Below are 174,798 nucleotides of genomic sequence, written 5' to 3' on the forward strand. Positions count from 1 at the left end.
ATTACTGAAGAAATCATTTTTAGAGGTTTTCTACTAAATGCAGGTATGTGGTATGGCAATATAGGAAAATGGATTGCCATTATTATCTCTTCACTTCTATTTGCCGCTATGCATACTCAATATGAGTCAGTTACTACATTTATCCTTATTTTTGTTGTGGGTGTTGTGTTTTGCCAAATCAGAATAGGGACTCGTTCATTAATCGCGCCGATAGTGATGCATGGAATACACAATACAATTAGTATCGTTTTTTTAATGTTATAGAGTTTTTATTTAATAAATTTATATTTTTTATAACAAAACACTTATTCACTTTATAAGAAATGATATGTAATAGATGAAAATATTTTTATTATTATTTTAGAGAATGATCTGATTTTATACGCAATAATACCAAATATTATTCATCACTATCTAAATAAGTTATATTAACTTCCATAAAAATAAAATGAAAAAATAAATATAGAATGTGATTATAACTACATGCTTTTTCAGCGTATTAAAGTATGATAAGAGATATTAATATGACAAGGATATTACCATCTTCTTAAATTAAGAGAACTCTATATGAATTTGTTTTTCCAAAATAGCCTAGCTTTTCCTAGCATTATTTTTAGTGCATTACTAATTATTATCTCTTTTTATTGGCTTTGTGCTGCTTTTGGATTATTAGATATTGATTTATTTAATATTGATAGTGAATTAGATGTTGATGCAACAGGTTTCGCAGGTTGGTTAACAAAATTAGGGTTAGCGGGTATCCCTGTTACGATTATTTTAACCTTCTTTACCCTTATAGGCTGGTTTATCAGTTACTTTACTAACTATTGGATTATCAGCGCTATTGAAACAGATTTTATTTATTATTTAGTTGGCTTTGTTGCATTAATCATTATCTCTTTTATTTCTCTTAATCTTACGGCGGTATGTTTAAAACCCATTCGTAAAAAGCTCATATCACGTAATAAGCCTAAATCAGTACACCAATTGATAGGCAAATTAGCCATAGTACGATCAGCGAATGTCACGGAAAACAAAGGTGAAGCCCTTTTAGAAGATGGGGGTGCAGGTTTAATTTTACAAATTAGAGCACCAGAACACGAAAATATTAAACGAGGAGACAACGTTATTATTATTAGTTATGACGCGTCTACTCACAGTTATCAAGTCGTAACGGAAGATGAATTTCATCGCTGATATCCACATTCGATGAAATGTAATTAACTTAACAAACAAATACGATTAAAAAATGACGGCATCGTCTGAACCTATGGAGAAAAAAGTATGGATTTGGCTTTCGTTATGCCTTTCTTAACTATTGTTGGCTTCGCAATTCTAATTATTTTAGGGTTATTTGGATTATTTAAAGCTTTCTATATTAAGGTGCCTCAAGGTACAGCCTTAATAGTCAATGACATGACCTCACAACCTAAAGTCCATTTTACAGGTGCGCTGGTTTATCCTGTTATCTACAAAAAAGAGTTTATGCGTATTTCTCTTTTAACGTTAGAGGTTGATCGTCGTGGTAAAGATGGTTTGATTTGCCAAGATAACTTACGTGCTGATATTACCGTTGCATTTTATTTACGTGTAAATGAAACCACTGAAGACGTATTAAAAGTTGCAAAAGCCATTGGTGTTGATAGAGCGTCTGATCATCAAGCAGTCAGCACTCTATTTAGTGCTAAATTCTCAGAAGCATTAAAAACAGTAGGTAAACAGTTTGAACTGTCGAAACTTTTTGAAGATAGACAGAATTTCCGTGATCGTATTGTTGATGTTATTGGTAAAGATCTTAATGGTTATGCATTAGAAGACGTTGCTATCGACTATTTAGAACAAACACCAAAATCCGCACTTGATCCTAACAATATTTTTGACTCTGAAGGTATCCGAAAAATCACGGAAATTACCGCTATTCATAATATTGAAACTAACCAAAAAGAGCGTGACCAAGAACTTGCTATTCAAAAGAAAAACGTGGAAACCCGAGAAGCAAGTTTGGCCTTAGAACGCCAACAAGCCGATGCAGAAGCACGCCAAAAACGTGAAATCGATAATATTCGTGCTCGTGAAACATCAGAAACCCTACGTGTACAGGAAGAAGAGCGCTTAAAAGCAGAACAAGCTCGTATTCAGACTCAGCAAGAGATTGAAATTCGGGAAGAAAACCGTATGCGTGAAGTGGAAGTTGCACAACAAAATCGTACTCGTGCAGTCACCATTGAACAAGAACGAGTTAATCGTGCTCGTGAATTAGAAATTGTTGCTCGCGAGCGCGAAGTTGAGTTGCAACGTATTGAGAAAGAAAAAGCGTTAGAAGAAGAACGCAAAAATATCTCAAATGTTATCCGTGAACGTGTCGCCGTAGAAAAAACGGTTGCTCAAGAAGAAGAACGTATTAAAGAAGTACGCGAAGTTTCAGAAGCTGAACGTATGCGTCAAGTCACCATCATAAATGCACAAGCAGAAGCAGAAGAGTCTTTAGTCCGCCAAGTGAAAAGAGCCGAAGCTGATGAATCTAGTGCCAAACATAAAGCTGAAGAAATCAGCACGATGGCGAAAGCTGAATTAGAAGCCTCTGTAAAACAATCAGAAGCGAAAAAACGTTTAGCCGAAGGTATTGAGGCTGAGCATGCAGCATTAGGTCTTGCCGAAGCTCGAGTGCGCCAAGCAACCGCAGAAGCCGAAGAGAAGGAAGGCCTTGTATTAGCTAACATCACTGCTGAAAAACTATTAGCAGAAGCACGTGGCATGAAAGAAAAAGGCTTAACTGAAGCGCAAGTGATGGAAGCGAAAGCACAAGCCCAGCAACAACAAGGCCTTGCAGAAGCAAAAATCTTAGAAGAGAAATTAGCAGCTCAAGCGCGTGGTGAAGAACAACAAGCCAATGCAAAAGAGAAATTAGGCCTTGCTGATGCGAAAATTCTTGAAGAGAAACTCGCAGCACAGGCGCGTGGTGAAGGCCAATTAGGATCAGCACAAGCTGAAGTTATTCGCCAACGCTTAAAAGCTGAAGCTGATGGTTTAACAGATAAATTCAAATCTATGGATCACCTCAGTGATACGGCGCGTTCACATGAAGAATTCCGTATGAGTCTTGAAAAACAATTTGAACAAGCGATGGCATCTATTGAAGCCAACAAAGAAATTGCACGCGAACAAGCCGATGTATTGGCAGCAGCACTGAGCAAAACCAATATTGAAATTGTGGGCGGTGATGGCAACTTCTTTAATACCTTCTCTAAAGCATTAAGCTTAGGTAAAGCGGTAGATGGTTTTATGGATAAAAGTAGTTTTGCCAAAGAGAACGTTGAAAAACTGATTAACCGCACTCAACAAGATAAAAAACTCGATATTGCTTCTTTATTAAAAAATCCGGAAGTCCAAGATTTAATTAATGGATTTATGGCAACAAAAGGTGCCAATCCATTGGTTAAAGATGTGACAACTAAATCAGGCTCCTCTAAAGAAGAATAATGTTATTTAGAGGGCGAAAGGCATAGAGACATCTCTATGTCTTTTATCTTGTTTTTATCGTTTAAGCCAAGGAAATCCGTTATACCATGTCTGAAATTCTGGATACGAATCGTGAGCAGGAAATACTCGATAGTGCTGTTGCACAAGGTGGCGCGTATGAAATCTTACGCAAACGCCTAACAGAGCAAGGTCAACAACTTCATCAAAAAGCCACTGAATTAAATCAACATCGCTTAGATGAATTTGGTCAAAGCCAAATGGATATTATTGGCCGTATCCGTATTCGTACTGAAAATAACTGCCAAGCCAGAGACATTGTTCGTGTAGGTGAATGGCTACTGTTTGGTTATAACGTTTTCCTTGGATTAAAACGTGAAATTCATCTTGAAGATGTCTTTTCACTTTATCGTTTAACTGAAAGTGAGGGAGAGTTTGACGTTGAGGCCGTGCCTTATGAAGAAACTTTTTTAAACGATAATCGTTTTATTCAGGATTTTACTGAGCTTTATACTTATTACAAAAATACACAACTACTACAACTTGTTGAGCGTGATGGAAAACTGCTTGCCAGTTTTCAAATTGGTGCACGAATTACTGATGTGCGTGTTTTCCGCTGGGCTATCTCAAGTGATAAAAAGCGTATCGATTATATTGATAATCGTGGTGAAAGAGATATTGCCCTCCCTCCTGCTTACGATTTCGAATGGACGAAAACTCAACGTGAAGATACGGTCAATGGTCGTTTTCCCCATATCAATATTCTTGATACCGTTTTTGTCGAAACAACCGGTGGCGATCTAACAGTTAAATGTGAAAATAACACCGAGGATGGTTTAGGGATTTATCGTGAAGCCGTATTAGATAAAAACCAATCTCTCGATGATGCACAAATTGAATATGCTCAAACAGGTAGTTTGATTCTGTTAAAAATCTTACCGTATCGCGAAGAAAACTGGCGTTATTTGGTCTACAACATTTTGACGCAAACCGTACAACGCATTGATGCAATTGGACAAGCTTGTGTTCAATTACCTGAAGATCACGGTATTATTTTCCCTGGTGGCTATTACCTGCAAAATGGCGAATACAAAACCTTTGATCAACCAATGGAAGGGATGTATTTCCGCCGTCTACGCCGTTCGCCTAATGGCGAAGATGTGTTATATGTTTTCTACTCTCCTTCACAAGGCCGCCTTGCGCTTTTCAATTACAATATGATTGAGCGTAAACTTGCTGTGCCTTTAGTCGGTCATGGCTATGCGATGCTAGAAGACGGAAAAATGGTGCTGTTTGAAGGTGAAGGCGAAGAAGCAACTCGCGTTCATCCAATGCAAGTTTGGCAAACCCCCTTCTATTCTGAAGAATTTGCTGATAAACAACCTCACCGTAATGGTTTTTATGGCCGTATTGGTAATGCTGATTTAGTACGAGGTATTTCCGAAATATTGCATGTCGCAAAAGAAATTGAAGGTAATCAAATCTCTATTGCTCGTTATGAGCAACTCAGCTTACAACCTAAAAACTTATTAGATCTCTATTATTGGTTTAATGATGAACACTGTTTAGGGATTGGTAAATTATTAAAAGATATCGCTCAAACCAGTGAATTAGTACTTGATGAATATGAAAAAGTGGAAAGTATTCGTCAGCAATCTGCGAAATCAATGCTTGAAGCGATTAATCGCCAAAAATCACTACTGGCCTTAACACTCCCTGATAGTTGGACAGATATTCAACAATTTGTTGATAGCTTAAATTTATTAAATGCCCACCGTGGGCATCTGATTTCCTTGCGTGAATTCCGTTATATGGATTTAACCAAACTTAGTACCATGGAAACAGAAATTACCGAAACGCAACAACGTGTTTCACAAGCGACCGCACTTTTCCTTGCCAGTGATAAAGCATTACAACCGTTTAAAGCACAACTTGTTACCTTTGAAAACCTTATTGAAAAAGCCCAAAACAGCGCACAACTAGATGTACCAATGAATGACATGGAAAAAATGTCTACTGATTTGGATATGCTTTCTAACTTAATGGCATCTTTAACATTCCAAGACGTTACCCAACAAACGCACATTATTGATGCAATTTCACAAATCTATGCACAACTCAACCAATCTCGCGCTCGACTACAACAAAAACGCAAATCACAAAGTAGCGTCGAAAGCGTGGCACAATTTGGTGCTCAATTTCGCTTATTTAGCCAAGGGATCACCAATGCTTTATCCCTTGCAACCACACCTGAACGTTGTGACGATCAGCTTTCACGTCTTTTAGTTCAATTAGAAGAGTTAGAAAGTCAATTTAGCCATCATGATGAATTTCTTGATGATATTCTGGCTAAACGTGAAGAGTTAGTCGAAACCTTTGAGTCACACAAACAAGTGTTGCTTGATGATCGCCAACGTCGCTCACAAAGCCTATTAACCGCAGCCAATCGCTTACTGGAAAATCTACAACGCCGAACCTCTCGATTACAGTCACAAGATGAGTTAAATGCCTTTTTCGCCTCAGATCCTTTATCACTAAAAACACGAGAGATCATTGAAAAACTAAGAGAAATCAATGATAACGTCAAAGCTGATGATATTGATGCACGCTTAAAATCCTCTCGTGATCAAGCTATTCGTATTCTGCGGGATAAAACCGATATTTTTGAAGACGGTGGCAATGTTATTAAATTAGGGCCTCGCCATCGCTTTAGCGTTAATACACAAGAACTTGATCTCACTATCTTACCGAAAGAAGATAAGCTCTGGTTATACCTGACAGGAACGGATTACCAAGAACCGATTGAAAATACAGAACTTGCTCAATTACAGCCTTATTGGAATGCCTCACTTGAGTCTGAATCGGATACTGTTTATCGAGCAGAGTACCTCGCTTATTCCATTATTTATGCGGCAGCAAAACGTCAAGATGGTCTTGATTACGAAACGCTAAAAGAAGCACTCACTCTTCCTGAAAAGCTTGAAAAACTCGTGCGTGATTTCGCTACCCCACGTTATAAAGAAGGCTATGAAAAAGGTATCCACGATCACGATGCTATCGCCATATTGAAAAAGCTGATCCCTATTGGCGAAAGTGCTGATCTTCTACGCTATAACCCAACGGCACGTGCAATAGCTGCGCTCTTTTGGGAAACTAAACAAAATGAACAATATCCAGCGCTGTGGCCTGAACGTGCAAGAACTGCACTGAATATTCAGCAATTATTCCATACAGACGATGCGTTAACCGATCTGCAAGCAGAGATCGAAGCAGATATACGCCTCTTCCTTCATGATAATCCAATTGAGTGTGAACACTATGTACCGATGCAAGCCTCTGAATATTTAAGCTTTGCGTTGGCGAGAAGCCCCATTGAATTGGTTTATAGCAAATATGCTAAAGAGTTAGTGATTGCATTACAAAGTCGATTAGAAGAAGCCCATATGTGGATAGACTTTAATCGCTCACAACAGAATTTAGGTACGCGATACGCACAGCGTTGGGCGCTGATCCAAAATTGGCTACAAGGGCTGTGCTCTTTGCCTGATTATGCCGAACTTACACCTTATATTCCGGGTGCTATCGCTATCATTATTTTAGATAAAGTCGCATCAGCGCGTTATAGTGAAGCTGATTTATACTTTACAGTAACTGACCTATTAGGCTCTCACTCAACCATTGAAAACCAAGCGTTATCACTCAGTTTGGATGACTATTTCAGCCGAATGCGCGGCCAAAGAAAGAACTTTATTCCTGCATTCAGACAATACCTCACACTGCGTCAAAAAATAGTCAGTGATGAACGTGAACGCTTAAAACTACATGAATTTAAAGCCAAACCATTAAGCTCTTTTGTCCGTAATAAGCTAATTAACGATGTCTATTTACCTATTATTGGCGATAATATGGCAAAACAAATTGGTGCGTTAGGCGAAGGTAAGCGCACCGACTTAATGGGGTTATTATTAATGATCTCCCCTCCGGGTTACGGCAAAACCACATTAATGGAATATGCTGCCGCACGTTTAGGCCTTATTTTTATGAAAATCAATGGCCCCGCATTAGGACATAACGTGCTATCTCTCGATCCCGAACAAGCGCCTAATGCAACAGCAAGGCAAGAGCTTGAAAAACTCAACTTAGCATTAGAAATGGGTAATAACGTTATGCTGTATGTGGATGATATTCAGCATACTCACCCTGAATTCTTACAAAAGTTTATTTCTCTCTGTGATGGAACAAGACGCATTGAAGGGGTATGGAAAGGAAAAACCAAAACCTATGATATGCGGGGTAAAAAATTCTGTGTCGTCATGGCGGGTAACCCTTACACCGAATCAGGTGAAGTCTTTCGTATTCCGGATATGTTGGCTAACCGAGCTGATATTTATAACTTAGGTGAAGTATTAGGTGGTATGGACGATGCTTTTGCTCTGAGTTATATCGAAAATAGCTTAACTTCAAATGCGGTATTGGCACCGCTTGCACTGCGTGATCTTAACGATCTCTATATTTTAGTCGATAAAGCGATGGGGAAATCCATCTCTACCAATACATTAAGCTACCCTTATTCTGATGCTGAAATTAATGAAATAGTCATGGTGCTTAAGCACTTAATTACGCTACGTGATGTCATTTTAAAAGTAAATCAGCAATATATCGCCAGTGCGGCACAATCGGATAAATATCGCACAGAGCCCGCATTTCGTTTGCAAGGCAGTTACCGCAATATGAATAAGTTAAGTGAAAAAGTGTCTGCGGTAATGAATGATGAAGAAATTGAACGTTTACTTGATGATCACTATCTGGGTGAAGCGCAATTACTGACAACAGGTGCTGAAGAAAATTTATTAAAACTCGCTGAATTACGTAGAAAACTAACTGAAAAAGACGCTATTCGTTGGCAACAAATCAAGAAAGACTTTATGCGTAATAAAGCATTAGGTGGTGATAATGCCGATATTGGCGACCGTGTTGTATCACAGTTAGCCAACTTAGTAGAGAGTGTGCAAGGTCTACGCTAAAGATAGAAAACAACCATTTTAGCCTACTTATTTTAGTGGGCTAAATATTTACATAAATAATGTTTTATAAATCGAGAGACCTATTTCACGTTCACGATATTAAGATTAACTATATTTACTATTAATAAAGCATGATATCGAAGGAAGAATTGCTGTAATATATATTATGAATTCTATTAATAATTAAATTTATAAAAATTTTATTTTATATAATTAATAACACTATGATTAACAATAAATAACAACATTATTTAACAAACGATTATACCCCGTACATAAAATCTATATTAACTCACACTCTGAAAAGAATGAAATAAATAAGATATTAATAAGAATCACTCTTAATCTATTTATGAGATCTCTCTCTAAAGATAGAAAATTAACTTAGGATTAATAACATAGAAATGATAGCATCAAAAATGCTATAAATTAATCATATTATTTATATGACTTTAATTTAAAAAAATTAAAAATTTTTAAATATATTACCTTCAATTTATTAACAAAAAAGATAATAAGTATCTTCGCTAATAATTATTTAAATATACTATTTTAATTTTAAAGTTATAAAAATATTATTCTATTTCTGTCTGGTTTAAGTTGTTTTTATACTAGATTGATGGCGACACAACAAAAATACTTTCAATAAAAGTGGGCGTACTATGAAAAGCATGTTTACGACTCGGGAGCTCCCTGACGTAGATCGGTTTTCCGTATTCAGGGATACAATAAAAGACCGCTTTTTATCGTCTTATGAATGCAATGAAGTCGAATTGCCTCCTCATTCTCGATTTTATGCCAATATTGTTGAGCAGAAGGTGACAAATATTCGCTTTATTCAACTAGAGTCTAATGGGCACTGGGCAAGCAGCCGTCCTTTAACCCATAAACTGAGCTTAGAAGAACATTTTCAAATTGAGATACAGCGTTCAGGAACCAGCCATCTGACGCAAGATGGAAGAACCGCATTTCTGCGACAAGGCGACTTTTGTATTTTTGATATGGCAAGACCCGTATCCTGGTCTTTTGATAACGACTATTCGTTATTTAAAATCCTGATCCCAAGGGAGAAACTGGCATCTCGTTTAGGGAATACCCAAAATCTTACTGCAAGAGCGATACGTGGTAATAGCATTACCGGCTCTCTCGTTTATAGTTTTGTGATGCGTTATATTCCATTTTTGGATTCAATGCCACCACAACATGCGCAACAACTTGCTGATATTTTATTGAATTTAATTACCTCAGCCTTTAGCGAATTCAGTATTGCGACACCAGCGCAAAGCTTAGGAAGATCAACACTGTTTTATTTTGCTCAGCACTATCTTGAGCAACATCTTTCCGATCCCGATTTAAGTGTTAATGAATGTGCTAATGCGTGTGGGATCTCAGTACGCTATTTACAGATGCTATTTAAAGAACAAAATACATCTGTACTTCGTTGGATCTACCAAAAACGTCTTGAGAATTATAAAGCAGCATTGGTTAATCCACTTTTAGCAGAGAAAAATATTACACAACTCGCTTATGAATGTGGGTTTAGTGATATTTCTAATTTAAGCCGAAAATTTAAATCTGAATTTTTTATGACACCTTCAGAGTATCGAAAAATACACTCGTTGAGATAAGTTTTAAAACAGGGTTATGGAGCATATAAAAATCATTTCAAGCATTATGATCCATATATGAATCAATATGTACTCAGAATGCTCATTCCCCCTCTAGTTAAAATTTTGGAGGTTACGCTAAAGGGGGATTGGTGTTGTTACATCAGCCGTAACGAAACTCTATGCCTAATGTGCCACATGGGTATTCCCATTTCTTTAAGATCGTCTCGCCACATAACACACGGCAAGTACCACACTCTAAACATCCTGCATAATCAAAAAGATATTGCCCTTTTTCATCTTTTTTATATAAACCTGCTGGGCAAGCTTTCATTAAGATTTCAAATTGCGCAGGATCGATATCATCCTTTAAGACAATATGTGGATTTTCTTCATCCACGTTAAATTTATTGACGCCTAATTTAACGTCTACGTTTACTTGACTCATAAAGAACGTACTCCTTTAAAGCCATCTTTAATTAAGTTCATCACACCGACTTTCTTCACTTGAGACAGTATTTTCTTACGTACTGGTTTTTCTGGGCCATTAATCACGAATAAATCATGCATTACATTAGCGGCCATTTGTGGATAATCAGTAAAAAATCGGGTGTTATCAAGGAAAGCAGGTAGATCTTTATATAGCTTCATATCTTTCATAACAAAGCTGTCATTTAATAAAGATTGATAACAACTCAGCTCTTTTTGACTATAGTTGTTTTGTTCTTTTGCCATTAATACTGCTTTTGCGGCAGCTTCACCTGAAGCAATCGCCAGATCCATTCCTCTTACGGTATAGCCAACATTTAGGCAAAATCCAGCGGCATCACCCGCCACTAATACACCATCTTTCACTAATTCAGACACCATATTCATGCCGCCTTCCGGCACCATATGCGCTGAATATTCTAATAATTTTCCGTCTTTGATAAGCGGAGCAACAACAGGATGTTGTTTAAAATCTTCTAATAATTGAGGAACCGTTTTTTCGAACTTATCGACGTTATGTAGCCCTAAAACCAGCCCTAAAGAAACCGTATTTTTATTGGTATATAAAAACCCCCCCCCTAAGTATCCCCCTGATGGTGCGCCCGCAAAAAGCCAAGCTAACCCTTCATCATTAGTGCAACCAAATCGGTCTTCCATTTGTTGAGGAGTAAATTCAAGTAACTCTTTCACACCGACGGCAACAGTATGAGGATTTACTTTCTGTGTCATACCTAATTGCTTCGCTAACAGTGAATTCACACCATCGGCTAAAATCACGACATGCGCTTCAATTTCGTCATCACCGGCTTTAACGCCGCACACTTTGCCATCTTTTACTAATACTTCATCGACACGAACGCCAGTGATCACTTGTGCGCCAGCATCTTCCGCTTTTTCCATTAACCATTGATCAAATGAAGAACGCAATACGGTATAAGAACGCGCCGCGTCCTCTTCTTGCTGAGTATGTTGATAATCTAACGTAACGCCATCTGTCGGCGTTAACATGGAGATTTTTTCACGCGTCACAAGGCGCTCAACTGGAGCTTCTTCGGCAAAGTTGGGGATGATTTTTTCAAGGCTGTGTGCGTATAAACGCCCGCCCGTCATATTTTTACTGCCAGCGAAATTACCTCGCTCAACCACTAATACATCACATCCTGCTTGCGCTAAAACATAGGCAGCAGTACCACCAGCAAGTCCACCACCCACAATAATGGCGTCAAAAATATCGTCTGACATACTTTTCTGTCCTTTTATTATGTGTGGTCGCTTAGCACACTTTCACTAAGCGACCGACGGGGATTAGCCGCCAAGTTTTGCTGTTAATGCAGGTAACACTTTGTAGAGGTCGCCGACAATCCCGTAGTCCACCATATTGAAGATAGGCGCATTTTTATCTTTGTTGATACCAACAATAATTTTTGCTCTATCTACACCGACCATATGTTGAATTTGTCCTGAAATACCGACAGCAACATAAACATCAGCACCTAAGGTCACGCCTGAAACACCAATGTAGCGATCGTGTTCCATCCAGCCTTCACCTTCAGCAATTGGACGTGAACAACCCACTTCACCTTGAAGGGCTTTCGCTAATGCTGACGCTAACGCAATATCATCTGCCTTACCGAAGCCACGTCCAACACCAACAACACAATGCGCTTTACCTAAATCAACACTACTACCTTGTTTTGGCTTACGTGCTAACACTTTTAATGTATGCGCAGGGGCGACAAAGGTACCTTGTACCACTGATGCATTGGGCGCATCTGTAATGACTTCCACATCTAATGCACCACCAACGGTAGCAATAGCATAAGGTGAGCGAATTTCTGCTTTAGCATGTGCTAAACCACCATAAACTTGGTGTGTGGCAATCACGGTATTGTTTTCAACGGTCAGGCTTAATGCATCACTGACAACACCCGCTTTTAACGTAACACCAAGGCGAGCTGCAATGGCTTTTGCTCGTTTTGATGATGCTAATAAAACCAATGCATTAGCACCCGCTTCTTTAATAATTTCAGCAAAAGAAGTTGCATAATCTTCAGCAATCACACCGTCTTGTGGCGCAAAGCAATAGACACAATCAGCACCAAGGCTGACACATTCACGAGTGCTTTCATCATCACCGATAAATAACACATTCACTTTTTCACCAAGACTACGAGCAAACGCTATCAGCTTCGCTAAATCATCCGCTTTCTCGGCATAAACAAAGGTAGTAGGTAGTAAACTAGCCATTTTTAATCTCCTTATTGATTAACCGCTTGGCGTAAATGCTCAGCAAATATGGCAATATTTTCATCTGAATCACCTTCTAAAATAATGCCAAGGCGATCAGTCTGTTCTGGTGCGCACACTTGTGTTTGCACTACGGTGAGTGCTGAAAGATCAACACCAATATCTCCTAACCCAAGTTTCTCAACAGGTTTTTTATTAGCTGCTAAAATGGCTTTCATTGACGGTAATTTTGGAGTGTTAATGCTTGATGTCACGCAGACAACGGCAGGTAATGTCAACTCTAGCTCTTCGGTGATATTTTCTAAATCACGTTCAACAATGATTTTTTCACCTTCAATGGTGATTTTGTTAACGGCATTAACACAAGGTAAGCCTAAGTATTCACCTACCGCTAAACCTGTTTGTTGAGCGTATAAGTCACCAGAACCTTCACCGAAAACTAATAAATCAAAACCCACTTTTTGTGCCGCTTGCGCAATAATATTGGCGGTATCTGTTGAATAAAGCGCATTACACGCATCATCAGCAACAAGTGTTAATGCATCAGGGCCACGCGATAAAATATCTTTTTTAATTTTCGCGTTTTCTACCATTGCACTAGTGCCTACACTCAGCGCAGTTACGGTGCTATCACCAAGAGCCGAGGCAATTTCTACTGCAGTTTCAATCGCGTTTAAATCATATAAACTAATTTTTAAACCCGCATTATCAGTTGCGAGTGTACGATCAGGCCGCGTTGTGATGTCTTGTTCGTCATGAACAACCTTACAGCAGGCAATAAGTTTCATAATTCACATTCTCCGTTTTGCTCAATGGAGCAAATTAATAAAATCCCAATGTCATTACGCTAAAATATGTTTAGCGATCACCATGCGTTGCACTTCGCTTGTGCCTTCAAAAATTTCGGTGAGTTTTGCTTCACGCATTAGGCGTTCAACAGGATAAGATTTGGTGTAACCCATACCGCCGTGGAGTTGAACGGCTTTTTGAGTCACATAAGTTGCTGTTTCAGAAGCGTATAATTTGGCTTGCGCTGATTCGCGGGTATAAGGAAGCCCAGCAATTTTTGCCGCAGCTGCGCGATACACCAACATACGAGCACAATCTACGCGGGTAGCCATATCCACTAACATCCATTGCACACCTTGGTTGGCCGCAATAGGTTTTCCAAATTGAATACGCTCTTTGGTGTAATCAATCGTGGCATCTAATGCACTTTGTGCGATACCTAATGCAATAGCTGAACAGCTTAAACGGCCACCATCTAAGGTTTCCATTGCAATGCTAAAACCTTTACCTTCAGCGCCTAAACGTGCGCTAACAGGTACAACACAGTCACTAAAACTGACTGAACAGGTTTCAGAGCCATTCATACCCATTTTTTCTTCAGGTAAACCAATGCTGATCCCTGGATTATCACGCTCAACTAAGAATGCAGTGATCCCTTTAACACCCGCACTTTTATCGGTCATGGCAAATACAATAAAGAATGCACCTTGAGGTGCTGCTGTGATCCACAATTTAGAGCCATTGATCACATAATTATCACCTTGGCGAACAGCCGTTGTTTGTTGAGCAGCAGCATCACAACCTGCGCTTGGTTCTGATAAACAGAAGCAACCAATTTGCTCACCTGAAACTACTCCCGGTAAAATACGTGCTTTGGTTTCTTCATCAGCATATTTTTGAATAACAGGGCCAGTTAATGAACACTGTGAACCCATGATCATGGCGTGTGCAGCACTGACTTTTGCCATTTCTTCTGTTGCTAATACATAGCTAATTGCATCTGCTTCTGTTCCACCATAATTTTCATCAATATTGAAACCAAAGAGTCCTAACTCAGCCATAGGTGCAACGCTTTCACTTGGAAACCGGTGTTCTTTATCGATTTCGCCAGCAATAGGCTTAATATCGTTTTCAACAAACTCTCTGACCATATCGCGGATCAGGACTTGCTCTTCTGTTAGCTGAAAATCCATGTTTATCTTCCTCTGTGAATATATAGGGTTATCTCTATGGCGTGCGATTTCACGTTTGTCGTCTTATCGCACGCATTAATGGGTTAACGTTATTCCTACATCGTCGCTATGGATGCAGGTAAGAAGGTGTACAGCAGCAACATAAACATCATGGCTAACAGTGGGATAGCGAGAGTTAACGTTCCTACAGGGCCATAGCCCTCTTTATGGCTGACACCACAGACGCTAAAGACAGTAATAATCAATCCGTTAAATGGTGGAGTTGTACTCATTGATGCCATTGTGGCCACACGGTGTAAGGAGCCTTGATCAACCACAGTTGCAGGGAACATTGCTGCAATCATTGGCATAGCAATACTTAACGCACCGGAGCCTGAACCACTGATAAACACCAAGGCACCGACTGAAATTGCAGTAACAACAAGTGGATTAAGACCTGATTGAGCAATCGCTTGGAATGATTCTTTAAACGCAGGCAAGGTCATCACTAATGCCCCAAACCCAACAATAACCGCCGTGTTAAAGAGGGAGGTCACCCCTTCCATCGTTCCTGCTGCTAAATTAGGTACAAGCTTTTTCCAATCGAGATAGCGTAAGTACACAATCAAGGCAGCGATAATGGCGCAGAATAAGGCAATAGCAGGGTCCCATTTCAGAATATTCAGCACGACAAGCAAAATAAGCATAGGGAGTAATGCAACAAGCACATTAGGTAATTGACGATCTTTTTTACCTTCTTCGGCTTTGGCTGTTTTTTCATCTTCAACCCAGCCTTCACCTTTCGCTTTTACACGCTTAAATAACCAAGTGAGATAAATAATCACTAAGGTGACTTGGAACAACGCTGTCAACATACCCGGTACTAAACCTGCCGTCGCTGACGTACCTAAGAACTTCATTGGGATAAGGTTTTGGATTTGAGGTGATCCAGGCATTATCATTACAAACGTACCTGCACCGGCAAAATAGACAGCAGGAATAAGTCTGCGAGGAAGATTTGCTTTGCGAAATAAACTCACCATCATCGAATAAACGGTAAACAGTGCAACAAACACTGAAACACCGCCGTAGGCTAAAATGGCACAAGCCGCAACTAATGAAGGAATAACGGCTCTTTCACCAAATTTACCAATAATAAAAGAGGCAACACTATCAGCAGCGCCACTGATAGCGGTTAATTTGCCAAAAATCGCACCGAGTACGAAAATGAAGAAGAAGCTACCAAAATAGCCACCTAACCCACCGGTATACACTTGTAATAGTGCATCGACAGGATTAAGCATATCTGGTGATACAAGCCATGCAGTCACAGCAAGAAATAGGCTGGTGGTAAAGACAGAAATGAAGATATGTATGCCTTTCATACACATAATCATTAATATCGCTAGCCCAATGATTAAACAAATAATACCCATGATTGCCCCACTTATATGTGTTAGGGTTCAATTGACCTGTGCTATTCACACAGGTCTTTTGTGACTATTGATTAATGTTGTTAAGCAGAAAGCACATCAGCAAAAGTTTGCAATGCCGTTCTAGCTTGTTCATACGTTTTAGTTTGCTGATCGATTTCGATAATGATGGAAGGAATGCCTTCTCTATCGAGGAATTTCTTCACTATCGGGGCATCGAATTCTTCAGGATCACAGAATTTTGTTAGCAAATAGACAACACCATCTGCACCTGTGTTTTTCACCATATCGGCAATTAAACGACCACGTTTTTTCTCTGGATCATATAAAAGTGAACACCCTTCAAGCTGAGCGATTTGCTCTGCCATTGCTTCATAAGGTGCGTTATTTTCTGGAATATCTTGACGGAACTGACGAGACTCATGTGCCACTTCATCTGCCACAATCGCCATCTTGTTATCAGCCAAAATTTGTAAAATAGAAGGGCTATCCGCAATAATGCCTGTCACAACAACTTTATGCCCTTTCCAAGGTTCTGGAGATAAGGTTTTGCATTGCGCAACAATGGCTTCAACGGCTTTTGTATGTTCAACAACATCCATAAAATAACCACTTTTGATCACGGTATTACGGCGTTGTGGTGTGATTAAATTTGGATGAAGCGCAGCCATCTCTGAAAACTCGCGTAACGCGGCACGACGCTGATTAAACAGATGAATTGCATTTTTTAGTGCATCATCTGTCACAGGCTGACCTGAAATCTCCCCTAATTGCAGTGCAATTTTTTTGTATTGTTCGGTTAAGAAAGCAATCCCTGCTGGGGTTTTACGATTTTGTGGATGCACCAGTTGGATAAAAGGCACTTGTGGTACACCCGCTTTCCAGTTTTGCCCTAAGCATTTTAAGGTGTCACACAAAGAAGGAATGATGGCTGCTGACAGTTTATTCAGCGCACCATCCAACCCCATCTCAAGAGAAGAAAGCACTAGCGCACAATAGAAAGGAGGAAAGTATTTCTTCGCTTCTGAGATCTCACGGCCTTCCGCACCCCAAATGCCAAAAGGCACCATGCCCGCCGCATAGACAATTTCATTCGGCGTATATTCAGGGAAACAACCAATCACCTTTTTGCCACTACGAATAAAACCTTCTAATTGCGCAACGGGGTTATCCACCACCACTTGCAGCTCATCAAATCTATCCGTTAATGTTTTCATTAGATGTCTCCCTTTTTCATATCTGCTTTATTCGCAGCCATAATTTCTGTTAATGCTTCAACACGGGTGACATACTGCGCTTCTGAGAAAACACGAGGATCTGCTTGGTCGCCATCAAAAGTCACCGTTGGGATCTTAAGTTCATGGCGAATACGGCGCTCAATTTCGGGCATAATGCCACTCCAGAGCTTACAACTACGGTTAACGTGAATAATTGCACCATCAACTTTATTTTGACGGCTAACACTAATACGCATATCTGCCGCACGCTCGACAGAGACGCAGTTAGGAACGTAAGAGTAAGCACGCATCATCTCGTCACTGTTTTGATAAATCACACCAAATGCAGTGGCGTAAACAGTAGCGGTAACGTTGATACCTTGTTCTTTTAACGGGGTAGATGTGGCTCGCAAATAAGGCCAGCAAGCAATACCTTCAAAGAGAACACGGTATTTTTCTTCACCGCGGTAAGTCGATTTTTTCTCTTTGATGTTTTGTTCCATCTCTTCACACAGTTGCTCAAAAGCCAGTGCAGCTTCTAATTTGCCACGCGCACAAACAGCAACCGCCATGTGGTTAAACAGATCAAAACCATTCATTGGTGATGGTTCGTATTGGCAATATTCAGCTGCTTTTAACCATGCACGCCCTGTGCGTTGTGAGATTTCACAAACTTCTTTAAATTTCTCTTCAGAGAAGACTTTGCCAGTGACTTTTTCAAGTTGTCTAATCGCATCATCAAATTGCGCTTGAACATACTTCACAGTCACATCATCAGTGTCATAATCATTTTTATAAGGAATATCGATAAGGATCATCGGGATATTCAATTCGTATGCGATATTTTCATACCACTTGATCATGCAGTTACAGATATTGTTGCAGCACAGCAAGAAATCAGGCTGAGGCATATCCATCTCTTCACACTGCTTGATATCCATGTAAGAAAGGCTGATCCGAGCATAAGCACAGATATCATTGGAATATCCCATGCTTTCTGCATGCTCACACATTTTTAAACCTGCACCTTTTGCCGCAATTGCTGCGGCTTGGTTTTCAGGATAAACCACACATAAACCTAATGTTTCCGCAATTTCTTGTGGGAAGTTAGAGGCACACCAGCCTATTTTTTCACCGCTATTTTTAGCATCCCACGCACGCTGATAAGCATCAGCAGCGATTTTTTGCAGTCGTTTTTTCGCAGGAATATAATCCGGCGCATTCATATCTACATTGCTCATTTTGATGTTCCTATTGTTAACGCATCGTCTTCCAGTTGATGGCGGTACGCTTCAAAGGCATAAATGGCAGCACCTATCGCCCCGTTGTATTGTGATAAAGGTGAGGTGGCGATAGAGGCGTTCAACTCTTCGCTTACGTAACGAACAACTTCAAAATTACTGGCAACACCGCCTGTCATCACAACAGGGGCTTCAACACCCACTCGTTTTGCAAGACCAGCAATACGGCTAGCCACAGAGCGGTGAATGCCATTAATAACGTCGGGTATTGTTTCGTTATTCGCGAGATGAGAAATCACTTCTGATTCAGAGAACACAGTACAGGTTGAGCTAATCGTGACTTTTTTAGTGGACTTAGCGCCCTCTTGAGCGAGGTCAGAAATCTTAGTTTCTAATACTCTCGACATTACATCTAAAAAGCGTCCTGTACCGGCAGCGCACTTGTCATTCATCACAAAGTTTAATAAACGGCCTGCACCATCCATATGAAGTGCTTTAACGTCTTGACCGCCGATATCAATCACTGTTTTGACGCCCGGAAACAGAAAGTGCGCACCTTTGGCATGACAGCTCAGTTCACTCACTTCTTTATTGGCTTCTTTCAGAGAATTACGCCCATAACCTGTTGCACAGATCCAACTGATCTGACTGAGGGAGCCACCAAATTGACTTAATACTTCAGCGATCGCTTTTTCAGGCCCTGAGGTTCCTGCCCCCACTGATGCCAGTGATTTAGCGACAATTGCGTCACCATTTTTCATGATGATGCATTTTGATGCAGACGATCCGATATCAACGCCCATTGTGAAAATATCTTGTTGCATGCCTTTGCTCTCCTGAAAATTAAAGAAATAAGTGGATTATTCTTTCCACGTCATCACGTCTTTATTGGCTTCAAGGCTGGCAATTTCTTCTGCGCTATACCCTAATTCAGCTAATACAGACGGTGTGTCTTCACCTAACAAAGGACCACGACGATATTCAGGTAAACCACTCTCTAAGAAATCAATAGGTGGACGAACTAAGGCTTTTTCACTGCCATTTTTGTACTTCATGTTGTAGAAGGTGTTAATTGCCCAAGCCTGTTTGTCTTCCAGCACTTCTTCCCATGTTTGCGCAATACTGAATGGGATATCGTTTTTGGTGAAAATATCGGCCCACTCTGGCGCTGTTTTTTGCTCAATTTGTTGCCAAATCAGGTCATATAATTCAGGGGAGCGATTATTTTTCGCCACTTCTTGTAGGCGTGTATAACGAGCGTCTTCCGCTAAATCTGGACGACCAATACAAGAAATAAAGGTTGGATAGTAGGCGTCATAAACTGGCATACAGACTTGAATAAAACGGTCATCTTTTGTTTTATAAGCCAGAATAAATGGGCTGGTAGTATTGCGACGATCGATTGGATACGGCTGACCATAATCTGGGTATTGTGCCGCTTGGATCATGATTGCTTGGGTATAAATTGAGGTATGCAGTAAGTTAGTTGAAACATACTCACCTTGACCAATATTTTTAGCGCGAATATAAGCAGCTAACACACCTGAAACCAATCCTAATGCACACTGATGATCGCCAAGACCCGGGATCACGTTCATCGGTACAGTGCCTTTTTGGTACAGCGAACCTAAAATACCACCACGAGCAAAGAATGCAGTGTAGTCAAATCCTGGTAGATCTTTATCTGGGCCTTCATCACCATAACCTGTCACGCTGGCGTAAACTAATTTTGGAAAACGTTGTTTTAACGTTTCATAATCCAATCCCGCACGCTCTCTTGCACCAGGACGCCAGTTAGTTAAGAAGATGTCGGCTTTTTCTAGCAGTTCAAACAGAATTTTTTTACCTGCTTCTGTTTTTGTATTTAATACGATGCCACGTTTATTGGCATTTTCTAAATCAAAACTGGTGTTTTCATGTTGATCTAATGGACGGCCTTCAGTCGGTGCGGTGTAACGTAAATTATCACCACTTGGGGATTCAATTTTGATCACGTTCGCACCCATATCAGCTAAAATACGTCCCGCTGCGGGTACGGCAATAAAGGTCGCCAACTCAACTACAGTGACGCCTTCCAGTGCTTTACGACTTGTCATTTTTTCTCCTAATTATTTTTAGACTTCATACTGCTGTTGTCAGAATGTGGATAAATCCGTTGTCACTTAACCCGCTACTTTGGTTTTTTCATCCTTGATTGAAACGCCATAACCCAATTGCAATTTCAGGGCTTGCACATCAATTTTTCCGCAAGGGGTATGAGGAAACTGTGTAAAGAAATGGAGTTCTTTGGGGATTTTGTAGCGAGCTAGCCGCTCTTGTAGAAATGCCTGTAATTCGCTTTCCGTAATGGTATGGCCTTGTTGCACACAAACAGAGGCGATCACTTCTTCACCTAAATCAACCGAAGGAATACCAAAAGCTTTTGTTGCGTCAACACCGGGATATTCCGCAATGGCCTCTTCTATTTCACAAAGACTGATATTTTCACCACCACGGACTACAATCTCTTTCATGCGATAGGCGTAGTGGTAATTTCCTTGTTCATCGACATAACCGATATCGCCTGTGTGTAACCAACCTTCTTCATCGATAGCTTCTTGGGTTTTATCAGGGGCATTGTCATAACCCATCATCACATGAAAACCACGGGTACAAATTTCACCCAAAATACCCACTGGCATAGGTTTACCCGTTTTTGGATTAATAATTTTCATTTCAACTAAAGGTAATGGCTTACCGATAGAACTGCGTTTTATTGGTAAAGCATCGTTTGGTAATGTTTGAGTGCAACAAGGAGAAGCTTCGGTTTGACCATAAGAGATGGTGATCCCTTTCATGCCGAGGATAGTTTCAATATCATCGATTAACGCAGGAGGAAAACTTGCCCCGGCTATAATGCCTTTATCAAGGCTAGATAAATCGTAGTGAGAAAATTGCTCATGTTTCATTAAACGGCTAAAAATCGTTGGCACACCATGCATAACGGTACAACGATAGTTTTGAACCACTTTCAAAACATCTTCTGCACAATAGTTATCAAGCAGAACTAATTGACATCCTGTTGTTAACGCAAAAAAGAGACAAGAAGAGAGCCCAAAGCAGTGAAATAGAGGAACAGCAAGGCAAATGACATCGTTATGTGTTACGCCTAATCGCTGTGCTGACAGCATGGCATTATTAATTACATTATATTGACTTAACATGACACCTTTAGGCATAGCGGTGCTACCTGATGTCATTTGAATTGTCAGTAAATCTTTTACACTGACTTGTGAAACAGCGTGTTGATATTCTTTATCTGATATTTTTTTACTAATTGCTTTTAATTGAGACAACGAAACACTTTTTTCTGCCGTTTTATTTCCCATGCTAATAAATAACTGAGGTAATACATCCTTATTTTCCGTTACTTTTTTAGCAAGACAATTAATCACCTCAATAAAGTTATTACTTTTAAACCCATCAGAAAAACACAATGCTTTAATACCGGTTAATCTACATAAATCTAATAACTCTCTTTTTTTAAAATGAAAGTTAATACAAACAACAGGAACACCAATTTGAGCAGCGGCAAGAAAACAAATTATCCACTCTTTACTATTAGCAGACCAAATACCTAAACGATCACCTTTTTTTAAACCAATAGCTAAAAAACCACGCGCAACATTTTCTACTTCTTGTTGTAATTGTTGCCAAGAAAGTGTTTTTTTACTTTGGTTTTCAATCAAGGCTGTTTGTGAAGCATATTGCTTTACAATATTGTTTAGACATTCTTTAACTGTCATTTCTAATAAGGCCATAAATACCTACTCAACCGCTTTTTTGCTGGTGTTTGCGTCTGTAATGACCTTATTCTGGGTAGGGGATATTATTCATTCTTGGTAAATAACGAACTGTTTTTCGTCATTTGAATAGTCTGAGAGAGATCTGTGATTGGGATCTAGATTTGGTGAGTTAAATACAATTTGTAATTGAAGAGTAATTAATAACAATGAGATAAATTTGAAACTAAGGCGTTATAAAGGTGTTATTTTTAATAAAGAAAAAGGAGAGTCATTTTATTTAAATAAAATAATAAAATCACTCTCTTTTTAAGATAAACATACTCATCTCATTTTAAGATATAAACAAATCTTATCAATAAATATTAATGTGATAATTCAAATAAAAATAATATAAAAATAAATACAATAATGATTAAACTTTATAACATCTAAATAAAAAATAATTTAAATCACTTAACTTATTTTATTAATCATCGATTCAAGAGACTATTTTCCTCGACGCATTGGCATGGTTGAGGTTTGATTGAGTGTTAGTCCTTTAGTTTCTGGTGCAAACAACACAGAAACTATCATGCCGAATAAGGAGATCGCAGCGCCCACTAGCATCGTCGTATTAATTCCATAAGTAGCGATAAAGGCAGGAAGCGCACAAGTTGAAATAACCGTACCAATACGGCTTATTGACATAATAATGCCCACGGCTGACGCTCGAATATCAGTCGGAAATAATTCATTAGGATAGAGCCATTGTAAAATGCCGGGGCCACCAGAAAAGAAAGCATAAGTCGCAAATGCTAAGATAACAAATAAGATAGGTAAATCAGGGAAAACCCCTAACACCAATAATGCCAATGTCATCATGGCGAAACTACCAATCAATAATGGGCGTCGTCCAGTTTGGTTTAACCAGAACATCGCGGGAATACACCCAAACATAAAAAACAAGCTGATCACCACATTACCGAGTGCAGCACTTCTTCCCGCATCCCACCCTAATAAACCGACAATTTGTGGCCCAAAGGTATAAATGGCAAACATCGGGATCACTTGGCAAGTCCAAATCACCGCAACAAACAGAACAAAAGAGAAATGACGTTTATTAAACAGTTCGATAAAACGGGTTTTTTTGGCATTTTCAGCTTCAAAAACAACAGGTTCACCAAAAAGTTTGATCATCATTTCATTACACTCTTGAATACGCCCTTTTCGTATTAACCAAAGCGGGGATTCAGGTAAATCGAAACGACCAATTAAAATAATAACGCAAGGGATAAAAGCACTGCCCAGCATCCAACGCCAGCCATCTTCAATATCATATAGAAGATAACCGACTAAGTTGGCGCAAGTCGCCCCGATATACCACATTGCAGCAATAAAACCGACGGCAAAAGCACGTTGTTTTTTATTGGAAAACTCAGTGATCATCGACGTCGCAATGGGGTAATCGGCACCAATCACAATGCCAATAAGGAATCGCATCACCAAGAGACCCACTGGCGTTGACACAAACATCGTTGCAATAGAAATAATGGCGATAGCCACAATATCGACAAGAAACATTTTACGGCGACCCACTTTGTCACAAATATAACCAAAAAGTGATGTGCCAATAAAAAGTCCGGCTAATGTTGCCGCACCAAGCAGACCTATCCATTGTGAATCAAGCTGTAATAACGGTGTGAGTTGCTCTAATGCCACACCGATAATCACTAATACATAACCGTCAAGAAAAGGGCCACCACTCCCCCATAACATCACCCGACGATGTACAGAGGTAAAACGAATATCATCAAAGTTTCTGGGTTGCATGACTGAGTCCTGGCATTTTTTCTAAATAAAGCAAAAAAGAAAAGCTCCCAGGCCGGAGGCAGCACTGGGAGAAAAGTAGCGATACATCATCCGTAACGATATTCCACGCCAAAAGTTCCACGTGGGTATTCCCATTTTTCAAGCGCACTATCTAAACCAAGAATTCGACACGTTCCACACTCTAAGCACCCTGCATAATCAAAACTGATGGTGCCATCTTCTTGTTTTTTATAAAGACCAGCAGGACAGGCTTTGACTAAGGTTTCCAACACCTGCATATCAGGTTGCTCTTTAACGACGATATGTGGATTTTCTTCATCGACATTAAATTTATTGATGCCTAGTTTGACATCGACATTTACGGGAGAACTCATATTGCTTTTACTCCTTTGATCCCATCTTTGATCAGATTCATCCAACCGACTTTTTTGGTATGACGCATCATGGTTTTACGCATTGGTACAGGTGCGTCACCCGTAACAGTAAAGAGATCTTTCGCGATACCAACGACCATTTCAGGATAAGCAGTAAACATACGAGGATTATCAAGTAGATCAGGCATACGCTGATACGCTTTCATATCGCGTAACGGGCCATCTTCTAAATGTTTGAGATATTCATTAAGTGATTGTTTACTAAAATCATTTTTCTCCATAGCAGAAAGCACCGTTTTTGCAGCCGCTTCACCAGATGCCATCGCTAAATCCATGCCACGGATAGTAAAACCAAGGTTCATACACATCCCTGCTGCATCACCTGCAATTAATACACCATCGCGTACTAATTCGTTTTGCATTCTTAAGCCCGCTTCTGGGACGACATGTGCACCGTACTCCACCATTTTCCCGCCCTCAATTAGTGGCGCAACAACGGGATGCTGTTTAAAATCTTCCAGCATTTGTGGTACTGATTTCTTCGCATCTTTAACATGGTGAAGCCCACAAACAAGACCTAAAGAGAGCGTAGTCTTATTGGTATATAAAAAACCACCGCCCATTAATCCATCGGTAGGTGATCCCGCAAATAACCAAGCTGTGCCTTCGTTATCTTTTAGGTTAAAGCGATCTTTAATCACACTTTCAGGCAATTCGATGATCTCTTTTACGCCCACAGCGACATTTTCAGCCGCAACACGTTTTGTCATCCCTAACTGTTCAGCCAAGATAGAATTCACACCATCAGCGAGGATCACCGCTTTGGCTTCTAACACATCACCATCGGCTTCCACACCGATAATCTTGCCATCACGCTCGACGAGCTTATCAACACGAATGCCTGTGATGCATTGCGCACCCGCATTTTCGGCTTGTTCCATTAGCCATTGATCAAACTCACCACGTAATACAGACCAAGAGGCGGTTTTTGGGTTATTTCCTTCAGCGTTTTGATAATCCATTGTCATTGCGCCGGTTTCAGTCATAAACGACAATTTTTCGTGAGTAATAACGCGTTCAACTGGTGCTTCTTGCGCAAACTCAGGAATGATGCGTTCAAGAGTATGTGCATACATACGACCACCGGTTACATTTTTCCCGCCAGCGTAGTTACCTCTTTCTATTAGCAATACTTGTGCGCCTTCCCTCGCCAAAACAAGTGCAGCCACAGATCCTGCTAATCCTGCACCAACAATAATGGCATCGAAAATATCTTCGGAATCGGACATAACATCTCCAGAATTTGCGATAAACGCAGAGAAGTCACCTTCTCTGCTTAAATAAATCAGTTAGATAATTGACGAGTTAATGCAGGTAAAATCTTCATTAAATCACCGACAATGCCGTAGTCAGCAAATTGGAAGATAGGTGCATTTTTGTCTTTATTAATAGCAACAATAATTTGTGCGCCATTAGCGCCAACCATATGTTGAATTTGCCCTGAAATACCGGCAGCCAAATAGAGCTCAGGTTTCAGCATCAGGTTAGAAATACCGACATAGCGCTCGTGCTCCATCCATTTTTCGTTTTCGGCAACAGGACGAGAACACGCGATTTCAGCACCAATGGCTTTGGCTAATTCTTCTGCAATAACGATATTTTCTTTGCTACCAATACCGCGACCTACACTGACAACAAAGCGCGCTTTATCTAAATCAACCGCATTAATTTCGCGAGGCTGAACTGCATTGCGAATAATGGTTTGAGCTGGGGCAATCCATGCCACTTTTTGTGCATTACCCGTAGCACCTGTTTCTGGTGCAACATCAAAAGCACCTACACTTACAGTCACTACGCAATAAGCGGTTTTCAGGGTTTCATCACCAAAAGCAAGACCACCGTAAACCATGTGTTTTGCTACTAATGCATCACCGTCTGCTTTTAAAGATTGTGCGTCATTAGAAACAACCGCGTCTAAACGATGACCTAAGCGCGCTGCGAGTAATTTGCCACGACGTGTATTAGGTAATAGCACTAAACCTGCATCACCTTTTTGTTTGATGGTTTCAACCATGCTTTGTGCATAGTCTTCAATAATGCGATCGTCTGGTTTGCCTTCTAATTGGAAAACCGCTGTTGCTCCTAATTTAAAGGCAGCCACACTTTGTTCGTCATTCAATGTGAATACATTAATAGATTGACCTAATGAAAAAGCGCCGCCCATTAATTCTGGTAAACGGGAAAGTGCATCGCTAAATACCCAAACAGTTGAAAACTGACTCATAACTCCCCCTATTACTTAAGAATTTTACGTAAATGTTCTGCCAACTCAGCAATCTGATCGTCACCATCACCTTCAATGATGATGCGTTGACGGACTTTTTGTTTTGGTGCCGCGATTTTTTGCTCTGAGCGCGAAGTAATAGCATCCAGACCCAAATCAGCAACACTCCATTGTTGAACTGGTTTTTTGGCTGCGCCAAGAATGGCTTTCATCGAAGGGATCTGAGGTGTGTTAATGTCAGTAGACACCGCAATTACAGCGGGTAATGGAATGGTCAGTGTTTCGATTTCATTTTCTAATTCACGCTCAACCGTAATTGAATCATTAGAGAGAGAAACAATGTTATTAATACCATTGATTGCAGGAATATTTAAGAATTCACCCACCAGCAAGCTAACTTGTTGTGAGCTGAGATCCGCAGAACCATCACCACAAAGAATTAAGTCATAACCTTTTTTAGTGGCTGCCGCCGCCAGTGCAATTGCCGTTTGGTGGGGTAAAGAGGCTTCAAATTGGTCATCAACCACAACAACTAAATCGTCAGCACCGCGAGAAAGAACATCTTTACGTGCTTTCGCATTTGTCAGTGCTTTACCACCAACACTCATTGCCGTGATTTGAATGCCATCAAGTTGCGTCTTAAGCTGATTAGCGGCTTCAATCGCATTTAAATCATATTGGCTGATTTTGGTGTTAGCACGAGAAAAATCCAGCGAACTGTCTGCGCTATTTACCGTAATATCCTGCTCATCGGGAACACTCTTGTAACATGTAATAATATTCATTACATCTCCTGAAATTAATAAATAATGTCATTTACTCTGGCAATGTAATATAGAATTAACATAATTAAGTGATTAAAAAATTAAACCTAGGTCACCAATATTGAACATTATTAAATAAAGAAGAGATAGCGTTCAATATTGCTAAATACATCACCAATATTGAAATTAATTTTAATTGAAGTGTTCAACTTTCAATATTGGTACTTCGATCAACAATATTGAACATAATAAATATAATGGTATTTAACATTCAATATTGCCACTCAGATCAACAATATTGAAAGACAGAATATAACAAGCCGATTACATACAAGGCAATATCAATACTTATCAATAAGTTATAATGAAAATAAAACGTTATAAAACGTAACATAAAACCGACAAAAAGAATAGTGTGAAGTGAATAACAGAATAGATTTCTTATAATATCCATCATTCTTCATCATTAATGGATTTGTAGATTAGCCAATGACTTTATTTTTCTATTATGATGAATCACCAATAGACAAAATATTCACAAATAAACTTAATTGTTTTATTAGTTATTAGGAATTAACACTACTTAAACTTCTGCGCTAAATATATTTGGAAAATTTACCTATGAGCAAAGATAATAAAAAGGCAGGAATAGAACCGAAGGTTTTTTTTCCGCCATTGATCATTGTTGGTATTTTATGTTGGTTAACGGTACGCGATCTTGATGCTTCAAATGAAGTGATTAATGCCGTATTCAGCTATGTTACCAATGTCTGGGGTTGGGCCTTTGAATGGTACATGGTTATCATGTTCGGAGGTTGGTTTTGGTTAGTCTTCGGTCGTTATGCCAATAAACGTCTTGGAGAAGATAAACCTGAATTTAGTACCGCAAGCTGGATCTTTATGATGTTTGCGTCTTGTACATCAGCCGCCGTCCTTTTCTGGGGTTCGATTGAAATATACTACTACATTTCAAGCCCACCTTTTGGAATGGAAGGTTATTCAACTCAAGCTAAAGAAATTGGCCTTGCTTACAGCTTGTTCCACTGGGGTCCTCTACCTTGGGCAACTTATAGTTTCCTTTCTGTTGCGTTCGCTTATTTCTTCTTTGTTCGCAAAATGGAAGTTATTCGCCCAAGTAGCACCTTAACGCCATTAATCGGTGAAAAACACGTTAATGGGATTGTTGGAACGATTATTGATAACTTCTATCTTGTTGCTTTAATTCTAGCAATGGGAACTAGTCTTGGTTTAGCAACACCGTTAGTCACTGAATGTATTCAATACTTATTCGGTATTCCTCATACCCTGCAATTAGACGCCATTATTATCTCTTGCTGGATCTTATTAAACGCAATTTGTGTGGCATTTGGTCTGCAAAAAGGGGTGAAGATCGCCAGCGATATTCGTACTTACCTAAGTTTCTTAATGTTGGGTTGGGTATTTATCGTTGGTGGTGCGAGCTTTATTGTCAACTACTTTACCGATTCGGTCGGTACATTGATGATGTATATGCCTCGTATGCTGTTTTATACCGACCCAATCGGTAAAGGGGGATTCCCTCAAGGCTGGACAGTCTTCTATTGGGCATGGTGGGTTATTTATGCCATCCAAATGAGTATCTTCTTAGCCCGTATATCTAAAGGCCGTACTGTTCGTGAACTGTGTTTAGGAATGGTTTCAGGCTTAACCGCAGGGACTTGGTTAATTTGGACAATTCTGGGTGGTAACACCTTACAACTGATTGACCAAAATATTCTCAACATTCCACAACTGATTGAACAATATGGTGTTCCACGCGCCATTATCGAAACATGGGCGGCATTACCGCTTAGTACAGCGACAATGTGGGGCTTCTTTATCCTCTGTTTTATCGCCACTGTCACCTTAATCAATGCCTGCTCTTACACGCTTGCCATGTCAACCTGCCGTTCAATGAAAGAAGGCTCTGAGCCACCTTTATTAGTGCGCATTGGCTGGTCTGTATTAGTTGGTGTTATCGGCATCATCCTGTTAGCTCTTGGAGGTTTAAAACCTATTCAAACTGCCATTATCGCCGGAGGATGCCCACTATTTTTCGTCAATATTATGGTCACCTTGTCTTTTATTAAAGATGCCAAAGTACATTGGAAAGACTGATCCGCTATACGCAAAGAATGACATATTAAGAGGTTATTAACATGGATTTTAGATTGAATGATGAGCAGGAACTGTTTGTTGATGGTGTCCGCGAATTAATGGCCAGTGAAAACTGGGAAGCTTATTTCGCACAGTGTGATCGCGAAAGCAAATACCCAGAACGTTTTGTCAAAGCCCTAGCGGATATGGAAATTGACAATCTGCTTATTCCTGAAGAGCACGGTGGATTAAATGCAGGTTTTGTTACTGTTGCTGCAATTTGGATGGAATTAGGTCGTTTAGGTGCACCAACTTACGTGCTTTATCAATTACCTGGTGGCTTTAACACCGTCTTGCGTGAAGGGACTCAAGAGCAAATTGATAAAATCATGGCGTTCCGTGGTACAGGTAAACAGATGTGGAACTCTGCTATCACCGAACCCGGTGCAGGCTCTGACGTCGGTAGCTTACAGACCACTTATACCCGTAAAAATGGCAAAGTTTACCTTAACGGTAGCAAATGCTTCATCACCAGTAGTGCTTATACCCCTTATGTTGTTGTGATGAGCCGTGACTCTGCATCTCCAGATAAACCTATCTTTACTGAATGGTTTGTGGATATGAGTAAACCGGGCATTAAAGTCAACAAGTTAGAAAAATTGGGTTTACGCATGGATAGTTGCTGTGAAATCACTTTCGACAACGTTGAACTTGAAGAAAAAGACATGTTTGGTCGTGAAGGTAACGGCTTTAACCGTGTAAAAGAAGAGTTCGATCACGAACGTTTCTTAGTGGCTCTCACTAACTACGGTACAGCAATGTGCGCTTTTGAAGATGCCGCTCGTTATGCCAACCAACGTGTGCAATTTGGCGAAGCTATCGGCCGTTTCCAACTTATTCAAGAAAAATTCGCTCATATGGCGATCAAACTCAATTCAATGCGCAACATGTTATATGAAACTGCATGGAAGAGTGACAACAACTTAATCACTTCTGGTGATGCAGCTATGTGTAAATACTTCTGTGCGAATGCGGCATTTGAAGTGGTCGATAGTGCAATGCAAGTGCTTGGTGGTGTTGGTATTGCTGGCGAGCACCGTATTTCTCGTTTCTGGCGTGACCTTCGTGTTGACCGTGTCTCTGGTGGCTCTGACGAAATGCAGATCCTGACATTAGGACGCTCAGTGCTTAAACAGTACCGCTAATTAATCACGAAAACTCTCTCATCATTAGGTGAGAGAGTATTCACTCAACCACTTATGAGGTGACGCTATGACAGAACATTTACCAATGCCACAATTCGGCCCACTTTCAGGGGTTCGTGTTGTGTTTTCAGGAATTGAAATTGCAGGGCCATTTGCAGGACAAATGTTTGCAGAATGGGGTGCTGAAGTGATTTGGATTGAAAACGTTGCATGGGCTGACACCATTCGCGTTCAACCTCACTATCCTCAGCTTTCTCGCCGTAACCTTCATGCACTATCGCTAAATATCTTTAAAGACGAAGGTCGTGATGCGTTCTTAAAATTAATGGAAACAACCGATATCTTTATCGAAGCCAGTAAAGGCCCAGCCTTTGCGCGCCGTGGCATTACTGATGAAGTATTGTGGGAGCATAATCCTAAATTGGTTATTGCGCATTTATCGGGTTTTGGCCAATACGGTGATCCGCAATATACCAACCTCCCCGCTTATAACACCATCGCTCAGGCCTTTAGTGGTTACCTTATTCAAAATGGTGACAAAGATCAGCCAATGCCAGCCTTCCCTTATACCGCAGATTATTTCTCAGGAATGACAGCAACCACCTCCGCGTTAGCGGCACTGTATAAAGTTCAACAAACGGGTAAAGGCGAAAGTATTGATATTGCAATGTATGAAGTGATGTTGCGTATGGGGCAATACTTCATGATGGACTATTTCAATGGCGGTGAGATTTGTCCTCGTATGACCAAAGGGAAAGATCCGTACTACGCAGGCTGTGGGCTTTACCGTTGCCAAGATGGTTATATCGTGATGGAAGTTGTCGGTATTACTCAAATTGAAGAAATTTTCAAAGATATCGGCCTTGCTCATCTGCTTGGTACACCTGAAGTGCCAGAAGGTACTCAGCTTATTCACCGTATTAATTGCCCTCATGGTCAATTATTTGAAGACAAATTAGATGAATGGTTAGCAAAACAACCGATCACTGATGTCCTTAAACGACTTTCAGAGCTCAATATTGCCAGTGCCAAAGTGCTGACTATTCCTGAGCTTGAAGACAATCCGCAATATATCGCGCGCGAATCGATCACCGAATGGCAAACCATGAATGGTGATACCTGCAAAGGGCCAAATGTGATGCCGAAATTTAAAAATAATCCTGGAAAAATATGGCGTGGAATGCCATCTCACGGCATGGACACTGATGCGATTTTGAAAAATATCGGTTATAGCGACGAACAAATCAGGGGGCTAGTCGATAAGGGACTGGCTAAAATCGAAAAGTAATACCGCTGAATTCAGATAGTGCAAAGATAGAAAGCACATCTGAACTCACGGCAAAAGAATAGGATAACAGTTTAATGGATGTGATTGGCAAACAAAACTTACGTCAAATGTGGGATGATTTGGCTGAGGTTTATGGCACAAAAACAGCGCTAATTTTTGAAGCTGCACAAGGACAAGTGAGACAATTTAGCTACAGTGAATTAAATGAAGAGATAAACAGAACCGCAAATCTTTTCCATGCTGGTGGCATAAAAAAAGGCGACCACGTTGCCTTACATCTTGATAACTGCCCTGAGTTTTTCTTTTGCTGGTTTGGGTTAGCAAAAATAGGCGCTGTCATGGTGCCGATTAATGCACGTTTTATGCATGAAGAAAGTGCATGGATAATCAATCACTGCCAAGCCCATTACGTAGTAACACGTGATAATTTCTATCCTATTTACCAACCTATGTTACAGGATGAACAAAATCCTTTAACTCAGTTGTTTTTAATAACAGAAAACAGTCTTCCTACTGAGAAAGGGATTATTGATTTTCTAAAAGAGAAAGCCAAGCATCCTGTTACACTTAATCATCACACCCCATTAAGTGTAGATGATACCGCTGAGATCCTTTTTACCTCAGGTACAACCTCTCAACCCAAAGGTGTTGTTATCACACATTATAACTTACGCTTTGCGGGTTATTACTCATCATGGCAAAACGCATTACGTGAAGACGATGTTTATCTCACTGTTATGCCCGCCTTTCATATTGATTGCCAATGCACCGCATCTCTCGCAGCATTTTCTGTAGGTGCGACATTTGTCCTACTCGAAAAATACAGTGCTAGAGCCTTTTGGAAACAAATTCTTAAGTATCAAGCGACGGTGACGGAATGCATTCCCATGATGATGAGAACGTTAATGGCACAACCGATTTCATCCGAAGAAAAGCAACACAAATTACGCGAAGTAATGTTCTACCTCAATCTTGCAGACGAAGAAAAAGACGCCTTTATTGAGCGCTTTAACGTGCGATTACTCACCTCTTATGGCATGACAGAAACTATAGTTGGTTTAATTGGTGACAGACCCGGTGATAAACGCCGCTGGCCATCAATTGGCAGACCGGGTTTTTGTTATCAAGCACAAATCAGAGACAAACAAAACCACGAAGTCCCTGATGGCGTTGTGGGTGAAATCTGCGTAAAAGGCGAACCCGGTAAAACCATTTTCAAAGAGTATTACAACCGACCTGATGCCACAGCAAAAGCGCTAGAGCCAGAAGGTTGGTTACATACGGGAGATTATGGTTATCGGGATGATGAAGGCTTTTTCTATTTCGTTGATCGCAGTTGCAATATGATCAAACGTGGTGGTGAAAATGTTTCTTGCGTTGAGATTGAAAATATCATTTCTTCACATCCTAAAATTCAAGATGTCGCCGTAATTGGGGTGCCTGACAACATTCGTGATGAAGCAATCAAAGCCTTTGTAGTACTGGTTGAAAATGAAACCTTGAGTGAAGAAGAATTCTTCCATTTCTGTGAGCAAAATATGGCGAAGTTTAAAGTCCCTTCTGCCGTTGAATTTAGGGAAGGCTTACCACGTAATTGCTCCGGAAAAGTGATTAAAAAGCATTTGAAATAAGGCATAGGTAGGTTCAACCACAACTTAATAACCTCAATCATAAATGCTTATTTTTGATGATGAAAAGGAATACAACATGAGCCAATCATTACACTTAACAACACGTGGTTCAGTACTTGAAATTGTATTAGATAGACCAAAAGCCAATGCTATTGATGCGAAAACCAGTCATGAAATGGGAGAAGTTTTCCTTCGTTTTCGTGATGATCCTAGCTTACGTGTCGCGATTATTACTGGTGCAGGCGAACGCTTTTTCTCGGCAGGATGGGATTTAAAAGCAGCGGCTGAAGGTGAAGCTCCTGACGCTGATTTCGGTGCGGGCGGTTTTGCTGGTTTAACCGAGCTTTTCAATCTAGATAAACCTGTCATTGCGGCGGTTAACGGCTATGCGTTTGGTGGTGGATTTGAATTAGCACTCGCTGCCGACATGATGGTGTGCTCAGACAACGCTTCTTTTGCATTACCTGAAGCACAGCTGGGGATCGTGCCTGACAGCGGTGGTGTACTGCGTTTACCTAAGCGTTTACCACCTGCGATTGTCAATGAAATGCTGATGACAGGCCGTCGCATGAATGCAGACGAAGCATTACGTTGGGGCATTACAAACCGTGTTGTGAGCTCTGCACAATTAATGGATAGTGCTCGTGAACTCGCAGACCAAATCGCTAATAGCGCCCCACTGGCCGTTGCAGCATTAAAAGAGATCTATCGTGCTACCAGTGAGCTTTCTATTGAAGAAGGCTACAAATTAATGCGCAGTGGTGTATTAAAACATTACCCAAGTGTTCTCCATTCAGAAGATGCCACAGAAGGGCCACTTGCCTTTGCTGAAAAACGTGCCCCTGAATGGAAAGGACGGTAATTATCTAGTATTTCGATAATACAACAAAGAGGAAAACGGATGAGTATCTATGCGTTTGAAGGTCTTGTTCCTGTGGTACACCCAACCGCCTATATTCACCCATCGGCAGTATTAATTGGTGATGTAATTATAGGCGCAGGAGTTTATATCGGCCCTTTAGCCTCATTAAGAGGTGATTATGGACGCTTAATTATCGAAGCAGGTGCGAACCTTCAAGACGGTTGTATCATGCACGGTTATACCGATATGGATACCATTGTTAGAGAAAATGGACATATTGGACACGGCGCCATTCTTCATAGTTGTATTATCGGGCGTGATAGCTTAGTCGGCATGAACAGTGTGATTATGGACGGCGCAGTGATTGGTGAAGAAAGCATTGTAGCCGCAATGAGTTTTGTAAAAGCGGGTTTTCAAGGGCAACCTCGCCAAATGTTAATTGGCAGTCCTGCCAAACATTTCCGTGATATTACTGAACAAGATATGGAATGGAAACGGATGAACACTCGAGAATATCAAGACTTAGCGGTACGCTGTCGTCAAAGCTTAGTCGAAACTACGCCTTTAACAGCACCTGAGCCTAATCGCCCACGTTTACGAGGCACAACAGAAGTGAAACCGAAAGGTCAGTAGCAAACAGCGACAGGCGTTATACGCGCCTGTCGTCATTGTTTTTTAGCCTACCACTTAATAAGTCACGTTAGCGTCGTTGTGATTTTGATAACATCCATTGCCATTTTTGTTCATGGTTTAATCCATGAGGGATCATCGCTGCTAATTTCTCAGGAGAACTTTGACTACTTTTACCCTGAACATGGCCCTTTAAGCGTGAATAAAGTTGAGGATCGATATGACTCACTTTGATCATTCGTTGGCACTGACATCCTCGACCTTCTAGCTGGTTAGGAACACTTTTCGTTTCACATTCGATTTCTTTTACATCAGAAAGAATATAAGAAACGATATTAATCGCATTGCATTGAGGAATATCGAATTTTGTTGCAATTTCTTTCGCACTTACCCAACGCTCTTGCGCTTGAACCCAATCAGCTATTGATAGATAAAGTGGCTTATTCATGTATTCTTCGCACATATTTACTCCAGTATCACAAATAAATTTTTATTTATCGCTAAATAAAGATAATAACTGTATATGTTAATTATCATTGCACCGCGGAGTATCGGTTTTCCCTGTTAATCTGATAAGTTAACAACCCCATCAATATAATATTTAGTTTATCTTTAACAACCAAACTCTTTAATTAACACACTTGTCACAATTTGTTGCTTTATTATTAAAGCCAAAGCAATAACAATTAAACCGAGTAAAAACAAAAAATTAATTAAATATTAAAATATAAAATAGCTTTTAGAGAAAAATAACAATTCATTGATAAATAAACTATTTTTTCACAAAAAAATAAAAAATAGATAAATTGTATTAATAATCCATTTATAGACTAAGATTATAGTAATAGATCTAAATTTAGATTGCCAGAAAGGTGGCTTATTATTAGATGTAAATCAATATTCGTTTATTTTAAGCCATCCAAATCTAGTTATTAATACATTAGTAAAAGTGAAGTTTAATATCTTAAATATACCAAAATGGATAAATTAAGTGCTATAGCGCTATAGCACTTAGTCTCATATTATTAATTTGATTATAAAAAACGACGTTCAAATGCTGTTTGCCAATCATCTGCAAATCTATTTACTGCATCATCGACAACCGGTGAGCGAATAATAGAGTAAGCAAGTTCAATCGGTAATGTCACTGAAGAAGCCCCTGCTAATAAACAATCAACAACCTGACGGGGTGTTTTAAAGCTCGCAGCTAAGATTTTTGTGGGTAAATTATGCATGGTAATCAGCGTTTGTAACTCTTTTACCACTCTTACCCCATCAGATCCTTGTCTATCCATTCGGTGAACATAAGGCGCAATATAATCTGCCCCAGCTAAGGCTGCCATTAATCCTTGTGAGACACTGTAAATCGCGGTACCTAATACCAGCATATTTTTTTGTTTTAATTGTTTAATGGCGACAAGTCCCGCTTCAGTAACTGGAATTTTAATCACAGTATTATCTGCAATATTGCCAATACGTAATGCTTCTTCAATCATGGTATCGACATCACTGGCAATGACCTGAGCAAATACTCGGCCTTTGCCTCCCATGGCTGCTTTTAATTCAGGTAACAGTGTTTCAATATCTTGTGCCGATTTAGCAATAATAGACGGATTGGTAGTGACACCTGCAATAGGAAGAACTTGAGAGAGTTTTCTGACTTCTTCGATATCCGCTGTATCTAAATAGATTTCCATAATCGCGCCTCAATGATGTGGTTTTTAAGCTAAATAATTATAGGTATAACGTAGAAAGTAGCATTGTGAGCGAAGGATTTCTAGTCGATCCAATGAAAATAGCGCCCACACAAAGGCGCTATTGATTAAATTTCAATAATAGATATCTATTATTTTTATTTAATATCCAAGATCGGATTATATTTAAGATGGAATAATATATATCCAACATTCTTATTGATATTAAAAAATAATTTCAATTAACTTGGTTATTTTTTAAACTCAGCATCAATAACTTGATAAAAAGCATTACCTGTATCCGCAATATCCCAAACACCTAAAATAACCTGATAACCTGAACGCTCTGGTATATTACAATTTATCTCTACGGTTTCTGTTGGTATTTTTCCATTATCATCTTGTTGGCAGAATGGTGTTAAATCAAAATCAGCACGAGTCAGTGGTTTATTAACATCCCACTCTGGTTTAGTAATAAAGAATCGCCATGATTCTGTACTGTGCTTTGCAGTTAATGTCCATTTAAAGGTATTTTCTCCACTTTTCATTGCTACTTTATGCCAACGATCAGCGCTTTGTGCATTTAACGCAGAAAAAGCCTCTTTGCCGCCACTGGCGATTTGACCATCTGCTGGACCACCTTCAGGGAAACCTTTAAGTCCTTCAATAGATTGAGGCTCATACTGTATTGGACCACAGTTTTTATTTAAATTGCCCCCTTTTGATGAACAAAGGAAAGCTCTACTGGGGGGAACATCAATATATCCATGCTTTAATGTTACATCGGCTGACGCGGTTGAAACAAAACCCGCTGATGATAATAATAACGTTGCAGTAAATACCATAAGTTTATTTTTCTTCATAATAAAACCTCATAATTATTAATAAGTATTTTTAAATATCATGATTGCGTTAATCACATTAGATATTAGTAAAAAAAAGATAATTAAATATGTATTTATTTATATTTGTGAGCGATGTCGCTATTTAATTTAATATTAAAACGGGAATAAAACGCCATATTAATATTAATTAGATGATGATTAATTATAAAAACAGTAAGCAAATAAAATTATTAAAGTGGTTTTAAATAAATTACTACGTCGATAAATAAATATTATTTTGACATAATTAAAATAATCACCTTATATTACTCCCTTAGTAATATAGTTACATTAATATTGCTCTTCATTGCTGATCCAGTGTTTTTAATCTCGATGCATGATAGTAATAATGCGTAATTTGTTCATACGTTTGATTAATCGTATCAAGCTAATTTTGCGAATAGCCGCCCCCCGATTATCATGCTCCCCACGGCTGAGATTCGTGTGTGTAATTATTAATTTAACATATTTCTATAATTCCTCAGTTTGCTTTCTTTTATGATCCAGCTCGTAAGTACCGAGCTGGATTTTTGTTGCCAATATTTCTGCCACCGCTTTTTTATCGGTATTATATTTTTCCAATACCAACATTAAACGCGCCACATAATCAGGATAATCATCCCAGCCTGCTCAATTGGTAATGTCACAAAATAAACTCTGCTAATACAAACCAATACTATATTTATTAAAAACACTATTTATTTACAGGTTTAAGTTGTTCTAAAGAACGTGATGATTTCACATTATAAGTTTCATTGTGACCCAGCATTGCACTTCGGCAAAAACCACAAACGATATTTTTATAATTGATATCATTTTTTTCTAATTCTTTTAAAACACTTCCTAATGTTACATTTGCTAATAAGCTCTTTATATCTTTCCTATTTCTGACAATTAGAAAATCAGATCTCACAGTATTACTATCCATTATTGCAAAATCTCTATTTGAAGATAATGCCGTAGCGACGGATTCAATCGTATCATCTTCATATTTTGATAATGCGTAGTCCTTTACTTTTCCTTTTGAATGGCTACCTGATAACTCCCATAATCCTCGACTATTTAAAATCTCAACCGCATTTTGTTTTTTCGGAATAGTGTCTTCACTCGTAATAGAAACAAATGTTTTATTTTTTCCTGTCGCTAAGTTAGATATTTTAGGATCAGCTAAATACGTTTTATGTGGGTTTAAGAAATTTAATGTAGTCCCTTCTGGTGGAGAAATTTCATTATGCCAAGGGAAATACCCACCATGTGATGTAATAACTAATTGTTCCGATTGCTGGTCTGGCGTCGATATTATTTTAAAATATTTACCTAATTCACTAATCCCATATTTGAAACCTTTTTTATATCCGGTTAATTCTTTATATTCTGTTGGTAACTTATTAACAAAATGATGAGTATTTAAATCATTCGCAGATGTTTCTGATAAATTAGCCATTTCACTTGCACTTGTAGATGCTGAAGTATCTTCTTTTAATGGCATTCGCCCATCAGGATCATGTAACGTCACGGGGTTATTACGCACCATACGATATAAATTTAGCCCATCAATCGTACCTGCGGGATCGGCACTTAACCAACGACCAATCCACGGCTGATAATAACGGTAACCGTAGTAATACATTCCTGTTGAATCTTTTTCTTTACCCGAATAACGAATAGTTTTGTAATCGGCTTCTACCGCATTTTCACTCGACCAAATCGCAGTCCCGCCATAAGGGTAATACTCTTCATAACTGACTAATTGTCCTTGGCCATCGGTTTCTAATCCGCTATTACCCATACCGTCATCATAGTTATAACGCAGTGAATTATTTTCAATCCCTTTAGGCGAACCTATTTCCCAACACAATGCTCTCACACCTGCTCTTGTGCCTGCGTTTACTTGCGCGACGATATATTTTTCCGTCACCGGATCTTCATTTACTTCCCATATTTCAATATTCGGTAAATAATGCGTCGTAACTTTTTCTAAATGGCCATAAGCTGCTTTACGCCCCCGTATTTTCGTAACACGTTGCCCTGTATTATTGTATTGGTAAGTTTCACCTTCATATAAAAAACCACTCTCTATTACCTGATTTGTGGCTTTCAGATGATTACGTTCATCCCAAATAATGGCATCACCATTGAGAAGCTTGATTAAATTACCACTCTCATCAAAATAGCTATCCACCATTTTAGGATCTTCACATTGTGATTTTAATAAGGCTCGATTGGTTTTATTTGAAACAACGATATCTTGAGTAAAACTTTGTTGTGCAATTGAAGAGTTATGTCGGATCTGCGTTAAATTACCACCGCGATCATAAGCGTATAACCGCGTATAATTGGTATAGCTTTGTGTATCTTTGACTAATGTGGTAATGGTCTGAGATTGCATCGCCGCGGGTGTTTGCTGATTTACTGATTCTCGTCCTGTCGCACTCACTAATTGATAGAGTGAGTCATATACATAACGATTTTCAGGCACCACTTTCTGATTACGCCAGTAGCGAGTCGCTTCAGCATCATTTTTCAAACAAATAATATTACCGACAGGATCGTATTCATAACGCAGATCTTGCATGATCTTCGCCCCTAATGCATGACCTTGAAGGCGTGCTGTTTTAATATGTAATAAACGCTGGGTTTCAGGCTCATATTCATAAGTCGTCACCAAACCATTACCCTGCTCTTCACGTAATTTTTGTCCTGCGGCTGAATAAGTTAATGAACGTAAAATAATTTGTTCTGATTGTCCTTTTAGCGTAAGCCAAGACTGCTTAACAAAACCCGCAATATCATAAATCATGCGGCGTTGATGCCCTTTACAATCCGTTTCAGTTAATATTGTTCCCGTGGCATCATAGGTATATTGTGTGGTGTATTTTTCTGAATTTTCTATTTTAGAAACGTCATTATTTGAACTCAAATCAATATATCTTCCAAAATATAATTGTTGCGTTTCAGATAACACACCACCTAATAATGAAAAACTATCGGCAGTTTTCTTTCCTGCGATATCAAAGTGTTCAATGCATTTTCCTACCTGATTTTTAGCAATAAATTCATCCCAAGCTTGAGCCCACTTAAATTTCTGTACCACTCTAGCGCTACTTTCGCCTAGCTTTCCTTCTTTAATGTTATCTAAATTTCGCTCAAAACGTGGATCGGTATATTCATAGGTTATGACGGTTCCTTTGGCATTAATCTGTTGCGAAATCGCACCCTCAATATCATTGAGATTAAAGCTATTCCCATTATCAACACCTTGTGAAAGTGATAACGCTCCCCCTAAACTAACTGTTTGCTGAATATTGGATTGAATAGTTGAGTCGGATTGCCGGGCTTCATACAATCTTGCATCAATACTGTGTTCTAAATAACCGCGAGCATGATAATGGTGACGAGTAATACGTTCATCGGTTTTATTTATTGTGTCAGGATGACGACAATAACTAATTTCACGAATGGTTGATCCGCGATTATCATGAACCACTACGGTTGGGGTTCTTGTGTTTAATTGTTGATTTTTCATATTTTTATGATCCCTTAATTGATTTTCTTTTTATGATCTAATTCATGGCTATTACGCTGATCCTTTAAGGCTAATATGTCAGCAACCGCTTTTTTATCGGTGTTGCATTTCTCCAATATCAACATTAAACGTGCCACATAATCAGGATAATCCCCCCACACTTGCACATTAAAAAATGGTGCAGAGCACGGTTGTAACAAATGCGCAGGAACAAATTTATCTGGCGCTTTAACGATGATTGGGGGAGTTTTGCTGCAACTGGATAACAGCATCAGGCACAGGCTCATTAGCGCAAGGCGTTTGAACCAAAATCTGCCGTAACTCTTGGCGTATAACATGATTTTCTTCCTCTAAAGCTTGTTGCTCCTTTTGTTGATGTATAAGTGTTTCAGAGACTTTTTCCGTTTGTTCGTGCCATTGCACTAATTGTGATTGCAATGTGCGTTGTTGATATTCAAGCTGACTATTTTGTTCAGAAAGTCGATTTATTTGGTTATATTGATAACGAATAACCAGTAATGTGATAATAATAATTATTGCCACACCACCTCTAACGCCCAAGCGTAAAAAAGTACTTATATTCATGGATTTGCCTCTCTACAAAGCTCGTAATGGGGACCATCACGAAATGAAACCCAATCTCCTCCCCAATTAATTCGAACATTCAATTGATAAGCAGCTTTTTTCATCGCTTTTGATACCGACTCGAATACTGACCAATCTTGCCAAGGGATCGCACCATTCACTAAGGGCACAATATCAACGGCATGCCCTGTTAAATGACGGCTATTAAGTGTTTTACTTTTACCATCCTTCATTAGCTCTTTTTGTCGAGCTAATGAACGTACCCCCTCAATAACGACAAAGTCATATTCACTAAATGTCAGTGCCAAATTAACCACTCGGACTAAATCCTGATCCACACCTTCTAGATTTTTTTGGCTACGTTGACTCAATGTATATATGCTCATTTAGGCTCCTTAAGGTTATTCACACCAAAAACACGGTTCCACAACCAAATTAAAGTTGTACTACCCATTGAGCCAAAAAGTCCTGCAATCATGTAAGACATATAACGACTTGCCCCACTTTCAAAACTTAATAACCCTCCTAATAATCCTGTAAAAACAGAGATCACGACTTGGCTGGTGATACCACACCAAGACCACTTAATTTTTTTCTGCCTAATTTCCATTAAATACCTCACGACACCTCCCCAGGCTGAAAATCCACCGATAATCATCCAAGCCAGCGCATCGCTTTCTGATGGGATCGCCACTAGCATAATAAAATTCCTAAATTAAGCGGATTAAACGACATCGCCAATTAACCCGCGTTGATAGGCAATAAATAACTTACATTAGAGTGTCATTTTCATCTTCCTGGACCACAAACCAAGGTGTTACTATCGTATTACGCTGATAGTTTTTTGCCGTATTCACTCGATATAAGCGACTTAATGCATCGTAATAATGGGTATCTGCAAAACGATTCGGTTGTGCAGAACTATCGGTGATATAACGCCAATCATTGAGGAAATAAGGCTGATAAACACGCTTTACATTTCCTTGATTGTCATATTCTGTTTCACCTGAGATAGCCCAACGTGTTGTGGTACTTTTTTGCTGTACCTGTTGTGCACTATCAACTGCTAATATCCCTTTTTCATCGCGCAAGAAAGCGTCTCCAGCTTCAACTCTCACGGAAGTTTGCAATAAACGACCAAAACCATCGCTAAAAGCAATTTGTTGGCGAATTTGCTGTTGTGGATCGCTGTCATAACGGTCTGTCATAATTTGCAGTGCATGCGGTGGTAATTTTGAAGATGTGGACATCCAACTGTCAGTGATATAAACAAAACCTGTTGCAATAGGCAGTGTTGATGTCAACGCTAACGCATCATTAATCGTTGTCGGCATCATAAATGGCTTATCGCTATAACCGCTTTGCTTGCCATTTTCGCTACCTGAAAAACGTGTTGTCGTTACTCGCCCAAAACCATCAAACATGACTTGATGAATATTTTCATTTGCATCCGTCATTGAATTAGGTGACAAAAAGCGCCAATCATAAGTAAGATGGAAATCTTGTATATTGAGTGGAGACTCTTTTCCCATTAACACACAAAATTGCTTATCCCATAATAGGTTATACTCACAAGATAAGTTAGATTGCTTATAAATAAGCGGCTTATAAAATTGCGCTAATGAGCCATATTGGGTAATGCCTAATAGTGGTTTCACCCACAACGTATTGCCTTTTTCTGTTTCATCCGCAAACAAATACGCTTTTTGCTGATAACCCGCATTTGTCATCACGTCATTCAGTGCGAAATCGGGATAAGGTTGTGAAATGACGTTGGCAGTTTCTTCATCTAATTCTGCACTTTCGCTATAGGCTAAACGAGCTGGAAAATCAGGCTCTAGCAATGTGCCACCTCCATTGACATCCATATAAGCAAGCTGTTGTTGCCCAACAAATACTGATTTTTGTGTCAGTAAATTATTGGTGGCTAATAGTGCTTCGACACTTAACCCCTCTTTAGGCTGCTTTTCTGCTCCATATGTCCAAATATCTTGGCGACTTGTTGCTATAACACTTAGCTGATAAACCTGTCTTTCAGGGTGATTAATATGATGACAAGTTTGACGCAATAAACCTAAACGCAGTGTATTTTGTTGCTCATCATAACTGGATGCCCATAACGTCTCTGGCAAGCTTTCATAATGCTGATAAGGATTTTCCGTGCCTTTAACTCGTCTTGGATAATCAATAGAAACAGTTTTAGAGGCAAAACCATAACTATCTTGTTCTAAAGCGATTTGTTGATGACAAACAGGATCAGTCGCAATACGCTCATAGTGATATTCACGACTTTCTACTACAGAAGGCATCACTACAGGTGAGCGCCCTTGCATTTCAATTAGACGTACTTGAGGTCGCTGTTCTGTGACAGCATAAGGCACACTGGAAACAACAGAATTATCTAGTCCATAGACCTCTTTTCGAAGCAATTGACCTTGCAATCCACGCTCAAGCCAATAGCCTTGTTCTTGACGCACTGTGTTATCACAGATCTTTTCAGCGCTTCCTTCACCTTGTGTAAAACGTGGTGAGAAATGGGGAAATGCACCATTATCGCCTTGCCAAAACTCATTATAAAGCTGAGCATCAACAATAGATTTACCCGTTAAGAACCATTGGCGGGTTAACACACTTGGTGTTTTATCCGTCGTATTTTCTTCACTTTTAAATGATTCAGCGTTCGTAGCTTCAACACAACCAAAACCACGAAACTCTTTTTCTTTACCGTCCCAGACACCATAACGATAATTAAAAGTTTGTGTTAACTGGCTTTGTGTAATTTCATCAACCGTGTCAATTTTCCAAAGCGTATGCAAAGGGAATGGTAAATGACTTACTACATTATCTTTATTTTGTTGTTGCCGAGTTAATTTTTCGTCCAAACCATATTGGGCAGAACTACGGTAGTGTAATTTTTGGAGTAGCCCCATATTGTTATTAATAGAGGTTAATAACCACGGTTTGTTATTTTGTAAAGAAAGAACCCAATGTTGCGGTGTTGGATAAGATTTTGTTAGTAAAATACTGGCAATACCTAAACCTTGAACGTCCGCTACTTGCAATTGGCATTGATTATCAAAACGCACACCTTTAGGTAATGGGATATCATCACCACGTACAAATTGGTTACCACTTTGGTTAAAATAAACTTCTAAATGAGTAGATTGGGCATAAATGATATCAGTTGTACCACTACCATCTAAATCGGCTAAATAGAGCTGGTTAGGATTAAATTTAAGGCGATCTGCCGAAAATCCCGAAATAGTGATTGGTTTGCTAAATTTACCCTCACCGAGATGAATCCAACAAGTTACTCCTTGATAATCCACTTTAATTAGATGTTGTTGTCCAGAGCCCAAAACATCACTAAAGGCGACTAAAGCACGACGATTAATATTCTTAATCGGCAAGATCACCCCTTCAGCCTGCATTATCTCTTTACTTTCTTTCCAACCTTGCGCTGAGCCAGCATAAAGACGAATACTGCGAGGACCAATCAAGGCGAGATCAGCAAAACCACTGCCTGTTAATGAGGTAATTTCAGCTCTAGGATGAAAATATTCCACAGGTATGGCACCAAGTGGCACAAAATTAAGCCAACTCTCTGCTTTAGTGTCATCCTGAATGTAATAACCGTTTACATTACCTTGTGTGACTAACCATTCTAATTTGCCGTCACCCGTAATATCAGTCAGCGTTGCTGAGCCACGTAACGATGGAATAACAGGGAGTTTTTTAGGGTTATCCCATGTTATGGCATTAGGATTTTGCTTATCTTCTTTTCTCATTGGTGCGCGATACCACCAAGCACCACTGTCTTGATACAACACACCCGCAAGCCCTTCCCCTAATAAATCAACATATTGATAAGGCTGTTGTGGTGTAAAAGATCTGAGTTCATCCAGTGATTGCCATAATGCTTGTTTCGTTGTACCGACTTTTTGCCAATCAAATTTTACAGGGGGCAATGTTATTAACGACTGTGTATCTTTATTATCGTTAAAAGCCGATTGTTGTGCTGAAACTAACACCGTACCCGATGCTGACTCATCATAAGTAAGCGTTAATCGAGCGACTAATTCTGGTGTTTCCGCCAATGCTGTTTGTTTTTCTAAACTTTCAATACGGTGATACATCAGCACTTGACGACATAAACGACGAGTACGGACTTCAAAACCGTAATGGAAAAGCGAAAAACAGTCTTTACGCAGTGTCCAGTCTGAATTGCTCTGCCATTGCGGATAAGAGGCTAATGCACTGTTACGCTCACCGTAATCAAACACTAAAGTAAATAAAGCATTTTTCGGTAATGTATTATCGCTTTTAGTACAGGAGAAAGCGCGTTCACCCACAGGATTACCGTAATACACTTTCTCTAAATAACGTTGTGTATTGGCATTGCTATGTGATTGAATTTCTTGTTTATCACAACCTTTTTCATCTTCAGCACAATAGTGATATTCAATTTGTTCACCCATTGCTGAAACCGAAGCATTGAGGTTCCATTGCGCAATATGCTCGCTGTTTTGGCTATCCACGATCTGTGCTGTGGTTTCATAACCAAATAAGTGAACCTCACCATTTGCACTCAACATCACCCAAAATTGTTTTGGTGTATTAGCAGAAGTATTAGCCTCATTTAATGACCAACATTCAAAACGACTAAAGCTTTTTTCAATACGAGAACGGTAGGTTGTGACTTGGTATTGATGTGCAAGTTTTACGCCTAATAATGTATTACGTTGAGTATTTTCAATGTCGCCCTTTTTATTCAAAACAGGCACAATCACTTCACCTTCTGGCCCAATAAACTCATCTTGTGAAGAATAAGATGGCACGCCTTTTGAAGTACGACGACGAATAGACATCACGCCCACAGACCAACCGAAACCAAATACCCCATTGCCTGCTTGATTTTGATACGTCAAACCTAAAGAAGGAGCATAACCACGACCTTGGCTAATGGGTAATGGTAAGCTAAAAGTCGCCGCACCATCAGGACCTACGGCACCCATATTGCCGGTTAATCCTGTAACTGCACCACCACCTTTTGGTAAATTCGGCGCATCAAAGGTTAAATTCTCTGAATTTTGCATGTAGAACTCCTTACAGGCTCAGTTAAGAGCCTGTAATTAATATTTAGATAATTAACGAATGGTGTAATTAATATGGAGAATGATGTCGTTTAATGTCAGTAACATCTCTTTTTGCTTACTTGTTGCATCAGGGAAGCTTAAAGTCAGTGTACTGTTATCATTCACGGGTAAACCTTCAAAAGGCAGATAACGATCATCATTGAAGTTCAGTTGGAATTGACCACTGTCATTCATGCCATGAGAAATCGCAATTGCATTACAACCTCTTGGTTTCACCGCACTACCGCCATAATTCAGCACTGCTCTTATATTCTGATAAGTGCCTGTTAATGCTGGTAATGTCACACTAATTTGTTTAACTCGACGTAACTTACCTAAATCAGCAGGATAATCTTTGTCGATAGCTAAATCAGAGAGCTTAATTGAAGCTTGTAATTGACCATTTTTCAGCGTGATACCATTTTCTGTGGTACCCAGTATTGTCGCTTTCCCGTTGATAACATCAGACACTTTATCAAAGCTAAATTGATTGCTACTTAAGCCTTGATATACATCGTCCAGCGAAACAATTTTGGTAATTTCTAATGTGCGCTTATCTTTTTCAAGGTAGCTGTTTTCCATCTGAGTCAGGTTATGCATTAAGCTTTCACCCGCCATCAAACCAGAATAGTTACCTTGCCATGCACCAGGGCGAATAAAGGTTTGAGTTTCACCTAAATCGTACTGATAAGCTAATTCCGCCATACGACAACGAGATACGGTTAAGTCGTAGAAAGGCTTATAAATCGCCATTAATTTACCGCGTAACCAGTTATACAGGGCTGTATTGGTAAATTTATTTTGTAAGAAAGTTAAGTGCTCTTGCGTTTGTTGCTGTTGTAACTTCATACTCTCCAACTGCAAATTCGCGGCTTCTTTACGTACTTTCAGGGCTTCAAGTTGTGCATCAATTTGTTCCAACTCCGATTTTGCATTATCACGAGCCAGTTCCCATTCTTCACGGCGACGACGATAAGACTCAGATTGGCTTAATCTATCTGATGCAATATTGGTTGCAGAACCTGCCAGTTGTAATCCAATCGCGGTGGCATTAAATACTCCCCCTAAGCGTGAGCCACCCACAGCCATACCGTAAATATTTGGCACCATATCCGCAACAGCACCTGCCATATTCAGCACTTGGCTAGACGTATTCAGTACAGAAGACGCTAAACGAAGATCCATTGCCTGCTGCTCTAATGTACTAATATTGTCTTCATACAAATCACTATAATGGGTAAACCGTTTTTGAGCGCCAGCTTGTAATGCCTTTAATGCTTTTTCATTATGAGTAAATTCTTCAATATTCTTCGTTTGATATTTCATATTTTGCAGAATAATTTCACTACCTTGCGTAGTGAATAATTCTGATAATGCTTGTGCATCTTGACGCTCTGTAATGCTAGCAAGCGAGCTACCAAACTGTATTAACTGACTAACCACAGATTTTGCACTATTTAAAATCACAGGAAAGCGTTGTGTTGGCATCATTGCATTTGGCAATGCACTGCCACCTTGAGATTGATTGACTGCCGCATTTTGTAATGCTTTAGGATCAGCCGGAGTTGCATAAATCGCTAATGATAAAGGTTGCCCATCAATAGATAAATTGTGACGTAAATTAAACAAACGTGTTTTTAACGTATCACGATATTGCGCTAATTTTTCATTAAGTTGTGGTAAAAAAAGTGACGTTAATGAATTTGCAGTACGCGGAGATATAATTTCTTCACTTTCGCCATTAATTACCCGTGTTGGTTGTTTGGTTTTTGATGCTGCCTCTGTTAATTTAGGAGAAGACCATACGTTATCACCTAATAACTCAGTTTCATCACCTAGCAATTTCAGCGCTTGCATATACCACATTTTGGCTTCATTTAATGCGTCGCGCTCTAATACACGGTAAGCACTGTCACCACGATCCATGAGAATATCGAGGCACTTCATAAAGGTCGCTAACTTGTAATGCATAGGGTCAGTTTGCGCCACAGCATCAGGGTCGGTTGAATCAAGTTGATCTTTATCCCAAGCGGTATCAGTTAAAAGCGGTTGTGAATTCCAAGTCCGATCAACATGAATACCATTCTCAATATAACCATTCGGGCTAAAGACATAACGTAGCCAACGACTCGCTTCATCGTAGTTATGTCCGTCAAGCATCACACTGACGACCATCATTGGGGTGTAATAAAATAACTCCCAGAAATAGAGCGCATTGGCACCATTGAAGTCCATCGTTTCATCCGTATTACCCTCTAATGCAGGTTCAGGTAAACGTTGAGTATCTAGGGTTAGAATGCTATCAATTCCTTTATTGGCACGTTTAACTAATTGGCGAGCAAATAAGGTATTTAAACGTACAAGCATAGACTTACTTGCAATACTCATTGACATATACTGAGCCATTGCTGAGTTTGTTTCTACTTTAATAACATTTCCTGAGCTCGCAACGATAACCTGCTTAACGTCAAATGAAAACGCCTTTTCTGATAATACATTCGATTGTTTATCTTTAACTTTAACATTTACTGTTACTGACGTTTTTCCATTTTTTGTAAACTCACTACTAGGAATATCTAAACTAAGTGCACCGTCTACATTATTGAAACTGTTAATGCCATCATGAAATTCGCTCTGATGACTCCATTCATTAATACTGTATTTTTTATTATTTTCAGCCGAGCTTATTTCAATGCTAATGTCGCTGATTTTTTCCACTGTATTATTATAAATTGGATCTGAATTCTTAATAGGTAAACGGCCATAGGTAGATAGACCATAAATACCATAAATATCATCACCTAATTTAATATCAATTATAAGAGAACATTTTTCTTGTTTTGCTAAATTATAAATTTCATCATTCATATCTAGAAATAGATATTCAGACTGACTACGATCATTAATTAAATTAAATATTTCATCCGAATTTACATTACCCGTAGAGTTATATATTTCAATTATAGGAAAGTCACTATTAATGCATGATTGAGTAAAATCAGAATCTACCTCACATTCATTATTTTCATCAACAATGTAGGCATAAACACTCTTTAATTTAAAATCAAAAATCAAATATAAAATCTTACCAGTATATTCATTAAATACTACTTCAAAATAAGGATCCGTTTTTTTACCGATTTTAACTCTAGTATAAAAAATATCTTCAGATTTATCATGAGATGCCCCCATGATAGATAATATTTTTCTTAGGTGTAATTTTACACAATCATCTGCTTCAATTGTTTTTTTAATTTCACATTTAATAGATGCAGAAAAGGAGCATGTTATACGACTATTATTTAATAAAACTTTAGCATTATTAATTAAACTACCCTGTAATGATGCCAGATCAGAATCTTTAACCATAATATCAGAGATAGGATCACGTGAAATAGTGTAATTTGTTTTATCTCTTTTGATAAAATGATTATTTATAATCCTAATATAACTTTCTCTTGATCCATCAATTATATCAAACTCATTTTTTGCATTAGCATAAATATTTTTAATTTCATCTGCTGTTCCTTTAGCAAAATTTAATTCATTATCAATATAATAAATTTCGAAATTATCTTTTTCAACTGAATATGTTTCTGACATTTTATAAAACACAATCATCACTTTATCAAACTCATCACTATAGCTAAGATAAAAATTCAGTTTATCAAGTTTGTCTAAGTCATCTTGCATTTCATAATTAATAGGTGAACTCCAAGAACCATCATAACGAATATGAGAAAGTTTTAAGTTATATCTAATTTCTTTTTCAATTTTTTCCGCAGTGTTATTTTTTGCGGTTTCGACGCGTTCAATCCAAGCAATATATAAACGGCTATTAAAAATGACTGGGCGAATTAAATCATTATACGGATTTAAGCCATTTTCAATTTTAGTCCATTCTGTCCACGCATTAGCCGCCATTTTACCATCTTTAATTTTGCTATGGTCAGCACTGCGCCAATAATAGCTCATTTGATCTGCAGGATTTCGACCAATAAAATAGGTCAATCCATCATCTAATGTCACACTATCATGATAACCACTTAATACTTCTAAATTCGCAATTTGTTCAAATGAGGTTAAATAGGTTTTAAAGGCATCTTCTACCGTATCGCGATTAACACTATTTTGGCTAATAGACTGTAATAGGGTATCCATCATTTTGGTTTGCCCAATACGTATAGTCGGGTCAACATAGTTTTCAGGATAATAGACTAATTTCGAAACACCAGCCCATGTGCTATAACGTTTATTAAACTCATTCCATTGCGCAAAGAAAGTCCGCCCCTTCACATTCTTATCAACATCCTTTTCATCACCAGATAAACAGTTATTGATATAAAATTGAATATTAGCAATCGCTTGTGCAATCGCAGTTGTCATAATTTCAGCAGATACTTGATTATCAATTAATAAATGGTGATAAACATCGTCTCGGCTGATTAATGATGGATTAGTGCTTTGATTGGCATAATATTGGGTTAATACTGTCGCTTTTTTCTCATCCATTAATTGAACAAGTTGTGCTGTTTTTTCACTGCTTAAACCTGACTGTATAACTTGGCTAAGTTTATTCCAATTATCATAAGTACCTTCTAAATCATTATTTTCCGTGTATTTTAAATCAACTAATAATTTGAAATCATTTGGGGAAATACCGAGTGTTTTAGATAATTCAAGATATTGAATAAGAACAGTAATATTTTGAAAATCTTTTAATGCTTTGGTTGGTGTTAATTCTAAGGCTTGAGTAATCGTTTCTTCATCAATATTTAAAATTGATGCCATTCTTTCAGTTGTTAATGATTGATTTTTAAGTTCAATTAAAAATTCATTCGCTCTATCGCCACATTGCGAAATAAAATGATGGAATTGAGTGATATGTTTTATTCTTTCAATTTTTAATTCACGACTTTCTTTAGGATAAAAACACTCTGTACGATAACTAATAATTTCTAATGTAGATTTATTTAACCCTATTTTATTTGAAACCAAGGTGATTTTTTTAAGTCGGTTAAAGAATCGTGCAATATCTACTTTATCTTGTTGAGTTAAATTATCTTTAATAATTATTGGTAATATATCTTTTAGATATCTATTACCCGGTTCTGGATCAACCCAATGTAATATCCAGTTCGCTTTTTCAATAGAGTCAATACCCATTTCAGCAGCAATAAATGATGCAACAACTGAGAATTGTTCTTCATAATCTGTTGATACATTTTTTAATATCACTTTTAAATTATTAATTAACACTTCAAGTTCAGAGCTAAATTCAGACTCGTATTTTGATGAACAAATTAAAAACAGTTCACTTATCGTCCATTTTTCTTTTTTAGCAAATTTAACCACATCATTAATAGCATGAGATAAATTCCCCATATCATCTGATGTGGTATGAGTAAAAATTTCTTTATTAAATGGAGAAGGAAGAATATCAATAAGTAATACTAATTCATTAATAGATAAACCATTTGCTTTAGACAATAAAAAGGTACGATATAACAATGAAAGATTGGTTAATGAACAAGTAAAGTCGCTAACACTGCCTGATGCTAACTGCCATAACATAACTAGTTCAATATCATTAATATTAAAAGCTCGTTTTAAAGTATTTAAACGAGTAATATCAGCAGCATTCGTTGCATTAGCGAAATCAAGAGCATGATTATCGTCAACAAAAAGAGTGTTATTAAGTGGTGGATTATTAAATAGTTGATCAAATACTGATTGTGTATTATTTAACGATGTTTTTGAAATTAATCCACTATTAAGCACAATTGCTTGTTCCACGGTAATATGATAATTATTCATCATCATTTGCATATGAAAAATAGAACTTAACATTTCTTTATCTATATTAAATTCACTATTTTTTGATTTAATTGCCGTGATCACAGATAAGACAGGCATTCCTATCGCTTTATATAGCCTAATAATTTTATTTATATTTAATAGTTCTTTATTTGTTAACGCTTCTTTTTTATTAAATACTTTTAAAATAAATTTGGCATCTTTAATATCAATATCATAATACTCAGCAATAAAACGAGAGCTTTTTAATAATTCTTTATTAATATTGCCGAAGTTTTTCTTGAATAAAGCATCAGTCTCTTTATCAACATTCTCTGTTAAAATATTATAAAGTTCAGGAGAGATATCCGCTTGAATAGACGCTAACAGTGCTGAATCTAAGGTTTTAATCACATCAGGGGATGATATTAAACCTTCAAGATTTCTATCTTGAAGCATAATAGCTTGGCGGATAGTTTCATAAGGTTGATGATAAGGAGTGCCACCAGTTAAACGGTTAGTCGCTAATTCACGAAATAAATCTTTACCACTACCTAATTTATTTTGTAGTGCAGTGGTTAGGATTTGATTAGATAAAGAAAGTGTAGAAACTTCTTTATCCATATTTTCTTGAGAAAGCACTAATTGCGCTAAATCAGGGCGACGTTTATCAAGATGATAAACAGAGCTTTCAGTATGTAAGGCTTTTGCTTCACGATAAAGCTCAGTTAAATAACCTGCTGGTGAAAACATAGAAGCCACAGATTTGCCATCGACAAAAGTATCCCCTCTTTCTGGGATCCAATCACTTAATGCACGGCTTTGTGCTGATTGTGATTGAATACCTAACGTGACCGCATTTTGTACTTGAGGATTATTACGCGCTAAATAATGAGATTCATTCAATTTATTACGTTTTGCAGCTTCTTTTGCCTCTGTATATAATGTTTTTGCTTCATCCCAAGTTAATTTTTCATCACTTAATGCCCGTATTTCATGCAATGATAATGGTGCTAATTCTTTTAATGTAATAGTTTCTAAGGTAGAAGATTTCATTTTCGTTAAAAGTGTATTAATGTTTTTCATTAAATATTTCCCAATATAAGTTAATTAAAAATAGAGATAATTAAATTGCCGTTTCATCTCGAAAATTAAAATATCAAAAAAACAAAAAATGAAAGTTGAATTTTTTATAATTTGATATTGAGTTTTTTTATGCTTTATAGGTTGATGGCGATTTTCAATAAAAAATAACATTAAAAAAATAGACATAAGTAATAAATAAAATATAGTAATAACAAAAAATCAATCATTTGATTTTGTTATTTATAAAAAACACTATTATTTATTATCAAATTTAGTCGCTAATGTTATTTTTTTAATTTATCTTCGATAATTTTTCACTTTTAGTCGCTAGAAAAATATTATTGACAAATATCAATGCAAAAATCCCATTCAAGCAGATTATTAATTTCAATTAATATGTCTCTGTGGAGAACACCTGCATGTTTTTCTCAAGAAAAATAAATCAGTTCTTTGCTGTCGCGACTTATCAAAGTCTAGTAAAAGCAGCCGAAAAAATTAATGTCACCCCATCTGCGTTACGTCATGGTATTAATGAACTTGAAACTCGAATAGGTAAATCATTGATTAAACGCTCAAAAAATGGTATGACACTTACTCCAGCAGGAAAAACACTGTATGAGAGTCTATATCCCTATTATAAAAAAATTAGAAAAATCGAAAATCAGATCCTTGATTTAAATGAAGATAAGACATTGCTTTCAATTAAGTTAGATGGGCTTTACTATCCTGATTTGAAAACAAAATTATTGGAAATAAGACAAAAAAACAATCAATATAAACTGTCTTTAGAAGATGGCTATATTGACGATATTAATGAGGAACTCTTTGATAAAGAATTTGATCTTGTTATCTCCTCTCTTGAATTTGACTATTCACATGAAAATATTAATACAATTAATTTATGCACTCAAAAAGTCGGCTTATTGGTTAATAAAAAACTCTTTGAAAAATATTCAGATACCAAAACATTCTTTGCTAAAGAAACGTTAATACAAAGGAACAGTTCTTTGCATAATCCGATATTTTCAACAATTTTAGATAGATTAAAAAAACAGGGTTACCAATATCATACTTTAGGTTTAACAGAGATGGCTGATGTATTGCATTGCATTGATGAAGGAGCAGGTTATTGCTTTATGCCTGAAAATATTCATTATATTTCAACGATCACAAATGATGAGGTGCAATTTATTCGCTCACCATTTCCTTTTGATATTTTTTTACATCAAAAGGTCTATTTTAAAAAAAATAATGATAAAAAATTAGCTGATATTGCAATGGCACTACGTTAATCAATTAAAACAATGCATTGATATAATCAGAGGTAAACCCACGATATTGTAAATAGCGAATTTGTTTCGCTTTCTCTTTATAGTCTTTGGGCTTGCCTGTGCCAAATTTTTTCTCTTTGACCTCTTGGCAAAGTGCGTACCAATCGGTGTCTGTTTCTTCTAATACTCGTTCAATAATTTCGCTGGGAAATCCTTTTAGGCGTAATTCTTGGCGAATACGTAACGGCCCATAAGATTTATTTAAATAGCTACGAAAAAAACTATATATGGTTCGATTGTCATCAAGGTATTGGCTTTCAAGTAAGCGTTCGATTACTTGAGGCAAACATTCAGGAGCGGTAGGTGAATCTTTCTCCGTTTCGCGAATTCGGCGTTCGATTCGACGTTGTAGTTCTTTTGTACTGTAATCACGGCGAGACAACATAAAAATAGCGTACTGATAAAGCTCTTGATAGGTCATAACGTTCCTTTATTAAAAGAGTCCATGTGAAGTTGACTAATATCATAACGGTTTATCACTAAAATAACTTATTTCGACGTTAATTTAATCAGTATTATAGAAAGCAATAAAAGAGCGATAATTAAAAGAATAATTATTATTCTCTTTTATAATTTTAATTGACTACTTTTCTTAAGATTAGCTTAGAAAAAATAAGGTTTTTTACTTAATAAACCCTTAATAATCCTATAATAACGCGAAATATAAGCATCTCTTACTGTATATCGCACTTATAGCTGGTGACCATCAATTAGAAAAAGATTAAAATTTACGGCTACTCTTTTACTACTTACTTTTTTAATTTTCTGTGGGTTATGTATGAACTTTTCCAATTTAAATAAGGTGGTATTGACCGCCTCCCTCCTTGCCACGAGTTTTTCTTATGCGGACAGTGATCGTCCTCTGCTCTCTTTAAGTGTGAGCCAATCTGGTGGCACTGCATTAAATAATGAAGGTTCGCTAGATACACGTACCCCAGCAAGCCAATCTCGTGTTTTACCAATTTGGGGTGATGAAGCCCGTGCTCGTGGTTATGATATTCCTGAGCCATTTGGTGCAAGCTATAGTTATATGAATCTACGTCAAGATATTATCGTGGATAAAATTGGCTTTTCGACACCTGCATGGCCTGAAATCAGCGATGTTGTCAAAATTGATGTGGGACACACTCGTGAAAAAAGTGAAACCCATATGCTTAAATTAGACAGTTGGGTGTTTCCTTTTTTCAATGTTTATGGCTTATACGGTAAAACTAAAGGTACTTCTCGTTCTGTTCTAAACGATGTTCGCGCTGACTTTGGTGGCGGTTTCGTTATCCCTGTCGCTCAAAACGAAATATTTAATTTAGATTTTGAAGGCAAAACTTATGGTGGAGGTTTTACTTTAGCAGGGGGCTATAACCAGTTCTTTGGTACTTTTGACTTAAACTACACCAAAACTAACCTTGATATTTTAGACGGTGATATTAAAGCGTTAGTGATTTCACCTCGTGTGGGTTATGAGTTTATCTTTGAACCGTTAATTTCTGGTCAAGGCAATACCAAACTGCAAGTGTGGACAGGTGCAATGTACCAAGATATTACTCAACGTTTTAGAGGTGATGTTAGCAAGTTAAATTTACCACCCAACTTTGAACAAATGGTCGGGATATTTGGCGGAGATATTAAATTCGATGTTGAACAGCATCTTGCTCATAAATGGAACCAAACAGTAGGTGCACGTTTAGAAGTCACACGTAACTTTAATGTCATTACAGAACTCGGTTTTAATAACCGTAATAGCTTTTTTGTCTCTGGTGAGTTCCGTTTTTAATGGTTAAATACCCTTTTATTTTTGGGCTGGCATTTGCCAGCCTCTTTACTTCACACACAGCACAAGCACAACTCTTTCCTGATAGACAACAAATAGACCAATGGTTAGTAGGATTAGGCGGAGAAAATAGCTTCGATCGCAGTAAAACTATCGACTGGGGTATTTTACCCGGGCCTTTCTATACGCCTGAATTAGAATTAGGTGTCGGTATCGCCCTTGTGGGGCTTTATCAAGCAGACAGCCGCCCTGATAGCAAAATATCGTCACTCTCATTAAGTGGCTTTGGCTCCTCGACAGGGGCTTTTGGTATGACCTTTAGTAACTACACTTATTTGGCTAATGATACATGGCGCGTTTATCTCACTGGAACATTAAATAATGTGCCAACTAATTACTGGGGCCAGGGCTATCATGAAGGTCGTGTAAAAGATCATTTTGGTGAATATCGTTCTCAAGAATTACGCTTAACCCCGACTTTACTGCGTCAAATCACTAAAAACACCTATATTGGATTAGGCTGGGATTATTCAAATCTACAAGCCGCAGCGCCCGATAATCCATTTAAAGTGTATATGGATCAACGCGATTTACCTTTGCGCTCAACCAGTTCTGGATTAAGTGTCCGTTTTACTTATGATAGTCGTGATTTTTTACCTAATGCGAGCCGAGGTCAGGCATTTGATATCAGCTATACCCATTATTCACCGGATACTGGCAGTAATAACCGCTTTAATGCGACACAGATACAATATAATTACTATTATCCTTTGAGTGATACCGCAGTATTGGCATTTGATAACTATGCACGTTTTACATCAGGTGATGTGCCTTGGAGCCAATTGTCTAAACTGAGTAATGGGCACCAAATGCGAGGCTATTATGAGGGGCGATATCAAGATAATCATGTTTTCTCAACCCAAGTAGAATACCGTAAAAAACTCGATTGGCGGCATGGCATTGCGCTTTGGGTTGGCGGTGGTACGTTAAGTGATAAAGCGCGTGACTTAGGTCAAGGACATTGGTTACCGAGTGTTGGTATCGGCTATCGATTTGAGTTTAAACCTCGCATGAATGTGCGCCTTGATTTTGGTATCGGTAAAGAAAGCACAGGATTCTATTTTCAAGTAGGTGAAGCATTTTGATGTTTAAGCGGTTTCTTTTTATCAACACCATTGTCTTCTTCTTATTTATTGCAGGTTGTACTCAAGTCGCACCTGTTAAATCTCTGCATGCCAATCTTGATAGTGTTACCAATGAAAAGGCAACACAGATTTGGCAAATACCCGCACCACTAACAGCACCTAATGGCTTGAGGCCTTGTTGTGCTTTTGGTTATAACTTAAAAGTCAAAGCGTTTGAAATACCCGTGCCTTTTTATCGTATTGATAATGTAGTTGAAGCTTCGACATTAGGTAATCATCGTTATAACGATAGCTTTTGGCTTGGTACAGCAGCCGTATTAGGTTTTGGGAGTGAGAAATCAGGTTTAATTTACTCTCATAAAGGGGGATTCCTCGATATCGCCCATATTCGTGATACGGCAGATTATACTTACTACCTCTTTAGCCATATCTATCCAAAATTAGGCCAAGAGTGGACGCTAACACTAAGTAATGAACTAGCACAACGTAAAATACACTTTAATGCTTTTACCCCACCTAAAGATGAAACAGAACGCTATACCTTAAGTGCTTATCTTGCCGCACGATTAGGTTATCGTCTTGCGGTATGGCATGAAATTGCACAATGGTATGGTTTTCGCTCTGTGCCAGGATTCTCCGAAGGTATCTCTGCATTTTCACCTGAAGATCTCTACTCCAACTTAATTGGTGCACGACTTTCACTCACTTTGATCCTTAATGGTCACGCCACCAGCCTTGAGCACTATAATCAATCAATGCAGGGCATCATTCCTTCCGCGCTCTACCAATTAGAAGCTCAACCTCGTCAATTAACACAACAATGGTTTGATATAATTGATGGACAATGGTGGGATAGTCAACAACGTGTTCCTGACAAATTTTTAGTTTTAATGCGTGATTATCATATCTCAGATATGCGGTATCCGGTGTTACCTTTTGAGGAAACAGCATCTCCACACTACCTCACATTACCTAGTGCTTATTCTGGTTATGTTTTAGAACAATTAGCAGAATTTCAGCTTTGGCCAACAACGCAAATGGCAAATTTACCATATCCAAAAACCTATTGGCATGAGGCGGATTTTACTGATTTAACAGAAAAAGCACGTGAAATTGATAATAAAACCAGACCAAAAACAACAAAAATTGACTAAATAACAAACAAAATTGACACATTAAAAACCCTTAATTTTACTAAATTTGGGTTAAGTCGCAGGTTTTTATATAAGATAAATTTAAGTTTTTGCCAAAAAAGCATTTTTTGTTAAAGGAAAAAAGCGATTATAAAACGTGGCCTTCCAGTAAACCTTATACATTTAGTTAACAAATCACTCGTAGTTATCCTAATGTGAGGTGATATTTTGTAGCTATGAAAAAAGTAATTTGCTAGTATTCGTTCGATTTTTATCCAGTTAAACGAGGAGAAGCAATGCCCTCTCAATTGATGAGGACAAGTGCCGTCTTCGCTTTCTTGATTTCACTACTATTTACTGGTGTAAGTTTTGCTTCAACCAGTACCAGCAGTTCCCAGATACTGCAGGCGTATTCTTTCAAAAGCACGTCAACACCGTTGCCAGATTTGAAAAGATACCCTTCGGGAACACAGCGTAAGAAAGCGTTTTTAAATGTCATAGTTCCTATTATTGACAATGTTAATAATAAGATAATGAGAGATCGTGAGTGGTTAACTGCTCAACGTAAAGCCCAGCACTGGGGCAGCGCAGATTTAAAAAAACTGCGTGAAATCTGTCAATACTATGGCGTCACATGTACCAGCCCTAAAAAAGTAAATTGGGATTCGTTACTGACTCGCGTTGATATTATTCCGACACACTTTGTCGCAACGCAAGCCGCTACAGAATCTGGCTGGGGGACATCAAAGTTGGCACAACAAAATAACAATCTATTCGGTATGCGATGTGGGAGTCAGTCTTGCAATAACGTTCCAGGGAAAACCAAAGGCTATGCAGCCTACCCTGATATTGAAGGCTCAGTGATTGCTTATATGCGTAATCTCAATACGCACCGCGCCTATAATTCATTGCGCTCCTCAAGAGCACAGCAAAGAATGACGCAGCAACAACTCGACTCTCGCCAGTTAATCACTGACTTGAAAGGTTACTCAGAATTGGGCTCAAGTTATAACGATTATCTGACCGAAATGTTCGACTCAAATAAAAAACTGATCACTCAAGTTCAGTTGCAGTCGAAACAAGATAGTTAAGCCTTAACAGGCTTTCATCTGGCAAAAAGCCACTTTTCTTTCTAGAGAAAAGTGGCTTTTATTTATCACAAGATAATCTTTTGATTGAAAGCCAGCTTAGAATTCATAATATATGGGGTAATACATTTGGTATGACTTTTAAATCACACCCTTAGAGCCATTTATGAATTTTTTTTCATTCGAGTTTCTCGGAGCCTTTGTTAGCTTTTTTATTCTATACTGGCTCTTCCAAAAGCACGTTAAGATCCAAAATATCCTACTGATTACAGTCAGTTATGCTTTTCTATTTTATGCAGATTATCGTCCTGCGATAATCTTATTAAGCTATACACTGTTTATTTATTTACTGGCGAATATATTAACTAAGTACACATCTTCTAAAGTCATTTATTGGCTATTAGGGTTATTGGTGGGTGTTTACTTTACAGCCTTTAAATACTACTCCTTCTTCCAAGAAACACTCACCCAAGCATTCCAGCAATGGGGACTCAGCATTGAGTTACCGCTGATTGAGTTACTTGCGCCATTAGGGCTTTCATTCTATATATTCCATTCGGTCAGTTATGTGGTTTCCGTTTGTCGAAAAGAGATCCCCAAAGCCCCGTTTTTGGATGTTGTGCTTTATCTGTGCTTTTTCCCAAGCATCGTAGCTGGCCCAATTAATCGTGCTAAAGAATTTCTTCCGCAAATTCAGGCGCCAACCCGTAAAATCATTGATTACAAAGGAGCAATAATGCTGATTGTTTTAGCAATCGCAAAACTCTTTTGGTTAAGTGGTTGGTTTTCAACAAACTATGTTGATCCGGTATTTAATGCACCCGATTTAGCGCAAAGCGGACAAGTGCTGACAGCAGTTTATGCCTACGCATGGCATATCTATTTTAATTTCTCGGGTTACACCAATCTTGTCACTGGTATCGCGTTATTACTAGGCTTTATCGTGCCTCGTAACTTTAATGCCCCTTATTTAGCGATAAACTTAGCCGATTTCTGGCGTCGCTGGCACATCAGTTTATCTACCTTTATTCGTGATTACGTCTATATTCCTTTAGGGGGTAATCGTAAAGGCGTAATTAGACAAAACTTTAATGCCTTTGCCGCTATGGTGATTTCTGGATTATGGCACGGCGCTGCCATGACCTTTATTATTTGGGGTGCTATTCATGGGATTGGTGTGGTGCTATTAAATATTAAACACCGTCTCTTTCCTTTGAAGAAAAATGCCCCACCGAGTGCGTTATCGTCATTAAATATGTTGTTGTCATGGATAATCACTTTCCACTTTGTTTGCTTTGCGTGGATATTTTTCCGCAGTCAAACTGTAGGTGATGCGTTTGTCTTAATACAGCAACTCTTTAGTACGGGCGCTTGGGCATCATTACAAGCTGAAGGTTTAACGCTCTTTATGTTCTGGGGACTGTTCTTACTTTATCCTTGCTTTGTGACCTTAAAGGAGATAGTAGCTCGTCTTGAGAAAAAAGTGCCGTGGTATGTTTACCCTCTACCACTTGCGTTGATCCTCACAATTATTTTTATGTTGTCTCCAGATGGGGTGCCAGGATTTATTTATGCCAGCTTTTGATTTCTGCTCAAACCTAAAAAAGACAGCAAAAGTTGCCTTAATGGTGCTGTTGAGTACCCTTTTACTGATTTGGTTAAACCAAACATCACTAGAGCGCTTTTGGCAACAACAATATCATCGCCCTGCACCTTGGTCTGGGCTTTCTCATTATTATACTTGGAAAGTGGGGGGACAACTGCGTGATGGCGTATTTGTTGCAATAGAAAGTTACAGCGATTATCTACAGGTTCACCATCCTGATAATCAGGCAAAACCTATTGTACAAACCTCCACACCAGAACAACTTCCTGAAGGTTTTGCTGTGGGCTTGCACTTCTTTAATGGGTATACGCGACCTGCATCTCAACTAACGCAACGCTTTCCGCAATTATTGGAGCGTAAGCAAATAATGGGAGGATTACCTTACCATTCTGTTACTGACGTCTCTGATGCGGCATTAGAAGCCTTAAAACCTATCGTTCAAAAAACAGAAATTACCTTATCACCAAAAGATAAAGTCCTATTTGCGGGTGACTCAATGATGCAAGGCGTCGCGCCACTACTTAAACGCCAACTGCAAACGGATTACAACATCAGCAGTATTGATTTAAGTAAACAAAGTACAGGACTTGCTTATCCGCGCTTTTTCAATTGGCCACAAACTATTGCAACACGTTTAGCCAGTGACGATACCATTAAATTACTGGTAGTCTTTTTAGGCCCTAACGATCCTTGGGATATGCCACCTGATGGTGGTGGGCGTTACTTAAAATTTGCTAGTGAAGCATGGGAATCAACTTATCGAGCACGCATTGCAGGCATTATAGAAAATGCCAGACAGAATAATGTTACGGTTATTTGGGTTGGGCCACCCAATATGCGTAAACAAAAGTTATCTGAAGGTATGGCATATCTTGATAAACTTTACCGAGAAGAAGCTGAGAAAATGGGTGAAATTTACCTTTCTGTTAATGATATGTTTAAATATGAGAAAGATATTTATTCTGATTATATGGGTGATGGTAGCAGCCGTGTTAAGTTAAGAGCCGGTGATGGTATTCATTTTAGCTTAAAAGGTCAGCAAATTATTGCTCAACAGGTATTCTCACGTATTCATCTTCAAGAAGAAACAAAAGAAGATAATGCAGTCGATGATGTAAAAGATAAAAACACGGTTATTGTAAATGAAACAATTAACGCACATCCTTGAGTGTAAAACTTTAGTCAGTAGCTCAATCATACTGGCTTTGGTTTCTCTCTTAGTTGCTTGTAACCAAGACACTGAAAAAACAGTGAAGTTACCCACCCCCACAGTATTACCTGCTGATGGTTCAAGGCAACTCTACAACTATCACGACCCTCACTTTTCAAGCTTTGTTAAAAAATTACAACAAGGCCATCAAACAGTGCACATTGTTCAGTTAGGGGATTCTCATACTGCGGCTGATTTTTTCAGTGGTAAGTTGCGTGAACGTTTTCAAGCCGATTACGGTAATGGTGGTATTGGTTTTATTCCTCCGACTAATATCGCAGGACAACGTATTGCAAACGTACAATACCAAAGCGATAAAAAAGCATGGACACTGCTTTCAAGCAGAAAAGATAGCGATCCTGATTTCCCATTGGGCGGGTTTATTAGTGAACCACAAGCTAAATGGGCTAAATTACAGTTATCTGAAAACCCAATAACTCAGCAACGTTATCAATTACAAGCGCTCTATAAAACGCCAACTACAGCACAAGTAAATGTACAGTCATCGACAAGCAAAGCCCTTTCATTATCGCAAACGCAAGGTAAATGGCAGTTTTCAAATCCAATTACTATGACTTTTCCAGTCAGTATTACAGTTAGCAAAAGCCAGCCAGTTAAATTAGGGGGGTGGTTGATCACCAATCAACAACCTGGCGTCATGCTCTCCTCGTTAGGCATTAATGGTGCCACAATCAATATGATGGATAGATGGGGCGCACAATGGACAGAAACATTAGGCCAGCTAAATCCTGATATGGTGATTTTAGCTTATGGTACCAATGAAGCCTTTAATGATACTTTTGATTTAAATGCCTATCGCCAACAACTGACGGATAAAATTCGTCAAATTCGCCAACAAGCACCTAATAGCGCTATCTTATTAATTGGACCGTCTGATTCAGTTAAAAATAAAGAAGCACCAGATTGTCGTTCACAACAACCTCAATGGCTAAGTGATATTATCAGAATTCAAAAAGAAGTGGCTCAGCAAGAGAAGACGCTCTTTTGGGATTGGCGTGATTATATGGGTGGCGAATGTTCGATAAAAGCATGGGCGCTGTATGATTTAGCCAGACCTGACGGTGTTCATCTTTCTCGGGAAGGTTATGAAAGCAGTGCCAATACACTTTATAGCCAATTAAATACCTTAATAAACAAGAGCTAATTCACGCAGTTCAACATACAAAAAGGAGCTTATCGCTCCTTTTTGTTTTTCTTGTTTTATTCATCAAGTTAGTAATTATCTGAGTTTAATAAAACATCAACATATTTGATAACATCAACGCTGGCTTGTTCCATTTGCTCTATATAGTGTGCAACCATTTCTTGATTATCTTCTATATTGGCCTTTAATGCTAAACGTCCACATTCATGCACTAACTTATGCGGCTGTTCTAAACGCCGAAAAGCCTCTGTACCTGCAAATTTCCGCCCATCACCTTGATAATACCATTTGCCTAAACGGCACTCTGTATGCTGATTAACACAGTGTTCATCATCATTATTCAATAAATGGATATAAATCGCTTCTTTCCATAAAACATGATCAAGTTTAACCGTATTAAAAAACTGTTGCATCGAAAGAAAGGTAAAAATATGTTTAAGCTCGCTAGCTTGTTCTGACAGTGACGTTAAATTTTGATGCCCTTCTTCAACCAGTGTTTTAACTTGTTGAACCTGCTGTTGGTTTTTTTCTGTGGTTGCTTTAACAGGAATAAAACGAGCACCTAAATTATTATTAATGCTGGCAATAGAAGAAGCTTGTTTCTGGATTTCTAATGATAATTTTTTCATCTCTTGGGCTAAGACTGAGAACCCTGCCCCTTCACGCCCGATGTGTCCAGCTTCAATTGCTGAATTAATTGATAAAATATTTGCCTGACTGGAAAGCCTATCAATATTGCTAGCACTATCTTTAATTTTTTTCAGCCAACTTGAAAAATCGTCTATCTCTTTTCGGCTATATGTAAAATGCGCATCCACTTCATTTAGAAATTGAGTCAATGATTGTGAGTTATCTAACATTTGGCTAAAGAGATGTTCCATTTCATCAAGCAAACTGAGCTTATTTTGTAGCTTATTACTTGATGCTAAAATTGAATCTCGAATAAGTGTGATTGTGTGAATATTGCAATCAGTGTGTTTAATAAAAAGCGAATTATAGTCAACCATAATATGACAACCCTAGTGTGCCCACCGAAATAAAGAAACCTATAGGTTAATGAGAAATTTGGTATTTTCTGTCACATTTAATAGTTATTTATTGTAATGAAAAAAAGCGCGTCAAAAGACGCGCTAACAATGTGAAAATAAAGATTAGATATTAGAGAAAAGCGAAGAATATCATGCCTATAACTGCACCTGTTGTACCAAGAATAGTCTCCATTAAAGACCATGTTTTTAAGGTTTGTGCTTCTGTCGCACCAGTAAATTTACCAAACAACCAGAAACCTGAGTCATTAACATGGCTAAGAATAATAGAGCCACCCGCGATACACACTGATAATGCCGCCATTTGTGCGCCACTGTAGCCCAACTCATTGATAACTGGTAAAACTAGACCTACTGCAGTTAAACACGCTACCGTTGCAGAGCCTTGAATAACACGCACAGCACCAGCAAGAATAAAACATGCCACCGCAATTGGCATACCTGCGCCAATTAAAGCATTCCCTAATGCCGGACCAACACCCGAATCCACCAGAACTTGTTTAAAAACACCACCTGCACCCGTTACCAACAAAATAATCCCCGCAGGTTGGATTGCAGCAGAACAGATTTCCATTACTTTTTCTTTGCTCATACCACGACGAATAGCAAGACCATAAATAGCCACTAAACAAGCCACAAGAATTGCGATAAATGGATGACCAACGAATTCAAGAATATTATATAGCTGAGAACCTTCCTCAACGAAACGTGCGCCAATGGTTTTGCATCCCACTAACACTAAAGGCAATAACACAAGAGCAAGGCTAAAACCAAAAGAAGGCATTTTGTTTTGGCCCAGACTTGGTTCAGTTAAATCTTTTGGTAATTCTAAGGTAACGTAACGGCTAATAAAGTTACCGAAGATAGGGCCAGCTAGTAACATGCCCGGAATAGCCGCACATAAACCAATTAAAATCATCCAACCAAAATCAGCGTTCATTTGGTCAGCTAATAGCATCGGTGTTGGTCCTGGTAATAAGAAGGCGGCAGCACCTGCAACACCCGCAAACAGAGGGATAGCCATTTTTACCACATTGCCGCCAGTACGACGAGCAACCGCAAAGACAACACCAATTAATAAGACAACGGCAACATCAAAAAACAGAGGTAATGCACAAATTAAGCCTGCAATACCCAATGCGTAGTTAGCTCGTTTCTCACCAAAATATTTTAATAATCGGACTGCGATTTGGTCTAATGCCCCAGTTTCATGTAGCACTTTACCGAACATTGCACCCAGTGCTACCACGATAGAGAGGAAACCTAATGTTCCACCCATTCCGTTTTGCATAGTTTGAGTGATTTTTTCAAGTGGCATTCCAGAGAAAATACCTGCACCGATAGCAACAATCATCAACGCAATAAATGCATGCAAACGCGCATACATAACGAAAAAGAGTAATAATAGAACCGAGCCAACCGCAGTTAGCACAAGCGTTAATGTACTCATACTGTTTCCCCTTCAAAAGCCCCTTGTGTCACTGAATTTATTTTATTAATTGCACTCTCAATTACATCATCAAGTGGCATTGAAATATCAATTTCATACACATCATTTTCAGCGTTGGTTGGCTCTTCTAAGGTTTCAAATTGAGTCACTAACATTTGAGGTTTAAAGAAGTGCCCTTTACGTGCTTTTAAGCGGCTTTCAATCAGCTCATAGTCACCTTTTAAATATAAAAAGTGCAGGCATTGATTGCCGTCTCTTAACATATCACGATATTGTTTTTTCAATGCAGAACAGACAATTAGCGATACGCTATTTGTTCTTTGCATCGCAAAAGCAGCATCATTTAGTGCTTGTAACCAAGGTTTACGATCTTCATCATTTAAAGCTTGGCCTGATGCCATTTTAGTAATATTTGAGCGAGGGTGTAGAAAATCACCGTCTAAAAATGCAGCACCTGTACGTTGTGCCACACCACTTGCGACCGCAGATTTACCACTGCCTGATACCCCCATTAAGATGAAAACATGGTGTAGGGATTGGGTATCGTTCATAGAATGCTCCTTTAAGGCAGATATTAAGTCTTTTTTGTAATGTTACCCGTAACTGTTACGGGTAACATATCCGAAGTGGTAAGGTAAATACAACAACGAAGATCAACTAAGAAGTGAAAATGTGAGGCGACTCTCAAATGAAAGTAAGATGATCTACAAACTAACAACAAAATATTGGAGGAGTGACTCGATATTTATTTAAGGCTCAATAAAAAACCCTAATGTTAATTATTTCATAACACTAGGGTTATTAAATGATAAATCTAAACATTATCAATAAATTAATTTCTTATATGCTTTCACCTGTAATAATGCGAAAACCCACATCAATAACTTGTCCTCGAGCAATTTTGCCTTTCATGCGTTTAAGCAATAAATCTGCTGCTTGTTGCCCCATTTCATCACGTGGCGTAAAGATACTCGCCAGACGAGGAGTCATTACTTGCCCTACGTCATGTCCGTGAAAACCTGAGATAGCAATATCATCAGGTACTGAAATACCTAAACGCTGGCACTCAAAAACAGCACCAATGGCGATATCATCATTGGTACAATAAAGCCCATCTAAATCGGGGTATTGTTTACGTGCAGCATGTAATAATTCAGCGCCTAACGAATACGACGAGCTTTTCGGTGTCATTACATTACCTGTAGGTAAGCCTGCATCTTGCATCGCTTTCTCGTACCCGTTTAAACGCATTAGAGTACGTTCATCCTGTCTTGCGCCAAGATAAATAACACGTTTACAGCCACGCTTGATCATTTCACTGACCATCTGTTGTGATGCATCAATGTTGTCTAACCCCACAGCAGAGTCAAAACAAGGTGAAACGCTATCCATAATTTCCACCACAGGAATGCCTGCTGTTTCTAACATTTTTATTGTTTTTGGTGTGTGTGTTCTTTCTGCAAGAATAAGCCCATCAATATTATAAGAGAGCAATGAAAGTAAGCGTTCTTCTTCTTTTTCAGCACGATATCCATAGTGCGCTAACATAGTTTGATAGCCATATTTATCTGTTACTGATTCAATACCACGAATAACTTCAGCAAAAACTTGGTTAGTTAAAGAAGGTAGCAATACCCCAATCGCATGGCTGGTAGAATTAGATAAGATATCAGGAGCACGGTTAGGAATATAATTAAGACTATCTAACTCGCGCGCAATTTTTTCTCGTAAAGCTTCAGAAACCTGTTCTGGGTTACGCAAAAAACGACTAACTGTCATTTTGGTGACACCAACGCGTGAAGCTACATCCTGCAATGAGGGGCGTTTTTTTTTCATTTTATATCGCAACTATCCAAAAACATTCGTATTAATACGCGCTTTATTTTTCCAAGAACGCTGATTATAGCCTTACGTTATACACTATTTCGAATAAAGTTTTTCAGATGTGTGCACAGATTTGATTTTGACTGACTATCCCTTGACTTAAGCCAAAGGAAATATAGTATTCTTCGCTATATAATAAATGAAACAACGATACCAATATAAAACAATAAATAGTGTGAACTTATGGCGATCTACAGACGACAATTTCTAACTTACCTCACAACAATTGTGACATTATCTGCACTTCCACATTCGGTAAGAGCCGCGATAACCTCGCGTATTGCAGCACAATTCGGTCATATTCCGGCATCAACGGCAATCCATCGAGTGATCAGTGCTGGGCCTCCGACCGATCAATTATTGCTCGCATTAGCCCCTGAAAAACTATTAGGTTTCTCATCCCTTAATTTAGAGAAAAGCCCTTTATTTGCAGAGGACTTACGCAAATTACCCCGTTTAGGGCGTTTGTCAGGACGAGGAAGTACCCTATCTTTAGAAGCCTTACTAACGCTAGAACCCGATATCATTATTGATAGTGGAAATGTAGATGAAACCTACCGCTCATTAGCAAAACGAGTTTCCGATCAAACTGGTATACCTTATGTGTTAATTGATGGCACATTAAAAGATAGTCCTGCCCAATTGCGTCAAACAGGGGCTTTATTAGGGGCTACAGAAAGAGCAGAAACATTAGCGCAAATTGCAGAACGATACCTTAGTGATGCAGCCCTATTTGTTTCTGAACAAAAAGTGCACCCGCGTTTTTATCTTGCTCGTGGCGCAAAAGGATTACAAACGGGTGCAAGACGCTCAATTCATACAGAAGCCATTGAGGCATTAGGTTTTGAAAACGTGGTAGATGTGCCTGATTTCACCGGGTTGACGGATATATCACCTGAACAGCTGTTAATGTGGGACCCTGAAATTATCATCACACAAGATGAAAATGCCTATCAGCAAATAATGCAAGACTCTGTATGGAAAAACATCCAAGCCGTTAAAAATAAAAAAGTATTACTATTTAAAGGCTTACCATTTGGTTGGTTAGATGGTCCTCCGGGTATTAATCGTTTAATGGGAATGCGTCGCCTACAAAGCCATTTCGATCCTCGAATCGAAAAACAAGTCGCTTACGATCTGCAAAACTATTTTGCTCATTTTTACCATACACAATTAAGTACTGAACAATGTCAGCAATTGCTGGGGTATTCATGAGTCAATCGGCACGCATCACGCTTCTTTTTGCGTTATTTTCCATTGTCGCGTTAATTGCGATCACTAGTGGTAAGTATTCACTTACTACCAATGAGCTGTGGACTCTAGTGAGTAATAAATTAACTGGTAATGTGGAATACAGCCGAACTGAAACGGTCTTTTGGCAAATACGATTTCCTCGCGTTCTGGCTGCTATCTTAATTGGTGGAGGATTAGCGATTGCAGGTGCTGCTTATCAAGGCATGTTTCGTAACCCTTTAGTATCACCTGATATTCTTGGTGTTTCGTCTGGCGCTGGTGTCGGTGCCGTTTTAGGTATTTTCCTTGGACAATCCATGTTGTCGATTCAACTTTTCGCTTTTGCGGGCGGTTTAGCAACCGTTGCTCTAGTCTACTTTATTTCAAGACTTGCGAAACAACATGATCCCGTACTTTCGCTTGTATTAGTCGGTATTGCTATCAGTGCACTATGTGGCTCCACAATCTCATTGATGAAAATTCTCGCCGACCCTTATACGCAATTGCCTTCAATTACCTTTTGGCTCTTAGGTGGTCTTTCGACTATTACCGCTTCTGATTTACTTTCTGTCGCACCTTTAATGTTAGTGGGCTTTATTCCGTTAATTTTACTGCGTTGGCGTATGAATATACTCAGTCTCTCCGATGAAGAAGCCAGAGCATTGGGTTTAAATGTCGAAGTTACACGACTTGTTTTTATTTTGTCTGCGACATTAATAACCGCAAGTGCAGTTTCTATTGCGGGCATTATTGGCTGGTTAGGTTTAATTGTACCTCACATTGCCAGATTGTTAGTAGGTGCTAACTTTACCCAGCAACTCCCTGTTTCCTTGCTTGTTGGTGCTATTATGTTATTAATTACTGACACATTAGCCCGCACGATTGCCAATATTGAACTCCCATTAGGTATTTTAACCTCCGCCATTGGTGCGCCATTCTTCTTAATGTTATTGCTCAGAACGAGGAAAGGCACATGATCATTGCTAACGCCAGTCGACTCTCCATTGGTTACAAAGATAAACCCTTAATTAAAGATCTCTCCTTTCATATCAAACAAGGGCAAATAATTTGCTTATTAGGTGCCAATGGTTGTGGCAAAACGACATTGATGCGCACGTTATTAGGCCTAATACCTTGTATTGATGGTGAGATTAATATTGTGGGTAAAACACTGAGTGAGTGGTCACCAACAGAACTTGCTAAAGTTGTGGCGTATGTTCCTCAAGCAACACATATCCCCTTTTCTTTCAATGTTATTGACATGGTTGTCATGGGCCGAGGCGCGCATCTCTCCTTTTTTTCGATGCCAAGTTCACAAGATAAAACTATGGCAATGGAAACCTTAGAAATGCTTTCGCTTTCTCATCTTACTTACCGAACTTTTGATACCTTAAGTGGCGGTGAAAAACAGATGGTACTCATTGCACGCGCTTTGGTACAACAACCCAAATTGTTGATTATGGATGAACCCGCGGCAAGCCTTGATTTTGGTAATCAAATCAAACTACTTACCCAAGTTAAGGCATTAAGAGCATTAGGGATCAGTGTTTTTATGTCTACACATCACCCTCAACATGCCGCTTCTTTGGCTGATGATGTCATTTTGCTAACACCTCATGTGCCCGTTTTGCAAGATAGACCTGATATTTTGCTGACACCCGACAATTTAGCGCACCTTTATGGTGTACAACCAACAGATATTCAGGCGCATTTTCACGCATACTCTGATAATAAAAATGACCATAGGCAAGAATATGAACACAATTGAAACCACAGATTTTGCTGAACTTTATAAAAACCATATGGTACAGGCAGAAAGAACCAAAAAAGAGCCGGAACATTGGGACAAACGTGCTGAAAAAATGGCAGAAACCTGTGCCAATCCTAACGACCCCTATTTAATAAAATTTCGTGAAATGATGGATTTTACCGATGCTGAAACCCTATTAGATGTAGGTTGTGGCCCTGGCTCTATCAGTATTCATGTTGCAGATAAATTCAAAAAAACGATTGGTATTGATTACAGTACAGGGATGTTAGCGGTCGCTAAACGCAGAGCTGAACAAGCGGGCATCAACCACGCAGAATTTATAACGTGTTCATGGGAAGATAGCTGGGATACGCTTCCTCGTTGTGATATTGCCGTTGCTTCACGTTCAACATTAGTCATGGATTTAAAAACAGCGCTGTTAAAACTAAACCGCCAAGCTAAATTACGTGTTTATACTACTCACACAGTTTCACCAACCTTTGTTGATCAACGCATTATTCGCTTACTGGGTCGAAATGTTCCTACACTTCCAACGTACATTTATGCTGTGAATATGCTAAACCAAATGGGCATTCACCCTAAAGTGGATTACATCCGTAGCCGTAATTGCCAAAGCAATTTCAATAGCCTTGAACAATTTATTGAAGGTATTAACTTCTCCGTAGGGCCTTTAAGCGAAGACGAAATTACACGCCTAACAACTTACTATCATGAAAGTATTGAAAAAGGTATTTCCCTAATTTCACCAACTCGTGATTGGGCAATGGTTTCTTGGGATGTTGTTCCTGAAAGTGAGCTAACCCTATGATTTATTATCCTGATGCCTTTCTTGATAATTTGTTGATGGAAGATATTCAATATGGTGATCTCACCAGCCGAGCACTGAATATTAGTAATCAACTGGGCACAATGATCTTTACACGTCGTGAAGCAGGTTGCGTCAGTGGGATCACTCTAGGTTGTCGCTTATTGGAAAAATTAGGATTAGAAGTAACCGCACATCAACAAGATGGTGATTTTGCTAATGCCGGTGATTGTTTAATCACAGCTGAAGGTCGTGCGGATGCACTACATCAAGGCTGGAAAGTGGTACAAAATGTCCTTGAGTGGAGCTGTGGCGTGAGTGATTATATGGCAAGAATGCTAGATATTTATCACCGCTATCAACCTAAAGGGCAAATTGCGTGTACACGTAAAAATATCCCTAATACTAAATTACTGGCGACCCAAGCCGTACTAGCGGGCGGTGGTGTCATTCATCGTCAAGGTTGCTCTGAAACTATTTTGCTCTTTACTAACCATCGTCGATTTTTATCAGAGCCAAATAATTGGGCACAACATGTTAAGCAGTTACGCCAAGCTGCACCTGAAAAATGCATTGTTGTAGAAGTTGATAATATTGAACAAGCAAGAGAGGCATTAAAAGCACAGCCTGATATTTTACAGCTCGATAAGTTCTCTATTGAAGATATTGCACTGCTACAACAAGAAGTGCCACATATTGCACCACATTGTCATCTTTCCGTTGCTGGCGGTATTAACCTAAATACTATCGAAAAATATGCACAAACGGGCATCACCTTGATGGTAACGTCTTCACCCTATTATGCTCCACCTACGGATATTAAAGTTCACATTGACCAAAAAAAATAAATAAAATAATAACTTACAAGTAAGTGGGTATTTACATATTTAATCAATAATAAATAAAAACAACATCAACTCAATGTAACAGAAGTGATAACAAGGAAATAGTTGTAGTGGTATAGAAGAACATCTTTGCTGAACTTCTTTTATATGAGTTTGTTGCTTTATTTTATAAAAAAACCGAGTGCTAACAAATGTAGCACTCTTTTTATTCATTTATTTTTACGCATATCGTTATATAAAAAATTACATATGGATTATAAACTGAGATTGAAATGATGAAATTAAAACCTCTATGCTACTGTTTATCTCTTGCTCTCTTACCCAGTATTGCACTTGCTGACACCACTTATGGACAACCCACTCCCGACTTATTAACCGTATGGAGTAGCCCAATTGCAGCAAATCCAGATATATTGACGCAAGAACAAATGCTTGAACAAAATAAGGTCAATGCGGCGCAAGCAATTTCAACATTACCCGGTGTTGTAATGCAAAAATCGGGTAACCGTAATGAATACACCTTTAAAGTGCGTGGGTTTGATAGCCGCCAAGTGCCTGTATTCTTTGATGGTATTCCAACTTATGTTCCTTATGATGGCAACTTAGACTTGGCACGTTTTACCACGAACGATCTGGCAAGCATTGAAGTCAACAAAGGCTATACCTCATTACTGCAAGGCCCTAACTTAATGGGTGGTGCAATTAATATCACCACTGCGACGCCGAAAAAACCATTAGAAGGAAGCATTGCTTATTCTCAAGGTTTTGCTCGTGGCGCTGATTATGCACACAATATGAGTGCACGCTTAGGTGCACGTAATGATTTAGGATTTATTCAAATCAGTGGTAGTCAATTAAAACAACGTTTTACTCCAATTCCCGGTGCTGATGAAAATAATGTGGCGGCAGGCACTCATGGGCGTCGTGATAATTCAGCAACAAATGATAAACGTGGCATGATCAAAGTGGGTTGGACACCACGCGCTTCTGACGAATATACCCTAACTTATGTAAAACAAGACGGTGAAAAAAATAGCCCACCATCAACCTTGGGTAAAGGTAAATTTAAATATTGGGCATGGCCAGATTACAACAAAGAAAGCTATTACTATAGCGGTACTACTCAAATTACTGATGGTATGAAATTACAAAGTCGTGCTTATCACGATAAATTTGAAAATACCCTTTATATGTATCCTAAAAAAGGCGATACCCCTGATTACAGTCACTATGACGACTACAGCACCGGTGCCGCATTACAGTTAGCTATCGATACTCGTGAAAATGATCTACTCTCTTTCGCTACTCACTGGAAAGATGACGTTCACCGTTCCCAGAAAGAGAAAAATGGTGATTGGATGCGTTATAAAGATAGAACGTGGTCTTTAGCAACAGAATATCAATGGGCTGCCACGAATGATCTCGATTTAGTGGGTGCAATTAGCTATGACTGGCGCGATAGCGTTGAGACTGATAAAGGCGCTGATGATAACAAGCAAACAGCCTTTAACTGGGAAATAATGGCAAAATATTCATTAGCTAATGATGATGTTGTACGTTTCTCTGTATCTGATCGTAGCCGCTTCCCTACACAAAAAGAGCGTTATACAAGTGAAAAACCCAAAGATGGTTCTAAAGGGATCATCAATCCAGATTTAGATCCTGAACGTGCATTATCTTTCGACTTAACCTATGAAGGACACATTACAGATAAATGGGGTTACCAAACCAGTATTTACTATAACCGAGTCAATGATGCAATTATGGCACATACCGTTTATCGTGATGGCAACGCATTCTTCCAAAACCAAAATAGTGGACGTGTTGACTATGTTGGGCTTGATTTAGGTACTAAAGGTAATGTGACAGATTGGTTAGAGCTAGGCTTAAATTACAGCTATATCCATAGTGATCCTAAACAAATAGCACACGTTGAAGGTTTACCAAAACATAAAGCCTATATGTGGATAACATTTATTCCTGCTGAACAGGTTCGCTTTACCATTATGGAAGAAGCACAAAGTTGGGCCTATAACCGCATTGATGAAAATGACAAGCTGACAGGTTATGCAAAAACTGACCTTCGTTTAGATTATGATTTTGGATATGGTGTTACTGCTAATGCTTCTGTAAATAATCTTTTTGATAAGTCTTATGAATATACTCAAGGTTATATGGAAGATGGCCGTAATTACTGGTTGGGTATTGAATATAAATTTTAATTATTATCTATAAAAAAAGAGCTGGTATCATCATATATCAGCTCTCTTCTATTTATAAAAAGTATTATCTTCCATAATATTACTCTATATAACGTTAGAAACGTAGGAATCCTTTTGCCATTTCTAATAAAGTATTCATAGTGCTACTGACTATTTTTACAAAATTATCATAATTGCTATTTGCAGAACTGTATTTTTTTGATAATTCATCCAAGTTAGTATTAACGCCTTTTTCAACTGCATCTAATGTTTTCTTTATTAAGTCAAACTCCGTTTGTAAAATATCATGCCCGCCTCTCGGCATTTTATCTAAATAATCAAGTAATTTATCTATTCCTGATAAATCCAAGTTAACATCAAATGAAAAATCAATATTAGGTCTAACATTCCCCGAATTATCATTTTTTTTTGATGTCACACCTTTAATTTGACTAAGTAATTTTTCTACTGCATTAACCGCTTTATCTACTTCAGTATTATTTTGATAATATATTTTTTCTCCATTAATTATTCGATAAAATCGACCATCATCCTCTTTTATAAAATTCATATCCAAGCTAAAAAAACCAGGTCTTTGTAATTTCATTTTCAATAAATTTAATTTATCGTATAGATCATCAACATTCACATTGATATATCCATCCTTACTACCTGCCTTCGTTGCCTGGCTTAATTCAGATAATATTTCTCTTAACTCTTTTACAAAATCCATATACTTGGAAAAAATATCTTTCAAAACATCTAAATAATCATTTTTACCCGCAATAATGGACTGTTTTACTTCATCAAATAAATCACTTAATGAATCTGTTGGATAACTGTCATTTGATTGCACATTTTCTATGGTACGAGAAGCATAATAAATTTCATTTAGGATTTCCTTTTGACTAATATAATTTTTTACATATTGTTCATCAAGATAAAAACCTTTTTCTTTGTTGGAAAGATGTTCAAATTTATTATCACCTTTACTATCATTAAGATAAATACCTTGATATTCTCTCTTTATGTCTTCTAATAAAAAATCTGATTGATTTAAAAATTTATCTTTATTATATTCTTGCACATTATAGAACTTCTTTTCTACATGTGATTTATTATTACTTTTTGGTACATAAAAACTAATAGCAGTAGCCATAACATTAACCTTTTATATAAAAATAAAAGAAGTTGTTTCAAGAAAAAATTAAAATTAATATTTTAATAAAATTTAAAACAACACATAAACGTTAGCACTATTGAGCTATTTCCTCTAAAAATATAAACTTTACTTTTAATCTCTATAAAAAGTTAAAATCGTAAAAAACCTTTCGCCATTTCTAATAATGTATTCATTGTACTGCTCACTATTTTAACAAAATTATCATAATTGCTATTTGCTGAGCTGTATTTTTTAGAGAGTTCATCAAGATTAGAATTTACTTTCTTTTCTAATGAATCAAGTGATTTTTTAAACAAATCAAATTCGGTTTGCAAAATATCATAATAAATCGAGCTTTCTTCTATTTTTTTATTATTTTCTACTACAATCTTAGCAATCTCACGATCAACATCTATAAGAGGTTGCGTTGATTCATAAATTTCACCTGATGCTATAATATCCTCTATTTCTTTTTTCCTTCTTTCATTTTCAAGAATAAAATCTTTTCTTTTATTCTCTATATCACTATCTAATAATATATTTTGCAATCGCAAGTGAATCTCAATATTTCTTATAAATTTTTCAACATCAGAAAGATCAATTACACAATTAAACTGTACACTAATATCGTTATTGAATCCATCTTCATTATTTGTTTCATCCAAACTATATTTTTTAACAGTACTAACTCCCTTTACTTCTTTTAACAGTCTCTCTATTGATTCTACTGATTTTTTTATTTTCTCTTCTGTAAGATAGAAGATATTATTCTCATTTATATTACGTAAATATCCTCCATTACTTAAATGCTTAAATAATAATTTCTGATGAAAACAATGAGCTCCTTTCTCATTGTATTTTTTAATGATATGTTTTAACTCACCATAAAATCTTACATAGTTTATACTGATGTGCCCATCTTTTTCTCCTGCTTTTACATATTGGCTTAAAGAGGATATTGCTGTCCTTAACTCTCTTACATAATCCATATAGTTGGAAAAAACATCTTTTAGAACATCTAAATAATCATTTTTTCCCACAATTATTGATTGCTTAACTTCATAAAAAAAATCACTCAATGAATCTTTAAAATAACCAGCATCCGCAATTTCATCTTTTATAATTGGCTCTGATTTTTTCATGGTATTTAAGCATTGATTATGAGAAATAATATTTTTATCATATTGTTCAGAGAGAGAAACATATATTTCCCTCTCTGTTTTTCCCTTTAAATTATTACAACTAATCCAGTTATCAAGATCAAAATCTTTTTTTTCTCGTCTTATATTTATTAATAACTCTTTCATATCATCTAAAACGTTTTTTTCATTTTTAGATGTAGAAACAACATTATTATCTGAAGAATAAATTTTTGAATGACTTGCTATATTAGACATCCCTGAATCAATAGCTTTAGCCATAAATTAACCTTTTACATTCGAACCAATTGCAGAAGCAGCATCCAGCTGCGCATGAATAATTGCTTCAATCGCTTGTAATAATGCTTTTATCACTTCCGTTACTTCGCGTTGCTGCTCATTATTATTATTAACAACATGATTATTGATATTTCCTCTTGCTTCCAATACTTTTTGCTTACCATCAAGTACAATTCCTTGAGACTGCAAAGTTTGGTCTGCCACTCGTGCTAAAGGATCCGCAGTTGAAGTCACTAAGTTACCGGTAGTCATTGTTGGATTAGAATGACCAATAAGATCTTTCCCCATCCCTTTAATTGAAACAAAAGCCCCCATGCCATGAATTGCCATTGAAATACCGGCACCCGTAATTGCAGCACCAACCATAATATTGGCTTTTTTATTAAGATTATCTTTTATTTGATCAGCCATATTTAATTCAATATTCATCAGCATCACACCCATTTCTCTAGATGCTTCGAACTTTTTAATCATAGCCTCTAAATATTTAACAATTAAGTTAATTAATTTCATCATATCCGCAGAGATGAAATTAAACATACCCAAGTTTTCTGTTTTTATATGATCATAAATATCATTATCGTTATCAACTTCGAGTGATTTTAATATCTTTTTTATATCTGGCGTTTTTACTTCTGGTTCAGCTAAAATTGGTTTAGAATTATTTTTTATTCTATCTAAAATACTATTTAATTTATTATCAAACTCTTTATTTAGACTCTCTAAATTTTCTTTAGTTGGTTTACTATCATTAATAACATCTTTTTTATCAATGGTTTCATTAAACTCAGGCTTATAGTCATTTAATCCATTATTATCACTTATTTTCATATTAATACCTTATTAAAGACAAACTTTATTAAATAGATATATTTCTGATCATGTCTGATTTAGTTCGATTACTTATAGAAGATTTTTCACTCATATTTCTTAAAATTTCAGTGATAGTATCGATATTCTCATGATAACTTTCCATTATCTTATCCATTAACTTTTGAATAAGATTTAATATGGTATCTAATTTTTTACTGTCAGCGACAGATTGCATAATCTTTGCAGAAAGGACACTACTATAAATATTAACTGCATTTGTTGCTGTTGCATTAACTAACTTAGAAACAACTAAGGTTCTGTTTAACATCACACCAGCCTTCTGGCTGATCTCTTTAGCAAGTAGTTTGTTAATTTTCTTCATCGCTTCTTCAAGTGCTTGAACAATGATTTCTTTAATCATTTTTCCCATCATAAGTTCAAGTGCTTCATTGAAGACTCTTTTCAACGTATCTCTGACTTGTTGATTAATTATTTTCTTCGCTACATTTGTTATACCATTTACAGCTGGACCAACAACAAAACTTAATGCAATTGCGGCAATAAATAGAACCACGGTAATTAAAGCCTTAAGTCCCATTTTTAATTTATCTTGTATTGAGTTTTTTATATCCTCAATAATTTTTTTATCTATACCTAATTTCTTTAATCCATCGATAGCGCTATAAATCATATCAGCTAGAAAATCGACCACCTTATCTAAAGCTTCCATTAAAGTTTCAGTAAGAGGTTGCATTAATTCATCCATAAACGATGTGCCATGTATCGCTTGGTACACTTCATCTGCAACAGTTAATGCAGCATCCGCAACCATTAATACAACTGCAACCGCCATTAAAGCCATAGAAGCTCCGGCAGTAAAAATAGAAGCAACAGCAGCAATGATGGATAATAATCCACCTAACAGTTTTAAACCAATACCTGCCCAAAATTGAATTTCTTCTTGCTTTTTTATTTGGGCTTTTTGATCGTCAATTTTTCCTTTAAGTGATTTTTCCGTCACTTCTTGCATTTCCTCAAAGAGTTTTTGCTCATTTTCAGAACGCTGTAACATCACTTTTAATGTTAATTCTCGTGTTTTCGCTAATAAAAAAGTTAATAACGCCATTCCTGATAAAGAATCTGACATTATTTCAAGTTCTAATGCACTTTGGCTTGTCGTAAGCGCTTGATATGCTTCTCTTATTTGCTCTAACTTTTCTTTTATTGATGTATTTTCTTTTTTATTAATTAATGCTCTTAGTTCATCTTTATGTGAAGTGATTGTATTAATTCTGTCTTCACTGATAGAAACATTGGGCATAACTTTAAAAATATTATCAAAGAATTGAGATAGACTACTATATAATTTATCCAAATCATCTAAGGATAATTTAGAGAGATCATCAGGTAATTTCAAAAATGGAAATATCTTTTCAAGTGATTTTTCCATATCACTTTTAGATTTAATATTCCCTGATAATAATTCTTTAATTAATGCTATAGGAATATTATTATTTTTTAAAAAATCTATAACTTCAGATTCCGTTTTAAAGTTATTCGATTTTATTTGATTATAGACCTCCATCCAATAATCAATATAAGCATCTTTATTATTTTTAAATTCATCGATCGCTGATTTAAATTGCTCTCTTAAACTATCAATACCTTTCGATAAGGCATTTAGTTTATCTATATAATAATCAAGCTTATCTGGATCTTTAATTTGCTCTAAAACATTTTGATGAATGACATTTTGATAGGATAATTGCAAGTATAAAAAATCATATTCTTTACTTGATTTATTATCTTGGGAGTGGCTGATAACAGAAGGAGTTGGTGATGATTGTGGAGCTTGAAATATACTTCCATTATTACCCGTTGTTTTTTGTTGAGGGAAAGTATTTATTTTATACTGTACATCATCCTGAACATTAATCCTTTGATTATTTTTTTTCTGCTCAATAGGCGCTCTAAGAGCAGGTGCGGAAATTTTATTTTCTTTATCTTTAATTTGCAAAGAAACAATATTTTCATTTACAGTATTGATTCTTTGGGCTTGTTGCGTTGTATTTTTAGTAACATTGTCTACCTCCTTAGAAGGTAAAGGTGTAGAAAATACAATGCCATCATTAACTTTATTAATATCATTCATACTGTTCTTCCTTATCTTCTTCATCTGTATTAAGAACAACAAGGGGAATATCTTTTAATGATTCTAAATAAATATTGGCTCTTTCTTTTATGGCTGGATCGTTAATCTTTTCTGAAACTTGATTAAAACAATATTTTGCTTTTTCTTTTTCACCAAGCGATAAATTACATTGCCCTGCATAAAAGACAGGTCGATAATCGTTTTTCGCATTTAGATAAGCTAAAGCATAAAGATCAATTGCTGCTTGATACTGTTTTTTCAATTGTTTAACAGCAGCAAGCCCCATAATGTAATCAACATTATAAAAATCGTAGAGACATAAAAATTTGAAAATCGCTTCAGCTTCATCCAGTTTTCCCTTCTGGTAAAAGTCATAAGCAAATGAATAGATTCCTTCCATAAATCCTTCTGGGATAGCGCCTTCATCCTTGAGTGATGCCCCATTCTGAACAATAGATACGATATAGTTTGCTAATTGATCAATTTCTTTTTCTGACATTTTTTCATATACTGACATGATGTTAATCCTTTCATCTATGATGAATAATTAATAATGAAATTCTAATTTAACTATTAATTATTTGCTTTAATAAAACGCACGCCTATATTTATAAAAATAAATACATTATTATTATAATTAAAATATATATACATTAGATTGACTTATTAGTAATTTATATATTCCATTTCTTCTCTCAATAATCCTTCATTTTCTATTCTCTTAAGCCAAATAAGAATATCCATAACATCTAATAAATCTTGATCTATCATTACATCAAATAAATGATATTTATGATAAATTTTTCTCGCCAGCTCAGGATAACGAACAACAGGTGTTCCCACTTTTTTAGCATAAGCTTTCACTGCCAATGCTTTATCATTAATACAACTCAATGAAACTAAAGGCATAATGCCATTATCAGGATCAAAATAGATACCAACCGCCACATGGGTTGGATTGACAATAACGGCAGATGAATCCCGGATCACTTTTTTCATGGGTTCATCAAGTAATTCCTGATGGAACTGCCGTCGAGTTGATTTTATTTCAGGATCACCTTCCATATTCTTATATTCTTGTTTAACTTCATGTTTTTCCATCATCATATCTTTCATAAAGATAAAGAAATCAGCAATAATATTTAAAATAAGAATAGGTATTGAAAGAATAAAAAACACAAATACAAAATTAACGACGAGTGAACACCATTTATCAACAATAATATTTAAACTCGATCGGTATAATATAAATATTTCCGTACTATGTAAAATAATAAAAACATAACAAGTAATTAAAAATATAACTATAAATAATAATGTTTTTAAAAGATCTTTTATTGTTCTTATGCTAAATATTTTTTTAAATCCAGATATTGGATTAATATGATTAATATCAATTTTAATGGCTTCAGTCGCAAGCTTAAATCGTGAACTAAATAAAGAAGGGATCGCACCAGATAAAAAAGTGACAACAAGTATCGGTAAAACAATATCAAAAAATAGTTTTGATATTATATTGACATAACTCTTTAATGTGATATTCGTTGGATGAAGTAAAAGAGACTGATAAAAGCGACTAAATTCACTTAAATCAACTTGATGAAACAAATATATAACACCAATAAGATAAACAAGCCCTGATGTTAATTCTTTACTCTTAAAACTTTGCCCTTTTTTTGCAGAGTCATCGAGTTTTTTCTGGGTGGGCTTTTCTGTTTTTTCAGCCATGATAAATACTCATAAAATTAGTATAAAAGTATCTATTATTAAAAAATTCATAAAGCTCTGTGGTCATCGCCGAAGTAAAGAAAAGCAGTAATGATATAAAGGCAATAATTCCTTTTATACATAATGATAGTGAAAATGCATTTAGCTGAGGACAAAATAAAGAATAAACCCCCAATGCCACTTCGCTCAAAAACATAATAATCAGTACAGGTGAAACTAAAACAAGCGCAGTACAAACCATATTATTTAGCCAGTGACCAATGAAAGAATAACCAATTTCTTTGTTAAAATAGCCAATAGGAAATACATCATAGCTATCTTTTATCGTACTCATTAATAAGGTTAGTCCGCCTGTCGATAAAAAATAGGCAGCACAAAATAAACCCGTTAATGAAGCGAATTCAGAAGACTCAATTCCCGTAGTTGGATTGATAGTATCCCCAATACTAGCACCCCGTTGGTTATCAACAAACTCGCCAAATGCAGACGCAATCCAAAATGGAGTGGCAAAAAGAAGCCCAATTAAAACACCAAGAAGTAATTCACTTAATAATATAATTTCCCATATATTTCTTACTTCATCTGTAATAATAATGCTGGGTCTAATTCCCATTGCGATATAAAAAATAATGATATATTTTAATAATTGGCTATTAAGAATACGACTATTTAAAAAAGGAATAAAAAGAAAGATAGGAAATAATCTTGCAACAAGTAAAAAAAGATCAACTAAATAAGTCTGTATATACCCTAGCAGTATTAACATATTATTTATCCTGCAAATCCTAGCGTCATCATCTCTTTTGCATACACTAATATTTTATCACCCATCCACCCCATAGTGACTAATAAGCAAACAAAAACACCAACAAGTTTTACACCAAAAGGCAATGTCTGTTCTTGTATTTGTGTAATGGTCTGTAATAAACCAATTGCCAATCCAATGAATGTCGCAATGGCAATAGGTCCTGCTGAAAGTAATATCACTAAATAAACGGCTTTATTTGCCGCATAAACCATATCCATTACCTTACCGCCATGAGTTCAAGATATTGATTAATTAGTCCTTTAGCTAATAGAGTCCAACCATCCATAGCGATAAATAAAATTAATTTTAGCGGCACTGATAATGTGACTGGGCTCATCATCATCATCCCCAACGCTAATAAAATACAAGAAACAACTAAATCAATAACAATAAAAGGTAGATAAAGATAAAAACCAATAATAAAAGCAGACTTTATTTCACTTAATGCATATGCGGGAAGTAGTGATAACAACGATTTTTCTATATTTTCTTTCTCGCCATAGCTATCAGGTCGATTGCCTTGTGCTTGTTCAAAAAAATCTAATAATTCAGGATCAGAATATTTGTACAAATATTGTTTATATTCCTCTAATGCATCATCCGAAAATCGCTCAAAAGAATCGGGAGAGGTTATATCAACCGGATTTTCAATAAGATATTGATAGGTATTTTTTGCTATTGGTGTCATAACAAACAAAGCCATCATTAATGCAATCGCATTGAGTACCATATTAGAAGGCACTTGCTGAACACCTAAAGCATTACGAGTCATAACAAGTACGATAGAAAATTTTAAGTAGCAGGTTCCAGCAGCAATAATAAAAGGAGCTAATGTTGCTAGTGCTAACGTTAAAATGAGCGTTGTTGAGCTTTCCATATATTTAGTCTTGCAATAAATGGGAACGTTGAATTTCCACAGCTAATCTCTCACCCACTTTAATTAATTCCCCTTGAGCAATAGCAACACCATTAACAACTAATGTAATATGTCGTGAGGCATTATCAGATAATATAATTTGTTGCCCTAGAGCTAGTTTTTCAATTTCCTCAATAGGTAATACTTTACTTTCGAGTAAAAAAGACAGGGTGATAGGAATAGTACCAATTGGTTTTAAATCCCCATTGTCTTGTGTCGCTATATTTGTATCAATATCGTCTATTAATGCTTCTTTCTCTACTTCATTATTCAGTAACTCTTCTTCTAAAACCACCGTGTTTTCTCCTTCTTGCCATTGATAGCTCATCCATTTTTTTTCACCAATAATAAGTGATGAATCAATACTATCAATCAGCACAATATCGCCCAAAGAAAGGGTTTTTAATAACGAAACAGACATTTTGCTATTACCGAGCTGGAATTGAGCAATAGCATTTATTTTATTTTTTGAGGACAACATCCATTCATAATGCCCCTCAAAAGAGCAAATAAATACATCTCCTATTGAGGTATTAACAAAGGGATAACTAACTTTTTTCTGCTCTCCTAAACAGATATTATCTACAGTTATTGACATCTCTTCTTTCGAAAAAGGAAACAATAATTGTGAACATTTCTGTGAGAATAGAACACGAAGATAAGCTTCAGGAACCGTCTCCCAATCTATTTTTTTTTCAGCATACAGTTTATCCATGGCTTGGTTAACAGCAACAAGCCCTGTAAATAAACCTAATGTATTCTTGCCTTTTATTTTAAAATAATAAGCAGATGCGATAGGCAATTGCGCTTCGTATAAAGAAGATAGAATTCTCATTGAATTGCTATTTTGATCCTGACTAATACTCTCTTTAACATCTGATAAGATCATTTTTTATCTTCTTTATCATCGGAAGGATCAATTGCATTAATCTGCCAATGAGAATTATCATTTTCTAATGAAAGCGCTAATCGCCCTTGATATTGATGAAAGTTATCTAAAGAGGATTGATAAACACGCCCAGTTGAAGCAATCAATTCGATCTTTTTATTGATATCAAAATTAATTTTCATCTGATGAAGCGCACTTCCCCATTTTTTAAAAACATAAGTAATACTAGGAGGTTGAGTCATCTTTGATACTTCTTTATAAAGAAGACTTAAAGCAGGTATATCAAGCAGTTTTTTATCTATTAAGGGTTCTTGTATTTTCTGTTGAAACTCTGGTTTTATATTATTGAACATAGATATATCATTAACTTCTTCCTTTACTTTTTTTTCATCCAATTTTTGTCTTGCAGTATCAAATGAAAGACCATTTTTCTCTATTTTTTTACTGCTTGAATGATTATTTTCAGGTGCTGAATAATGTGATTTTTCTATTATATTATTGTGAATGTCCGATGCATTCTCTTTTATTTTAAATGCATTATTCTCTTCAGAAAAAGAGCGTTTCCCTTTATAAGGATGCTGTTTATTTTCTACTTGTTTTTCTATTTTGTTATCTACTTCTACTACATTAGGAACAATGTCTTTCTTTTTTTCTACACTTTCTAATTTCTGATTGACGACATTATTTTCACCAAGAAAATCTAATTCATTAATATCTATTTTACTTTCCTTTTTACCATCAGAAGGACTAATACTTATGCCTTTAGTTGATTTAAAATCACTTGCCATTGTTATATTAGAAGAAGTCGGTACTTTTTTACTTTCATGTTCTGATAGTGGTTTTTTTTCTATTTTCACTTTCTTTGCATGAGCGGAAATTTTTGAAAATATTTTTCTTTGGGTTAATAATAAACCTTCTAAATTTAAAAAATCGGTTTCTTCCTTTTCATCTTTAGATTTTATCTTATTGGATTTTGTTTTTAGGTAATTTTTTAGATCAATATCATCCTGATGATTTAGATGATAAAAATCATCTAATTTTTGTTTTATCTTACTGCGATTTTTAGAGGAAATACTTTCATCATCAGACATTGATAATTGCAAATCAGCAGAAGAAAATGATGATTTTTTAGAAAAAACAGACTTATTCACACTATTTTTTTCATCGGATAAATTTGTATTCAAGATAACATTATCTGTCTTTATTAATATCATACAATACCATCTCCTGTATTTCGTTCTGTTCTAATCTTTCAATATATAACTCTTTCTCTAATGCTTTTCTTTCAAGATAAAGCTTCATTTTATTTTGTTTTTTGATCACCACTTCCCTTTCTTTTTGTAACTTTAGGCTTCCTTTTTTTAATTTTTCTAATTGATACTCTATTTCCTTAATTTGAGTAATAGAAATATTCAATGACGCTAAGACAATAGCTTGTTTACGTTTTTGTTGATTTAACGAAAGAGTAGAATAATGCCCTGCCTTTTCATACATAGGGACTTCATTTTCCAGCGCAGAAGCTAATAACATTTGTTCTTTTTTCTTGTCTTCAGCTTCTTTTATTAACTGTTGATACTTTTGTTGCTCTCTTTCTATTCTTTGCTGGCGCTTAGCAATAGCATTCATCAATACCTGTTGATTAAGAGGTAAGCGCATAAAGTTGATTCAAAGTTTGTTGAAAATCGGCTTTTTCTTTGAAAGATTGAACAAGAAAAGCCTCTATTGCTGATTGTTTATTTACAGCAAGATCGTTTAACTCATTTTCACCCGCACGATATTCACCCACCTCTTGTAATAATTTAATATCCTGTAAACGCATCAATATTTGTCTTATTTTCAAGGCTGCTTTTTGCTGCTCAACATGGGTTACTTGCTGAAAAATACGGCTTACACTGCCTAAAATATCAATCGCAGGATAATGACCCGAAGCGGCAATTTTTCGTGAAAGATAAATATGTCCATCTAAAATAGAACGAATTTCTTCTCCTATAGCATCAGGCTCATCATCACTTTCAAGCAAGACAGTGTAAAATGCCGTGATTGAACCTTTTTGAGTCACTCCTGGTCTTTCTAAGATCGCGGGTAATTTATCAAACACAGAAGCAGGATAACCTTTGCGAACAGGAAGTTCGCCTGCCGTAAGAGCAACATCCCTTAAAGCTCGACAATAACGTGTCATTGAGTCAATAAATAATACGACATTCTTGCCTTGTTCTCGGAAATATTCAGCAACTGTAGTGGCAACTAATGCTGCATTACAACGCTCTATTGCGGGTTGATCTGAGGTTGAGCAAATTAATACTGTTTTTTCGCATCGTTTATCTGCTTTTAATTCCTCGACAAACTCTGTGATTTCACGTCCTCTTTCACCAATTAACCCGATAACAAAAACATCAGCTTGAGAAAAACGGATAAACATATTCATAAGCATTGTTTTACCCGTTCCAGCACTGGCAAAAATCCCCATTCGTTGCCCTAACCCACAACTTAATAATCCATCAACTGCACGAACACCTGATTCAAAAATTGTGGTGATAGGACGTCTTTCACTAAATAAGGGAGGATGACCATCAATAGGTAAATATGAATAGAAGTTTTCTTCTTCTATTTTTTTATTACTAAAGCGTAATAAATAGTTACCTTTAATATCAATCATACTCCCTAAAACATTGGGGCTTAAAGCGACTGAAAATGCATTTCCCGTCGGTATTACGATTATTTGCAAAGAATAACCTTGCGAACTTCCCATCATACTTAAAATCGTAATACCATTGCGGAAACCAATCACGATCGCTTCACCAATAATATGACCATTAATGATTGAATCTTTTAATAAACAAATTTCTCCAATAAATACATCTCGCAGCGTAACTTCAAGAATATTACCTTGTATTCGCATAGGATGAGCCGCGTGATGAAATATTGAAAATGCGTTATTCATTTTTTATCCAATAAACTGTTGATGAATGCTATTCATCATTTGGAAATATTCATCAATTGCCTTTGCCATTGATTCACCATTTTGTAAAGCAATGGGCATAAATGAGGCACGTAGTTCTAATTCCGATTCGACTTTCACTAAAGCAGGCTGCCCCGGATAAAAACTCTCCATTTGATTATTAATACTGATTAATAATAATGATGTGCTACATTGTGATAATAAGTTTTCATCATATTCACCAAGCACAGACCAGATCATAGGAACCTCATCAACAACCAATAAATTAATATCAGGCATATCACCTAAACTAATTGTTATTGTTGAATGATTATCAACAGATTTTCCCTCTGAAAATAAATCATTGCGACCAATTACATTCATAGCATCCATAATTAAACTTGCTAGATCAACAGACATAATCTCTCCTAAATAGATTGTAAAACGTTAATTTCAATGTCAGATGTAATTTCATCATAAGACAATACAGATAATTGTGGATATTGCGTTTCTATCAGTTTTTTAACAAATCGTCTTATATCTATTGCTGTTAAAAAGACATAATCTTGAATATATTTAATCTCATCAATAGCGGTAGATATTTTTTCTATTATCATATCAAGCTCCGCAGGTTCTAAATTTAAAAATGTCCCTGAAGAACTCTGTCTTATTCCACCACGAATAATCTCTTCTACATCATGAGATAAAATAATCACATTAAATTTTCCATCTTTTGAAAAAAAGTGGCTAATATAACGTGAAAGTAGTGATCGTATATGTTCCGTTAAAAGCACAGGATCTTTTTCTTTACTTCCCCATTGTACTAATCCTCCTATAATTGTTTTTATATTTCTAATAGGGATCTTTTCTTGCACTAGACGTTGTAAAACATCATTAATTCGTTGAATAGATACTTGTCTATAACACTCTTTCAATAGCTCTGGTGAGTTTTCCTCTATTTTATCAAGTATATTTTTTGTCTCTTGTATTCCAAGAAATTCAACAATATTTAATGTAATCAAGTTGGAGAATTTTCTATAGAAATAATTTTCTGGTAATTCTACTTTATAATCTAACGATGCTAATTTATCTGCCTCATTTTTATTAACCCAATAATGGCTAACATCATCATCCTTAATTTCTAACATTTTAAAACCTAAAGATAAAAGTTCATCATTATAATTTTCAATATAAACAAAGGGAAAAGGACAATCAAATTCATCAGCCTTAACTTCGTTTATTAAAATAATAATTTTATTTTCATCAATTTTATCTGAGTAATGAATAACAATATCAGGAAGCAATACACCATATTGTAAAATAAACTCTTTTTTCAACCATTTTTCGAAAACTAATTTTGAAAGATACGCTTTCTTCTTCGAGGATACGGTAATAATTAAAGGTAATGTTTCTGCTTGAGATAAAGTAATGTTCTCAGTTAACAAACTATTTTCATCATCTAATTCATTTTTATTTGAAAATAGGTTTGAAATAATACCTTTTTTACCTTCAGGATCTGAAGCATTATCTTCATTTTTTTCATCCTCATTTTCTGTAGAGGCTTCTTTTTTCTTGCTTTTCCATTTTTTTTTAAAGAAATAGCCTCCTAATATTATCGATAAAATAAGGAAAACAGGCGTTGGAAAACCAGGTAAAAAACCAATAACAAAAGCAAGGATGGCCGTCACTAATAATGCAAAATCTTGAGCAAGCAATTCATTCATAATGCTAAAACCAAGATTATTATTTTCACCACCAACACGCGTGACAATAAAACCCGCACTGATAGAAATCAGCAATGCAGGAATTTGGGCAACAAGCCCATCACCAATGGTCAAAAGTGTATAAGTATGTAACGCCTGTGAAATTGATAAATCCATTTGCGCCATACCGACAGAAATTCCCCCAATTAAGTTAACAAAAATAATGATAATGCCCGCAATAGCATCGCCTTTAATAAATTTCATTGCACCATCAAAAGATCCATATAATTGGCTTTCTTGACCTAATTCTTTTCTTCTTATTTTTACTTCTTCATTAGTAATAATGCCGGATTTTAAATCAGCATCAATACTCATTTGTTTTCCGGGCATACCATCCAAAGAAAAACGTGCCGCAACTTCTGCAACACGCTCAGAGCCTTTAGTAATCACTAAAAATTGCACGACAGTGACAATAGAGAAAACAACAAAACCAACGACTAAATTTTCACCGATAACAAACTCACCAAATGACATAATAATTTCACCGGCATCAGCATCTAACAATATTAATCGACTTGTACTAATAGAAAGAGCAAGCCGAAAAAGTGTCGTAATCAATAATAATGCTGGAAAGGTCATAAAGTTCAATATTCGGGTAATATAAAATGAACTCATAAAAATAAGAAGAGAAATAGTAATATTCAATCCAATAAGGAAATCCACAATATACGTTGGCAAGGGTATAATTAACATCATAATAACCAAAATCATAACCGATAATACGATTAACTCTGGTTTGTTTTTTATTGCCAATAGGAATCTATAAATCATAGAAATTATCCATAAATTATTTTTTATTTATTTTCTTTGTTGATATTGTTCTAATCGGAGGTAATTATCTATAATTTTTTGTATGATTATTTGGCATTCATCTTTAAATTCATAAGATAAATATAATGATTCAGGATAATTATTGAACATCGTCTTTAGTCCTTGTAATAACTTCATTTTTATATTAACTAAATAATTCATCCATGCATTTTCTAAAAGAGAGACTAAATACTTTCCCATTTCCTCTGGAAATGTCATTCCATGAAAAATCAATTGATACAGTTCTTTATCTGTTATTTTATTTTTTAAATCTTGTTTTTCGAGTTTATCTATATTGATTTCGATAAAACCATTTAAAGCCCGTAATTTATTAACTCGGTCGAGCAAGTAACCAAACTCTGAACTTTTAGAACAACTGGGCATTAATGATTGCATATCACAGATGATGCTTTGTGTTAGAAAAGTCAAGATAATTGTACATTGTTTAATATCATATTCTTCTATCCACATTTTAAAAAAATAAATAGGCTCAAAATCAAGATTAATAAAACTACGATAAAGATTTCTTAATGTCGAAGCATTGAGGGAAAGTAACTTTGCAAATGTTTTAGCCTGAAGCGCAATATTAATACCAGCTCTAATTTGCTTTCCATTCTCACCTTCAAGTAAACGATTTATCTCATTCTCAATACCTGCATCTAATTGCGAACCTAGCTTTTTTTTTCTAAGTAATTCTCGTAAAACCATAACGAGATCACTTTCATCTGGGAACATTTTACGTAAATAATTGAGCAATTCTTGCAAACTTCGCCCTGATTTTCTAAATAACATCATGACTTTATCAAGTTTTTTATCCGCACCCTCTTCTGCAATATATAATGTACTTTGTCCTCTATTTGCTTTTTTATCTAATGATTGACCAAAACGTTGAGAAAATAGTGTTGCAACCATAGACATATCATCAGATATCTCTATTAATTGATTTTGATAGTTTTGACTTTCATTTATTTTTGGTTGTTTATACTCTGTTTCTTGTTGGCTTTTTTTATCAATACTATTGTTTGCTAAATTTGTAGAATTAGAGGTATTAATAGACCCAATCATAGTGCTACCTCATAAAGGCTTGAAGCTGTTTTAATGCTTGAGATGTTTTTTTATCTATTGGTTGAAATGGATTTTCAATTAAAGATCCAAAATCTTCAGTATCCGTGTTTTCTAATAATCGAGGTTGCAGCATAAAAATACGGATCATTTTTTTATTATTATTAGACTCATATTTAAAAGCTCGGCCAATTAACGGGATAGCACTTAAAAAAGGAACTTTAGTTTCGGCTTTCACATTATCTTCTCGTGTATACCCACCAATTAATAAGCTTCCACCTTCCGAAACACGAGCAACAGTACTAATATTTGTACGGTTAATTACAGGTAATTTTTCAATACTTTCATCATCACCATTGTCGTCTTTTTTTTCTGCACCATCTTCAAGATTAATGATCATCTCAATATCTTTACTTGAATTACCGATACGTGGTAACACACTGATCATCGTGCCAAATGTTGTCGATTCTAATGAAGCAACACGTTCACCTTTTATTTGAGTATAAAAAGTCGTGTTGTTATCAAAAATGGCGGGGGTATTTTCTTGTGTTAATAACATTGGGCGAGATACCATTTGCGCTTCACCATCTTCACTCAATGCTTTAATTTTACCTAAAAAGTTAAAACCAGATGCAGCACTTAAACTTGCCGTATTAAAAAAGAAGCTACCTTTACCCGAGTCATAACTTGCTTGCCAATTAACACCCAAACTATCTGCTTTATTTTTAGAAATATCGATTATCCATAACGACAATTCAACTTGTCTTTTGGGTTTATCTAATTGAGAAATGAGTGACTCGATTAATGCCAACCCCTCTCGGTTTGTCTTTACTAAAAGACTATTTGAACCCGGTAATGGCACTAATTCGACATTATATTGCCCTATTTTAGTTATAATAGGAGCATTAATTTCTTCAATACTATTTACCGCTTCATCGTATTTCTGACTATCGTTATTTTCTAGCGTTTTATGAGGTTCTACCGCTGTTCTTTCTATTCCTTTAGAGGACATAAATAACTGCTGTAGAACAGAAGTAATACCCGGTAACACCACTGTTTCATCGCGTAAGGTATAAGTTCTATCTTGTACAAAGGTATTTTTTAATGGAAATATCTGTACAAACTCATCACCATAGCGAGAACTCCCCACGGGTACTTGGCTATTGGCATTCTCATTAATTTTTTCTTGTGCATCATTATCTAAAAACTCAGCTGCGGCTTTGACTAATTTAATATAAACAGGAGGCCCCGAAATATAAAAAGTACGTTGATCTTGACCTGCACGCAGTGGATAACGCTGATCATATAATCCTACATCTTGTAAATAGTCTTTTAGCTCGATTAGGCCTATATTTTTTACCTGAAAGAGTTCTTGTAATATCTCACTGCTTTCATAAATATAGATTGATTTTCCATCATTAAAATAGAGCAATGACAAACGTTTCACCATCAATTCAAATGCTTCTTCTGGTGAGGAAATATCAAAATTTCCAGTTACTCTTTCCTTTTTTACTGCATTACTCAGAATAAAAGGTTTTTCTAGTTTATCCGATAACACGAGAAAAAATTGTTCGACTCGTGTATCAACCGCAATAAAAACATCCGGTTTTTTCACCTGATGCGTGTAAATAACCTTTCCTTGCGCAGCTTGAGTTTGAAAAGATAAACTGCAACAAAGTGCTAGCCCAATAACACAATAAATTTTATTTTTTATTTTCATAAAGATGTTGACCAATTCGACGAAATTCTGTTGGTGTAATACCAAATAACGTCTTAATTTCATTAGAGAAATGAGATGCAGAACTAAATCCATTATCGACTGCAATTTGTGTCAATGATTCATCGGTTGATAGCGTGGTTAAAATTGAAGATGCTGCACGCCATGAACGCAATTGGCTTTTTCCACAATTACCTAAATAACGTTTACACAGTCGTCTAAAATGCGTACCTGATACTCCATATCGCTCTCCAATTTGTGCAATATTACTTTTCTTCTCATCTAAATAACTAATGAGATGCAAAATAAGCCAATAACTTTCACTGTGTCTTATTGTGACAAATAGAGGCTCTAATTGGCTTTCTGGTTTTATTGCTTCATTTATTAATACGTATTCTAGAGATTTATTAGTATCTTCTATATAAAAAATCTGCTGATTAATATCAAATTCAGATCCTATCGCTGTCATTTTTGAAAAATCACGAGCATAATCAATAAACGCCAATAATCTTGCACAAATAAAAAATGATAGTTTTTCAATACGCCAAGACTGGTTTTCTGATTGGAAAATAACATCATCATTTTTGGCATTATAAATAAAAGCCTTTCCTTTTATAATTCTAGTCTTTTTTTCGTCATATATCTTTACCGGATAATCATTCTTTAAAGGAATGCAAAAGAACAATGAATTACCTAGCAATATATTTTTATCGTCACTTATTTTTATATCATTTATCAACATGGTAAATACCTCTCGTTATGCTTATCATAAAATTAAAAAGTAAAGATAATAAATTTTTAGTTAACTCATTTTTATGATTTTACTTTATATGATCTTACAATAATATCACCTATTATTAACTATAAAGATAAATATCAATTTTTTTCCGTTTATTATTTAAAAAAAGTGGCAGTAATATATCAATACCCACTATCAAATAAAAAACATGTATTTTTTTTAAAAGAATTTTTATTCTCATTTGACTAAACTATATTTATATTATGAATTAATAAAAATTTATCATTAGGCTAAATCCATGCTTTATTATATTTACATCCTCAGTGGCCCATTAAAAGGAACAATCATTCCTCTACCACCCAATCGCTATTCATTATTCTTATACAATAAAGAATGCATTGAAAATAAAAAAGAAAATGATAGAACCATACTTTACATCCCTTGTGATAAACAGGAAGATGAGAAAAAGCTCGTTATTATACTTGATGAAGATAATAGTGAAAATAATAAATATAGAATTGAAAGTAGCTTAATACAAAAAGAAACCGATAAAGAATATCCGTTGAAAATCGATAGTCCAATATATAGCAATGATACGCCTATCATTTTGATTAGTGATAAAAATGATTTATCTTTCGTATCATTTGATTTTAAAAAAAAGAAAAAAACAGGCATCATAAATAAAAAAATTATTTTATTATTAATATTAATAACACTTTTCTTTATAGCATTAGTTTTTTATATAAAAGGACCAACAGAAGAAAAAATCATTCCAACCGTATCAAAAAGTTTAAATTTTAAAGGATATCAAGGAAAAAATGGATATTATTGCGTTTATGATAATTTATACCCGACGTCAAAAATAGAAAACACATTAGAAAATAAAATTATCTATCTAGAAAAAATAAAAAGCTTATCTACCGGTAATAATCATCAAAAAATACATATAATTTTTAAAGATAAATTCAAACCTATTGTTAGCTTTTTTTATCATAACGAAACTGAAAAATTTAAAATAATCAATAATATAAATTCTGATTTTTCAAAGAATTGCCAGCCAACCATTAAAGGAATATCAATACCCAATATCATTAATAATATAAATGAATTTCAGCTAACTAAAACAATAGGTTATACCATTGAAGAAAAAAATAACGGATTAACCTTTATTTTTAATGATGAATTGAGTGTCAGTAACAAAGAAGAACTGGATACTTATATCAAAAAACAAACGGCTATTTTTGGCAGAAAATTTATTTTTTACCGTGAAAATATAAGTAATCCTATGTTGAAAAACAAAGCAACATTACAAGAAGATCATGGATATATCTTTCTTGATAACCAACATCGTTATTTCCCTCAAGGTTAATAACGATATTTATAACCAATAATTTAGAATCAATCTTAGAGGAATACTATTATGCCAGCCTATCCTGTTGCCGACGATGTCAGCTCTATTAATAAAGTTGATGACTATTTTCAAGAGCCTGTAAAAAAACAAAGTGAAGCATTAAAAACTGCATTAGATGCATTAAAAGCAGATACATCAAATGCGGCGGCCTTAGCCGATTACCAAGCAAAACTTGCTGAATATAATATTACGCGTAATGCAGAATCAACGTCGATTAAAGTTGTGAAAGACTTGGCAATGAGCATTATCGGAAATATGCGTTAGTTTTTATTTAATGGAGGCTATATATGGCGATTACCCCATTTGTCCCTGTTCATTTGGCTACATTACCAAACGATAAAAGCACAAGTGATGATAATTTATCCTCAATAATGGTAAACAGCATCACAAATGGTTTTCAATATGAAAAACAGATCCAAGAAAAGCTAACAACATTAAGTCAATTAAGTGATGTTCAAAGTTACAAACAACTACAAACAACACTTAATGACTATACAATTACAATGAATTTAGCGAGCACGTTAGCCAGAAAATCACTGAATATTGTTGAAACATTACTCAAGGCACAATAGTAATGAAAATGCGATATTTGTTTTTGGCATTATTATGTTGCCTGTTTCCATTATTAAGTGGCTGTAAAGATCAATCTCTACTCACCAATTTGGATCAAAGACAGGCAACGGAAATTCAAGCCGTTTTACAAAAACACCAAATAACCAGTACTCGTAAAGCATTAGGAAAAGGGTTATTTGATGTTTCGGTCAAAAAAGAAGATATGGGAATTGCGATTCAAATTTTAGAAGAATATCAATTACCCACACTATCTCGAATTGAAGTGACTCAGTTATTTCCATCAGATGCGTTGGTATCATCACCTCAAGCCGAAAAAGCACGTTTAATTTCTGCCATTGAGCAACGATTAGAACAATCATTACTCACAATTGACCATATTATTGATGCTAGGGTACATGTAAGTTATCCAATATCCCCGACTGAACGCGTTATTCCAACGCCTCATGCTTCAGCTTTAGTTTTTTATGAAGAGGATATGCTAGATAATGATCAATTAAGCGAAGATGTTCGTGCTTTTATTCATAATGCCTTTAACGATATGAATGAAAATAATATTACCGTTTTGTTGTATCCAAGAAATATTAATAAGTTCAACATAATAAATAATCAACTTTATCAAAATAGCTCTGATTCATTTCTTACTTCTTGGTTATTTCTAAGTTTATTATTGGTAGTTATCGCCGTTCTCATTACGATTTCATTGATAATATTTCGACATAAAAAAACACAAAAGGAAGAGAATAATGACAAATCTAACTCCTGAGCAATTCGAAATGATATCCAGTGTAATGTATGATCCACTTAGTTATCTTCATGCAGATTACGATGTATTAGCATCAAATAAAGAAAGTATAATTTGGCATAAACTCGCTAATCGCCAATTAATTCAGCAATATCAACTTATTAATCAACTAGATTGTGACATCGATATTATTGTAGAGAAAATTTTTACGCATTGGGTATTACTTCCCCGTTGCTCTCTATTTTTAGGCTATTTGTACTCTAGAGAAACGCTTTTATTATCTGGTAATTACTATCAGTTAGAACCACAATTAAAAGCGTTTTTATCTCTTTATTCTGTTTTAAATATAGATAAGAAGATAACGGCTCCTCTGGAAAGTATCGTACCCATAAATATCGGCTATCAATTACTCTTTGATTTTATTAATTCAATTTCAACTGCACTGGCTCAACGTTTCACATTGCTTTTTGCACCACAATCATCACTGGTTGAACTTCCTCAGTCACTCTTTTTATCCCGTTCACTTTTTCTTTTGGTGCTAGATTATGCTGCGCTCGCTGTCTGAAAATCTTTTAACATACACTCGTGAAGGTGTATTAATACGGGCTAAATATGTTCGACAACTTGATAATATTTATAAAACCGAATTAGCGACCAAACTCGCGACAAAAAAAATACTCCGAGATTTTAATGAGAAACTAGATGCGCATAATAAGGAGATAGCAAACCAAGCTTATAGTAAAGGATTACAGGCATTATTAGGGGATATATTAAAATTCTCAATTCAATATCAAGAGCAATTGGTACAGTATGAATTTCAAAAAAGGGAGCAAATAATCGCTACTCTTGCTCAATTTTTTGACTCACCAGAAATACAAGTTGAACTCACACGTCGTTTAATTTCAGCAATACCTTCAGAGAAAAAAATAACGCTAGATATTCCAGCAACGCTACGCCCATATCTTAAGAAAGAGCTTGAGAAAGAGCTTAATAATATCAATATTGAATTGATATCTCATGACAACAAGACCATTGCTATTCATGCTGGTGATCAAGTGACTTTTTTTGATCCTGCTCTGTTACTCAATGATTTAAAATCACAATTTCACCAGCCTTTTTCTGAATCTTATCAAGCAACATTTACTCAAGAAATTAAAGACACTCTACTGAAATTTATTAATACGTTTGATGCATCAGATGATATGCATCCTCAAATAGAAACATCCAGTGAGGGTAATAATGAAGATTGATGTTTTAAAAACACAGACCTTATATGAGCCACAACCTCATTTTTCTGCATCAAAGCGCATTGCAAATCAGGAATTAGATCCTTTAATGGCGATACTAAATCCTACCTTTTACCAATATTTAAAAACCACCAACGTGAATACAGTCAAAGATATATTAGCGTTATTAAATAAATTTGATGTTAAAAATGAAGGCAATCAAACCGTAAAAGAAAAACGTCAAGTTGCACTATTAATGTATGCTCACCAAGAAAGTGAATTAGAAAATAGTGATAATAAAGAGGTAATTAATCAGGCGTTAATTTCACTTCTTTCTTACCAAGGCTTTTATCACCAATTTACACTCGACTTATTAGGTATGAACGATAACCAAGATGATTATGAGGGCTTTTTTAAACCCGATAACGCTTCGTTTTCTTTTTAACATTCATTATAGGATCTGTGCTCCTGCACCTTTCTCACCTAAAATATCATCTGGATTGCGCAACGGACAATCACTCAATGATAGACAACCACAGCCAATACAGTGGTCAAGCCCGTTACGTAATCGCTTAAGGCGACGAATACGTTCATCTAAGCGTACTTTCCAATCCGTTGATATTTCGTGCCATTGTTCTGCCGTTAATTTACTATTTGGTGGATACTTTCCCAATATTTCTTGGATTTCTTTTAATGGAATTCCCGTGCTTTGGGCTGCCTTAATAATTGCCACATAACGTAATACAACAGGTGGGTAACGTCGCTGATTACCTGCACTTCGATAACTTTCAATTAAACCTTTTTCTTCATAAAAATGAAGCGTTGAAATGGCAACACCACTACGCTTTGCCACTTCACCGACTGTAAGTGCTCTATTGAAATCTATTTTCTCTTTTTCCATATTTTCCTCTTGACCTCAACTTAACTTGAGGTTTTATAGTCCTCTTCTCAAATTAAGTCAAGCCAGAGGGATGCTGGTTTTTGTTTTTTAAGATTGTTGAGGTTAGGTGAATGCCAAATTCAATTGCACGTATTCTCGAAAGCCATTCTTTATGGTTTATCGCTAGATTACTTATTCTTGTTTTATTTCTTTCTTCTGGCTTTGCCAAAGTCTTTGATTACGAGAATAGTTTGGTGGAAATGCGCGCTGCGGGACTGAAACCTGATTGGTTTTTTAATATTGCCACTGCGATCGTCTTATTTTGTGGCTCACTTTTAGTGCTTTTTGATCGCTATCTATGGCTAGGTGCTGGCGCTTTAGCTGTCTTTTTATTTTTAACTATTGTGATTGTTCATACCTTTTGGGATATGACGGGAGAGAAAGCCACACTGTCGATGTTTTTTGCAATAGAGCATCTAGCCGTTATTGGCGGATTAATGACCACAGCAATGGCAAGTCATTTCAGAGCGTTATGGAAAGAAACTAACGCATAAAACCATAAAAAATAGAAAAACAGTCACTATGAGATCAACAATAATATGAATAAAAAACTTACTCTTACTATATGTACCTCACTCTTTTTACTCAGTGCAGGTGCTGCAGTTTATGCAACAACATCATCTGATGAAGATGCATCACAGCAATTTGCTTACCCCCCCACTAAAGTAGCATTAGCAACCGTACAATCATCAAAATTACCAAATAATATGCAAGGTGTTGGGGAATTAGAAGCCGCACGCCAAGTCTATTTAGCGGCTGAAACCAATGGCCGTATTGCCGTGATTAATTTTGAGTCAGGACAAACTGTTAAAGCCGGCCAAGTTTTAGCTAAATTAAATGATGAACCTGAACAAGCGGAATTATTGCGTTTACAAGCACAATTAACTAACGCGGATAAACTCTATTCCCGTACAAGACAGCTTTATAGTAAAAATGTCGCAGCCGCCGCGCAATTAGACAGTACATTATCTGAGCGCGATATGATTGCCGCATCCATTCGTGAGGTAAAAGCGCGAATTGCACAAAAAGCAATAAAAGCACCTTTTGATGGCATTGTCGGGATCAAACTTGTTCATGAAGGACAGTACCTCAATGCAGGTGAACGTATTGCATCATTAGTCGATGCGAGTCATTTAAAACTCAATTTCTCACTTGATGAGCAAGCTGCTCCCAAAATTTCCGCAAAACAGCCCATTAATATCGAGGTGGATGCTTACCCAGAGATGGTATTTACAGGCTCTATTAATGCCGTCGATCCTCTTATTGGCCCTTCTCGTACTGTACAAGTACAAGCAGTTTTACCTAATACTGATAACAAATTAAAAGCGGGCATGTTTGCTCGAGTACAAGTTACTTCTCCAGATAGTCCTATGGTATTAACCGTACCAGAAACGGCTGTTACTTATACTGCCTATGGAGATACCGTGTTTGTAGCGCAATCTGACAATCAAAAAAACCTTATCGCTAAGCGTGTCTCTGTGAAAGTTGGATTGCGCTACAACGGCATGATCGAGATAAAAGAAGGCTTAGCGCTTGGTGATCAAATTGTCTCATCTGGCCAAATTAAATTAAGTGATGGCATTTCAATTGAGCCTATTGAGCAAGACACCTTAGCGCTCGCTCAATCTGCAATAACAAAACCATAACGGGAGTTAATAATGAAGTTTACCGATATTTTTGTTCGGCGACCTGTTTTGGCATTAGTTGTTAGCACACTGATCCTTTTACTGGGCGCATTTGCGTTCAGTAAGCTCCCCGTTCGCCAATACCCAATGTTACAGAACTCAACGATTACGATTGCAACAGATTATCCTGGCGCTTCGTCTGAGCTGATGCAGGGATTTGTTACCCAACCAATTACACAAGCGGTTTCTTCTGTTGAAGGTGTTGATTATATTTCTTCATCTTCAGTACAAGGTAAAAGTTTAGTCACTGTTCGAATGGAGTTAAATCGTGATCCGACTCAAGCCTTAACACAAGTTATGGCGAAGGTTAATCAAGTTCGTTATAAGTTGCCAGAACAAGCTTATGACCCGGTGGTTGAGCTTTCATCAGGAGAATCTACAGCCGTAGCTTATGTGGGTTTCTCAAGTGAACAGCTTTCTATTCCCGAACTTACAGACTACCTTTCTCGCGTTGTTGAGCCGATGTTCTCATCCATTAATGGCGTTGCTAAAGTACAAGTATTTGGTGGTCAACAATTGGCCATGCGCTTATGGTTAGATGCAGATAAATTAGCAGGCCGTAACTTAACAGCTAGCGATGTGGCAAATGCAGTTCGCCGTAATAACTATCAAGCGGCGCCAGGAAAAGTCGAAGGCGAATTTGTTATTGCTAACGTTTATGTCAATACTGATCTCACTAATGTCGAAGAATTTAAAGATATGGTTATCTCTAATGATGGTAACAATCTTGTCCGTTTACGTGATATTGGTACTGTCGAGCTAGGTGCCGCGGCCACTGAAACTAGCGGTATTATGAATGGTAAAAAAGCCGTATTTTTAGGTTTATTCCCGACACCAACAGGTAATCCACTTGTGATTGTTGATGGCATTAGAGATCATCTAATTGATATTGAAAAAACCTTACCGCCTAGTGTCGATGTAGAACTGGCATTTGAAACTTCACGTTTTATCAAAGCCTCTATTAATCAAGTAGTACAAACGTTAATTGAAGCAATTTTAATCGTTATCGCGGTCATTTATCTCTGTTTAGGATCATTTCGTTCAGTTCTTATTCCTGTACTTGCCATTCCGTTATCGATGCTAGGTGCTGCCGGATTAATGCTTGCTTTTGGCTTTAGTATTAACTTACTCACCTTGCTAGCAATGGTTTTAGCCATTGGACTCGTTGTAGATGATGCCATTGTTGTTGTTGAAAACGTCCATCGACACATTGAAGAAGGGCTATCACCTGTTCAGGCAGCATTAGTCGGAGCAAGAGAAGTTGCCGGCCCTGTTATTGCAATGACAATTACATTAGCTGCCGTTTATGCGCCAATTGGTTTAATGGCTGGATTAACAGGTGCATTATTTAAAGAATTTGCCATAACGCTGGCAGGTAGTGTGATTGTTTCTGGCATTGTGGCATTAACTTTATCCCCTGTGATGAGCTCATTAATGCTAAAACCAAAAGAAAATGAAGGCAAAATGGCTAAAATGGCTGAGCTTGTTTTCGATAAGATGGCTCACTACTATGGTTATGTCCTTAATTTTTCTTTAGCTAATCGCTGGTTAACCGTTGTTTTCGCCTTAGCTGTGTTTGTCAGCTTACCGTTTTTATATAGTCAGACAAAACAAGAGCTGGCACCTTCAGAAGATCAGGCGAGTGTATTAACTGCTGTGAAAGCGCCACAACACGCAAATCTTGCCTATGCTGAGCGCTTTAACCAGAAACTTGATGAAATTTATATGAGTTTGCCTGAAACAGACAGCACATGGATAATTAATGGTACTGATGGCCCGTCAGCGAGCTTTGGTGGTATTAACTTTGATGGCTGGGATTTACGTGATCGCAACGCAGATCAAATACAAGCTGATTTGCAAAATCGCGTCAATAATGTGGAAGGTACCAGTATTTTTGCTTTTCAATTGGCTTCTCTACCGGGCTCAGTGGGGGGATTGCCTGTACAAATGGTGCTACGCAGCCCATTAGGTTATCCCGTTTTGTTTGAAACAATGGAACAAATCAAGCAACAAGCCAGAGAAAGTGGCCTATTTGTCGTAGTAGACAGCGATTTAGATTACAACAACCCCGTTGTTCAAGTGACGATAGATAGAGCGAAAGCCAATAGTTTAGGTATTCGTATGCAAGATATTGGTGAATCACTCTCACTATTAGTAGGTGAACACTATATTAATCGTTTTGGCATGGATGGTCGCTCTTATGACGTTATTCCACAAAGTGTACGCCATCAACGTTTAACGCCTGCGGCTCTTGCTGAGCACTATATTCGTACTCAAGATAATGTGTTAATTCCATTATCAACCGTTGTAAATATTACGACACAAGTTGAGCCTAATAAGCTCACGCAATTTAATCAACAAAATGCGGCGATTTTCCAAGCAATCCCTGCCCCCGGCGTTACCATGGGGCAAGCGGTCGCTTTTTTAGATAATGTGGCAAATTCATTACCTGCGGGCTTTAGTCATGATTGGCAATCTGATTCTCGCCAATTTACCCAAGAAGGAAATACCTTAGTCTTTGCCTTTATTGCCGCGCTTATTATTATTTACTTAGTGTTAGCTGCGCAATATGAAAGCTTAGTCGATCCGTTGATTATCTTAATTACCGTACCATTATCTATTTGCGGTGCATTAGTGCCATTAGCTTTAGGTATGGTGACATTAAATATCTACACTCAAATTGGTTTAGTCACACTAATAGGACTTATCAGTAAGCACGGCATTTTAATGGTGGAATTTGCTAATGAATTGCAAGTTCATAAAAACCTAAACCGTCGTGATGCAATTATTGAAGCAGCAAAAATCCGCTTACGTCCTGTATTAATGACCACGGCGGCAATGGTTATTGGACTTATCCCACTGTTATTTGCCAGTGGTGCTGGCGCGAATAGCCGCTATGGATTAGGGCTAATTATTGTGTCAGGTATGTTAGTCGGCACACTGTTTACTCTGTTTGTATTACCAACGATGTATAGTTTTTTAGCGCGAAACCATCAAGTCAGCGCTCAAACTGAGCGTCAAAAACAGTTACAGCAAATCCGAGAGCAGCAAAACTAAAAAAATAAAAAAATAAAAAACAGTAATGTCGTAAAACTAATCCCCATTGTGAATACAATGGGGATTGTTATACTGATTTTTTGAACAAATATTATTTCATTTTAATATCATCATTGAGCAACGGGATATCCTTTTCTATTGCAAACTTAATTAACTCAGCAATTTGTTCAGGCTGATAAAGCGTATGGACACTGCGCTTTTCCCTTAGATCAGTGATAATACTTTCTAAGCTTTTTTCTTTTTTATTTCCTGCCTCTATCATTTTCATCATTTCCATTAAAGCAATAAATTCCCCTGTTCTTCCTAATCCAGCGAGGCAATGGACAGCGATATTTTCTTCTGTCAGTTTTATTTTTAAATGATCACCAACAGTATCAATTGTATTTTTTAATCTTTCCGCATCTATTCCTGTATGATCTTTCCAATCATAAATATGCACAAATTTTATTTCTTTCTTTTCATCACTATTTTTTTTATTCAATGATTTAATGTATACTTTGCAAGCTAAACGATCTAACTCTGCTCTCTCTTTATTTAATTCCAAACATCTAACACTACTAGATCGTATATCATCTAAATCTAAGTTTCCTCTAAAATATTTAAAACCTTCTTTTTCAAAATCACCTTTATTATATTTATCATTAAGTTTAGAGAGTTTATTTTCAATATCATCATTTGATGCTAGGATATAAACTGTTTTTATATCTTTATCAAATAACATATTAAAATAGTTATTTAAACTCTCTTTATTATTTAATGGGTATTGGGATGCAACAGTCATATGAGGAGAGTTAGAAACACTAACCTTATTTGCAGGTAATACAACATCACCTACTTTAATTAAAGTATCCTTACAATACGCTATGTTATTATATATAGCATCTTTAACAGTTTGATATTTATTCTTATAATTATAACGTTCTAACTTATCAAATAACCTTATCACTTTTTCATCATGTTCATCTGTCATGATACATTTTTTAACGACGTCTAAAAAAGTACTTTTCTTGTTATCTAATATAACCTCTTCATTAGATTTTTGTATGTCAAACTTCGGTAGGTTAGCTCTAGCGTTTTTTCTTCTTGCTAGTAATCCAGATCTATCTGAAGTATGACTAGGCGTTTGATATATTGGTGAATTTATTGGTAGCTTAGATGGTAATGGAGGGGGAGGGCTATTATCATCTAATTGATTAGATATTAATATATTTCCTGAGGATATCGGTAATTTAGAAGAATTAGCAGCTATCGTTCTTTGTGCCAAATTAGGTGCGTGCGATTTTTGATCAGTATTATTAATATGACTAATACTAGTATGTAAAGCATCACTTTTCTTAACATAACTCGTTTCATTACGTCTATCTATTTCCCTAACATTTGGACCACCTACATTTTTTAATAAAAACATATTTATTCCTTTTATAATTTACATTTAAATAAGACCCTCAAAATATTATATTCACTTAAAATTTAAAATATAAAAAAAACATCTTTTTATAGTTAATGTTCATTTTAAAAAAACACAAATAAATTATAAAAATGCCGATATAGTTTAATAACATATCGGCATTTTAGTTAAAAAGGTGAAATCAATATCTAATTTATAATGTTAGCTTACATCGTTGAGAATGTATTCATAATTATCCCACCAGAGATAATCAATGCCATAGAGAATATAGCGGGTAAATCGGGTTTTTGTTTATATAAAATCATCGCAACTAGTGTCACGCCCACAATACCAAATCCACACCAAAGTGAATACGCTACACCTACAGGAATATATCCCATAGCGCGGGTTAAAGCGAAATAACAAATACAGTAAGCAGCAATCACTAAAACAGAAGGCGCTAATTTACTAAAGCCATTTGTTTTTTTAATCATAGACGTGCCGGTGATTTCAGAACCGATAGACAGCGCCAGCCATAAGAATCCGGTAAACATAATTGTTATCCTTATTTATTTTAATAAATACTTATTTATCAAAGAATAGTTTTATTAAAAAATAGATTTATTGAAAATATATTTATTGAAAATAGATTTATTTATTCACTGACGATGCAGCCTGTTTAATATTAGGCGTTTCGCTTGCTTCTTCTTCCTCTTCTTCTGATCCCATTTTCGAGAAGAGATTCATAATTACAATACCACTGGCAATAACGGCCATACCTATCATTGCCGCAGTATCAGGATGTTGACCATAAAACAACATACCTAAAGAAGAAACTACTAATATACCTGTACCAGACCATGTTGCATAAGCTAAACCAACTGGAATGTTTTTCACTGCACGTGATAATGAGTAATAACAAATAACATAAAGAACAACAATTAAGCCTAATAATAATGTTTTAGTTGTACCTTCACTATTATCAAACATTTTTAAGGTAGAGGTTGCTGAGGTTTCTGAAATAATAACCGCCAGCATCCAAAGCCATGATTTAGCTTTTGGTGACATAATAAGACTCCTGAGTTATCAGATATAATTTAATATTAATTTTTTAAACTTTTTAAATATTCAATAGCAGAATCTGTCAATTTATCTTGTGATAAACAGTATTCTCCAGGCTTATTCATTACTTCATTTAAAGTAATATAGCGATTATTATTTTCTTTTTTGATTTCAGGATAATATCCAGTTTTTTTATTATGATTATTATCAATCAAGTAAGTCTCTATTTCATTGATGGAATAAAAAGAAACACCTAATAATTTTAATCGATTAATATTTTCCTGAATAAGCAGGTTGTACTCTTTATTTTTATTTAAACCTAAAATCTCATTTAATTCACTTTCTGGTTGGCAAAAATATGGGAGAGCCATAACGGGAATATTTTGAGTTAATGCTGAATGAATTAATTCTCCTTCTTCACTCATTGATAACCCGTTAATAATTTCACCCACCAGCTTTTTATCGAAATAGGGAACGAATAAAGCGTGATAAGAAGATAAATTATTAATATCAAACTCGTCCGCTTTATGTATATCACCTAGATGACGCCATTTCGACAAATCATGGCTCTCTTGTGCCGGTGTTGTGACAAATAGAGAAAATCGAATATGAGAAAAAGTATTGATACGTTGACAAATTTCATCTTGGTATCCCGGTGCAGGTGTAAGTGCCAACAACACCGACTTTTTCATTCTTTTTTCTATTTCAGCAACAATCCTTTCAATTAACTGATTGTCCATTACGTCACCTCATTGTCTTAGCTGACAATAAATACGCTATCGTTGTTACGAAGTCCTGCTGCATTAGCTTCATCAGTATCTATATGAAATTCCAAAACAAATTTTTCACTAACACGAACAACAACCTCATCAAAAATCAGGCTACGCTCACCTTCTGTTTTAACGTGTACTTTTTGCCCATTGGTGACATTCAACATTCTGGCGTCAATTTCACTCATATGAATATGGCGTTGAGCACAGATCACTTGCTCTTGTAATTCAACATGACCCGCAGGTCCCATTAATACAGCTTGACCTGAACCGGCTAAATCACCGGATCCACGTACTGGTGCCTTTACTCCTAATGCAAAACAGTCAGCTTTTGAAATTTCTAATTGGCTTTGTGGACGAACAGGCCCTAAAACACGAACTTTACTGATCGAGCCTTTTGGCCCCACAACCATCACACACTCTTTTGCTGCAAACTGACCCGGTTGTTTAAGATCTTTAAACGGAGTGAGTTGATAACCTTTGCCAAATAATGCTTCAACATCTTGTTGTGAAAGATGCACATGCCGATTAGAAATACCAACAGGGATTGCCATTCCTTGCGTCTCCCCCGACATCACGCCATGTGCAGGCAAACGAGAGAGGATTTTTCCCATAATTTGTTGATTAATCATTATTTTTTACCTTTACGGCCTTCTGGTTTGATCTCTTTCTTACTACTTTGTACTTTGTCTGTCGCAGCTTTAGTTTCAGCGGCAATATTTTGAGCTTGTAAATCTGCAACTGCTTTTGTCGTCTCTAGCTTCTCAACTTCGTTTTTAACAGGAACTTCAACGATTGTTTCAACAACTGTTTCAAGAGCAATTTCTGGCGTTTTTTCAGTAACAATTGGGGCTTTTTTCTTACTTTTTATGGTCAGTAATTTGGTGATAACACTTGGTTCTGGTCTTGCAATAACTAATGAACCAATAACCAGCTCTTTTTGGCTAACCACATCAACACCATGATCAACCGCAGTCCTTACTGCACTGATCTCTCCCTGAAAACAGATTGATACCAAGCCAGATCCCACTTTTCGGTATCCAATAATTTCCACATTTGCCGCTTTACAAGCCGCATCTGCCGCTTGAATGGCGGCGGTTAATCCTCGTGTTTCAATCACACCTAAACTGTTCATCTTTCTCTCCTACTTAGTGACGGACAAGACGGATATCGAAATCAAATTTCTTAAAGAAGGCTTCTAAACTGTCTAACTCTTCTGGTGTATAACTAGGATCGTTTTTTATTGGGTAGATCATTTCCAATTTTTCGTATTTATTACGCCCAAACTGATGATAAGGAAGAATATCAATACGCTGAATATTGCCGCGTTTTGATAGCTCCATGGCGTAATTAATTGCTCCTGTAATTGCATCATAAGAGTCGTTATAACCACGGACTAATGGCATGCGAATAACCACATTGGCACCGAGATCCATTAAACGTTCTAAATTACGACGGACATTTTCATTACCGACACCAAACAACGCTTTATGCTGAGCTGTATCAATGTGTTTGATATCAATCAGAAATTGATCAACAACTTCCGCTAATTTTTCATAATTCGCCACATTAGTGGTCGCTTGCGTCTCCACAGCGGTATTGATCATCATCTTTTTACATTCTCGTAGAAGCGCAACCGCAAAATCAGTTTGTAAACTCATTTCACCGCCACCGATTGTGACGCCCCCCCCTGAAGAGATGTAAAAGTCATAATCTTGCATGATGATTTTCATTAGTTCAGAAACAGAAACATCTTTTCCCATAATATCAAGGGCATCAGAGATACAGACTTCTTCACATTTACGACAACCAATACAATCAACAGCGCGATCAACACGATGAACTTGTTTACCACTTTCATTGGTTGTCATGTAGTGCACCCCCGCCGGACAAACATCAACGCATTTACCGCAATCTACGCATTTGTCGTGAGAGTACATCACCTGAAACTCACTGCTGAGACCTTCTGGATTGGAACACCAAGGGCAGCGGATATTACAGCCTTTTAAGAAAACGAGAGTACGAATACCATCACCATCATAAATAGAGTATTTCTGGATATTAAATATCCGCCCTCTTATTTCTGCTGCCATTTCCATCTTTACGCCTCCAAATCTGCATCAAACATCCCTGTTCGATAAATTTAAATCTTGTCTTGTCGATTAAAAGGGATAGCCTGCACCATCCCTATGGCTGTAATTAGAATTTCTCAATTACAGTACGACTGATAATTTCATCCTGAACTTCTTTACATAATTCAACGAAGTAAGCACTGTAGCCAGCAACACGGACAATTAAATCACGGTATTTTTCAGGCTCTAATTGCGCTTTTTTCAGTACTTCATTATCGACATAGCTAAATTGCATCTGGCCGTTACCCAAAATGGAAGCTGTTCTTAATAAGGTAATTAAACCTTGACGACCTTCATTGGTATCTAACAAACCTTTCAGGAATTTGAAGTTATGAACCATACCGATATTCATGGTTTCAACATTCATTTTACTGATTGATTTAATAATCGCTGTTGGACCATGTTTATCCGCACCTTGTGTTGGGCTGATACCATCTGACAATGGTTTCCATGCGAAACGACCATTTGGAGTCGCTGCGGTTAACTCACCAATTGGCGTATTGTTAGAGATAGACAGCGTACCGTGGCTCAGAGTGGAGTAGAGCATTTTGTATTTACGACATTCACGCTCAGTCCATTCCGTAATATCCAGCGCATATTGGTCAACAACATCATCATCGTTACCAAACTTCGGTGCATTTAAGCAGTCACGTAATAACTCATCATGACCTTCAAAGTTAGCTAGTAGTGCATCACGGATTTGCTCTAAGGTGTATTTTTTATCTTCATAAACAAGTTTGCGAATAGCCGCCATTGAGTCCACATAAGTCGCTAAACCTGAGAAGATAAGACCGGGACCATGATTAACCATTGCACCACCCGCAGTGACGTCTTTACCTTGTTCCATACAGCCTTCAACCAGCAGAGACATTAATGGTTTTGGTGCAACATCACGGTGAACACGTTGGCTGATCACCGTACCAATTGCGGATAAACGAACGATATGTGCAACTTGCTCTTTTACAGCGCGATCGAAATCTTCATAAGTACGCAGGTCGCGTAAATCACCGGTATCTAAACCTTGATAGCTATCGAACAACACCATACGACCACGGTTTAATACAAACTCAATCGCAATAGGCCATTGGGTGTAACCTGTTGATGTCCATTGATAAATACGACCAGATTTTTGTGGCTCAACACAACCCATCAAGCAATAGTCACGCGCATCTTCAAAGTCGAAGCCTTTACGTAGCATCATCTTGATATGAGAATCATCGAAGTGGCATGCAGGGAAGCCCATACCCGCTTTAACTACATCCACAATTTTTTCCATATATTGCTGTGGAGATTGGTTATGAATACGACACGCTAATGATGGTTGATACACTTTCACAAAGCGCACTGCATCCATAATCAGGTAAGTTAAGTCGTTACACGCGTCGCCACCAGAGCGTTTTTGTCCACCGATAGTTAAGTTGATAAATGGCTGATAACCTGCGAAATACTTCGCTCCTAGCTCACTCGACATCCACATTAACTCAGCACATTTGATGATAAAGGCTTGCATCATTTCCAGTGCTTGTTCACGTGTTAAACGACCTGATTTGATATCGTTTTCATACATTGGGAAGCAGTATTGGTCTAAGCGACCTAAAGAAAGACCCGTTTGGTTTTCTTCAACTTCAAACAGTGACTCTACAGTCCAAATACTTTGCAAGGCTTCTTGCAGTGTTTTTGGTGGATTAGCTGGTACATTTTCGTTAACTTGAGCAATCGTCAGTAACTCTTCACGACGTTGAGGATTGCTCTCTTTTGATGCTAATTCACGTGCATGTTCTGCAATACGATGTGCATAAGCAATCACACCTTCACAGCTTTCAATAGACGCTTTATAGAAATAGATACGGTCGATATCAGCAGGGTTTTCCATGCTTAATTCAGCCAATTTTGCTTGCGCATCGGCTTTAATACCGTTCATACCTTTGGTGAATAACAGAACGTCATAACCTGGGCAAGTATCGCCACCACCATTGATTTGGTGATAAGAAAGGTCACTGACAAAGGTTTCACCACTAAATTCCCACACACCTGCTTCGCGATATTGTGCTTCACAAATTTCATCTAAAGAACGACCTTCCCAGAAGGGAACAATTTCTTCGCGAATAACTTTTTTATCTTCTTCTGAAATTTGGAATGGATCTTGTGGACGCGTGCTCATAGTATCGAGTTCATCACGAACCCAACGCCATGCAATATCAGGAGAGAAAGCACCAGCACGCGGTTTTCCACAAGGATGTCCAACAATCAGCTCTTCATCTTGAATTAAGATAGGTGCGGTTTCACATGCACGACGGAATGCTTTAGCGCGCAGCAAAATGGGTGGTAAACCTGGGTTATTACGAACAATTTCAGTAAATGCTAATGCTCTGTAGATAGAAACACTTGGACGTGCTTCTAAATAACGGTTACGTAAGCGTTGTAAGCGAGGCGTTAAACCTTCCATTACTTTGAATTCACTCGCATCTGCTGTTGGTGCAACAACACTCGCTGAAGGTGCAGCATATTGTGGCTGAGAATTCATACGGCCATTGTATAAACGTACTTGCAGTGAACTGTGTAATGTTGACAGATTAGCGCGCGCTGATAGCAACATTTCTGATAATTCGTTGATGCTGACTCGCGGATCGTTAATATCAACACCCTGTGTCATAGCATCAAACATTGGATAGCCATCAACTTCTTTGGTCGCACGTACTTCGGAAAGCTCTGCTAATTTCAACCAAACACTTTCAACAATTTCATAAGCCTGTGCTTGTGTTAAACGACCTTGGTCGATATCGCGTTGATAGAATGGATATAACGCTTTATCAAATCCCATTGGATTAATGGCGTAGCTACCATTTTCCAGATGTAAGACTAATTGCAGTAAATAGAATACTTGAACCGCTTCTTTAAAGGTTTCTGCTGGTTTTGCAGGGACTTTACGTAATACCGCAGCACTATCTAATAATTCTGCTTTACGATATGGATTACCTTCCATTGCAGCTAAATTTTCTGCTTTTGCAGACAGAATTTGTGCAAAATACAGTGCTGCATCACATGCATAAATAGCTGATTTACAGTAATTAGCTTCATCCATACTGCTACGATTTACGGCACTACCAATGCTTCTAATTCTGTCTTCAAGCTGTGCTTTGATTGCTAAGAAACCTTGGTTTACCACCAGCATATAATCAGGTGATGCAACGCTATTGTTAATACTTAAGAAACGGTAGATAGAGTCACTACGCACTTCATCTTCAGTGTGAAAAATCGCACCGCGTGGTGTTGATGACTGGCTGCCGATAATCAGTTCATCTTGTGCAATATAGCTTGGAAAATGACGGATAAACTCATAAAAACGTTGTGCAGGTTTAATCGCTTGTGGAACACCCGCAATGCTGTTGTCTAATGAATCAAAAATTGTCGCACGCTCTGTACTGATTGAGCTATTACGTGAAACTAAACGTTCTGCCAGCATTTTTACGCGTGGCGTCAAAGAATATTTGGCCATGTGAGGCTCTCCTGATGTTCTTTACTTGACCTAATCGGTATTAATTCGGTTGAGCATTAACTGTGTGATACACCGGCAAATGCCTGACGATACAATGTTTCTAATTGGTGTGTGTTCACGTCACGTGGATTTGTCGGCGTACAGCTATCTCGTAAAGCCTGTCCGACCATTTCCGTTAAACGGGCATAAAAGTCCGCTTCACTGACTCCGGTATCGCGAATACTCTTCGGCATACCCATTTCATCTTTCAATACATTAATGGCGACAATTAAACTGGTTACCCCTTCTCTTACGGTGTTAGCCGGAAGCCCTAAGCTTTGAGCAAGATAGGCGTAACGTTTTGCTGCTTCACTATTACAATCACCATGAAAATTGGCGTTAAAGGCGACGACATGTGTCATCAATAACGCATTTGCACGACCGTGAGGAACGTGGAATACACCGCCTAATGCGTGGGCAAGACTGTGAGTAATACCCAACGAAGCGTTAGTAAATGCCATCCCCGCAATACAAGATGCGTTATGCATTTTTTCACGGGCTAGTAAGTTGTCACCTTGATGATGGCAATCAATAAGATGGCTAAACACTAACTTGACGGCTTTCTCTGCCATCGCATCAGAAAAGTCAGATGCGGCTTTAGAAACATAGGCTTCTAGTGCATGACAAAGGACGTCCATACCTGTATCTGCGGTGATCGCAGGTGGTACAGACTTCACCAACTCAGGATCGAGAATGGCGACATCAGGCAACATAAACTCATCAACCAAGACCAGTTTTTCACTGCGTGATTTGATCACTGAAAAAGAAGTCACTTCCGAACCCGTACCGCTAGTGGTTGGGATCGCAATAAATTGTGGTTTTGTTCTGTTGCTCTCTTTACGGGTATGCCAGAGGGAGTACATAACGGCTTTCGCGGCATCAATCACTGATCCACCACCAAGTGCGATAACCAAATCTGGATAATGCGCATCCATCATCTTCATACCACTTACGATGGCTGAAATATCCGGATCTGAAGCAACATCATCGTAAACTTGGAACTCGATACCCCGTTGCATTAACTTGTCAGTGACTTTATTTGCAAAGCCAAACTTCACCATTGCTTTATCTGTCACCACAAATGCGCGGCGGGCAGTTAACCCAGAGAGAAAATTCAGTGCATTGGTGCCAAACTGAATTTGGGGTTTTATCAGAAACTCACTCATGTCGTTATTACTCCTTTCTGTCCCGATAAACCTTCTCAACAATGGCAACCACTGACATCGCTTTGTAACGTTCTTTGTTCAGTGCAAAATATTCTTCAGCCAACACAACATCGTTGATACCTGCACCTACACTATCCACTGCAACATACGTTTTATTTTTCAGTGGCTTAAGCTCATCATCTAAGGTGGCTATCATTAATAAATTGCTACCTTTAAGTTCTGGGCTTTTCTGTGTCGCTACTACGTGTCCGATTACCTTTGCGAGGATCATGGTTTATATCGCCTTATATCAATGAGTTATTTACTCAGACGTCCGAGAACTTCCTTGATAATGCGTTCCACGTTTTCTTCGGTAATATCACCTTGTTCAACCACTTGTTGCGCACAAGCACTGACCGTCGTTGCATAAGGAGATGCACCAAAGCGATCATCACCTTGAGTTTGACGTTGTGCAGTTGCGCATTCCGCATGAACAGGGGTTAAAGAAGGTGTACGAAAACGGTCATCATCAAGAATGCTGGTCTGGTGATTTGCGCTAGAAACAGCACAAGCAGAAACAGCAGGTTGAGCAGCTCCTTGTGCTAAAGGACAAGGTTGTTTCAACTCTTCAACGGTACGCACGCCATAACCTACTTTACGAATATTCAGTAAGTTCATTGGGCCGACATTGTCAGAGCTAGAACCACCACCTACAGCCCCACAGCCTAAAGTTAACGCTGGAGTAATATTAGTGGTTGCACCGATGCCACCTAATGCCGCTGGGGTATTAATCAGAATACGGTTAACCGGTTTTTCTAGAGAGAACTGACGAATAACATCTTCATTTTTGGTATGAATAACCAAGGTATGACCTAAACCTTCATTAGTCAGCAATTGCACCACGCGATCGCACGCTGATTTCCAATCTTCTTCGATATACATTCCTAAGATTGGGCATAATTTTTCACGTGAATACGGATTTTTTGGTGAAACAGTATCTTGTAATGCGATTAATACACGCGTATTTGCTGGTACACTAAAACCTGCACGTTGACTTAAATAAATCGCATCTTTACCCACTACAGCAGGGTTAATTGTGCCATTAGCACGCAGTAACATTGAAGCCACTTTGGTTGCTTCTTCGTCATTCATAAAGTAAGCACCTTGCGCTAATAGCTCACGGTGAACTTCGTTATAAATGCAACGTTCAACAATAATGGATTGCTCTGATGCACAGATAACTCCATTGTCGAATGTTTTACTGGTGATGATATCGCTCACTGCTTTTTTGATATCTGCACTGCGTTCGATAAAGGCTGGGCCATTACCTGGACCACCACTGATGGTTGGCGTACCTGATGCATAAGCAGCACGCACCATACCTTCGCCACCAGTCGCTAAAATTAATGACACATCTTTGCTGTGCATTAATTCTTTTGTCGCTTCCAATGTCAGTAATGTCACACCATCAACAATACCTGCTGGAGCTCCAGCCTCTAAAGCTGCTTTTTTAACAATTTCTAATGCACGGAAACTGCACTGTTTTGCATTTGGATGCGGAGAGAAAATAATCGCATTACCCGCTTTCAGTGCAATTAGGGTTTTATAGATAATGGTTGATGTTGGGTTAGTTGAAGGAACTAACGCCGTGATAACACCTAAAGGCACGCCAACATCCATGACTTTTTTCACTTTATCGTCATTGATAATGCCAACGGTCTTCATGTCTTTCATATGTTCATACACACGCAATGACGCGAAGGTATTCTTCAGCACTTTGTCTTCCCACTTACCAAAGCCTGTTTCTTCGTTCGCCATTTTTGCCAACTCTTCTGCATGACGAGCGGCTTCAAATGCAATGTGTTTTACAATACTGTCGATTTTTTCCTGCGAAAATTTAGCATAAACAAGTTGTGCATTTTTCGCGTTACGAACTAGCTCACGAGCCAGTTGTCTGGATTGCAAATCTTTATCTAATGCAACCATGTCTTCCCCCATACAGGAGTTAAAAAATTTAGCTGAATAACTTATTTCTTTGCTTTACAGCACGCCTGAAAAATCAGGCTTTGTGCTGTTGTGCGATTTTCTCGATATCGTTATGCGGTCTTGCAATAACACGAGAAGTCACCACGGTGCCGATACGTTTTGCCGCTTCAACACCTGACTCAACCGCTGCATTTACTGCACCGACATCGCCTTTCACCATTGCTGTCACTAAACCTGAACCGACGTTTTCATAACCAATCAGTTCAACATTGGCTGCTTTGCACATTGCATCAGCAGCTTCAATGCAAGCGACAAGACCTTTGGTTTCAACTAGACCTAGTGCTTCTTTCATATTTATTTCCTTCGTTATTCAGTCACTTTGTACTGGGCAACGATTTTTTGAATATCGTTATGTGGACGAGCGATGACTAATGAAGTCACAACAGTACCAACACGTTGAGCAGCTTCTAAGCCAGATTCCACAGCGGCTTTAACGGCACCTACATCACCTTTCACCATTGCAGTCACTAAACCTGAACCCACATTTTCGTAGCCGATTAACTCAACATTTGCCGCTTTACACATCGCGTCAGCTGCTTCAATACAAGCCACCAGCCCTTGAGTTTCAATAAGTCCTAATGCATCACCCATACGTTCTCCTAAGGCAAAAACTATGCCTTGTGTTTGATAACAATTTTGTTGATGTCATTGTGAGGACGAGCAATCACGAGCGATGTAACAACTTCACCCACGCGTTGTGCTGACTCCACACCTGAATCCACAGCAGCTTTCACTGCGCCTACGTCGCCTTTCACCATCGCAGTCACGAGACCTGAACCCACATTTTCATAGCCAATAAGTTCAACGTTCGCGGCTTTACACATAGCGTCAGCGGCTTCAATACATGCCACCAGACCTTTGGTTTCGATCAGACCTAATGCATCACCCATTTTCATTTCCTCCGAGAAGCCGTTTAACGGTTTACGTTTGCCCATTGTGTCTGCGTGGTGATTTTTTAAACGCAGACGTTGGTTTCAAAATCACTATAACGCGCAAAAAAGAAAACAAAACATAAATCCATAATATGAACACATATAGAATTTAACTCTATAATTTAGTGTTATTTATCTCTAAATTTATTTAATCATGCTGTTTATTTGTTTTTTTCATCGTTATAAGTTTATTAATTTCCACAAAAAATAGATGGAAAAATAGACGAATTAACTTTGTTAGGAGGATGTTGAAAAGGTGAAAAAAGGCAGTACATATTGGAAGAAAAGATGTGCGAGATATCACTGATATTTCAATGTGAGATCAATAATTGAAAAAGGCTAAATCGAGTCTATATACAAATCGTGCTATTTTGTGTTGATAACGTATTTATTTCATCTAGCCCCTTACAACAGGTATAGAAAAGTGGAAAGGAGCACGCTTTATCTAATACCTATATACAAGGCTTACACGAATAATAAAGTGGGGGGAGGTATCGTTTACTGGAAAGGCACAAACCTACGACTGAGCATTTATGCTTATTTAAGGAAAGCTTTCAGTTTGTACAACAAGGGAAGGTAAAAGAGAGAAAGTCATCACACAATAACAGTGAATATAAGTAAAAGAATGAAGCGTAATAAATTAGATCTTAAAACACTGAAAAGGTGGAAACAGATGTACCCACCTTATAAAAACAAGATTAGATAGGATCAGTTAATCAAATTTACTACCTGGTTTTAAGGTACAAATATAGAGGGGGGAATTGAGCGAACTTAATAGTAAAGTTTTCTCATTAAGCTTTTGTGCATTAATAAATAACCCATCATGACTATCTGACATTTCGCGCATAAAATAATCAAAAATCACATCAGGAGATTCATCAATTGATGATGCACTAGAATCCCATTGACTAACAAAATAGTGACGCTCTGTCGGTGAAACACGCTTGGTCGTATAATCAAATTTCACATAACGTTGTAAATACAACCATCCGGCTTTTGAAGTGGTATAGCCTTCAACAACAATTGATCCTTTACCATTGGCACCAAATGAAAAATGAATATTGCCATTTACATTTTCATCTTCCATATTTTCAAAACGCATAATGCCTTTGGTTGAGCAAACCATGACACCTTCATTTTTAATCGTTAATAATCTTGTTGCAGCATAAGTAGCGACCAAGATAAAAATCAGGGCCGATAAAAAACATAAAAGTTTCCCTGAAATTTTCATTAGTATTTCCAAGAATAGTAAAAGTAATTGTCGCAATAACTAAATGGATTATCTTCGTTCTTTGCACAGTGCGCTAAAAACACTCGCCCCAATCCATTTGTTTGTAATTTATCACCATAAAAGAAAACGAATCGCTCACCTTTCACACACTGTAAATTAAGCTTCTTTCTTACTGCGTCAAAATTGCGAACATAATTATCACTTACTGCAGAATTAATCATAGCTTCATTAGAAAGTAACTCACAATCATTGTGTGTTAATGGTGTCAATGAAATTGGCTTTGATTGATGTTGATTAAAAAAGATGATCACCGCAAGAAATACGGCACCTAATAGAAAACCAATGCTGGCTAAATACCAACAAATTTCTGGTTTTTGTTTTTGTTGTAGTGTTTCTTCTTGTGTAGGCTCTAAAGGTGTTTGCGTTAAAGATAAAGGTGTCGCTGTTTCAACAGCTATTTGATTTTCATCTTTAACTAAAATAGGTGCTTCTTCATTCGTTTGAGTTGAAGGTAATAGCGTTGAGTCATCAATGAGTTCAACTGAAATATCCGGATTAAACTCTAATCGCCCTTTCGCAATAGTGACAATGATATTTTCAATACCATAATGGCGAAATATTTTTCGTAATAAACTCAAATATTGGTTTAAATTACTGTTTGATGAAACCAGCCCATTATCATCCCAAACACGTTTTAATACTTCATCACGATTAACAACACCTGGATGCTGAATAAAATAAAAGAGTAACGCATTTGCGGTAATAGAAAGATGTGTATCAACACTGTCTTTTTCTAATGATATCGCGCCATCCGTTGCGTCGTAATAAATTAAGGCATTTATTTTGTATTTCATTGTGCCCTCATTCATCCTGATTAAAATTACTGATTTGCTGTGTTTGCCATATAGTCAAATGTCATTTCAGATAATCTTTCAACTAATGCGCTACGCTCTTCTTGTGAGATAGTAGGACCTTCTGTTAATTCAGATAACCAAAGACCATCTGCGGCATAACGAATTAAAGTACCTAAATAACTATTATCTAATTTATCGCCTTTGGCTAAATGATCTAACATCCAATCTCGCCAGCATTTACGCATAATAGGCTCGTTTGGCATTGCTAAAGATAGTATGGCTAATTGGCGACTTTCGTCTGACTGTTTTAAATCAGAAATATAAGTTAAATATGCGCGAGAAAAACGCCCTGCTTCAATAGGATCATTTTCCATAATAACTGCAATTCGGCTATCCATAATCCCCAATAGCCGTTTAAATACTGCCTGCACTAATTCTAATTTTCCGGGGAAATGATGAAGTAGACCACCTTTACTTACACCCGCTTCTTTTGCTACGGCATTTAAAGAAAGAGAGGCTATTCCTTCATTAGCCACAATAATGCTTGCCGCTTCCAATAATTGCTCTTGAACTCGGATAGGATCTTTTTTTCGGTGATGTGCAGTTGTATTCATGCATAGGATAATACCGACCAGTCGGTATGTTCCTTATTGATCAAAATCAATCCCTTTTAGACTCAAGTCGATTAATTATAAATAATGTCGTTCACTTCACACTCCCTTATTTATTTAACTATATTATTTTTTAAAATATAAAATAAATTTATAAATATTGATTTTATCTTTATATTTATAAATTTGAGATAATGATAATTTGATTATTATCAACAACAATAAAATCATTAAAAATATTTATTTATTATTTATCAATTTCACCCATTGTTTTACTATTTAACCAGAGGAATACCTTTAGCCAAAGCATAAGCGGTAAGTTCAATAAGAATCTCAGGATTATTAAAAATTTGGGGGCTTCTATCAGCTTGTAATTGATGAATAATATCCTCTAATGATTGGTTGCTTTTCCCACCACTATTTATAGTATCCATTATTTCCTTTATAGCAAAAAACTCATTTATTCTATTCGTTTCATTAGTTTCATGAATAAGGAAATTATACTTATCTTTATTTAACTCATCTTTATTTAACTCATCTTTATTTAACTCATCTTTATTTAACTCATCTTTATTTAACTCATCTGTATTTAACTCATCTGTATTTAACTCATCTGTATTTAACTCATCTTTATTTAACTCATCTTTATTTAACTTTTCTTTTTCTATAAACCTAATCGTGTTTTCTAATATAAAAGGATCCATTAATGCTCCAGCCTTCCAATTATTTATATGAACAAATTTAATATACTTTTCTTTATCTTGATCGCTTACATTATTAGTATATATCTCAAAATTTATAACAGGATAATTATCATACATTTTCTTTTGTGTTTTTTCATAATCACTTCCTATTACAGCCACAGCACTATTATTCATAAAGTAATCAAAATATTTAAAATATTTAAAATCATCCCCATCAAGCATGAAAGAATTATTATTAACATTGTTCTTTTCAATTGATTCAATATCATTAACATTAAAAAGTTCACTGTTATAAGATAGAATATAGACAACATCAATATCTTCATTTAACAACATTTTTAGATATTGATTTAATTCTTTCGTCGTATGTAATGGATATTCAGATAAAATAGCCTTGTTCCCTGAAGGTGTTAACATTTCATTAGCTGGGAAATTTTTGGATGAATTTTTAATTAGTGTATCTTGACAAAAGTGAGTATAATTATTCCTTTGGTTATCCACTTGGGTATATTTATCTTTAGGATAAACATAACCATTTAGATTATTAATTAACTTATTGCTTTGCTTACCAATTTCGTTAATACCTATATTTTCCAACTTAGATAAAACACTATTATTTACACCATTTAAATTCATTTCCGTCAGTCTTTCTTGATATAACTTGAGTTTATCTGCCACATTCTCTACAAATTTAGGCAATTCCATTCCATTCAGAAATTTATAGCAACTGTCTTGATTTGCTATAACATTTCCTCCTTTCTCAAATAACATATAATCTTTCTTATTTATTTCTCTTTTTTTACCATGCTCTGACTTTGTAGTTTCCGTCAAATTACTACATTTGTATTTATCACTAACATTGTGTTTATTATTAATATTGTATTCATCACTAACATTGTGTTTATTATTAATATTGTATTCATCACTAATATTGTAAAAGCAATTCTCCATATCATCGTTTTTATTAATACTTTGTTCTTCAGAAAATTTATTTAACTCTGTAGTAAATAGAGCTTCATACCCAGGTTTAAAAGCTTTATATTCAGAAGAAGTATTTTTTATACCTGAAAAATATTCACCAGAAGAATGAGAAGGATCACAGCCACAATTTATTTTAGATACTATTGGTAAATCCATATTGTTGCTAATAGAGCCTGGCATAATTATTCCTTATTTTAAATAAAGCTATTCCACATTCCATAATCATAACCACCCGTAAAACGGGTGGTTTGCTTTTGCCCTATAAGGGCTTGTTACCGACTGCGCCTTAATGACGCCACTTTCTCTTCGTTCAAGCTAAGTGTCTTTGCTACTTTGACTTACCCCTTGAAGGGGTTTTCATATTCCTTACTACTCAATTTATCCGAGATTAAATCCGACTTTTCTTGCTCTCTGATATACTTTTGAATTGTGGCTTCATTGAGTCCAACTGTTGTGACATAGAACCCTTCCGCCCTAAACTTTCTGTTGCCAAATTTATATTTGAGATTGGCATGTCTATCAAAGATCATTAACGAACTTTTACCTTTCAAATATCCCATGAAACTTGATACGCCTATCTTCGGTGGAATACTCACTAACATATGAACATGATCTGGCATAAGATGCCCTTCGATTATTTCCACACCTTTATACTTACAAAGGTCTCGAAGGATCTCACCTATACTTGAATGAATTTTATTAAAAATCACTCTCCGTCTATATTTCGGCGAAAAGACGATATGGTATTTACACAGCCACTTTGTATGTGCTGAGCTTTGTGCTTTAATGCCCATAAACACCTTTCCTTATTTAAGTTACGAATATTAGCTTGAACATCTATATCGTAACGGAAAGGTGTTTTTCTTGGTATAACCTTTAATACCCACCCGTATAGCGGGTGGTTTTATATTTAAGACGCTGACGCGACTTAAACTGGCTAAAGCCCGTAATAAAATAAAAACAAAGAAATCAACGTTAAATTAATTTATTTATTTAAAATTAAATTTATTTTTTATACAAATAGAATTAGCATTATTTAAAGAATACTAAATTTAGTGCCATATTTAAACAACCTAAGAAGTTCATCATCTGTTGGCATGGTATCATAACTATTTTCCTCAGATAACGTATCACCAGAAGGTGAAGTATAAATATCCTCCTCATAAAAATCAGTAGAATCAAAAACCTCACTATATATATTATCAACTGTGACTAAGTTATTTTCTTCTATTGATTCATATATATTTTCTTCTGGAATATTTATTCCTTCATATTTATGTTCTTTTGGATTACCTATTTCTTCATATGTATTTTCTTCTGGATTTTTTATTCCTTCACATATATGTTTTTCTGGATTATCTGTTGATTCATATCCATTTTCACCTAAATCATATATTGAATTATATCCACTATCAACTGAACCATATATTGAATTACATTTACTTTTATCTAAATCATCTATTTCACATTGACTATTTAAAAACATTTTTACAGAAGAGAGCGAGCTTTCTCCTAAGTGTTTAGTATTATTGCAGAAACTAACAAGATCAAATTCATCGGATTTCGAACTTGTTGAAACCTGTCTAAAAGGCGTATTGCTATTAAATAAACCCGTTATACCAGAACTAAGATTAGAGAAAAAATCAACAATGTTATTTATTACTTTTCCTGCTCCTGTTGTCAGTTGATTCACTGTATCTCTAAATATAGAAGTAATACTCATTATATATCCTTATATTAAAAATAATAAAATTAATCCTTCTAAAATATATTAGTAAGTTTAAGAAATTTAAGTATAAAAAAACCTCCTTTAAATAAAGGAGGTTTTAAATTGATAACTGTAATTAAATGCTGGCTTTTAATGCTTGTTCTAAATCTGCAAGAATATCGTCGATATGTTCAATACCAATAGATAAACGGATCAAATCTCGTGAAACACCAGCGCGTTCTAATTCTTCATCATTTAATTGGCGATGTGTGGTTGATGCTGGATGACATGCTAATGATTTTGCATCACCAATATTCACCAGACGAACAATTAATTGCAATGCATCAATAAATCTAGCACCTGCTTCTGCACCACCTTTGATACCAAAAGAGAGAATACCTGCGGGTTTGCCTGACATATAACGTACCGCTAAATCATGCTCAGGGTGATTGCTTAAACCTGCATATTTCACCCATGCAACTTGAGGGTGATTTTGCAGATACTCTGCCACTTTTTGGGCATTTTCAGTATGTCTTTCCATACGCAATGCCAGTGTTTCTAATCCTTGTAGGATCAAGAATGCATTAAATGGCGACAGCGCCGCACCAGTTCCACGCAAAGGCGCAACACGACATCTTGCTATATAAGCAGCAGCACCAAAATGCTCGACATAATTGACCCCGTGATAAGAAACATCTGGCGTATTTAATATTTCAAAACGATCTTTATGCTCAGCCCAAGGGAATTTACCTGAATCAACAACAATGCCACCGATAGAATTACCATGACCGCCAATATATTTAGTTAACGAGTGAATAATAATATCCGCACCATGCTCAAAAGGACGACACAAATAAGGTGTTGCAACTGTATTATCAACAATTAAAGGTACACCATGGCGGTGAGCAACATCAGCCAATGCTTGAATATCGACAATATTTCCGCTTGGATTTGTGATGGTTTCACAAAATACCGCTTTTGTTTTATCGTCAATTAATGCTTCTAATGCAGCAATATCATCATGGGGGGCAAAGCGTGCTTCAATACCAATACGAGGAAATGTATGCGCCATTAAATTATAAGTACCACCATAAAGTTTAGCGACAGAAACAATATTGTCACCCACTTGGGCAATAGTTTGAATAGCGTAAGTAATAGCAGCCATACCCGATGCCACAGCCACAGACGCAATCCCGCCCTCTAAGGCGGCAACACGTTTTTCTAATACGTCATTGGTTGGATTCATTATGCGGGTATAAATATTACCAGGCACTTTTAAGTCGAAGAGATCAGCGCCATGCTGTGTATCATCAAATGCATAAGATGTGGTTTGGTAAATAGGTACAGCTACCGCTTTTGTGGTTGGATCAGGTGAATAACCGGCGTGAACAGAAAGTGTTTCAAGTTTCATTGCAATCCCTTTTTGTTGCATTTGTTCTTATCGTATTACTTATATTTTAAATAACTTAAATCAAAGTAAGCATTCTCAGTATATAAGTCATATAAATAAGCGCATATCGTCTATGTCGTATAGTGAAAAAATTTCAACTTAGATTAATGCGACCAAAGTACCATACCGCCAATAATGCAAAACGCCGCTTTTCACTGTCATATTTGAGTTAAAGATCTTGTTTTTCTCTCTATTTTATCGTTTTGAGTACTTTTATCTTTTTTTGACGAGTCGCTAACCAGCAAATTAAAGAGCCACCTGTCACCATCATTACACCCTGCCAAAATGAAAAAGAAAGTGCGGTAGACAATAATATTGAGGAAAATGCAGTAGAAATAACAGGAGTAAAGTAGGAAAGTGTGGCTAACAAGGTCACATTGCCTCTGATCATACCAATTGTCCATGCTGCATTAGCAAGCCCAATGGCTGCACCCGTGATTAACAAAAGCGTGATGCTTTTTGTATCAATAATCCATTCAACTGGTGTTGAAAATAGGTATTGCCCCCATAATGCAAGTGACGTTAATAAGAAAAAAGGCACAATTCCATTATTCCCACCAGAAATAAGACGAGTTAAATTGCTATAAAACGCCCATAGAATGGCACCTGAAAACGCCAATATATAGCTTAATGGATTGTTTTGAATATTTTGCCATAAGCCTTCAATAGTTAGAGGATTATCTCCACTCACAACCCAGACTAATCCACTAAATGAACATAATAACCCTACGATCAGTAAAATAGAGAATCGTTGTTTATTGACTATGACAGCAAGAGCTAAGGTAAAACTAGGCCATAAATAATTCACCATTCCTAGCTCTATGGCTTGTGTTCGATCTGTTGCAAATCCTAATGCCAAGGATAAACACACTTCATAAGTAACAAATAATAGCGCTCCCCAAAAAAGGTAGCGTTTAGGAAAAAGTGATAGTTTAGGTGCACCTAAGATCAAGAGAAGAAACACTGTTCCTGTGGTATAAATCAATGCTGCACCACCAACGGGGCCAAAATACTCACTGATATTACGAATTAAACCAACAATAGTGCTCCAAAGAAAAATAGCAACGATGCCATATAACGTCCCTTTTGATGAGCTGGATATCATTTTGTGCCTTCAATTAAGTTTATTAACTCATTAATAAAAAGTTTTAATTACCTTTACGCTTTCAGCAAATAAATTCAACTTATATCCTTAAATAAAAATGCAATTTTCACCATAAAAAAGCCACCTTAAAAGGTGGCTCAGAACTATATTCAAATGTGATTAGCGTCCAGCTTTTAATTTTTGGTAATAGCTTTCGTATAATACCGTTGCATCACCCACATCATTTTGCCATTCACCTTTATTAATGATCTCTTCTGTTGGATAAAGAGAATTATCTTTAGTGATCACATTTGGCAGTAATTTTTGTGCTGCTAAGTTTGGCGTCGGATAACCAATATTCTCCGCAACTTTGGCTGCTATTTCTGGGCGTAATAAGAAATCGATAAGTTTATGAGCACCGTCGACATTCTTCGCGTTAGCTGGAATAGCTAAGCTATCCATCCAGAAAATACCGCCTTCTTTTGGCCACACCATTTCAATCGGTGCACCAGCATCACGAGCAATAAATGCAGAGCCATTCCAAATCATTCCTAAATTAACTTCCCCTTGCATATAAGGGTTAGCCGGGTTATCTGAGTTGAAAGCCAACACATTTGGCATCAGCTTCTGTAGCTCTTTGTAGGCTTCTTCTATCTCTTTAGGATCCGTAGTGTTACCTGAATAACCTAGTTTTAATAATGCCATTTGGAAAACTTCACGCGCATCGTCAGTTAATAACAGGCTATCTTTATATTCAGGTTTCCATAAATCTGCCCATGAAGTAATACTACTCACATCAACTTCATCACTATTAATACCAATAGCGGTCGCACCCCAAATATAAGGGATAGAGTAATCATTTTCTGGGTCGAATGACTTATGTAATAAGCTAGGATCGAGATTATCAAAATGCGTTAATTTTGATTTGTCGATTTTTTGTAACATTCCTTCATGGCTCATTTTAGAAATAAAATAAGTGGAAGGAACGACCAAATCATAAGCACCTTCTTTATAGGTCTTTAACTTGGTATACATGCTTTCATTGGATTCATAGGTGGAATAAATCACCTTAATCCCAGTTTCTTTCGTAAACTGTTCAAGCAAACCAGGCGGCACATACTCCGTCCAGTTGTAGAAATATAATGTCTTACCATCATCAGCCGATGCTGTGCTGATACTTAATGCCATTACACTGGCAGCAAGTACAGAGGACCACTTTTTCATTTATGTTTCCTTCAGTGGTTGATGCGTTAATATCAAATAGGCAGCTAGCCTACCTCCAACAGATTGGTCATCAAGACCCCAAAAAGTGCGAGAAACTCGCACTAATACATGTCATTACGCTTTGCCAGTTCGGTCTCTTAAGATCAACTGACTAATTAACACTAATACTAAGGATAGACCTAAAAGGATGGTTGCAAGCGCATTCACTTCAGGTGAAACTCCAACTTTCACCATTGAATATATTTTTAATGGCAAAATCTCATAGCTTGGTCCCGTCACAAAAGAAGAAACCACCACGTCATCCATGGATAACGTAAAGCTTAATAACCAACCTGAAGCCACTGCTGGCATGGCTAATGGTATAATGATTTTACGTAAGATAGTAAATTCACCCGCACCTAAATCTTTGGCCGCCTCCAACATTTTCACATCAAATCCACTTAATCGTGAATACACCGTTACCACAACAAAAGGTAGGCAAAATGTAATGTGTGAAAATAAAAGCGACCAAAATCCCAATGAAACACCTAGGATCATAAACAGAACAAGTAATGAAATTGCCATTACAATATCAGGTGACATCATGACAACAAACAACATACCACCGACAAATTTTTTGCCACGAAAACGGTAGCGATAGAGTGCAACCGCTGCTAATGAGCCAATTAATGTTGCAAATGTCGCAGAAGTGACCGCCATAGTTAATGAATGCCCAGCAGCTTGAAGCAGGCTGTCATTATTAAATAAAATGGCGTACCAATCTGTAGTAAATCCTTTCCAATTAATCCCGAAACGCGATGAGTTAAAAGAGTTAACTATCAGAATGATAATCGGGATATAAAGATACGCGTAAATAATGGACATAAATCCACCACGCAATAACCGTCCTATCATTCTATTTCTACCTTCTTATGCAGTAGCTTCACGGCTCGGTAATATACAAACAGCATTAACCCCATCACCAATGTTAAGCAAATACTGGTTGCCGCACCGAAAGGCCAGTCACGAATATTTAAGAATTGGCTTTTTATTACGTTACCAATTAATAAATTCTTCGCCCCTCCCATTAAGTCAGCAACAAAGAATAAGCCCATGGCAGGTAACATTACGAGTAAACAACCCGCAATAATGCCTGGCATCGTTAATGGAATAATAATACGGATAAAGGTCTGAAATTTATTAGCCCCCAAATCACGTGCTGCTTCTAAACAAGGTTTATCTAACTTTTCAATGCTGGAATATAACGGCAGTACCATAAAAGGTAATAAAATATAAACCAATCCCAGTACAACTGCCTCTGGGGTATAAATAATCCTGAGTGGTTTATCAATAAGTCCTATCCACAACAGGAACTCGTTAAAATAACCTTTAGTGCTTAGGAATATCTTTAATCCATAAATACGAATAAGCGAGTTTGTCCAAAAAGGTACAATCAATAAAAACAACATTAATGGCTGTATTTTCTTAGGCATTTTTGCAAGGAAATAAGCAAAAGGATAACCTAATAATAAACAAGCTAATGTTGCTACCACCGCCATATTGATTGAATGCAGTAATACTTCTGCATACATAGGATCAAATAAACGATAGTAGTTATCGAGTGTAAAGACCATCTCGACAAGATTGGCATCATCACGCGTTAAAAAACTAGTCGCAATGATCATGATATTCGGCAAGAAGACGAACACCATCAACCAACCCACAACACCGGTAATTACGATGTTTTGAAATAGTTTACGTGTTTTCTTCATCTGCCAGCACGACCTCCCAGCTTTCAACCCAAGTCACTGCAATTTTTTGGTCTAACGAGTGATCAACATCTGGATCATCTTCATTAAAGAACTCACTGACCATCACCACCTTGCCATTTTCCATTTCAACAACAGAATCTAGCGTCATGCCTTTATAGTTACGTTCACGAACATAACCAATCAGACCAGGAAGGTTTTCAAGATCATGAATTTCTTCAACACGAAGATCTTCAGGCCGAAGCAATACTTTGAGTTGCTGATTTTGAGTTACAGGCAATGAAGTATAAATATCACATTCATGGCCTTCAACATCAGCACGAATACGCGTCTCATCAATACGATGTAAAACACGTGCATCAAAGATATTAATTTCACCTATAAATTGCGCAACAAACAAGTTTGTTGGCTCTTCATAAATTTCACGTGGTGTCCCATCTTGCTCAATACGCCCTTCACGCATCACCACAATTCGGTCTGACATAGTCAGCGCTTCTTCTTGGTCATGAGTCACGAAAATAAAGGTTATTCCTAATTTACGTTGCAAGGCTTTTAATTCATTTTGCATCTGCTTACGCAATTTGTAATCCAGTGCAGATAATGATTCATCAAGCAATAAGACTTTTGGTTTATTCACAACAGCACGCGCAATCGCAACACGTTGTTGTTGTCCACCAGAAAGATGTGCAGGACGGCGTTGGGCGAAATCTTCAAGTTGCACCATACGCAAGGCTTCTTCAACGCGAACATTAATCTCTTCTGCAGGCGTTTTTTGCATACGAAGACCAAATGCGACGTTTTCAAAAACAGTCATATGAGGAAAAAGTGCGTAACTTTGGAAAACCGTATTTACAAAACGTTGTTCCGCTGGGATATCCGTAATATCTTGCCCATCAAGAATTATTTTTCCATCGTCAACGTCTTCCAAACCTGCAATTAGACGCAAAACCGTCGTCTTACCACAGCCCGAAGGACCAAGAATGGTTAAAAACTCGCCATGGTTGATAGTAAGATCGAGGCGGGAAATAATTTGTTTTCCGTCGAAACCTTTACTTAAGGATTTTAATTCGACAACTGGTGTCAGAGATGTTTTCTCAGTCATTTAAGGTAATACTCTATCCCGAAGAATAATGCAGATAGAACCGCCACTGGAAAAGACTGTGTGAGCTGCCGGAGCATTATGCTCCACAGAAGCCCAAAACCAGCGACGCCGTATGTATAGTACAAGCGGAAAATGATAAACGCAGTGGCGTGAAATTGAAAGCAAAAAGGCGTATAAACAATGAAAAACTATTCATATTTAAGTTTTTCCTCATAAATCAGGCTTTTTTGTTTTCTTATAAAAAGATAATAAAATCAAAATGCTACTTATTCATATAAATATTAGAAATCGACTAAGTTTATGATTAAATAATTTTTCTATTATAAGTCAGCTAATCGGCCTATTTTTCTATAAAAACAGAAAAGGATATTGATTAGTTCAATACTTTTTTACGACAATTAAAACATGATAACGGCTCTAAAACCCACATAGTTCTCATAAAAGTTTTTATTAATCATAATGATATTTGTTAGAAAACACCTCCCAAACAGTAGAAAGTGTTTTGTTGATAACTATTTTTTCAATAATATTTTATTAATTTTTTTAAATATAAAATTGCATTATTCACATTGGGTAATGGACCAATCTTGTCATTTAATAGTGGGAAAGTACCTGTTCTAATTAATAAATCTCGCATTTGTATTGGTGTTAACACTCTATTTGTATTGCCTTTATACCAAGATTGGATCATGGCAGCAGCCCCCGCCACCAATGCACTCGCAGACGAAGTTCCACTAAAACTGGCGGTATAAGTATGATTATCATCACTTCGAAAGAGATCACCATAACCTGCTGTTGCGACAGCTTCACCCCATGCTTGTACATGAATGGGTGAACCATGCGTTGAAAAAGGTAAACGATTTAATGTATAAGGTGAACCAGCGCCGACACGTATCGAATTGTTGTCATGACGTTGGCGATAACTTTCATAAGCAGGCAAATCAAGATCAACACCACCATTACCAGCTGCCATAATCACAATAATACCTGCATCTGTTAGTGCGCGTGTCGCTTCCCAAATATGCATTTCATAGTCAGCGGGTACATAAGCTTGGTGCTCACAGATGGTTTGCATTTCATATAAAACGATATCGCCCGCATGTAATATGCGTTTACTGGCAATAATCGCATCAATACGTCCACAGGTTAATTCAGAGATGGCATAAAACATATCGAGTTTATACGCTAGCCCTGTGATCCCTTTACCATCCTTTTTTCCCATAATTAGTCCTGCAACCGCGGTACCGTGATCTGCCTGACTCGTTTTTTCATTAAAAGGGAGTAATGGTGTAATATTATCAGTTGATAAATCATGGTGAGATAGATTGAAATCCCATTCAATATCGGCAACTTGGATACCTTGACCATATGCTTCTTGTTTCCATGCACCTAAAATCCCCAGTCCTATAATCTTATTAATATTGGTTGTTCTTTCTGGATCATCTAAATATTGCTGATACTGAGTGAAATCAGGTGTAATATTAGGAGGTTCAATAGGTTGTATCGGTACAGATTGCACATATTCAATATCAGGATGCTGTGTTAATATTTTGATGATATTTTCTAATGAATATTGATTATTATCTGGTAAATTAAGGTAATAGTATTTATTTAAGTCGTTAAAGTTTATTGGAATAATACTAATATTGTTTTTAGGAGGTAATTGATGAATAGAAGAAATAACAGGAACCAAGGATATATCAGATAATAAAGAACAATATTTTTCATGGAAAGTAGGAAATAACAGATTTTTATTATCATAATCAGGATTTTTAAATTTTATAAGAATTTTTCTTTTAATGTTCATATTCAATGCTCCTCTTTTTATTTTTTTGCTTTATAGCGTAAAATATTGAGCAGTGACTATTTCCATTTTTAATAGAGATAATATAAATAGGTTGTTTTATAAAAAATAATATCAAGCCTATACTCTAAAAATAGACTTAATATTATTTGAATTATATTTATTAACTAAAATCAATATGTAGACGTAACTTTTCACAACAACAGCATTTGAATAAATAACCTTGGCATCCACCATCATCCCATAAACGCTCTGATAAATCAGAAAGTTCAAAACCAACGTCTTGAATATCTTGTTCTAAAGAAGCAAATTGTTCTAATTTATCTTTGATATCGTCCCATTCTACATAATCAATAAAGGCACAAGGTTCATCGCAATGTATTAGCCAATGTTCTTGTTGCCAGCCATGATAACCAGGCGTTCGTTTTGTTAATTCATTGAGTTTATTTTTATCTATAGGAGGTAAAGTAGAACCACAATACTCCCCTTCTTCGTCATAAAGAGCTTCTCCGCCTTCAATGCTTGCAATATCTTGAAATTCACCATCAAACTTTTCACTTGCAGAACCATCAGCAATACACCAAGGGCATAGTGCATCAATATCTTCTACTGAGTAGAAAGGGCTACCATAATAGATATCGGTTTCCTTTCCACAACAATCACATATAACGGTATCATCTGTGATAAAAGCACCTGTTTTTATCGGTTCAGGATGATATTTGAAATAAGGTAATGCTCTTTTTTCAGCTGGCATTATGTTTTCCTATTTTATGGTTTATTATCACTTATCTTCAGCTTAGTAAAATAATCCTAGCATCAGATCTAGCATGTGTAAGCTATCCTCTATGCTATAATGCGCGCTCATTTTATCTCCTTTAATAGTTTAGAGATAATCACCGCCTAAATAGACGAAAGAATTACAACATGTCAGAAAATATAGAACTCAATAAATCAACAGAAAATCATGATGTTAATAGCAATTCAAAAAAATATAATTTGAACCGCTTCTCTGTTGCACCGATGCTCGATTGGACTGATCGTCATTGCCGTTATTTCTTTCGTCAGCTCAGTAAAAACACTCTACTTTATACTGAAATGGTTACAACAGGTGCCATTATTCATGGTAAAGGTGACTATCTAAAATACAGTGAAGAAGAACATCCTGTTTCATTACAATTAGGCGGAAGCGATCCTCTAGCTTTAGCGCAATGTGCAAAATTGGCACAAGAGCGTGGCTATGATGAAATTAATTTAAATGTAGGTTGTCCTTCAGATCGCGTACAAAATGGGCGTTTCGGTGCCTGTTTAATGGGAGATGCACAGCTCGTCGCAGATTGTGTGAAAGCCATGCGTGATGTGGTTGATATTCCTGTCACAGTAAAAACGCGCATTGGGATCGATGACCAAGATAGCTACGAATTTTTATGTGATTTTATTGATACTGTTAGTCGCAATAATAATTGCGATACTTTTATTATTCATGCACGTAAAGCATGGTTATCAGGTTTAAGCCCAAAAGAGAACCGTGAAGTTCCACCTCTAGATTATCCTCGTGTTTATCAATTAAAGCGTGATTTCTCGCATCTCACCATGGCAATTAATGGCGGAATTAAATCGTTAGAAGAAGCTAAGGAACACTTAAAACATATGGATGGTGTTATGGTAGGTCGTGAAGCTTATCAAAACCCGTCCATTTTAGCGCATGTTGATCATGAACTTTTTGATAATCAATTGCCTATTGCTGATGCTGTCGCTGCCGTAAGAGCAATGTATCCTTATATTGAAAAAGAACTCTCACAAGGTACTTATTTAGGACATGTTACTCGTCATATGTTGGGGATTTTCCAAGGTATTCCGGGCGCTAGACAATGGCGTCGTCATTTAAGTGAAAATGCGCATAAGCAAGGTGCTGATTTATCTGTATTAGAAAATGCCCTTAAATTTGTGACTGATAAATAATCTAAAAAAATAAAACCAGCCTAAAGGCTGGTTTATTTTAATTAAAGTAATGAGAAGAAACGATTATAATTTGCAATTAAATAAGCAATTTGAAATTCAAAAGCCTCTTTAACTTCACTTTTACTTTCTTCTGAATCCTCTTTCTTTTTAATATCAAAAAAGGCGTTTTGCATTAATTGAACTGATACATCCATTGATTTTTGAAATGAAGATAAATTATTATTTTCGCCTAATCGTTTAAATAACGCTTCTATCTTTTCATCAGCTACATCACGAATAAACTGTAATTCAACATTACTGACTTTATTATCCTCATAGATAAAATCAATAAAATCATTTAACTCATTCTTTTGCATAAACACTCCATACTCTATTAATAAAATTAGTAAAAACGTAAATTAAAAGAGATAAAGTGAAAAATAAACATAAAATAAAAATAAGGTTTTTTTTTGATAATTAAAATAGGAATTTATTATATTTATTAATAAAAGATAAATATTTAAAACCTGTCTAATTTATTTTAAACAGGTTCTAAATATTACAAACAATAATTAAGGAATAAGTAAGCTTGATCCTTGAGATTGTCGGCTTTCAAGATAATGATGCGCTTCTTTGGCATCTGCTAAAGCAAATTTCTGATTATCTGGCACACTGACATCAATTTTACCACTACCAATTAATGCAAATAGTGCTTCACTTGCAGTATCTAGCTCTTCACGGGTTGTGATATAACCCGAAATAGATGGGCGCGTCACATATAAAGAACCTTTTTTATTGAGAATACCTAAATCAACACCCGTTACTGCACCTGATGCGTTACCGAAACTCACCATTAAACCTCGGTGCTGCAAACAGTCTAACGAGTCTAACCAAGTCGCTTTACCGACAGAATCATAAACAACTGGCACTTTTTGGTTATTAGTTAGCGCCAAAACACGTTCCACAATCGACTCAGTCTGGTAATTAATCACTTCCCATGCACCTGCAGCTTTTGCTTTAGCAACTTTTTCATCACTGCCTGCTGTACCTATCATTTTTGCACCAATGGCTTTAGCCCATTGGCTTGCAATTAAACCAACGCCACCCGCTGCTGCGTGGAATAAAAAGACTTCACCCGCTTGTAATTTATAGGTTTCATTGAAGAGATAATAAACCGTTAATCCTTTTAAAAAAGAGGCTGCAGCTTGTTCAAAAGAGATATTATCAGGCAGACGCGCCACTTTATTTTCTGGTACATTATGCGTATCGCTATAAGCCCCTAGCGGAGATTGCGCATACACAACTCTGTCCCCTTCTTTTAGTGAAGTTACTTTAGCGCCTGTTTTGATAATAATGCCCGCAGCTTCAGTGCCTAATCCACTTGGAAATTGGCTTACAGGATATAATCCGCTACGTACATAAGTATCAATATAGTTAATACCTATTGCCTTATTGGCAACTTGAACTTCATGATCACCAAGAGAAGCTGGTGTAAATGTTGCTAACTCAAGAACATCTGCATCACCATGAGTTGCAAATTGAATACGTTTAGCCATTACTATCTCCTTTGTAGGATAAGAGGTTAAATAAACGAGCGCAAAAAGACCTTTAGAGATAATGACAAAGGATAGCTATTTCTACAAGGCACAGATAATTGGGTTAGCGTATACTAATATGCTGACTGAGACTTTTTCGATTTTATGCAGGATTTATGGCCAGAAATAAGACCACTGACAAACTGATGTCTGATATTAAAGACCGACAAATGGAGGGATTAAAGCTACCTCCCCATTCGCTGGAAGCAGAACAGTCCGTGTTAGGCGGTCTGATGATAGATAATGAACGTTGGGATAATGTTTCTGAACGTGTTACCGCAGAGGATTTTTATAGCCGACCTCATCGTACTATTTTCTCGCAAATGCAACGCTTGCTGGAATTAGGTAAACCTATTGACCTAATTACACTCTCAGAAGCATTAGAACAAAATGCCGAGTTAGACAGTGTTGGCGGTTTTGCTTATTTAGCAGAACTTTCTAAAAATACGCCAAGTGCAGCGAACATCAACGCTTATGCCGATATTGTCCGAGAACGTGCGGTTGTTCGCGATATGATAAAAGTCGCCAATGAGATCGCGGATGCAGGTTTTGATCCTCAAGGGCGCACCAGTGAAGATCTACTCGATTTTGCCGAATCTAGAGTGTTTCAAATTGCTGAAACTCGTGCCAATAAAGATGAAGGTCCGAAAGCGATAGAAGCTATTTTAGAAGAAACCGTTGAAAAAATAGAACAGCTCTATCAAAAACCTCACGATGGCGTCACCGGGGTGTCTAGTGGTTATCAAGATCTTGATAAAAAAACCGCTGGATTACAAAAATCAGATTTAATTATTGTCGCAGCACGTCCTTCGATGGGTAAAACCACATTTGCCATGAACCTATGTGAAAATGCGGCAATGACAGAAGAAAAACCCGTACTTATCTTTAGTTTAGAGATGCCCGGCAACCAAATTATGATGCGTATGTTGGCATCATTATCTCGCGTTGATCAGACAAGAATTCGAACAGGCCAGCTTGATGATGAGGATTGGGCGCGTATTTCAAGCACCATGGGTATCTTGCTTGAAAAACGTAATATGTATATTGATGACTCATCGGGCTTAACACCAACAGAAGTACGCTCTCGTGCTCGTCGAATTTATCGTGAACATGGTGGTTTAAGCCTTATCATGATTGACTACCTACAGCTAATGAGAGTACCTTCATTATCTGAAAACAGAACATTAGAAATTGCTGAAATTTCACGTTCATTAAAAGCATTAGCTAAAGAACTACAAGTTCCAGTAGTTGCACTATCACAGTTAAACCGTAGTTTGGAACAACGTGCTGATAAGCGCCCTGTTAACTCAGACTTACGTGAATCAGGCTCTATCGAGCAGGATGCTGACCTTATCATGTTTATTTATCGTGATGAGGTTTATCACGAAAGTAGTGATTTAAAAGGTGTTGCAGAAATTATCATCGGTAAACAACGTAACGGTCCAATTGGTACAGTCAGACTTACCTTTAACGGTCAATGGTCGCGCTTTGATAACTACGCAGGCCCTGCTTACGACGATGAATAATCACTAACCTTGATTTAATTAGAGGAAGTATTGAAATAATATGAAAGCGGCAACCGCAGTGATAGATCGCCGCGCTCTGCGTCACAATTTTCAGCATGTGAGAGACTATGCCCCACATAGCCACCTGATAGCTGTCGTGAAAGCAAACGCTTATGGTCATGGGTTATTAGAAACAGCATATACCTTAATGGATAATGCTGATTGTTTTGGTGTTGCACGTATTGGTGAAGCATTAACCTTACGAAGTGGGGGCGTTGTAAAACCCATCCTTTTATTAGAAGGTTTTTTTGATATTGCTGATTTACCTATTTTGGTCGTCAACCATATTGAAACCGTTGTTCACAGCCAAGAGCAATTAGAAGCCTTAGAACAAGCCAATTTAGATGAACCCGTAAAAGTATGGATGAAAATCGATACTGGCATGCACCGTTTAGGTATACGCCCAGAAGATGCACAAGCCTTTTATTTACGACTATCTGCCTGTAAGAATGTACAACAACCTGTCAATATTGTGAGCCATTTTAGTCGCGCAGATGAACCTGATGTTCCTGAAGCAACACAAAAACAAATCTCACTATTTCAAGATTTTATTCAAGATAAAGCCGGTGATAAGTCTATCGCTGCTTCTGCTGGTATTTTATTTTGGCCTCAAGTTCATTATCAATGGGTTCGCCCCGGCATTATCACTTATGGCATATCTCCTACTGGTGATGAAAGAACGGGCAAAGACTTTGGTTTAATCCCTGCAATGACGCTAAAAACAAGTCTGATCGCCGTTCGCAAACATAAAGCGGGTGAACCGGTTGGTTATGGTGGCACATGGATAAGTGAAAAAGACACTTATCTTGGCGTTATCGCCATTGGTTATGGTGATGGCTATCCTCGCAGTGCGCCGTCCGGTACTCCTGTGTGGATTAATGGTCGAAAAGTGCCGATTGTGGGCCGCGTTTCTATGGATATGATCAGCGTTGATTTAGGGTCTGAACTTATTGATAGTGTTGGTGATGAAGCCATTTTATGGGGAGATGTGTTGCCCGTAGAAGAGATTGCCAAATATAGTGGCATTAGCGCCTATGAGTTGATTACAAAATTAACCTCGCGTGTCATCATGGAATACCTAGACGAACAATAATACACACGATATTGTATCCCTATGACACACTCAAAGTGATTGGAGAAGAAGCCGTGTTTCAACAGGTTGAAGCGTTTCCGGGAGATCCCATTCTCTCATTGATGGATGTTTATAACAAAGACCCACGTCAGGATAAAATTAATTTAAGCATTGGTCTTTATTATGATGAAGAAGGCAAAACCCCTATTTTAGGAACAGTGTCAGTTGCACGCCAGCAACTCAATGCCATGACACCCACAGCAACACTTTATTTACCAATGGAAGGGCTGGCGCCTTATCGTAGCGAAATTCAAGATCTCCTTTTCGGTACAGATAATCCTCTAATTGCAGAAAAGAAAATTGCCACAATACAAACATTAGGTGGATCAGGGGCACTAAAAGTCGGTGCTGATTTTCTGCATCGCTATTTCCCAAGATCAGAAGTGTGGATAAGCGATCCTACTTGGGATAATCACGGCTCTATTTTTGCGGGTTCAGGCTTTAAGGTAAATTATTACCCTTACTTTGATCCTGAAACTAAAGGTGTTAAATTTGACGCACTCTTAGATTGCTTTAAAAAACTGCCTGAAAAAAGCATTGTATTAATGCATCCTTGTTGCCACAACCCAACAGGTTCTGATCTGACTAAAGATCAATGGGATCAAGTCACTGAAGTATTAAAATCTCGCCAAGCAATTCCATTTTTAGATATTGCTTATCAAGGATTTGCTGAAAACTTAGATGATGATGCTTACGCTATTCGTACTATGGCGAAAGCAGGATTACCAATACTTATCAGTAATTCGTTTTCAAAAATCTTTGGGATCTACGGTGAACGTGCGGGCGGTTTATCCATTGTTTGTGATAACGCCACTGAATGCGAACATGTATTAGGTCAACTAAAAGCAGGTGTACGTCGCATCTATTCAAGCCCAGCAAATTACGGTGCACAAATTGTCAATAAAGTACTCTCAGACCAAGTGTTAACAGCGCAATGGCAAAAAGAAGTAGCACATATGCGTGATCGTATTAAAGAGATGAGAGTCACTTTAGTGAATGCCTTAAAAGTAGCATTACCTGAAAAGAACTTTGATCACTTATTAACACAACGCGGCATGTTTAGTTATACCGGTTTTACACAGGCACAAGTTGATAGATTACGAGAAGAATTTGGTATTTATCTTGTTGGTACAGGTCGTGTTTGTATGGCTGGTGTCAACACAGGTAATGTTCAGCGCATTGCCCAAGCTTTTGCCGCTGTAAGTATTTAAATTACTCACACTCTTTCACGATAAAAAATACCTGCCTATTCTCATAAGCAGGTATTTTTTTACTGCATAACAACATTCACTGTCATTTTAGGTTTTGACCTTTTATACATTGACAGCCTGCTTCTTTTCCCCGGCATTACGACGCGCTTTTTCTTCCATAATCTCAATAATTTGAATATCCGTATATTGCATTGCACGACTGGCTAATGCACAAAGGTTTGCAATTGAGCTATCAACATCGTCACTAACAATACCATCAGTACCCGCAACACTTTGATTTTGCATCGCCATTAATACTGCTTTATAAGCACTCGCTGCACTACTCGATACTTTCATTGCACAGCTATTTGATGCACCATCACAGATAATGCCACTGATATCACCAATCATACTGTTGATAGACATACTCACTGTAGTGAAATCTTTTGTCAGTAACCATGCCATTCCTGCAGCAGCGCCCATTGAAGCTGTGGTTGCAGCACAAAGAGCCGAAAGAGGTGGAAAATGGCTATGGACATAAATCGCCATTAAGTGTGATAAAACTAACGCACGCAATAAAGTTTCATCATCAGCATGGATAAATTCAGCAACAACCATAACAGGTAATGTTGCTGCGATCCCTTGATTACCTGAGCCTGAATTACTCATTGCAGGTAATACCGCACCACCCATGCGAGCATCAGAAGCAGCTGATGCTCTGATCATGATTTCATTAAGTAAATCTTTACCTAACAACCCTTTCTCTTGTTGCAGAATTAATGTACGACCAATGGCTAATCCATAGGTGTTTTTTAGTCCTTCTTCTGATAATGCACCGTTTAAATGGGCGGCATTGAGCATAAACTCAATCTCACTCACAGGCACATTAAGTGCGAAGTTATAGATATCTTCAGCACAAACATCAGTAAAAGGTTTTTCATCAGTACATTCACAATGATTGGCAAATGCTGTTTTATCTTCCTCAAAAACAACGTCACCATTACATTCACAACGAACAATATGTGTATGCTCTCTTGCAATACTGACAATGGCATAACCAGATTGGCCATACACTTTTGCTTCAGAATAAAGAACGTCTTCACATGGAGCTTTTACACCAACAGTGACTTTACCTTCAGCAACCAGTGTTTTAGCTTGAGCAACTGCTTCCGCGGAAGCCTTTAGCAAGACTTCCAACCCTGCATCAGGATCTCCACCCGTTGCACCCAGCGCTGCTGCAATAGGAAGCCCAGCCATTCCCGTTCCAGGTACGGTTACGCCCATTCCATTTTTCATTAAGTTTGGTGAAACCCAAGCCTCAACACGAACAACTGGCTCACCTAAAAGCGCGGTTGCTTTTGCCGCTGCCAGTGCTAATGAAATTGGCTCTGTACAACCTACTGCAGGTTTAACACCTTCACGTAACTGGCGAACAAACTGTGACCATAAATGAGAATTCTTGTTCTTGCTCATAATCTAACACCTTGGATTAATTTAGTTTTTTACAACAACATCTAACTAGAACCGAAGTTGGCGGCTATGAGAATGCCAAGAACGGAGAGATAACGAGCAGTAAACCGGTAAAAATAATCAGGTATAGTGACGCACCTTTGTATTTGTGTAACATAGGTACTTTGTACACTAAGTATGCAGGAATAAGGCAACCCACCATACCGAAGATTGGGCTACAAATTGACGTAAAGCTCAATACAGGCGCATTAAGAATGATGGCACCCCATGCCAGTAGCACGGCGAAAATCATAATGCCGTTTTGTACCCATTTTTGGTTGATTTTTTCAGTAGGGATATAACGTTGCAGAATATTCATCACAATCCCTTGTGTTGCTTCACGGAAACCTAAATAAACACCAAAGAATGCAGTCATTACGGCAAAGATATTAAGCATAACGCTAACAACTGTTACCCAGCCGCCAGGGAAGAATTTCGCCGCAATCGCTAATGCTGAGATATTTTGTTCATAGGCTTTAACGGCTTCATCATGACCCATTGCTAATGTGAATGAGATTGCATAGAAGAAAACAGTACAGAACAACACACCGAAAGCGATGTTCATTGCTCGTAACGCTTTATGACGAGCAACTTCACGGTTTTTATTACGACCACGGTAAGAGATAACCATTGGGCTTAATGTTTGGATAAACAGAATTGAAGTCAGTGTAAAAGGTAAAGTGATAATAGCTTCTTTAATTAAACGTCCTGCTGGTGGTAATGCTCCCACATTATAAAGATGCCACATACCAATCATGGAAATCCCTAACGCTGCAACAACAAACAGTTTAGTCAGCACCATAAAGCTTGATACTTTAAACAGTAATTGTTCACCACGTGAAGAGATAGCAACTAAGGCACAAATCAGGATCAAACCATAGAATGGATTTTCTGATAGTAAACCTTCAGTAACACCAAATGTTTGTAAGTAAGAAGCACTGTCATTGGTGATTGCTGTTGAGTAAACAAACATCCAAATAACTAACATCACAAAGTAGAGTGCACCTAATAAAATACCCCAGTTTTTACCGAGATAGCCGGTAATAACGCTTGGGTAGTCTTTACACTCTGGAGATTCAGCCAACGTATTGATAAATAAGCGTTGGAAAAGGTACATAGCTGGATAACCAATGATCGAGGATAGTAGGAAAACCCATAATCCCATCAGGCCTACCTGTACAGGTAAAAATACAATACCTGCACCGATAGCCATACCGATACTCATGATAACCCAACCCACATCATTGCCGTCGAATTTAATAGCCGCACGCCATTCTTGTTCTGTCATACCTGCGCGGCGAGCGCCAGCACTAGTTGCGGGATAGCTTGTGGTCTCTGTTTTTGAGGAAGCCGTTTCCATATTAGTACTCACTTTTTATATTGTAATTGTTAATAGCAAAACGAATTTTGGGGGTAAAAAAGCTCTATCTAACGTTGCGATATCAAAATAACCTTATTATTTGCAGGCGTTATTTATTATGGGTAAATGATAGGGAATATTACGGAGAAAAAAGTTGTTATAAATCGTGATAGCCTGAAATGATTTGGAAAATAATTCTCCCTTAAGGAGAAAAGTAGGATTATCTGTTCAAAGAGCATAGTAAATAATAACCTTCCCTCTATTGCAACCCCAAATAACAAGCAACCAATTGATTAATAAAGAAAAACACTTATTGTTATACAATAATAACCAAGTATAACAATTGAAACAAATCACCAAACAAACTGTGCTGTCTATCACGATATACTGTGATAATCTTTTCTATTTAGCTTTGTTATATCGTATTTGGTTAAAATTACGTTAAAAAACAGCATGAATAACTATTTAATCTATTTTTTTATAAAAATGAGAATTAATAAGATAAAAATATATAAGGAAGTGAATAGTGAAAAGAGAAGACTTTTTTCAATAGAATTAAATTCTATCATTTATGATAGCTTTACTTTTCTTGAAGAAAAGCGCTACAAACAATAAAGGGTTTATTATCTGTAGCGCTTAGATTATAAGGTAATAAATAGTCTGGTACTAATAACCACGTTCTAGGATTGGCTTTAAGAATCTTGCGGTATGTGAACCTTCAAATTCGGCAACTTGCTCAGGTGTACCCGATACCAAAATTTGTCCGCCACCACTTCCGCCTTCTGGGCCGAGATCGACAATCCAGTCTGCAGTTTTAATGACATCAAGATTATGCTCAATCACCACAATCGTATTACCTTGATCACGTAACTGGTGTAAAACGTCAAGTAACAGTTCAATATCAGCGAAATGAAGTCCTGTTGTGGGTTCATCTAAAATATATAATGTCTGCCCAGTACCTCGTTTTGATAGCTCTTTCGCTAACTTAACCCGTTGTGCCTCACCACCTGATAATGTTGTCGCAGATTGTCCCAAACGAATATAAGACAGCCCAACATCAATCAATGTTTGTAACTTACGAGCCAGCGCAGGAACAGCATCAAAAAAATCTCTTGCCTCTTCGATAGTCATATCCAAGGCTTCGTGAATATTTTTCCCTTTGTATTTAATTTCAAGGGTCTCACGGTTATAGCGCTGACCTTTACATTGATCGCAAGGAACATAAACATCTGGTAAAAAGTGCATTTCAACTTTTAATACACCATCACCTTGGCAAGCTTCACAGCGGCCACCTTTTACGTTGAAACTGAAACGACCCGGCGTATAACCACGAGTACGAGATTCTGGAACACCCGCGAATAACTCACGAATAGGTGTAAAAACGCCAGTATAAGTTGCTGGATTTGAACGAGGAGTTCGGCCAATTGGGCTTTGGTTTATATCGATAACTTTATCGAAATATTCGAGACCTTCAACATCTAAATAAGGCGCAGGAACAATAGTTGTAGCACCATTTAATTGACGTTGCGCAATAGGGAATAGCGTATCATTGATAAGTGTTGATTTTCCTGAACCTGATACCCCTGTAATACAGGTAAATAAACCTACTGGTAATTTCAGATTTACATTTTTTAAGTTATTGCCTTTTGCACCAAGAATGGTCAGCATTTTTTCTCGATCAACCGGAACACGTTGCTCTGGAATAGCGATACGACGCTCACCACTTAAGAACTTACCCGTTAATGAATTCGGATTATTAATAATATCTTCAAGTGTCCCCTGAGCAACAATCTCACCACCATGAACGCCCGCGCCTGGGCCAATATCGATAACATGATCTGCTGCACGGATAGCATCTTCATCATGTTCAACAACGATCACGGTATTACCCAAATTACGCAGGTGGATCAATGTTTCAAGTAGGCGATCGTTATCTCGTTGATGTAATCCAATAGAAGGCTCATCTAATACATACATAACACCCACTAATCCAGCACCAATTTGGCTCGCCAAGCGAATACGTTGCGCTTCACCACCAGATAATGTTTCAGCTGAACGAGAAAGTGTGAGGTAATTTAAACCAACATTGACTAAAAACTTCAGTCGATCGCCAATTTCTTTTAACACTTTTTCTGCAATTTTCGCTCGCTGTCCACTGAGTTTTAAGTTTTGGAAAAAGGTCATGGCATGACCAATACTGTAATCTGCAATTTCAGGCAACGTCGTATTTTCAACATACACATGGCGCGCTTCTCGGCGTAAACGCGTACCACCACATGATGCACAAGGACGGTTACTAATATACTTAGAAAGTTCTTCACGCACCGCACTTGATTCTGTCTCACGGTAACGGCGTTCCATATTATTTAGTACACCTTCAAAAGGATGATGACGAACAACGACATCACCTCGGTCGTTAGTGTATTTAAATTCGATATTCTCTTTACCTGAGCCAGTTAAAACTATTTTTTGGATATTATCTGGCAAAGAATCAAACGGAGCTTCAACATCAAAATGATAATGTTCACTCAGTGAACGTAGCATCTGGAAATAGTAGAAATTACGACGATCCCATCCTTTAATCGCACCACCAGCAAGAGAGATCTCACGATTTTGGATCACTAAATCAGGATCAAAAAATTGCTGAACACCTAAACCATCGCAGGTTGGACAAGCCCCTGCAGGGTTGTTAAAAGAGAATAAGCGAGGTTCTAACTCGCTCATGCTATAACCACAAACAGGACACGCGAAATTCGCAGAAAAAATAATGTCTTCTGCATTGTTATCATCCATATCAGAGATAACGGCAGTGCCACCTGAAAGTTCTAATGCAGTTTCAAAAGATTCTGCTAAACGTTGAGCAAGATCGTCACGAACTTTAAAACGGTCAATCACCACTTCAATAGTATGTTTTTTCTGTAACTCTAATGTTGGCGGATCAGAAAGATCGCACACTTCACCGTCAATACGTGCACGAATATAGCCTTGAGCGGAAAGATTATTCAGTAGCTTAATATGCTCACCTTTACGCTCTTTCACCACGGGTGCTAACAGCATTAAACGCTTGCCTTCAGGCTGTTCAAGCACATTATCAACCATTTGACTGACTGTTTGTGCTGCTAATGGAATATCATGATCAGGGCAACGAGGCTCACCAACACGCGCAAATAAGAGTCGTAGGTAATCGTGTATTTCGGTAATTGTTCCCACCGTTGAACGTGGGTTATGTGATGTAGATTTTTGTTCAATCGAAATAGCGGGAGATAAACCTTCAATGTGATCAACATCAGGTTTTTCCATTAACGAAAGAAACTGACGAGCATAAGCAGAAAGTGATTCAACATAACGTCGTTGCCCTTCCGCATAAAGCGTATCAAAGGCCAAAGAGGATTTACCTGAGCCTGAAAGTCCCGTAATAACAATAAGTTTATCGCGAGGAATGACCAAATTGATATTTTTTAGATTATGGGTGCGAGCGCCCCGTACTTCGATTTTATCCATGAATATATCCCGGATTGAGAGAGTCGCCGAAAAAGAAATAATCGGATAATTATGACACAAAGTTAACTGAATGGATATACAGTATATATAGTGAAATTGAATGATGATGTAAACCTGTCATTTTGAGACAAAAAAATATCGACAATGTTCACAATTGAGAAATTCATCACACGTCATATTCAAATTTTAGCGTACGTGATAAACTTATTCGCTTATGATTTCAAAAATTTTACTTTCGCAGGAGTACCTCACATGGCGAGCAGAGGCGTAAACAAAGTTATTCTTATCGGTAATTTAGGGCAGGATCCAGAAATCCGTTATATGCCAAGTGGCGGTGCAGTTGCCAACCTAACACTGGCAACATCAGAAAGCTGGCGCGACAAACAAACCGGTGAAATGAAAGAAAAAACCGAGTGGCACCGTGTGGTAATTTTCGGCAAATTAGCTGAAATTGCAGGCGAATATCTGCGTAAAGGTTCACAAGTGTATATCGAAGGTCAATTACAAACACGTAAATGGCAAGACCAAAGTGGTCAAGACAGATATAGCACTGAAGTTGTCGTTAACATCGGTGGCTCAATGCAGATGTTAGGTGGTCGTGGTGGTCAAGATAGCGCGCCTTCACAAGGTGGTCAAGGCGGTTGGGGTCAACCACAACAGCCACAAGCATCACAACAATTCAGCGGTGGTGCGCAATCTCGCCCAGCACAACAACCCGCAGCAGCTCCAGCGCCGAACAATGAACCACCAATGGATTTTGATGACGATATTCCGTTCTAATTTTTAGAAAAAATCATCTGAAAAAATTAACCCGGCTTAGGCTGGGTTTTTTTGTTGATAATTATTACAGATCACCATGAAAAGTTATTTTCATAAACCCCACTTTACACAAAGGTTTGCTCTTGAAAAATATGATAGGATCTGTGTTATTAACAACGTCTGAGAGCATCTTATCCCCATGAATGAAGAGAAATTGCTCGCTCAGGCAGAAAAGATCTGCCAGAAACGAGGTGTTCGCCTGACTTCACAACGTCTGGCAGTATTGCGTCTGATAATGCAGCAACCTTCTGCTATCAGCGCATACGATTTATTAGATTTATTACGCCAAGTTGAGCCACAAGCTAAACCACCAACAGTCTATCGCGGGTTAGAATTTTTACTTGAGCAAGGATTTATCCATAAAATAGAATCCACCAACAGCTATGTACTTTGTCATCATTTTGATGATGTTGAACATACGTCAGTAATGCTAATTTGTGACCGTTGTTTATCTGTCACTGAAAAGAATAGCCATAAAATCGAAGATGCGATTTCATTACTGGCAAAAGAGAGTGGATTTCATTTACGACATAGCGTCATAGAAATTCATGGATTATGCTCACAGTGCCACGAAGCACAAGAATGTACACATCCTGAAGGTTGTCATCATGATCACAGTATGGATGATAATCTTAAGCAGAAAAAAACCGGTGACTATAAGCCTCGTTGAGCTTATAAAAACAAAAAGCCAGCTAAATGCTGGCTAATACATGTTGTTCTTTTGAATTCTCACTTCAACTAATGAATAAGCTTTACTCTCTTCACGCTTACCAACAGCAATAACTAAAATCACAACTTCAGAATCAATAACTTGGTAAACCAATCGAAAACCAGATGCTCGTAATTTAATCTTATAGCAGCCCGCGAGATCACCTTTTAAGCGAGCTGACTCTATATAAGGGTTTTCCTGCAATTTTTTTAATTTCTGTTTAAACTGCTCTTTAATGCTTTGATCGAGTTTCTGCCATTCTTTCAAGGCACGCTTATCAAACTCAAGATTAAAGATCATCAATATTTACTCTTATACGTTTACTTGGTTTTTTCAAACGTTCACGTACAACAGCTAAAATATCCTCATCTTCATCCAGCTCCCCAACAACGACAGAAACTTCTGAGAAAGGTAATTTTTCATTTTCAGAAACATAACGTAGAAATAATCTTATGGCATCTGAAGGAGACAGGTTCATTTTTTCAAATACTTGATAAGCTTCTTTTTTGAGCTCATCGTCTACTCTAACTTGTATCGTTGTCATAAGCACCTCCGTAATTAAAACACATCATATTGTAATTACATTTGTAGTGCAATGGTGTTTTTTTATACAAATAAGAAATAAAAAATGCAGATGATTTTGTGGTTTTGCACATCATCTGCATCTTTTTAAAATAAGTTGTATTGACTTACTTTGGTACAAATTACAACCATTCACCGTTACGAATAACCCCTACTGCTAGACCTTCAACAGTAAAGCTTTGTTCGCGTAAATCGACGATAATAGGCGAAAACTCTGGGTTTTCTGCATGAAGCTCAATTTTATTACCGCTTTTCTTAAAGCGCTTTACTGTCACTTCATCTTCAATACGTGCCACAATCACTTGCCCGTTGTGAACATCTTGCGTTTTATGCACAGCAAGTAAGTCACCATCCATAATACCGATATCTTTCATCGACATACCATTAACACGCAATAAAAAATCTGCACTTGGTTTAAATAGCATTGGGTCAACTTGATAATGGCTTTCAATATGCTCTTGCGCTAAAAGTGGTTCACCCGCAGCAACTCGCCCAATTAATGGCAGTCCTTCTGGCTCTTCTTCCATTAGCAAACGGATACCTCTAGATGCACCAGAGATAATTTCTATCACACCTTTACGAGCAAGAGCTTTTAAGTGCTCTTCTGCCGCATTTGGTGAGCGAAACCCAAGTTGGGAAGCTATTTCAGCCCGTGTTGGTGGCATACCCGTTTGCGAAATGTGATCACGAACCAAATCGTAAACCTGCTGCTGCCTTGCAGTTAATGCTTTCATTCCGCCCCCTGTTTGTTTATACAGTCAGACTGTGAGTATATACAGGTATATGACGATTTGAAACCTTAAATGAATATAAAACACGCATCTTTGGATTATTTTTCGACAAAAATCGAATTTTTTAACTTTATGCGAAGAAATGCCCCCAAAGAATGGTTACCCAAGTAAATAATCCCAATATAATAGCAATGAGAACAGCGGCAGAACCCATATCTTTTGCACGCCCTGATAATTCGTGGTATTCAGATCCAATTCGATCGACAACCGCTTCTATTGCACTATTTACCAGTTCCAAGATCACAACCAATACAACGGAACCAATGAGTAAAATGCGCTCTAGGCCACTGACATCTATGAAAAATGAAAGGATAATTGCAACCAAGGTCACAATTGCTTCTTGTCTAAAAGCGGCTTCATTAATCCAAGCGGCACGAATGCCCTTGTATGAATAGCCACCAGCTTTAATGATTCGGGTAAGACCTTTATTTTGATTAGCCATAATAAACTCTATCGAAAACAAACGATTATTTTGCCACTTTTCTCTATTAATATTGTCACAGCACCACAGATCTACGAAAGACTTTCTGTTATGCTTTCGAAGTATTGCTAATAAGAGGCTACAACTATTTATGTCAGCTTGGCGTAAACTATATTATAACACATTGAATTTACCACTAAAATTACTGGTAAAAAGTAAACGAGTTCCGACTGATCCTATCACTGAGTTAGGGTTGGATACGTCGCGATCTTTCCTTTATGTGCTACCTTATCATTCAAAGGCAGACTTACTGACATTAAGACAGCAATGTTTATCTTTAGGATTACCTGATCCACTGCAACCTATTGAGATAGGTGGTACTAAGCTCCCTGCGTATGTCTTTATTGATGACGGTCCAAGAGTATTCCGTTATTACTCACCGGATCCTCGTAAAGATTCCGTGAAAACATTCCACGCTTATCTTGATGCTCATCGTAATAACCCACACCTTGATATCGAGATGTTGCCGGTTTCCGTGATGTTTGGTCGCTCTCCTGGCCGTGAAGGCCATAATGGCGTTCCACATCTGCGCGTACTTAATGGGATCCAAAAATTTATCGCTATCCTCTGGTTAGGTCGTGATAGCTTTGTTCGTTTTTCACCTACTGTATCAATGCGTGAAATGGCAAACGAACACGGTACTGACACCAGTATAGCCCGAAAGCTCGCACGTGTTGCGCGTATCCACTTTTCTCGCCAGCGTTTAGCTGCTGTTGGTCCGAAATTACCAGCACGTCAAGATCTCTTCAATAAATTGCTTTCATCGAAAGCCATTGAAAAAGCAATTGAAGATGAATCAAAAGCAAAAAAAATCTCACTGGATAAAGCACGCAAAAATGCCACTGATATCATGGAAGAAATTGCAGCTAATTTCTCATATGAAGCAGTTCGTATTAGTGATCGCGTATTAAGTTGGACATGGAATAAGCTCTATCAAGGTATCAACGTCTATAATGCCGAACGTGTACGTAAACTCGCGCAAGATGGGCATGAGATTGTTTATGTACCTTGTCACCGTAGCCACATGGACTACCTACTGCTTTCTTATGTGCTTTATCATCAAGGCTTAGTTCCCCCACATATAGCTGCGGGTATTAACCTTAATTTCTGGCCAGCAGGCCCGATTTTCCGCCGTTTAGGGGCTTTCTTTATCCGAAGAACCTTTAAAGGTAACAAGTTATACTCCACCATTTTCCGTGAATATTTAGGTGAGCTATTTACACGCGGCTACTCTATTGAATATTTCGTTGAAGGTGGACGCTCACGTACAGGTCGATTGTTAGATCCTAAAACAGGAACACTTTCAATGACAGTACAAGCAATGTTACGTGGTGAAACACGCCCTATCTCTGTTGTCCCTATTTATATTGGGTATGAACACGTTATGGAAGTGGCAACCTATGCCAAAGAATTACGTGGCGCAACAAAAGAGAAAGAAGGCTTTATGCAGATGGTGAGGGGTTTACGTAAATTACGTAACCTTGGCCAAGGTTATGTTAACTTTGGTGAACCTATCTCTGTTGCACAGTACTTAAATCAAGCGGTTCCACAATGGCGTGATGATATTGACCCCATTGAGCCACAACGCCCAAGTTGGTTAAATCCAGCCGTAAGCACACTGGCTGACAATATTATGGTTCATATCAATAATGCGGCCTCAATTAATGCAATTAACTTAGTATCAACGGCACTGTTGGCATCACGTCAGCGAGCCCTCACTAGAGAACAGCTGCTAGAACAAGTCGATTGTTATCTGCAATTATTACGTAATGTACCTTATTCGGCTGACATGATTGTGTCTGATAAAAATGCTGAGGCGATATTAGAACATGCTCTGCAATCAGATAAATTCTTAGTCGAAAAAGATAGTTTGGGTGATATTGTGGTGCTTCCTCGTGAAAGTGCGGTATTAATGACTTATTACCGTAATAACACGATCCATTTAATGGTTACTCCATCGTTAATTGCTAGCATCATCTTGCATCATGAAAAAATCCATCGTGATGATTTAATGAAACAGGTTGAATTAATCTTCCCTCTAATTAAAGCAGAGTTATTTATTCGCTATGAGAAAGAAGAGCTACCTGAAGTCATTAATACCTTGATAGCAGAACTTTGTCGTCAGCGTCTAATTTGTTGTGATAGTGATGGCTTACTACGCATTAACCCTGCTCGTATTCGTCCATTGCAGCTCTTAGCAGCTAGTGTTAGAGAAACATTGCAACGTTATGGTATTACGCTGTCTTTACTCAATTTTGCCCCTGAAATTAGTCGTGCATTATTGGAAAAAGAGAGCCGTATCTTGGCACAACGTCTTTCTGTATTACATGGCATCAACGCACCTGAATTCTTTGATAAAGCCGTATTCTCTACCTTAGTTTCAACACTGCGTGAAGAAGGCTATCTCAACGATAACGAAGATATCCTAAAAGCAGATGCATCTGCTCTTTACCAAGTGATTGCAAAATTAATGTCACCAGAAATTCGCTTAACCATTGAGAGTGTCGGTGTCACTGAAGATAACAATTCAGCACAGATAATTAATGAAAAAAGTGAGCCTTAAGTTGATAAATAATCAGTCATAACGCCATTATTAATAGAAAAGGGATAAGCATTACGCTTATCCCTTTTTGTTTCTACTCTATTATCGATGATAGCTTAGCGCTTACGATATCTTAGAAATAACTAAATAAAATACCCGCAAATAAAACAAAACCAACATAATTATTATTCATAAACGCTTGAAAACAAGGCGCTCTTTCACGCTCTGCAATCAGTTTTTGTTGATAGATAAAGAGTGCGGTAATCAGTAATATCGACCAATAATAGATGCCTTTCATGTTCAGCAGAACACCAATGCTCACGAGTAGCGCCAACATCACCAGTTGTAAAATACCGATAATAATTTTGTCATAACGACCAAATAAAATAGCCGTAGATTTTACGCCAATCTTTATATCATCATTGCGGTCAACCATCGCATATTGGGTATCGTAAATCACCGACCAGACAATATTGACAAGAAATAATAGCCAACATACTAATGGTAAGCTTTCAGAAACAGCAGCAAAACCCATTGGAATTGACCACCCAAAGGCCATACCTAAAATAAGCTGAGGTAGATTACTGAAGCGTTTAACAAAGGGGTAAAACCATGCTAGTGCAAGTCCTGCTACAGAAAGCCAAATTGTCATCGTATTGAGTGTGAGTACCAAGCCAAATGACAATATAACCAATACAATAAATAAAATTTTACTCTCTTTTTCTGTCACAGCCCCACTAGGTAATGGTCTATTTTTAGTTCGTTCAACGCTGCCATCAATTTTTCTGTCAGCAAAGTCGTTTATTACACACCCAGCGGCACGCATAGAGAACACGCCAATAGTAAAGACAATCAGAATATGCCAATCAGGAAAACCTTTAGCAGCAATCCATAAAGCCCAATAAGTTGGCCAAAGTAATAATAGCGCTCCGATAGGTTTATCTATACGCATTAAACGGCTATATGCCTGCCATTTATTGTGCGTCATACTTCCCTCCAATTTTAGCTCCCCCTAATTACTTCTCATACATTGGTGATGCAGGTAGAAACACCTCGGTTAATAATAAAGGTTTATCTGAAAGCTGGAAACGAGAACGGCGTAGCCAATACCCTTTTTGTTGCCCGATATGAATAAAATCACGGCTTAAGGTTGTTTCCTGAAACAAATAACGTCCAAGAGGGACGGTTCTTAAATTGACCAGTTTTCTATCTTCACCTGTCAGTGTCTCTTCTGGTACTAATGTTCGCCCTAATAACCAAGGAACATTATCACCACACAATACCACTTCTCTTAACCAATAACGCTGACTTTCAGGTAAACATGCTTTTTCGTCAGCTGGCTCAATAACATCAACAAATCCTTCTTGATAAGGCATCACTGTCACTTTTTGACAATGCTGTTCAAACCGTCGCGTCATTGAACCTAATTCCATTAACCAACTTAATGTACTTTCTTTAATATTTTCATGTTCCTCACTGGGCAACCAATGGATAGGAGCAGGGGTAATTATTGATTTTTTGAACATTATTTCATCATCACGCGTTGATGATCCTAGCTTGTGTGAGTCATGATGCATAAGGATATCATGATGTGACTAAGGGAAGTTAAAAGCTGATAACATTTCGCATAAATAATCTAAAAAAGCGTTAAAAGAAAATCAGATTAAGCACGAAACATCCAAAAAATAAAGGAGGCCATAAAAACCTCCTTTATATCTAACCGACTACTTATATTCAATTTATTCGGATTAACGCCATGCTTTGTAACGATTAATCAGGTTATTTGTTGAGCTATCGTGGCTGTTAACACTTTCCTTACCTTTTAATTCAGGAAGGATACGATTAGCAAGCTGTTTACCTAATTCAACACCCCATTGGTCAAACGTGAAGATATTGAAAATAACACCTTGTACAAAGATCTTATGTTCATACATTGCAATCAATGCACCTAATGAATAAGGCGTAATTTCTTTTAACAGAATAGAGTTAGTTGGGCGATTACCTTCGAACACTTTGAAAGGTGCAACATATCCCATGACTTTAGGATCTTTTCCTGCTGTGGCAAATTCAGCATCAACTTGCTCACGAGTTTTACCAAAAGCGAGCGCCTCTGTTTGAGCAAAGAAGTTAGACATCAATTTTGCATGGTGATCAGATAATGGATTATGACTAATTGCAGGTGCAATAAAATCACAAGGAATAATTTTTGTACCTTGATGGATCAGTTGATAAAACGCATGTTGACCATTTGTACCCGGTTCGCCCCAAATAATAGGCCCTGTTTGGTAATTGACTTTATTTCCATCACGATCAATATACTTACCATTTGATTCCATATTGCCTTGTTGGAAGTAAGCAGCAAAACGATGCATGTACTGATCGTATGGCAGAATCGCTTCAGTTTCTGTGCCAAAAAAATTGTTATACCAAATGCCAATCAGTGCAAGGATTGTTGGGATGTTATTTTCAGCATCAGCGGTTCTAAAGTGGTTATCCATAGCATGAGCACCTTCCAGTAATTGCTCAAAGTTGTCATAACCAACAGATAACGCGATAGATAAACCAATTGCTGACCATAATGAATAGCGACCACCAACCCAATCCCAGAACTCAAACATATTGGCAGTATCAATACCAAATTTTTCAACTTCAGTGCTATTCGTAGATAACGCAACGAAATGTTTAGCGACAAAAGCACTCTCTTTCGCTGACGTTAAGAACCAATCTCTTGCTGAATGCGCATTTGTCATGGTCTCTTGTGTTGTGAATGTTTTTGACGCAATTAAGAATAATGTCGTTTCGGGATCACATTTTTTCAGTGTTTCAGCAATATGAGTACCATCAACATTCGAAACGAAATGCATAGTAAGGTGATTTTTATACGGCCGTAATGCTTCTGTTACCATATAAGGACCGAGATCAGATCCACCAATACCAATATTTACAACATCAGTAATTGCTTTGCCTGTATAACCTTTCCATTCACCACTAATAATACGCTCACTGAATTTTTTCATTTTATTCAGTACTGCGTTAACTTCTGGCATAACATCTTTGCCATCAACGATAACTGGAGTATTGCTACGATTACGTAATGCAGTATGCAATACAGCACGATCTTCAGTACGGTTGATTTTTTCACCCGTAAACATGCTATTTATCGCACCTTCTACGTCACATTCCTTAGCTAAAGCCTGCAATTTATCTAATGTTTCTTTCGTAATACGGTTTTTTGAAAAATCCACTAGAATTTGGTCTGAAAATATTTTTGAAAATTGCTCAAAGCGTGATGGTTCCTGAGCAAAAAGCGTTTTCATATCGGTATCTTTGATAACCGAAAAATGGTTTTCTAATGCCTTCCAAGCTAGGGTTTGAGTTGGGTTTACATTTTTCATTCACAATACTCTCTTAAGATTACAATCCAATATCCTCAGATTGTAGCCTGACATTTAATAGTTACAGTCAATTCTTTCTCATTTGATGATATTGGTCAAAACCAATCAACAAATCTAGTACTAATTACTTACATAGGTAAAACCGATAATGTGGAGCTGATTATTAATTAAATTGATTATTCTTCACTCTGCATTGACTCTCTACTTAATAACCGATATTCCTAATTGTGTCCAACATCTCATTTTTGCCTAAAGGAATACGACAATGACTGATAATACTGCTACGCCTTCATCTTCATCATCACCATACACTATTGCTAAATTTGGTGGCACTAGTGTTGCTAACTATTCAGCAATGGAAAAATGCGCAGATATTATCCTGAAACAAAAGTCAGTTCGTGTCGTCGTCCTTTCCGCATCTGCTGGGATCACTAATCTACTGATTGAACTTGCAGCCGGTACTGAACCCTCACAACGAGAAGCTTTACTCTCACAAGTTCGCGATATTGAGTATGCGATTATCAATCAACTCTCTCAGCCAGAAATTATTTCCCAAGAAATAAACCGCCTGCTTGAAAATATTGAGATGCTCTCTGAAGCGGCAGCGTTAGCGACTTCTGATGCATTAACAGACGAACTTGTAAGTCATGGCGAATTAATGTCAACCTTACTTTTTGTTGAGTTACTGCGTGAAAAAGGCATACAAGCAGATTGGTTTGATGTCAGAAAAGTGATGAAAACGAACGATCTATTTTGTCACGCTGAGCCAGATATGGGGCAATTGACTGAACTCACACAAAACCTTATTCAGCCTCGTCTAGATGAAACTGTTATTGTTACACAAGGCTTTATTGGACAAGAACCAAAAGGTAGAACAACGACTCTAGGTCGTGGTGGTAGCGACTATACAGCTGCATTGATTGGTGAAGCACTAGGAATGTCTCGTGTGGATATCTGGACCGATGTACCGGGTATTTACAGCACTGACCCAAGAATAGTGCCAGAGGCTCATCGCATTGATCAAATCGCCTTTGATGAAGCAGCAGAAATGGCTACCTTTGGGGCTAAAATTTTGCACCCCGCTACATTATTACCTGCCGTTCGTAGTGGTATTCCAGTTTTTGTAGGCTCAAGCAAAGCCCCTGAAGAAGGTGGTACTTTAGTTTGTGCTCAAACAGAACACCCACCTGTATTCCGCGCAATTGCATTGCGTAGAAAGCAAACATTACTCACATTACATAGCCTAAAAATGCTTCATGCGCGTGGATTCTTGGCTGAAATTTTTACCATTTTATCGCGCCACCATATTTCGGTTGATGTGATAACAACATCAGAAGTCAGTATTGCTTTAACCCTTGATACAACGGGTACAACAAATTCATCAGGCAGTTTATTAACCAATGCATTATTAACCGAGCTTTCTGCATTATGCCGTGTTGAAGTAGAAGATGATCTGGCATTAGTCGCAGTGATTGGTAATTCACTTTCACAGGTAAATGGTTTAGGTATTAAGATTTTCGGTACATTAGAAGATTATAATATTCGTATGATTAGCCACGGTGCAAGTACTCATAATTTATGTTTATTAGTTGATGGCAAAGATGCGGATAATATTGTACGTAAATTGCATGATACTTTGTTTTAATCAATTAATTTTCTGTTCAGTTTATAGGAGAGATATTGCTATCTCTCTTTCAATTTTTATACTCTTTATAAATAACGCGTGTTCTCTTAAAGAAAACATTATTCTATTCTTGTAAATTTAATTTACTAAACAATAAGGATATAATTATGCGAGCACTTGAAAGCACAACACAGAGTATAAAAAATGATTTAAATAACATCACGTTATTTAATGCAACTAGAAAATTAAGTGAAATACAATCTAAAATTGTACAGCTAAGAAATACAGCAATTAGTGATAATAGAACAATGTGTATAGAAGATATAGAAACAGCAAAATTTTTATACCATATTGAAGTCAATAAAAATGAGCATGCAAATATAGAGCAAGGCTATAATAAGAATTTTATAAATTCAGATTGTGTCAATCTCATGTTGAAATTGTATAATAAAACCATAAGTAAAATACCCAATAAAGAAGAAAATATTAAACATTATAAAAATATTTTAAAACATAATGAAAATCTAACCAGTATCAAGAAAAACATAAATACTAACAAAGAATTAATTAAAGAATCAATTAATATCATATCTCAAAGATTCAAAGAATTAGTTAACCAAGCTCATAATCTCTCAGATAAAGATCATACAACCAAAGAATATCAAAATAAATTAAATGATATATTATATTATATTAATAGCTATAACATTGATAAATCACTTAATGGTAAAAATATAATTGGTTCAACTGAAAATATAATTTCCACAAAAGACATTACTAATTATCATAAAAATTTAATTTCGATTAAAAATACTATTATTGAAATAATTAAAAAATACAAAACAACTGACTTTATATTATCGAATATTAAATATCCTACCAACAACCCTATTATTTTTGATAAAATAGAAGAACATCTCAGTCTTATAAATAAAATCCATAACAATATTCGAAAATATTTATAATCATGTATTCTTACATAATAAGCTTCTCTTTTAGAGAAGCTTATTTTTTATAAATTAATAAACCCGATAACCACCATATTTCTTTGCAAATTGATTAAATTTACCAAAATCAATTAAAGCAATTTCTAAAGAGCGATGTGCGAGATGCGACATTTTTGCGATTTTTTCAACAAAAACTCGGTTATCTTCTAGTAATTTAGCGGTAAGTGTAACAGCAATTATTTCGCACTCTTTTGGTGTGACTATCCAACCATCATTAGTAGCAAATTTATGGATAGGGATATTACCGTCTTTCTCACTTTCTTTTGCTAATAGCGCCTCTTCTTCTTTCATTGCCTGTTTAAATAATTCTATTTCTTCTTTAACAGGTTCTGGAGTAGTAGAAATTTGATGATAAATATAATCGCCCACTTCTTCGATTCGTGCCGGTGTCATTTCGGCTTTCAGCCAAATTTTATCAAATGCTTTTTCGTCTAAAATTGCCTCTGTATCCAAACTTCCGGTTAATTGCATCAGATTTAAAAAAGCATTAATTAACACTTCATTTAATGGATAGCCCCCTTTCACTAAAGAAGGGAAGGGAATTTCAGTGCCAGCCGGCGGAGTTTTCTGAAGATACAAAGTATAACTCATCGTTATGTCCTTTTTTTCTGATACAAGTTCTCAGCTTAAACACCTTTAATGGGAACTGCTAGAGAAAATAACAAGGAGATATTACTATCCCCTCGCTATTTATTGCATTATTGAGATCTGAAAATAAAAATAAACTAAGAGTCATACCCTAAATTAGGCGCTAACCAACGTTCAACTTCACTGACACTCATTCCTCGGCGTTTTGCATAATCTTCAACCTGATCTTTTTGAATTTGAGCAACAGCGAAATATTTACTATCAGGGTGGCTAAAATACCAACCCGACACTGAAGCACCGGGCCACATAGCATACGCATCGGTTAGTTTCATCCCAATGCGATTCTCAACATCAAGTAATTGCCAAATTTTTGCTTTTTCTGTGTGTTCAGGGCAAGCAGGGTACCCCGGCGCAGGTCGTGTTCCTTGATATTTTTCTCGAATAAGCTCGTCATTAGACAGGTTTTCATTAGGGCTATAACCCCAAATTTTTGTTCTCACTTGTTGGTGAAGGTATTCCGCAAATGCTTCAGCAAGACGATCTGATAATGCTTTCACCATAATTTTATTGTAATCATCATGGGCATTATCATAAGCATTGGCGAGCGAGTCTTCTTCTAACCCTCCTGTTACAGCAAAAGCACCGAAATAGTCAGGAACACCGCTTTCTACGGGAGCAATAAAATCTGCTAAACAGTAGTTAGGAAACTCTTTTTTCTCTGTTTGCTGACGTAAATGGCAACTGTGCAATAATTCATGCTGTCGGCTTTCATCTTGATAAATAACAATATCATCACCCAGACGATTAGCCGGGAAGATCCCCATAATACCTTTAGGTGTGAGTAAGTTTTCATGACTTAGCTTATCCAGCATCGCGTTCGCATCAGCAAATACCCGTTTCGCCTCTTCACCCACCACGTCATCTTCTAAAATACGCGGATATTTTCCTGCTAAAGACCATGTCATAAAGAAAGGCGTCCAGTCGATATATTCACGCAATACATCAATACTTGCAGTAATTTCTTGCACACCAAGTTGATTCGGTTTTGGGGGCGTGTAATTTTGCCAATCAATTTTAAGTGCATTGGATCGTGCAATGTCTAAAGAGACTGGCGGTGTACGTGGTTTTTTTCTAGCGTATTGTTGGCGCACTACTTCATATTCACGCCGTGTTTTTGCAACAAAATCAGCTTTTTGAGTTTCAGATAACAGCGCTGCGACAACACCTACCGTACGTGATGCATTCTGCACATAAACAGTAGGGTGGCTATAATTTGGCTCTATTTTTACGGCAGTATGGGCTTTAGATGTTGTTGCACCACCAATCATTAATGGCAACGAGAAACCTCTCCTTTCCATCTCTTTCGCCACATTCACCATTTCATCAAGTGATGGGGTAATCAGACCTGAAAGACCAATAATATCAACTTTTTCATCAATCGCCGTTTGCAGGATCTTATCGCAAGGTACCATCACCCCCAGATCGATAATCTCATAGTTATTACACTGCAAAACAACACCCACAATATTTTTACCAATATCGTGAACATCCCCTTTTACGGTAGCAAGTAAAATTTTACCTGCGGAAGTACCTGCTTGTTTTGTTGCTTGAATATAGGGTTCAAGATAAGCAACCGCTTGTTTCATCACCCTTGCTGATTTCACAACTTGAGGTAAAAACATCTTCCCTTCGCCAAACAAATCACCCACTGTATTCATACCATTCATCAGAGGCCCTTCAATAACTTCAATTGGGCTTGATACTTGTTGACGACAAGCTTCTGTATCTTCAACAATAAATTCGGTGATCCCTTTAACTAAAGCGTACTCTAGACGTTTCTCTACATCCCATTGTCGCCATTCAGCAAGTTGATGGTTTTGTTCATCACTTTTCGTTCCACGATAACGCTCTGCCAATGCTAATAGATTATCTGTGCTTTCTTCATGGCGATTTAAAATAACGTCTTCTACAGCATTACGTAGCTCATCAGGTAATGAGTCGTAAATAGCAAGTTGCCCTGCATTCACAATCCCCATATCCATACCATTTTTTACGGCGTAATAAAGAAAAACAGAGTGAATAGCTTCACGAACAGGATCGTTACCCCGAAATGAGAATGAAACGTTAGATACCCCACCAGAAATTAAGGCATATGGGAGTTGTAATTTAATATCGGCACAGACTTCAATAAAATCAACAGCATAATTATTATGTTCTGCAATCCCTGTAGCGACAGCAAAAATATTAGGATCGAAAATAATATCTTCTGGTGGAAAACCTGCTTGTTCTGTTAACAGTTGATAAGCTCGACGACAGATTTCGATTTTACGCTCTCGAGTATCCGCTTGGCCCACTTCATCAAATGCCATAACAACGACAGCGGCACCATATTTACGCACTAATTTAGCATGTTCAAGAAAAGGAATTTCTCCCTCTTTCATAGAAATCGAGTTAACAATTCCCTTGCCTTGAATACATTTCAAACCTTCTTCAATGACTTCCCATTTGGAAGAGTCGATCATCACCGGAACCTTGGCAATATCAGGCTCACCAGCAATAAGATTGAGAAAACGTGTCATGGCTTCAACCGCATCTAGCATGCCTTCATCCATGTTGATATCGATGATTTGAGCACCATTCTCAACTTGCTGACGCGCAACATCCAATGCTTCTTGGTAATTGCCTTCTTTTATCAATCGCTTAAATTTAGCAGAACCTGTTACGTTAGTTCGTTCCCCCACATTCACAAATAGTGAATTCTCATCAATCACTAAAGGCTCTAAACCTGAAAGGCGACACGCTTTCTTAAGAGTCGGTAATACTCTTGGTGCGATACCTTCTACTGCTTGTGAAATTGCAAGAATATGTGCAGGTGTTGTTCCACAACATCCCCCCACAATATTGAGAAAACCAGCTTGCGCCCACTCTTTAATTTGCTCAGCCATTTCTTGAGCATCTAAGTCATAACCTCCAAATGCGTTAGGTAAACCCGCATTAGGGTGAGCACTGACATAGGTTTCAGAAATTTGCGAAAGTGTTTGAATATATTGGCGTAATTCTTTAGGGCCTAATGCACAGTTTAAGCCAAATGAGAGTGCATCAGCATGGCGCAAAGAGTGGTAGAACGCTTCTGTTGTTTGACCCGTTAAAGTTCTTCCTGAGGCATCTGTAATAGTGCCAGAGATCATCACAGGTAATTCAATATTCAGCGCTTCAAATTCACATTTAATCGCAAAAATAGCTGCTTTCGCATTTAATGTGTCGAAAATAGTTTCAACCATAATTAAATCGACGCCGCCTTTAATTAATCCTCGAATCGCTTCTCGATAAGCATCCACCAGCTTATCAAATGAAACATTACGAAATGCAGGATCATTAACATCAGGAGATATGGACGCCGTTCTATTTGTTGGTCCTAAAACACCAGCAACATAACGCGGTTTATCGGGTGTTAGAACACTCCATTTGTCTGCGCAGGTTTTCGCTAATTTTGCGGCTTCTTCATTCAACTCAAAACAGAGCGACTCCATCTGATAATCAGCCATCGCAATGGAGGTTGAGTTAAAAGTGTTGGTTTCAACAATATCAGCACCCGCTTGAAAGTAGGCATCATGTATATCTGCAATAATCTGAGGTTGTGTTAACACTAAAAGATCATTATTTCCTTTAACATCACAACCCCAATTAGCAAAACGCCCACCTCGATAATCAGCTTCTGTTAGTTGGTATTGCTGGATCATTGTACCCATTGCGCCATCGAGTACTAAGATACGTTTTTCTAATGCTTCCACCAGTTGTTGTTTTATGTTTGCCACGTTGTTTCCTCTTAACCGAGAATGTTTTTATTCTTATTTCTTTATTTTTCTTTCGTTGTTTTTTCATCCTACCATATCTTTTTATAAAGATTTCTAAGACGAAGATGAGAGATTTTCACTCAGTGATAAATGCTTTTAATAAATATTTCTTATCACACACTTTGTTTTGAAAAATGCAGTGATCGGAGGAGTTTTATTATGCGAGATAGTTCATAATAGATATTAATATGGATAGCATTTCTGGAGTGTATGCATGACAGTTTCCCCTACAAATAAAAAAGTGCGTAAGACGAAAACAACTGCCACTCAAAGTACCGCACAAGGAGGCCCTGTTCAGTCATTAAGTCGTGGACTAACATTATTGGAATATATTTCCGAATCTCCTGGTGGTATCGCCCTAACAGATCTCGCCTTTCAAGCTGGGTTGCCTAATTCCACAACACACCGCTTACTCACTACACTTCAGCAACATGGTTTTGTCCGTCAAGTTGGAGATTTAGGATTGTGGGTTGTTGGTACGCACGCTTTTATTGTTGGCAGTAGCTTTCTGCAAACTCGTAATCTTTTAGTAATGGTGCATCCTATTTTGCGTCAATTGATGGAAGATTCTGGTGAAACCGTCAATCTGGCGATCCTTGACCAAATTGAATTTGATGCGGTGATTGTCGATCAAGTGCAATGTAATGCACTAATGAGAATGTCGGCGCCTATTGGTGGTAAATTACCGATGCATGCATCAGGTGCCGGTAAAGCATTTCTTTCAACGTTACCAGAAAATAAATTGCTACCGCTACTTCAGAAAAAAGGCTTAATGGCCTATACACCTCACACCAAAACTCTCCCTTCTTCTTTAAAAGAAAATTTGGAGCAAGCCCGTAAACAAGGTTTTTCTTTCGATGACGAGGAGCATGCTTTAGGCTTACGCTGTATTGGTGCTTGTATTTATGATGAACACCACCAGCCTTTTGCTGCAATTTCACTTTCAGGCCCTGTTTCTAGAATGACTGATTCACGTATCACTGAATTAGGCGCTATGGTTATCAAGGCTGCAAAACAAATTAGCCGTGAATACGGTGGTGTAAAAAGCTGATCCTATCTTTCACCTTCCTCATTACCAATCAATGAGGAAGGAACTCCCTAATTAAACCGATTCAGCTTTTTAAAAAGACAGCGTTTCGGCTTTATATTCGTTAAATATTAAAAAACTGTTATTTATCACCTAAAAAAATTGATGTTGATCACAGATGTTGTTTAAGACGCATTAAGAGTATTGCAACTCTTCTTGTTACCCGTAACAATGTTACCGGTAACAAATACTATAGCTAAATTCAAATACTCTCTTTTCATAGCCAATAGTAACGCTCATCACCCTGTGTGAATAAAGGAAGCATCATTATGAACCCTAAAAACCATGATCCAATTCAGAACGACTTTGTTCCGCTTAACGAGACAGTAAAACAGGTAACAGAGCGCATTATTGCTCGCTCACAATTGACTCGTCGTGCTTATCTGAAAAAAATCGAAGCCGCAAAAAGCCAAACAGTACATCGCGCTCAATTGGCCTGCGGTAATTTAGCTCATGGTTTTGCGGCTTGTCAGGCTGACGATAAAAATCGCCTGAAAAATATGGTTCATAATGATATTGCCATTATCACTGCTTACAATGATATGTTGTCAGCTCATCAGCCATATGAAAATTATCCTCAAAAAATTAAAAAGGCATTGCATGCTGTTGGTGCCGTGGGGCAAGTTGCAGGAGGCGTTCCTGCTATGTGTGATGGTGTAACTCAAGGTCAAGATGGAATGGAATTATCACTCCTGAGTCGTGATGTGATTGCGATGTCAGCAGCTGTCGGTTTATCCCATAATATGTTTGATGGTGCACTCTATTTAGGGATCTGCGATAAAATTGTTCCTGGACTGACGATGGCGGCACTCTCTTTTGGTCATCTTCCTGCTATTTTTGTTCCAGCAGGTCCTATGACGAGTGGTTTACCAAATAAAGAAAAAGTGCGAATTCGCCAGCTTTATGCTGAAGGTAAAGTGGATCGTCATGCTTTGTTAGAAGCCGAAGCTGCGTCTTACCATAGCATTGGCACATGCACTTTTTACGGTACAGCGAACTCAAATCAGATGGTCATGGAAATGATGGGGTTACATTTACCCGGCGCTTCTTTTGTTCACCCAGATACACCATTGCGTGACGCATTGACTGATGCAGCTGCTAGCCAAATAGTACGTCTTACTGAAAACTCAGGTAATTACCTCCCTATCGGTCAATTAGTTGACGAGAAGGTAATTGTAAACGGCATTATTGCTCTATTAACAACCGGAGGATCAACCAATCTAACAATGCACTTAGTTGCAATGGCACGCGCGGCCGGCATTATCATTAATTGGGATGATTTCTCTGAACTTTCGCAAGTTGTACCACTTATTGCTCGTATTTATCCTAATGGCCCTGCCGATATCAACCAGTTTCAAGCAGCAGGTGGTATCGCACTAATTATTCGTGAACTACTGAAGAAAGGCTTAATTCACCGTGATGTCAATACTGTTGCAGGATTTGGCATTGAGCGTTATACCTTAGAACCTTGGCTAAATGAGGGTAAACTTGATTGGCGCGAGGGTACGGTAAGCTCTTTAGATAAAGACGTCATTGCTGATATCAATACACCATTTTCATCACATGGTGGTACACAAGTGATGCAAGGTAATTTAGGCAGAGCTGTAATGAAAACTTCTGCCGTACCTGATGAAAATAAAATTATTGAAGCCCCAGCTGTGGTGTTTAATAGCCAACATGATATTGCCGCTAAATTTGAAGCTGGTGAGCTAAATAAAGATTGTGTTGTGGTTGTGCGTTATCAAGGGCCACAAGCCAACGGTATGCCAGAATTACATAAATTAATGCCACCATTAGGGGTACTAATGGATAAAGGCTACAAAGTAGCATTAGTTACTGATGGCCGACTTTCAGGCGCATCTGGTAAAGTACCCGCTGCAATTCACGTCACTCCTGAAGCCATTAATGGTGGTTTATTATCCAAAGTGCACGATGGTGATATCATTCGTGTTAATGGTAAAACAGGTGAGTTAACACTCCTTGTTGATGAACAAACACTCAATGCTCGCCAAGATAAGATGCCTGATTTAAGTACGAACAATATAGGCTGTGGCCGTGAACTGTTTGTGAATTTGCGTCGTCATTTATCCGGAGCTGAACAAGGTGCTTGTTGTATCGATTTTTAATACCAACAAGTTTTAATGCCTAACGAGGAGCAGATTTAATTCATTTGCTCACCATTTTCTAATTAGGAAATACAAATGATGAATCATTGGAATATAAGTGCAGAGTCTGTACTAAAATCAGGGCCAGTTGTTCCTGTTATTGTTATTAATCATATTGATGAAGCTGTACCTGTTGCCAAAGCATTAGTTGCAGGTGGCGTAAAAGTTTTAGAAGTCACATTACGTACTGATTGCGCTATTGAAGCTATTCGCCGTATTGCGAAAGAAGTCCCAGAAGCCATTGTAGGTGCAGGGACCGTGATTAATCCGCAACAGTTAGCACAAGTTACTGAAGCAGGCGCTCAATTTGCTATTAGCCCAGGGTTAACAGAAGCGCTACTCAAAGTAGCAGTAGCTGGAACGATCCCTTTAATTCCGGGTATTTCAACAGTTTCTGAGCTAATGCTCGGTATGAGTTATGGCTTAAATGAATTTAAGTTTTTCCCTGCTGAAGCCAACGGGGGTGTTAAGGCATTAAAAGCGATTGCAGGACCATTCTCGAAAGTTCGCTTCTGTCCAACCGGAGGCATATCACCAGATAATTACCGTAATTACCTAGCGCTAGAAAGCGTACTTTGTATTGGTGGCTCTTGGTTAGTCCCTAATGATGCGGTTAAAGCTGGTGATTTTCAGCGTATTACTGAATTAGCTAGAGAAGCTGTTGCTGGTGCTCAGTGCTAATTTTTGCAATAAAATATAGTTAGCCCAATAAAGATAGGTATCCCCTTTATGCCTATCTTTGTTTTAACCTTTTTATCCTGACGGATCACGATAAGCAAATCGCTTAGTTTGAGAATAAGCGTAAACATCTTCAATATACCCTTCTTTAATTCTTTGCTGTTGTTGTTGCCAATATTCTGGTGATAAAAGATCATGATGTTGAGCCTCAAAATAATGACAAACTTGCTTATCGCTGCATAAGAAATAACGAAATTCTTCGGGAAAAACATCATTAAGCGCAATGCTATACCAAGGCTCACTGGCTAATTCGTCTTCAGGATAGCGGGCCGGAGGGATCGCCCGAAAATTCATATCTGTCATATAACTAATTTCATCATAATCATAAAAAATAACACGATGATGGCGAGTCACTCCAAAGTTTTTAAATAACATGTCACCCGGAAAAATGTTTGCAGCGATGAGCTCTTTTAATGCTTGTCCGTAGTCTTCGACGACAGCCTTGAGTTGATTATCATTACATTGCGCCATATAGATATTAAGAGGTGTCATTCTGCGTTCCATATAAAGATGGCGGATCAGTAGTTTATCGCCTAGATCTTCCAATTTATTTGGGATCTCCTGTTCAAAGACAGCCATTAGCTCAGGGCTAATTCTTTTTTTATCGACCACAAAATTCTCAAATTCTTGAGTATCTGCCATTCGTCCAACACGATCGTGCTCTTTAACTAATTGATAGCACTCTTTTACGCGCTCAGAGGTGATCGTTTTTTGTGGCGCAAATTTATCTTTGATCACTTTAAAAACGCGATCATACGTCGGTAATGTAAATACCAACATCACCATACCTTTTACTCCAGGTGCTTCGATAAATTGCTCCGATGAAAAATTCATAAAAGCAAGGTATTCGCGGTAGTATTCTGTTTTACCGTGCTTTTGACAGCCAATAGACATATAAAGCTCAGCGATAGATTTCCCCGGTAATATATCTCTTAACCATGCAACTAATGCCGCAGGAAATGGCGCATAAACCATAAAATAAGAACGGGCAAAACCAAAGACAATGCTGGCCTCATCTGCGGTTATCAAACAAGTATCAATCAATAATTGTTGTTCAATATTATGAATAGGTAATAGAAACGGAATATATTGATTATCAATAACAATTTTACCTATTAGCCAAGCAGCTTTATTGCGATAAAAGAGTTCATTTGCAATATGAAATTCCGCATTACGTAACTGCAAAGCAGAAAACTGGGCGTTTAGCACATTACAGATTGAGTTAATATCTCGTTGCTTATTTTGCCATGGCAACCGTAAAGGTAAGCGCGATAAGATATCTTGCAATAATGTCGGTAAATCACTTTGAATAACAAACTGCTTTGATAATGGTCGAGGTGCTTGTGTAAAGCGATAAGCAGGTTGTGATGAAAAAACAAAAAGATTTTTTTTATTCAATTCACGATGGTGAAACAGACGACAATAGACAGAATTAAAAAAGCTTTCTGCAATCTCAAATCGAGGGTAATTGGGGAGTAATAATGTATATTTTTCTTTTACTTTTTGTAAAAAAAGGCTTTCTTTATCAATGTCGTGACGAATACATCTAAGTTGTTCAACCACTAATCCAACATGATTATCATATAAACGGATGCGCTCTTTCATCGCCAGTTGAGTACTATGCCAATCTGCTTGTTCAAAACGATATTGAGCTCCTGACGTTATCTCAAGAAAACGACCATATTGAGCATCAAAACCCTGTAAAATTGTTTGAGCAATCAAATCTTCTGGCGTCATTCACAACCTCACGAAAAAGAGGAGCATCCTGCTCCTGAATTATCACCACAAAAATAGATAATAATATTTTTAAACTTTAGAATTGCTGCTCTTCTGTTGAGCCTGTTAGTGCCGTTACAGAAGACATACCACCTTGAATAATCGTCGTGACTTTATCAAAATATCCTGTTCCCACTTCTTGTTGATGTGATGAGAAGGTATAGCCCTGATTAAGTGCAGCAAATTCTTTTTCTTGTACTTTTTCAACGTAATGCTTCATACCTTCGCCTTTAGCGTAGTCATGTGCCAAATCAAACATGTTGAACCACATGCTATGAATACCCGCTAAAGTAATAAACTGGAATTTATATCCCATTGCAGAAAGCTCATCTTGGAAATGCGCAATCGTGCGATCATCAAGATTCTTTTTCCAGTTAAAGGAAGGAGAACAGTTATAAGCCAACATTTTCCCTGGATATTTATCGTGAATAGCTTCAGCAAACTTAGCCGCCATTTTCAGATCAGGGAGAGATGTTTCACACCACACCAAATCGGCATAAGGCGCATAAGCAAGGCCACGGCTAATGGCTTGATCAATACCCGCATGGGTACAGAAGAAACCTTCAGGTGTACGTTCTCCTGTTAAGAACGAACTATCATAAGGATCGCAATCTGAAGTTAAGAGATCCGCGGCATCGGCATCTGTTCTTGCAACTAACAAAGTTGGTACATCAGATACATCAGCGGCTAAACGTGCCGCAACCAGTTTTTGTACAGCTTCTTGAGTTGGAACAAGCACTTTCCCACCCATATGACCGCATTTTTTCACTGCTGCTAACTGATCTTCAAAGTGAACCCCCGCAGCCCCAGCTTCAATCATAGCCTTCATTAATTCAAAGGCATTTAATACGCCACCAAAACCAGCTTCCGCATCAGCCACAATAGGAAGGAAAAAATCAATATAGTCTTTATGTTGAGGACCAATACCGTTAGACCACTGAATTTGATCTGCTCGTCTAAAGGTATTATTAATACGTTGAACAACATTAGGTACCGAATCAACCGGATATAAAGACTGATCAGGATACATGCTTGCCGCAGTGTTAGCATCAGCAGCGACTTGCCAGCCTGAAAGATAAACCGCTTCTAACCCGGCTTTTGCCTGTTGCAAAGCTTGCCCACCGGTTAAAGCCCCTAATGCATTCACATAACCTTTTTTCGATTTTCCATTTAATGATGACCAAAGCCTTTGAGCGCCGCGTCGTGCTAAGGTATGTTCTGGGTTAACCGAACCTCTTAATTTAATAACATCTTCAGCGCTATAAGGACGAGTAATCCCTTTCCAGCGAGGTTGTTCCCACTCTTTCTCTAATTGGGCGATTTGCTCTGATCTACTAATAGTCATAAAAACAGCTCCTATAAATACGGTAGTGATGATGTTTGCAGTTTATAAATACGTTTTGACGTATCTTTTTTAATTTAAAAGTTGATAACCCGGTAAAGTCAGAAAATCGACTAATTCATCTTGGGTTGTAATGTTATCCATCAAAGAAGCGGCTTCTTTAAAACGCCCTTCTTCAAAACGAGTATCACCGACTTCTTGGCGTATCACCTCAAGCTCCTCTTTCAACATTTTACGAAAGAGAACTTTAGTCACAATTTGTCCATCAGACAGCGTTTTTTGGTGGCGTATCCATTGCCAAATAGAAGTACGTGATATTTCTGCCGTTGCCGCATCTTCCATTAATCCATAGATAGGTACGCAACCATTACCAGAAATCCACGCTTCGATATATTGCACAGCAACACGGATATTAGCTCTCATGCCTTCTTCAGTTCTTTCGCCCGTACAAGGTGCTAATAACATTTCTGCCGTTATTTTTTCATTACGTTGTACATCGAGTTGATTTGAACGAGATCCCAATACCGCATCAAAAGCAGCTAATACGGTTTCAGCAAGCCCAGGATGGGCAATCCAAGTACCATCGTGGCCATTTGTTGCTTCAAGCTCTTTATCATCGAATACTTTTTTCAAAATGACGCCGTTTTGTTCCGGATCTCGACTTGGAATAAATGCTGACATTCCACCCATCGCAAAAGCGCCACGCTTATGGCAAGTTTGAACAAGCAGACGAGAATAAGCACTCAAGAAAGGCTGAGTCATCGTGATCCCTTGTCTATCTGGTAATACACGATCAGGATAATTTTTTAATGTCTTGATATAGCTAAAAATATAATCCCAACGGCCACAGTTAAGCCCAACAATATGCTCTTTCATGTGGAAAAGAATTTCTTCCATTTGGAAAACAGCGGGTAAGGTTTCAATTAATACCGTGGCTTTAATAGTTCCTGTTGCTAAACCAAAGCGCTTTTCAGTGAAATGAAAAACATCACTCCACCATTTCGCCTCTTGCCATGTTTGCAATTTAGGAATGTAGAAATATGGCCCACTTCCTTTTTCTAACAGCGCTTTGTGGTTATGATAAAAATACAATGCAAAATCAAATAACCCCCCAGAAATAGGTTTCCCCTGCCATAACACATGTTTTTCAGGAAGATGTAATCCTCTAACTCTGGCAATCAATACTGCCGGTGACGCTTTAAGTTGATAGCATTTACCCTGCTCATTGGTATAAGAAATAGTACCTTTAACGGCATCGCGTAAATTGATTTGCCCATCAATCACTTTGTCCCATGTAGGAGCCAAGGAATCTTCAAAGTCCGCCATAAAGACTTTTACATTGGCATTTAATGCATTGATAACCATTTTGCGATCAACAGGTCCTGTTATTTCAACACGACGGTCTTGAAGATCTTTAGGTATTGGATTGACTTTCCATTCCGATTTTATAATGGAATCTGATTCCGAAATAAAATCAGGAAGCTCGCCATTATCAACTCTGTGTTTCCAGCTATCCCTTTCAGCTAATAAAGTATGGCGTCTATCTGAAAAGTGACTTACCAAATCAGTTAAAAATGATTTAACATATTGATTTATTATCTCTTTTTCCTGTTCACCAAAAGATTGCGTAAAATTTAATTCTTCTGTTATTAACGATTGTGACATTCTGCATTCCCCTAAAATCGTTTACACACCTGATTAAGATTAATGCAGTTTTCACAAAAATCAAAAATGAATTCCATTTTTATTTAAATATTTTTTAACAATGTGATTACAATAATGTTTTTTTATTGTACAAAAATGAAAGTTTCAAAAATAACTCGAGGGATCTAGAAGAGATCGCTAACGAAAGGAAAAAAAGAATGTCCATACTTGATGATTTTACCTATATAGCTTTTTCTTATATGAATATTCTTCATACACAACATGAAGACCTCGACATTCAAAAAGTTATTAGCTAAATTTAGGCTTCTAGATGTCTAGATGTTTTTTAGAGGTTATTGAAATGCCAATTAGAGTACCCGATGAGCTACCCGCAGTCAGTTGTTTACAAAAAGAGAATGTCTTCGTCATGACATCCAGTAGAGCAAGTATTCAAGATATTCGCCCTTTAAAAGTGCTTATCCTTAATTTAATGCCAAAGAAAATAGAAACAGAAAACCAATTTCTGCGGTTGCTTTCTAATAGCCCTCTGCAAATTGATATTCAATTATTACGTATTGATTCTCGTATCCCTAAAAATACGCCTGTAGAGCATCTCGATACTTTCTATTGCGATTTTGACCAAATTAAAGAACAAAACTTTGATGGTCTTATTGTTACAGGGGCACCATTAGGATTAGTCGAATTTGAAGATGTGGCTTATTGGGGTGAAATAAAGGAAATTATTACATGGGCTAAAGAGCATGTCACTTCAACGCTTTTTATTTGCTGGGCAGCTCAAGCTGGGTTAAATATTTTATATGGATTACCAAAATATACGCTAGAACAAAAAATTTCAGGAGTATATCGTCATAGCACTTGCTCGCCTCTTTCATTATTAACTCGCGGATTTGACGAGACTTTTTTTGCACCTCATTCTCGTTATGCTGGGTTTCCTATCGATTTTATTCAACATAATACTGATTTAGAGATCCTTGCGACTTCAGAAGAAGCAGGCGCTTATTTGTTTGCATCAAAAGATAAAAGAGTCGTCTTTGCAACTGGGCATCCAGAATACGATCCCAATACACTAGCAGATGAATATCATCGCGATGTTAAAGCAGGGCTAGATCCTCAATTACCAGAAAATTATTTTCCTAATAATGATCCAAGTAAAAAACCTATTGCTTCTTGGCGTAGTCATGGCCATTTATTGTTTGCAAACTGGTTGAATTACTATGTTTATCAGATAACACCGTTCGATCTTGCTCATATGAATCCAACCTTAGATTAAAGAAAAACCCCAAAATCAATTTGGGGTTTTAAGATAATCATTTACCAAGCTAAGAATTATTTATAGCGATGAGCCAATGCGTTAGCAGCGATCATTGCATTATAAACATCGTCTTCCGTGACTTTCATTGGCATATTACCCATGGTATCACCTTCAGCACAGGCAATTTTCGCCACGGTACGCCATTCGCTTTCAATGAATTCTTTCATACCCATATCTTCAAGTGTCAGTGGTAATTCTGCCGCTTTAATAATACGGATCACTTCATCAATTTCTTCTTGTGGTGCATTTTCTAATACTAATTGTGTTAGTAAACCAAAGACAACTTTTTCACCATGTTGAACGCGATGTAAAGACTCAACTGCAGACATACCATTGTTGACCGCATGAGCAGCAGCTAACCCGCCAGCTTCGGCACCAACACCACTAAGATAAATTGTTGCTTCAATAGTTTGTTCTAATGCAGGTGTAGTAATTTTATGACGGATAGCATCCATTGCTTTATCAATGTTTTCACTTAACATTTCAAAACATAATTGTGCTAAACCAAGACCTGTACGTGATGGGCGTTGATTGACTAAGTTTAAACCGTCTGCTTGATAGCAAGCACGTGCTTCAAAGTAAGTTGCTAGAGCATCACCAACACCCGCTGAGAAAAAACGTTGTGGAGCAGAGGCAATAATCGCCGTGTCTGCAATAACAACATCCGGGTTTTGTGGTAAAAATAAATATTTATCAAATTCACCATTTTCTTTGTATAACACAGAAAGTGCAGTACAAGGTGCGTCAGTAGAGGCTATTGTAGGGAATAAAATAACAGGAATATGTTGATAGTAAGCAACCGCTTTAGACACGTCTAATGTCTTTCCGCCCCCAATACCAATAATAACATTAGCTTTATTCTTAACCGCAATTTGGCCAAGGCGATTAACTTCAGCTTCAGTACATTCGTAATTAAATTTTTCAACAATCGCTTCAATTTTACTTTCTTTTAGAGAAGGAAGTGCTTCTTTAGTTACTTTTTCTAAGAAAAATTCATCACTAATAATAAAAGCATTATCACCAAAATCTTTAACGTATTTACCAACAGAAGCAAGAAGTTGGCTACCAATAAAGAATTTTTTTGGGGAGGTTACAGAACGAGGTAATATAGACGACATAACTAAATTCCTTTATTTTAGATTTTGCTATAAACAATAGCAGAATTAGTATTTCATCTTACCTCTCATCAGAATATGAATCTAGTAAACTCTCTGATAGATATTACCTTATATATTGATCTTTCCTTATTTAAAGTCATATAAAACAAATGGTTATTTTTAAATAATTTCGAAATAGCAGATTAATTACGTATTTATATCTATAATATAAGTATTGTTTTATAACTAAAATAACGCAGTTTAGGATCATCAATGACACTTATACGAGAAAAACTGACATTACCTGCAAATGCCAATAAACTCTTATTACACTCTTGTTGTGCCCCTTGTTCTGGTGAAGTCATGGAAGCATTACAAGCTTCAGGCATTGAATATACAATCTTTTTTTACAACCCCAATATTCATCCTCAAAAAGAGTATTTAATTCGTAAAGAGGAAAATATCCGTTTTGCTAAGAAACATAATATTCCTTTTATCGATGCCGATTATGATACTGACAATTGGTTTGAAAGAGCTAAAGGAATGGAAAAAGAACCTGAACGTGGTATCCGATGCACAATGTGTTTTGATATGCGTTTTGAAAGAACAGCTCTTTATGCCGCTGAAAATGGTTTTTCTGTTATTTCAAGTTCACTTGGGATCTCTCGGTGGAAAGATATGAAACAGATAAATAGTTGTGGGGAAAGAGCAGTAGCACCTTATCCAAATATGGTTTATTGGGATTATAATTGGCGTAAAAAAGGTGGCTCAGCCAGAATGATAGAAATAAGTAAGAGAGAACAGTTCTACCAACAAGAATATTGTGGATGTATTTATTCGTTAAGAGATACAAATAAATATCGTAAATCGCAAGGTCGAGAACTTATTAAGATTGGTGTTCAATATTATACTGCTTAGATCTTTTTTCCTTTTATTCTAGGCATTACAAACGTGATGCCATAAAAAGGACAACACAGTAAATCGTTATTTGATATACAGACATGTTATATTCACGCTATAACAACATATTATTTTATTAAGGTGATTTCTTGTGGAAGACGCTGTTATTCTCGTAGATAAAAATGATAATGAGCTGGGAACGATGCCAAAGCTTGAAGCTCATATTGTAGGCGCCTTACATAGAGCCTTTTCAATATTTATTTTTAATTCAAAGCAGCAATTACTTATTCAACAACGTGCAATATCTAAATATCACTCAGGTGGTTTATGGGCAAACACTTGCTGTAGTCATCCGCTTCCAAACGAATTAGTTTCAAATGCTATTCATCGTCGTTTAGATGAAGAATTAGGCATGAAATGTGATATGCAATCTATTGGAACTATTCTGTATAACGAGAAAGTGACAGATGATCTGATAGAACATGAATTTGATCATCTATTTCTTGGGTTTAGTGATGAATTACCACTGATTAATCCAGATGAAGTGATGAATTATCGCTGGATCTCTCTCGATTCTCTTTATCAAGATATTGAAGAGAACGCACAAAATTACAGTGTTTGGTT

The 174,798-nt window shown here is 37.2% G+C and carries 146 protein-coding genes (1 of these 146 only partly in view); 50 read left to right on the plus strand and 96 right to left on the minus strand.

All coding sequences use genetic code 11. The features are described 5' to 3' along the window. The 5 genes from ABN080_RS13605 to ABN080_RS13625 all read left to right on the plus strand — a co-directional run. Positions 1 to 264: the 3' end of a CPBP family intramembrane glutamic endopeptidase gene (locus ABN080_RS13605; protein ID WP_349441254.1), read on the plus strand. Its footprint begins 384 nt before the window's first position; only the last 264 of its 648 coding nucleotides appear in the window; its start codon lies off the left edge, out of view; its stop codon occupies positions 262 to 264. A gap of 303 nt (positions 265 to 567) precedes the next feature. Continuing rightward, entirely contained in the window at positions 568 to 1,197 is a 630-nt protein-coding gene (locus tag ABN080_RS13610) for a ubiquinone biosynthesis protein UbiH (protein ID WP_349441255.1), read from the plus strand. 87 nt (positions 1,198 to 1,284) lie between these two features. Beyond that, positions 1,285 to 3,480: a flotillin family protein gene (locus ABN080_RS13615; RefSeq protein ID WP_349441256.1), complete on the plus strand. Its 2,196-nt coding sequence runs from the start codon at positions 1,285 to 1,287 to the stop codon at positions 3,478 to 3,480. Positions 3,481 to 3,566: 86 nt separating this feature from the next. Beyond that, positions 3,567 to 8,501, plus strand: coding sequence for a DNA repair ATPase (locus tag ABN080_RS13620; protein ID WP_349441257.1), 4,935 nt, complete (start codon positions 3,567 to 3,569; stop codon positions 8,499 to 8,501). 662 nt (positions 8,502 to 9,163) lie between these two features. After that, positions 9,164 to 10,129, plus strand: coding sequence for a helix-turn-helix domain-containing protein (locus ABN080_RS13625; RefSeq protein ID WP_349441258.1), 966 nt, complete (start codon positions 9,164 to 9,166; stop codon positions 10,127 to 10,129). Between the two features lie 142 nt (positions 10,130 to 10,271). On the opposite strand, the gene ABN080_RS13630 is transcribed toward ABN080_RS13625, so the two are convergent. The 16 genes from ABN080_RS13630 to fixA (ABN080_RS13705) all read right to left on the minus strand — a co-directional run bounded on the left by ABN080_RS13630 (position 10,272) and on the right by fixA (ABN080_RS13705) (position 27,733). Then, positions 10,272 to 10,556: a ferredoxin family protein gene (locus tag ABN080_RS13630; protein WP_060556296.1), complete on the minus strand. Its 285-nt coding sequence runs from the start codon at positions 10,554 to 10,556 to the stop codon at positions 10,272 to 10,274. Next, on the minus strand, positions 10,553 to 11,839 hold the full coding sequence (locus ABN080_RS13635; RefSeq protein ID WP_349441259.1) for an FAD-dependent oxidoreductase: 1,287 nt from the start codon (positions 11,837 to 11,839) through the stop codon (positions 10,553 to 10,555). The genes ABN080_RS13630 and ABN080_RS13635 overlap by 4 nt, the downstream gene beginning before the upstream one ends. Positions 11,840 to 11,902: 63 nt before the next feature. Beyond that, positions 11,903 to 12,844, minus strand: coding sequence for an FAD-binding protein (locus ABN080_RS13640; protein WP_349441260.1), 942 nt, complete (start codon positions 12,842 to 12,844; stop codon positions 11,903 to 11,905). Between the two features lie 11 nt (positions 12,845 to 12,855). Then, positions 12,856 to 13,632: a putative electron transfer flavoprotein FixA gene (gene fixA / locus ABN080_RS13645; protein ID WP_349441261.1), complete on the minus strand. Its 777-nt coding sequence runs from the start codon at positions 13,630 to 13,632 to the stop codon at positions 12,856 to 12,858. A gap of 54 nt (positions 13,633 to 13,686) precedes the next feature. Next, positions 13,687 to 14,826 (minus strand): acyl-CoA dehydrogenase family protein, encoded by a 1,140-nt coding sequence (locus ABN080_RS13650; RefSeq protein WP_072064398.1) that lies wholly within the window; start codon positions 14,824 to 14,826, stop codon positions 13,687 to 13,689. 95 nt (positions 14,827 to 14,921) lie between these two features. Next, positions 14,922 to 16,241, minus strand: coding sequence for a GntP family permease (locus tag ABN080_RS13655; protein ID WP_072069069.1), 1,320 nt, complete (start codon positions 16,239 to 16,241; stop codon positions 14,922 to 14,924). Between the two features lie 80 nt (positions 16,242 to 16,321). Beyond that, entirely contained in the window at positions 16,322 to 17,455 is a 1,134-nt protein-coding gene (locus tag ABN080_RS13660) for a 2-hydroxyacyl-CoA dehydratase subunit D (protein ID WP_072069070.1), read from the minus strand. Beyond that, positions 17,455 to 18,696: a 2-hydroxyacyl-CoA dehydratase subunit D gene (locus ABN080_RS13665; protein ID WP_349441262.1), complete on the minus strand. Its 1,242-nt coding sequence runs from the start codon at positions 18,694 to 18,696 to the stop codon at positions 17,455 to 17,457. Before ABN080_RS13665 ends, ABN080_RS13660 begins: the two co-directional genes overlap by 1 nt. Further along, the gene (locus ABN080_RS13670; RefSeq protein WP_072069072.1) at positions 18,693 to 19,520 is read right to left on the minus strand and encodes an acyl-CoA dehydratase activase; all 828 of its coding nucleotides are present in this window, start codon (positions 19,518 to 19,520) and stop codon (positions 18,693 to 18,695) included. Before ABN080_RS13670 ends, ABN080_RS13665 begins: the two co-directional genes overlap by 4 nt. A 36-nt stretch (positions 19,521 to 19,556) precedes the next feature. Beyond that, positions 19,557 to 20,792 carry a CaiB/BaiF CoA transferase family protein gene (locus ABN080_RS13675; RefSeq protein ID WP_072069073.1) on the minus strand — a complete coding sequence of 412 codons (1,236 nt, stop codon included), beginning with the start codon at positions 20,790 to 20,792 and terminating at the stop codon, positions 19,557 to 19,559. A 66-nt stretch (positions 20,793 to 20,858) separates the two neighbouring features. Next, entirely contained in the window at positions 20,859 to 22,496 is a 1,638-nt protein-coding gene (locus ABN080_RS13680; RefSeq protein WP_349441263.1) for an AMP-binding protein, read from the minus strand. Between the two features lie 471 nt (positions 22,497 to 22,967). Beyond that, positions 22,968 to 24,290: an MFS transporter gene (locus tag ABN080_RS13685; RefSeq protein ID WP_349441264.1), complete on the minus strand. Its 1,323-nt coding sequence runs from the start codon at positions 24,288 to 24,290 to the stop codon at positions 22,968 to 22,970. Positions 24,291 to 24,376: 86 nt separating this feature from the next. Continuing rightward, positions 24,377 to 24,664 (minus strand): ferredoxin-like protein FixX, encoded by a 288-nt coding sequence (gene fixX, locus ABN080_RS13690; protein WP_023582978.1) that lies wholly within the window; start codon positions 24,662 to 24,664, stop codon positions 24,377 to 24,379. After that, positions 24,661 to 25,953 (minus strand): FAD-dependent oxidoreductase FixC, encoded by a 1,293-nt coding sequence (fixC, locus tag ABN080_RS13695; RefSeq protein WP_349441265.1) that lies wholly within the window; start codon positions 25,951 to 25,953, stop codon positions 24,661 to 24,663. Before fixC ends, fixX begins: the two co-directional genes overlap by 4 nt. Positions 25,954 to 26,009: 56 nt before the next feature. Next, positions 26,010 to 26,948, minus strand: a complete 939-nt coding sequence (locus tag ABN080_RS13700) for an FAD-binding protein (RefSeq protein ID WP_349441266.1) — start codon at positions 26,946 to 26,948, stop codon at positions 26,010 to 26,012. A gap of 11 nt (positions 26,949 to 26,959) precedes the next feature. Continuing rightward, a complete protein-coding gene (fixA, locus tag ABN080_RS13705; RefSeq protein ID WP_349441267.1) occupies positions 26,960 to 27,733 on the minus strand; it encodes a putative electron transfer flavoprotein FixA in 774 nt (257 codons plus the stop codon). Positions 27,734 to 28,333: 600 nt separating this feature from the next. Here fixA (ABN080_RS13705) and caiT point away from each other — a divergent pair. The 6 genes from caiT (at position 28,334) to caiE (ending at position 35,446) form a co-directional block, all read left to right on the plus strand. After that, positions 28,334 to 29,848, plus strand: coding sequence for an L-carnitine/gamma-butyrobetaine antiporter (caiT, locus tag ABN080_RS13710; protein WP_072069078.1), 1,515 nt, complete (start codon positions 28,334 to 28,336; stop codon positions 29,846 to 29,848). Between the two features lie 41 nt (positions 29,849 to 29,889). After that, on the plus strand, positions 29,890 to 31,032 hold the full coding sequence (gene caiA, locus ABN080_RS13715; protein ID WP_069369791.1) for a crotonobetainyl-CoA dehydrogenase: 1,143 nt from the start codon (positions 29,890 to 29,892) through the stop codon (positions 31,030 to 31,032). 67 nt (positions 31,033 to 31,099) lie between these two features. Beyond that, positions 31,100 to 32,320: an L-carnitine CoA-transferase gene (caiB, locus tag ABN080_RS13720; protein WP_072069079.1), complete on the plus strand. Its 1,221-nt coding sequence runs from the start codon at positions 31,100 to 31,102 to the stop codon at positions 32,318 to 32,320. 74 nt (positions 32,321 to 32,394) lie between these two features. After that, positions 32,395 to 33,951, plus strand: coding sequence for a crotonobetaine/carnitine-CoA ligase (gene caiC, locus ABN080_RS13725; RefSeq protein WP_072069080.1), 1,557 nt, complete (start codon positions 32,395 to 32,397; stop codon positions 33,949 to 33,951). A gap of 76 nt (positions 33,952 to 34,027) precedes the next feature. After that, entirely contained in the window at positions 34,028 to 34,813 is a 786-nt protein-coding gene (gene caiD, locus ABN080_RS13730; protein WP_115350255.1) for a crotonobetainyl-CoA hydratase, read from the plus strand. 39 nt (positions 34,814 to 34,852) lie between these two features. Further along, positions 34,853 to 35,446 (plus strand): carnitine operon protein CaiE, encoded by a 594-nt coding sequence (gene caiE, locus ABN080_RS13735; RefSeq protein WP_349441268.1) that lies wholly within the window; start codon positions 34,853 to 34,855, stop codon positions 35,444 to 35,446. 67 nt (positions 35,447 to 35,513) lie between these two features. Here the strand turns inward: caiE and caiF are convergent, their stop codons facing one another. From caiF to ABN080_RS13785, 10 genes are all read right to left on the minus strand, one after another. Continuing rightward, entirely contained in the window at positions 35,514 to 35,906 is a 393-nt protein-coding gene (gene caiF, locus ABN080_RS13740) for a carnitine metabolism transcriptional regulator CaiF (protein ID WP_072069083.1), read from the minus strand. Between the two features lie 571 nt (positions 35,907 to 36,477). Beyond that, positions 36,478 to 37,140, minus strand: coding sequence for a fructose-6-phosphate aldolase (gene fsa / locus ABN080_RS13745; RefSeq protein ID WP_072069084.1), 663 nt, complete (start codon positions 37,138 to 37,140; stop codon positions 36,478 to 36,480). A gap of 248 nt (positions 37,141 to 37,388) precedes the next feature. After that, a complete protein-coding gene (locus ABN080_RS13750) occupies positions 37,389 to 38,000 on the minus strand; it encodes a lytic polysaccharide monooxygenase (RefSeq protein ID WP_349441269.1) in 612 nt (203 codons plus the stop codon). Between the two features lie 715 nt (positions 38,001 to 38,715). Continuing rightward, on the minus strand, positions 38,716 to 41,547 hold the full coding sequence (locus ABN080_RS13755) for an RHS repeat domain-containing protein (RefSeq protein ID WP_349441270.1): 2,832 nt from the start codon (positions 41,545 to 41,547) through the stop codon (positions 38,716 to 38,718). Between the two features lie 14 nt (positions 41,548 to 41,561). After that, positions 41,562 to 41,819 (minus strand): Rz1-like lysis system protein LysC, encoded by a 258-nt coding sequence (gene lysC, locus ABN080_RS13760; RefSeq protein WP_196554507.1) that lies wholly within the window; start codon positions 41,817 to 41,819, stop codon positions 41,562 to 41,564. After that, on the minus strand, positions 41,776 to 42,132 hold the full coding sequence (locus ABN080_RS13765; protein WP_196554508.1) for a hypothetical protein: 357 nt from the start codon (positions 42,130 to 42,132) through the stop codon (positions 41,776 to 41,778). The genes lysC (ABN080_RS13760) and ABN080_RS13765 overlap by 44 nt, the downstream gene beginning before the upstream one ends. After that, positions 42,129 to 42,518: a M15 family metallopeptidase gene (locus ABN080_RS13770; protein WP_349441271.1), complete on the minus strand. Its 390-nt coding sequence runs from the start codon at positions 42,516 to 42,518 to the stop codon at positions 42,129 to 42,131. Before ABN080_RS13770 ends, ABN080_RS13765 begins: the two co-directional genes overlap by 4 nt. Beyond that, positions 42,515 to 42,832, minus strand: coding sequence for a phage holin family protein (locus ABN080_RS13775; RefSeq protein ID WP_196554510.1), 318 nt, complete (start codon positions 42,830 to 42,832; stop codon positions 42,515 to 42,517). The genes ABN080_RS13770 and ABN080_RS13775 overlap by 4 nt, the downstream gene beginning before the upstream one ends. Positions 42,833 to 42,902: 70 nt before the next feature. Next, positions 42,903 to 47,228 (minus strand): SpvB/TcaC N-terminal domain-containing protein, encoded by a 4,326-nt coding sequence (locus ABN080_RS13780; protein ID WP_349441272.1) that lies wholly within the window; start codon positions 47,226 to 47,228, stop codon positions 42,903 to 42,905. Between the two features lie 51 nt (positions 47,229 to 47,279). Next, positions 47,280 to 54,149 carry a Tc toxin subunit A-related protein gene (locus ABN080_RS13785; protein WP_349441273.1) on the minus strand — a complete coding sequence of 2,290 codons (6,870 nt, stop codon included), beginning with the start codon at positions 54,147 to 54,149 and terminating at the stop codon, positions 47,280 to 47,282. A gap of 419 nt (positions 54,150 to 54,568) precedes the next feature. On the opposite strand from ABN080_RS13785, the gene ABN080_RS13790 reads away from it, so the two are divergent. Continuing rightward, positions 54,569 to 55,441 carry a LysR family transcriptional regulator gene (locus ABN080_RS13790; protein WP_349441274.1) on the plus strand — a complete coding sequence of 291 codons (873 nt, stop codon included), beginning with the start codon at positions 54,569 to 54,571 and terminating at the stop codon, positions 55,439 to 55,441. A gap of 4 nt (positions 55,442 to 55,445) precedes the next feature. Here the strand turns inward: ABN080_RS13790 and ABN080_RS13795 are convergent, their stop codons facing one another. Further along, positions 55,446 to 55,901, minus strand: coding sequence for a regulatory protein RecX (locus ABN080_RS13795; protein WP_072069093.1), 456 nt, complete (start codon positions 55,899 to 55,901; stop codon positions 55,446 to 55,448). 357 nt (positions 55,902 to 56,258) lie between these two features. Here ABN080_RS13795 and ABN080_RS13800 point away from each other — a divergent pair, with 357 nt between their 5' ends. The 7 genes from ABN080_RS13800 to ABN080_RS13830 all read left to right on the plus strand — a co-directional run bounded on the left by ABN080_RS13800 (position 56,259) and on the right by ABN080_RS13830 (position 64,595). After that, positions 56,259 to 57,251, plus strand: coding sequence for a hypothetical protein (locus tag ABN080_RS13800; RefSeq protein ID WP_164526775.1), 993 nt, complete (start codon positions 56,259 to 56,261; stop codon positions 57,249 to 57,251). Continuing rightward, positions 57,251 to 58,393, plus strand: a complete 1,143-nt coding sequence (locus ABN080_RS13805) for a BamA/TamA family outer membrane protein (protein ID WP_349441275.1) — start codon at positions 57,251 to 57,253, stop codon at positions 58,391 to 58,393. Before ABN080_RS13800 ends, ABN080_RS13805 begins: the two co-directional genes overlap by 1 nt. Then, on the plus strand, positions 58,393 to 59,547 hold the full coding sequence (locus ABN080_RS13810) for a DUF4056 domain-containing protein (protein WP_349441276.1): 1,155 nt from the start codon (positions 58,393 to 58,395) through the stop codon (positions 59,545 to 59,547). Before ABN080_RS13805 ends, ABN080_RS13810 begins: the two co-directional genes overlap by 1 nt. A gap of 275 nt (positions 59,548 to 59,822) precedes the next feature. Continuing rightward, positions 59,823 to 60,617, plus strand: coding sequence for a protein bax (locus ABN080_RS13815; protein ID WP_109408381.1), 795 nt, complete (start codon positions 59,823 to 59,825; stop codon positions 60,615 to 60,617). A 163-nt stretch (positions 60,618 to 60,780) separates the two neighbouring features. Then, positions 60,781 to 62,199 (plus strand): MBOAT family O-acyltransferase, encoded by a 1,419-nt coding sequence (locus tag ABN080_RS13820; RefSeq protein ID WP_349441277.1) that lies wholly within the window; start codon positions 60,781 to 60,783, stop codon positions 62,197 to 62,199. Then, positions 62,186 to 63,388 carry an SGNH/GDSL hydrolase family protein gene (locus tag ABN080_RS13825; protein ID WP_349441278.1) on the plus strand — a complete coding sequence of 401 codons (1,203 nt, stop codon included), beginning with the start codon at positions 62,186 to 62,188 and terminating at the stop codon, positions 63,386 to 63,388. The genes ABN080_RS13820 and ABN080_RS13825 overlap by 14 nt, the downstream gene beginning before the upstream one ends. After that, on the plus strand, positions 63,363 to 64,595 hold the full coding sequence (locus tag ABN080_RS13830) for an SGNH/GDSL hydrolase family protein (RefSeq protein WP_349441279.1): 1,233 nt from the start codon (positions 63,363 to 63,365) through the stop codon (positions 64,593 to 64,595). Before ABN080_RS13825 ends, ABN080_RS13830 begins: the two co-directional genes overlap by 26 nt. A 68-nt stretch (positions 64,596 to 64,663) precedes the next feature. Here ABN080_RS13830 and ABN080_RS13835 read toward each other — a convergent pair whose 3' ends face one another. The 4 genes from ABN080_RS13835 to gntR all read right to left on the minus strand — a co-directional run bounded on the left by ABN080_RS13835 (position 64,664) and on the right by gntR (position 68,927). Further along, the gene (locus tag ABN080_RS13835) at positions 64,664 to 65,602 is read right to left on the minus strand and encodes a methyl-accepting chemotaxis protein (protein WP_196554520.1); all 939 of its coding nucleotides are present in this window, start codon (positions 65,600 to 65,602) and stop codon (positions 64,664 to 64,666) included. A 151-nt stretch (positions 65,603 to 65,753) separates the two neighbouring features. Next, entirely contained in the window at positions 65,754 to 67,091 is a 1,338-nt protein-coding gene (gene gntU / locus ABN080_RS13840; protein ID WP_072069100.1) for a gluconate transporter, read from the minus strand. Beyond that, positions 67,088 to 67,642, minus strand: coding sequence for a gluconokinase (gene gntK, locus ABN080_RS13845; RefSeq protein WP_349441280.1), 555 nt, complete (start codon positions 67,640 to 67,642; stop codon positions 67,088 to 67,090). Before gntK ends, gntU begins: the two co-directional genes overlap by 4 nt. Positions 67,643 to 67,931: 289 nt before the next feature. Continuing rightward, a complete protein-coding gene (gene gntR, locus ABN080_RS13850; protein ID WP_349441281.1) occupies positions 67,932 to 68,927 on the minus strand; it encodes a gluconate operon transcriptional repressor GntR in 996 nt (331 codons plus the stop codon). A 231-nt stretch (positions 68,928 to 69,158) separates the two neighbouring features. On the opposite strand from gntR, the gene ABN080_RS13855 reads away from it, so the two are divergent. The 6 genes from ABN080_RS13855 to ABN080_RS13880 all read left to right on the plus strand — a co-directional run bounded on the left by ABN080_RS13855 (position 69,159) and on the right by ABN080_RS13880 (position 75,851). Next, positions 69,159 to 70,190: an iron ABC transporter substrate-binding protein gene (locus ABN080_RS13855; RefSeq protein ID WP_349441283.1), complete on the plus strand. Its 1,032-nt coding sequence runs from the start codon at positions 69,159 to 69,161 to the stop codon at positions 70,188 to 70,190. Then, positions 70,187 to 71,185, plus strand: a complete 999-nt coding sequence (locus ABN080_RS13860; RefSeq protein WP_349441284.1) for a FecCD family ABC transporter permease — start codon at positions 70,187 to 70,189, stop codon at positions 71,183 to 71,185. The genes ABN080_RS13855 and ABN080_RS13860 overlap by 4 nt, the downstream gene beginning before the upstream one ends. Beyond that, positions 71,182 to 71,976 (plus strand): ABC transporter ATP-binding protein, encoded by a 795-nt coding sequence (locus tag ABN080_RS13865; protein WP_349441285.1) that lies wholly within the window; start codon positions 71,182 to 71,184, stop codon positions 71,974 to 71,976. The genes ABN080_RS13860 and ABN080_RS13865 overlap by 4 nt, the downstream gene beginning before the upstream one ends. Beyond that, the gene (locus ABN080_RS13870) at positions 71,963 to 72,787 is read left to right on the plus strand and encodes a class I SAM-dependent methyltransferase (RefSeq protein WP_072069106.1); all 825 of its coding nucleotides are present in this window, start codon (positions 71,963 to 71,965) and stop codon (positions 72,785 to 72,787) included. The genes ABN080_RS13865 and ABN080_RS13870 overlap by 14 nt, the downstream gene beginning before the upstream one ends. Beyond that, positions 72,784 to 73,632, plus strand: coding sequence for a ModD protein (gene modD / locus ABN080_RS13875; RefSeq protein ID WP_349441286.1), 849 nt, complete (start codon positions 72,784 to 72,786; stop codon positions 73,630 to 73,632). The genes ABN080_RS13870 and modD overlap by 4 nt, the downstream gene beginning before the upstream one ends. A gap of 272 nt (positions 73,633 to 73,904) precedes the next feature. After that, positions 73,905 to 75,851 carry a TonB-dependent receptor plug domain-containing protein gene (locus ABN080_RS13880; RefSeq protein WP_349441348.1) on the plus strand — a complete coding sequence of 649 codons (1,947 nt, stop codon included), beginning with the start codon at positions 73,905 to 73,907 and terminating at the stop codon, positions 75,849 to 75,851. Positions 75,852 to 75,945: 94 nt separating this feature from the next. Here ABN080_RS13880 and ABN080_RS13885 read toward each other — a convergent pair whose 3' ends face one another. From ABN080_RS13885 to ABN080_RS13970, 18 genes are all read right to left on the minus strand, one after another. Continuing rightward, positions 75,946 to 76,989: an IpaD/SipD/SspD family type III secretion system needle tip protein gene (locus tag ABN080_RS13885; protein ID WP_349441287.1), complete on the minus strand. Its 1,044-nt coding sequence runs from the start codon at positions 76,987 to 76,989 to the stop codon at positions 75,946 to 75,948. Between the two features lie 152 nt (positions 76,990 to 77,141). Next, positions 77,142 to 78,413: an IpaD/SipD/SspD family type III secretion system needle tip protein gene (locus ABN080_RS13890; RefSeq protein ID WP_349441288.1), complete on the minus strand. Its 1,272-nt coding sequence runs from the start codon at positions 78,411 to 78,413 to the stop codon at positions 77,142 to 77,144. Positions 78,414 to 78,416: 3 nt separating this feature from the next. Further along, positions 78,417 to 79,262 (minus strand): type III secretion protein, encoded by an 846-nt coding sequence (locus ABN080_RS13895; RefSeq protein WP_349441289.1) that lies wholly within the window; start codon positions 79,260 to 79,262, stop codon positions 78,417 to 78,419. Between the two features lie 28 nt (positions 79,263 to 79,290). Continuing rightward, positions 79,291 to 81,396 (minus strand): type III secretion system translocon subunit SseC family protein, encoded by a 2,106-nt coding sequence (gene sctE / locus ABN080_RS13900; RefSeq protein ID WP_349441290.1) that lies wholly within the window; start codon positions 81,394 to 81,396, stop codon positions 79,291 to 79,293. Continuing rightward, complete coding sequence (gene sicA / locus ABN080_RS13905; protein ID WP_349441291.1) at positions 81,389 to 81,913, minus strand: type III secretion system translocator chaperone SicA; 525 nt, start codon at positions 81,911 to 81,913, stop codon at positions 81,389 to 81,391. The genes sctE and sicA overlap by 8 nt, the downstream gene beginning before the upstream one ends. A gap of 149 nt (positions 81,914 to 82,062) precedes the next feature. Beyond that, entirely contained in the window at positions 82,063 to 83,124 is a 1,062-nt protein-coding gene (locus tag ABN080_RS13910) for an EscU/YscU/HrcU family type III secretion system export apparatus switch protein (protein WP_349441292.1), read from the minus strand. Further along, positions 83,117 to 83,890, minus strand: a complete 774-nt coding sequence (sctT, locus tag ABN080_RS13915) for a type III secretion system export apparatus subunit SctT (RefSeq protein ID WP_349441294.1) — start codon at positions 83,888 to 83,890, stop codon at positions 83,117 to 83,119. The genes ABN080_RS13910 and sctT overlap by 8 nt, the downstream gene beginning before the upstream one ends. Before the next feature lie 5 nt (positions 83,891 to 83,895). Beyond that, the gene (sctS, locus tag ABN080_RS13920; protein ID WP_072069116.1) at positions 83,896 to 84,150 is read right to left on the minus strand and encodes a type III secretion system export apparatus subunit SctS; all 255 of its coding nucleotides are present in this window, start codon (positions 84,148 to 84,150) and stop codon (positions 83,896 to 83,898) included. Next, positions 84,150 to 84,809 carry an EscR/YscR/HrcR family type III secretion system export apparatus protein gene (locus ABN080_RS13925; RefSeq protein WP_196571226.1) on the minus strand — a complete coding sequence of 220 codons (660 nt, stop codon included), beginning with the start codon at positions 84,807 to 84,809 and terminating at the stop codon, positions 84,150 to 84,152. Before ABN080_RS13925 ends, sctS begins: the two co-directional genes overlap by 1 nt. A 4-nt stretch (positions 84,810 to 84,813) precedes the next feature. After that, positions 84,814 to 85,737 carry a FliM/FliN family flagellar motor switch protein gene (locus tag ABN080_RS13930; protein WP_349441295.1) on the minus strand — a complete coding sequence of 308 codons (924 nt, stop codon included), beginning with the start codon at positions 85,735 to 85,737 and terminating at the stop codon, positions 84,814 to 84,816. Beyond that, entirely contained in the window at positions 85,734 to 86,951 is a 1,218-nt protein-coding gene (locus ABN080_RS13935) for a hypothetical protein (RefSeq protein ID WP_349441296.1), read from the minus strand. Before ABN080_RS13935 ends, ABN080_RS13930 begins: the two co-directional genes overlap by 4 nt. After that, complete coding sequence (locus ABN080_RS13940) at positions 86,929 to 87,393, minus strand: type III secretion protein (RefSeq protein WP_349441297.1); 465 nt, start codon at positions 87,391 to 87,393, stop codon at positions 86,929 to 86,931. The genes ABN080_RS13935 and ABN080_RS13940 overlap by 23 nt, the downstream gene beginning before the upstream one ends. Continuing rightward, the gene (sctN, locus tag ABN080_RS13945; RefSeq protein ID WP_349441298.1) at positions 87,377 to 88,678 is read right to left on the minus strand and encodes a type III secretion system ATPase SctN; all 1,302 of its coding nucleotides are present in this window, start codon (positions 88,676 to 88,678) and stop codon (positions 87,377 to 87,379) included. The genes ABN080_RS13940 and sctN overlap by 17 nt, the downstream gene beginning before the upstream one ends. A 3-nt stretch (positions 88,679 to 88,681) precedes the next feature. Then, a complete protein-coding gene (locus tag ABN080_RS13950) occupies positions 88,682 to 89,095 on the minus strand; it encodes an InvB/SpaK family type III secretion system chaperone (protein WP_349441299.1) in 414 nt (137 codons plus the stop codon). Between the two features lie 8 nt (positions 89,096 to 89,103). Further along, complete coding sequence (locus ABN080_RS13955; RefSeq protein ID WP_349441300.1) at positions 89,104 to 91,209, minus strand: EscV/YscV/HrcV family type III secretion system export apparatus protein; 2,106 nt, start codon at positions 91,207 to 91,209, stop codon at positions 89,104 to 89,106. A 27-nt stretch (positions 91,210 to 91,236) separates the two neighbouring features. Then, positions 91,237 to 92,313 (minus strand): type III secretion system gatekeeper subunit SctW, encoded by a 1,077-nt coding sequence (gene sctW / locus ABN080_RS13960; RefSeq protein WP_349441301.1) that lies wholly within the window; start codon positions 92,311 to 92,313, stop codon positions 91,237 to 91,239. Positions 92,314 to 92,317: 4 nt separating this feature from the next. After that, entirely contained in the window at positions 92,318 to 94,030 is a 1,713-nt protein-coding gene (gene sctC, locus ABN080_RS13965; RefSeq protein WP_349441302.1) for a type III secretion system outer membrane ring subunit SctC, read from the minus strand. Continuing rightward, on the minus strand, positions 94,014 to 94,769 hold the full coding sequence (locus ABN080_RS13970; RefSeq protein WP_349441303.1) for a helix-turn-helix domain-containing protein: 756 nt from the start codon (positions 94,767 to 94,769) through the stop codon (positions 94,014 to 94,016). The genes sctC and ABN080_RS13970 overlap by 17 nt, the downstream gene beginning before the upstream one ends. A gap of 295 nt (positions 94,770 to 95,064) precedes the next feature. Here ABN080_RS13970 and ABN080_RS13975 point away from each other — a divergent pair, with 295 nt between their 5' ends. From ABN080_RS13975 to ABN080_RS14005, 7 genes are read left to right on the plus strand one after another with little or no spacing between them, the layout of a single operon-like run. Beyond that, positions 95,065 to 96,135 (plus strand): hypothetical protein, encoded by a 1,071-nt coding sequence (locus ABN080_RS13975; RefSeq protein ID WP_349441304.1) that lies wholly within the window; start codon positions 95,065 to 95,067, stop codon positions 96,133 to 96,135. Positions 96,136 to 96,186: 51 nt separating this feature from the next. Then, the gene (gene sctF / locus ABN080_RS13980; RefSeq protein WP_349441305.1) at positions 96,187 to 96,441 is read left to right on the plus strand and encodes a type III secretion system needle filament subunit SctF; all 255 of its coding nucleotides are present in this window, start codon (positions 96,187 to 96,189) and stop codon (positions 96,439 to 96,441) included. A 23-nt stretch (positions 96,442 to 96,464) separates the two neighbouring features. Next, entirely contained in the window at positions 96,465 to 96,749 is a 285-nt protein-coding gene (sctI, locus tag ABN080_RS13985) for a type III secretion system inner rod subunit SctI (RefSeq protein WP_349441306.1), read from the plus strand. A gap of 2 nt (positions 96,750 to 96,751) precedes the next feature. Further along, positions 96,752 to 97,513 (plus strand): type III secretion system inner membrane ring lipoprotein SctJ, encoded by a 762-nt coding sequence (gene sctJ, locus ABN080_RS13990; RefSeq protein WP_349441307.1) that lies wholly within the window; start codon positions 96,752 to 96,754, stop codon positions 97,511 to 97,513. After that, positions 97,494 to 98,057, plus strand: a complete 564-nt coding sequence (locus tag ABN080_RS13995; RefSeq protein WP_196554542.1) for an OrgA/MxiK family T3SS sorting platform protein — start codon at positions 97,494 to 97,496, stop codon at positions 98,055 to 98,057. Before sctJ ends, ABN080_RS13995 begins: the two co-directional genes overlap by 20 nt. Then, on the plus strand, positions 98,038 to 98,742 hold the full coding sequence (locus tag ABN080_RS14000; protein ID WP_349441308.1) for a ubiquitin family protein: 705 nt from the start codon (positions 98,038 to 98,040) through the stop codon (positions 98,740 to 98,742). Before ABN080_RS13995 ends, ABN080_RS14000 begins: the two co-directional genes overlap by 20 nt. Further along, the gene (locus tag ABN080_RS14005; RefSeq protein WP_349441309.1) at positions 98,732 to 99,163 is read left to right on the plus strand and encodes a hypothetical protein; all 432 of its coding nucleotides are present in this window, start codon (positions 98,732 to 98,734) and stop codon (positions 99,161 to 99,163) included. Before ABN080_RS14000 ends, ABN080_RS14005 begins: the two co-directional genes overlap by 11 nt. A gap of 6 nt (positions 99,164 to 99,169) precedes the next feature. On the opposite strand, the gene soxR is transcribed toward ABN080_RS14005, so the two are convergent. Then, positions 99,170 to 99,619 (minus strand): redox-sensitive transcriptional activator SoxR, encoded by a 450-nt coding sequence (gene soxR / locus ABN080_RS14010; protein WP_072069134.1) that lies wholly within the window; start codon positions 99,617 to 99,619, stop codon positions 99,170 to 99,172. A gap of 110 nt (positions 99,620 to 99,729) precedes the next feature. Between soxR and ABN080_RS14015 the strand changes: the two genes are divergently transcribed. From ABN080_RS14015 to ABN080_RS14025, 3 genes are read left to right on the plus strand one after another with little or no spacing between them, the layout of a single operon-like run. Next, on the plus strand, positions 99,730 to 100,152 hold the full coding sequence (locus tag ABN080_RS14015) for a DoxX family protein (protein WP_349441310.1): 423 nt from the start codon (positions 99,730 to 99,732) through the stop codon (positions 100,150 to 100,152). 45 nt (positions 100,153 to 100,197) lie between these two features. Next, positions 100,198 to 101,304, plus strand: coding sequence for an efflux RND transporter periplasmic adaptor subunit (locus ABN080_RS14020; RefSeq protein ID WP_349441311.1), 1,107 nt, complete (start codon positions 100,198 to 100,200; stop codon positions 101,302 to 101,304). A gap of 12 nt (positions 101,305 to 101,316) precedes the next feature. Beyond that, positions 101,317 to 104,400, plus strand: a complete 3,084-nt coding sequence (locus tag ABN080_RS14025; RefSeq protein WP_349441312.1) for a MexW/MexI family multidrug efflux RND transporter permease subunit — start codon at positions 101,317 to 101,319, stop codon at positions 104,398 to 104,400. 91 nt (positions 104,401 to 104,491) lie between these two features. Here ABN080_RS14025 and ABN080_RS14030 read toward each other — a convergent pair whose 3' ends face one another. From ABN080_RS14030 to cbrC, 28 genes are all read right to left on the minus strand, one after another. Continuing rightward, positions 104,492 to 105,808, minus strand: a complete 1,317-nt coding sequence (locus ABN080_RS14030) for a protein-tyrosine phosphatase family protein (RefSeq protein ID WP_349441313.1) — start codon at positions 105,806 to 105,808, stop codon at positions 104,492 to 104,494. A gap of 206 nt (positions 105,809 to 106,014) precedes the next feature. After that, a complete protein-coding gene (locus ABN080_RS14035) occupies positions 106,015 to 106,341 on the minus strand; it encodes a DMT family transporter (RefSeq protein WP_004245856.1) in 327 nt (108 codons plus the stop codon). 97 nt (positions 106,342 to 106,438) lie between these two features. Continuing rightward, positions 106,439 to 106,855, minus strand: a complete 417-nt coding sequence (locus ABN080_RS14040) for a DMT family transporter (RefSeq protein WP_196554547.1) — start codon at positions 106,853 to 106,855, stop codon at positions 106,439 to 106,441. Positions 106,856 to 106,890: 35 nt separating this feature from the next. Further along, positions 106,891 to 107,589: a hypothetical protein gene (locus ABN080_RS14045; RefSeq protein ID WP_349441314.1), complete on the minus strand. Its 699-nt coding sequence runs from the start codon at positions 107,587 to 107,589 to the stop codon at positions 106,891 to 106,893. A gap of 17 nt (positions 107,590 to 107,606) precedes the next feature. After that, the gene (locus tag ABN080_RS14050) at positions 107,607 to 108,194 is read right to left on the minus strand and encodes a phosphate propanoyltransferase (protein WP_371032924.1); all 588 of its coding nucleotides are present in this window, start codon (positions 108,192 to 108,194) and stop codon (positions 107,607 to 107,609) included. A 56-nt stretch (positions 108,195 to 108,250) separates the two neighbouring features. Further along, on the minus strand, positions 108,251 to 108,754 hold the full coding sequence (locus ABN080_RS14055) for a BMC domain-containing protein (RefSeq protein ID WP_349441316.1): 504 nt from the start codon (positions 108,752 to 108,754) through the stop codon (positions 108,251 to 108,253). 13 nt (positions 108,755 to 108,767) lie between these two features. Continuing rightward, positions 108,768 to 109,718 carry a choline TMA-lyase-activating enzyme gene (gene cutD, locus ABN080_RS14060; RefSeq protein ID WP_164526794.1) on the minus strand — a complete coding sequence of 317 codons (951 nt, stop codon included), beginning with the start codon at positions 109,716 to 109,718 and terminating at the stop codon, positions 108,768 to 108,770. 100 nt (positions 109,719 to 109,818) lie between these two features. Continuing rightward, positions 109,819 to 113,247, minus strand: coding sequence for a choline trimethylamine-lyase (cutC, locus tag ABN080_RS14065; RefSeq protein ID WP_349441317.1), 3,429 nt, complete (start codon positions 113,245 to 113,247; stop codon positions 109,819 to 109,821). A gap of 56 nt (positions 113,248 to 113,303) precedes the next feature. After that, positions 113,304 to 114,452, minus strand: coding sequence for a 1-propanol dehydrogenase PduQ (locus tag ABN080_RS14070; protein WP_196554553.1), 1,149 nt, complete (start codon positions 114,450 to 114,452; stop codon positions 113,304 to 113,306). 7 nt (positions 114,453 to 114,459) lie between these two features. After that, a complete protein-coding gene (locus ABN080_RS14075) occupies positions 114,460 to 114,723 on the minus strand; it encodes a EutN/CcmL family microcompartment protein (RefSeq protein WP_349441318.1) in 264 nt (87 codons plus the stop codon). Positions 114,724 to 114,749: 26 nt separating this feature from the next. Further along, complete coding sequence (locus ABN080_RS14080; RefSeq protein WP_349441319.1) at positions 114,750 to 116,417, minus strand: acetaldehyde dehydrogenase (acetylating); 1,668 nt, start codon at positions 116,415 to 116,417, stop codon at positions 114,750 to 114,752. Positions 116,418 to 116,490: 73 nt separating this feature from the next. Then, positions 116,491 to 116,769: a BMC domain-containing protein gene (locus ABN080_RS14085; RefSeq protein WP_006536328.1), complete on the minus strand. Its 279-nt coding sequence runs from the start codon at positions 116,767 to 116,769 to the stop codon at positions 116,491 to 116,493. A 14-nt stretch (positions 116,770 to 116,783) separates the two neighbouring features. Next, a complete protein-coding gene (locus ABN080_RS14090; protein WP_006536329.1) occupies positions 116,784 to 117,068 on the minus strand; it encodes a BMC domain-containing protein in 285 nt (94 codons plus the stop codon). A gap of 20 nt (positions 117,069 to 117,088) precedes the next feature. Beyond that, positions 117,089 to 117,367: a BMC domain-containing protein gene (locus ABN080_RS14095; protein ID WP_004249182.1), complete on the minus strand. Its 279-nt coding sequence runs from the start codon at positions 117,365 to 117,367 to the stop codon at positions 117,089 to 117,091. A gap of 754 nt (positions 117,368 to 118,121) precedes the next feature. Next, complete coding sequence (locus tag ABN080_RS14100) at positions 118,122 to 118,640, minus strand: FidL-like protein (protein WP_196554555.1); 519 nt, start codon at positions 118,638 to 118,640, stop codon at positions 118,122 to 118,124. Next, on the minus strand, positions 118,640 to 119,494 hold the full coding sequence (locus ABN080_RS14105) for a transcriptional regulator (protein ID WP_349441320.1): 855 nt from the start codon (positions 119,492 to 119,494) through the stop codon (positions 118,640 to 118,642). Before ABN080_RS14105 ends, ABN080_RS14100 begins: the two co-directional genes overlap by 1 nt. Positions 119,495 to 119,520: 26 nt before the next feature. Further along, positions 119,521 to 120,108: a TetR/AcrR family transcriptional regulator gene (locus ABN080_RS14110; RefSeq protein ID WP_072069149.1), complete on the minus strand. Its 588-nt coding sequence runs from the start codon at positions 120,106 to 120,108 to the stop codon at positions 119,521 to 119,523. Positions 120,109 to 120,380: 272 nt separating this feature from the next. After that, the gene (locus ABN080_RS14115) at positions 120,381 to 121,970 is read right to left on the minus strand and encodes a protein-tyrosine phosphatase family protein (RefSeq protein ID WP_349441321.1); all 1,590 of its coding nucleotides are present in this window, start codon (positions 121,968 to 121,970) and stop codon (positions 120,381 to 120,383) included. 158 nt (positions 121,971 to 122,128) lie between these two features. Further along, complete coding sequence (gene tnpA / locus ABN080_RS14120; RefSeq protein WP_349441322.1) at positions 122,129 to 122,584, minus strand: IS200/IS605 family transposase; 456 nt, start codon at positions 122,582 to 122,584, stop codon at positions 122,129 to 122,131. Positions 122,585 to 122,826: 242 nt separating this feature from the next. Further along, entirely contained in the window at positions 122,827 to 123,513 is a 687-nt protein-coding gene (locus ABN080_RS14125; protein ID WP_349441323.1) for a hypothetical protein, read from the minus strand. A 121-nt stretch (positions 123,514 to 123,634) separates the two neighbouring features. Then, on the minus strand, positions 123,635 to 124,909 hold the full coding sequence (locus tag ABN080_RS14130; protein WP_349441324.1) for a bifunctional O-acetylhomoserine aminocarboxypropyltransferase/cysteine synthase: 1,275 nt from the start codon (positions 124,907 to 124,909) through the stop codon (positions 123,635 to 123,637). A gap of 229 nt (positions 124,910 to 125,138) precedes the next feature. Continuing rightward, positions 125,139 to 126,053: an aromatic amino acid DMT transporter YddG gene (gene yddG, locus ABN080_RS14135; RefSeq protein ID WP_349441325.1), complete on the minus strand. Its 915-nt coding sequence runs from the start codon at positions 126,051 to 126,053 to the stop codon at positions 125,139 to 125,141. A gap of 159 nt (positions 126,054 to 126,212) precedes the next feature. After that, a complete protein-coding gene (gene potD / locus ABN080_RS14140; protein WP_349441326.1) occupies positions 126,213 to 127,256 on the minus strand; it encodes a spermidine/putrescine ABC transporter substrate-binding protein PotD in 1,044 nt (347 codons plus the stop codon). A 114-nt stretch (positions 127,257 to 127,370) separates the two neighbouring features. Continuing rightward, positions 127,371 to 128,150 (minus strand): spermidine/putrescine ABC transporter permease PotC, encoded by a 780-nt coding sequence (gene potC / locus ABN080_RS14145; protein ID WP_349441327.1) that lies wholly within the window; start codon positions 128,148 to 128,150, stop codon positions 127,371 to 127,373. Then, positions 128,147 to 129,007, minus strand: a complete 861-nt coding sequence (gene potB, locus ABN080_RS14150; protein WP_023583058.1) for a spermidine/putrescine ABC transporter permease PotB — start codon at positions 129,005 to 129,007, stop codon at positions 128,147 to 128,149. Before potB ends, potC begins: the two co-directional genes overlap by 4 nt. After that, positions 128,991 to 130,106: a spermidine/putrescine ABC transporter ATP-binding protein PotA gene (gene potA, locus ABN080_RS14155; protein ID WP_349441328.1), complete on the minus strand. Its 1,116-nt coding sequence runs from the start codon at positions 130,104 to 130,106 to the stop codon at positions 128,991 to 128,993. Before potA ends, potB begins: the two co-directional genes overlap by 17 nt. A 520-nt stretch (positions 130,107 to 130,626) precedes the next feature. Continuing rightward, the gene (locus tag ABN080_RS14160; RefSeq protein ID WP_349441329.1) at positions 130,627 to 131,913 is read right to left on the minus strand and encodes a S8 family serine peptidase; all 1,287 of its coding nucleotides are present in this window, start codon (positions 131,911 to 131,913) and stop codon (positions 130,627 to 130,629) included. 160 nt (positions 131,914 to 132,073) lie between these two features. Beyond that, positions 132,074 to 132,664 (minus strand): PF03691 family colicin E2 tolerance protein CbrC, encoded by a 591-nt coding sequence (gene cbrC / locus ABN080_RS14165; RefSeq protein ID WP_349441330.1) that lies wholly within the window; start codon positions 132,662 to 132,664, stop codon positions 132,074 to 132,076. Positions 132,665 to 132,834: 170 nt separating this feature from the next. Here cbrC and dusA point away from each other — a divergent pair, with 170 nt between their 5' ends. Next, positions 132,835 to 133,869, plus strand: a complete 1,035-nt coding sequence (dusA, locus tag ABN080_RS14170) for a tRNA dihydrouridine(20/20a) synthase DusA (RefSeq protein ID WP_349441331.1) — start codon at positions 132,835 to 132,837, stop codon at positions 133,867 to 133,869. A 41-nt stretch (positions 133,870 to 133,910) separates the two neighbouring features. Here dusA and ABN080_RS14175 read toward each other — a convergent pair whose 3' ends face one another. Both ABN080_RS14175 and ABN080_RS14180 read right to left on the minus strand, forming a co-directional pair. Then, complete coding sequence (locus tag ABN080_RS14175) at positions 133,911 to 134,225, minus strand: hypothetical protein (protein WP_349441332.1); 315 nt, start codon at positions 134,223 to 134,225, stop codon at positions 133,911 to 133,913. Between the two features lie 195 nt (positions 134,226 to 134,420). Then, positions 134,421 to 135,404: a quinone oxidoreductase gene (locus tag ABN080_RS14180; protein WP_349441333.1), complete on the minus strand. Its 984-nt coding sequence runs from the start codon at positions 135,402 to 135,404 to the stop codon at positions 134,421 to 134,423. Between the two features lie 155 nt (positions 135,405 to 135,559). On the opposite strand from ABN080_RS14180, the gene dnaB reads away from it, so the two are divergent. Genes dnaB through ABN080_RS14195 form a run of 3 tightly spaced genes read left to right on the plus strand, consistent with a single transcriptional unit; the run spans position 135,560 to position 139,351 of the window. After that, complete coding sequence (gene dnaB, locus ABN080_RS14185; protein WP_036934568.1) at positions 135,560 to 136,969, plus strand: replicative DNA helicase; 1,410 nt, start codon at positions 135,560 to 135,562, stop codon at positions 136,967 to 136,969. Between the two features lie 40 nt (positions 136,970 to 137,009). Beyond that, on the plus strand, positions 137,010 to 138,101 hold the full coding sequence (alr, locus tag ABN080_RS14190; RefSeq protein WP_349441334.1) for an alanine racemase: 1,092 nt from the start codon (positions 137,010 to 137,012) through the stop codon (positions 138,099 to 138,101). A gap of 53 nt (positions 138,102 to 138,154) precedes the next feature. Then, positions 138,155 to 139,351: an amino acid aminotransferase gene (locus ABN080_RS14195; RefSeq protein ID WP_349441335.1), complete on the plus strand. Its 1,197-nt coding sequence runs from the start codon at positions 138,155 to 138,157 to the stop codon at positions 139,349 to 139,351. Positions 139,352 to 139,453: 102 nt separating this feature from the next. Here ABN080_RS14195 and ABN080_RS14200 read toward each other — a convergent pair whose 3' ends face one another. From ABN080_RS14200 to uvrA, 3 genes are all read right to left on the minus strand, one after another. After that, positions 139,454 to 140,803, minus strand: a complete 1,350-nt coding sequence (locus tag ABN080_RS14200; protein ID WP_349441336.1) for an L-cysteine desulfidase family protein — start codon at positions 140,801 to 140,803, stop codon at positions 139,454 to 139,456. Positions 140,804 to 140,867: 64 nt separating this feature from the next. Beyond that, entirely contained in the window at positions 140,868 to 142,199 is a 1,332-nt protein-coding gene (locus tag ABN080_RS14205; protein ID WP_072070930.1) for an SLC5/6 family protein, read from the minus strand. 666 nt (positions 142,200 to 142,865) lie between these two features. Beyond that, the gene (uvrA, locus tag ABN080_RS14210) at positions 142,866 to 145,700 is read right to left on the minus strand and encodes an excinuclease ABC subunit UvrA (RefSeq protein ID WP_349441337.1); all 2,835 of its coding nucleotides are present in this window, start codon (positions 145,698 to 145,700) and stop codon (positions 142,866 to 142,868) included. A 252-nt stretch (positions 145,701 to 145,952) separates the two neighbouring features. Between uvrA and ssb1 the strand changes: the two genes are divergently transcribed. Together ssb1 and zur are read left to right on the plus strand one after the other, a co-directional pair. Continuing rightward, entirely contained in the window at positions 145,953 to 146,480 is a 528-nt protein-coding gene (ssb1, locus tag ABN080_RS14215; protein WP_072070932.1) for a single-stranded DNA-binding protein SSB1, read from the plus strand. A gap of 178 nt (positions 146,481 to 146,658) precedes the next feature. After that, a complete protein-coding gene (gene zur, locus ABN080_RS14220; RefSeq protein ID WP_088494416.1) occupies positions 146,659 to 147,189 on the plus strand; it encodes a zinc uptake transcriptional repressor Zur in 531 nt (176 codons plus the stop codon). Positions 147,190 to 147,222: 33 nt separating this feature from the next. Here the strand turns inward: zur and ABN080_RS14225 are convergent, their stop codons facing one another. The 4 genes from ABN080_RS14225 to ABN080_RS14240 all read right to left on the minus strand — a co-directional run bounded on the left by ABN080_RS14225 (position 147,223) and on the right by ABN080_RS14240 (position 149,043). Beyond that, positions 147,223 to 147,528: a type II toxin-antitoxin system RelE family toxin gene (locus ABN080_RS14225; protein ID WP_349441338.1), complete on the minus strand. Its 306-nt coding sequence runs from the start codon at positions 147,526 to 147,528 to the stop codon at positions 147,223 to 147,225. After that, positions 147,518 to 147,772, minus strand: coding sequence for a type II toxin-antitoxin system RelB/DinJ family antitoxin (locus ABN080_RS14230; protein WP_075673067.1), 255 nt, complete (start codon positions 147,770 to 147,772; stop codon positions 147,518 to 147,520). The genes ABN080_RS14225 and ABN080_RS14230 overlap by 11 nt, the downstream gene beginning before the upstream one ends. Before the next feature lie 160 nt (positions 147,773 to 147,932). After that, positions 147,933 to 148,544 carry a transcriptional repressor LexA gene (gene lexA, locus ABN080_RS14235; RefSeq protein ID WP_072070935.1) on the minus strand — a complete coding sequence of 204 codons (612 nt, stop codon included), beginning with the start codon at positions 148,542 to 148,544 and terminating at the stop codon, positions 147,933 to 147,935. A gap of 127 nt (positions 148,545 to 148,671) precedes the next feature. After that, the gene (locus tag ABN080_RS14240) at positions 148,672 to 149,043 is read right to left on the minus strand and encodes a diacylglycerol kinase (protein WP_006536373.1); all 372 of its coding nucleotides are present in this window, start codon (positions 149,041 to 149,043) and stop codon (positions 148,672 to 148,674) included. A 130-nt stretch (positions 149,044 to 149,173) separates the two neighbouring features. On the opposite strand from ABN080_RS14240, the gene plsB reads away from it, so the two are divergent. Continuing rightward, positions 149,174 to 151,645, plus strand: a complete 2,472-nt coding sequence (gene plsB, locus ABN080_RS14245) for a glycerol-3-phosphate 1-O-acyltransferase PlsB (RefSeq protein ID WP_340894128.1) — start codon at positions 149,174 to 149,176, stop codon at positions 151,643 to 151,645. 112 nt (positions 151,646 to 151,757) lie between these two features. Here plsB and ubiA read toward each other — a convergent pair whose 3' ends face one another. The 3 genes from ubiA to pgi all read right to left on the minus strand — a co-directional run bounded on the left by ubiA (position 151,758) and on the right by pgi (position 155,019). After that, positions 151,758 to 152,612: a 4-hydroxybenzoate octaprenyltransferase gene (ubiA, locus tag ABN080_RS14250; protein ID WP_196554570.1), complete on the minus strand. Its 855-nt coding sequence runs from the start codon at positions 152,610 to 152,612 to the stop codon at positions 151,758 to 151,760. A 28-nt stretch (positions 152,613 to 152,640) separates the two neighbouring features. Then, positions 152,641 to 153,150, minus strand: coding sequence for a chorismate lyase (gene ubiC / locus ABN080_RS14255; protein ID WP_349441349.1), 510 nt, complete (start codon positions 153,148 to 153,150; stop codon positions 152,641 to 152,643). A 222-nt stretch (positions 153,151 to 153,372) separates the two neighbouring features. Further along, entirely contained in the window at positions 153,373 to 155,019 is a 1,647-nt protein-coding gene (gene pgi / locus ABN080_RS14260; protein WP_349441339.1) for a glucose-6-phosphate isomerase, read from the minus strand. Positions 155,020 to 155,284: 265 nt separating this feature from the next. Here pgi and lysC (ABN080_RS14265) point away from each other — a divergent pair, with 265 nt between their 5' ends. Beyond that, positions 155,285 to 156,664 (plus strand): lysine-sensitive aspartokinase 3, encoded by a 1,380-nt coding sequence (lysC, locus tag ABN080_RS14265; protein ID WP_349441340.1) that lies wholly within the window; start codon positions 155,285 to 155,287, stop codon positions 156,662 to 156,664. A gap of 146 nt (positions 156,665 to 156,810) precedes the next feature. Then, the gene (locus tag ABN080_RS14270) at positions 156,811 to 157,608 is read left to right on the plus strand and encodes a hypothetical protein (protein ID WP_349441341.1); all 798 of its coding nucleotides are present in this window, start codon (positions 156,811 to 156,813) and stop codon (positions 157,606 to 157,608) included. A 54-nt stretch (positions 157,609 to 157,662) separates the two neighbouring features. On the opposite strand, the gene ABN080_RS14275 is transcribed toward ABN080_RS14270, so the two are convergent. Together ABN080_RS14275 and metH are read right to left on the minus strand one after the other, a co-directional pair. Continuing rightward, positions 157,663 to 158,241 carry a hypothetical protein gene (locus tag ABN080_RS14275; RefSeq protein ID WP_349441342.1) on the minus strand — a complete coding sequence of 193 codons (579 nt, stop codon included), beginning with the start codon at positions 158,239 to 158,241 and terminating at the stop codon, positions 157,663 to 157,665. 134 nt (positions 158,242 to 158,375) lie between these two features. Beyond that, positions 158,376 to 162,053, minus strand: a complete 3,678-nt coding sequence (gene metH / locus ABN080_RS14280) for a methionine synthase (RefSeq protein WP_349441343.1) — start codon at positions 162,051 to 162,053, stop codon at positions 158,376 to 158,378. Between the two features lie 253 nt (positions 162,054 to 162,306). Here metH and iclR point away from each other — a divergent pair, with 253 nt between their 5' ends. The 3 genes from iclR to ABN080_RS14295 all read left to right on the plus strand — a co-directional run bounded on the left by iclR (position 162,307) and on the right by ABN080_RS14295 (position 166,025). Continuing rightward, positions 162,307 to 163,143 carry a glyoxylate bypass operon transcriptional repressor IclR gene (iclR, locus tag ABN080_RS14285; protein ID WP_072070943.1) on the plus strand — a complete coding sequence of 279 codons (837 nt, stop codon included), beginning with the start codon at positions 162,307 to 162,309 and terminating at the stop codon, positions 163,141 to 163,143. A gap of 305 nt (positions 163,144 to 163,448) precedes the next feature. Further along, positions 163,449 to 165,305, plus strand: coding sequence for a phosphogluconate dehydratase (gene edd / locus ABN080_RS14290; RefSeq protein WP_196554575.1), 1,857 nt, complete (start codon positions 163,449 to 163,451; stop codon positions 165,303 to 165,305). 78 nt (positions 165,306 to 165,383) lie between these two features. Beyond that, on the plus strand, positions 165,384 to 166,025 hold the full coding sequence (locus tag ABN080_RS14295; RefSeq protein WP_349441350.1) for a bifunctional 4-hydroxy-2-oxoglutarate aldolase/2-dehydro-3-deoxy-phosphogluconate aldolase: 642 nt from the start codon (positions 165,384 to 165,386) through the stop codon (positions 166,023 to 166,025). Positions 166,026 to 166,097: 72 nt separating this feature from the next. Here the strand turns inward: ABN080_RS14295 and aceK are convergent, their stop codons facing one another. From aceK to aceB, 3 genes are all read right to left on the minus strand, one after another. Further along, positions 166,098 to 167,819 (minus strand): bifunctional isocitrate dehydrogenase kinase/phosphatase, encoded by a 1,722-nt coding sequence (gene aceK / locus ABN080_RS14300; RefSeq protein WP_349441344.1) that lies wholly within the window; start codon positions 167,817 to 167,819, stop codon positions 166,098 to 166,100. Positions 167,820 to 167,895: 76 nt separating this feature from the next. Next, positions 167,896 to 169,203, minus strand: a complete 1,308-nt coding sequence (gene aceA / locus ABN080_RS14305) for an isocitrate lyase (protein ID WP_072065199.1) — start codon at positions 169,201 to 169,203, stop codon at positions 167,896 to 167,898. Between the two features lie 69 nt (positions 169,204 to 169,272). Beyond that, positions 169,273 to 170,865, minus strand: a complete 1,593-nt coding sequence (gene aceB, locus ABN080_RS14310) for a malate synthase A (protein WP_349441345.1) — start codon at positions 170,863 to 170,865, stop codon at positions 169,273 to 169,275. 340 nt (positions 170,866 to 171,205) lie between these two features. Between aceB and metA the strand changes: the two genes are divergently transcribed. After that, positions 171,206 to 172,135 (plus strand): homoserine O-acetyltransferase MetA, encoded by a 930-nt coding sequence (metA, locus tag ABN080_RS14315; protein ID WP_072070953.1) that lies wholly within the window; start codon positions 171,206 to 171,208, stop codon positions 172,133 to 172,135. A gap of 56 nt (positions 172,136 to 172,191) precedes the next feature. Here metA and ABN080_RS14320 read toward each other — a convergent pair whose 3' ends face one another. Then, entirely contained in the window at positions 172,192 to 173,295 is a 1,104-nt protein-coding gene (locus ABN080_RS14320; protein ID WP_196554579.1) for a glycerol dehydrogenase, read from the minus strand. A 252-nt stretch (positions 173,296 to 173,547) separates the two neighbouring features. Between ABN080_RS14320 and ABN080_RS14325 the strand changes: the two genes are divergently transcribed. Together ABN080_RS14325 and idi are read left to right on the plus strand one after the other, a co-directional pair. Further along, positions 173,548 to 174,192, plus strand: a complete 645-nt coding sequence (locus ABN080_RS14325; RefSeq protein WP_197269811.1) for an epoxyqueuosine reductase QueH — start codon at positions 173,548 to 173,550, stop codon at positions 174,190 to 174,192. Positions 174,193 to 174,325: 133 nt separating this feature from the next. Beyond that, positions 174,326 to 174,798, plus strand: a 473-nt coding sequence (gene idi, locus ABN080_RS14330; protein WP_349441346.1) for an isopentenyl-diphosphate Delta-isomerase, incomplete at its 3' end; no start/stop codon positions are given.

It is taken from the genome of Proteus sp. fly-1089 (assembly GCF_040138965.1).
GTDB lineage: Bacteria > Pseudomonadota > Gammaproteobacteria > Enterobacterales > Enterobacteriaceae > Proteus > Proteus vulgaris_B.

Bases quoted from the DNA above. Each gene is read 5' to 3' on its own strand.
- ABN080_RS13610 (WP_349441255.1), top strand. From the start codon at position 568: ATGAATTTGTTTTTCCAAAATAGCCTAGCTTTTCCTAGCATTATTTTT.
- ABN080_RS13615 (WP_349441256.1), top strand. From the start codon at position 1,285: ATGGATTTGGCTTTCGTTATGCCTTTCTTAACTATTGTTGGCTTCGCA.
- ABN080_RS13620 (WP_349441257.1), top strand. From the start codon at position 3,567: ATGTCTGAAATTCTGGATACGAATCGTGAGCAGGAAATACTCGATAGT.
- ABN080_RS13625 (WP_349441258.1), top strand. From the start codon at position 9,164: ATGAAAAGCATGTTTACGACTCGGGAGCTCCCTGACGTAGATCGGTTT.
- ABN080_RS13630 (WP_060556296.1), bottom strand. From the start codon at position 10,556: ATGAGTCAAGTAAACGTAGACGTTAAATTAGGCGTCAATAAATTTAAC.
- ABN080_RS13635 (WP_349441259.1), bottom strand. From the start codon at position 11,839: ATGTCAGACGATATTTTTGACGCCATTATTGTGGGTGGTGGACTTGCT.
- ABN080_RS13640 (WP_349441260.1), bottom strand. From the start codon at position 12,844: ATGGCTAGTTTACTACCTACTACCTTTGTTTATGCCGAGAAAGCGGAT.
- fixA (WP_349441261.1), bottom strand. From the start codon at position 13,632: ATGAAACTTATTGCCTGCTGTAAGGTTGTTCATGACGAACAAGACATC.
- ABN080_RS13650 (WP_072064398.1), bottom strand. From the start codon at position 14,826: ATGGATTTTCAGCTAACAGAAGAGCAAGTCCTGATCCGCGATATGGTC.
- ABN080_RS13655 (WP_072069069.1), bottom strand. From the start codon at position 16,241: ATGGGTATTATTTGTTTAATCATTGGGCTAGCGATATTAATGATTATG.
- ABN080_RS13660 (WP_072069070.1), bottom strand. From the start codon at position 17,455: ATGAAAACATTAACGGATAGATTTGATGAGCTGCAAGTGGTGGTGGAT.
- ABN080_RS13665 (WP_349441262.1), bottom strand. From the start codon at position 18,696: ATGAGCAATGTAGATATGAATGCGCCGGATTATATTCCTGCGAAAAAA.
- ABN080_RS13670 (WP_072069072.1), bottom strand. From the start codon at position 19,520: ATGCAACAAGATATTTTCACAATGGGCGTTGATATCGGATCGTCTGCA.
- ABN080_RS13675 (WP_072069073.1), bottom strand. From the start codon at position 20,792: ATGACAAGTCGTAAAGCACTGGAAGGCGTCACTGTAGTTGAGTTGGCG.
- ABN080_RS13680 (WP_349441263.1), bottom strand. From the start codon at position 22,496: ATGGCCTTATTAGAAATGACAGTTAAAGAATGTCTAAACAATATTGTA.
- ABN080_RS13685 (WP_349441264.1), bottom strand. From the start codon at position 24,290: ATGCAACCCAGAAACTTTGATGATATTCGTTTTACCTCTGTACATCGT.
- fixX (WP_023582978.1), bottom strand. From the start codon at position 24,664: ATGAGTTCTCCCGTAAATGTCGATGTCAAACTAGGCATCAATAAATTT.
- fixC (WP_349441265.1), bottom strand. From the start codon at position 25,953: ATGTCCGATTCCGAAGATATTTTCGATGCCATTATTGTTGGTGCAGGA.
- ABN080_RS13700 (WP_349441266.1), bottom strand. From the start codon at position 26,948: ATGAGTCAGTTTTCAACTGTTTGGGTATTTAGCGATGCACTTTCCCGT.
- fixA (WP_349441267.1), bottom strand. From the start codon at position 27,733: ATGAATATTATTACATGTTACAAGAGTGTTCCCGATGAGCAGGATATT.
- caiT (WP_072069078.1), top strand. From the start codon at position 28,334: ATGAGCAAAGATAATAAAAAGGCAGGAATAGAACCGAAGGTTTTTTTT.
- caiA (WP_069369791.1), top strand. From the start codon at position 29,890: ATGGATTTTAGATTGAATGATGAGCAGGAACTGTTTGTTGATGGTGTC.
- caiB (WP_072069079.1), top strand. From the start codon at position 31,100: ATGACAGAACATTTACCAATGCCACAATTCGGCCCACTTTCAGGGGTT.
- caiC (WP_072069080.1), top strand. From the start codon at position 32,395: ATGGATGTGATTGGCAAACAAAACTTACGTCAAATGTGGGATGATTTG.
- caiD (WP_115350255.1), top strand. From the start codon at position 34,028: ATGAGCCAATCATTACACTTAACAACACGTGGTTCAGTACTTGAAATT.
- caiE (WP_349441268.1), top strand. From the start codon at position 34,853: ATGAGTATCTATGCGTTTGAAGGTCTTGTTCCTGTGGTACACCCAACC.
- caiF (WP_072069083.1), bottom strand. From the start codon at position 35,906: ATGTGCGAAGAATACATGAATAAGCCACTTTATCTATCAATAGCTGAT.
- fsa (WP_072069084.1), bottom strand. From the start codon at position 37,140: ATGGAAATCTATTTAGATACAGCGGATATCGAAGAAGTCAGAAAACTC.
- ABN080_RS13750 (WP_349441269.1), bottom strand. From the start codon at position 38,000: ATGAAGAAAAATAAACTTATGGTATTTACTGCAACGTTATTATTATCA.
- ABN080_RS13755 (WP_349441270.1), bottom strand. From the start codon at position 41,547: ATGAAAAATCAACAATTAAACACAAGAACCCCAACCGTAGTGGTTCAT.
- lysC (WP_196554507.1), bottom strand. From the start codon at position 41,819: ATGCTGTTATCCAGTTGCAGCAAAACTCCCCCAATCATCGTTAAAGCG.
- ABN080_RS13765 (WP_196554508.1), bottom strand. From the start codon at position 42,132: ATGAATATAAGTACTTTTTTACGCTTGGGCGTTAGAGGTGGTGTGGCA.
- ABN080_RS13770 (WP_349441271.1), bottom strand. From the start codon at position 42,518: ATGAGCATATATACATTGAGTCAACGTAGCCAAAAAAATCTAGAAGGT.
- ABN080_RS13775 (WP_196554510.1), bottom strand. From the start codon at position 42,832: ATGCTAGTGGCGATCCCATCAGAAAGCGATGCGCTGGCTTGGATGATT.
- ABN080_RS13780 (WP_349441272.1), bottom strand. From the start codon at position 47,228: ATGCAAAATTCAGAGAATTTAACCTTTGATGCGCCGAATTTACCAAAA.
- ABN080_RS13785 (WP_349441273.1), bottom strand. From the start codon at position 54,149: ATGAAAAACATTAATACACTTTTAACGAAAATGAAATCTTCTACCTTA.
- ABN080_RS13790 (WP_349441274.1), top strand. From the start codon at position 54,569: ATGTTTTTCTCAAGAAAAATAAATCAGTTCTTTGCTGTCGCGACTTAT.
- ABN080_RS13795 (WP_072069093.1), bottom strand. From the start codon at position 55,901: ATGACCTATCAAGAGCTTTATCAGTACGCTATTTTTATGTTGTCTCGC.
- ABN080_RS13800 (WP_164526775.1), top strand. From the start codon at position 56,259: ATGAACTTTTCCAATTTAAATAAGGTGGTATTGACCGCCTCCCTCCTT.
- ABN080_RS13805 (WP_349441275.1), top strand. From the start codon at position 57,251: ATGGTTAAATACCCTTTTATTTTTGGGCTGGCATTTGCCAGCCTCTTT.
- ABN080_RS13810 (WP_349441276.1), top strand. From the start codon at position 58,393: ATGTTTAAGCGGTTTCTTTTTATCAACACCATTGTCTTCTTCTTATTT.
- ABN080_RS13815 (WP_109408381.1), top strand. From the start codon at position 59,823: ATGCCCTCTCAATTGATGAGGACAAGTGCCGTCTTCGCTTTCTTGATT.
- ABN080_RS13820 (WP_349441277.1), top strand. From the start codon at position 60,781: ATGAATTTTTTTTCATTCGAGTTTCTCGGAGCCTTTGTTAGCTTTTTT.
- ABN080_RS13825 (WP_349441278.1), top strand. From the start codon at position 62,186: ATGCCAGCTTTTGATTTCTGCTCAAACCTAAAAAAGACAGCAAAAGTT.
- ABN080_RS13830 (WP_349441279.1), top strand. From the start codon at position 63,363: ATGAAACAATTAACGCACATCCTTGAGTGTAAAACTTTAGTCAGTAGC.
- ABN080_RS13835 (WP_196554520.1), bottom strand. From the start codon at position 65,602: ATGGTTGACTATAATTCGCTTTTTATTAAACACACTGATTGCAATATT.
- gntU (WP_072069100.1), bottom strand. From the start codon at position 67,091: ATGAGTACATTAACGCTTGTGCTAACTGCGGTTGGCTCGGTTCTATTA.
- gntK (WP_349441280.1), bottom strand. From the start codon at position 67,642: ATGAACGATACCCAATCCCTACACCATGTTTTCATCTTAATGGGGGTA.
- gntR (WP_349441281.1), bottom strand. From the start codon at position 68,927: ATGAAAAAAAAACGCCCCTCATTGCAGGATGTAGCTTCACGCGTTGGT.
- ABN080_RS13855 (WP_349441283.1), top strand. From the start codon at position 69,159: ATGGCGATCTACAGACGACAATTTCTAACTTACCTCACAACAATTGTG.
- ABN080_RS13860 (WP_349441284.1), top strand. From the start codon at position 70,187: ATGAGTCAATCGGCACGCATCACGCTTCTTTTTGCGTTATTTTCCATT.
- ABN080_RS13865 (WP_349441285.1), top strand. From the start codon at position 71,182: ATGATCATTGCTAACGCCAGTCGACTCTCCATTGGTTACAAAGATAAA.
- ABN080_RS13870 (WP_072069106.1), top strand. From the start codon at position 71,963: ATGAACACAATTGAAACCACAGATTTTGCTGAACTTTATAAAAACCAT.
- modD (WP_349441286.1), top strand. From the start codon at position 72,784: ATGATTTATTATCCTGATGCCTTTCTTGATAATTTGTTGATGGAAGAT.
- ABN080_RS13880 (WP_349441348.1), top strand. From the start codon at position 73,905: ATGAAATTAAAACCTCTATGCTACTGTTTATCTCTTGCTCTCTTACCC.
- ABN080_RS13885 (WP_349441287.1), bottom strand. From the start codon at position 76,989: ATGGCTACTGCTATTAGTTTTTATGTACCAAAAAGTAATAATAAATCA.
- ABN080_RS13890 (WP_349441288.1), bottom strand. From the start codon at position 78,413: ATGGCTAAAGCTATTGATTCAGGGATGTCTAATATAGCAAGTCATTCA.
- ABN080_RS13895 (WP_349441289.1), bottom strand. From the start codon at position 79,262: ATGAAAATAAGTGATAATAATGGATTAAATGACTATAAGCCTGAGTTT.
- sctE (WP_349441290.1), bottom strand. From the start codon at position 81,396: ATGAATGATATTAATAAAGTTAATGATGGCATTGTATTTTCTACACCT.
- sicA (WP_349441291.1), bottom strand. From the start codon at position 81,913: ATGTCAGTATATGAAAAAATGTCAGAAAAAGAAATTGATCAATTAGCA.
- ABN080_RS13910 (WP_349441292.1), bottom strand. From the start codon at position 83,124: ATGGCTGAAAAAACAGAAAAGCCCACCCAGAAAAAACTCGATGACTCT.
- sctT (WP_349441294.1), bottom strand. From the start codon at position 83,890: ATGTTAATACTGCTAGGGTATATACAGACTTATTTAGTTGATCTTTTT.
- sctS (WP_072069116.1), bottom strand. From the start codon at position 84,150: ATGGATATGGTTTATGCGGCAAATAAAGCCGTTTATTTAGTGATATTA.
- ABN080_RS13925 (WP_196571226.1), bottom strand. From the start codon at position 84,809: ATGGAAAGCTCAACAACGCTCATTTTAACGTTAGCACTAGCAACATTA.
- ABN080_RS13930 (WP_349441295.1), bottom strand. From the start codon at position 85,737: ATGATCTTATCAGATGTTAAAGAGAGTATTAGTCAGGATCAAAATAGC.
- ABN080_RS13935 (WP_349441296.1), bottom strand. From the start codon at position 86,951: ATGATATTAATAAAGACAGATAATGTTATCTTGAATACAAATTTATCC.
- ABN080_RS13940 (WP_349441297.1), bottom strand. From the start codon at position 87,393: ATGCGCTTACCTCTTAATCAACAGGTATTGATGAATGCTATTGCTAAG.
- sctN (WP_349441298.1), bottom strand. From the start codon at position 88,678: ATGAATAACGCATTTTCAATATTTCATCACGCGGCTCATCCTATGCGA.
- ABN080_RS13950 (WP_349441299.1), bottom strand. From the start codon at position 89,095: ATGTCTGTTGATCTAGCAAGTTTAATTATGGATGCTATGAATGTAATT.
- ABN080_RS13955 (WP_349441300.1), bottom strand. From the start codon at position 91,209: ATGATTTATAGATTCCTATTGGCAATAAAAAACAAACCAGAGTTAATC.
- sctW (WP_349441301.1), bottom strand. From the start codon at position 92,313: ATGATTGGGTCTATTAATACCTCTAATTCTACAAATTTAGCAAACAAT.
- sctC (WP_349441302.1), bottom strand. From the start codon at position 94,030: ATGAAAATAAAAAATAAAATTTATTGTGTTATTGGGCTAGCACTTTGT.
- ABN080_RS13970 (WP_349441303.1), bottom strand. From the start codon at position 94,769: ATGTTGATAAATGATATAAAAATAAGTGACGATAAAAATATATTGCTA.
- ABN080_RS13975 (WP_349441304.1), top strand. From the start codon at position 95,065: ATGCTTTATTATATTTACATCCTCAGTGGCCCATTAAAAGGAACAATC.
- sctF (WP_349441305.1), top strand. From the start codon at position 96,187: ATGCCAGCCTATCCTGTTGCCGACGATGTCAGCTCTATTAATAAAGTT.
- sctI (WP_349441306.1), top strand. From the start codon at position 96,465: ATGGCGATTACCCCATTTGTCCCTGTTCATTTGGCTACATTACCAAAC.
- sctJ (WP_349441307.1), top strand. From the start codon at position 96,752: ATGAAAATGCGATATTTGTTTTTGGCATTATTATGTTGCCTGTTTCCA.
- ABN080_RS13995 (WP_196554542.1), top strand. From the start codon at position 97,494: ATGACAAATCTAACTCCTGAGCAATTCGAAATGATATCCAGTGTAATG.
- ABN080_RS14000 (WP_349441308.1), top strand. From the start codon at position 98,038: ATGCTGCGCTCGCTGTCTGAAAATCTTTTAACATACACTCGTGAAGGT.
- ABN080_RS14005 (WP_349441309.1), top strand. From the start codon at position 98,732: ATGAAGATTGATGTTTTAAAAACACAGACCTTATATGAGCCACAACCT.
- soxR (WP_072069134.1), bottom strand. From the start codon at position 99,619: ATGGAAAAAGAGAAAATAGATTTCAATAGAGCACTTACAGTCGGTGAA.
- ABN080_RS14015 (WP_349441310.1), top strand. From the start codon at position 99,730: ATGCCAAATTCAATTGCACGTATTCTCGAAAGCCATTCTTTATGGTTT.
- ABN080_RS14020 (WP_349441311.1), top strand. From the start codon at position 100,198: ATGAATAAAAAACTTACTCTTACTATATGTACCTCACTCTTTTTACTC.
- ABN080_RS14025 (WP_349441312.1), top strand. From the start codon at position 101,317: ATGAAGTTTACCGATATTTTTGTTCGGCGACCTGTTTTGGCATTAGTT.
- ABN080_RS14030 (WP_349441313.1), bottom strand. From the start codon at position 105,808: ATGTTTTTATTAAAAAATGTAGGTGGTCCAAATGTTAGGGAAATAGAT.
- ABN080_RS14035 (WP_004245856.1), bottom strand. From the start codon at position 106,341: ATGTTTACCGGATTCTTATGGCTGGCGCTGTCTATCGGTTCTGAAATC.
- ABN080_RS14040 (WP_196554547.1), bottom strand. From the start codon at position 106,855: ATGTCACCAAAAGCTAAATCATGGCTTTGGATGCTGGCGGTTATTATT.
- ABN080_RS14045 (WP_349441314.1), bottom strand. From the start codon at position 107,589: ATGGACAATCAGTTAATTGAAAGGATTGTTGCTGAAATAGAAAAAAGA.
- ABN080_RS14050 (WP_371032924.1), bottom strand. From the start codon at position 108,194: ATGTCGGGGGAGACGCAAGGAATGGCAATCCCTGTTGGTATTTCTAAT.
- ABN080_RS14055 (WP_349441316.1), bottom strand. From the start codon at position 108,754: ATGAACAGTTTAGGTGTGATTGAAACACGAGGATTAACCGCCGCCATT.
- cutD (WP_164526794.1), bottom strand. From the start codon at position 109,718: ATGGAAATGGCAGCAGAAATAAGAGGGCGGATATTTAATATCCAGAAA.
- cutC (WP_349441317.1), bottom strand. From the start codon at position 113,247: ATGGCCAAATATTCTTTGACGCCACGCGTAAAAATGCTGGCAGAACGT.
- ABN080_RS14070 (WP_196554553.1), bottom strand. From the start codon at position 114,452: ATGAGTGAGTTTCTGATAAAACCCCAAATTCAGTTTGGCACCAATGCA.
- ABN080_RS14075 (WP_349441318.1), bottom strand. From the start codon at position 114,723: ATGATCCTCGCAAAGGTAATCGGACACGTAGTAGCGACACAGAAAAGC.
- ABN080_RS14080 (WP_349441319.1), bottom strand. From the start codon at position 116,417: ATGGTTGCATTAGATAAAGATTTGCAATCCAGACAACTGGCTCGTGAG.
- ABN080_RS14085 (WP_006536328.1), bottom strand. From the start codon at position 116,769: ATGAAAGAAGCACTAGGTCTAGTTGAAACCAAAGGTCTTGTCGCTTGC.
- ABN080_RS14090 (WP_006536329.1), bottom strand. From the start codon at position 117,068: ATGGGTGATGCATTAGGACTTATTGAAACTCAAGGGCTGGTGGCTTGT.
- ABN080_RS14095 (WP_004249182.1), bottom strand. From the start codon at position 117,367: ATGGGTGATGCATTAGGTCTGATCGAAACCAAAGGTCTGGTGGCATGT.
- ABN080_RS14100 (WP_196554555.1), bottom strand. From the start codon at position 118,640: ATGAAAATTTCAGGGAAACTTTTATGTTTTTTATCGGCCCTGATTTTT.
- ABN080_RS14105 (WP_349441320.1), bottom strand. From the start codon at position 119,494: ATGAAATACAAAATAAATGCCTTAATTTATTACGACGCAACGGATGGC.
- ABN080_RS14110 (WP_072069149.1), bottom strand. From the start codon at position 120,108: ATGAATACAACTGCACATCACCGAAAAAAAGATCCTATCCGAGTTCAA.
- ABN080_RS14115 (WP_349441321.1), bottom strand. From the start codon at position 121,970: ATGCCAGGCTCTATTAGCAACAATATGGATTTACCAATAGTATCTAAA.
- tnpA (WP_349441322.1), bottom strand. From the start codon at position 122,584: ATGGGCATTAAAGCACAAAGCTCAGCACATACAAAGTGGCTGTGTAAA.
- ABN080_RS14125 (WP_349441323.1), bottom strand. From the start codon at position 123,513: ATGAGTATTACTTCTATATTTAGAGATACAGTGAATCAACTGACAACA.
- ABN080_RS14130 (WP_349441324.1), bottom strand. From the start codon at position 124,909: ATGAAACTTGAAACACTTTCTGTTCACGCCGGTTATTCACCTGATCCA.
- yddG (WP_349441325.1), bottom strand. From the start codon at position 126,053: ATGATATCCAGCTCATCAAAAGGGACGTTATATGGCATCGTTGCTATT.
- potD (WP_349441326.1), bottom strand. From the start codon at position 127,256: ATGAAAAAGTGGTCCTCTGTACTTGCTGCCAGTGTAATGGCATTAAGT.
- potC (WP_349441327.1), bottom strand. From the start codon at position 128,150: ATGATAGGACGGTTATTGCGTGGTGGATTTATGTCCATTATTTACGCG.
- potB (WP_023583058.1), bottom strand. From the start codon at position 129,007: ATGAAGAAAACACGTAAACTATTTCAAAACATCGTAATTACCGGTGTT.
- potA (WP_349441328.1), bottom strand. From the start codon at position 130,106: ATGACTGAGAAAACATCTCTGACACCAGTTGTCGAATTAAAATCCTTA.
- ABN080_RS14160 (WP_349441329.1), bottom strand. From the start codon at position 131,913: ATGAACATTAAAAGAAAAATTCTTATAAAATTTAAAAATCCTGATTAT.
- cbrC (WP_349441330.1), bottom strand. From the start codon at position 132,664: ATGCCAGCTGAAAAAAGAGCATTACCTTATTTCAAATATCATCCTGAA.
- dusA (WP_349441331.1), top strand. From the start codon at position 132,835: ATGTCAGAAAATATAGAACTCAATAAATCAACAGAAAATCATGATGTT.
- ABN080_RS14175 (WP_349441332.1), bottom strand. From the start codon at position 134,225: ATGCAAAAGAATGAGTTAAATGATTTTATTGATTTTATCTATGAGGAT.
- ABN080_RS14180 (WP_349441333.1), bottom strand. From the start codon at position 135,404: ATGGCTAAACGTATTCAATTTGCAACTCATGGTGATGCAGATGTTCTT.
- dnaB (WP_036934568.1), top strand. From the start codon at position 135,560: ATGGCCAGAAATAAGACCACTGACAAACTGATGTCTGATATTAAAGAC.
- alr (WP_349441334.1), top strand. From the start codon at position 137,010: ATGAAAGCGGCAACCGCAGTGATAGATCGCCGCGCTCTGCGTCACAAT.
- ABN080_RS14200 (WP_349441336.1), bottom strand. From the start codon at position 140,803: ATGAGCAAGAACAAGAATTCTCATTTATGGTCACAGTTTGTTCGCCAG.
- ABN080_RS14205 (WP_072070930.1), bottom strand. From the start codon at position 142,199: ATGGAAACGGCTTCCTCAAAAACAGAGACCACAAGCTATCCCGCAACT.
- uvrA (WP_349441337.1), bottom strand. From the start codon at position 145,700: ATGGATAAAATCGAAGTACGGGGCGCTCGCACCCATAATCTAAAAAAT.
- ssb1 (WP_072070932.1), top strand. From the start codon at position 145,953: ATGGCGAGCAGAGGCGTAAACAAAGTTATTCTTATCGGTAATTTAGGG.
- zur (WP_088494416.1), top strand. From the start codon at position 146,659: ATGAATGAAGAGAAATTGCTCGCTCAGGCAGAAAAGATCTGCCAGAAA.
- ABN080_RS14225 (WP_349441338.1), bottom strand. From the start codon at position 147,528: ATGATCTTTAATCTTGAGTTTGATAAGCGTGCCTTGAAAGAATGGCAG.
- ABN080_RS14230 (WP_075673067.1), bottom strand. From the start codon at position 147,772: ATGACAACGATACAAGTTAGAGTAGACGATGAGCTCAAAAAAGAAGCT.
- lexA (WP_072070935.1), bottom strand. From the start codon at position 148,544: ATGAAAGCATTAACTGCAAGGCAGCAGCAGGTTTACGATTTGGTTCGT.
- ABN080_RS14240 (WP_006536373.1), bottom strand. From the start codon at position 149,043: ATGGCTAATCAAAATAAAGGTCTTACCCGAATCATTAAAGCTGGTGGC.
- plsB (WP_340894128.1), top strand. From the start codon at position 149,174: ATGTCAGCTTGGCGTAAACTATATTATAACACATTGAATTTACCACTA.
- ubiA (WP_196554570.1), bottom strand. From the start codon at position 152,612: ATGACGCACAATAAATGGCAGGCATATAGCCGTTTAATGCGTATAGAT.
- ubiC (WP_349441349.1), bottom strand. From the start codon at position 153,150: ATGTTCAAAAAATCAATAATTACCCCTGCTCCTATCCATTGGTTGCCC.
- pgi (WP_349441339.1), bottom strand. From the start codon at position 155,019: ATGAAAAATGTAAACCCAACTCAAACCCTAGCTTGGAAGGCATTAGAA.
- lysC (WP_349441340.1), top strand. From the start codon at position 155,285: ATGACTGATAATACTGCTACGCCTTCATCTTCATCATCACCATACACT.
- ABN080_RS14270 (WP_349441341.1), top strand. From the start codon at position 156,811: ATGCGAGCACTTGAAAGCACAACACAGAGTATAAAAAATGATTTAAAT.
- ABN080_RS14275 (WP_349441342.1), bottom strand. From the start codon at position 158,241: ATGAGTTATACTTTGTATCTTCAGAAAACTCCGCCGGCTGGCACTGAA.
- iclR (WP_072070943.1), top strand. From the start codon at position 162,307: ATGACAGTTTCCCCTACAAATAAAAAAGTGCGTAAGACGAAAACAACT.
- edd (WP_196554575.1), top strand. From the start codon at position 163,449: ATGAACCCTAAAAACCATGATCCAATTCAGAACGACTTTGTTCCGCTT.
- ABN080_RS14295 (WP_349441350.1), top strand. From the start codon at position 165,384: ATGAATCATTGGAATATAAGTGCAGAGTCTGTACTAAAATCAGGGCCA.
- aceK (WP_349441344.1), bottom strand. From the start codon at position 167,819: ATGACGCCAGAAGATTTGATTGCTCAAACAATTTTACAGGGTTTTGAT.
- aceA (WP_072065199.1), bottom strand. From the start codon at position 169,203: ATGACTATTAGTAGATCAGAGCAAATCGCCCAATTAGAGAAAGAGTGG.
- aceB (WP_349441345.1), bottom strand. From the start codon at position 170,865: ATGTCACAATCGTTAATAACAGAAGAATTAAATTTTACGCAATCTTTT.
- metA (WP_072070953.1), top strand. From the start codon at position 171,206: ATGCCAATTAGAGTACCCGATGAGCTACCCGCAGTCAGTTGTTTACAA.
- ABN080_RS14320 (WP_196554579.1), bottom strand. From the start codon at position 173,295: ATGTCGTCTATATTACCTCGTTCTGTAACCTCCCCAAAAAAATTCTTT.
- ABN080_RS14325 (WP_197269811.1), top strand. From the start codon at position 173,548: ATGACACTTATACGAGAAAAACTGACATTACCTGCAAATGCCAATAAA.